The organism is Mesorhizobium sp. EU05-FHT14A09 (assembly GCF_058790995.1).
Genome location: NZ_JBYTDF010000008.1, coordinates 1 through 229,089 on the forward strand (window position 1 = coordinate 1; position 229,089 = coordinate 229,089).

The window sequence follows — 229,089 nt, forward strand, 5'->3', positions numbered from 1 at the left end:
ATCTTCTCACCGATCGCCTGGATCGGCTGCTTCTTCGCGCCTCGCGCGATCTCGATGTCACTCTTGTACTCGGCCATGAGGGCTCTCCTCCCTTGTCTTTATCGGTTTCGGCAGTTCCCGAACTGCAGCGTCGGGCTTGCGTCAAAAATTCTGCGTCTCGCGCGGACGGTTCCGTCTAGGCCCTGTAACCAGCGGCGCGGCTGGCCGATGCCAGCGTGTTCGACATGAGAAGCGCGATCGTCATGGGCCCGACGCCGCCCGGCACGGGGGTGATGGCGCCGGCGGCAGGCAAGACCTCGTCATAGGCGACGTCGCCGACCAGGCGTGCCTTGCCGCTTTCGCCAGGTGGCAGCCTGTTGATGCCCACATCGATGACGACGGCGCCGGGTTTGACCCAGTCGCCCTTCACCATTTCCGGGCGGCCGACAGCGGCAACCAGGATGTCGGCGGTGCGGCAAAGATCGGGCAGGTTCTTCGTCTTCGAATGAGCGACGGTCACGGTGGCGTTGGCGGCCAGCAGCAGATTGGCTATGGGCTTGCCGACAATGTTGGAGCGACCGACGACAACAGCGTTGAGACCAGACAGGTCGCGACCCAGCGCGCGTTCGATCAGCAGCATCGAGCCAGCAGGCGTGCAAGGCACGAAAGCCGTCTCCAATTCGCCGGCGCCCAGCTTGCCGACATTGATGAAATGGAAGCCGTCGACGTCCTTGTCCGGAGAGATGGTCTGGATGATGCGGCCGGCGTCGATCTGCTTCGGCAGCGGCAATTGCACCAGGATGCCGTGAATGGTGTCGTCGGCATTGAGCTGCTCGATCAGTGCAACAAGGTCTGCCTCGGATGTGTTGTCGGGCAGCGTGTGCTGGACCGAATGGAAACCACACTCCTTGGCCTTCTTTCCCTTGGAAGCAACATAGACCTGGCTGGCAGGATCCTCGCCGACGATGACGACGGCGATGCCCGGCTGTGTGCCGGTTCTCGCTACAAGGTCCTGCGTTGCCGTCTTGATGCCGGCGACCAGTTCTTCGGCGACAGCCTTGCCGTCGATGATCGTGCTCATGGAACGTCCTTTGTGCCTGTCAGTTCGATGCGAGCTGAGAAAGATCGCCAGTGTCGAGACAGCCGGGCGAGGGGATATTCCCGAAGCGCTGGCGGCAATAAGAGAGCATCAGCCGCGCGCCGCGTGCGTAGATGTCGCCACTGTCGATCAGCGCACTTTCGCGCGCCGCAGAAAGCACGACGTTGACGGATTCGCGAATGCGAAAAGGCATCAGGTCGGTGCATTCCAGCATGGCACCGAATACGGCGGTCACCGGAACCGCGCAGCCTTCGACGAATACCGCAGGTTCCTGGGTGCCGCTGTCTCCCTCGAGCGTGTCCATGGCGTCCTGGAAAGCCTGATGAAGGGTGATCGGGGCATGGCCCTGGTGAAGGTCATACAAAACTTTCGGCACGGCTGCCTCATCGTCTCGAGTGAGCTTTCGCGACGCCGGGCGATAATTGTACGGTGTCGCGCCTTGCATCTTGGGAAAGATATTTGCACATAAGGAAAAGGCAGGCAAGGCGTGTTTCGGTGGAAATTATCCGCCTTTCGACCATGATTTACGACATCCGGGAAATCGGGAAAGCCAGCGCGTTTGGAGTAGCTGGAAACGAAAAAAAGGCGGATCGCTCAGGGAGTGAAACGATCCGCCTGCAAACGGCCTCAGCGCATGACCCGAAAATCGGAATCGATTTTCGGAAAGGGGGGTGGCCTGCGCCACCCGGGGTGACATGCGTCACCCGTCATGCGCCAAATCAAAGTGCTAGAGCGACCTTTGCGCGTCCAAAAGGACGCGCGGCGCTCTAGGAGCGTGGTCTGGTCTTCTGCGGGTCGTAGTGGGCAAAAGGAACGACGCGGGCAGGAAGGCGCTTCTGCTGGCCGTCAAGCTTGCCGATCTCGACTTCGGTTCCGACTTCGGAATGGGTGACGTCCACTCTCGCCAGCGCGATGTTCTTGCCGAGGATCGGCGAGCGCATGGAGGAGGTCACCACGCCGATCTGTGCCCGGCCGATATGGACGCAATCGCCATGGCCCACATCGACGTTGCTGTCGATTTCCAGGCCGACGAGCTTATGGATCGGGTTTTCCTTGCGCCGGATCAGCGCCTCGCGGCCGATGAAGTCGTCGGTCTTCGATTTCAGCGGCACTGTAAAGGCGATACCGGCCTCGAATGGGTCCGTCTGATCGGAGAATTCGTAGCCGGCGAAGATCAGGCCCGCCTCGATGCGCACCATGTCGAGTGCGGCCATGCCCATCGGTACCAGCCCGTGCGGCTGGCCGGCTTCCCAGACCGCGTCGAAAACCTTTTCGGCATCGCGCGGATGGCACCAGATCTCGTAGCCGAGCTCGCCAGTATAGCCAGTGCGCGAGACAACGATAGGCACACCCTGGGCGTCGCCGATGCGGCCGATGGTGAAGCGGAACCATTCGACTTCCGTCAACGCCGGCTGATGCGGTGGGGTCCACACGATCTCCTTCAGGATGTCGCGGCTCTTCGGACCTTGAACGGCGATGTTGTGCATCTGATCGGCCGAGGACCGCACCAGGACCTTCAGGCCGAGCTCCTCGGCTTTATCGCGCAGCCATTGGCCGGAGTAGTCATCACCGCCGATCCAGCGGAAATTGTCCCTTCCGAGCCGCAGCAAGGTACCGTCGTCGATCATGCCGCCATGCTCGTAGCACATGGCAGTGTAGACGACCTGGCCAATGCCGAGTTTCTTCACGTCACGGGTGAGCGTGTATTGCAGCAGGGCTTCGGAATCCGGGCCGGTGACCTCGAACTTGCGCAGAGCGGAAAGGTCCATCACCACGGCCTTTTCGCGGCAGGCCCGATATTCCTGCAGCGGTCCTTCCTTGGCGAAGGAATTGGCAAGCCAGTAACCCTTGTATTCGATGAAGTTGCGGGTGTGCTTGGCGAAGCTGGAATGGAAGGCGGTTTCGCGGGTCATTTTTGGCTCTGCATCCGGGGTCACTCGTCTGGCAATCGCACGGGAGAATTTGTGCTGTCCGGAATAGGTCCGGACATGGATGTCGGTGAGGTTCCAGCCATTGGCCGGCGTGGTGTCGTCAGGGCAGGCCGAGGAGACACAGACGATGTCGGTCAGCGCGCGCAGAAGCACGTAATCGCCTGGCCTCGACCACGGTTCGTCGGAGAACATGACGCCGTGCGCGTCGATCCCGGTGTTGAAGAAGAAATTCACCGCCATCCAGCCGCCGCGGGCGCTCACGCCATGCGGGGCCAGGGCGCCGTTGAAGTTCTCCGAGCAGTTGATGTGGCCGGGATAGCCGATGTCGTCGTAATATTTGGCGTAGCAGGCGAGGGCGAACGCATCGTGCCGGCCGCAGGTGTCTTGCACCACCTCGACCAGTGGCTCGAAATCCTGATCGAAATACTTCGCATGCAGGCCGGGCATCGGATAGGCATGCCCCATCAGCGAACGGGTGGCGGTGACGTCGAGCGCGAGATCGCGGCCCTTGTCGAGCTTGCGTGCGGAAAAACACTGGAAGTCGGTACATTGGCGACCATCGACGTCGATGATCTGGATGTAGTCACCGGCCTTGACGAAATAGGCCTCCGCCGTGCGCGACTTGACCCGAAGGTCGAGCACCGGGTTGGCGAGCGGATCGGGGAGTTCGGACTTCCTCTTGGCGCGGATCGTTGAGCGCCGCACCATCACCACAAGTGGCGTAGCCGTGTCGTGTTCGTCTACCGCCATCGGGCCGCCGGGAGCGGCGACGACAAGCGAACCGTCGCGGGTCGCGCTGAAACTCTCCTCGGTGCCTGCCGGCGTGGTGTTGGAAAAGATGCGCAACGCCTCTGCATTGGCAAGCTGCAGCTTGCGGCGTTCCAACCCGTTGCGCAAGGCGCGCAGACTGTCATCGCCGCCGAGCAACAGGATCTTGAGACCGGCGGCATTGCTGTTGCTCTTGGCGCCGATGATGCCGGTGTCCGCACGGCCGGATTGATCGAAGGCGACCAGTTCGCAAGGCTGGCCACCCTCCGCATTGCGGATGCTGATCCTGTCTCCGACCTCCACGTCGATGACGATGGCGCTGCCGCCCGGCACGTGATAGCGCTCGGTGCCCGGCAGAAGCAGCCCGGGCTGAAAGATCAGGCTCGGTCGAGGTGGTCCGGCGACCACGGTGGGATAGGCTGTCTGCTGCATGGCCACCTCACACGAATTTGCCCGTGTGTAAAATAATTTCAATCTAGAGAATACTCGTTTCGTCCTTTCACGCAAGCCTCGGTTTTCATCGGCATGCGCGTTGCCTGGAGCGTTTCCGTTTTTTACGGAAACGCGGAAACGCTCCAATTTTTTGTTTTCGCCGCATTTTTGTAACGCCAGGTGATCCCACTTGGCTACAAAACGCTCTGGGGTTTGGCGTCTCCTCCTTTCGTCCAGTCCAGGCCATGGATACCAGGCGCAGCAAGCTTTGCCGGCGTTGTTCAGCACGAAGCTTGTTGACAGCGATGAAATCGCGTTATTATCATCACAGTGAAAATTTTTTCGCTATGGAAATGAACTGGGAGGTGTTTCCGTATGAAAGCGCGCGTCGCCGTGATTGGAGCCGGCCCTTCGGGCCTTGCACAGCTGAGAGCATTTCAATCCGCCGCGGAGAAAGGCGCCGACATCCCGGAAATTGTCTGCTTCGAGAAGCAGTCCAATTGGGGAGGCCTATGGAACTACACCTGGCGTACCGGCCTCGACCAGTATGGCGAGCCGGTCCACGGTTCGATGTATCGCTACCTTTGGTCGAACGGCCCCAAGGAAGGGCTGGAGTTCGCCGACTATTCCTTCGAGGAGCATTTCGGCAAGCAGATCGCCTCCTACCCGCCGCGCGCCGTGCTCTTCGACTATATCCAGGGCCGGGTTGAGAAGGCCGGGGTTCGCAAATGGATCCGCTTCGAAACCGTCGTGCGTATGGTCACCTGGAACGAGCAGACCAGGAAGTTCACCGTCACAGTGCAGGATCTTCCGAAAGACCACTGCTACTCCGAGGAGTTCGACAATGTCATCGTCGCCTCGGGCCATTTTTCTACGCCGAATGTTCCCGAATTCCCCGGCTTCGATCGCTTCAACGGTCGCATCCTGCATGCGCACGATTTCCGCGATGCCCGCGAATTCACCGGCAAGGATATCCTGATCGTCGGCACCAGCTATTCGGCAGAAGACATCGGCTCGCAGTGCTGGAAGTACGGCGCCAAGTCGATCACCAACTGCTATCGCACCGCGCCGATGGGTTTCGAATGGCCTGAAAACTGGGAAGAGAAGCCGCTGCTGGAGAAGGTCGACATCAACACGGTCACCTTCAAGGACGGATCGACGAAACGTGTCGATGCGATCATCCTGTGCACCGGCTACAAGCACCACTTCCCGTTCCTGCCCGACGACCTGCGTCTGAGAACCGCCAACCGGCTGGCGACAGCCAATCTCTACAAGGGCGTCGCCTATGTGCACAATCCTGCGCTGTTCTACATCGGCATGCAGGACCAGTGGTTCACATTCAATATGTTCGACGCGCAGGCTTGGTGGACGCGCGACGTGATCCTCGGCCGGATCAAGCTGCCGTCCGGCAAACAGGAGATGATCGCCGACGTCGAGGATCGCGTGGCGCGCGAGGATGCCGGCAAGGATGCGCACGATGCGATCGAATATCAGGGTGACTACGTCAAGGAACTGATCGCGGAAACCGACTATCCGAGCTTCGACGTCGACGGCGCCAACCAGGCCTTCTTCGAGTGGAAAGAACACAAGAAGCACGGCATCATGGAGTTCCGCAATTATTCCTATCGGTCGGTGATCACCGGAACGATGGCGCCGGCGCATCATACGCCATGGAAGGACGCGCTCGACGATTCACTCGAATCCTATCTGCGCACGGCCTCGTCCGTGGCGGCGGAATGATTTCAGTCGGCTGAACCCGCTGCCCGCGAGAGGCGGCCGCGCGGGCAGCAGAACAACCCATCGGAAAAAGCCCGTCGCGTGATCGCGGCGGGCTTTTTCCGATGGGTAATCCGCGACTTCCGGCTGGCTTATCCGGCTATTCGACTGGCCGCCGCATATTTCAAACGTGCCCGGCGATAGGCGTCCGGAATGGAGAGCGCCCACACAAACAGCCCGCCGGCGTGGCGCCCGACGAAGGACTGGTCCGGCGTCGTGGTCGCGTAGGTGACTATGGAGAAGAACAGAACGAACAATGCGAAGACCAGCCCGCGTGGTGCTTCGCGAATGGCGACATGGCCGGCACCCGGCAGGACGATCGCCAAGGCCAGGACCACATAGGGGTTGATCTGTTTGCTCATTCTCCGGCTTCCATGTGCTCTGGAGTTCTCGTTCTCACACCGGTGTCCGAGAGCGCTTCAGACAGCAACTGTGCCTCGGCGATGGCGGTGCGCAGGAGATCAGGTGAGATGGCCTCGACAGGGAAACGAACCTGGCGCAGCAGCAGGTGAGCACCGCGATCGCCTTCAGCCACCTGGCGGATCAGGCGCACACCTTTGGCCGTGATGACGGCTTCCTTCACGGACGGATTGCGCAGCAGCGCTGAGAAGACCGAGTTGCTTCGGTCGATCTCGGTCTCGGTTGCGGTGCCGTCGCTGCGCATCAGGATAGAGGTTTCCGTTTGCGGAGGGGGCAGCCATTCCGGAAGGTCGTGCACGAGAGAATAGAACTCGGCGCCGGTCGGCCGCGCCAATGCGCCGATTGATGGACGGTCCTGCGGGGCGTGTTCGTTCAGCGTCAGCTTCAGCCAGAGTTGCGGCAGGCGGCGGCAGACGAGGGTGTCGGCAATCAGTTCGACGCGAAGCCGACGACCGTCGGAGAGATGTCCGTGGAGCACGGGAAACCCGTCGCGCGCCAGATGGATCTGGCTGCTGTCGAGGATGCCGGCTGCTCGATCGAGGAGGCTGCGGCGCTGGCTGGCCAGCCTGCGTTGGTCGCAGATCGCGACCGTCGCAAGAGCCGCGACGGCCAGCGCGGCAAAGAGTGCAAGGGCGAAGTTGGTGATCATCATGATGATCCAGATACCGCGCGCCAGGGGTCCCGGCGCGCGGGCTCTCTATCTCAATAGCCGTTGGGCCGGGGCCACGGCATGGTGAACTGGTCGCCGCGCTTGACGAAGCGATAGCGCCAGAAATGGAACCACAGCGAAGCGATGATGTAGAAGCACATCATGGCGATGAGCTGAGTGCCGTAGCCGAGGAAGACCGCGACATAGGCAGTGGCGCACAGCACCAGGAGCAGCAGCGCCGGGATCGGATGGAATGGATGCACATAACCGCGCTTGATACTGTTCAGCGGCCATTTCTTGCGGAACATCACCATGTTGAAGGTCATGAAGGTGTATCCGAGCAATCCCGACAGGATCGAGAAGGTCACCACCTGGTCGAGCGGAGCGCCGAGCGCGAAGATCAGCGCGATCGGAACCAGGAAGACGATCGACCGGTAAGGCGTGCGATAGGTGGGATGCACGGCGCCGAACCAGCTCGGCAGATAGCGGTCGCGGCCCATCGAGAACCAGGCGCGCGAGGCATCGTTGATGCAGCCATTGGCCGAAGCGAGTGTCGCGAACGTGGTGCCGACGAACAGCAGCATCATCAGGCTGGTGGAGCCGGTGACGCGGGCGGCATCGAACAGCGGTGTGCCGGCCTGGCCAAGATACTCCCACGGGATCAGGCCCGAGCAGACGTACCAGGTCAGGGTGGCGGCGATCAGCAGCGTCATGATGCCGGCCATCGTGCCATAAGGCAGTGAGCGGGCAGGGGAGCGCACCTCCTCCGCAGCCTGGCAGGTGCCTTCGATGCCAAGATAGTACCAGAGCCCGAAATGCAGGGCCGCGACGATGCCGACCCAGCCATAGGGCAGCGGATCGCTGGTGATGGCCGAGAAGTCGAGCGGCACGGCGGAACCGCCGAATTGCACTGAAAGAAACAGCACAATGATCGATACGAAAGCGATCGCGGTGATGACCAGGTTGAAGGTCAGCGTCGCCAGCACGCCGCGGTAGTTCAGCCATGCCAGGAACATCACGGCAAGGATGATGAAGGGCTTCTGGTTGAGCCCGGAATGCCCGAGCATGCCTGCCACCGTGTCGAGCAGGAAGCCGACGGTGATGGCATTGGCGGCCTCCAGCATGGTGTAGGCCATGACCAGGAAGAGCCCGACATTGAAGGCCATCAACGGCCCGACAATGTGCTTGGCCTGGGCATACTGACCGCCGGCGGCGGCGACCGTTGAAGTCACTTCGGAATCGATCATCGCAACGCAGGTATAGAGCAGGCCGGCCACCCAGCAGGCGACGAGGCCGGCGATCATGCCGCCTTTGCCCACCGAGAAGTTCCAGCCCATATATTCGCCGACCAGCACGATGCCGACGCCGAGCGCCCAGACGTGGGCCGGACCCAGCACGCGCAGAAGTTGGAGCCGCTCCGGCGCGGCTGTCGAAGTCACATTTGCCATCGCCGTTTTCCCTAGATCGTGTGACGCTCGGCCGTGGCCTCGATCTCGCCTTCGCGCGAGGAGGTCAGCAGGTCGTTGTCGTAGGTGGTGTCGACCTTGATCAGGTCGATCACCATCAAGGCGCCGAACAGTGCGGACAGCGCCCAGGCGGCGTATTCAAGGATGTTCCAGATATCCATCGCGCGCTCCTATCGTTTCGGGCCGAAGCGTTCTTCGATGACTTCGCGATATTCCTTGTCGGACAGGCGTACGACCATGACGAAATAGCCGATGACGAAGACGGCCATGACGATCAGTGCGACCCAGCTAAAGGAGTAGTCGAAGCGGGCGGTGATGATGTCGCTCGCGGCGGCGGGGTCGGTGATGCCGAGTGCCGCCCATTGCTGTTGTTCGGTGGCGTTCTGGCCAAGCGCTTCCCAGGTGGGGTTGGCGATCGGCTGCGGGGTCTTGGCTGCTCCCGCCAGCCCCATATAGAGCGGAATGTAAAGTGCGCCGACCGTCAGGACGAGAAGCACGATAACGTCGAAGATCTGCCCGGCAAGGCCCTGTTTTGGAGGTTTGTAAGCCATCGGTTTTCCCTTCAGGTCCGGCGTTTGCGCATCTCGTCGAGATGCTTCAGGTCGAGACCGTAGATGAAGTGCTTGTCGTCGCTGTAGTGCCGCAACATCGCCGCGATGGCTGCTGTGTTGAGGCCGAGCACGAGAACGGCCGCAACCGCCAGGATGATGCGGATGCCGGGCACTTCGATGTAGGGCCAGACAGTGAAAAGGGCGAACAGGATGGTTAGCCAGATGGCTGCCACGAATGCGATCGCGCCAAGGCGGTCGCGCCCATGCATCCGGTCTATTCGTTCGTCAAGTGTAGTCGAACCAGCATGCTGGTTTGATGTCGCATCCATATTCCCCTCCCATGAGGCTGCGCGACTGCGGGGCATCGTTGTTGATTTTGCAGAAAACTATTTGCCCAAGGGGAATATTTAGAAACTGCGACAAACTGTCAAGGAAAAGCGCATGTTGCGCCGCACCAGTTCGCTGCTGCGCTGCGAAGTCGGTGCGTCACAATTGCGGAGAAGGCGTTCGACGGGAGGACGAAACTTATTGCGGGCCCATATGCGGGCCCCGGTTGCGCTCGCTGGCAAACAGCGCCACGGCCATGGCGCGGTTGCGCACGTCCAGCTTGTCGTAGAGGTTCTTGAGGTGATACTTCACCGTGTTTTCGGAGATGCCGGTGCGCGTGGCGATCTGCAGGTTGGTCCAGCCATCGGCCAGAACCGCCAGCAGTTCGCGTTCGCGTGGCGTGAGCCGCGACAATGGTGTGTCGTTGATGCGCGAGACATCCACATAAGGAATGCAGATGCGGCCGTGGGCGACCGCGATCAGCGTGTCGAACAGGATGGCGGGATCATCGAACTGGTAGCAGAAGCCCTGCACGCCAAGGCGCACGCATTGCTTGAGAATGGCGATGTCGTGGTCGTTGGAGAAGATCACCACACGGGCGTGCAGGTTACGGCGTTGCAATTCCGCGAGCACGCCGCTTCCGTCCATGTCGGCAAGCTTCCAGCCGAGCACGGCGAGATCAAAGCCGGGTTCTCCCCGGGAGACCGTCTCGAGGAAGGCCTCGCCCGCCTGCACGGAGCCGACCAGGTCGAAGCGGCTGTCGCGGTGGATCATGTCGCCAAGTGCGGCGACAACCAGCGGATTGCGTTCCGCGATCAGGACCCTGAACTTCTTCTCTCCCGTCATGGGCGTGACATCGGTCTCCCAACCCGGATGCTGAACTTTCCATACAGCGGTCATCGGCTTCCCACAGGCTCCAGCGCGACCTGAACTAGTCGTAGATCGGGAAGCGGCGCACCAAAGCCTCGACTTCCTCGCGCACCTCATTCTCGATCCGGCTGTTGGCGTCTTCGCCGTTCGCGGCAAGCCCGTCGACCACTTGCATGGTCAACCGGCCAACGAGGCGGAACTCCTCGGCGCGGAATCCGCGCGTCGTGCAGGCCGGCGTGCCAAGGCGAACGCCGGAGGTTACCGCAGGTCCCTGCGGGTCGAACGGAATGCCGTTCTTGTTGCAGGTGATGTGGGCTCGACCCAGCGCCGCCTCCACCGCCTTGCCGGTAAGGTTTTTACGCCGGAGGTCCACCAGCATCAGATGCGTGTCGGTGCCGCCGGACACGATATCGACGCCGCCGGTAGCAAGGGTTTCGGCGAGCATCTTGGCGTTCTCGACGACATGGGCAGCATAGGTCCGGAATTCCGGCGTCAGTGCTTCGCCGAAGGCCACGGCTTTGGCGGCGATGACGTGCATCAGCGGTCCGCCCTGTAATCCCGGGAAGACGGTCGAGTTGATCTTCTTGCCGATTTCTTCGTCGTTGGACAGCACCATGCCGCCGCGCGGTCCCCGCAACGTCTTGTGCGTTGTGGTCGTCACCACATGGGCATGTTCGAGCGGGTTGGGGTGGACGCCGCCGGCGACCAGACCAGCGAAATGCGCCATGTCGACGAACAGCTTGGCGCCAACCTCATCGGCGATCTCGCGGAACGCCTTGAAGTCGATGAAGCGTGGATAGGCCGAGCCGCCGGCCAGAAGCACCTTCGGCCGGTGCCGGAGCGCTAGATCGCGGACCTCGTCTAGATCGATGCGCTGGTCCTGCTGGCGTACGCCATAGGAAACGACGTTGAACCATTTGCCGGACTGATTAACCGGCGAACCATGGGTGAGGTGGCCGCCGGCTGCCAGGTTCAGTCCCATGAAGGTGTCGCCAGGCTGCATCAGCGCCATGAATACTGACTGATTGGCCTGGCTGCCGGAGTGCGGCTGTACGTTGGCGAAGGTGCAGCCGAACAGTTGCCGGGCACGTTCACGCGCCAGTTCCTCGACCTCGTCGACATACTGGCAGCCGCCATAGTAGCGGCGCCCGGGATAACCCTCGGCGTACTTGTTGGTCAGCACCGAGCCTTGCGCTTCCAGGACAGCCTTGGAGACGATGTTCTCGGAAGCGATGAGTTCGATCTCGTCGCGTTGCCTGCCGAGTTCGCGCGCCATGGCGGCGCTGACGGCGGGATCGGTCGAGGCAACGCCACTGTGGAAGAACTGGCTGAGGCCGCCAAGGCCAGGTCGTGCCGGGATGTTCATGCGTCCAATCCTTTCTGGCGCCTGGCGCCGATCCTGTCTTCAACCTGTCCAGCCGAGACCGGAGGATATGCAGTTGATCGAAAGCAGGAGCGCATTGACCGGCCGCTTCGACGGTGAAGCATTCGCGGCCTGGTCACGGACTTCCTGCAACAATTTCACCTGGAGCGCGTGGATGCTGTCCATTTCCGGCCGCAAACGGTCGAAATTGCGCTTGAAGGCAGGGAAACGCGCGGCAAAGTCGGTGTCGCCGACGATCGACCGCACCATGGTGCTGGTGAGATCGTATTCAGCCTCGATCTTGCGGAAGATCCGTTCCCCGGTCTCGCTGTCCGCAACGAGCCCTGCATAAAGCCGCCCGATCCCCATGTCGGCCTGGTAGAGCGTCTTGTCGACTTCATCGATGATGAGGCGGAAGAAGCGTGAACGCTCGAACATCTGCCGCAGCAGGTCGCGGCCGGCATCGCCGCGCACGGTGACGAAGGAATTGATGGCGCTGCCGATGCCGTACCAACCGGTGAGCAGATGGCGGTTCTGACTCCAGGCGAAGACCCAGGGGATGGCACGCAGGTCGGCGATATCGCGCGCGCCGAAACGGCGTGCCGGCCGCGAGCCGATCTTCAGCAGAGCGAGTTCCTCGACTGGGCTCGCCTGGTTGAAATAGTCGATGAAACCCGGTTCGCCGATCAGGCTGGCATAAGCGGCCAGCGACATGCCGGTCAGGGCTTCCAGCGCCTCGTCGAATTCGGGAATGTCCTTCAATTCGGCTTCATTGGGAGACTTCACGCTGTGCGCGAAGACGCTCGCCGCCAGAATCTCGAGCTGATGCAACCCGGTGCCGCGATTGGCGAATTTGGAGGAGACGACTTCGCCCTGCTCGGTCACGCGCATGGAACCGTCGATCGTGCCGGCGGGTTGGGCGGCAATGGCACGGCCGGTGGGCGCGCCACCGCGGCTCACCGAACCGCCGCGTCCATGGAAGAATGAAATCCGTACCCTGTGCTTGCGGCCCAGCTTCGTCAGCTGCTTCTGTGCCTTGCTGAGTTCCCAGTTCGCTGCCAGGAAGCCGCCGTCCTTGTTGGAGTCCGAATAGCCCAGCATGATTTCCTGGCGGTTGCCGAAATCACGGATCGAACGGCGCACGATGGAGAGACCGAGAAGCTGTTCGAGGATGGCAGGGGCGGCGCGCAGATCGGCGATGGTCTCGAACAGCGGCACCACTCTCAGATTGATGGTTCCGGAGCCATCCGATGCCGTTGCCAGCCCGCAAAGCTGCCCGAGCAGGTAGACAGCCAGGATGTCGTCGGCGGATTGCGTCATCGACAGGATGAACGCGCCGATGGCTCCGCTCTTCTCAGCCGACGCTTCGCGGATCACCCCGAACAGCTCGAGCAGTTCGCGGGCCTCGTCGGACAGTCCGGCCGGGTCGAGCGCCATGCGCTCGCCCCGGCGGATGGCATCACGGATACGGTCGGGCCATTGCGGCGAGCCTTGCGAGATCGGTTCCTTCTGCGAGTCCATGGCAGCAAACAGTTCGGCCAGAACCCGGTTTACCACGGTCGAATTCTGGCGAATGTCCAGGGCGACGGTGTGGAAGCCGAAGCTCTCGAGCTGTTGCTGCAACGGCCGGACGAGACGCTGCGCCATCGTCTTGCCGCCAATGAGATGGAGCACGTCAGCGAGGCAGTTCAGATCCATGCGGAATGCTTCGGGATTGGGGTAGGGCACGCCACTGCCCTTGCCGGTCATGGCTTCCAGCCGGCATAACATTGCGGAGGAGAACTGCCGCAGGGGTTCATCGACGTTGCGGCTGGTGATCGCATCGCCGCAACCGCTTGCCTGCAATGCCTTTGCCAGAGATCTCTCGAAACCGGCCGGCATGTCGACGACATTGCTGCTGACGCTGAGCAAGGTCACCAGACGACGCACCTGGGTGAGATAGAGGCGGATGGCCATGCCGCGGTTTTCGGCGAGCGCGTAAGCCGTTGTGCCCGCGGTGACATTTGGATTGCCGTCGCGGTCGCCGCCGATCCAGGACGCAAAACGCATGAAGGATGGGACGGTGAGCGCGTAGTTGGGGAAATGACGCTTCAACGCGCCGTCGACGAGGTCGTAGAGCTGCGGCGTGGCCTCGAACAACACCTCGCGAAAGAAGTGCAGCCCCCAGGCGATCTCGCGTTCCACCGTCGGCCGCTCCAGCCTGAGCTCGCCGGTCATCCACAAAAGTTCGATTTCGCTTCTAAGATCGCAGACCAGCGTCTCGCGTTCCCGGGGAGCCCAGCGCAGCTGTCCGATTTCCGTCAGCTTGCGATAGATACGGCGATGGATTTCGAGGACGGTGACGCGCTTGGCTTCGGTCGGATGGGCGGTCATGGTCGGGCCGACCATCAGGCTGTTCATCGCATCCTGGACAGCCTCGGCTGAATAGCCTTCTGCAGCGATCTCACCGATGACATTGGCGAAGGAGCCGATAACGTCCTCAGGGCTTTCCGCCTGCTCGGTCTCGCGCCGCGTGCGGACAGCCTGAAGTTCGCTGGCGATCGCGATCAGCTGAAACCAGATGCCCGTTGCCTGCAGGGCGGGAATGCGCAGCTCGGGAGCGAGGCTGTCGAGCGCACCGCGGCCGACCAGCATCTCGGCGATGGCGGGCTCGCGCTCCCTGACGACCGAGACAAGCAGCCGGAAAAGCAACTCGTGGACGTCACTGCGGGCGTCGAACGGCCTGGCCTCCCTGGCGATCGTGACCGGGGGAGCGAGTGAGCCTGCGTCGATTTTCGCCAGACCGAGAATGCCCGTTGCCTCCTCAACAAACATTGCGACTTAATTCCTACCATGAATGTTTTTTTCATACTAGTGCATTGAATCAGCATATTCCTTTCGCCGGCGCTGAAAACGCCTGGATGGGTAGATTCCTCGCCCGTTCGGGTGGTGCCCGGATTGGCCGAAAGGGCGAATTTCCGGAGCCAGACGTGCGGTCCGGCGCGAAAACACAGCCGTTTTGCCGGTTTATCGAAAATCGCTTGACGAGGATCGGGATTCCGATGATCTTCACTATTGGGAAACAAATAAGACTAAGCGGAAAACCGCAGTGCCTGCTTTATCGCCCCGATTTCGAGGGCGAGACTGTCAACAATGGGGAACCAAGCCATGAGTGCCATGGATGAAACCTACGTGGCCGAAGCCAGTGGGAACCTGCACCGAACCATCGATTGGCGCGGCGCATTCTGGGTTGCCAGCGGCGTGCCGCCGCTGGTGTTGTTTTCGATCGGCGGCATCGCCGGCGTCGGCGGCAACATCGCCTTCGCCATCTGGACCGTGTCCATCCTGATGGGCTTCATCCAGTCCTTCACCTATGCCGAGATCGCCGGCCTGTTCCCCAACAAATCGGGTGGCGCGTCGGTCTATGGCGCCACTGCCTGGCTGCGCTACTCGAAGTTCATCGCGCCGCTCTCGGTGTGGTGCAACTGGTTCGCCTGGACCCCTGTTCTGTCGCTCGGCTGTTCGATCGCGGCCGCCTACATCCTCAATGCGCTGGCGCCGATCCCCGGCTTCACCGAAACGTCGCCGGAGGTGGTCGCCTACCTCGCCGCGAATGCGGGCACGAGTGCCGCGGATGCGATCGCGGCGGTGACCGCCGCGGCGACGCCGACGATCCGCACCTGGACGCTGTACACCCACTCGCTCGGTCCGGTTTCCTTCTCGCTCAACGCGACATTCTGGATCGGCGCGGTGCTGATGCTCGGTACGTTCGCCATCCAGCATCGCGGCATCCTCAGCACCGCCAATGTGCAGAAGGTGGTCGGACTGCTGGTCATCATTCCGTTGCTGATCGTCGGCATCGCGCCGATCCTGACCGGCCAGGTCAACTGGGCTAACTACTCGCCCTTCGTTCCACTGGCTGCCGCCTACGCGCCGGAGCCTGGCTCCTGGAACGTCGCCGGCTGGACGCTGGTGCTGGGCGGCATGTTCATCGCTGCCTGGTCAACATACGGTTTCGAAACGGCAGTCTGCTACACACGCGAATTCAAGAACCCCGGAACGGATACGTTCAAGGCGATCTTCTATTCGGGACTGCTCTGCATCCTGCTGTTCATCCTGGTGCCATTCACCTTCCAGGGCGTGCTCGGTCTGAATGGCATGCTGGCGACGCCGATCGTCGACGGCTCCGGTGTCGCCGACGCCCTTGCTTCCATGGTCGGTGGCGGCGGCCTCATCAAGACCTTGCTGATCATGCTGATGATCCTGGCGCTGCTGCTGTCGATCATGACGGCGATGGCCGGCACCTCGCGCACACTCTATCAGGGCGCTGTCGATGGTTGGCTGCCGCGCTATCTCAGCCATGTCAACGAACACGGCGCGCCGACGCGGGCGATGTGGACAGACCTGATCGTCAACCTCGGCGTGCTGGCAATCGCTTCGGCGGATGCGACGAGCTTCTTCTTCATCCTCGCCGTCGCCAATTGCGGCTACATCATCTTTAACTTCCTCAACCTGAATGCCGGCTGGATCCACCGCATCGACAACGGCCACATCAAGCGGCCGTGGCGTGCACCGACCTGGCTGCTGGCGGCAGGCACCATTTTCGCCTTCGTCAACGCCGTGTTCATGGGTGCCGGCGCCAAGGTGTGGAACCCGATGGCGCTCTGGGCAGGGCTTGCCACCGTCGCCCTCATCATCCCGGTATTCTGCTTCCGTCACTACATCCAGGACGGTGGCAAATTCCCCGATCACATGCTGGACGATCTCGGCATGACCGAGAGCAATTTGCGCGAGCGCAAGGCCGGCATGCTGCCGTACCTGACGCTTATCGCCGGGCTGATCGTGGTGCTGATCGCCAACTGGTACTTCGTGTTCTGACCACGGACTGACCACTGATCCCGCGCGGCAAAGACAGCCGCGCGGGATTCTCCACGAGAACCAGGGGAAGCGCTCGACAGAGCCTGAGGGGAAGCCGAACAATGACCACAACAACTGCTGCTGCTCCAACGCACGCCGGAGAACTTCATCGCACCATCGACTGGCGCGGCGCCTTCTGGGTTGCCAGCGGCGTGCCGGCGCTGGTGCTGTTTTCGATCGGCGGCATCGCCGGAACGGTCGGCACACCGGCCTATCTGATCTGGACGGCGTCCATCATCCTCGGCCTGATCCAGTCCTTCACCTATGCCGAGATTGCCGGCCTGTTCCCCTCGAAATCAGGCGGCGCTTCGGTCTATGGCGCCACTGCATGGCTGCGCTACTCGAAGTTCATCGCGCCCTTGTCGGTGTGGTGCAACTGGCTGGCCTGGACGCCGGTGCTGTCGCTGGGCTGCTCGATCGCGGCTGCCTATATCCTCAATGCCTTGGCGCCGATTCCCGGTTTCAGCGATACCTCGCCTGAGGTCGTGGCTTGGCTGGCCGACCCGGCCAACGCTGGCAAGGCTGCGGCCGACGCCATTGCCGCACTGACGGCTGCAGGGACACCGGCTATCCGAAACTGGACGCTGTTCCACGGCACGCTCGGACCGGTGAGCTTCTCGCTCAACTCGGTGTTCTTCATCGGCGTCATCCTGATGCTGGTGACTTTCGCGATTCAGCATCGCGGCATTCTCGGCACCGCAAGCGTGCAGAAGTTCATCGGCCTCGTCGTCATCATTCCGATGCTGATCGTCGGCATTGTTCCGATCCTCACCGGCCAGATCAACTGGGCGAATTATTCGCCGCTGGTGCCGCTGGCGGCCGCCTATGCACCAGAGCCGGGTTCGTGGAATGTCGCCGGCTGGACCTTGGTGCTGGGCGGTATGTTCATTGCCGCCTGGTCGGCCTACGCTTTCGAGACCGCGATCTGCTACACCAGCGAGTTCAAGAATCCGGGCCGCGATACGGTGCGGGCAATCTTCTATTCGGGTCTGCTGTGCCTGGCGCTCTATACGCTGGTGCCGTTCACCTTCCAGGGCGTGCTGGGTCTCACCGGCATGCTGGCGACGCCGATCGTCGACGGCTCGGGTGTCGCCGAGGCCATGGCCCAGATGGTCGGCGGGGCAGGGTTCATCACCTCGATCATGGTGATGCTGATGATCCTGGCGCTGATGCTGTCGATAATGACAGCAATGGCGGGCTCATCGCGCACGCTCTACCAGGGTTCGGTCGATGGCTGGCTGCCGCGTTATCTCAACCACACCAACGAACATGGCGCGCCGACGCGGGCGATGTGGACGGATTTGATCTTCAACGTCTTCCTGCTCGCCGTTGCCGCCGCCGACGCCACCAGCTTCTTCTTCGTGCTGGCCGTTTCGAACTGCGGCTACATCATCTTCAACTTCCTGAACCTGAATTCGGGCTGGATCCACCGCATCGACAATGGCCATATTCACAGGCCATGGCGGGCACCGACGCTGCTGATCGCGGTCGGCGGCCTGCTCTCATACGTTAATGCCATCTTCATGGGGGCTGGCGCCAAGGTTTGGAACCCGTGGGCCCTGTGGGCCGGTTTCATCGCTGCCGCCCTGATCATTCCGGTGTTCTGCTTCCGTCATTACATTCAGGACGGTGGCAAATTCCCGGAACACATGCTTGACGATCTCGGCATCACCCAGGACGACCTGAAGGTTCGCAAGGCGGGCATCCTGCCTTACCTGACGCTCGTCGCCGGATTGGCGGTGGTGCTGGTCGCCAACTGGTTCTTCGTCATCTGAGGAACGCCCGGCACGATCGATACCCTTCCGCATTCTCGAACCAATAAAAAAGTCCAGCCGGCCACTTCGGTGGCCGGCTGGACCGTTCCGGTGCCCTGATGGTCAGGACGCCGGGGGCGGAGTCGGGCTTGCCGTTTGGGGGTTTACCGGCATGCCCGGCCCGATCTTCTGAAGATTGCCACTGATGATCTTGTCGTTTTCAGTGATGCCCTTGGTGATGGCGATCAGCTCGCCCTCGGTCTGGCCGAGTTCGACCAGCCGCATTCCAACCTTGTTGCCTTCGTCGATTACGTAGAGGAACTTGCCGAGCTGATTGGAGCCGAGCGCAACCTGCGGCACCAGCAAGGTGTTTGGCGTTTCGCCGATCTGCAGGCGGATGTTCACATACTGACCGGGCAGCAGCGAGCGATCGTCGTTGGCAATGGTGGCGCGCGCCACAATCGTGCCGGTCGCGGCATCGATCCGGTTGTCGATGAAGGTGAGCTCACCCTTGCGCGGCGGTGTCTTGTCGCCGGGGACCGTCACCTCGGCAACAATCGGCCCACTGGCTTTCGCCTTCTGGATGAGTGCCAGATCGCCCTCGCTCGGCGTGAAAGTGACATAGATCGGGCTGACCTGCACCAGCGTGTTCAGCGAGGTGCCACCGACATTGATGAGTGTGCCGACCGCCGCCTGGTTGCGGCCCAGGCGACCGTCGAAGGGAGCCCGGATCGTGGTGTAGCCAAGATTGATCTCGGCGGCCTGGATCGCGGCATTGTCAGCAGCGACAGATGCTTCGCCTTGCTGCATGGTGCTGCTGCGCTGATCGAGCCCATCCTTGGACAGGAAACCGGTCTTGATCAGGTCGTTGCCGCGGGTCAGGCTCGCCTTGGTGTAGCTGAGCGAGGCCTGGTTGCGCTGGGCCTGTGCCTTCACTTGGTCGAGTGCCACCTGATAGTCGCGAGGGTCGATGCGGTAGAGGGTATCGCCCTTCTTCACGTCGACGCCGTCCTCTGCGGCCTGCTCGAGGATATAGCCGGAAACCTTGGCCTGCAGGGCGACGCTGCGGATGGCTTCGGCGCGTGCGGTGTAGTCGAGATAGACGGGCAAGGTCCTCTTCACGACCGCTGAAACAGGAACCGGCATTGCCTGCATGGCCTGTGCCGGCGCAGCTGCATCGGCCGGCTTGCTGATCAGGCCGCTCAAGAATGCCGGCTCGCCGTTGAAGTGGACGTAAGCGGCTGCCGCGGCGATCACGGCGACGGCTGTGGTGATTTTCCAGGTACGCATGGAAGGGCTCCGTTATTCTGCCGCTGGGACATGGGTCGGCGAGGGTTGCTCGCCACCATGCGGCTGATGGGCTGTTTCAGTATGTTCGGCTTTCGCGCCGGCCTTGCCCTCGCGCCACTGTTCGATGATGGCGTAGAAGACAGGCACGAAGGCCAGCGTCAGGATGGTGGCCGCCAGCATGCCGCCAAACACGGCGGTACCCAGCGACTGGCGGCTGGCAGCACCGGCGCCCGTGGCCAGCATCAACGGCACGACGCCGAGGATGAAGGCGAAGGCCGTCATCAGGATCGGGCGCAGGCGCAGGCGTCCGGCTTCCATAGCCGCTTCCACGATGCTCATGCCCTGTTCTCGCAGGTGCTTGGCGAACTCGACGATCAGGATCGCGTTCTTCGCCGCAAGGCCGATCAGCATGACGAAGCCGATCTGCGAATAGACGTCCATCTGCATGCCGCGCAGCCAAATCGCCAGCAACGCGCCGAACAAGGCGGTCGGTACCGAAAGAATGACCATGAACGGCATCGACCAGCTTTCATACTGCGCCGCCAGGATCAGGAAGACGAAGACGATGGCGAGCGCGAAGACGAAGATCGCGACCGAGCCGGCTTTCAATTCCTGGAAGGTGATGCCCGTCCATTCGAAGCCGAAATCGTTCGGCAGCGCGGTGGCCGCCGCCCTCTGCATCGCCTCGATCGCCTGGCCCGAGGAGAAGCCTGGGGCGGCACTGCCGTTGATGAGGGCGGAACCGTAGTTGTTGTAGTGCGTCACCGTTTCCGGGCCGACAACGGACCGCATCGTTCCGAGCGTCGACAGCGGCACCATCTGACCGGTGTTGTTGCGGACGTAGAGCTTGGTGAGGTCCGCTGCCTCTGCGCGCGCCGACTTGTCCGCCTGCATGGTGACGCGGAAGGTGCGGCCGAACATGTTGAAGTCGTTCACGTAGAGCGAGCCCAGATAGATCTGCAGCGTGTTGAAGATATCCGGCAGGGCAAGGCCGAGCAGCTTGGCCTTGTTGCGGTCGAGGTCGAAGTTGAACTGCGGCGTCGAGGTCGAGAAGGTGCTGAACAGCGTCTGCGGGTTGAGTTCCGGCTGCTTGCGGGCTTCCGCAAGCAATGCCTGCGTCGCGTCGTTGACGGCATTGGCACCATGGCCAGCCAGATCTTCGATCTGGAATTCAAAGCCTCCGGTCGTGCCGAGACCCTGGATGGATGGTGGTTCGAATGCCAACGCCAGCCCATCGGGCATGCCGAACAATTTCGGGCGCACGGAATTGACGATCTCCGTTGCGCTCAAGCCCGGGCCCGTGCGTTCCTCCCAAGGTTTGAGGATCGCAAACACCGCTGCCGAGTTCGACTGGTTGGCGAAGGTCAGGAAATTGAAGCCTGCGATCGTGATGGCATACTCGACGCCGGGTGTAGCCAGCACAGTGTCGCGAACTTTCTTGGCAACGGCGTCGGTGCGCTCCAGTGAAGCACCGTCGGGCAGTTGCACGATATTGAAGAAGTACCCCTGGTCTTCCACTGGCAGGAAGGCCGACGGGATGCGCGTCGAGACGAGATATGTCGCGGCAATCAGCGCGACAAACACACCCATCATCAGCCAGCGCAGCTTGATGAAGCCACGCACCGCCTCCGAGTAGGCGTGCGACAGCCAGGTGAAGCTGTCGTTGAACCAACGGTAGAGGAAGAACGTCGACGGCGGACGATGGCGCAGGAAGGCTGCCGACAAAGCCGGTGACAGCGTCAGCGAGTTGAAGGCCGAGATGCCGACCGAGATCGCGACGGTCAACGCGAACTGGTTGTAAAGCTGGCCGGTAACGCCCGGGATGAAGGCGACCGGGATGAACACCGCCATCAGCACCGCCGTGGTGGCGATGATCGGGCCGGTGACTTCCTTCATCGCCAGCCGTGCCGCTTCAAGCGGCGGATGGCCGGCTTCGAGCTGGCGTTCGACGTTTTCGACCACGACGATGGCGTCATCGACGACAAGACCGATGGCGAGCACCATGCCGAGCAGCGACAGCATGTTGAGCGAAAAACCCAGTGCCAGCATCACCACCATGGTGGCGATCAGCGAGACCGGAATCGCGATGATGGGGATGAGTGTCGTGCGCCAGTTCTGCAGGAAGATGAAGACGACGGCCACGACCAGGATCAGTGCTTCGAGCAAGGTCTTGACCACGTCTTCCATCGCGGCAGACACAAACTTCGTGGTGTCGTAGAAGATCGTGTATTCGATGCCCTTCGGGAAGCGAGCCGACAGCTCCTTCATCTTGGCTTCGATGTTCTTCTTCAGCTCCAGCGCGTTGGAGCCGGGCATCTGGAAGGTTGCGACGACGACAGTCGGTTTTTCATTGGCATAGGTCGACGAATTGTAGAGCAGCGAACCCAGTTCGATGCGCGCGACATCACGCAGCCGTACCAGTGAGCCGCTGGCCGAATTGGCACGCACGACAATGTTGCCGAACTCCTTGGGATCGGAGAGACGCCCGGTGGCATTGACCTGCATTTCGAAGGCCGTGCCTGCCGGTGCCGGCGACTGGCCGATCTTGCCGGCGGCCACCTGCACGTTCTGTTCGGCGACGGCGTTCTGCACGTCGACGGCGGTGATGCCGAGATTGGCCAGCTTGTCCGGATCGAGCCAGACGCGCATCGAATAGCGGCGCTCGCCGAAGATCTGGACGTCGCCGACGCCCGGAACACGCTTCAGCGGATCCGCGACCTGCAGGTAGGCATAGTTGCTGAGTGCGACCGGATCGACTGAGCCGTCGGGCGAGGTCAGGTTGACGATCAGCACGAAGCTGGGATTCTGCTTTTTGACGGTGACGCCTGCCTGGTTGACGATGGCAGGCAGGGAGGAGGCGGCCTGCGAAACGCGGTTCTGCACGTCCATTGCCGCGATATCGAGCGGATAGCCGACGTCGAAGGTGACGGTGATGCGCGCGGAACCGTCGTTCGAGCTTGCCGAGGACATGTAGGTCATGCCTTCGACGCCGTTGATCGACTGTTCGAGCGGCGTCGTGACCGTATCCGCCACGACTTGCGAGCTGGCGCCGGGGTATACGGCGCTGACGACCACCTGAGGCGGCGCGATGTTGGGAAACTGCGCAACCGGCAAAAGATAATAGGCGATCAGCCCGGCGAGCACCATGATGATGGCGATCGCCGAGGCGAAGATCGGTCGCTGGAGAAAGAAATTGACCATGTTCAAACGGCTTTTCGAGTAGCGGCGAGGGGATCCCTGGGGAGGAATGCGGGATCGTTACCTGGCAAAGTTGGGTGGTCGTCAGCATCGCGCAGACGCGCGGCAGTGAGGACAAGCAGGGCTTTCAACGAAGCGGGATCAACGCGATCTGCCCGCATGACGGCGAGCGTCATCGGGTCGTTCAGCAACTGATCAACGGTCAGGGCCTTAGAGTAGGATGCCATCGTTCGTCTCCCGGTTTGTCCAGGCAATAAAAAAGCGCTCGGCGAAGACCCTGTTTCTGGCCTTCACCCTGTTCCATCATTCTTGTCCGGCTTGGCCTATGGTCGACCTTGACGGGTGGTATTTGAAATGTTACCGCTCGGTAACAGCCAGATAGTTACTGACCGGTAACACCATCGTCAAGCCATGAGCGATCAAATTTTTCAGAATGCTGACAATAGTGATCATAACGATCGTGTGAGTGCGCGACCGCGGGAGCGGATCGTGACCACCGCGCGCGAGATGTTTCACCAGCACGGCGTGCGCGGCGTGGGTATCGAAGCGATCACCGAGGCCGCCGGCACCAACAAGATGACGCTCTACCGTCATTTCGCTTCGAAGGACGATCTCATCGTCGAGTGCCTGCAGCGTGCCGCCAAGGAATCTTATCTGAAATGGGACGAGCTGGAGCAGCAGCATCCCGGCGATCCGAAGGCGCAGCTCCATGCATGGATCGCAAACGCGTCCGAGTGTATCAGTGACGACTGGCGCGGTTGCGAGATGGCCAATACGGCCGTCGAGCTGGCCGACGACAATCATCCGGCCAAGCGGGTGATCGAGGAAGTCAAGAAGAACCACCGCAACTGTCTGGCCAAGCTCTGTGCCCGTGCGGGCCTCGATCAGCCCGAACTGGCTGCCGACATGCTCTGCCTGTTGCTGGAAGGCGCGCGGATCAGCCGTCAGAGCGAAGGGCAGGAAGGCCCGAGTGCCCGCTTCAAGCGCATGGCCGAGGAGGTCATCGCTACCGTGGGCGGCCTGGGCGACAGAACCTGAGCGGCGGAACGCCGGCTTTTCCCACGATGTCGCTGAGTGTCGCCATGGGCTGCCGCCCTGCGATACCGAAACCTGGCTGTGTTCTCCGGCCATCTAGCCTTGTTCCTTCCGGCCAAGGTTCTTTCCGTAGCCGGGCTGCGGAGGTGTCTTTGGCGTGTTCGTCAAAACTCAGGCTTTACGATCTGCACCTTCCCGTCATGGTAAGGTCAAGCGCCTTTTTGAGGGGCGACAAGGTCCTGCGATGTCACGCATCATGACACCTCTTGACCTTCCCATGACTGGAAGCTTTATCTCCGTGAGCAACCACTCAAGAAGAGAGTTGCAGCCATGAATGCAGTTCCCCCGAAAATGTTCCCTGACGCCACGCCAAAAGCCGGCGCCATCCTGCAGCTCGGTATCGAAGGCATGACCTGTGCCTCCTGTGTGGGGCGTGTCGAAAAAGCCATTGCCGCAGCACCCGGCGTCGCTTCCGCCAGTGTCAATCTGGCGACGGAGCGTGCCGAAGTGGCTTTTTCGGGCAAACCGGATCTCGCGCCCGTGCTGGCTGCAGTGGCGGGTGCCGGCTATCAGGCACGCAACGAGACGATCGAACTGACGATCAAGGGCATGACCTGCGCCTCCTGCGTGGCACGCATCGAACGCGCGATGAAAGCGGTTCCCGGCGTGTCCGATGCCCGTGTCAATCTTGCCACCGAAAGGGCCACGGTGGTCATCGTTGCCGGTGCGGTCGAGCCTTCTTCAATTGAAGCGGCAGTGCATGCCGCAGGCTATGAAGCGCGGCAGATTGTATCCGACGGCGCTGGCGGCCGCGACGTCGACCATCGCGCGTCGGAAATCGCCTCGTTGCAGCGAGCATTGGCGATAGCGCTTGTGCTGACCCTGCCGGTCTTCGTGCTGGAGATGGGATCGCACCTCGTCCCCCCGTTCCACCACTGGGTTATGGCGACACTGGGCGTCTGGAGCTGGCGGCTGCAATTTGTCCTGGCCACGCTGGTGTTGTTCGGACCGGGTCTGCGTTTCTTCGTCAAAGGTGTGCCGGCCCTGTTCAAGGGTGCGCCTGACATGAACGCGCTGGTGGCGCTGGGCGCAGGTGCTGCCTGGGGCTATTCGGTGGTTGCCACTTTCCTGCCTGCCATGCTGCCGGCTGGCACCGCCAATGTCTATTATGAGGCAGCGGCGGTCATCGTGACGTTGATCCTGCTCGGCCGCGTCCTGGAGGCGCGCGCCAAGGGCCGGACGGGCGAGGCAATCAAGAAACTGGTTGGCTTGCAGGCCAAGACGGCACGCGTGATGCGCGACGGCACTGCCATTGAGGTGCCGTTGCAGGAGGTGCGTGCCGGCGACATCGTGGTGGTGCGACCCGGGGAGAAGATCGCTGTCGATGGCGAGATCGTCGAGGGCTCATCCTTTGTCGATGAAGCCATGATCACCGGTGAGCCGCTGCCGGTGTCCAAGGGAATCGGCGCCGAAGTGGTTGGCGGCACCATCAACAAGACCGGCAGTTTTTCATTCCGCGCCACCAAGGTGGGATCGGCAACGCTGCTGGCGCAGATCATCCGCATGGTCGAGGCTGCGCAGGGCGCCAAGCTGCCGATCCAGGCTTTGGTCGACAAGGTGACGGCCTGGTTTGTGCCCGCGGTGATTGCCGTTGCCGTCGCGACCTTCGGCATCTGGTTTCTCTTTGGCCCCGATCCGGCATTGTCCTTTGCGCTGATCAATGCCGTCGCGGTGCTGATCATCGCCTGTCCATGCGCGATGGGACTGGCAACACCGACCTCGATCATGGTCGGCACCGGCCGTGCCGCGGAGATGGGCGTGCTTTTCCGCAAGGGCGATGCACTGCAGACATTGCGCGATACGACGGTCATTGCACTGGACAAGACCGGAACCTTGACCGAAGGCCGGCCCGAACTGACGGACTTCATCGTTGCCGATGGTTTCGATGAAGCCGAGGTGCTTGGCCTCGTTGCAGCCGTCGAGACGCGCTCGGAACATCCGGTGGCGGAAGCGATTGTGCGCGCCGCCGAAAAGCGCGGCCTGGAGTTGGCGCCAGCCAGCAGCTTTGAAGCCATACCGGGCTTCGGTGCTCGTGCCTGGATCGGAAATCGCCAGGTGGAAGTCGGTGCCGATCGGCTGATGGCACGGCTTGGTCTCGATGTCTCTGCTTTCACTCCGGTGGTCGAGCGACTGGCCGGCGAGGGCAAGAGCCCGCTCTTCGCCGCCATCGATGACGAGCTCGCTGCGATCATCGCGGTCGCCGATCCGATCAAATCGTCGACGCCGGCGGCCATCCAGGCGTTGCATGCGCTTGGGCTGAAGGTCGCGATGGTGACCGGCGACAACCGCCATACGGCCAAGGCGATCGCCCGGCAGATCGGCATCGATGACGTGGTTGCCGAGGTGCTGCCCGACGGCAAGGTCGAGGCGATCCGGCGGCTGGCCTGCGGCGGCGCGCGTGTCACCTTCGTGGGTGACGGCATCAATGATGCTCCCGCCCTGGCTGCCGCCGACGTCGGCATCGCTATCGGTACAGGCACCGATATCGCCATCGAAAGCGCGGATGTCGTCCTGATGTCTGGCGACCTCGTTGGTGTCGCCAATGCCCTGGCACTGTCGAAAGCCACCATCCGCAACATTCGCCAGAATCTTTTCTGGGCATTCGGCTACAACGCAGCGCTTGTGCCGGTGGCTGCAGGGCTGCTTTATCCGGTCAACGGAACCTTGCTGTCGCCGATGTTGGCAGCCGGCGCCATGGCTTTGTCCAGCGTTTTCGTATTGAGCAATGCGTTGCGGCTGAAGCGCTTTCGGGCACCGCTGAGCCGATAGCGGGTGCCTGATCCTGGCAATCGGACGGTCGGTGGGGTGGTTCCCACCAATTGTCTATGCCAGCAGTACCTGACGGGCTGGCCCTGTCATCCATGCTCCGCTAACAATCAACTGTGATCATCGCACGGATCGATTTTCGTATCCATGTGATGACGCGTCGCTGATACGACCGCCTGCGAGAGGCCGAGGCTCTAGCCGGGGCTCGTCGGGCGCTGACATCGTTGAGCGCAACCGAATCCGTCGGGCGCGAGCCTGGCCAAAAGGTCTGTTGGAGAGAGAACAAGCATGAAAACCCGTGCCGCCGTCGCCGTTGCCGCAGGCAAGCCACTGGAAATCATGGAGGTGGACCTGGAAGGCCCACGCGAGGGCGAGGTTCTGGTCGAGGTGAAGGCAACCGGCATCTGCCACACCGACGAGTTCACGTTGTCGGGAGCTGATCCGGAAGGCATATTCCCGGCGATCCTCGGGCATGAAGGCGCGGGCGTCGTTGTCGATGTGGGCAAGGGCGTAACAAGCCTGAAGAAAGGCGACCACGTCATCCCTCTCTATACGCCGGAATGCCGGTCCTGCCCGTCATGCCTATCGCGCAAGACCAACCTGTGCACGGCGATCCGCGCGACCCAGGGCCAGGGCCTGATGCCGGACGGCACCTCGCGCTTCTCGATCGGCAAGGACAAGATCTTCCACTATATGGGCTGCTCGACCTTCTCGAACTTCACAGTGCTGCCGGAGATCGCGCTGGCCAAGGTCAATCCGGACGCGCCGTTCGACAAGATCTGCTACATCGGCTGCGGCGTCACCACCGGTATCGGCGCCGTCATCAATACCGCCAAGGTGGAAGAGGGGGCGACCGCGGTTGTCTTCGGGCTTGGCGGTATCGGTCTCAACGTGATCCAGGGCCTCAAGCTGGCAGGCGCCGATATGATCATCGGTGTCGATCTGAACAACGACAAGAAGGCATGGGGCGAGCGCTTCGGCATGACGCATTTCGTCAATCCGAAGGAGATCGATGGCGACATCGTGCCGTACCTCGTCAACCTGACCATGCGCGGTGCCGACCAGATCGGCGGTGCCGACTACACTTTCGACTGTACCGGCAGCGTCAAGGTGATGCGCCAGGCGCTGGAGGCTTCGCATCGCGGCTGGGGCAAGTCGATCGTGATCGGCGTCGCCGGCGCCGGCCAGGAGATTTCCACGCGCCCGTTCCAGTTGGTGACAGGCCGCACCTGGATGGGCACCGCTTTCGGCGGCGCTCGTGGCCGTACCGACGTGCCGAAGATCGTCGATTGGTATATGGACGGCAAGATCGAGATCGATCCGATGATCACCCACACGCTGAAGCTCGAAGAGATCAACAAGGGCTTCGATCTGATGCACCAAGGCAAGAGCATCCGGAGCGTGGTCGTCTACTGATCCGCAAGGCAGCATACCGCCCGAGCACCCGGCAAAGGAGCGTTTCCGTTTTTCGGAGACGCTCCGGTATCCGGGTGCAATCATGCGAGTTCCAGGCATTTATCGATCGAGAAGACAGGGCTGATGAAAACCGTTTCCACATCGAAATCGCATGGCGGTGTCCAGGGCGTCTATTCACATGCGTCGGCGACCTGCGCCTGCGACATGACCTTTGCCGTCTTCACACCTCCACAGGCCAAGGAGGGCCCGGTGCCGGTGCTGTGGTATCTATCGGGGCTCACCTGCACCCACGCCAATGTCATGGACAAGGGCGAGTATCGGCGGATGGCAGCGGAACTCGGCCTGATGATCGTATGTCCTGACACCAGCCCGCGCGGCGAGACCGTGCCGGACGAGAAGGACAACTGGCAGTTCGGCCTGGGTGCCGGCTTCTATGTCGACGCGACGCAGGAGCCCTTTGCCAGAAACTATCGCATGTATTCCTACGTCACCGAGGAATTGCCGGCGCTGATCGCGCAGAGTTTTCCAGCGGACATGGCGCGGCAGGGGATCTTCGGTCATTCGATGGGCGGCCATGGCGCGCTGACCATCGCGCTCAAGAACGCCGATCGCTTCAGCAGCTGCTCAGCCTTCGCCCCAATCGTGCAGCCGACGACGGCAGGCTGGTCGAAGCCGGCGTTGCAGAAATATCTTGGGGCCGACGAGGCAGCATGGCGCGGCTACGATGCCACGCTGTTGATCGACGACGGCAAGCGATTTCCGGAATTCCTCGTCGATCAGGGTACGGCCGACGGTTTTCTCGACGAAGGCTTGCGGCCATGGCTGCTGGCAGACGCCTGCAAGCAGGCCGGTATCGCACTGGAGTTGCGCATGCAGGATGGCTACGACCATTCCTACAACTTCATCTCAACCTTCATGGATGACCATTTGAAGTGGCACGCCGAGCGGCTGGTGGAATAAAAGACCAGGCTCGAGTGATCATGATGTTCGACCGCTCAGACTCTGATCGAAGGCCTGGTCGATGATCGCCAGCTTCACGGCCTGCGCATCCAGGTATTCGCGGTAGAAGCCGCGCGACACCCACATTGTCGAATTGCCACGCTGGCCGAGCCACCCAACGCTGCCCAGGTCCTCAGCCTCGCGCAGCTTGCGCGCCAGGTGGGTTCGCGAGAGTTTCAGCAAGTTGGCGAATTCACCGATCGAGACAACGCTGGTCGGGATCTGGTCCTGCTCAGCCAGGCTGGGTTCCACGCCCGAGATCAACCACTCCATGACGACGCCACCATTGTTCAGCCAGGTGAACAGCGAAAAGGTCTTTTCAGGCGCGCGGACGGGCTCCGACGTGAGCAGTCCATCGGCGATCAAGGGTTCCAGAAGGGCGAGCGCGTCCGGCCTGGAAGCAAATGTCTCCAGCCGCCTGCCGCCGTCAAGCCCATCCAATGTCGTGAGATGAACCATTGCCCACGCTGCCAGGGTCTGCAGCGTTGGACCGGTCGGCCGCAGCGGATTCGAGCGGCGATCGGTATTGTCCGGCAACGGCTCGACATAGTTGTATTGGAGCATTTCCTTCATGAAGGCGTCGGCCGTGTTTCGGCTCGCCACGGAATGCTGCTCGACCAGTTGGAGGAAACGCGCAGTCGTCAACGCTCCCTGGCGAAAGTAGATCGCCAGTCCTGCATGCGCCAACAGCCAGCGCTGCTGTGTCGCGAACACGGAAGAGAGTCGTGGCGAGCTTTGATAGGCAGCCAGAAGCGCCTTCGCCTGGCTGCGAACAACGCGATGCAAGGCCGGATGCCCGGCAATTTCGTTCGCACTCAGTGCCACCCGGTCACCCTCAGTCCTGGCTCACATTAGCGAACCAGAAAATAGAATGCGATGGAAATCGGACAGGCAGCCGATAGGAGTGAATCTGCTCCTATCGCCGAAGCAATTCCAGGAAAGCGTGTAACGGCTGTCCGCAAGGAGTTGTGTGAAGACACAGAGTCAGAGCGTTCCCGAAAAACGGGAACGATCCAGTCTTTGCACCGGCAAATCCGGCGCAGTCAGGGCCGTGACCTGTCGAGAGCTATTCCGCAGCGGCGCGGCTCGCAGCCCTGGCAGCGGCGTGGGCACGCACGGCATCACCAAACGCCTTGAAGACGCGTTGCGAGACGCTGTCGCTCTGCACCCAATATTCCGGGTGCCATTGCACGCCGACGGCAAACGAACGTGAATCGCGCACCGAGACGGCCTCGACCGTACCATCGGTTGCGACCGCCTCGACCTGCAGCTTGGCGCCGAGCCGATCGACGGCCTGCCGGTGTACGGAATTCACCATGACGTCGCCGGCGCCAAAGACGCCAGCCAGGCATGAGCCGGGCTTGATGCTGACGCTCTGACGGATGGCGAATCGCTCGTCCTGATTGTCGGAGACGGGGGCGCGATGATCGAGCGAGCCTTCGCGTTCCTGGATCTCCGTGGCGAGTGAACCGCCGAGGGCGACGTTCATCTCCTGGATGCCGCGGCAGATTGCGAGCAGTGGTACGCCGCGTTCGATCGCCTTGCGGATCAGTGGCAGGGTGGTCGCATCGCGATCGGGGTCATAGGGACCATTGGCTTCGCTGGCATCGCCGCCATAGAGTGAAGGATGCACGTTCGACTTCGAGCCGGTCATCATCACGCCATCGACCGACGAGAGCAATTCGTCGAGGTCAAGCCGATCGCCGAAGGAAGGAACCAGTACCGGAAACACGCCGGCGCCGGCGATCGCCGCTTCCAGATATTGCCGGGGTGCTGCGTGCCAGGTGTAGTTGTCGAACTGGCGGACATCGGTCGAGACTGCGACGAGCGGCTGCTGCATTTTAGATACGGGTTTCCGTTAGGGTCCAAAGCTGGAATGCCTATAAAATAGGCGATGCCGGCGCGCTTTTCCACGACAAGTTTATGGCCTTACCAAGACATGCAAATCATGCACGATACAGTCGTTAGACTATAGTCGCAGAGCTTGAAAAAGGCTGCTCCAGAGGCCTTGGCGCTCGCTGGACAGGATGGGAGCGGCGTGTATTGTCTGCCCGGTACAACCCGCCGAAACCGGGAAAATTTTCTTTATTTTCATACTGCCCGTTGATCCAATAAGGGAGGAACTTCATGGATCGTCGTTCGTTCATCCGCAAAGCCGGTGCCACCGGTGCGGGAGCGGCGGCCGTCGCCACGACACTCGCGGCCCCGGCTATCGCTCAATCCAACCCGAAAGTGACCTGGCGCCTGACCTCGTCATTCCCGAAGTCGCTGGATACGATCTACGGCGGTGCCGAAGTGTTCTCCAAGATGCTCTCGGAGGCGACCGACGGCAATTTCCAGGTGCAGGTCTTCGCCTCCGGTGAACTCGTTCCCGGCTTGCAGGCGGCCGACGCGACGGCGGCGGGCACTGTCGAGGCCGCGCATACCGTTGCCTACTATTATTGGGGCAAGAACCCGACCTGGGCGCTCGGAGCGGCGGTGCCGTTCGCGCTCAACGCGCGCGGCATGAATGCCTGGCACTATCACGGCGGCGGTATCGCACTGTTCAACGAGTTCCTCGGCAAGCAGGGCCTCTATGGCCTTCCCGGCGGCAATACAGGCGTGCAGATGGGCGGCTGGTTCCGCAAGGAAATCAATACGGTTGCCGACCTCCAGGGGCTCAAGATGCGTATCGGCGGCTTCGCCGGCAAGGTGGTCGAGAAGCTGGGTGTCGTGCCGCAGCAGATCGCCGGCGGCGACATCTACCCGGCGCTGGAGAAAGGCACCATCGATGCCGCCGAATGGGTTGGCCCCTATGACGACGAGAAGCTCGGCTTCCAGAAGGTGGCGCCCTATTACTACTATCCCGGCTGGTGGGAAGGCGGGCCGACGGTTCACCTGCTGTTCAACAAGGCGAAGTTCGAGGAACTGCCGGCAAACTACAAGTCGCTGGTTCATACGGCGGCGCAGGCAGCCGACGCCAACATGTTGCAGAAGTACGATTATGTGAATCCTGGCGCGGTGAAGTCGCTGGTCGCATCCGGCGCCAAGCTGCGACCATTCAGCCAGGAAATCCTGGCGGCGTGCTTCGAGAAGGCGAATGAAGTCTATGCCGAGATCGAAGCCGGCAACGCCGATTTCAAAAAGATCTGGGAATCGATCAAGGGCTTCCGCAAGGAGCACTATCTCTGGGCGCAGGTGGCTGAATACAACTACGACACCTTCATGATGATCCAGCAGCGCGGCAACAAGCTCTGATCCAGCCTAAGCTGAAGAAGAAAGCCCGGAAGCAGCGCTTCCGGGCTTTTTTGTTGTCTGTTCTCGATCGACCGCAGTCCCGGCGACTGCCGGTCGTTTGGCCGATCAATTGAAGCTGGGCGGCTTCGAAATATCCGGTGTCGAAGGCGCCGGTTGCGCGGGCTGGTCGCCGCCGAAGTTCGGTGGTTGCGACAGGTCCGTGCCAGGTGCGGCAGGCTGTGCGGAATCGCCGCCCGGAGCGCCGAGCGGAGGCAGGCCCATGCCAGGCAGTTCGGGCACCTTGATCTCGATCGTGCTCGGATCGACGGCAGGGCCCTTATAGTGCATGACCATTTGCGGGAAGGCGATGGTCAGGCCGATCATCAGCACCTGGATGCAGACGAACGGCACCGCGCCCCAATAAATCTGACCTGTCGTGACCGGCGCGATCTGCTTGCCGGTGATGCGGTCGAGATAGGGCACACGCGCAGCCACCGAGCGCAGGTAGAACAGTGCGAAGCCGAAAGGCGGGTGCATGAAGGATGTCTGCATGTTGACGCCAAGCAGAACACCGAACCAGATGAGGTCGATGCCGAGCTTGTCCGCGGCAGGCGCAAGCAGCGGCACGATGATGAAGGCGAGTTCGAAAAAATCGAGGAAGAAGGCGAGCACGAAGACGAGAATGTTGACGACGATCAGGAAGCCAAGTTCGCCGCCTGGCAGCGAAACCAGCAGGTGCTCGACCCAGAGATGGCCGTTCACGCCATAGAAGGTAAGCGAGAAGACGCGGGCGCCGATCAGGATGAACAGCACGAAAGACGATAGCCGTGTCGTGGAAGCGAGCGCCTGCTTGATGACATCGAGCGTCAATCGTCCCTTGAACGCGGCCATGACCAGCGCGCCGACCGCGCCCATGGCGCCGCCCTCGGTTGGTGTGGCGATGCCGAGGAAGATGGTGCCGAGGACAAGGAAGATCAGCGCGAGAGGTGGGATCAGCACGATCACCACCTGCTGTGCCAGCCGGGACATCAGATTGAGGTTGAGCGTCTTGTCGGCGATGGCAAAGAGGTAGATCACGATGACCGCGAGGGTGGCGCCAAGGATGTCGGCATTGGCGCCCTGGGTCGGCTCGAGATAGTGATAGGCGCCGTAGCCGATGACGCCGGCTGCCAGCAGGGCCACGATCAAGGACAGGACGCCGTGGCCCAACGTGCGCGCCTCCGCCGGCAGTGCCGGCATCGAGTTCGGCCGGATGATCGACATCACCAGGATGTAGAGCATGTAAAGCCCGGTCAGCACGAGGCCGGGGATCATGGCACCGGCGTACATGTCGCCGACCGAACGGCCGAGCTGGTCGGCGAGCACGATCAGCACCAGCGAAGGCGGAATGATCTGCGCCAGTGTGCCGGATGCGGCGATGACGCCGGAGGCAAGACGCCTGTCATAGCCATAACGCAGCATGATCGGCAACGAGATCAGCCCCATGGCAATGACGGAGGCCGCAACGACGCCCGTGGTGGCCGCTAGCAATGCACCGACAAAGATGACTGCATAGGCAAGACCGCCGCGGATCGGACCGAACAGCTGGCCAACCGTATCGAGCAGGTCTTCCGCCATACCGGACCGTTCCAGCACGATGCCCATGAAGGTAAAGAACGGGATGGCGAGCAGCACATCGTTCGACATCACCCGGTTGCCGTAGAAGTTCTCGGGCAATGCCCATAGCAGCGGCCAGGACAGGTTGATCGAACCGCCCGAGAACGGCGCCAGTTCCACGCCGATGGCGAAGAAGACAAGGCCACTCGCCGCCAGGGAAAAAGCGACCGGATAACCGAAGAGCAGAAAGACGATCAACGAAGCGAACATGATCGGCGCCATGTTCTGCGCGATGAATTCGATCACGAACGCACCTCTTCGGCGAGCGCTTTGCCTTCGAGTTCCGCCTGCTCATGCACCGAGACAAACGGATTGGGATCCTCCATGTCGCCGCGCATGATGGCGATCTTCTTGACGATCTCCGAAATGCCCTGGAGCGCCAGAAGGGAGAAACCGACCAGCAGGATGGCCTTTGCCGGCCAGATGATGAGGCCGCCCGAGTTCGTGGAAAGCTCACCCGACTGGAAGGAGTGCAGGGTGTAGGGCACGAACATGTAGACCATCAGCAGCACGAACGGCATCAGGAAGAAGAGATGGCCGATCAGGTCGATCCAATGTTGCACGCGACGCGACCACATGCCGTAGACGATATCGATGCGGATGTGTTCGTTCTGCTTGAGCGTGTAGGCTGCGGCCAGCATGAATGCGGCGCCGAACAAATACCACTGCAATTCGAGCCATGCGTTCGACGAGACGTTGAACACCTTGCGGATGATCGCATTGCCGGCGCTGACCAGGATCGACACCAGGATCAGCCAGGATATCCACTTTCCGATGAACTCGTTGAGGCGATCGATACCTCGGGACAGAGCCAGAAGCCCTTCCATGCAAACCTCCCTGACGGCAGGTCGGGCCGCTCCCCTTTTTGCGCCGTGCCTGCTTGGACCAACGGTATGCCGCGTCTGGTCGATGGGTCAACACAACCACCGGGCGTCGGAGCGCTGGAATTATTCCAGCCCCCAACTTTCGCAAGCCGTGAGCTGCATCATGCGACGAAAGTTTAACGGAATCAGACGGTCCGGCGGGTGTCGCGTCCGGCACCGACAAGGACCAGGATTGCAACCAGGAAGATGAACATCCAGGCGTCGCGCCACTCGACCGTGAAATACCCGGTCCATAACGATTCGGCCAAGCCGTAGGCTGCGGCTCCTGCGGCCGCCCGGGGCGGGGACAGGTAGCCTCCCACCGCGGTGATGAACAGGACCTTGAGGCCGTAGATCAGACCGGCGCCGAAACCGAGATTGCCATAGTAGAGCGCGGCAAGCATGCCCGCCAATGCTGCGCAGAGCCCGCCGGCCACAACGGATGCGCGAAAGACCCTGCGGACATCGGTTCCGCACATGGCGGCCGCATGCGGGTCGTCGGAGACGGCGCGCCACAACCGGCCATAGCGTGACCGCCCGAGGGTGAACGAGCCTGCGGCCAGCGCCAGCACGACAACGACGCAGTTCAACAGCTGGATTACTGTCAGCGTCGCCTTGAAGCCAGCCGCTTCGGCGAAGACGACGGGCGTGCCGAGCATCGGCTGCAGCCACACATCATGTGTGTTGGCGGCGATGCGGGCGAGCTCGGTCATGACCAAAGCCACGGCAAGCGTTGCGGCAGCGATAGTGTTGGGGGAGCTTTCCGCGAGCGGCTCGAACAGCGAGCGCGCCAGAAGATGGCTGGCAAGCGCGGCGTAGACAAACGTCAACACCGCCGCGAACGCGATGGTTGCGGGCAAGGTCAGCCACAAGATCTGATAACCGAAGACGGCGGCAAGGATCATTGTTTGCCCGCAGAATGCGAACAGCGCGCCGTAGGCCAGGTTGGTCCGGTGCAGGATGCCGTTGGTCAGCGCATAGCCAAACGCAAGCAGTGCGTAGAGCGCACCGGAATGCAGCCCGTTGAGGGCCTGCTGGAGGAAATAGAGCATGCCAAGTACCGGCTGCAGACAATCCGAAGTGTGGACAGGCTGCCTTTATGATTCTAACTTGTCAAACCGTTATTGATGGTTAGATTTGCGATATGGCAGTTTCCTGGATCCAGCATCGTTTCGCCGGTGGCGTGCTTGCGCTCGATACGGCCAACACAGTCGTGTTGCGTGGCGATGCCGAGCGAGGTTTCGACCGGTTCGAAGATCGGTTCGAGATCACACGCTTCGCGGAAGCGGCAAGTGTTTTCAGGGTCACCGAACTGGGTGGCCGGCGTCTGAAAGCGGAAGAGCCGGAACGCATCGCGGCCGTGGTGCTGGAAATTCGCGAGACGACGGACAGGCTGTTCCGCGGAGTGGCCCTGAAAGGCGCCTTCGAGAGCAGCCACCTGTCCGATTTTCTGAAAGCCTGCGCCGAGGGCGTTGCCGGTTTCGACGGCAAGGTCGGGGAAGAGTCGCGGCCATTCGGCGACCCGGCGACGCCGATTGCGTTCGAGGCGGCACTGGCGGTTTCGGCCTTGTCGCTGCTTGCCGGGGACGCCACGCGACGTCTGCGGATCTGCGCCAATTGCCACTGGCTGTTCGTGGACCGGAGCCGCAATTCGAGCCGGCTCTGGTGTGACATGGCGGTATGCGGAAATCGCCGCAAGGCGAGCCGCCACTATCAGCGCCGCAAGGGAACAACGGAGACCGATCATGGCTAGAGCAATTCCAGGAGACGTGCGTAGCGGTTTTCCGTCCGGAATTGTGTTCGACCCAAGAGTTGGAGCGTTTCCGCGTTTCCGAGAAAATCGAAAACGCTTCAGAAAAAGCGTCGGTGCCTGGCGGACATTGGCCGTGGGTGCTGGACTGCTCGCCGCGCTGCTGCTTGGCGCTTGCCGCCAGTCGGAAGAGGGGCAATATTTCGAAGTGTCCGGACGCCTCTTCGAGTTCAACTACAGACTGGCACGCGCCACCTATGTGGTGACACTCAATCCGCTAAGACCGATGGAGGAAGGACAGGTCGCGGTTGCCAGTTTCGAGAACCCAGCCGGAGGCGTGCCTTTTGTGGTGAGGCAGCCGGTCTGGCCGAAAATGCGGCACATCACGTTGACCAGCCCGGCGCTGACATGCGTGGTGAAGGACAAACCCTATGACGTCGCCATCCGCATCGAAGATCTGAACGGCAAGCTGCTGCAAGCGTTGCAGACAACGCTGATATCGAGCGAGGACCAGAGCGTGCTGCCGGATCGACCACTGGTGACTGGTCCCGTCTATGAACTCAATCCGGAACTGGCGGGTCACCCGGACGGCAGGCTGCCAGGCGCGGAAAAGCCGGCCTGTCCGAAAGCCTAGTCTTTGGCGAAATTCCAGGAAAAAGTGTGCAACTGTTTCCAATCGGAGTGCCAGAATAGAGCGTGCCCGCGTTTCCGTAAAACGGTAGGCTCTAGCGTTCGCGCGATGTCATGTAGTCGAGAAGGGCGGTGCAGGCATCGCGGAAATGCCGGATCAGGTGGCCCACGGCTGCCTGCCTGTCGCCCTGCATGCATGCGAACAGCATCGCGCGATGCTCGTCCTGCGATCGTTCGCGGTAGTCGAGATTGGACAGCACGATGCGGACATAGCGGTCAGAAGCCGTGTGTTGTGCTTCGATCAACTCCAGCAGGCGCTGGTTGCCGCAATCACGATAGAGTGCCAGATGGAATTCGCGGTTGAGCTGCCCCCAGCGACCGACATCGGTTTCCCGGTCTAGCTGCTCGATGAGATTGGCCGCATGGCGCAGGCTGTCCTGATTCTGCTTTTGCATTGAGAGCCTTAGCGCTTCCGCTTCGAGCAGCTCACGCAGCGCGTAAAGTTCGCTGATATCGGCTGCGTTCATGGCGGCGACCACTGCACCGCGCGTTGGATGGATGGCGACAAGACCTTCGGCTTCGAGGTAGCGCAGCGCATCGCGAACCGGCATCCGGCTAACGCCAAACTCCTTGGCCAGTTCGTCCTGCCTCAACGCGGCACCCGGCGCCAAAGTGCCAGTGGCGATGGCCTCGCGCAGGATTGCCGTCACGCCGTCTGCCGCCGTTTGCGGCCTGACGCTCCTGCCTTCGATCTTGCCCAGCCTGTCCATGCACCTGTCCCGCAATGCGAAGCCTGTCGTGACGCAAAGCATCTTGTTCGTCAAATCGAATCTGTATACTCGTATACGAGAATACGAACGGAGGGGCGCGTGACTAGGCAAACGACGGAAGCAATCGTCATTGGTGGCGGCATCGCCGGCTGCACGTTGGCTTATGAATTGGCTTCGCGGGGAATAGGCGTCACGGTGATCGAGCAGGGCCCGATCGCCGCGGAGTCATCGGGGCGAAACACGGGTACGCTGCTTTCGGGACCACAGCATGCCGTTGTCGAAATGCTCGACAAAAGCGTGCAGGTCTATGCCGAGCTGGCCGACGGTCCGGTTCCTTTCGAGTTCGGCCGCATCGGCCATCTGCTGATTTCGGAAGACGATGCCAGCCTTGAGGAGGCCGGTGCCGTCGCAGAGCGCTACCGTGCGGCCGGTGTCGGCATGGAGAAGGTGCACGGCGCCGATCTCGCACGCGACTATCCGCGTCTCGGCTTCAGGGTCGCCGGCGGTTACTTTGTCGAACGAGCGTGGACGCTGGAGCCGATGGGCGCCACGCATGCCTTCGCCCATGCGGCCCGCCTCGCCGGTGGCCGTTTCCGGACCGGACTGCGAGTGGCTCAGATCATTTCGCGTGGCGGCAAGGTGCAAGGTGTGCTCACCGTGACGGTATCGTTGGCGCCGATATGGTGTTCATCGCCAACGGTCTCTGGATGTCCGACATGCTGCGCCGGACAGTCGGGGATGGGCCGCTGCCGGGGCTTCCATTCACGGCGGGCCGCGGCTGGCTGATCCAGCTCGGCAAGCTGGATTTCGAGCTGCCGTGGATCGTGGAGGAACTGACCTGGCCCGATCAGGACGAACTCGGCCGGCTGTCGCTGGCAGGTCTTGCGGATGTTGCGGCCCAGAAGGACGACGGGCCCGGTGTCGAGGCGATTTGCCTCAATCCGATGCGTGGTGGTGACGCGCGTCTCGGCGCCTCCGTGCAGCCGGCTTTCCGCGATCTGCCGCGCAACAGCGATATGCCTGGCCGTATTGCCGCCCGGGCATTGCGGATGATCCCGGGGCTGGGTTCGCCGATGGTGAAAAACGTCTATCCAGGCAACAGGCCGATGTTGTCGGATGGGTTGCCTGTAGCCGGGCGTACACCGGTCGACGGACTCTACCTGCACGGTGGCATGGGCTCCATCGGCATGCATGCAGCGCCTGCGACCGCGCGCTGGCTGGTGGATGCAGTACTTGGTGGCGACGGCAATCCGGAGCAAAGCTGGCTCAGGCCGCAGCGGTTCGCGGGCTGGTGAAGGCCGCAGGGAAAAATGAACGCGGCGCTGACGGTTGCCGAAGTTCGCCTTGATGCAGCCGAATTGAATTGACGTTACATGTCGAGGTGGAAAGACTGCGCCCCGATCCAGTCGCTGTGGCGAATCCGGACGGTTTCGCACGGGAAGGTACCATGACGCTGCACGACGTCTCGCTCGACGATAAATTCGATCTTTCCAAGGAACGTGTTTTTCTCTCGGGTGCCCAGGCCGTCGTGCGCATGCTCCTGATGCAGCGCGAGCGCGACCGGCTGGCCGGCCTCAACACGGCAGGCTTTGTCTCCGGCTATCGCGGCTCTCCGCTCGGTGGGCTGGACCTGCAGCTTTGGCGGGCGAAGAACCAGCTTTCGAGTGCCGACATCGTTTTCCAGGCGGGCCTCAACGAGGAGCTCGCGGCCACAGCATGCTGGGGATCGCAACAGGCCGAGCTGCTGGGTGAAGGCAAACATGACGGGGTGTTTTCGGTCTGGTACGGCAAGGGGCCGGGCGTCGATCGCTCCGGCGACGTCTTCCGCCATGCCAACCTTGCGGGCTCGTCCAGGCATGGTGGCGTCCTTGCCCTGATGGGCGATGACCATAACGCCGAATCGTCGACCAACGCGCACGCCACCGAGTTTGCCTTCGTGGATGCGATGATCCCGGTGCTTAATCCGGCGGGTGTGCAGGAACTGATCGATTACGGTTTGCTCGGCTTTGCCATGTCGCGCTTTGCCGGCGCGTGGACGGCGATCAAATGTGTGAAGGACAACATCGAATCGACGGCGTCGGTCGATGCGTCGCTCAAGCGCCTGAACATTGTCCTGCCTGAATTCGACATGCCGCCCGGCGGCCTCAACATCCGCAACGAGCTCGACCAGCTCGGGCAGGAGGCACGGCTGCACGAAGGCAAACGCGGCGCCATGGCTGCCTTCATCCGCGAGAACGGATTGAACCGCGTCATCTATTCCGGCGGGCGAAAGGCCAGGTTGGGCATCGTCACCGTTGGCAAGAGCTATCTCGACGTGCGCCAGGCGCTGGAAGACATCGGCATCGACGAAGCGGTGGCGAACCGCATCGGTATCCGCCTGTTCAAGGTGGGCTGTCCGTGGCCACTCGATCTCGAGCACGTCGCCGATTTTGCGCGCGGGCTGGAAACGGTCGTGGTGGTCGAGGAGAAGCGCTCGCTGATCGAAGTCCAACTGCGTGAGAATCTCTACGGCACAGCGAACCAGCCGGTCATCGTCGGCAAGAAGGATGAACGTGGCGATTGGTTGTTCCCGGCCAAAGGCGCGCTTGATCCGAACGAGATCGCCATCGCGCTGGGCGAGCGGATCATCCGCACGATAGGCCCGTCGGAGGAAATCACTCAACGCGTCTCGAAGCTGAAGCAGTTCCAGGCGATGCTGGCCGACACCAAGGATATCGGTTCGCGCACGCCGTTCTTCTGTTCTGGCTGTCCCCACAACTCGTCGACAAAGGTCCCGGAGGGGTCGATCGCGGCTGCCGGGATCGGCTGCCATTTCATGGCCTTGTGGATGGATCGCTCGACGGTCGGCTTCACCGCGATGGGCGGTGAAGGCGCGCAATGGATCGGCCAGGCGCCGTTCTCCAAACGCGACCACATCTTCCAGAATCTCGGCGACGGCACTTACAATCATTCGGGAACGCTGGCACTGCGTTTCGCTTTGTCCGCCGGCACCCACATCACCTACAAGATCCTTTACAACGACGCCGTTGCGATGACCGGTGGCCAGCCGCATGAGGGCGGCCTGACCGTCGATATGATCGCGCGCCAGGTTCGCGCGGAAGGGGTCGACCGGATCGCCGTCGTTACCGACGAACCGGATAAATATGCCGGTCGCGCAGAATTCCCCACGGGGGTGACCATCGACCACCGCGACGATCTCGATCGTATCCAGCGCGAACTGCGGTCGGTGAAGGGTGTTTCGGTTCTGCTTTATGATCAGACCTGTGCTGCCGAAAAGCGGCGCCGGCGCAAGCGCGGCACGTTTCCGGATCCGGACAAGCGTGTCTTCATCAACGAGCTGGTCTGCGAGGGCTGCGGCGATTGCGGCGTGCAGTCCAACTGCGTTTCGATCCAGCCTGTCGAAACCGAATTCGGCCGCAAGCGCAAGATCGACCAATCGTCGTGCAACAAGGACTTTTCCTGCGTGAACGGCTTCTGTCCGTCCTTCGTTACCGTACATGGCGCCAAGATACGGAAGGCCGTTGGCGTTGCCGGCAAGGCGGATCCTCTCGACGGTGTGCCCATGCCATCGGCTTTTGCACTGGGTAAGGATGGCTGGGCAGCGATCATCGACGGTGTCGGAGGCACAGGCGTTGTCACCGTTGGCGCGATCCTCGGCATGGCGGCGCATCTGGAAGGCAAGGGTTGCGGCATGATCGACATGGCCGGCCTTGCCCAGAAGGGCGGTTCGGTCTTCACGCATGTGCGGGTCGCCCAGACGCCGGAGGACATCCATGCCATCCGCGTTTCGGCCGGCAAGGCCGATCTCATCCTGGGATGCGATCTCGTCGTCTCCGGCGCCAAGAAGGTGCTGGCGGCCGCGCGTGAGGGACATACGATCTTCGTTGCCAATACGGCCGAGATCATGCCGGGCGAATTCGCCCGTGCGGCGGATTTCTCCCTCCCGACGGAGCGGCTGAAAAAGGCTATCCGCCAGGCCGCGGGTGAAGACCAGGCGCATTTCTTCGACGCGACGCGGACCGCGACGGCGCTGTTCGGCAACTCACTCGGCGCCAATATGTTCATGCTGGGTTTTGCCTTCCAGCATGGCGGGCTGCCGCTGTCGGCAGAGGCGGTCGAGAGGGCGATCGAGCTGAACGGCGAGGCGGTAGCGATGAATGTCGCCGCCTTTCGCTGGGGCCGGCGCGCGGCACACGATCCTGATTTCGTGCGAAGCCAGGTCGACCGGCAGGGCAAGGCGCCGCAATCGGTGGCCGAAACGCTGGATGACATCATCGCCCGGCGTATCACCTTCCTGACGGCCTACCAGAACGCTGCCTATGGCAAACGTTATTCCGATCGGATCGCTGCGCTGCGGGTGCACGAAAACAAGGTGGCTCCCGGCTCGACCGTCGTAACGGAAGCCGCGGCGCGCAACCTGTTCAAACTGATGGCAATCAAGGATGAGTATGAGGTCGCGCGGCTCTACACGGACGGCTCGTTCATGCGCTCGCTGTCTCAACAGTTTGAGGGCTATGACAGGCTGGAGTTTCATCTCGCGCCGCCGATCCTCGGGCGCCATGACGCCGACGGCAAGCCGAGGAAATCCAGCTTCGGTCCATGGATGCTGAAGGGGTTCCGGATGCTTGCCGCGGCAAAGGGCCTGAGAGGATCTGCACTGGACCTGTTCGGCTATACGGCCGAGCGCCGTCGCGAACGGCAATTGCTGAAGCAATTCGAGGACGACCTCGAGCTGATCTCCCGCTCGCTCGCGCCAGGCAGAATCGAAGCAGCGGCGGCCCTCGCATCGGTGCCGTCGCTGGTACGTGGCTACGGCCACGTCAAACACGCCGCGATGGAGAAGGCGAATGGCGAGCGGACCAGGCTGATCGAGCGATTGACGGGTGCCGAAGAAGCGCGATTGCAAGCCGCCGAATAAGATGTCTCGATCGTATGAGGCCCCTGGTCGGATCAGAGGTGGAAGAACGTCGTTTGCATACTGACTAAGACGTCGCTAATTTTAGATATTCTAAGCCTTTCTTAAGCCGGTTGTGGGATGAGATTTGCTGGTGCGGCGCCCAGGCCATGAATGTAGATCGACCCGACGACATCTCTGAAGACGTCTATATTGGCTTTGTTCGGTCGCTTTTTCACGACGCAAGCCTGCTGATCGTCGGCGCCTTCACGCAAGGCGCGGTCGCTCTCCTCGTCTATCTGAAGACCGGCGCCCCGATCTACATCGCGCTAGCGTTCCTGATGACCGGGGTGAGCCTTGGCCGCTACCTGGCCATCCGCCGGGTCGATCCGATCACCATCGAGAACTATCGTTCCGCGCTTGAATGGGAGCGCTACTATCTGATTGCAGGCGCGCTGCACGGAATGGTCGTCGGGCTGTTCGCCTTCGTCAGCATTCACGTCGTGCCCGACATGTTCGGTGAGATCGCGGCCATCTCGATGGTGCTGGCCAGCGCGGTTACCATTGCCGGACGCAATTTCGGCTCGATCAAGATGGTGGCGATTCTGACCCTTGCTGCCGTCGCCCCGATTGCGATCGGGCTGATCATGAAGGGCGATTTCTACAACATAGTGCTTGGCCTCTTCATCGTCCCTTTCATGTTCGCCATCAGCAAGCTGGCGCGCGCGATGCGCACGGTGCTGTTCACGGCGATCACGGAAGAGAAGAAGGCGACCCGGCTGTTCCAGCGTTTCGGGCGTGCGCTCAACACCATGTCGCATGGCCTGGTCATGCTCGACCCCGATGGGAAAGTGGTTGTCGCCAACGCCGAGGCAGCGCATTTGATGTCGTTGAAGTCGGCGGATCAGCTTCTTGGCCGCTCGATTCATTCCTTGCTGCTGCGCGGTGTCGCGGGTGGTCTGCTCGCAGCCAAGGATTGCCGCTATGTCGAGGCGCAGCTCACCCGCGCCCTGCGCGAAGGCCGCGACCGCAAGGTGCTGGTTTCGCTGACCAATGGCCAGCACTATGAATTTTCGGCGCGGGAAGGGTCCCAGGAACTCGGCGTCATCACTTTCGAGGATGTCACTCAGCGTGTTGCAGCCGAAGAGCGCATCCGCTTCATGGCGCGCTACGACAGCCTGACAGGGCTGATGAACCGCGCCTATTTCCACGAACTGGTCAGCGAGGCAATGTCAGGAGGAGATCGCAGCCGGCAGTGCGGGCTGGTCGTGATTGATCTCGACGATTTCAAGAGTATCAACGATACGCTCGGTCATCCGGTTGGCGATGGCCTGATCTATGCTGCAGCAGAGCGGCTTGCCGTTTTTTCCGCCCCGGGCGTCACGACCAGCCGCTTTGGCGGTGACGAGTTCATGATGTATTTCGACCGGGTGGAGGATGAGAGTCATCTCTCCGGCCTGGTCGAGCGCATCTTCACCGGACTGCAAGGCGAAGTGGACGTGGCCGGACACGCTCTGCGCATCCAGGCCAGCGCAGGCGCGGTTCTCTCGCGCGTGGACAGCACCACTGTCGACGAAATGATCGTGAAGTCCGACCTCGCGCTCTACAAGGCGAAGGAACTCGGTAAAAACGGCTGGCGCCTGTTCGAAGCCTCCATGGATGCCGCTTTCCGCAACCGGCAGCTGATGAAGGCAGACCTGCGCTCGGCGGTCGAGGCCAGCGGGCTGCGTATCGTCTATCAGCCGATCGTTGCCATGGAGACGATGCGCATCGTGAGTTGTGAGGCGCTCTGTCGTTGGGATCACCCTGACCTTGGCCCGATCTCACCGGCGATCTTCATTCCGCTGGCGGAAGAGATGGGCATCATCTCGCAGATCAGCGAGCTGGTGTTGCGGGCGGCCTGTGCCGAATGCGCGAAATGGCCGGAGCAGATTTCGGTTTCGGTCAACCTTTCCGCCAAGGACTTTCGTGACAGCGATGTCGTCGACAAGGTTCGGGCCGCGCTCGAAGCAGCCAAACTGGCGCCGAACAGGCTTGAGATCGAGGTCACCGAAACCGCCCTTCTCGACGACAAGGCCCATACGCGCGAATTGATCCAGGAGATCAAGAAGCTTGGTGTGCGCATCGCGCTCGACGACTTCGGCACTGGTTATTCGAGCCTGAGCTATCTGCACAAGCTGCCTCTCGACAAGGTCAAGATCGATCGCTCGTTCCTGATAGACGTGGTGCAGAGCCCGCGCTCGCTGGAATTGCTGAAGGGTATCGTCAGCCTTTCGCGTTCGCTCGGATTGAGCGTGACCATCGAAGGGGTCGAAACGTTCGAGCAGCTCAAGATTCTGTCTCAGCAGATCGAGCCGGATCTCGTGCAAGGCTTCCTGTTCGGATCTGCACTGAGCGCGTCCGGCATCGAAACGATGTCGAACACGATCTGGCCATTCGTCCAGGATGCAGGGCCAGTCCGGTCTCATGCTCCTGCCGGGATCAGGGCGTTCCGCAAAGCCCTTGCGCCTGCTTCTGTTGCGCCAAAATAGCAATCTGGTTGGTTCAGTGGGGATTGGCTCCCATGAGTTTGTCCGTCGATCATTCCGAATATTGGCTGGCTTATCGGTGAAGGCGACCCGTTAAGGTTAATCAAAGGTAAATTGGATCGATCCCTTTTTCACTTTTACGCGTACGATGCCTGTTGTAGTTCTCTGGGCGGCGGTGACGAGGGTTGAATATGTCTGCGACGAACAGGGTTGTCCAAATGGACGATGCTGCAGCAAAGGCGGTTGAGCCATCGGCTTTTGCACGCAGCGTTTCGGATCTGCTGGATCGGATCGAATATCGACGCTGCGAAAGTGGCGAGGATATCGAGGCGATCTACCGCCTTCGCTACAAGGCCTACAGGCTGAACGGGTTCCTGCCCGATTCACCCAGCATGATGATGAGCGACGCGCTCGATGACCTGCCGAATTGCTACAAGTTTGGCATCTTTGCCGACGGCACCCTTGTCTGCACGGTGCGCATCCATCGTTTGTGGTCACAGGAGCCATCAGGGCCGGCAACGACGGTGTTCGGCGATATGCTCGAGCCGCGTCTCAAGCGGGGCGAGAGTTTCATCAATCCCACGCTGCTGGCCGCGGATCCCGACTTCTTGAAAGTCTATCGGCTGCTGCCCTACGTGACCTTGCGGCTCGGCCTGCTGGCCTCGGTGTATTTCGACGCAACGGCATGCATCGGCGTCATCCGCCAGGAGCATGCGGCCTTCTACAAGCGGATATTCGGGGCAGCCCAGGTTGGAGACCCGAGGCCGTATCCGCCGTTCACGGTTCCAGTCGTGCTCTACGACGCCAATTGTGAACTCAATCGTGAGTGGATTCTCAGGCGCTTCCCCTTCTTCAATTCGTCCCATGCCGAGCAGCGTATGCTGTTCGAACGGCCTCAGCCCGGCGAGCTTGCGCCGCTGACAATCCTGCCGACTGCAAAGTATTTCAGCGACGCGGCCTGATGTTCGTTGGGACTGCCGCACCCATCGGCGTAATCCCTACCCATGCAACCAGTGCTACGGAAGGTGAAGAGAACATGACCATTTCCGCCATAACCCTGACCCCGTTGATTTCGTTGATCGCCGGCGTGCTGATCCTGATCATGCCCAGGCTGCTGAACTACATCATCGCGCTTTATCTGATCGTGGCTGGATTGCTCGGGCTGTTCCCGAATCTGGCTGGATGAGCTGCTGGCCGGATCGTCGGCTTTCAACATTATCTTGACGCTGTTCTCACGCACCATGCGGCAACAGCGCCATTGCCCTCGGCGGCGCTTTTCGCTATGTGCGCTTGAGACGTCTCCGGAGGGGAATACTGATGGCTGATCACGCGCCGACTGGTCCTGTCGAACTGGGTGCCCAGATGGACTATGCAGAGCACGAGCGAACTTACGCTGGCTTTGTCGCGCTCGCCAAATACGGCTCGCTTTTCTGCGTCGCCCTGCTCGTCGCCATGGCCTTCGGCTTCTTTGCCGGCGGGTTCTTCTCGGGAACGATCCTGTTTGTGATCCTCCTGGCGGTCGGCGGCTTCATTCTCCGATAAGCTCTTCCCATTTCGCATGGGGCGGCGCCGGCCGTTCGGCCGGTGTTCGTAAAAGAACAGAGTTCCAGCCGAAAGGATCATGCGGTGGGACAAGTCGTATTCATACCTCGCGAGATTGATGCGAACGAGGGGCGCGTTGCCGCGTCTCCCGATACGGTAAAACGCATCGCCGCCCTCGGCTTCGATGTTTTGGTCGAGGCAGGAGCGGGCATCGCCTCGCGCATTCCAGATGCCGAATTCGCCAAGGCCGGAGCCTCGATCGGCAAGGTGGCAGATGTTGCCAAGGCCGATGTCGTGCTGAAGGTTCGTCGTCCGACCGAAGCCGAGCTGAAAAACTACAAAAAAGGCGCGGCCGTCCTCGCCATCATGGATCCCTATGGCAACGATGCCGGGGTTCATGCGCTTGCCAAAGCCGGCGTGACCGCCTTTGCCATGGAATTCATGCCGCGCATCACCCGTGCGCAGGTGATGGACGTGCTGTCGTCGCAGGCGAACCTGGCCGGTTACCAGGCCGTGATCGATGCCGCCGGCGAATATGATCGCGCTCTGCCGATGATGATGACCGCAGCCGGCACGGTGCCGGCCGCCAAGGTCTTCATCATGGGCGTGGGGGTTGCCGGCCTGCAGGCCATTGCGACCGCACGCCGTCTTGGCGCGGTGGTCACCGCCACCGACGTGCGCCCCGCCGTGAAGGAGCAGGTGCAGTCGCTGGGCGCCAAGTTCATTGCGGTCGAGGACGACGAGTTCAAGCAGGCCGAGACCGCCGGCGGCTACGCCAAGGAAATGTCCAAGGAATATCAGGCGAAGCAGGCGGCCCTGACTGCCGAGCACATTGCCAAGCAGGACATCGTCATCACCACAGCGCTGATCCCTGGGCGTCCCGCGCCTCGGCTGGTTTCTGCCGAGATGGTCGCTTCGATGCGTCCCGGCTCGGTGCTGATCGATCTCGCGGTCGAGCGTGGCGGCAACGTCGCCGGCGCGGAAGCCGGCAAGACGGTCACCACGGACAACGGGGTGAAGATCGTCGGCCATCTCAATGTGCCGGGCCGCGTCGCGGCTTCTGCATCGCTGCTTTATGCCAAGAACCTGTTCGCATTCCTCGAGACGCTGGTCAGCAAGGACACCAAGGCGCTCGCCATCAATCGCGACGACGAGCTGGTGAAAGCGACGCTGCTTACGGACGACGGCAAGGTCGTTCATCCCAACTTCGCCGACAAGCCGGCGACGATGATTGCTTCGGCTGAACCGGCGGCCAAACCCGCCAAACCGGCGGCTGCCAGGAAATCCGCCGCAGCCAAGAAGCCCACTGCGACCAAGTCGAAGGGGACTGCCTGATGGAAGCCTTGCAGAAAGCTCTCGATCAACTCGACCAGGCCAGCGCAGCCGTTCGCCTTGCGCTGCAGGACGCCGCCAACCAGCCCGGCGTGGCCGATGCGGCCGGCGGCGCGGCGCATGCGCTCTCGGGCGGGGCGATCGATCCGTTCGTGTTCCGCTTCGCCATCTTCGTGCTGGCGATCTTCGTCGGCTATTATGTGGTCTGGTCGGTGACACCGGCCCTGCACACGCCGCTGATGGCTGTGACCAACGCCATTTCCTCGGTGATCGTGGTTGGCGCGTTGCTGGCTGTCGGCGTTTCGGCGGCCGGCGCGGCGACAGGCTTCGGCTTCATCGCGCTGGTGCTGGTCTCGGTCAACATCTTCGGCGGCTTCCTTGTCACCCAGCGCATGCTTGCGATGTACAAGAAGAAGGACAGCGCGGGCCGGTGATGAAGCTCGTCAAGCTTTTCCTCGCCGCTGCATTCCTGTCGGTCTTCGCCAGCCATGTGCTGGCGAGGCCGGCAACAGAGGCCGAGAGCAAGGCACTGGTCCAGGCCGTGACGGATTTCGATGCCGCCATGCGCGGCAACGACTATGCCGTCGTCGTCAAGACCATTCCACCGCGCGTGCTGGAGCATATGGCCAAGACTTCCGGCATGACGGTCGATGCGTTGCGCGGCATTGTCATCGAGCAGATGCAGGCGGCTCTGGCGACGGTAAAAATCGAATCCTTCGCCATGGATGTGTCGAAGATGGAATACAAGGAATTGCCGAACGGCGAGCCTTACGCACTGATCCCGACCGAGGTCGTGATGGATGCCGGCGGCGCCGACAAGATTCTGGCGAAGTCCCAGACACTGGCACTGCTCGATGGCGGTGCCTGGTATCTGCTGCGTGTCAATGAAGACCAGCAGGTGACGGTTATGCGCCAGGTTTACCCTGAATTCGCCGAGGTGGAATTTCCAGCCGGCTCGATGGAGGCGTTGAAGAAGCCATGATGTCCGTCAATCTCGCCTCTTTCCTGTATCTCGTCTCGGGTATTCTCTTCATCCTGGCACTGCGAGGACTGTCGCATCCGACCACCAGCCGGCAGGGTAATTTCTACGGCATGATCGGCATGGCGATCGCCATCGTCACCACGCTGTTGCTGGCCAAGCCTTCTTTCGGCGGCTTTGCGCTGATCGTGGTCGGGCTGGCCATCGGCGGCGGTGTCGGCGCCTATACGGCTCGCCGTATCGCCATGACCTCGATGCCGCAGCTGGTGGCTGCCTTCCATTCGCTGGTCGGTATGGCCGCCGTCATGGTGGCGGCAGCCGCCATGTACGCGCCGGCCTCTTTCGGCATCGGCGAAGTGGGAGCGATCCACGGCCAGGCGCTGGTTGAAATGAGCCTGGGCGTGGCGATCGGCGCCATCACCTTCACCGGTTCGGTGATTGCCTTCCTGAAGCTGGATGGACGCATGTCGGGCAAGCCGATCATGCTGCCGGCCCGCCACCTCATCAACATCGTGCTTGGCGCGGCACTCGTCGTGCTGATCATCCTGCTCGTCGCCACCCAAAGCTATGCCGTCTTCTGGCTGATCGTCCTCGCATCGCTGGCGCTGGGCGTCCTGCTCATCATCCCGATCGGCGGCGCCGACATGCCGGTCGTGGTGTCGATGCTCAACTCTTATTCCGGCTGGGCTGCCGCGGCGCTCGGCTTCACGCTCGGCAATCTCGCGCTGATCATCACCGGCGCGCTGGTCGGCTCGTCGGGCGCGATCCTGTCCTACATCATGTGCAAGGGCATGAACCGCTCCTTCATCTCGGTCATCCTCGGTGGCTTCGGCGGCGAGACGGCCGCGGCAGTAGATGACGGCATCCAGCGCACTGTGAAGACCGGCGCCGCCGATGATGCTGCCTATCTCATGATGAACGCACAGAAGGTCATCATCGTGCCGGGCTACGGCATGGCGGTTGCGCAGGCGCAGCATGCGCTGCGCGAACTGGCCGACAAGCTGAAGGCCAATGGCGTCGAAGTGAAGTATGCCATCCATCCGGTTGCCGGCCGCATGCCCGGTCACATGAACGTGCTGCTGGCGGAAGCCAACGTGCCCTACGACGAAGTGTTCGAACTGGAAGACATCAATTCCGAATTCGCACAGGCCGATGTCGCCTATGTCATCGGTGCCAACGACGTCACCAATCCGTCGGCGCGTGACGACAAGTCATCGCCGATCTATGGCATGCCGATCCTCGACGTCGACAAGGCGCGCACCTGCCTGTTCGTCAAGCGCTCGCTCGGCTCGGGTTATGCCGGCATCGACAACACGCTGTTCTACAAGGACGGCACGATGATGCTGCTCGGCGACGCCAAGAAGATGACCGAGGAAATCGTCAAGGCGATGGATCACTGACATTTTCGAGCGCCCTGAACAGGGCGCTTCGCAAGACCATATCGCAAAGGAAAAGCCCGGCTTGTGCCGGGCTTTTCTTTTGTTCGTCGAAATTGGTCCGGCCGATTGCCTGCTATTCGGCCGGCATCTTGCAATCGGCGGCATAGCTGTCGCTGTGCGCGGTTAGCACCTTGCTGTCGGTCTTCAGCACCATCTTGCCGTCAGCGCCTTTTTCAGCCTTCAGGGAATACCAGTCCTGAACCGGGTGCTGGTTGGGGCCGAACTTGAAGGTGCCGCGCACCGAGGGGATTTCCGCGCTGAGCAAACCCTTCCGCAGCGCCGCGACGTCGCTGGCGCCGGCAGGATCCTTATCGAGGCCGGCACCGATCAGCAGAGCAGCGTCGTAGCCCTGGGCCGCATAATAGGTGATCGGGCGATCGCCGTATTTTGCACGCCAGGCAGCGACGAAAGCCTTGTTGACCGGATTGTCGAAGTCGTCATTCCAGTGGCTGGTCACCTTGACGCCTGAGGCGGCGTCGCCAACAGCCTGGACGATGACCTGGTCGAGCGAAGCCGGGTGCACCACCATCGGAACTTCCTTGAGCAGTCCGGATTGCTGGTACTGACGCATGAATGCGATGCCGAGGCCGCCGGGCTCGAATTCGTAGACGACGTCGGGTTTCGCTGCACGGATCTGTGCCATCTCGCTGGCGAAGTCGGTCTGGTCGAGGCTGGTGTAGGTTTCGCCGACAACCTCGCCTTTATAGAAGCGCTTGAACGCGCCCATGGTTTCCTTGCCGGCCTGATAGTTCGGCGCGATCAGGAATGCCTTCTTGTAACCGAGCGACTGGGCGAGAGCGCCGGCGCTTTCACCCTGGCTGTCGTCCTGCCAGGAACTGACGAAGTAGTTGGGATGGCAATCCTTACCGGCGAATGTCGCGGATGCCGTGTTGGCGCTGACATAGAGCGCGTCATTGTCGAGGATCTCAGGAACCGCGGCGAAGGCAACATTGGCGAAAACCATGCCGGTGAAGACCTTGATGCCTTGTTCGGAGAGCATCTTGTCGGCGATCTGCCGGGCGTTGCCTGGTTTCAGGCTGTCGTCTTCGACCACCAGTTCTACTGGTGCGCCGCCGAGCTTGCCCTTGTTCTGATCGATCGCCAGCTGGAAGCCGTCGCGAATGTCCTGGCCCAGATAGCCCGCAGGGCCTGAGAGCGTGGTGATCATGCCGATCTTGAGCGGATCGGCGGCATGAGCCGTACCCGCCAGCAGCGCCAAGGTGGCAGCCGCCAGTATTCCCTTGCAAGACATGGAGTCCCTCCCGTTCGTATCTTCAAATGCAGGGAGAGCGTCCGCGATCCCGGGTCGCGGTTTTGTGCCTTGCCCTGCATGCAGCCGCCCCGCCGTTGCCGGCAGGTCGTCCACACAACCAAGCTTGGGCCAATCAGTCTTGCGGTAAATGGAAAACTCATCTCCCAGCTATGAAGGTAGGGAATAGCAATGGTTTCGGTAACCGAGGATCACGCCGTCAGATCGATGGCCGTTTTCCTGAGCGTTTCCGCCAGCAATTCGGCTGCCGGGGAAAGCCTGGCGTTGGTGCGGGTGGTGATCCCGATCGGTATAGCGGTTGCACGCAGGGTGACGGGCAGGATGGTGATTGCGCCCGCAGCGGCTTCCCTGCGCGCGACCTGGGCCGGGAAGACGCCCAGATAGTCGGCGTCGACGAGCAGGGCGCGGTTGGTGAGCAGGGATACGGAGTCGACAGCGTGCACCGGCGGCTCCAGGCCTTCTTCGCGAAAAGCGATGTCGATCTGTCGTCTCAGGCTGGTTTCCTGCGGCGGCAGGATCCACTCCCAGCCGATGAGGTCGACAAGACCCAGGTCGCGACGCTCGGCCAGCGGATGACCGCGGCGCGCGACGACGCAGGCAATGTCGTCCATCAGCACTTCCTGCACGACATTGAGCCGGTCCCGGAGTTCCGAAAGCCGCCCGACCACCATGTCCAGCTCGCCGGCGCGCAGCGCGGGAATCAGCACGTCATTGGTGCCTTCGACGATCTTCACCACCAGCTTCGGGCGATCCTTGCGCAGGCGGGCGATCGCCGTCGGCAACAGTTCGGCGGCAGCGGACAGAAGCGTGCCGATAGCGACACGGCCACCAGTACCGTCGCGCAGATCGGCTAGATGCTCTTCGGCATGAGCGAGCTGGGTGATGACGAGGCGGGCATGTTCGGCAAGCGTTTCTCCGAACATGGTCGGCACCACGCCACGGTTGTTGCGGTCGAACAGGCGGGCCTTGGTCAGGGCTTCCACTTCCTGAAGTGCCTTGGTGACGGCCGACTGCGTCATGTTAAGCCGTTTCGCCGCGCGCACGAGGTTGCCTTCCTCGACGATGGCCACGACCATTCTCAAATGGCGGATGGTGAGGCGACTGGTGACGAGTTTCATGAGCGCGTTGCCGGTTCGATGGTTGGTTCCACTCTGGTATTCCAAAGCTTCATAGAAAATTCCACAGAATTCATTTGTGTGAATTGCCAATCATTGGGAAGGTCTCGCCAACCGGTCGGGCGGTAGCGTTACCGGTACCGAGATATTTGGCGCGGCATGTCGTGGTCCGGCCAAGTCAAAAGACAGGTGCGGTCAGCACCGGTGGGAGGAAGTCAGACAATGATGCAGCGAACCGGCGCCGGACGCCGTGCCGAAATTGCGGGCGCGGGAATTGGTGGTCTGACGACGGCGGCAGCGCTGGCGCACCGCGGCTGGTCGGTGACCGTGCACGAACGCGCTCCGACCCTGCGCACCTTTGGCGCCGGCATCTATATCTGGAGCAACGGGTTGCGCGTGCTCAAGGCGATCGGTGCCTATGAACAGGCCACCGTTGGTGCCCATATCGGCCCGCAGTTCCACACGCGGGATCACAACGACACCACGATGGAAGAAATCCCCATTAACGGGCCGGGGGATGCGCGTCTCATCACCATCCTGCGCGAGCAACTGATCAACACGCTGGTCGACACCTGCCGCAACGCCGGCGTCGAAATCGTGACAGGCTCGGCAGCCATCGGCGCGACGCCGGAAGGTGAATTGCTGCTGGAAGGCGGCGAGCGGCGCAAGGCGGATCTGGTGGTCGGCGCGGACGGCATCAATTCCAGTGTGCGGGATTCGCTCGACCTCCTGCTGTATCGCAAACATCTTGGTTACGGCGCGATCCGGATGCTGATCCCGCGTGACGACAACGATGTGTCGCCCGAGGATCGTGATCGCTACATCGAATATTTCACCGGGTCGCGGCGCATTCTCTATACACCTGCCAGCGCATCCGATCTCTATGTCGCGCTCTGTTGCGCGGCCGATGATGCCGAAGCTCTCAAGGTGCCGGCCGATCGCAATTTGTGGACGCAATCCTTCCCGCATCTCGCCAATCTGGTCGCGCGTTTTGGCGATGCTGGCCGCTGGGATGCCTTCGAGGTGGTGAAGCTCAAGCAGTGGAGCAAAGGACGCGTCGCGATCCTGGGCGATGCAGCGCATGCAATGCCACCCTACCTTGGGCAGGGTGGTGGCTGCGCGCTGATGAACGGCCTGGCGCTCGCGGCAGCCGTCACCGACGCTCCTGATATCGAGGCGGCGCTCGCAGAATGGGAAGCGCGCGAACGCCCGCTCACCGAGCACACCCAGGACACGGCCGAAAGGCTGGGTGACATGAATTTCTGGCCGGACGACATTCGTTCCGAGGTCCTGAAGATCACAGGCAAGTCCGCCGAGATCGGCGCGGTACGCATGAAGACCGCGCGTCACATCCCGACCGCCACCGAAGCCTTCGCCTGATCGCTTTCATCGAAGGGCTTTCCCGCCCTTCGTCTCGCATTTCGGAGTTCTCGCATGCAGTCCATCCAGATTGGAGCCAACACGCTGTCCTACGACGAAGCAGGAGAGGGGGATGTTCTCCTGCTTCTGTCGGGCTGGTGCCAGGACCATCGTCTGTTCAAGACCCTGGCACCAGAGCTTGCACGCAGCCATCGTGTGGTCCGGCTGGACTGGCGTGGTCATGGCCTGCATCGTGACCACGATGGCGATTTCGTCACCGACGACCAGGCTGACGACGTCATCGCTTTTCTCGACCGGATGAAGATCGAGAAAGTGGTACCGGTTTCGACCTCACATGGCGGCTGGGCGAACATGGAAGTGACCGACCGGCTCGGTAGCGCGCGCGTGCCACGCTCCGTCGTCATCGACTGGATCCAGACCACGCCCAACGAAGCCTTCTTTTCGATGATCGACCACATCCAGGATCGCACCAACTGGGAGAATGGCCGCGGCGACTTCTTCAACTACTGGATCGGTGATACCGAGAACCCGGACATCATCAATCACGTCAACGAAGAGATGGCCAAATACAGTTTCGAGATGTGGGCCCGTTCCGGCCGCGAAATCGCAAGGGCCTATCGCAAATGGGGCAACCCGATGCAGCGCATGGCGGCGATGGCAGAGCACCGCCCGATCACGCATGTCTACTCGCAACCCTTCGAACCCGAATACGCGCAGGCGCAACTCGACTTCGCTGCGGGACATGACTGGTACAAGCCGAACAAACTGCCCGGCCGGACACATTTCCCGACGCTGGAGCAGCCCAAGGTGGTCGCAGAAACCATTCGGGTTTTCGTTGGCTAGGAACCGCTTAAGATGACCGGACTAGCCGCAGAAGCCGATTGGCCACGCGAGATTCTGGATCGCGACTACAGCGCGCGCGCCTCGGTTTCGACCGAAGTGTTCGAGGCCGAGATGCGGAACTATCGAAGCGGATCGGAGGCAGTGAAGGACATCGCTTCGCATCTTGACGTCGTCTACGATGCCGAGAGCGGCCAGACACTCGATCTCTATGGCGTCGGCGCGGAACCGCGACCGGTTTTCGTGTTCATCCACGGTGGCTATTGGCGGATGCTTTCAAAGCACGATTCCGCCTTCATGGCAGCGATGTTGGCGAGGCATGGCATCGCAACCGCAGTGGTGGATTACAGGCTGGCGCCAGAGGTGGACCTGGCCGAAATCGTGCGCGAGATCCGCGTCGCCATCGGCTTCCTGTGGCGTGACGGTGCGCGTTTCGGCGTCGATCCCGATCGTATCTATGTTGGCGGCAGTTCCGCCGGCGGTCATCTGACGGGTGCGGCTTTGGCAGGCGGGTGGCACGATGCGTTCGACGTGCCGGAGGATGTGATCAAGGGTGCCATGCCGATCAGCGGCCTGTTCCACCTGGCGCCGATCTCCCGGTCGTTCGTGCGGGACTGGATCAAGCTCGATGAGCATTCCGTCAGGCAGCTGAGCCCGGCTGAAAATCTGCCGCGTGTCGGCTGCCCTATCGTGGCCGCCTATGCCGCGGGCGAACCCGCCGGCTTCAAGCGGCAGTCGATGGAATATCACCGGCTGTGGCGGGAAGCGGGTTTTCCCTCCACGCTGATGGAAGTCGACAATCGCAATCATTTCGATGTGGTGCTTGATCTGGCTGACAGCGAAGCAGCGCTTTCCAAGGCATTGCTGCGCCTGATCAAAGGCGATCAGTAGCGGCGTTCGTGCGTTTTAGCGCGGGATGAGGCGCTGCGCATACCGCCGAACGACCGCGACGAATGCCTGCGTCGCAGGCGAGACGGACCGCCCGGTGGCATGGATCATGGCCACCTCGCGCGCGATGTTGGGGTCGACCAGCGGCTTGCCGACCACCTTGCGGTGACGTGCTGCCGCCAGGGCGTAGGCTGGAAGCACGGCCACCCCCAATCCTGCTTCAACAAGCGCGAGCGCGGTGGTCACCTGGCTGACTTCGAAGGCAGGCTTCAACGGAATTTCGCTCGTTTCGAAACCGACTTCGACCAGCAGGCGAATGCCGCTGTCGCGCGTCAGCGTAATCAGCGGCTGATCCGCCAGATCACGCCATCTGGCGCTGGCTGCATTCGCAAATATGGAGCGGTCATCGCAGAACAGCATCAGGCTGTCGCGCACCAGGGCCACCCGCTCGATGCCGTCTTCGGCCGGAGAGAAGGTTCCGAGTCCGCAATCTGCCTTGCCGCTGCGCACGGCTTCGACGATCTGTTCGGTACCGACGTCGGCAAGCTGTACGGCGATCCCCGGATAACTTTGCTGGAATTCGGCGATCGCCTGCGGCAGCACCACGGAGGCCAGCAAGGGCGGTGCTGCGATACGCAGGCGCCCGCGTCGCCGCTCCGCCAGCATGTGAACGCCTTCCACGGCATGTTCCAGTTCTTCCATGACCTTCGTCGCCGAGTTCTGGAATTCCCGGCCGGCATCGGTCAGCTCGACACGACGGGTGGTGCGGTCGAACAGGCGCACCGACAATTCGTCTTCAAGATCGCGGATTGCCTGCGAAAGCGCCGGCTGTGCGGTGCCCAGGCGTTTCGAAGCGCGCGAGAAGTTGCCAAGTTCGGCGACCGCCAGGAACTGCTGGATCTGCTTGATGGTGATCTTCATGCGCCAAGGTCCGATCGCCGTATGCCCGCCGTTTTCGACGGAAATCAATTCATATAAAAAACCATATTAATTTATCGCATAAATCTGTCTTGTCGATATATCGAAATCCATTGATCTTGGCGTGCGAGAGGTTGCCGGCTGCGGCTGTGCGACGTTTCCAGGATTTCATGCCAGTACGGAGCCGAGACGCCCCAATGTCGAACTACCCGGATCTTCAGCTCTATATTGGTGGCGCATGGCGCAAGACGGTTGAGACTCTGCCAGTCATCAATCCGGCCGACGAAAGCGTGATCGGCGCGGTCCCCGTCGCCTCGACGCAGGATCTCGATGCGGCCCTCGAGGCAGCCGAGCGCGGCTTTGCCGTCTGGCGCAAGACATCGCCGGCGCGGCGTGCGGAGATCATCCGCAAGACTGCATCGCTGCTGCGCGAGCGTATCGATGAAATCGCCCTCGACATCACCCGTGAACACGGCAAGCCGTTTCAGCAGGCGCGCCTCGAAGTCATCCGCGGCGCGGAGTTCTTCGAATGGGATGCCGGCGAGGCGCAGCGCACCTATGGTCGTGTCATTCCGAGCGAGCCGGGCATTCGTTACGTCGTGCATCACCAGCCTATTGGCACGGTGGCAGCGTTTTCGCCCTGGAACTTTCCGCTCAGCCAGCCGGCCCGCAAGATCGCCGGTGCGCTGGCTGCCGGCTGTTCTATCATCATCAAGGCATCGGAAGAGACGCCGGCCGGCTGTCTTCACATTGCCCGCGCTTTTCATGATGCCGGACTTCCGGCCGGCGTGCTCAACCTCGTCTTCGGGGTGCCAGCGCAGATCTCCGAATACCTCATCCCTCAGGAGCCGGTGCGCCTGATCGCCTTCACCGGTTCGACGGCGGTGGGAAAAAGGCTGACCGGCCTTGCCGCGCAATATGTGAAACCTGCTCTCATGGAACTCGGCGGCCATGCCCCGGTCATCGTTTGCGATGATGCCGACCCGGTGAAGGCAGGCATTGCCTCGGCCATCCGCAAGGTACGCAATGCCGGTCAGGTCTGCACCTCGCCGACGCGCTTCTTCGTGCATGAGAAACTCTACAAGCCGTTCACCGACGCATTCGTCGAGCGCGCCCGTCTGGTGAAGACCGGCAATGGGCTCGAAGAGGGGACGGAAATGGGGCCGGTGGCAAATCATCGCCGCATCGAAGCGCTGGAGGCGCTGGTGGCCGATGCGGTGTCGAAGGGCGCGAAACTGCTGGCCGGAGGCGAGCGCTCGGGCAACCGCGGTTATTTCTATCCGCCGACTGTCCTAGCCGACGTGCCAGCCAATGCCCGGGTGATGCGCGAGGAGCCGTTTGGACCGCTTGCCGTGATCAATCCGGTGCCGTCGCTCGAAGACGCGATCGAGAAGGCGAATGGCGTGCCCTTCGGGTTGGCTGCCTATGCCTTCACCAACTCGGCAGCCAATGTCGACCAGATCACCGACGATCTGGAGGCCGGTAACGTTTCCATCAACACGCTCGAGGCTTCTGTTGCCGAGACGCCTTTCGGCGGCGTCAAGGAGAGCGGCTTCGGGCGCGAGGGCGGGGCCGAGGGCATCATGCATTACATGGTGGTGAAAAATATCTCGCACCGCATGGCGATCTGAAGGGTTCACAAGCCGATGAAATACGACAAGAAGACCGCCAAGGCTCATTCCCGCGCGACGATGAAAGGCATCTGGGCCGCGGCGCTGATGCCTTTCAAGGACGACCTGTCGGTCGATGAAAGTGGTTTCCGCCGCAACGTCGATCATTGGATCGACGATCTGAAGATCGATGGCTTCTTCATCGCCGGCAAGCAAGGCGAGTTCTTCTCAATGTCGCTGGAGGAACGCAAGCGCAGCTTCGAGCTGGCGGTCGATGCCTGCGCCGGACGCGCCCAGACCATCATGTCCTGTTCGGACCAGAACATGGATGTGGTGATCGAACTGGCGAAACACGCGCAGAAAGTCGGCGCCGATTACATCGTTGTGCACGCGCCGGTGCTGCACTTCTTCAAGGAGCAGGACGAAACGCTCCTCAACTACTACCGCACCATCGCCGACAAGGTGGATATCGGCATTGCGCTGTGGAGCCATCCCGACAGCGGCTATCTGATGAGCCCGCAACTGTGCAGCCAACTGGCCGACATCGAGAACGTCGTGGCCATCAAGTACAGCGTGCCGCGCCCTATGTACAAGGATCTGACCCGCCTTGCCGGCGACCGGATCCTGGTCAGCACGGCTTCCGAGGAAGAGTGGCTCGACAACATCGTCGAGCTTGGCTGGCAGCTCTATCTCTGCTCCTCGCCGCCCTACCTCATCCAGACCAAGAACGATACGCGCATGCGCCAGTACACCGATCTCGCCTTCGCCGGTGAAATCGAAAAGGCGCGCGCCGTGCGCGACAGCCTGGATCCGGTCCGCGCCGCGCTCAAGAACACACGTCCGGCTGAGAAACCGCATTCGCATCAGAAATACTGGCAGGACCTGCTTGGCCAGACCGGCGGGCGGGTTCGGCCGCCGCTGCTCGAGCTCACCGAGGAAGAGAAACGGGCAACCCGCGTCGCCTTCGAGGCATGCGGCCTGAAGATCGCCGACTAAATCGAACGGGCGCGACAGCGCCACTCTTGGGAGGAATGACCATGACCAGACGTCTGTCTGCTTTCAGCTTCTCGAAATGGATCGACGAGCACGCCCATCTGCTCAAGCCTCCGGTCGGCAACCAGCAGATCTGGGAGGATGCCGATCTCATGGTGACGGTGGTGGGCGGCCCGAACAAGCGCACCGACTATCACGACGATCCGGTCGAAGAGTTCTTCTACCAGCTCAAGGGCGACATGATGCTCAAGGTCGTCGACAACAGCAATTTCTACGACGTGCCGATCCGCGAAGGCGAAATCTTCCTGCTGCCGCCGCATGTGCGCCACTCGCCGCAGCGCCCGCAGGAAGGGTCGATCGGGCTTGTCGTCGAGCCGAAGCGAAATGACGGCCTTCTCGACGCCTTCGAATGGTACTGCTTCGAGTGCAACGGGCTGGTCAAACGCGTCGAGGTCTCGCTGAAGAGCATCGTGCGCGACCTGCCGCCCATCTACCAGGCCTTCTATGCCGATGAGAAAGCGCGCACCTGCCCGAACTGCGGTGCCATGCATCCCGGCAAGACACCGCCGGAAGGCTGGGTGAAGCTCTAGCGGGGATGAAGCATCAGGACCTATTCACATGCGAGTAGGTCCTGTCTAACCTGCCGGCCAACAAAAACGCCGAGACGGCGACCAACGGAGGAGAACCAATGCTTATGCGAAAGACACTGCTCGCCGCCTCGGCGCTTATCGCCACCACGTTCGGCGCTCTGGCCGAGGATCCGGTCAAGATCGGCATGATCACGACACTGTCCGGCCCAGCCGGCTATCTCGGCCAGGATGTGCGCGACGGGTTCAAGCTCGCCATGGAAGACAACAAGATGGGCGGCGTCCCGGTCGAACTGCTGGTCGAGGATGATGGCCTGAAGCCGGGGCAAGGCAAGCAGATCGCGGAGCGCTTCCTGAGCGAAAGCGGCGTCAAGCTCTTCACCGGCATCGTCTTCTCCAACGTTGCCGGTGCAACCGTGCCGGACATCGTCGATGGCGGCGCCTTCTACATCAGCCCCAATGCGGGTCCGTCCAACCTCGCCGGCAAGGGCTGCAACGAGAACTACTTCGTCGTCTCGTGGCAGAACGACAGCCTGCATGAGAGCGCCGGCCAGCTCGCCACCAATCTCGGCTACAAGAAAGCGTTCATCCTGGCGCCGAACTACCAGGCCGGAAAAGATGCGCTTGCCGGCTTCAAGCGTTTCTTCAAGGGCGAGATCGCCGGCGAGGTCTACACCCGCCTCGACCAGACCGATTTTGCCGCCGAACTCGCGCAGATCCGTGCGGCAAAGCCGGATGTCGTCTTCCAGTTCCATCCGGGTGGCCTCGGCATCACCTTCCTTCGCCAGTATGAGCAGGCAGGTCTCGGCAAAGAAATCCCGATGGTTCTGGCCGAGCCGTCGATGGACGGCGTCACGCTGGCGGCCGTCGGCGAAGCTGCTGTGGGCGTCAATGTCTCGGCGCACTGGAATACGGACTTCGACAATCCGGCCAACAAGAAATTCATGGAGGCCTGGAACAAGGCCTACAACCGTCCGGCCACTTACTATTCCAGCCAGGGCTACGACACAGGCCAGTTGATCGCTTCGGCGCTCAAGGCGACCGGCGGCAAGCTGGACGATTCATTCCGCGACGCCCTGCGCAAGGCGGATTTCCAGTCGGTGCGCGGCAAGTTCGCCTTCGGCCCCAACCAGCATCCGATCCAGGACTGGTATGCGCTGAAGGTCGAGAATGGCGCCGATGGCAAGCCGGTCATCAAGACAGTCGGCGAGGTGTTCAAGGATCACGGCGACGCCTATTCGGCCGACTGCAAGATGTAGCCGCACCATTGCCGAACTGAGAGGGGAGGCGGCCTTGCGCCGTCTCCCCACGCTTTCCCGTTTGCCGAAGTGACCGCGCGATGACGCTCTTTCTCGAACAATTGCTGAACGGTGTGCAGTTTGGCGTCATGCTGTTCCTGATGGCAGCAGGACTGACCCTGATCTTCGGCATCATGGGCGTCATCAACCTGGCGCACGGCTCCATCTACATGATCGGCGCCTATGCGGGCACGTTCGTTGCGACAGAGACCGGATCGTTCTGGCTGGGCATTCCGGCCGCGCTTGCAGCGGCGGCTCTGGCAGGTGTGGCGATCGAATTCCTGGTCGTGCGCCGGCTTTACGGGCGCGATCATCTTGACCAGGTGCTTGCCACCTTCGGCCTCATCCTGATCTTCAACCAGGCGGTGACCATGCTGTTCGGCCGCCAGCCACTGTTCGTGCAGATGCCGTCAGTGCTGGACGGATCGGTCGAGTTGCTGCCGGGCCTTTCGTATCCGATCTATCGTCTCGCGATCATCCTGGTCGGGCTGCTGGTCGCCTTCGGCCTCTATCTGCTGATCAATCGCACTCGCATCGGCATGCTGGTGCGCGCCGGTTCCACCAATCGCGAAATGGTCCGGGCGCTCGGCGTCGACATACGGTTGCTTTATACGCTGGTGTTCGGTCTCGGTGCCTTGCTGGCCGGGCTCGCCGGCTTCATGGCGGGGCCGATTCTGGCCGTGCAGATCGGCATGGGCGAGCAGATCCTCATCACCACTTTCGTGGTCGTGGTGATCGGTGGCGTCGGATCCATTCGCGGCGCCTTCTTCGCCAGCCTGATCCTCGGCATCGTCGACACCGGCCTGCGCGCCTATCTGCCAGGCCTGCTCAGGCAAGTGATGGTCGGGCCGGAAGCCGATGCTCTCGGCGCCGGCATTTCCTCCATGGGCATCTATCTGTTGATGGCCATCGTCCTGTTGATCCGGCCCAAGGGCCTGTTCATCCGCAATTCCTGATTGGGCTTGATTGTGAACAGCGAAACTTCCTTCAAGCGCCCGGCACTGCTCGCAGCCGTACTGATCGTGCTGATCGCCTTGCCGATGATCGCGGATGCGACCGGCTATTCGGCACTCACCTCGCTGGCGACGCGCATCCTGATCTATGGCATCGCCGCGGCCAGCCTCAACCTGGTGCTCGGCTATGGCGGGTTGGTCAGCTTCGGCCACGCCGCCTTCTTCGGCATCGGCGGCTATGTCGTCGGCATCCTCTACCAGCACTATTCGCTCGATGAGCCTATGTTCGGCTTCATTCCCGGCACGAACCAGATGCTGATCACGCTGCCGGCGGCGATCCTGATCTCGGGCCTCGCCGCGGCGGTGATCGGCGCGCTGTCGCTGCGCACCGGCGGCGTGCAGTTCATCATGATCACGCTCGCCTTTGCCCAGATGCTGTTCTTCCTGTTCGTGTCGCTGAAAACCTATGGCGGCGACGACGGCCTGATCATTCGCCGCACCAACGAATTGCCGGGCCTCAACATGCGCGACAAGCAGACGGTCTACTATGTCTGTCTCTTCATCACGGTGGCGTTCTTCGCTCTGCTGTGGCGCATCGTGAACTCGCGCTTCGGCAATGTGCTGGTCGGCCTGCGCCAGAGCGAGAAGCGCATGGCGGCGATTGGCCTGCCGGCCTATCGCTACCGGCTGATGGCATTCATCATTTCCGGCATGGGTTGCGGGCTCGCTGGGGCGCTGATGGCCAATTTCCTGCGTTTCGCCAGCCCGGACATGATGCACTGGACCAAGTCGGGCGAACTGATGGTGATGGTCATCCTCGGCGGTGTCGGTACACTTTTCGGGCCGCTGATCGGCGCTGCCGTTTTCATCGTCCTCGAAACTTCCCTGGCGGCGTGGACGGAAAACTGGCAACTGGCCCTCGGTTTCATCCTGTTGTTCGTGGTGCTCTACACCCATGGCGGCGTTCAGGCACTTGTGCTGCGCCTGATGGGGAAACGCTGATGACCCAGCCGATCCTCAATGTTCGCGGGCTGGTGAAGCGCTTCGGCGGATTGCTTGCGACCGACCATGTCGACCTGACGGTGCAGCCGGGCGAAATCCACGCATTGATCGGGCCGAATGGCGCCGGCAAGACGACACTGATCTCCCAGTTGATGGGTGAGCTGAAGCCCAATGAGGGGACAGTCGAGCTGGCCGGACAGTCGCTGGATGCCTTGCCGACCGCACGGCGCGTTGGCCTGGGTCTGGCTCGTACCTTCCAGATCACCTGCCTGCTTCCCGACTACACCGTGCTGGACAATGTCGCACTGGCCGTGCAGGTGCGGCAGGGCCATTCCTTCCGTTTCTGGAAAAGTGTCCGCGCCGATCGCTCGCTGCGGGACGAGGCCTTTGCCTTGCTGGCCGGCACCGGTCTGGAACCGCGCGCGAACGAACTGGTCGCCAATCTTTCGCATGGCGAGCAGAAGCAGCTGGAACTTTCCGTGGCGCTGGCGACACGGCCCCGCCTGCTCTTGCTCGATGAACCGATGGCCGGTCTCGGTCACGCCGAGAGCCAGCAGATGATCGAAACCCTGCGCGGGCTGAAGAACCAGGTCTCGATGTTGCTCGTCGAGCACGACATGGACGCCGTTTTCGCGCTCGCGGATCGGATATCGGTCCTGGTTTACGGACGTGTCATTGCCAGTGGCAGCGTCGACGAAATCCGGCAGAATCCGGAAGTGCGAACGGCCTATCTGGGAGAAGGGGACGAGCTGTGCTGAAGGTCGCCAAGCTGCAGTCCGCCTATGGGCCAAGCCAGGTTCTGTTCGACGTGGCGCTGGAGATCGGCGAGGGCGAAGTCGTCACGCTTCTCGGCCGCAACGGCATGGGCAAGACCACGACCGTCAAATCCATCATGGGGCTGTTGAAGCCGCTTGCGGGCGAGCTGCAGTTCAGCGGCCAGAACGTGCTGGGCGCGGCACCCGAGAGGGTGGCGCGGCTCGGTGTCGGGCTGGTGCCAGAGGGGCGCCATACCTTCCCGACGCTGACCGTTCGCGAGAACCTCGTCGCAACGGCTGCCAATCGGCTCGGGCGCAAGAACCCGTGGACGCTGGAGCGGATCTATGCGCTGTTTCCGCGCCTGCGCGAGCGGGCCGGCCAGGCCGCCGGCACCTTGTCGGGCGGCGAGCAGCAGATGCTGGTTGTCAGCCGAGCCTTGATGACCAATCCAAAACTTCTCATTCTCGACGAAGCCACGGAAGGCCTGGCGCCGGTGATCCGTGCCGAGATCTGGGGTTGCATCGAAGCCTTGAAAGCGGAAGGGCAATCGATCCTGCTGATCGACAAGAACCTGCATGTTCTCAAGCGCCTTGCCGATCGCCACTACATTCTCGAAAAAGGTCGTACGGTCTGGTCCGGCAACAGCCAGGACCTGACGCGCGACGCCGAGCTGGTGCATGGTTATGTCGGCCTCTGACCGGCGCCTCAATCTGTGTTTTGTCGGTTGGGGGGCAATTGCCCGGCGTGTCGGCGAGCTGCTGTCGGAACGCCATCCGCAAGGTGTCAGCGTCGTCGCGGTGGCCGTGCGTGACCATCAACGCCACCGGGAGGATCTTCCGGCCGGCGTGCAGCTGATATCGGAGCCACGCGAGCTGGCGGGGCTCGATATCGATATGGTGATCGAGGCAGCGGGTCGTGATGCCGTCGCGGTCTGGGGCGAGGCGGCATTGCGTTGTGCCGCCAGTTTCATCATCTCATCCACCAGCGCTTTCTGCGATGACGCGCTGCTCGGGCGGCTCGTCTCGGTGGCAAAGGAAACAGGCAGCCGCATCGTTGTTCCCTCGGGTGCCTTGGGTGATCTCGGCGCGCTGGCGGCTGCCAGCATCCTGCCGCTGGAGGAAGTGGTTCATACGATCGTCAAGCCACCTCGCGCCTGGCGCGGCACGCCGGCGGAGGCCATACTGGACCTGGAAACGCTCGCGGTCGTCTCCCCGTTCTTCGACGGCAGCGCACGCGAAGCCGCTGGTCGCTTTCCTCAAAACGCCAATGTCGCGGTGATCTCGGCACTGTCGGGCATCGGCCTCGACAGGACCCGCGTGGTGCTGGTGGCCGATCCGGCAGCACGCCGCAATGCCCACCGGGTCGAAGCCTCTGGCGCCTTCGGCAGGCTCGACCTCACTCTCGAGAACGAGCCACTGGCCACCAACCCGAAATCCTCGGAAATGACCGCGCTCAGTCTCGTGCGCCTTGTTGAAAATGCTGTCGCGCCGCTCGTGCGCTAGTCATCAAAGCCCCGTCTAGTTTGCCCATTCCGGGTCGGTGGTGAAGGCGATAGTCAGCCAGCGATCTGGACCCTCGTCGCCGAGAGCCTCGCCGACCTCATCGCGAATGAGGTCCCATTCCTGCAGTCTTTTTGCGGGCCAATCCGATGGCACGATGAAGAACAGTTCGATCTGTCTGCCGCGACCGACCCTGGCGACGTAGGCGCGATAGTCCAGGAAACCATGACGCTTGACGGTCTCTTCAGCGACCTGATCGACATGGCGCTTGAGGTCCGCGGGGGTGACCAGAAGAATGTCGGCCAGCGCCTGCTTGATCGTGCCGAGCGGGATCGGGATGATGATCACGCAGACCGCGGCGAGCACAACCGGATCGACATAAGGCGACGTCCACTCCAGGCTGGTGCCTTGCACCAGATAGCCGAAGACGAAGGCGACGAACAATGCGGCTGTCAGGGATGCCGACATGACCCAGGCCTTGGCGTCGAGCGCGACAAAATCCGACTGGATGGTACGGTTTGCCCGGTGGCCGTAGATTGCCATGCCGATGGTCACGGCAAGCGTCACGACCGCATAGATGATGGCCTGGTCGAAATTGAGTTCGCGTCCGCCCGACATGATGCTGCCGACCGCGTTGATCAACGCATATATCGCCGCGCCTGACAGCATGATGCCGTTGAGGCCGAGCACCATCGGTTCGAGATGCCAAAAGCCCATGGTGAAGTGTTTGACCAACTTGCTTTTGGCCGGCCCGACCGCGGTCGAAGAGGCGATCAGATTGGCGACGAGCAGGGCGACGATTGTCATGGTCGCATCTGTCAACGCGTAGACACCGTCGAAGACGATGGCGAAGGAACCCGACAGCAGACCGAAGACGATGCCGATCACGGCGAGCACGATGGTGACGCCGATTGAAATCCGGAGCACGCCCTGTTCCGTGTGCATCGTCGCGCCCTCTGTTCGTCTGGTTTAGCTGTCCGTGTCTTATGCGGCGGATCGGATCCCTTCGTCCAGCAGCCAGCTTCGCAGCATGGCCACTTCCGGCCGGGCAAGGCTGGCCTCCGGGGTCATCATCACATAGGGCTGCCGGATCGGCAGCGAGATGCCGAAGGCGTCGACAAGGCGCCCGCTTTCCAACTCCTGCTCGACCATGAAGTCGGGGACAAGTGCAAATCCAGCACCGGCGCTGCAGGCTTCGATCGCCAGATGCACCAGGTTGAAGGAGAGCATCGAACGCAGTTCGAGATGACCGAAGCCGGTCGCTGCAAACCAGGCCTCCCAGCCTTCGTCGTGCCAGCCGGGTTCGGCAAAATCCACCTTGATCAATGGCCGTGACAACAGGTCGGCGGGCGTTGGCGCCGGCGGCAGGGTCGCGACGAGACCGGGAGACGCGACGACGACCAATCTCCCGCCGATCAACGTGTCCTGCCGGACGCCGGGAATCGTGCCGCGGCCATGGTAGATTGCGAGATCGGGGTCGCGTTCATTGGCATTCCAGCGGTGCGGAAGCGCCTGCACCGCAATCTGGATATCGGGATGCAAAGCGCGGAATTTGCCGATGCGGGGCGCCAGCCACTTCGAGGCCAGCGAGAACTGGCAGCGCACCGTCACGCTGCTCGTCCCACCCGGTGCGCGCGCTGCGACCGCGGCTGAGGTGATCTGGTCGAAAATCGCGCCGAGCCGGGTCGCAAAGACGCGCCCGGTTTCGGTAAGGTGAACGCCGTTCGCGCGTCGCTCGAACAGCGGGTCGCCGACCCAGTCCTCCAACTGCTTCATCTGATGGCTGATGGCGCCTGGCGTAACACCGAGCTCTCCACCCGCGCGGGCGAAACTCAAATGACGCGCCGCCGCCTCGAATGCACGCAAAGCGGGGAGGGGTGGCAAGTGCCGTGACATGCTTAGGCTTAATCCTATTGAGGCTAACCGAGAAAACTTTTGGTTTGCTCGCACATTCTTCAGCGTGACATCGTTCTGTCAGGAATTCAAATGAGCAGGATTATGTCTCGGAATCAAACCATCGCCCTTGCCACGTCCTTTGCCTCCGACGGCCGCTTCCTGTCCGACCTGCAGCGCCGGGTTGCCATTGCCACGGAAAGCCAGAAGCCTGAACGGCGTCCCGAATGCTATCGCTATCTCGATGAAATCAACGCCGATCTCGGACAGCTCGGCTTTGCCGGTGAAGTGGTCGAAAATCCCGACCCTGCCGGCGGCCCACTGCTGATTGCCCGCCGCAACGAATCCGATGAATTGCCGACACTGCTCGTCTACGGTCATGGCGACGTGGTCGCGGGCATGGAAGGTTCCTGGTCGAACGGCCGCAACCCCTGGCAGGTAAAGGTCGAGGGTGAACGCATCTATGGCCGGGGGACCGCCGACAACAAGGGCCAGCATACCATCGTCATGCTCGCCCTCGAGGCTGTGCTGGCAACGCGTGGCAAACTCGGTTTCAACACGGTCGCCTTGATCGAGACATCGGAAGAGACGGGTTCGGCGGGGCTTCGCGAAATCTGCGCCGAGCATCGCTCCAAACTGCGGGCCGATTGGCTCATCGCATCCGATGGTCCACGCCTTGCGCAGCATCGTCCGACGCTCGACGGCGGAACGCGCGGAACCGCTGACTTCGATCTGGTCTGCGACCTGCGGCCAGGCGCGCATCATTCCGGCAATTGGGGCGGGTTGATCGCCAACCCGGCAGTCATCCTCGCCAACGCGATCGCAGCGCTCGTCTCTGCCAATGGCCGCATCAATGTCCGCGATATCCTGCCTCGCGAAATCCCGCAGACTGTGCGGACCGCCTTGGCCAGGATCGAGCTGGAAACCGAAGAGAACGGCCCGGAGCTCAATCCGTGGTGGGGTGAGCCTGGCCTGACGCCGTCAGAGCGGGTGTTCGGTTGGACCGCGCTCGAAGTGTTGGCGATGACCTCGGGAAGACCCGAGCAGCCAATCAATGCGATCCCGCCGCATGCCCGTGCCCGCATGCAGATTCGCTACACGGTGGATGTCGATCCCGCAGCTTTCTTCCCGGCCATTCGCGCCTTCCTGGATGAAAATGGCTTCCGGAATGTGACGATCGAACCTATGGCACAGGAATCGGAATGGGGTGCTACCCGCCTCGATCCGGAACATCCGCTGATGCGCTGGGCCGCGGCCTCGGTCGAGAAAACGACTGGGATCGAGCCAACCATCCTGCCGAATGCCGGCGGTTCGCTGCCGAACGACTGCTTCGCCGACATCCTCGGCATGCCGACGATCTGGGTGCCGCATTCCTATTCCGGGTGCTCGCAGCACGCACCGGACGAGCACCTGCTGCAGCCTCTTGTCGAGGAAGGACTCGCCATCATGGCGGGATTGTTCTGGGACCTTGGTGCAGAGGGACGGCCTGAGCGTCTTTGATAAACGGATAAAGAACAGGGGAGGGAATTTGATCATGCAAAAGACAATCAGGGGCCTGTTGTCGGTTTTCGTGCTCGGCGCAATGCTGTGTGGACCGGCGGTCGCGCAAGACCAGGCCGAAGTGCGTATCGGCACCGATGGCGGTTACCTGCCATGGACATCGACGACACCTTCCGGTGAGCTCACCGGCTTCGAGATCGATCTCGCCAAGCAGGTCTGCGATCGCATGAAGCGGAACTGCCGCTTCACTGCCCAACCGTGGGAAGGACAGATCCCGGCGCTCGAACAGGGCAAGTACGACATCCTCGTTGGCGGCATCGCCATCACGCCGGAGCGGCAGAAGCGGCTGGCTTTCACGCAGAGCTATGCCAACCTGCCGATCAATTTCGCTGCGGCGAAGACGTCCGGCCTGAACGGCAAGGCAAACTGGCAGGAGCTGAAGGCCGCACTTGCCGGCAAGACCATTGGCGTGCAGTCCGGCACCCAGAGCCAGAAGCTCGTCGACAACGAGCTGAAAGGGGAGGTGACGGTTCGGCTCTACGACAATCAGGACAGCCTCAATCTGGACCTGCTGGCCGGCCGTATCGACGCAGCCGTTGCCGGGCGTTCTCCGTGGATCGCCTTGACGCGCTCACAACAGGGCGAACCGATCGAAATCCTGTCTCCCGATATCGACTTCGAGCAATTCAACTACCTCGGTGTCGGTGTGGGCGGGCTGATGCGCAAGGATGAAGATGATCTGCGCAAGGCGTGGGATGCAGCCTTGTGCGATCTGAAGGCGTCGGGCGAACTGAAGAGCATTTCGCAGAAGTGGTTCGGCTTCGACGTTTCGACGAAGCCGGATGCCAAGGTGTGCGGGGCCTGACCCTGTATGGGCTCGAGCAGTTCCGTCGTTGACCTGTTCGCCTGGGGCGGCGACGGCTGGACAAAGCCGTTGCTGACCGGCCTCGGCGTGACAATGGCATGCGCATGCATCGGCTATGTCCTGGGTGTGATCCTCGGGCTTGGCGTGGCGTTTGCGAAGCTGGGGCACAACAGGTGGCTTGCCGCGATAGCGACGCTTTATACGACGCTGCTGCGCGGCGTGCCGCCGCTGCTGGTGATCTTCCTGCTCTTCTTCGGCACAAATGGCGCGTTGATGTGGGTGGCGCGCGGTTTCGGCTATGCCGGCTATATTGAAGTGGATGCCTTCACCGTTGGCGTGATGGCCGTGGCGTTCGTGTCGGCTGCCTACAGCTCGGAGGTGTTTCGCGGCGCCCATGCCGCGATCCCGATCGGGCAGTTCGAAGCCTATACGGCGCTGGGACTGCGTCCTTTCGCCGGGCTCTGGACCGTCATCATCCCGCAGATGTTCCGGCTGGCGCTGCCGGGTCTCGGCAATGTCTGGATCATGGCGATCAAGGAAACGACATTGCTTTCGGTGATCTCGCTTGCCGAACTGATGCGGGTTGTCGGGATCGCGGGACGCACGACTGGGCAGCCCTTCGTCTTCTATGGCGTGGCGGCGCTCGTCTATCTCGTGCTGGTGGCGATTTCCTCGCGGGCATTCCACATTCTCGAAACCAGAATGCGCTGGGCCTGACCATGGATATCGAGACAGCTTTTCATGTTGCAGGAGAACTTGCCGGGGCGATCTGGGTAACCCTGGCGCTTGCAGCCGTCACCCTGCCGCTGGGCTTGATCTTTGCTGGCCTGGCCACCTGGGCGAGGCGCTCGCCTTATCGAGCCCTCAGGGGCGTTGCATCGGCCTATGTGCTGGCCTTCCGTTCCATACCGCTGCTCGTGCAGATATTCGTTCTTTACTACGGTCTCAGCCAGTTTGCCTGGCTGCGAGCCAGCCCGGTCTGGATCGTGCTCAAGGATCCGTTTGCCTGCGCGGTGATCGCGATGAGCGTCTGCGCGGGCGCCTATACGGCGGAAGTGATGCGCGGTGGTCTGGCAGCCGTGCCCGAGGGGGCGATCGAAGCAGCCCGTGCGCTCGGCCTTTCACGGTTCAAGACGTTCCTGCTGGTGACGATGCCGATCGCCATACGGCGGGCGCTCCCGGCCTACAGCAATGAGATCGTCGTAACCTTGAAGTCGACCTCGCTTGCCTGCACGATCACGGTGATGGAACTGACCGGGGTCGCCAAGGATCTGATGAGCCAGACCTTCGCGGTCATCGAAGTGTTCTGCATGGTGGCGCTCATCTACCTGGTCATCAACATGATGTTGATCTTCCTGCTGCAGCAGGTCGAGCGATGGCTGACGCCGGCCTATCAACGCAAACCGATGTTCGCCGGTTTGCGCCGTGCGGCCGCAAGGCGTTCGCTTGCAGGCACTGTTTCGCAGAAGGGGTGATGCGCGAGCAGCCCTCAGCTCATGGCCGGACTGCATCCTCATCCGTCCAGCGCGGGCGGCGCATCTGGAACGTCTTGGTGGTTGCGAGATAATCCATATAGCCGAGCCGGGCGACATTGCCGGCTTTCGTCTGATCGAAGAGCCCGTCCGTCAGCATGGCATCGTCTATATGGATGCCGACGACCTCGCCCATGACCACGAAGACGCCGGCCCAGCGACCATCCAGGCCCTTGGGTTCCATGATCTCAGTCAACCGGCATTCGAGCACGGCGGGGGCGCCGGCGACATGTGGAGCGGCGATGAGCCTTGAGTTGGCGGCTTCCAGTTCGGCATAGCCGAACTCGCTGATGCCGCGCGGCGCGTCGACAGAAGTTGCGTTCATCTGGCGAGCGAGTTTTTCGCCTACCAGATTGACGGCGAACTCGCCTGTTTCCCGCGCGAAGACGACGCTGTCCTTCTCGGCGTCGGCAGAGAACCAGACAAGATACGGATCGACGGAAAGCGCATTGAAGAAGGAATAGGGCGCGAGGTTGGTCGCGCCCGAACTGCTGCGGGTCGAAATCCAGCCGATCGGCCGTGGCGACACGATCGCCTTGAACGGATCATGAGGCAGGCCGTGACCTTCGGATGGACGGTAGAACATGAAATATCAGTCCTGTCGTGCCGCGACGAGATCCGCTTCGACTTTCCAGGCCGGGTTGGCCAGGCCTGTCACCACCACGGCTGTCGTTGCGGTCTGTACGCCCGCAAAGAGGCGGTTGCGGATGCCGGCATAGGTGATGATGTCTTCAGCCGACATGCAATAGGCATTGAACTTGACGATGTCGGCGAAGGTCATGCCCGCGGAAGCGAGGATGGCGCGGATGTTCTCCATCATCTGCTCGGTCTGCTCTTCGAGGCTTTCCGGCACGGTGCCGTCCGGCCTTACGCCGACCTGCCCGGCGACATAGAGATGCCGGCTGGCGGCAGGCACTTCGACAGCATGCGCATAAAGGTTGCGCGCTGGCGGTGCGATGGTCGCCGGATTGTGCAGTTTGTTGCTGTTGGTCATTTCATCCTCCCTGGAAAGTCTGCAATTCACCGCGTTGCACGGCAAAACCCGAAGTATTCGAGATGATAGATTGGTTGTCGAAATGAACCATATAGTTCACTTTGTCAACCAAATCATGTTGCGCGTAACGTGACAAAGGAGTGGATTTCCGATGACGTTTCGGGTTGAGGTGAAAATGTGCTTCCCGTTTTGGGCGAATGCGGACGGGCGCCTGCAGGGGACGAGGGAATGAATGGACCGGACAACGGCGTCGACGACGCCGACAATATGGCGCATCTGATCGACGCGCATGACGCGCGCGATCTGTTTTCCTTCCAGCTGCAGCGCCTCGCATCGCTCTCGAGCCGCATCGCCTTCCTGTCGATCAGCCCGCGCTACAAGCTTACGGTTCGGGAATGGCGCGCCCTTGCCGTGCTCGACTATCTGAAGGAAGCGCCGCTGCAGCTTCTGGCCAACCACAGCGGTCTTCTGAAAAGCCAGATGAGCCGTGTCGTGTCCGGCCTCATCGATCGTGGTCTGATCAGCCGCTCGGAAAATCCCGAGGATGGGCGCAGCATTCTGCTGCGCCTCACCGGTGAGGGCAGGGAGATCGTGGCGAAGATCCTCGCCGATTCCGAACACCGTAACGAGATGATGCTTTCGAACCTGTCATCAGACGAGCGGCTGCAGCTTCAGAAATCGCTGCAGGCCGTCTTCAAGAGTTCGATCACCTATTACGACCAGCTTCGCCGCGAAGTCGTTGCCGCTGGCGGCGATCTCGGCGAAGACGAGTGATGCCGGCGGCTCCGCTTCAAGCGAGCCCCTGGAAGCGCTTCGAAGTCCTGTTTTGTGCTTAATCTCGTCTTGAATCGGCTCGGGCCTTGGAGCCACGCGCTGGTCGCCGGTCTCTGCGGCTTCTCCAAATTTCCAATCGAATCATCGGTTTGATCGATGCCCTGCAAAATATGCGGCGCGGTTGAGATATTTTCACCCAATATGGTTGACGATGTGAACTATATAGTTTACGAAATCAACTAAATTGGAATTGAGGAATACGACCGTATGGACTTGGCGAAGCTGTTCATTGATGGCGCGTGGTGTGAGGGAAGTGGTGGGCGATCCGGCAAGGTCATCGACCCGGCAACCGGCGAAGCCTTCGCTTTGGTTACGCATGCTGCTTCGGCCGATCTCGATCGGGCGCTGTCGGCAGCCCGACGCGCCTTTCTCGAATGGCGGCTGGTTTCGCCTTATGATCGTTCGAAACTGCTGCGCAAGGCGGCCAACCTGTTGCGAGAGCGTGCGTCGGATATTGCCGCGCTGATGACGCGGGAGCAGGGCAAGCCGCTTGCCGAGGCACTTGGCGAAACCATCGGTTCAGCCGATCATATCGACTGGTATGCCGAAGAAGGGCGCCGTGCCTATGGCCGGCTTATCCCGGCGCGTGCGCCCGGTGTGCGGCAGATCGTGATCAAGGAGCCGGTCGGCCCCGTCGCCGGTTTCTCGCCATGGAATTTCCCCGTCAGCCAGGCGGTCCGCAAAATCGCTGGCGCTGTAGCGGCTGGATGCACGATCATCATCAAGTGCCCCGAAGAGACGCCGTTCTCTCCGATAGAACTGGTTCGCTGCTTCGAGGATGCTGGCATTCCGGCCGGCGTCGTCAATCTCGTCTTCGGGGTGCCGGCCGAGATCTCCGAGTATCTCATTCCCGCTCCGCAGATCCGCAAGATCTCGTTCACCGGCTCCATTCCGGTCGGCAAGCATCTGGGCCAACTGGCGGCCGCTCACGTCAAGCGCGCGACGCTGGAGCTTGGCGGGCACTCGCCGTTCATCGTCTGCGAAGACGCGGACCCGGAGGAAGCGGTGAAGCTCGGTCTGTTCCTGAAGTACCGCAACGCCGGGCAGGTCTGTGCCGCGCCGTCCCGCTATTATGTGCATGAGCGGCACTACAAGCGCTTCGTGGACGCCTTCGTCGCCGGCTCGGAAAGCCTGAAGATCGGTCCGGGCACGGAGGCGGGCGTGCAGATGGGGCCGCTGGCCAATTCCCGGCGCCTCGACGCCATGCAAGCTTTCGTTGCAGACGCCGAGAGCCGCGGCGCCAAGGTGCTTGCCGGCGGCAAGCGCATCGGCAACCAGGGCAATTTCTTCGCGCCGACCGTCCTGGTCGACACGCCTGATGACGCGCGTCTGATGGTCGACGAGCCGTTCGGCCCGCTCGCGCCGATCGCGTCGTTCTCCAGGCTCGACGATGCAATCGCGCGTTCGAACAGCCTTCCCTATGGCCTTGCCGCCTTTGCCTTCACCCGCTCCGAGCGCACGTCGACGCTGCTCGGTGAACAGTTGGAGTCCGGCATGGTTTCAATCAATCACTTCGGCATTGCCGCGCCGGAGACGCCGTTCGGTGGCGTCAAGGAAAGCGGCTATGGCAGCGAAGGTGGAGTGGAAGGCCTCGAGGCCTTCTTCCAGACGAAGTTCATCAGTGAACTGGGGCTCAAGGACGCGGCGGCCTGAGCCTTAAAACAGAAAGAAGTGACCGCCGATCAACGTCAATTGTGTATCATCAATGGGAGAGATGAAGATGCACAAGTCTGTCAAACGCGGACTTATCACAGCAGCGGCCTGGGCCGTTTTATCGACCACCGCCATGGCCGCGGATACGCTGACCCTTGCAGGGCTCGGCGGCAAGGTTCAGGACGACCTCACCGCAACGCTGTTCAAGCCATCGGCGGAAAAGATCGGCGCCGAGCTTCGCACGGAATCGCATGACGGCATCGCTGCCGTCCGTGTGCAGGTGCAATCCGGTGCGCCGGGCTGGGATGTCGCGCATCTTGGTGCCGAAGACTGCGCCATCGGCGCGGCCGAGGGGCTGTTCGAACCGATCGATTATTCGGTCGTCAATGGTGACGGTATCCCGGAAGGCGTCCGCGCCAAGAACTGGATCGCCACGAACACCTATTCGGTCGTTCTCGCCTGGCGCACCGACAAATACGGCGACAATCCGCCAAAGGACTGGAAGGACTTCTGGAATGTCGAGAAGTTCCCCGGCCGCCGCGCACTCAGCGTCTATCCGCAGGAGATGATGGAGATCGCGCTGCTCGGCGACGGCGTTGAACGCGACAAGGTCTATCCGCTCGATACCAAGCGGTCGCTGGCGGCGCTCGAGAAGATCAAGCCGAACGTGTCGGTGTGGTGGACCTCGGGTGCGCAGTCGGCGCAGCTTCTCAAGGATGGTGAAGTCGACATGGAAGCCATCTGGGGCAGCCGTATCGCCGGCGTCATCGCTGACGGCGCACCAGTCAAATTCACCTATCAGGACGGCGTCATCGGTTTTGGTTGCGTCGCCATCCTGAAGGGCTCCAAGAACGTGGCAGCCGCGCAGAAGCTCGTTGCCAATATCGTCTCGCCCGAGATGCAGGCGCGCATCCCGACGATGATGGGTTACTACGGGCCGTCGAACAAGAAAGCCTTCGAGGCAACCCAGTTCTCGGCCGACATACTCGTGCAATCGAACGCCTCGCCGGAAAACGCGGCAAAGCAGGTCACCATGCAGCCGACCTGGTGGTCCGAGAACATCCAGAGCGTCCAGGAAGACTTCAAGAACCTCATCGTCCAGTAGGTCTCGCATTCCTGGAATTCGGAAGGTGGATCGTGGCGTCCACCTTCCACCCAGACCTCGACGTTGCACCGTGTACCGCACGTCTGTTCGACGTGCAGGTTGGTGCAGCTATCTCTGACACGTCTTTGTATCGGTGGATTGTCGATGATGTTGCCGACGACCTTGGAGCGTTTCCGCTCGCTGAGCCCGACTGAAGCGCTCGACGCGTACCGTTGTCGGTCGCAAGATGCGTCCTGGCTGCTTTCACGCTTGAGCGCGTAGCGAATGCCGACCGTTTACAAGGAGGCTGCGATGCCCGGCAGGGTCGAAATCCGAAACATCAAGAAAGCCTATGGCAGCTTTCTCGCACTCGATGACGTGTCGCTTGATATTGCGCCGGGCGAGTTTTTGACCCTGCTCGGACCGTCGGGATCCGGCAAGACCACACTTCTGAATGTGCTTGCCGGCTTCGTGCGCCCGGATTCCGGCTCGATCACCATCGACGGCGCTGAATTCCTGCTGCTGCCGCCGCACAAGCGCAACCTGGGCATGGTCTTCCAGAACTACGCGCTGTTTCCCCATATGAGCGTGCGCCGCAATGTCGGCTATCCGCTACGCCTGCGCGGCGTCTCCGGCGCCGATCTCGATCGTCGTGTCGAGGAAGCCCTTGGCCTGGTCCAGATGGCGCATCTCGCCGACCGTGGCGTCAACGCGCTTTCTGGCGGCCAGCGCCAGCGCGTCGCACTGGCGCGCGCCATCGTCTTCGAACCGGCGATCCTGTTGATGGACGAGCCGCTTTCGGCGCTCGACAAGAAGCTGCGCGAACATATGCAGCTCGAACTGAAGCGGCTGCACGACCGGTTGGGAACGACCACGGTCTATGTCACGCATGATCAGCGCGAGGCATTGACGCTTTCGGACCGCATCGCAGTTGTGAACGGCGGCAAGATCGTGCAGCTCGGAACGCCCGACGAGATCTACGACCGGCCGAAGAACAAGTTCGTGGCGGATTTCATTGGCGAGACCCGCTTCCTGCCAGTCGAAACGAATGCTTCCGGCGCGCTGCTCTATGGCCGTCCGCTGAGGACGCGCGACGACTGGAAGAGCAGCGACAGACCCTGGCTCGTCATCCGCCCCGAGCGGCTGCGCTGGAAGGGTGACGAAACCGAGACCGCGAACCGGATCGAGGCTGAGGCGACCGACATCATCTACCAGGGCGACAGCTATCTGATCACGGTTCGCATGCCTGACGGCATCGAGATCGACCTGCGTCGCGGACCGGACCTCGGCGGCAGGGACCTGCCGGAACGCGGGCAGCCGATCCAGCTGTGGCTAGACCGCGAACACACGATCCTGGTGGCGGACAGATCATGACGATGGTGCTCAATCATCCGGGCATCGCCGATGCCGACCACAACGCCGATGTCTTGAAGCGACAGGGCAGCCGCGAACGCCGCGCGCTTGCGTCGCTGACGCTGCCGGGCGCGATCCTGATCTTCCTTGTCCTGATCCTGCCGATCGGCTGGTTGTTTTGGCTTTCCTTCTTCGGGCCTTCCGGGGAGCCGACGCTGGAAAACTACACGCGCATGCTGAAGCCGATCTATGTGCGCACCTTCATATCCACCTTCGAGGTGGCGGGTCTGGTGACGCTCGTCTGCGTCCTGCTCGGCTATCCTGTCGCCTACCTGCTGTCGCAGCTTTCCGAGCGTACCGCCGGGTTGCTGATGATCTTCGTGGTGCTGCCGTTCTGGACTTCGGTGCTGGTGCGCACCTACGCCTGGCTCGTGCTGCTGCAGCGCACCGGACTGGTCAATATGTGGCTGATCGATGCCGGCCTGATCTCCACCCCGCTGCCGTTGGTGCACAACATGCTGGGCACCGTGATCGGCATGGTGCATGTCATGCTGCCATTCCTGATCCTGCCGCTCTATGCCTCGATGCGGGCGATCGACCCGGTCTACATGCGCGCTGCCGCCAATTGCGGCGCCACCCCTTCGCAGGCATTCCGCCAGGTTTTCCTGCCGATGTCGCTGCCCGGGCTTGCCGCCGGTGTTGCGCTCGTCTTCGTGCTCTGCCTCGGCTTCTTCGTCACGCCGGCATTGCTTGGCGGCGGGCGCGTCGCGATGTGGGCGATGCAGATCGCCAACAACATCTCCGTCTACGGCAACTGGGGCGCCGCGAGCGCGCTCGGCGTCGTGCTTCTCGTGGTCACCGCCATCATCCTCTACGTCTTCAAACGGCTCTTCAGGGTCGACGGTTTCGAGGGCGTACGCTGATGCTGAACCGTCCCGCAACCGAGACCCAGATCACGCATTTCCAGAGGCTTTGGCTCTACATGCTGGTGGCGCTGGTCTTCGCCTTCCTGATCATTCCCTGCCTGATCGTCATCCCGATGTCCTTCTCGGGCAGCAAATATCTTGAGTTCCCACCCCGGAGCTGGAGCCTGCAATGGTACCAGGCCTATCTGGGATCGCCCGAATGGCGCGCCGCCACTTTCGTTTCGCTGCGCGCCGCGCTGCTGACAACGGTCTTCGCGACGACTTTCGGCACGCTTGCCGCTTACGGAATCTCGAGGGCCTATGGCGCTGCCTCGTCGCTGGCGCGTGGTGTGTTCATGCTGCCTATGCTGGTGCCGCTGATCCTCATCGCCATCGGCTGCTACTTCGTCTACGCCAAGATCGGCCTGAACGGCACGACCACCGGCCTGGTCATGGCGCACACCGTGTTGGCGTTACCTTTTGTCGTCATCGCGGTGCTGAGCGGCCTTGCCAGCTACGACATGAACCAGGAGCGTGTCGCCCAAAGCCTTGGCGCATCCCGTCCCTGGGCATTTCTCACCGTTACGCTGCCGCAGATCCGTCTTTCGGTGATGTCGGGCGCGCTTTTCGCCTTCGTCACCTCCTTCGACGAAGTCGTCATCGCGTTGTTCATCTCCGGCGGAGAGAACGCGACGCTGACCCGGCTGATGTTCGCCAACATTCGCGACCAGATCGATCCGACCGTTGCGGCGATTTCCTCGCTGCTGATCGGGCTTTCGATAATCCTGCTGGTCGGCTCGCATGTGCTGCGCGGCCGGGAGGATCGCAAATGAGCGCCGGTGTCGTCATCTGCGAATGCTTCGCGCGCGACGGCCTGCAGCACGAGCCTGATTTTGTCGCTACCGTCGACAAGATCGCGTTGATCGACGCCTTCACCGCGGCAGGTTTCCCGCGCATCGAGGCGACAAGCTATTCGCATCCCGGCAAGGTGCCGGCCTTTGGCGATGCGGGAGACGTACTCGCCGGCATCAGGCGGCGTCCTGGCGTCTACTACAAGGCGACGACGCCGAACCTCACCGGCGTGGAGCGGGCAGTGGCCGATCTCGCCGCCGGGCATGGCGCCAACGAGGTGAGCCTGCTCGCCTCCGCGACCGAAGCCCATACGCAGCGCAATCTCGGAACATCGCGCGAGGGCCAGTGGGAGCGCATTGCCGAGATGGTGGATGCCGCAGGCAAGCGATTCCGGCTCGTCGGTGTCATCTCGGTCGCCCTCGGCTGTCCGTTCGAGGGCGAGGTCCCACCGGAGCGCGTCGTCGAGGACGTGCTGCGCTTCGCCAGGCATGGCGTCCGGATCGTTACGATCGGCGACACCACCGGGCTTGCCACGCCGACCAAGGTCGCGCAGCTCTTCCGTCTGCTGAACCAGGCGGCTCCGGATGTGATCTGTGTCGGTCATTTTCATGATACGCGCGGCATCGGCATCTCCAACTGCGTTGCGGCCTACGAAGCCGGCTGTCGCCACTTCGATTCATCCTTCGGCGGCGTCGGCGGGCATCCGACGAAGATCCGTTACGGCTCGGGTCGCGCAGGCAATGTCGCCACGGAAGATCTGGTCAATCTGTTCGAGATGGAAGGCGTCTCCACCGGACTCGATCTCGACAAGGTGATGGTTGCCTCGCATCTCTGCGAGGAGGTGCTTGGGCGCCAGCTCGACAGCAAGGTGGCGCGGGCGGGGTTCGCGACATCGTTCGCCGAGGCCCACGAGAATGCGTGAGAGGACCGATATGCCAGGATGCGTCATTGTCGAGGATAGGGGTGCCGTGCGGATCATCCGCATGAACCGGCCCGACAAGCTCAATGCGCTCAACACGGAGCTGACTCAGGGCCTGCTCGATGCGTTGAATGCGGCGGATGGCGACGATGCAATCCGTGCGGTCGTGCTTGCCGGCGAGGGCAAGGGTTTCTGCGCCGGCGCCGATCTGTCCGAATTCAAGGATCTGACGCCGGACCAGCAGCATCGTGTGCTTGCCCGTGCCGATCTGACCTGCCGCCTGCAATCCAGGCTGCAGGAAATGAAGAAGCCTGTCGTGTCGGCGGTTCAAGGTGCCGCGGTCGGTGGCGGCGCTGGACTGGCGATCGGCTGCGATATGATGGTGGCCGGAGCCGACCTCAAATTCGGCTATCCTGAACTCAAGCACGATATCGTGCCGGCCTTGGTCATGACCGGACTGCAGCGCCAGTTGGGGCGCAAGGCCGCCTTCGAGATGGTGAGCCTCGGCCGGTTGATCGGCGCCGAGGAAGCGCAGGCGCTTGGTCTTGCCAACCGCGTCGTCGCGGTGGACGCCGCGATCGATACCGCGCTCGAGATCGCGGACCAGTGGTCAAAGGCCAACCCGATGGCGATGGCCGCCGCCAAGGCGCTGTTCTACCGCGTTGCCGACCTGCCTTACGATGCCGCGATGGCTGCCGGACGTGACGTCAACGCGCTGATGCGCGGCTTCCGGAGGACGGGCAAGTGAAACCGCTCGACGGCATCCGCATCCTGGATTTCAGCCGCGTGCTCGCGGGGCCGATGGCAACGCAGATCCTGGCCGAACTTGGCGCCGAGGTGATCAAGATCGAGCGGCCGGGCAGCGGCGACGAGACGCGCTCGTTCGAGCCGCGCGTGGCCAGCGGCGACAGCGGCTATTTCTTCGCCTTCAACCGCGGCAAGAAATCGGTGACGCTCAACCTCAAGTCGCCAGATGGCCAGGCGATCGCCCGCTCGCTCGCACAGAGGGCGGATGTTGTCGTCGAGAACTTCCTGCCGGGAGAAATGGCGCGCTTCGGGCTCGGCTATGAACAACTTTCGGCCGACAACCCCAAGCTCGTCTACGTCTCGTGCACGGGCTTTGGCCAGAGCGGTCCCTACAGCGACCGCAATGGCTACGACACCATCTTCCAGGCGCTGTCGGGCGTCATGGCGTTGACTGGTCATCCGGATGGGGCACCCGCCAAGGTCGGGGTGCCTTTTGCCGACCTGTCATCCGGCCTCTGGATCGCCATCTCGGTTCTGGCGGGCATAGCCGGACGGGCGCAATCGGGACGCGGTACCCATGTCGACCTGTCGATGCTCGATGTGCAGGTCTCGATGCTGACCATTGCCGCAGCGCGCTGGTTCCTGCTCGCTGAGGATCCCAAACGCACCGGCACCGAGCATCCAGGTCGCGTTCCGTCCGCGGCTTTCGAATGTGGGGACGGGCGTTGGCTGCACATCTCGGGTTCTGACCAGCATTGGGCGGCGATCTGCGCGGTACTCGGCCTGGATGAGCTTGCATCGGATCGTGCGCTGGACCGCAACTCCGAACGCGTCATCCAGCGCGAGCGGGTGATGGCGGCGATGATGGCGGTAATCGCGGGACGTGGACGCGACGAGCTTGCCGAAGCATTGCGTGCTGTCAACGTGCCGGCGGGCGAGGTCAACAGCGTCGCCGAGATCCTTGCCGACCCGCATGTCGGCGCGCGCGGTATGGTCGCCGCTTTCGAACATCCCAAAGCTGGCCGGATCGGCGCGTTGCGCACACCGGTCAGGCTGTCCGGCTACGACGAGATTTCGATCGGCGTGCCGCCGGTTCTCGGCGCCGACACCGAAGGTGTGCTCGGCGAGATGCTCGGCCTGCAGGCCGAGGAAATAGACAGATTGCGTGGCGAAGGAGTGATCTGATGTCGGGACCGGTCAAGATCAATCGCGAAGGAGCCGTCGCTCGCGTCGTTCTTTCACGGTCCGAGGCGCGAAACGCGCTCAACCTGCCGATGTGCCACGGGCTGACCGAGGTTTTCAGGGCGATCGACCGCGATCACGATATCCGCGTCGTGCTCATTGAGGGCGAAGGGCCCGTGTTCTGCGCCGGTGCCGATCTCAAGGAGCGCAAGGGGCGCGATGCGGCCTGGATCCGTCAACGCCGGCTCGCATCCTTCGAAGCCTATTCGATGATCGAGCGCTGTACCCGGCCGGTGATCGCACTGGTCCAGGGACCAACCGTCGGTTCGGGCGGCGAGATCGCCATGAGCTGCGATTTTATCGTCGCCGCGAACGATGCCAGCTTCCGTTTTCCGGAAGCGCATTGGGGAACGGTCGGCGCCACGCAGCGGCTGCAACGCGTCGTTGGCGTATCACGCGCCAAGGAGCTGCTTTACACCGGTCGCGAGATGCCGGCCGAGGAAGCGTATGCGCTCGGCATGGTTGCCCGACTTGTCGAGCCTTCAAAGCTCTCGGAAGAGGGCATGGTGACCGCGCTCAAGATCGCCGAGGCGCCTCCGCTCTCGATCGCACTGACCAAGCAGTCCGTCGACCTTGGCTCGCGGACAGACCTCGATTCAGGGATCCGCATCGAACTCGCTGCCATCGAACGTGTGCTTGCCGACAATGGCTGGAAGAATGGCGTGGACCGCTTCCTCCAGAATGTCGGCAACGGCGCTGCCGACGCCAGCTGAATTGGCGTTGTTTGCCGCATGCAACTTCTCGCTCCGCTGACCTTCGGTTCGGAGCCTGCTTCAGGAGACCGTTATGACCCAGCTCGCCAATTCCGCCGCCGCCCGCGACATCCGCTATCAAATCCACCCGCAGACAAACATCCGCCAGCATGAGCAGGATGGTCCGCTGGTCATCACGCGCGGCGAGGGCGCCTATATCTATGACGACAGCGGCAACCGTTATCTGGACGCCATGTCGGGCCTGTGGTGCGTGGCGCTGGGTTATTCCGACACCTCGATCAAGGAGGCGGTGAAGGCGCAGATCGACGAACTGCCCTACTTCCATATGTTCGCGCACCGCTCCAACAATCCGTCGATCGATCTCGCCGAGAAGCTGATCCAGAATTCGCCCGGCATGTCGCGTGTCGTTTTCCAATGCTCGGGTTCGGAAGCGAACGATACGGCCGTCAAGCTGATCTGGTACTACTGGAACGCGCTCGGCCGGCCAGAGAAGAAGAAGATCATCGCCCGCAAACGTGCCTATCACGGCACCGGCATTGCCTCCGGCAGTCTCACCTTCCTGCCGAACATCCATCGCGAGTTCGACCTGCCGATCGACCGCTTCCTGCACGTGACCTGCCCGCATTTTTACCGTGAGGGCCGGCCCGGCGAGAGCGAGGCCGATTTCGTCCAGCGACTGGCCGATGAGCTCGAACAGCTCATCCTTGCCGAGGGCCCGGAAACCGTCGGCGGCTTCTTCGCCGAACCGGTGATGGGCACCGGTGGCGTTGTCATGCCGCCAGAAGGTTACTTCGAAGCCATCCAGGCGGTGCTCGACAGATACGAGGTGCTCACGGTTTCCGACGAGGTCATCTGCGGTTTCGGTCGCACCGGTGCCTACTGGGGCGCGGAAGCGGTCGGTTACAGACCGGATATGATCACCTGCGCCAAGGCGCTGTCGTCCGCCTATCTGCCGATCTCGGCCGTCATCGTGTCGGAGAAGATCGTTGATGCGATGCGCGAGCAGTCCGACAAGGTCGGCGTCTTCGGCCATGGCTACACCTATGGCGGTCATCCGGTCTGCGCGGCGGCCGCGCTTGCGTCGCTCAACCGTTACGAAGAACTCGACACCACCCGCAACGCACGCGAGACCGGCGCCTATTTTCAGAAGCGGCTTGCCGAGCTGAAGGATCATCCGATCGTCGGCGAGGTGCGCGGCATCGGGCTGATGGCAGGTGTCGAGTTGGTCAGCGACAAGATCACGAAGGCGCCATTTGACGCGTCGGTCGGGGCAGCTGCCGCCTGTTCGCGCTTTGCGCTGGAGCGCGGCCTCATCACCCGCAATCTCGGCGAGACCATGTCATTCTCGCCGCCCCTGATCGTGACACCGAAGGACATCGACATCATCGTCGACACGTTCCGGGAAGCGCTCGACCAGACGCTTGCATGGGCCAACGCCAAGGCAGCTGCTTGATCGATCGGCCAGAGCACATGAACATCAAGACGCTTTTCATCAACGGTGCGGTTCGGACCATGGATCCGGCGCGCCCGACGGCCGAGGCAATCGCGACCGATGCCTCCGGTCGCATTGTTGCCATCGGCGCAACGGCCGAGCTGCGGAACCTCGCCAGTGCCGACACGACGGTGGTCGATCTCGGCGGACGTTTCGTCATGCCCGGTATCGTTGATTTCCACATGCATGTCATTTCCGGCATGACGACACGGCTGCGCTCCTTCGCCATAGACGCCGGCGATGATTTCGAGAGCGTTCTGGCGCATGTGCGCAAGGCGGCTCAAGGCAAGCCGGAGGGCGCCTGGCTCACCGGCAGCGCCTACGGCGCGGCTGCACTGGCCGATATCGAGAAGCTCGGTACCGAGGCAAAGCGGCTCCTCAATGAAGCGAGCGGCGGCCGCCCGGTGCTGCTTACCCACGGCAGCCTGCATGGCGCCTTCGCGAACGACGCGGCACTTGCCGCGGCGGGTATCGATGCCTCCACTGCGGATCCAGCCGGCGGACGCATCGTGCGCGTTGACGGTGAGGCGACGGGCCTGCTCGAAGAAAGCGCGATGTGGATCGTCGATGGCGCCGTTCCGGCTTTGGGTGATGGCGAGATCGTCGATGTAGCACGCGCGGCCGTTGCCTATTTCAACTCGGTCGGCGTCACCGGCTTCTCCGATGCGCAGTCGACGCCGGAAATGGTCGCGGCTTTCCGCGCTCTCGATGATGCTGGCGAGCTTTCGACCTGGGCTGGATTCCATCTGTCCGCCAGCCGTACCTGTTCGACCTGGTCGAAGGAGGCGGAGGAGTTCCTGAGCCGCCATGAAGCGGCCTGCGGCGCGCATATGGTGGCCGGTAATGCCAAGATATTCCTCGACGGCGTGCCGTCCTTGAAGACCGCTGCCATGATCGCGGCCTATCCCGGCACGAACGAGCATGGCGAAATGTATCTGTCGCCGGATGAGCTCTTCGCCGAGATCGCCGCGCATGACCGGCAAGGCATCGGCGTGAAGGTCCACGCCGTCGGCGATGCCGCCATCTGCCGGGTTCTCGATGCGGTCGAAAGGGTCCGCGCCGAGAACGGCGACAATGGCCCATGGCACCACATCGCCCATGGCCAGTACATCCCGCACGACGACATCCCGCGCATGAAACGTCTGCGCGTCATCGCCGACCTCAATCCGCCGATGTGGTTCGTCAACCATGCCAGCCTCGCGCATGAACGCGTTGTCGGCAAGGAGCGCTACGCCACGGTCTGGCCGATCCGCACCATGCTGGAGGCCGGCGTGACGATGGCGGTCGGGTCCGACTGGATGACAGTCTTCCCTGAGCTGAATCCATGGCAATCGCTGGCGGGACTGCTCACCCGCGCGGATCCGTCGGGTCGGTTGCAAGGGGTACATTCGCCGCACGAGGCGATCACGCTCGACCAGGCATTGCCGTTGATGACGCGCAACGGCGCACAGGGGATGGGCCTTGGCGACAGGACCGGTCGATTGGCGCCCGGGCTGTCGGCGGACTTCATCGTGCTCGACCGCGATCTCTACGCCGTGGAGCCGCGCGCCATTGCCGGCACGAAGGTGCTGAAGACCTTCTTCGAAGGCCGGGAAGTCTATACCGCCTGAAACCGGGCTGGCCAGGTCTCGACTGCAGCACCAACCAAAACCCCGCCGGAGCCGATCCGGCGGGGTTTTCATTTGCACGTTCCGGTCCCGGGCGAGCCCGGGACCGCGCTTGCTTATCCTTCAACCAACCTTGGCTAGCGCTTTGTCGAGCGCATCGACGAGCAGGTCGGCGTTCTCGCGCGAAAACACCATGGGCGGGCGGATCTTCAGGAGGTTCCTGCCAGCGCCGGTGAGGCCGACCAGCACGCCGCGTGCGAGCAGGTCTTCGATCACCGCGCGCGCCTTTGTCGGTGACGGCTTGTCCCCGTCGACGACTTCCACGCCAGCGAAGAGGCCGGTGCCGCGTACGTCGCCGATTGTGGCATGGCGGCTCATCAGGCCTGCGAGGTTTTCGCGCAGGTAGGTTCCGACTTGCAGCGCATTCTCCTGCAGCTTCTCGTTCTCGATCACATCGAGCACGGCCAGGCCCGCGGCGGCAGCGACCTGGTTGCCGCCGAAGGTGTTGAAGTAGCGCTGGGTTTGCAGGAAGCCCTCGACCAGCGAACGGCGTGCAACGACGACGCCCAATGGAATGCCATTGCCCATCGGCTTGCCCATGGTGACGATGTCGGGCACGAGGCCGGCATGCTGGAAGCCCCAGAAATGGGTGCCGGTGCGGCCGAGGGCGGTCTGCACCTCATCGGCGATGACGAGGCCGCCGGCGCGGCGGATTTCGGCGATGGTTGGGTCCAGATAGCCGGCCGGTGCCGAATAGAGACCGTCGGATGCGAAGACCGGACAGACGAAGAAGGCGGCCGGGTGATGCCCACGCTTCTCCAGTCTGGCGATGCTTTCCGCGTAGGTCGCGGCATAGTCACTGGGCGACAGCGCCTTGCCGTTGTCCCCGGCCGCACCCGCGAAGCGTGGCGCGGTTACGGTGCCGATCCACGGTTCCAGTCTGTCATGCGGCAGGGTTGCCGTGTCGAGCGCGCCGATGATCGTGGAATTACCATGGAAGGCGGCGTCGGTGACGAGGGCGCCCGTACCCCCTGTATTCGCCGTAGCAATGCGCCAGGCGAGCTCGTTGGCCTCTGTTCCGGAGCAGACGAACATTGCCGTGTCGAGGTGCTCCGGCATGGTGGCGGTCAGCCGTTCGGCATAGTCGACGATCAACTCGCTCGGATAGCGGGTGTTGGAATTGAAGACATTCACCTGCCTCGCCACCGCATCGGCGACCTGGGGATGGCAGTGGCCGACATGCGGCACGTTGTTGTAGGCGTCGAGGTAACGCTTGCCATGCGTGTCGGTCACCCAGACGCCTTCACCTTTCACCGGCATGAAGGGCTGCTGGTAGAACTCCTTGTACATCGGTCCCATGGCTTTCCTGCGCCGTGCCATCAGGTCTTCATAAGCCTGGTCGGTCGAGGTCGAACGGGGGGCTGTTGCGAGCGTGGTCATTGCTTTCTCCAGATGTTCTGAGGCGTGTTCGGGATTGATCGACAGCGCACGCGAGAGCGCTTCCCATCCCATTTCGGAAATATCGGCCCGGTAGGGCGAAGGTCCGCCCGATGTGGCGCCGCGCCAGGCGGCGATGATCTCGCGGGACAGCAGCCGCATCTGCACGAGGTCGAACAGGACGTCGACTTCAGCGCGCTCAAGCGGCATTGCAGCGGCATATGCCGACAAGAATTCGGCGGCGACGCCAAGAAGATCGGGCTCGCGGTAGAGCTGGTGGGCGATGGCGATCGCCGCCTCGTTGACGAGGCAGGTCTCCACCATATCGCCGAAGTCGATGATGCCGGCGATCGCGCCCGAAAGCGGGTTGCGCATGATGTTGTTCTGGTGGACGTCGTTGTGGATCACCTGCTTGCGCAGCCCGGCCAGGGCCGGCCCGACATGGGTCTTGAAATTGGCCATGACCGTCTCGGCGATCGCTCGACGGCTGGGATCGGCAATGTGATGGATGCGATCTTCGAGCGCAGCGGCGTGGCGCAGATCCCAGACCATGTCGGCCGAGCCGCCGGAATGACGGAAGCCGGAGAGGGCGCGATCCAGCCGACCCGTCAGCCGGCCGGCGTCGCGGCGGAAGGTCGGGGTGGCGCGAAAGTCGAGCGCCGGCTCGCCTGGCAGATGCGTAACGAGCCGGGCCATGAAGACCGCGCCATCGTGATGCACAGGCACGATCGTCGCTCCCTCCGATGAGAGGACCGTGCGCGGCACCGGCAGATCCGGATCGGCCATTGCGATGTGATCCAGCGCGGCGTTCTGGAAAGCGAGCGCCTGCGCCGGTTCGGCGGCATTGGCGATCTTCAGCACATAGTGGCGACCATCCGAGGTGGTCACCTTCAGGTTCTGGTCGCGCTCGCCGGATAGCGGCTTGAAAGTGCCGGACAGCCCGTAGACGTCGAGCAGGCGTGCGAGTTCGCTGGCGGCAAGACGAGGAACACGGGCGGTCAGGATGTCGTTCGCTTCCGAGCTGTGGTTTGCAGCCTGTCGAGACCTGCTTTCCAGCATGTTCAAGCTCCTGATCTGGTGTGGAAGTCGTTCATGGTGCAGCGACGTCGACGGCGCGTCGCAGCGTTGGCGAATGCGTTGACACGACGATCCGGATTGTTTCTTTTCGCGACAAATGGACGGGGAAGGAGATGGTATGAGCGAGAACCGCACCGTGCTCGTCAGCGGCTACGCCCAGGCCCCGCGTGGCACCGGCATGTCTGAGACCTTGACCTGGATCGGTGTCGTGCTGGAGATCGATTTGCGAACCCACGAGATCGTTGCGGCCGACGCGACTTTCGTGACGGATCTGGCGCGTGACTTCTTTCGCCGCACGGTTCTGGGGTATCGCCTGACCGACGGGCTGGAAGGGCTCGCTGCGCTGATCGAAAATCGTATCCATACGCCGTCAAAGAACTCCCTGCAGACTGCGCTCCAGGCGGCTTTCCAGCGCTATGTCGAGGCTCGCCAGGCGGGCAAGGGCTGAGCGGTATTCCGCGATCAGGCGGAGTGTCAGCGTTGCCGCATCGGGGAGATCGTCGATCAGTCCAGCGCTCTGACCGGCCTCGATCTTGCCGTTGACAACATCGCCGTCGAGGGCGGCAAGCTTGAGCGAACTGTCGGCAAAGATCGCCCGTCGAGCCTCGACGTCGGCGCCGGCGGCTTCCGCCTCCAGGAAGCGGGCGGAGAAATCGTTGCAGACCATGCGGATCGGGCTCATGCCACGGCCGACGAGTGCCGTATCGGCTATTCCGGCAACTATGACCTTCTGCTTGTAAGCTTCGTGCACGCTCGCCTCTTTGGTGGCGAGATAGCGCGTGCCGAGCTGCACCGCGTCCGCGCCGAGCGCGAGCATGGCGACGATGCCCGCTCCGTCGGCAACGCCACCGCCGGCGATAAGGGTCGCTTCCGGAGCTGCCTTGGCGATGGCGCGAACCAGCACGAGCGTCGAGACTTGATCCGGCGGTGGATGACCGCCGGCTTCGCCGCCGACGGCGACAATTGCATCGACACCGGCTTCGAGTGCTTTCAGCGCGTGCGTCTCCGAAGCGACGACGTGGATGCACTTGATGCCGGCGGCCTGGAAGCGGCCGAGATACTTCTTTGGACCGCCCTGCGACGCGATGAGGATGGGCGCCTGTTCCTCGATGACGATGTCGAGGATTTCGTCGGCCTGCGGCCGGTAAAGCGGCACGTTGACCGCGAAGGGCTTGTCGGTCGATGCCTTCAGTGTCCGCAGCGCCTTGCGGAAATCCTCGACGAACATCGGGCCAGCGGCAAACACGCCGAGCCCGCCGGCATTGGAAACGGCGGCCGGCAGCGCCGGGTTCGACGAGGCCCAGCTCATCCCTGCCTGGACGATCGGGTGAGCGACGCCGAACGTCTTGGTGAAGCGGGTGGTCACGACGCGCTCTCCTCGAGGCCGAAATGGCGTTTGGCATGCTCGATCAGCAGGCGCTTGGGCACCTTCGAACTGGCGGTAAGGCCAACGATGTCGAAGCTTTCGATGACGGCGAGATATTTCGGCAGCTTGAAGCCGGCGAGTCTTGGTTTCGCCCAGGCCAGAACCTCGTCGGCGGTCACAACCTCGCCGTCGCGCGGCACGACATAGGCGCCGGGCACCTCGATGAGGCGGGGATCGGGCAAGGCGAACACCTGTGCCTGGCGGATTTTCGGATGGCCGATCAGTACGTCCTCGACATCAGCCGGCGCGACATTCTCGCCGCCGACACGAATGATCTCCTTCAGCCGTCCGACAAAGGTGACGCGGCCGTCTTCGCGCATGACGCCCATGTCGCCGGTCTTGAGGAAGCCGTCAGCCGTCATGGTCTCGCGCGTGGCCTGTTCGTCGCGGTAATAGCCTTTCATCACGCACCAGCCGCGCACACGGATTTCGCCCTTCTGGCCACGGGGCAGTTCGAGGCCGCTCGTCGGGTCGCATATGCGGACTTCCAGGCCAGGATGAGGGTGCATCCAGCCGGCGATGCGCTCTTCCACCGGATCGCTTTGGTCGGATGCCATGATGTTGGGCGAAGCTTCGGAGAGGCCATAGCCGGTCACCGTCTGCTCGGCACCGAATTCCTCGACCGCGCGGCGCATGATCGCCGGACTGATCGCTGCCCACCCGCCGCGGAGCGTGTAGGAGCGTGGTTCGAAATCCGGGCTGCCCAGCATCATCAGATACATGGTGTCGTTGCCGGAGGTGAGGGTGCAGGCCTCTTCGCGGATCAGTCGGAGTGCCTCCTCGCCGGTGAAGCGATGCATCGTTACAAGCGTGATGGCGTGCACGGCGGACAGCACGACCGCCAACGTCGAACCGGCGACGTGGAAGAAGGGGCGAGCCGACAGGTAGCGGTCGCCCTCGCGAGCGCCCATGCGTTTGCCGAGGAAATGCGCGTCGGTCGCCATATTGGCGTGGCTGAGCAGCACCGCCTTCGGGAAAGAAGTCGAACCGGAGGTGAACTGGATCAGCGCGACGTCGTCTGGCTCAGGCAAGGCCGGGAGGTCGACGCCTTCACCGGCGGCGAGGAAGTCGGCATACAGCCTGCAGGTCTCCGGTGCCGCATCGCCGAGTACGACGACGTCGGTCAGAAGCGGCAGCTCCGGCGAAGGCAGCGCGGCATCAATCGTTGGGCAGATTTCGCGCAATGCGGCGATGAAGTCGATCTTCAGCAGGCTGTCGACGGTAAGCAGCATGCGCGCGTCGGCGCGTTCGAGCTGCATGCGGATCTCGCCGGGCGTCAACCTTGTGTTGACCGGCACGCAAACCGCGCCGATCCGCACGATGCCGTGGAACAGGATAGCCCATTCGACGCTGTTGCCGGCGCAGATCGCGACATGGTCGCCATGGCGAATGCCCGAGGCGACAAGACCACGGGCTACCTTCAGGCTCTCGCTTCGCAGTCGATCGAAGTTGATCCTTTCGCCGTTGCCGACCATGGCTTCGGTGTCTGGCCGAAGCGCCGTCGCGCGATCGAGCGCCTCGCAGATGGTGGCCGGGATATCGGGAGTGCCGGATGGTTGCCGGTTCTGCATCTGGGTCACGGACCAGTCCTCCAAAACGAAAAACCGGCGGCTGCCGTGGCAAAGCGCCATGACATCCGCCGGTCTGAAATCCTTGAAAATCGCACCGCAGCCTTTTCCGGCGCGGTGCCAGGAAGTCTCCTAGCACCCGTTTGAATGAACTTCGATGCGATGGATGTCAAGCCGACGATCTGGCCGGTGCCAGGGAGCATCAGGGGCGCGCGTTGTGCCGCCCGGTGGGCCGAGATGGGTGACATGACCGGAATTGTCCGAGTTGCGAGGTCGCTCGTCGAGCGGTTGACATATAGTTGATAATGTGAACGATATAGTTCACATTATCAACCAAAATATTGCGAGGCGCTGAAGCTTCAGCAAACAGCAAGAGCGAACTTCTGACGCGAACAGGGCCGTGAAAGGTCCTGCTCGGTCGAAAGGCAGCTGTTGCCCAGCGATGACCATTCGGCAACGCCGGCACGCTGTCGTGTCCTGAATTTCATTCAACCAGGAGAAAGCAGATGAGGGGAATGTCGCGAGCTGGTTTTCTATCGATGGCCCTGTCGGCCATGTTGTTGTCCGCTGTGCCGGGCGTCGTTTTGGCTGAAACAAGCAGGTCGGCCCAGACGGAAATCGTCAGCAACAAGAATGTCGCCATCGAAGTGCTCGTCGAGGGCAAGGGGCCGGCTGTCGTGCTTTTACCGTCGCAGGGAAGGGACAGCTATGGCGACTATGACGTGCTTTCGAAGACATTGGCTGCCGATGGCTTCAAGGTCCTGCGGCCGCAGCCGCGGGGGATAGGCAAGTCGGTCGGTCCGATGAAGGGGGTGGACCTCTATGATTTCGCGCAGGATATCGCCAATGTCATCGATGCCCTGGGTGATGGACGTGCCGTCGTGGCCGGTCATGCCTATGGCCATTTCGTCGCCCGTATGACAGCCACCCGCTATCCCGAAAAGGTGCGCGGTGTCGTCGTTGCCGCAGGTTCCGCCAGCGACACGGCGGAACGCAATCCGCTGGTCTGGTGGGCTCCCGACTTCGCCGGCAATCTCAGCCTGCCGGACGAGCAACGCCTGGCAGCGCTGAAGGGAGCATTCTTTGCCAAAGGCCATGACGCAAGCGGCTGGTTGAAGGGCTGGTATCCCGAGGTCACGGCGATGCAGTCGGAAAAACCGGTGCCGAGGAAGATCTGGTGGGCGGCAGGCACCGCGCCGATCCTCGAGATCATCCCCGAGGAAGACCCGTTCAAGCCACGTGATCGCTGGGACGAACTGCGCAAGCAATTCGGCGAGCGCGTCACCACGGTGACTGTGGCCAACGCCTCGCACGCGCTGATGCCGGAACAGCCAGCGGCCGTCGCCGAAGCCATTTCAAAATGGGCGCACGACCTGCCGAAATAGCGCTGTTCCTGTCTCCTGCAGCGTCTTGGCAAACACTGCGGCGGGCCGGCCGTGCCGGGCCGCCATCATCGTTTTGTCAGCGCATCAGCTTTCGGAATTCCGACTGGACGGCGGCCATGGCGGCAAGATAGAGGCGCGCCATTTCATCGGTCTCCGCACGCGATGCCGCAACGCCGACATTCATCGCTGCGACCGTCTGGCCACGCGAATTGTAAAGCGGGATGGCGATTGAGCGCAGCCCGAGCTCGACCTCCTGGTCGACGATGGCATGACCCTGCGACCTGACGCGTGCGAACTCTGCGATGAGCGCTTTGGGATCGGTCCGCGTGCGCGGGGTTCGGGCCGTCAATGACGTCTGGGAGAGGATTTCTGCGGCCGCGGTTTCAGGCAGGGCTGCAAGCAGTACCCGGCCCATCGAGGTACAATAGGCCGGCAGGCGGGAACCCGGCATGAGGCCGATCGACATCACCTTCCTTTGCGCGGCACGCGCCACATAGACGATGTCGGTCCCATCGAGGATCGAAACCGAGGAACTTTCGCCGATCTGTTCGGACAGGCGGTCAAGCAGGGGTTGCACCAGCTGTGGAAGCGGCATGGTGGCGAGACAGGCCGTGCCAAGCCGCAGCACGCGCGGCGTAAGCGTGAAGAACTTGCCGTCATAGTCGGCATAGCCGAGGTGGGCCAAGGTCAGCAGGCAGCGCCGCGCCGTGGCCCGGTCGAGCCCCGACGCGACGGAGACCTCCGATATCGATTGCCGCGGGCGCTCGGCCGTGAAGGTCTCGATGACCGACAGGCCCTTGGCCAGGCCGCCCATGATGTCGCGTTCCAGGAGGGACATCGCTTCACTTCCACGCATCTTGATTTGTGCGAATAGTCAACAAAAGAATGATATCGCACAAACTGCATTGAAGGACCACTTCATTGTCGCATATTGCCGTATCCGAGCAGGAGGACAGCATGGACAAGACAGTGGCCAGCCTTGCCGAGGCGGTGGCCGTCGTCCAAGACGGCGCGACCGTGATGATCGGCGGCTTCGGTGGTGCAGGTGCGCCGATCGAGCTTATCCACGCGCTTATCGACCGTTTTCGAGCGACCGGAAGCCCGGGCCGGCTGACAGTGATCAACAACAATGCCGGCAATGGTCGCATCGGCATCGCCGCGATGATCGATGAAGGCATGGTGGCGAAGATGGTGTGTTCGTTTCCGCGTTCGTCCGATCCGCGTGCTTTCACCGAGAAATATCTGGCGGGTGAGATCGAACTGGAATTGGTGCCGCAAGGAACGCTCGCCGAGCGCATTCGCGCCGGGGGCGCCGGCATCCCGGCCTTCTTCACGCCCACGAGCTACGGCACCGAACTCGCCGCCGGCAAGCCGGTCTCCGAGTTCGAAGGCCGCAGCTACGTGCAGGAGCGCTGGCTGAAGGCCGATGTCGCCCTGATCAAAGCCGAGTTGGCCGACAATCACGGCAATCTCACCTACCGCAAGGCGGCGCGCAATTTCTCGCCTTTGATGGCAATGGCGGCTCGCACCACCGTGGTGCAGGCGCATGCCATCGTCGAACCTGGCGACATCGATCCCGAGCAGGTGGTGACGCCTGGGATTTTCGTCGACCACGTCGTCGAAGTCGCTGAGGCCGCGCAGGAAGAAGCGCTGATCCGGCAAGGAGTGGAATACGCATGAAACTCACCAACGCCCAGATCGCCTGGCGGGCGGCGCAAGACATCGAAGACGGCGCTTACGTCAATCTCGGCATCGGCTTTCCCGAAATGGTGGCTCAGTTCCAGCCGTCCGGACGTGCCGCGATCTTTCACACCGAAAACGGCATTCTCAACTTCGGCGAAGCGCCGGTGGCGGGCGACGAGGATTGGGACCTGATCAACGCCGGCAAGAAGGCGGTGACGTTGAAGCCGGGGGCGGCGTTCTTCCACCATGCCGACAGCTTCGCCATGGTGCGTGGCGGTCATCTCGATGTGGCGATCCTCGGCGCCTATGAGGTCGCCGAAACCGGCGATCTCGCCAATTGGAGCACCGGTCCGAAAGGGGTGCCGGCGGTTGGCGGCGCCATGGATCTCGTGCATGGCGCCAAGCGTGTCGCGGTTATCACCGACCATGTCACCAAGGATGGCAAGCCCAAGCTGGTCAAGCGCTGCAGCCTGCCGCTGACCGGGGTCGGCTGCGTGACGCGCATCTACACCAGCCTCGCCGTCATTGACGTCGTGAATTCACGGTTCGTGCTGCGAGAAAAGCTGCCTACTCTCAGCCTTGACGAATTGCAGGCACTCACCGGCGCCGAGTTGCTGGTCGAGGGCGAAATCATCAACCTGAACGTTCCGGAAGTCTAAGATGAGCGAAGCGTATATCTGCGACTATGTTCGCACGCCGATCGGGCGGTTTGGTGGGGTGCTTGCGCCGGTTCGTGCGGATGATCTCGGCGCTGCACCGATCAGGGCGCTGGTGTCCCGCAATGACGGCATCGACTGGGAAGCGATGGACGATGTCTATTATGGCTGCGCCAACCAGGCCGGCGAAGACAACCGCAATGTCGCCCGCATGGCGGCGCTGCTTGCGGGCCTGCCGGTGTCGGTGCCGGGCTCGACCGTCAACCGGCTGTGCGGTTCGGGAATGGATGCGGTGGCCATTGCCGCCCGCGCCATCAAGGCAGGTGAAGCCGAACTGCTGATTGCCGGCGGCGTCGAATCGATGAGCCGCGCGCCCTTCGTCATGCCCAAGGCCGAGACCGCCTTCTCGCGCCATGCCGAGATCCACGACACCACCATCGGCTGGCGTTTCGTCAATCCGCTGATGAAGAAGCAGTACGGCATCGATTCCATGCCGGAGACGGCTGAGAACGTCGCCGAACAGTTCGCGGTCAGCCGCGCCGACCAGGACGCCTTTGCGGTGCGCAGCCAGGACAAGGCCGTTGCAGCCCAGGCCAATGGCCGGCTGGCGAAGGAGATCGTCCCTGTCACCATCCCGCAGAAGAAGGGCGATGCCATCGTGGTGGCGCAGGACGAACATCCGCGTGCCGGCACCACCGTCGAGACGCTGGCCAAGCTCGGAACACCATTCCGCAAGGAGGGCGGCACGGTGACAGCGGGCAATGCATCGGGCGTCAATGACGGTGCGGCCGCGCTGATCGTGGCTTCGGAAGCCGCCGTGCGAAAATACGGCCTCACCCCGATCGCCCGCGTGCTGGGCGCTGCGACGGCCGGTGTCGAGCCGCGCATCATGGGCATCGGCCCGGTGCCGGCGACCAACAAGCTCTGCGCTCGGCTTGGACTGACGCCACAGGACTTCGACGTGGTCGAACTCAACGAAGCATTCGCGGCGCAGGGCCTGGCCGTGCTGCGCGAGCTCGGCCTCGCCGAAGACGCCACTCACATCAACCCGAATGGTGGCGCCATCGCGCTCGGCCATCCGCTCGGCATGACGGGTGCGCGCATCACCGGCACGGCTGCACTGGAACTGAAGGAACGCAACGCCCGCCTCGCACTCGCCACCATGTGCATCGGTGTCGGACAGGGCATCGCCATCGCACTCGAAAGGGTGTGAGCGCAGCCAAATCGTACTCAAGCCGACCGACAGCTGACCGACAGTTGCTTGCTCTGGCTCGAACTTTTCCTGATGGATCTGCGCTGACCGGAGCAATTCCAGGAAAAGTGCGTAGCGGTTTTCCGTGCGGAACTGCGTAAAAACAAAGAGCCGGAGCGTTTCCGTGTTTCCGTTGAGAACGGAAACGCTCTAGCATCAGCTTGTCGTTCTCAGTATGACAGCTATACACTGTTGACCGAAGGCTGTTGTCCAACCGGGAGCAGACACCAACTTGTCCACCGAAATGCCGGGGTAGTGGCTTTGGCTCAAAGGCAAAGACAGATCGCATCCGAGGATAGCGAGGAACGGAAACTTCGCTATCTGCACGTCTATGACTGGATCCTCGATTTCATCGCCAAGAACGATCTGACCGGCGGCGACAAACTGCCGAGTTCGACCGAGCTGGCCAGGCTGACCGGCGTCAGCCTGATCTCGGTGCGACACGCCCTCGACAAGCTGGAACATGCCGGCAAGATCCACCGTCACCAGGGTATAGGCACGTTCGTCGCCAAGGATCGCATCGTCAGCGAACCGAGCAGGACCGGGCGTCTTCTGGAAACGCTCTCTCCATCCGGCGGGCCGGACCTCGCTACGGAAGTGCTCGCTATCAATATAGGTTTGCCCGGCCCGGAGATTGCCAAGGCGCTTTCGATCGAGATCGGCCAGCCCGTCTGGGAGATCATGCGGCGGCGCAGCCTCGGGACAACGCCGGCGATCCTGGAGCAGGCGGTGCTGCCGCTCAGCCTTGTGCCGGCGATCAACGAGAGTGATCTGCAGGCGGGCGACTCGCTCTATGCGCTGCTTGCCGAACGTTACGGGCTGCGCGACGACTACGCCGAACAATCACTGGAAGTGGACAAGCCAACCGCTGCAGAGCGCGAGGCGCTGGACCTCGGCCCGCGCGACCAGATCGTCCGGATCAGGGGCGTGTCCTTCACCGCTGACGGCAAGGCCTTCGATTGCTACCAGCAGACCTACAAGGCCTCGGATTTCGTGTTCTACACCTCGGGCTCGGGCAGCCGGCATCTCCTGCAGCCGACCGATATGAAGCAATGGGTGGTGCTGCCGCTCCATGGCGGTAAGCCCGCGTCCCCGGTGAAAAAGGCGGCTGGCCGCTCAGGCCGATAGATCAGCCAACGTCGAGCGGTTCGGATCCGGGTGAGGGATGCTGGCAAGCAGCGCCCGCGTGTAATCGGCCTTAGGCGAGCGGACCACCGCTGAAGCCGCACCTTCTTCCACGATCCTGCCTTGATGCATGACGGCAATGCGGTCCGCATAATGCGCCGCAGTCGAGAGATCGTGCGTGATCATCAGGATGCCCATCCTGGCGTCGGTGCGCAGTTCATTGAGGAGCTCGAGCACACCGGCACGCACCGATACGTCCAGCATGGACACCGGCTCGTCCGCCAAGAGCAGTTCAGGCTTGAGCACGATCGCCGAGGCGATTGCGACGCGCTGACGCTGGCCGCCTGACAGTTCATGCGGGAAGCGGTTGAGATAACGTTCGACCGGGGTCAGACCGACGCGCTCTAGAGCCGCGTGAATCAGGCTGTCGCGCTCTTTGGTCGCGAGGCCGATGCCGTGGACGCGCAAGGGCTCCTCGACCGTCGAGCGCACGCGATAGCGCAGATCGAGCGACTCGTACGGATCCTGGTAGATCATCTGCACCTGGCGGCGCAGTGGCCGCCACTGTCCGCTGGTCAGCCCGGTGACGTCGCGGCCATTGAGATGGATGGTTCCGGCGCGTGCCTTGACCATGCCGAGTATTGCCTGCAGCGTCGTTGTCTTGCCGCTGCCGGATTGTCCGACCAGCGCGACCATCTCACCACGATCGACGCGCAGCGAGACGTTCTCGACCGCGGAAGGCGCTTCAGGCTCAACGCCGCGGATCACGTCGCGCAATTTGCGGACGTGAGGATAAGATACGCTGATGCCCTGCACTTCGAGCAAGGGTGAGGCGGGCTCCGTTTTCGTCGATGCAGCGGAAGTTCTGATGGGAGCCTCCGGCATGCTGAACACGTCCGGCGTCGCCTCGAAAAGCTTGCGTGTGTATTCATGTTTGGGGCGGTGGTAGAGGTCGCCGACCTCTCCCTGCTCGACGACCTCGCCTTTCAGCATGACAGCCGCCCGGTGACAGCTTTGCGCGACGATGGCGAGATCATGCGTGACAAGGACGAGTGCGAGGTTCAATTCCTTGCTCAACCGGACCAGCAGTTTCATCACCTGGTCCTGCACCATGACGTCGAGGGCCGTCGTCGGTTCATCGGCCAGCAGGACCTTGGGCTCGCACGCCAGGGCCATCGCGATCATGGCGCGCTGGCGCATGCCGCCGGACAATTGATGCGGAAAGCGCGCGGCATGATCGGCGGGGATGCCGACCAGTTCCAGCAATTCGCCGATCCGGCGCGTCATGGCGATGCCACGCGCAACGCCATGCATCTGCATGGCTTCTGCGATCTGCCAGCCGATGGTCCTGACCGGATTGAAAGCGCTCATGGCGCCCTGGAACACCATGGCGATGTCTTTCCAGCGGTGCGGCGCAACGCTGGCTTCTCCACCATGCAGGATATCGGTGCCGCCAAGCAGGATTTGCCCGGAGACTTCCGCGGTTGCCGGCAGCAAGCCCATTGCGGCGAGAATGGTGGTGGTCTTGCCCGAACCGGATTCTCCAACAAGCCCGAGCCGCTCGCCGGGGGCGAGCTCCAGGTTGACGTTCTTGACGACATGGAATTCGGCGCGGCCGTTGGCGGTGTTGGCGCCGAACCAGATGTTCAGGTCTTGGATTGCGAAGGCGCTGCTCAAGCTGGAATTCCTTGTCAAATAGCATCCGGCCCGCGACCGACGAGCGGACGCAGTTTCCAGCCATGCAATGAGAGATATGAGACCTTGAGGCGGGGATTGAGTCCGTCTTCGATCGAGCGGCCGAGCATGTAGCAACCCATGATCAGCACGGCGACGGCAACACCGGCGGGAACGATCGCCCACCAGGCGCCGCTGCTGACCGCTGCACGATCGAAGGCGTGTTCCATGATGGTGCCCCAGGTGATCGCTGTCGGGTCGGACAGGCCGAGGAATGCCAGAGCGGTCTCGTTGAAGATGGCGACGGTGATGGCCAGCACGGTGTTGGCAACCAGGAGCGGGCCGATCTGCGGCAGGATATGGTGAATGATGATGTGGAAATGGCTGGCGCCAAGCGCTTCGACGCGTTTCACATAGACCCGTTCGCGCAGGCTCTTGACCTGCGCACGGATCAGCCGCGCGGTGCTCGTCCACATCAATGCGCCGATGACGATGATGACATGGGAAAGGCTCGGACCCCACACAGCCGCAATCACGATCATCAGCACGATCTGCGGGATGACGAGGAAATAGTCGGTGATGCGCATCAGCACCGTATCCACCCAACCGCCGAAATAGCCCGACAGGATACCGACCGTCGCGCCGATGCCGATGGCGATGAGGGTCGCGATGGCGCCGACGATCATCGAGATGCGACCGCCGCGCAGCACCAGGCTGAAAACGTCGATGCCACCGTCGTCGCAGCCGAACCAGTGTTGCCAGGATGGTGGCTCGAATACCGCGCAGGTGGCTTCGCGAACGCTGTAAGGCTCGATCAAGGGTGAGATCAGCCCGAGCAGGACGAAGATGCTGACGATGGCAAGGCCGGCGAGCGCGGCGCGCTGGTGCAGCACGTCGTTCAACATCGGCCAGAAGCCGAGCCGGGTCTCGGCTTCCGGGGTGGCTGGCCCAGGCAAGGAAAGGGTCATGTCGTTATCCGGGGATCGAGCTTGTAGTAGATGAGGTCGGCAATGAGGTTGAAGGTGATCACCACTATGGTGATGGCCAGGAATCCGCCCTGCAGCATCGGATAGTCGCGCTTGAGCACTGCCGTGTAGAGAGCCCGGCCGATGCCTGGCCACGAGAAGATGACCTCGATGAGGATGGAGCCGGTGACGACGGCACCCAGCGACATCGCCACCATGGTGACGATCGGCAGCATGGCGTTGCGCAAGGCGTGTGCACGGATGAGCCGGCGCCGTGGCACGCCCTTGGCCTTCGCCGTCAGTATGTAGTCCTCACCCAGAGTTTCCAGCATGGCGGAACGCACGATCAGCGCGTTTTCGGCATAAAGCGTGAGTGCCAGGGTCGTGACCGGCAAAACCATGTGCTTGAGCGTATCCAGGAAGCTGTCCCATCCCGACCCGCCCATGGCGAACGGGTCGTTCATGCCGGCCGACGGCAGCACAACGGCGAATATGATGAGCAGCATCATGCCGAGAAATTGCGTCGGGAAGGCGTAGAACAGCACGGCGATGTTGGTGCTGAGATGGTCGGTCATGCTGCCGCGGCGCACGGCCGAAATGACGCCGACGACCACGCCAAGCGTCAAGGCGAGGATCGTGCCCGTCGCAACCATGGGAATGGTGTTGCCAAAGGCCTCGACAAGGTTGTCGAACACCGGCTGCCGGTTCATGTAGGAAACGCCGAAATTGCCCTGCAATGTCTGCTGAAGATAAAGCAGATATTGCTCCCACAGCGGCTTATCGAGCCCGAATTGTGCGGTAAGAGCCTGCTTCAGAGCAGGCGAGGCGTTCGGCACGCGCGAGATCTGGCTGACCGGACCTCCGGGAAGCACGCGAAACAGGATGAAATTGAGCGTCAGGGCCACAAACACCGTGACGACAGCGAAAACTATCCGCTTCCAGATAAAGGCCGATCCCCGCAATGCCTCTGCTCCTCCCAAGCGGCTTGACATGCACTCATCATACTCAGTAGCCTGAATGTGAGGCAAGTCCCCATTTTGGAGAATCTTGCGTCTCGGGAGATGACAATGAAAAAGAAACCTCACCAGAGCTGGAATATTCGTGCCGTGGCATGTGCCGCGGCGATCGCGGCAGCAACCGTTTTCCAAGCACCGCTCGTGCCGTCCGCTTACGCGGCCGAAATCCTGCGCATTGGCGCTACTCAGCCGATCGACTCGCTCAATCCGTTCGTCTCGGACTCCGATTACAGCTCAGTGTTTTACCAGTATGTGTACCCACACCTGACTGAATATGATGCCAAGGTCGAGATCGTGCCGTCCTTCGCGACGAAGTGGGAAACGTCGGCTGACGGCAAGGTGTGGACTTTCCATACGGTTCCAGATGCAAAATGGTCGGATGGCGAGCCGCTGACGGCCAAGGATGTCGCCTTCACCTTCAATCTGATCCGCAAGTTCCAGAGTGGTGCCACTGGCAAGCTGGCGGGTTGGGTCGCCCACATGGAAGATGCCAAGGCCACCGACGACAACACGCTGGTGCTGACCTACGCCTTGCCGGTGGCCAATGTGCTGACGCAAATGCAGGCGTTGCCGATCTTGCCGCAGCACATCTGGGAGCCCCTGACGGAAGGCGATGGCGAGCAGATATCGACCTTTCCGAATGCTGCCCCCGTTGTCGCGGGCGGGCCGTTCGTGCTGACCAAGCATGAGAACGAGCAGATTGCGCTTTTTGCCCGCAATCCGAACTGGTGGGGCGAGAAGAAGCCCGTCATCGACGGCTTCGGTCTGCAGTTCTTTGCCAATGACGACGCCATGATCACGGCTCTCGTCACCGACAAGCTCGACATGATCGGCGAGCAGACGCCTCCGACATCCGTCGAGACCCTGAAGAAGGCCGGTATGACCGTGCTGAGCGGACCGGGTGTCGGCATGAAGACGCTGATCATCAACACCAGTGCCGACAAGCCGAAGAACCGCGAACTGCTCGATCCGAAGGTGCGCGAAGCCCTGGAATACGCCATCGACCGGGAAACGATCGACAAGATCGTCTGGCTCGGCTTCTCCACGCCGGGTTCGACCATCGTGGCGCCGGCAAGCGGTTATCACGACGAGGCCATCAAGCCGTTGCCTTATGATACCGACAAGGCAAACCAGATCCTTGACGAGAAGGGCTATAAGAAGGGCGGCGACGGCATCCGTGTCGTCGACGGCAGGCGCATGGCCTACGAAGTGATCTTCCCGACGGAAGAGAACGGCACCGGCGATCGTGCCTTCCAGATCATCCAGGCCGGGTTCAAGAAGATCGGTATCGAGATCACCCAGCGCAAGATGGATCCGGGTGCCGCGACCGAGGCCATCCATGCTCCCGAAGCCAAATATCTCGACTATGATTTCGCGATGTGGAGCTGGGTGCCGCCGGTGGAGCCGGACTTCATGCTGAGCATTGTTACCTGCGCGGCGCGTGGCGGCAACAGCGACAGTGGCTACTGCAACGCGGATTACGACAAGATGTACCTGAAGCAGGGTACATTGCTCGACAACAAGGAACGCCGAGCCGAAATTTCCGCCATGCAGAAGCACATCTTCGAGGCCCGCCCCTACATTGTGCTCAACTATCCCAATGTCATCGAGGCCCATAGCCCAAAATGGGAAGGCTTCGTGTTGTCGCCTCTGGTTGGTTCGGTGAACAACCTATCAACCGAAACGCTGATGAACGTTCATAAGGTGAAATAGCATGACCACCCTACGTATCGGCAGCGAGCCGTCTGTTCTGGCCAAAGCGGACATTCTGGTGATGCCGGCTTTTGCGGGAGCCAATGGTTTTGAAGTTGCCGATGCCGAGTTGGCGGGGAAGGCGGCACATGGCGGGCAATTTGCCCGTCATGTGCTGCGCCTTGATCCATCTTTCCAAGGCAAGGTGGGGCAGCTTTCGGTGCTTATGGTGCCGGCGTCGGATCAGCCCGCGGTGCTTCTGGTCGGTGTCGGAGCGCGCGAGGCTTTCACCGCAAACGTGCTGCGCGAAGCCCTGATGCCGGCGGCGCATTTTCTGCGGGAGCGAGGCAACGGCGTCATCGCGTTGGATGGGCTGGGAGCGGAGCCGGCGTCCATCGTACGTGCTGCGGCGGAAGCTTGCCTGATCGGTGGCCATGTCCGGATGAGCAAGACCGAAGTCGTGGTCGGGCTTCTGGTATCCGATTCAGCCGGGTTGCAACGCGCCTTCGAAATCGGCGTGGCGGCGGGCAGGGCGGCCAATTGGGTGCGCGATCTTGTCGAAACGCCAGGCAGTGATCTCTTGCCCGCGCGTTTTGCGCAGGTTGTCGCTGAGCGTGCACGGCAACTGGGTGTTGGCGTGGAGATTTGGGACGAGGCCGAACTGACCAGGCGAGGGTTCGGAGCAACGCAGGCCGTCGGTCGCGGCAGCGCGAACAAGCCATGCGTGGTGTGCCTCTATCCTGGCCGGCAAAAGGCTCGTCTTGGATTGGTTGGCAAGGGCATCACCTTTGATTCCGGTGGCATCAATCTGAAGCGGAATGCGGAGGAAATAGCCTGGATGAAGGCCGATATGGCGGCTGCCGCTGCAGTGGCCGGAGCCGTTTTTGCAGCCGTGGAACTCGGTATAGATCCGGATGTGGCTGTCGTTCTGCCGATGGCTGAAAACATGCCTGATGGTAATGCCCTGCGCCCTGGTGATGTGGTGAGCCATCCTGACGGCCGGAGAACGGAAGTCGTGGATACGGACTGTGAAGGTCGCCTGGTTCTGGCTGATGCCATCGCGTATCTCGCCAGGGACGGCGTCCGTGAGATCGTCGATGTCGGCACACTCACGGACGGCGGCGGCGTCGGTCCTCTGCTTTGGGGATGCTGGTCGACATCGACCGCGCTCGCCGATGCGCTCATGGACGCCGGTGAACTTGCCGGCGAACCGGGTTGGCGGCTGCCACTCCGGACAGAATATGAACGCCTGATTGAATCGAAAGTCGCCGATATCGCCAACGCGCCCTTGTCGGTGCCGGACAGCGGCCAGCTCGCTGCCACCTATCTGCGGACATTTGCCGGCAACACCGCCTGGGCGCACATCGACAACGGCTCGAGCGCCTATCTCGACCAGGGGTTCGAGCCATGGCCGGTCGGCGCGACGGGTTCGCCGGTCAGGGCATTGCTGCAATTGCTGCTCAATCGAGCTGGTAACTAGGTTCTATCCTTATGACATCGATCGAAATCGTGACGCAGCGGCTGCGTGCACTGGCCGACGAATTCACGCAGCACTGGCCAATCCCAGGCGGTATCGTCCTTGCCGTCTCGCGCGATGCGACCCTGCTCGAGCTTCCTTTTGGTCTTGCCAACATCGATGCACGCCTGCCGGTCACGCGCGAACATCTGTTTGCCATCGGCTCCATCAGCAAAGGGTTCGTCGGCTTGACGTTGTTGCAGCTTGCCGAGGAAGGAAAAGTCGATCTCGATCACCCCATCTCGCGCTATCTGCCCTGGTTCAGCGTCGGCTCCGACTATCCGATGTTCACGCTGCGCCATCTGCTCAACCACTCCGCCGGTTTGCCTGCGGGGACCGACTCCTTGCCGGATGAAATCGGACAAGGCTGGTGGTTGAGGGAGCTTTCCACCGGGTTTGCGCCCGGCAGTGCGTTCCACTATTCCAACATCGGCTACATCCTGCTCGGCCTCGTCGTTTCTGCCGTCACCGGGCAACCGACCGTCGAAGCCTATAGAGAGCGACTGCTCGAGCCGTTCGGAATGGCTGCCAGCACGCCCTGCATCTCGAACCGGGACCGGCATCGATTTGCGGTTGGCTACGCGCCTGCACAGGACGACTGTCCGTGGCTGCCAGGAAGTGCGTTGGCTCCGGCAACCTGGTTCGAAACCAACACGTCCGACGGTAACATTGCGGCCACCGGTCCGGATCTCGCACGGTTCGTCCGGATGTTGCTGGGAGAGGGCCGGCTGGATGGAAAGACCGTTGTCAGCGCTAAAGCGTTCGAGCAATTGACCGGCCTGCTGGCGCCTGGAGGAGAGCCGATCGTCGAGTTCCTGGCGGACACCGGTGTCGAGCGGAGCGTCTACGGTCTCGGCATCAACGCCGAGACCATCCGGGGCGGCCGGTGCCTGACTCATGGCGGCGGCATGGTGGGGTACGCCACGTTCGTGCTGGCGGATCTGTCTCGCGATATAGGGATCGTCGTGCTCACCAATGCCAATGGCGACTGTCCGGGCGCGCAAGTCATTGCCCGCGCGGCACATGCCTGGCTGACAGGCCATGAGATGGAGCTGCCTTCGATCAGACTCGACCTCGACGTGCAGGATCAGGCTGCATTCCAGCCCGCTATGCTGGGCGATTTCTCGGCGTATGACGCGGTCGGCAATCCTGTCGCTGTCTCTTTTGTCGCCGACGAGGGCAAGGTCATGCTTTCGAGCGGAGGCGTCCGGGGGCATGTCTTCAAGACGTGGTCGTCGCGCTACGCCACCGATCATCCAGCCTTCGCGACGTTTCACCTGACATTCGAACAGGGCATCGATGGGGGGGAAGGCGGATGGAACTATGGCCCGCTCGAATTGCGCCGAAGGCCGGCTGTTTCGCTTGGCAAGGTCGCCAACGGCTGCGTCGGACACTATCGCTCGCACTCTCCCTGGTACACGAACTTCCGCATCGTTGCGCGCGGCGAACGTCTGTTCCTGATCGCACCCGGCGGCGTCGAGGCGCCGAGCGACGATCTGGAACTGGTGGAACTCACGCCCGGTGTCTTCAGGGTGGGAGCTGAAACCCAGGCGCCGGAGCGCCTGGTTATCGGCCCGGCGATCGACGGCAAGGTGATTTCGGTGACGCGCGACGGCAATCGCTATTCGCGAACCTTCACCGACTGAACGAAGGTCTCATTATTCCATTCGTTGTCGTTGACATGTCATCATACTCATTATAATAAGTATGCAAACTTGTTCTCCGAGGAGAGATTTGATGCCTGCATACAAGACACCCTCGCGTTCCACCCGGAGCCGAGACTATTTTGCCCGCTCCAGCGAGATCATCCCGAGCGGTGTCAACAGCACGGCGCGCGCCGTCTGGTCAGGCTGGGATCCCTATCCGTTGTTTGTGGACCGCGGTACCGGTTCGCGTCTCTTCGACGTCGACGGCAATGAGTATATCGACTATCTGCTCGGCCTCGGGCCGATGATCCTCGGCCATCGTCCGCAGAAGATCACCGATGCCGTCGTGGATTTCATCCAGAACCGCGGTACGGTTTTCGCCATGCCGGCGGCCGAAGAGATCACGCTGTCGGAAAAGATCATCGCGGCAGTGCCGGCGATCGAGCAGGTTCGCCTGTGCAACACAGGAACCGAAGCGGTGCTCTATGCGGTGCGTCTCGCCCGTGCCTTCACCGGTCGCAAGAAACTCATCCGTTTCGAAGGTATGTATCACGGCTTCTCCGACGGCGTTTACTGGAGCAAGCATCCAACCCTGGAAACGGCTGGCCCCGACAGGACCCCGAAGGCTATCCCTCAGGGGCCTGGTATGCCGGCTGGCCTCGATGATTCCCTGATCATCCTGCCGTGGAACGATGTCGAGGCGTTACGCGACGCGATCGCCCGCGAAGGGCAGAACATTGCTGCCGTCATCACCGAAGCGGTGATGTGCAACACCGGCTGTATCCTGCCTGAGCCAGGTTACCTCGAGGCGATGCGCGAATTGACGGCCAAGGCCGGCATCATCCTGATCTGTGACGAGGTGATCACCGGTTTCCGTCTCAGCCTCGGCGGCGCGCAAGGCTACTACGGTCTCCAGCCCGATCTCTCCACCTTCGCCAAGGGCCTCGGCGGCGGTTTCCCGGTCGCAGCACTCGGCGGGCGCAAGGACATCATGGCGCTTGTCGCGGACGGTACCGTCTCGATGGCGGGCACCTATGCAGCCAACGGCATCGCGGTGACAGCGGCCAATGCAACGCTCGACCAGCTGGCGACGCCTGGCCTCTACGATACGCTTTACCAGCGTTGCCAGAAGCTGTTCGACGGGTTGGAGAAGGTGATCGCCGATAACGACATCCCGGCCTATGTGACGGGCGTCGGACCGGTCATGCAGCTCTGGTTCGCCGACAAGCCGATCCGCAACTATCGCGACGCTGCACGTTATGCGCGTCACGACGTGTTCCGGACCTGGTGGGAAGAGATGCTCGACCGTGGCGTCCTCTTCCATCCCGGCGCATTCGAGAACCTGTTCATCTCTTTCGCGCACACCGAGGACGACATCGCGCAGACCGTCGCCATCGCAGGCGAGGCGATGCGCGCGGTCAAGGCAAAGCACTAAACTTCCGGCAAGGCGCCTTTGCATGCAGGCATGAAGCCTGCAAAGCTCAGGCGCTTTCTCCCCTCAGGGACCGCAATGAAGAACGATAACGTCATCCTCGGTATCGATCTCGGCACCTCGGCCATCAAATGTGTGGCGATGTCGGTGTCGGGTCAGATCATGGCCACGACCGAGGCGGCGTTTCCCGTGACAAGGGAGTTGCCTGGCCAGGCCGAGCAAAATCCGCTCGACTGGCTGGCTGCCCTGGAGGCTGCGATCAAGCAGTTGGACGCAGACGTTGCAAAACAGGTCTCTGCCATCGGCTTGACTGGTCAGTTGCCTACTCTGGTCTGCCTGGAGCGCGACCGGCCGCTGCCATCCGCGATCACCTGGATGGACAGCCGGGCCGATGCCTGGGCTTCGGGTTTTCTCGACGAGCCCAAGCGGCAGATGATCTACGAACGGACGGGCATGCCCATCGATGGGCGTTACCTGGCACCGATGTTTCGTCATCACCTCGACTGTTTCGGCAATGGCGTTACCACGATCCTGTCCGCCAAGGATTTCCTGCATTTCGCGCTGACAGGTGAATTGACGACCGATCCGTCGACCGCGGCGGGATACGGTCTTTACGATCTCGACGACAAATCCTGGGCTTCGGAACTTTGCGCCATATGGGGTGTCGACACGTCTTTGCTGCCGGCAATCCGACCGGCTGAAGCGACGAGCCCGCTTCGCGATGACGTGGCGACGCGCCTCGGCTTGTCGGCAGGCGTACCCGTAGCCGTCGGCTGCGCGGACTCGGTCGCCAGCGTCTACGCCATGGCCGGCCTCGGCAGCGGCACGGTATGCGTGACCACGGGGTCCAGCACCATCATCATGGACAGTTTGCGTGATCCGTTGCGCGACCCGCAACGGCGTTACCTGCTGACGCCTCATGCTGTCGACGGTGTGTTCGGACGCGAGATGGACCTGCTGTCGACCGGCACCAGCTATCGCTGGCTGAACGACTTGCTCGGCTGGGACAATGGCAGGATCGATGCGGCGGCTGCGTCATCGCAGGCCGGCGCCAACGGCCTGATGTTCTCGCCCTATCTGGCTGGAGGCGAGCAGGGCGCGTTGTGGAATCCGAACCTGCGCGGCGTCCTGCATGGCCTGACGGTGCAGCACAAGGCGCAGGACATCGCCCGTGCCTATCTGGAGGGCGTACAGTTCGAGATCCGGCGCTGCATCGACATCCTGGCGGAGACCTCGAAGATCGAGCGTGTTGTCCTGGCTGGTCACGCCGTGTCGCATGTCTCGACGCGGCAGATGCTGGCCGACATACTGGGGCGCCCGGTGGTGAGCTATCATCATTCGTCGCCGGCAGCGATCGGTGCGGCACTGCTGGCGGTTCCTCAAAATGAGCGTCCTGCACCGACGGCATCGCAGACAGATGTGGTTGCTCCCTCAGTCACGTCCACGAACTACGAAAAGATTTACCGGCGCTATTCAGCGCTCTTTCCAGCGATTGCCGAGGCTTCGGACTAAGATGACAAAATTGAACGTGACGTGGGCGGCGGATCGCGCAGCCATGGCGGAGCTTGCCGCGAATTATGTCAGTGCTGCGCTGCTCGATGGCTCGGTGACAAGCCTTGCCTTGCCGACAGGAGACACCCCGATCGGCATGTATGACGAGCTGTCGAAGCGTTGCCAGCGCGGCGAAATCAGCTTCGGCGACGCGACGCTGTTCAACCTTGATGAGTATGTCGGAATGTCGCCCGACAATCCGCGCAGCTATCACGCCTTCATGCGCCGCCATCTGATCGACCGCATCAATGCAGCCGAGGGCCAGGTCAATCTCCTGCGTGGTGATGCTCCCAATGCAGACGAGGAATGCCGTTCCTTTGACCGCGCCATCGCCGCGGCCGGCGGAATCGACCTTGCCGTTCTGGGGCTTGGCGCCAATGGGCACATCGCCTTCAACGAGCCTGGCGTCTCATGGGATCTTGACACCCATGTGGTCTCCCTGGACGAGAGGACACGGCAGGCGCATCGTCCCAACTTTCCCGACGAAGCCAGCGTGCCAAGCACGGGCGTGACCATGGGCATCAACACGCTGCGCTCTGCCCGGAAGGTGCTGCTGCTATGCGCCGGCGAAAGCAAGCGCGAAGCGATGGCCGCGCTGCTCGCCGGCCGCGAGGATCCAGCCTGGCCGGTTACCAGCCTGCTCGGGCATAGCGACTTGCTGGTTGTTGCCGAAGAGACCTTGATGCCATCCTGAAGCATCGTCTGGACCGGGCGCTGTCAGTCCGACAAGATCAATGAATGGGAGCCGAACATGACCTGGACTGGTGTCTTTCCTGCCGTAACGACCAAGATGGACGCCTCCGGCGTTATCGATCTCACGGCCACCCAGGCAAGCATCGATCGCCTCATTGCCAACGGCGTGTCGGGCGTCATCGTGTTGCCGATGCTTGGCGAAAATGCCTCGCTCACGCAGGCTGAGCGCGATGCCGTCGTGCGGGCAGCCAAGGAAGTTGTTGCGGGGCGCGTGCCGCTTCTTTCGGGCCTGGCGGAGCTCTCGACAGACAATGCCGTTGCCGCGGCGCGCAACTATCAGCGGCTCGGAGCGGAAGGGTTGATGACGTTTCCGTCTCTCGCCTATCGCACGGATCGGCGCGAGACAGCGGCTTGGTACAAGACCGTCGCCGAAGCCAGCGATCTGCCGATCATGATCTACAACAACCCGCTCGCCTATAAGGTTGATGTCGACGTCGAGACGCTGAAGATGCTGGCCGACGTCCGTGGCATCGTCGCGATCAAGGAAGAGACCGGCGACATCCGTCGTGTGACTGACCTCTTCAACGCCTTCGGCGATCGTTTCGATATCTTCTGCGGCGTCGACGACCTCATCCTGGAAAGCGTGGCGCTCGGCGTCGTCGGCTGGGTATCGGGCATGACCAATGCCTGGCCTGCGGAATGCGTGAAGCTGTTCGAAACGGCCAAGCGCGGCGACTTCGCTGCAGCCCTGCCGCTATACCGCCTGCTGACGCCGGCCTTCCATCTCGATACGGATGTCAAACTCGTCCAGTACATCAAGCTTGCCGAGCATCTTGTCTACGGTGCTGCAGAGCATGTCCGCGCCCCGCGCCTGCCTGTGGTAGGGGAGGAGCGGGCGAATGCCGAGGCCGTTATCAAGAGCACTATCACGGCCTTGGCCGGGACGAAGTGACAACCTGTCCTTGAGAGCATTTGTAGCTAAGTGCAATCGCTTGGCGTTACAAAATGCGACGAAAACAAAAATCTAGAGCGTTGCCGCGTTTCCGTGAAAAACGGAAACGCTCTAGGCACAGGGCGTTCCCGGGCTGCTAGCCGGCAACGCATGCGCGGAACAGATCGACTTCTCGAAAATCCTGAATCCTGTTCACCTCCACTGGTGAGGTTTCTCTGTGCGCTGCAAGGTGCGGGAGAGATTTCTTCGGATGCGGGTTTGTTCGCGTGATGCCTGAGCTCGCCAAATCCGGCCTCGAGCAACAACTCTTCGAGTGTCGATGCGCCGCGGATTTCCTCTCTGAGGCATGGGGCGAAGTGCGTTTTTCAGCCCGTATCAGTATACTGTTTTGACGAACTTCAGTTGTTCCAACCCGCTTGAATGATCAGCCTTTCTCGTTCGACGGCACGGTAAATTTCGACAAAGACGGTCATGTCCGCCGATTTGTGAGCTTTTTTCGGCTCTCGTCATAAAATTTTATGCTTGAACTGTATACTGTATCGTGCGTTACTCGGTGAACGATGATGGCGTCCCGCATCTTGGTTCGCCCCGTATGCGTCAGTCGAATGGGAGGAGCCATGATGATTGCCCGCAGCACTTCACGCACATGCGCGGTGGTCGGGTCCGCCAGCGGCGACGCCGTGCGTTCCATCAATTTTGTGCTCAACGCCTGAGGCGGTTGGGGCCGGCTTTCCAGCAGCATTGAAACGGAACCTCGGAGAATCCGTCATGGAGCTCCGGGACAAGAAAAAGCAACAGGAGGAGACGATGGCGATACGGGTTGGGGGCGCTGGCAAAGCGTCGAAAATGCAGCGGCTGCTTGCGTCCTGCGCTTTGATGGCAGGTCTGGCGGTAGCCCCGGCACAATCCGCCGAATTCAAGTGGGCTGCGCCGCTGGATGCGTACACGCTGGATCCGCATGCCGTCGACAACACTTTCGTGCTGTCGGTGTTGAGCAATGTCTATGAGCCGCTGATCCGGCGCGCTGCCGACCTCTCGCTCGAACCGGCGCTGGCGACTGAATGGCATCAGGAAGGCGATGTCTGGCGCTTCAAGCTGCGCGAGGGGGTGAAGTTCCAGAACGGCTCCCCGTTCAATGCCGATGACGTCGTGTTCTCGTTCAACCGTTCGCAGCATTCCGGTGTCGAAGGCATGCTGGCAACGGTGGAGTCGATCAAGCGCATCGACGACTACACCGTTGAAATGAAGACCCGAGGTGTCGACCCCATCCTGCCGCTCGAGATCACCGAATGGCTGATCATGGACAAGGAGTGGGCGGAGGCCAATGGCGCGGTCAAGGCTGCCTCGGCCGACAACAAGGATGAGAGTTTCGCGACGCGCAACATGAACGGCACCGGCCCATTCAAGGTGACGGAGCGCGAACCCAACATCCGTACGGTGATGGCCGCCAATCCGGACTGGTGGGACAAGCCGCAGCACAATATCGACAAGTCGACTTTCTTCGTCATCGCCAATCCCGCGACCCGCGTTTCAGCGCTGCTGTCAGGCGAAGTCGACATGATCCAGGCGGTGCCGCCCCAGGACGCCGAACGTGTCGGCAGCACCGAGGGTTTCCATGTCATGTCGGGACCGGATGTGCGCGTCATCTATCTGCAGATGGATGTGGCTCGCGACGAACTGCTGTTTTCGAGCGTAAAGGGTGCCAACCCGTTCAAGGACCAGCGCGTGCGTGAGGCGCTGCGACTGGCCATCGACAGCGAGGTCATCCACAAAAAGGTGATGCGCGGCTTCTCGGTGCCGACCGGCACGCTGGTTGCCAAGGAGGTCAACGGCTACAACGACGCCGTCGGTGCGCCGACCGCGCCGGATGTGGAAAAGGCCAAGAAACTCCTGGCCGAGGCAGGTTATCCGAACGGTTTCAGCGTGACGCTGGACTGCACCAACGACCGCTTCGTCATGGACGAGGCGATCTGCATCACCCTGGCAGGTCTGATGGCGCGCATCGGTGTCGACGTTCAGCCACGGGCTCAGACGGTCGGCCGCTGGGCGCAGCAGATCAATCCGCCGGAATACAAGACCAGCTTCGCCATGGTCGGCTTCACCCCGGCCACCTACGACGCCCACAACATGCTGCAGACCATCGTCGGTACGCGTGATCCGGATAGTGGCCGCGGCATCTTCAACATCGGTGGCTATTCGGACAAGAAGGTCGACGACCTGATCGCTCGTATCCAGGTCGAGACAGACGCCGACAAGCGGCGCGGGCTGATCGGCGAGGCGCTCGGCATCATCAAGGAGTCCGCGGCCTACATTCCGCTGCACCAGCAGATGGTGATCTGGGGCATCAAGAACGGCATCGACCTGAAACAGCGTGCCGATGGTGGTCTGCCGCTGCGCCTGATTCATCTGAAATAGCGTCAGCGAAGGAAGGCATGGTCATGGCAGAGCTCTCCGTCGCCGATCATCTGGCCCGGCTTGTCGGCTTCAACACCATCAGCGAAGCCTCCAATCTCGACCTCATCGACTGGATCGAAGAGTTCTGCCGGCCTTACGGCGCGCGTATGCGCCGGTTTCCAAACCAGGCCGGCGACAAGGCAAGCCTGCTGGTCAGCATCGGACCGGATCGGCCGGGCGGCATTGTCCTGTCCGGCCACACCGATGTGGTTCCGACTACGGGTCAGGACTGGCTTGCCGACCCGTTCGTCCTGCGCAGCAGCGAAGGACGGTTGATTGGCCGCGGCACCACCGACATGAAGGGTTTCCTGGCTTGCTGCCTGGCAATGGTGCCAGCCTGGGCACACGCCGAGTTGCGGCAGCCAGTGCACCTTGCCTTTTCTTATGACGAGGAGGTCGGCTGCACCGGCGTCGGACCGATGGCTGAATGGATAGGGCAATCGGCGATCAGGCCACGCCTGGCCATTATCGGCGAACCATCCTCCATGCAGGTCATCAATGCGCACAAGGGCGGATTGATCGGTTGGGCAACCGTCACCGGCAAGGCTGGCCATTCCTCACAGCCTGATCGTTACGTCAACGCCGTGATGATTGCTGCCAGGCTGATTGCCTTCATCGAGGATCTGCGCGGCGAAATGCGGACGGGGCCGTTTTTCGAGACGCTTGACCCGCCCTACAGCACTATCCAGGTCAACACCGTTCAAGGCGGCAGCCACGGTAACATCGTGGCTGCCGCGTGCCGGTTCTTCTGGGAAATGCGTATCATCCCCGGCCAGAGCGATCATGCCGTGCTCGACCGGATTGCCAGCTATGCCCGCCGGGAGCTCGAACCGGCGATGAAGGCGATCGATCCGGCTTGCGGTATCGATTTCGACATTCAGGCACGCATACCGGCGTTGCTGCCGAATGCCGATCTTGGGCTGCAGGACGACGTGATGAACCTGCTCGGACAAACGGCGCCGCGAGCGGTGTCGTACGGATCCGAAGCCGGCATCTTCCAGGAAGCGGGTGTGCCCGCCATCATCTGCGGCCCTGGCGATATCGCGCAGGCTCACCAGCCCGAGGAATTCATCAAGCAGTCGCAACTCGATGCGTGCATCGCCTTTCTCGAACGCCTGACCGCGACGTTCAGCGACAGTCAGTCCAGGGCGGCGGAATGATCCTCTATTCGCTCTCACGCCTGATACAGGCCTTGGTCGTGCTGGTTTGCATCAGCCTGATCGGCTTCCTGCTGGTTTCCAATCTCGGTGACCCACTGGCAACATTGTTGCCGTCCGACGCCACGCAGGCGCAGCGCGATCAACTCATCGAAGCGCTCAATCTCAATGCTGGCGTCATCGAGCGTTTCGGCCTCTTCCTCAGCGATATGGCACGTGGTTCGTTCGGCATCTCCTACCGTACGCATGAGCCGGTCTCGCAGCTCATCGCGCAGCGACTGCCTGCAACCGTCGAGCTTGCCCTGGTCAGCCTGGCGATCACGGTTCTGCTTGGCGTCTCCGGTGGCGTCTATTGCGGTGTCCATCCCAATGGCCCGATCGCCAAGGCGATCATGGTTGTTTCCCTGGCGGGCGTCACACTGCCGACATTCGTGCTCGGCATCCTTTTGATCCTGGTGTTTTCAGTCAATCTCGGCTGGTTGCCGTCTTTCGGACGCGGTGGTGTCGTTGCCCTGGGCGACTGGTGGACCACAGGTTTCCTGACCGTATCGGGATGGCGCGCACTGGTGCTGCCGTCGATCACTTTGGCAATGTTCCAGGTGACCTTCGTGCTGCGCATGATCCGGAGCCAGCTGCTTGAAATAGGTCAGACGGACTATATCCGCTTTGCGCGCGCGCGAGGGCTGCCCGAAGGATTGATCTGGTATGTCCATGCGTTGAAGAATGCACTGGTGCCGGTCGTTACCATCATCGGGCTTCAGCTTGGCAACATCATCGCCTTCTCGGTGGTGACGGAATCGGTGTTCGCCTGGCCTGGGCTCGGCCTGCTGTTCCTGCAGTCGATCCAATCGGCCGATATTCCGGTGATATCCGCCTATCTGATCCTCATCGGCGTCATTTTCATCGTCATCAATCTGTTGGTCGAGTTGAGCTATCCGCTGCTCGATCCACGGGTGTTGCGGCGGGGGAGATAAGCATGGCACTCCCGGCAAGCGGAACCTCGCATCCGCCGCGTTTCCCCATCCTTGCGCAATTGCTGCGCTCGCCAGGCACCGCAGCAGCAGCATTTGTCGCCATTGGCCTGATCGCCGCGGCGTTCCTCGTGCCGCCGCTGATGGCGCAGGATCCGTTCGCTCCCGGCGGCGCCGCCATATGGGAGGCTTTCACGCCGCCGGTCTGGATGGAAGGTGGCAGCTCCGCCTATCTGCTCGGCACCGACAATCAGGGGCGCGACATGGTCGCCTCGATGCTGTTCGGCCTAAGGACATCGTTGGTTGTCGGTTTTCTTGCCGTCGGCATCGGGCTTGTACTCGGGGTGACGCTCGGGCTCGTCGCCGGCTTCGTCGGCGGCGTGGTCGATGCCGTCATCATGCGGCTGGCCGACATCCAACTGGCCTATCCCGCCCTGCTGCTGGCGATGATCATCAGTGGCGCGGCGGGCACCGTCACCGGACCGCAGCGCAGCGTTTCGGCGGCGATCACCATCGTCGTGGTTTCGATCGGCATTTCGTTCTGGGTGCAATATGCGCGCACGGTGCGCGGCTCGGTGCTGGTCGAGCGCGACCAGGACTATGTCGCGGCGGCACGTATCACCGGGCGTTCATCGGTGGCAATCATGTTTGCCCATATCCTGCCGAACGTCATGGGCCCGGTGCTGGTCATCGCCACCATAAACCTGGCGATCGCCATCATCACGGAAGCAACGCTGAGCTTTCTCGGCATTGGCATTCCGCTGACCCAGCCATCGCTTGGCACCATCATCCGCAACGGCAACAGCTACCTGCAATCGGGGGAGTGGTGGATCGTGGTGTGGCCGTGCCTCCTGCTCATCGTCTTTGTCATCGCCGTCAACGTGCTTGGCGACTGGATGCGCGATGCGCTCAATCCTCGACTGAAGAGGCGGGGCTGACCATGGACGCTCTGCTCGAAGTCCGCGACCTGACGGTCACCTTGCGCAATGCCGCCGGCGAGGTGACGGCGCTTGACCAGTTGAGCTTTGATGTGAAGCGCGGAGAAGTGCTGGGTCTCGTCGGCGAATCCGGCGCCGGCAAATCATTGACCGGCGCGGCTATCGTCGACCTGCTGGTACCGCCGCTGAAACGCACCGGCGGTCGCATATCGTTGAGCGGAGAGCGTCTCGACGGGCTGTCCGAGAAACAACTGTCTGGTATCAGAGGCAGGCGGGTCGGCTATGTCTTCCAGGATCCGCTGACCAGTCTCAATCCTGTGCTCACCGTTGGTCATCAATTGACGGAGACGATAGCCGTCCATGCCGGCGCAGACAGGGCGACGGCGAGACGGCGTGCCCTGGAGTGGATCGGCCGGGTTGGCATATCCGAGCCGGAGCGACGCTACGGTCAATATCCGCATCATTTCTCGGGTGGCATGCGGCAGCGCCTCGTCATCGCGCTGGCGTTGTGCGGCGAGCCGGACCTGATCATCGCGGATGAGCCGACGACGGCGCTCGATGTTTCCGTGCAAGCGCACATCCTGACCTTGTTGAAGCGCCTGCATGAAGAGACGGGTACAGCGATCATCCTGATCACACATGACCTGGGTGTCATCGCCAAGATGGCAGATCGCACCGGGGTGCTTTATGCAGGGCGCCTAGTCGAGATCGGGCCGACTTCGCAGGTGCTGCTTGCGCCGCGCCATCCCTATACGCAGGGCCTGGTGCGTGCGACGCCCGATCATCGCGCCAGCACCGCGCGGTTGTCGCCCATCCGCGGCTCGATGCCCGGGCTGGGACGAATTCCGTCCGGTTGTCCGTTCAGGCCACGTTGCGACCACGCCGAGGCCGACTGCGCTGAAACCCGACCAGGACTCGCCCAGAACGGCCATGTCGAGGTCGCCTGCCATCATCCGCTCCTACTGGGTGCTACCGCATGAGTTCGCCGCTGCCGAGGTCTGACCTTCTGGTCGTCGACAATGTGCGCAAGACTTTCCAATCGTCGCAGGGCTGGTTGCATCGGCTGACGGGGCAGGTGCCGCCGCGAGCCACGGCGCTTGACGGTGTCAGCTTCAGCATCCCGCGCGGCACGACCTTTGGTCTGGTTGGTGAGAGCGGCTGTGGCAAGTCCACCCTGGCGCGCATCATCGCGGGGCTGATGCAGCCCGACAGCGGCAGCGTTTCACTGCTGCAGGCGGACGGCCGTCGTCCGCGCCTGCAGATGATCTTCCAGGATCCGTTCTCATCCTTGAACAGCCGTTGGCGCATCGATCGGATCATCTCCGAACCAATCCATGCCCATCGGCTCAGAAGCGGCAAAGCCGTTCGCCGTCGCGTCGATGAGTTGCTCGAACATGTCGGCCTGTCGCCGGCCGATGCGATGAAATATCCGCATGAATTCTCCGGTGGTCAACGTCAGCGCATTTCAATTGCGCGCGCTCTCGCCGGCGAGCCGACATTCCTGATCTGCGACGAGCCGACGAGCGCGCTCGACGTTTCCGTCCAGGCGCAGATCCTCAATCTCCTGAAGGATCTGCAGGCGGAATTCGACCTGACCTATCTGTTCATCACCCACAATCTGTCTGTCGTTCGGGTGATGGCGCACCGGATCGGTGTCATGTATCTCGGGCAACTGATCGAAATCGCCGAGCAGGATGCCCTGTTCGATCGACCGGCGCATCCCTATGCGGAAATGCTGCTTAAGGCAGCGTCGGATCTCGACGTGGCTGACCGTTCGCTTCATCCGATTCCAGGCGAAGTACCCGGCCTGCTCGCCCTGCCGCCAGGCTGCCGTTTCCAGAACAGATGCCCCTGGAGCGAGGAGCGCTGCGCAACGACGCAGCCGCAGATGGCCCTTTCGGGCAATTCGTCGGTTCGCTGCTTTTTCCCGCGTAACGAACTGGCTTCCTGAAAGGCCTATTTCAAACCGATCGGCGGTGAAAAGGCGCAGGCCATGTTGCCCCGGATAGAAATCAGCTCGTTCAAGAGACCGATCTCCCTCATGTAGAAGCGGATGAGAACTCCTCGCGGCGCACCTTGTCTTCAGCCTGGAACCCGTCTTGGCCAGTCGCCGGATTTGACGAGTTGGCCGCAGGTCTGGATGACCTGGCGGGCGACCGCTTGGGTGGCGGCGTCATCGGCATATCGGTGCGCGATGCTCAGCCTTGCGGTGCGTGAGATCGTGGGCTGCACGATTGGGAAGCCGCGCATGCGTCCGGCAGACCATTCCGGCAGGAATGCCGACGGCGCGAGGATGGAGAAGCCGCGACCCGCCGCGACCTGCTCCAGGATGTTCCACAGCGAGTCGATTTCCAGCTCGATCTTGAGCGTCACGCCGAGGCTTTCTGCCACTTCGCCGATGATCGTCGCCGGGCTGTGCCTGCCGGTCGGAAGCAGCAGGGGCAGTCCGGCGATCTCGTTGAGAGATATGGTGTCGGCGGATCTGTCGAAACTTGTGGGCGCAACAAGATGAAAGTCTTCATGCGCCAGGATCGGTTCCACCCCTCCGATGTCAGCGCGCGCATAGGTTACCGCCATGTGCAATCCGCCGTTGCTCAGCCAGTCGCGAAGGTAGCCCGTCATGGCCTCCGCTATCCGGATGGTGACGCGAGGAAGGTTGTTGTGGATTGCCTCCAGCAAAGGGGTGACGAGCACGCGGCTCGCACCGGAAGGAATGCCGATGGCGACGGTGCCCGCCGGGGTATTTCGATCGGTTTTCAGCTCATCCTGCGCGAGCGCGAGCTGTCGCAGGATGATGTTGGCGTGATCCAGGAGTTTCTCGCCAGCCTGGGTCAGCGTCACGCCCTTGGGTTCGCGATTGAACAGGCTCACGCCCAGATCGTCCTCGATGCGTCGGATGTGCAGGCTGAGCGCGCTTTGGGCGACATTCATCCTCTCGGCGGCGCGTGAAAAACTCTGCGCTTCGGCCACCCCGACGAAATATCTCAATTGCCGAATGTCCATGCGTCCCCCGAATGCGGGTTTCCTACGCCATATCGGATATCAATGCCTATCTCGAATCAAGATGGCGTCCGCCGCAATACTCTATTGGTTTATGGGTATCTGCTTATGCAAGATATCACGAAATTGAATGGGGGAGTTCAAGGCCGACCGATCCTCGGCCGCAGAATCATCAAGTACGAAAAAGGACGAGTGAGCACGGCGCCGAGTCTGGAGGAGGGCACGGTGCATCGCGATTTGCCTGACTCGGAAATTCACAATCAAGGGGAGGAATATCTTGAAGAAAGCACTTTTAACATTTGCAGCAATCGGCACGCTGGTGTCGGCAACGGCAGCCCAGGCCGAGGACGTAAAAATCGGGATCGTGCTGGGCTTCACCGGCCCGCAGGAATCCATCATGCCGGGTGTGGCGCAGGCCGCGGAGACCGCGCTCAAGGAAGTCAACGACAGTGGCAAGTTCCTGGATGGCAAGAGGCTGGTGGCGGTGCGCGGCGACTCGACCTGTGTCGACGCTGCTGCCGCCACCGCGACCGCCGAGCGTCTGGTACGATCCGAAAATGTCGTGGCCTTGATGACGGATTGCTCGCCTGTCAGCACCGCCATCTTGAATGGCGTGTCTATCCCCAACGGGGTGCCACAACTGTCGCCTTCGGCAAGCTCGCCTGCTCTGTCCACGATCGACGATCATGGCCTGTTCTTCCGCACCAGTGCGTCCGATGCGCGGGCCGGCCAGGTGCTCGCGGATGTCATCAAGAGCAAGGGCTACGGCAGCATCGCCATCACTTACACCAACAATGATTACGGCAAAGGCTATGCCGATGCCTTGAGTGCCGCGTTCAAGGAACTGGGCGGCAAGGTCACTGTCAGCGTCCCCCATGAAGATGGCAAGGCTGACTATTCGGCCGAGGTCGCCACGCTTTCGGCGGCGGGCGGTGATGCGTTGATTGTGCTGGGCCTCGCCGACCAGGGTGGTCTTGGTGTCATCAAGGCTTCCGTCGAACAGGGCGCGTTCAAGGTTTTCGGCCTGGGCGACGGTATGTACTCCGACGCTCTGCTGAAGGCCGTCGGCAAGGATATCGGTGGTACGTTCGGTATCTATCCTTCGGCCGAAGGTGAAGGCAATGATGCGTTCGCAAAGGTTGCCGCCGCGGCAGGATTTGAGCCGGAAAAGGCCTACCGGGGCCAAAGCTATGATGCGGCGGCACTGATGGCGCTCGCGATGGCAAAGGGTGGCAAGGCCGACCGCGCCACCATCGCGGCAAACATGCTCGATGTCGCCAATGCCCCTGGAGAGAAGATCCTGCCGGGTGAACTGGGCAAAGCCCTGGATATCCTGAAGAAGGGCGGCGATATCGACTATGTCGGCGCCACCAATGTCGAACTGATTGGCCCTGGCGAAGCTGCCGGAAGCTATCTCGAATACGAGGTCGTCGACAGCAAGTTCAAGCCGGTTGGCACGCGCTGACCTCTGATCCAGCGGATAAAGTGTGGCGTCGGCTCACTGGTCGACGCCACGCGGGATGAAGACATGATCAGAGTTGAAAATCTGCATATGCATTTCGGCGGCATCCACGCGGTGGATGGGGTTTCGATCGCTATCGAGAAGGGATCGATCACCGGACTGATCGGCCCGAACGGCGCCGGCAAGACGACGCTCTTCAACGTCATGGCCGGGCTCTACAGGCCGACGTCCGGGCGCGTGATACTCGATGGCGAAGATGTGAGCGGCATGGCCCCCCACCATCTGTTCGGACGGGGCCTGTTGCGCACGTTCCAGCTGCCGCGCGCTTTCTCAAAACTCACGGCGCGTGAGAACCTGATGATGGTGCCGGCCAATCAATCGGGAGAGAGGCTGTGGCAGGCCTGGTTCCGTCGGCGTCTCATTGCCGAAGAAGAGCAAAAAATTGCTGAAAAGGCGGATGAGGTGCTGAGATTTCTCGGGCTGCACCATGTGGCGGACGAACTCGCCGGCAACCTTTCAGGCGGCCAGAAGAAGCTGCTGGAGCTCGGCCGCACCATGATGGTTGACGCCAAGATCGTGTTCCTCGACGAGATCGGCGCGGGTGTGAATCGAACCTTGCTCGGCACGATCGGCGACGCGATCGTCAGGCTCCAACGGGAACGGGGATACACCTTCTGTCTCATTGAACACGACATGGACTTCATCGCGCGGCTTTGCGATCCCGTTATCGTGATGGCCGAAGGCAAGGTCCTGGCCGAAGGGCCGGTCGAACAGGTCAAGGCAGACGAACGCGTCATCGAGGCCTATCTCGGGCGGGGGCCGGCGCGTCGGCGCAAGACCGATGTTCGCCAGGCGGAGGTCGCGGCATGAGCCTGCTTGCCGGTGAAGGGATGTGCGGCGGCTACGGCGGCGCCGATATTCTCAACGATTGCACGATCCAGGTCGACAAGGGCCAGGTCGCGGTGATTGTCGGCCCGAACGGTGCCGGCAAGTCCACCGCAATGAAGGCACTGCTCGGAATGGTATCGTTGCGCACGGGAAGCGTGAGGCTTGCCGACAAAGACATCGGGAAGCTGTCGCCACAAGAGCGCGTTTCCGCCGGGATCGGCTTCGTTCCGCAGACCGACAATGTCTTCACGTCCCTGACGGTCGAGGAGAATCTCGAGATCGGCGCCTATCTGCACCGCGAGAATTTCTCGACCGTGGCGGCCGAGATCTACGAGCTGTTTCCGGCATTGAAGCAGAAACGCCATCAATTCGCCGGGGAGCTCTCAGGCGGCCAGCGGCAACAGGTGGCAATCGGACGGGCGCTGATGACACGCCCGCAGGTCCTTCTCCTGGATGAGCCGACGGCTGGCGTAAGCCCGGTGGTGATGGACGAGTTCTTCGACCGCGTCGTCGACATCGCTGAAATGGGCATAGCCATTCTCATGGTCGAACAGAATGCTCGGCAGGCGCTCGAAATAGCGGATCTTGGCTATGTCCTGGTGCAGGGACGCAACCGCTACACGGATGCCGGCGAGGCGCTGCTCGCCAATCCGGAAGTACGGTCGACTTTTCTCGGAGGGTAGTGGTGGACGGGTTTCTCAACGCGGCGGTTCTGTTCGCCAATTTCGTGCTCGTGCCTGGCTTCGCCTATGGCGCGCAGCTTGCACTCGGTGCGCTCGGCATCACGCTGATCTTCGGCATCCTTCGTTTCGGCAATTTCGCGCATGGTGACCTGATGGCGCTCGGTACGGCCGTCACGATACTGGTTACCTGGTGGCTCCAGGCGCATGGTGTGTCGCTGGGGCCGCTTCCGACCGCGCTTTTGGCTTTGCCGATAGGCGTTGCTGCAGCCGTGGCGATTGCCCTGATTTCCGATCGACTGGTGTTCCGTTACTACCGGGTCACCCGCGCGACGCCGGTCACCTTCATGATCGCATCGGTGGGCGTGATGTTCGTCCTGAATGGCCTGGTGCGCTTCATCATCGGCGTCGATGACCAGAATTTTTCCGACGGAACCCGCTTCCTGGTCACACCAAATGGTTTTCGCGACATGACTGGTCTGGCGGAGGGCCTTGCCATCCGTTCGACCCAGGTGCTGACACTGGTTGTCGCCCTCGTCGCCGTCGCAGCATTGTTCTGGTTTCTGCAGAAGACGGTGACCGGCAAGGCGATGCGCGCCTTCTCAGACAATGAGAACCTGGCCAGGCTGTCGGGAATCGAGCCGGGCGTCATCGTGGCCTATGCCTGGATCATCGCGGCGACGCTGGCCACGCTCGCCGGCGTGCTCTACGGCCTCGACAAGAGCTTCAAGCCGTTCACCTATTTCCAACTCCTGATGCCGATGTTCGCTGCTGCGATCGTGGGAGGCATCGGTCAGCCGGTTGGGGCCATTGTCGGCGGTTTCCTGGTCGCCTTCTCGGAAATCAGCCTGACCTATGCCTACAAGAAACTGTTTGCCTATGTCGTGCCTGACAGCTGGGCACCCGACGGGCTGATCCAACTTGTCGCGACCGACTACAAGTTTTCGATTTCATTCGTCATTCTCGTTTTGACGCTGTTGATGCGCCCGACCGGCCTGTTCAAGGGAAAGGTGATCTGAGATGTCGCGCTCCGATAACCGATTGGCCCTATGGGCACTCATCGCTGCACTGCTGATTGCGGTAGCGATCTTCCAGGATGTGGCGGTAGCGCTGACGATAGCGCAGCTCTGCCTGATCTCCGCGCTGATGGCGTTGGGCATCAACCTGCAATGGGGTTACGCCGGTCTCTTCAACGCGGGCGTCATGGGATTTGCCGCACTGGGCGGGCTTGCGGCGACGCTGGTTTCCGTGCCGCCAGTCAGGGAAGCCTGGGCGCTCGGCGGCAAGGGCATAGCCGCCGCCGCGATCGCATTCGTCGCTACGGTGGCTCTCATCGTCCTGTCGAACAGAAAGATGCGCGGATGGCTGCGTATCGCGGCGACGGTGGTGTCAGCCATGATCGGATACGCGATCGTCAGCCATTTTCTTGCGCCAGCCATTCTTGCCGTCGAAAGCCATGACGCGGCACAGACCGGTTACTTTGGCGGGCTCGGCTTGCCAGTCATGTTGTCCTGGCCGGTGGGAGGTCTGCTGGCAGCGGGTGCTGCCTGGCTGGTCGGCAGGATCACGCTCGGCTTGCGCGCGGACTACCTTGCCATTGCGACACTCGGCATCGCGGAGATCATCATTGCGGTGCTCAAGAACGAGGAATGGCTGGCGCGCGGGGTCAAGAACGTCACCGGTCTTTCCCGTCCTGTGCCTTTCGAGGTCGATCTGCAGCAGGCGCCATGGTTCCAGCCTTTGGTTTCGCTGTTGGGTGGCGATGGAATAACGGCTGCCGCCATCTTCGTGAAATTCTCCTACCTTGTGCTGTTTGCCCTGGTGCTGGCCGCTGCCTACTTCCTGGCGGAGCGGGCACTGCATTCACCCTGGGGCCGGATGATGCGTGCCATACGCGACGACCGCGAGGCCGCCGCCGCGATGGGCAAGGATGTCTCGGCCCGCCATCTGCAGATCTTCGTACTCGGTTCGGCATTGATCGGCATAGCAGGGGCGATGCTGACCACGCTGGACGGCCAGTTCACCCCGGGGGCTTACAATCCGCTGCGCTTCACCTTCCTGATCTGGGTGATGGTTATCGTCGGTGGTGCCGGCAGCAACATGGGAGCGGTACTCGGGTCGTTCTTCGTCTGGTTTGCCTGGATCGAGGCGGAGCCGCTCGGCCAGTGGCTCGCCAATACGATCGTCGCGGGCTGGCCCGCGGACTCGCTGCTGCGCATCCGCCTGCTCGACGTCGCACCGCATTTGCGCCTGGTCCTGATGGGGCTGGTGTTGCTCCTGGTCATGCGGTTTCGACCGGCCGGTCTCATACCGATGCGGGGTTAGCGGAACTGCCGGTCGCACCCGTCCATTTCCAGAATCCTATTCGAAGGATGTCTCCCTTGAATGAAGAGCAGAAGACCGCCGATGACATCGCATCCTATGTGGAAAACCGCATTCTTGATGGCTTGTCCGCAGATCGTCGAGCCAGCGTGGCGCGGGAGGTGATGGATCTCGCCGAGGCGGTGGCCCAGACGCCGTTACCTGCGGACGCCGAACCATCCTCCTATTTCCGGACGATGGCCGGTTACGCAACGGATGCATCGCGATGAAGACGCTGGCCGAACTCTCGCACGCCCTGGAGGCGCGCCTGATATTCTCACGGGAAGTCGTCGAACTGGCTCTGGCGGCCGGGGAGAAGTGGCAACCGCGCATCAACGCCTTCCGCGCAACCTACCCGCAAGCGGCCATGGCGACGGCAGGGCTGCACGACGCACAGGCCAACAGGCGTGAGAAAGGATCGCTGCGCGGCATCCCGCTTGCTTACAAGGATATGTTCGATTGGCCCGGGCACCGATCGAGCTACGGCTCCAGAATTCCCCAGACGGAAGTGCCGGCCACCGCCGCCACGGCATTGGCCCGGCTCGAAGCCGCTGGAGCCGTCACGGTCGGGTTTCTGTCCATGTCCGAGTTCGCGCTCGGGCCGACCGGTCACAATGCGCCGTTCGGCCATTGCCGCAATGCCGTCGACCCGCTCAGAATCGCGGGCGGTTCCTCTGCCGGCTCGGCCTCGGCAGTCAGCGCCGGCATCGTTCCTGCATCGCTCGGTTCGGATACTGGCGGTTCGATCCGCATCCCAGCTTCGGTGAACGGTGTCACCGGCCTCAAGCCCACGCAAGGCCGCATCAGCCGCGCCGGCGCGATGCTGCTTGCGCCTTCGCTCGATTGCGTCGGCCCAATCGGTCGTAGCGCTGAAGATTGCGGCTTGATCCTTGCCGCCGTTTCCGGCACCGATCCGCGTGATGCGACGGCGCTGGGGCAGGCCTACAGGCACGAGGCGCTGCAGGGGCACAAGGGTCTGCGCTTAGGCTTTCCGAAGGACTTCGGTGCCGAGCATGTCGATGCCGATGTATCGGCTGCGGTCGTCGATGCGGTTCGCAAGCTCGAGAGGGAAGGGGCCTCGGTGGTCGGTGTCGATTTGCCGGAGATCGGTCTCCTGCACAGGCTTGCCGATGCGATCCAGAAACCGGAATCCGCAGCCGTACACCGTGGGCGGCTGACCGGGCGGGCAATGGATTACACCCCGCATATCCGCAGACGCATCGAGGCAGGATATTTCGTTCCGGCAACGACCTACATCGATGCCCTGGCGCAGCGGGACCTTTGGTTGCGGCGGTTTGTCGACGAGACGCTGGCGGACGTCGACGCGCTGATCGTGCCGACTGTTGGTGTCGCGGTGCCTACGATCAAAGAAACTGACGAAGAGGCGCGCGGCGCCATGCCCGACCTGGTGGGGCGTATGACCCGCTGGACCCGCTGGCTCAATTATCTCGGCGTGCCAGCATTGACGGTGCCATGCGGGCGGGACCGCAACGGCATGCCTGTCGGCATGCAGATCGTCGGTCGTCCTTTTGCGGAGGCTCGGCTGATCCAGATCGGCATGCTCTTTCAGTCACTCACCGAGTGGCATCTCCAGGTGCCGGATCTCTTCTCCGACCCGACGCCGGTCGCCCGGCACGCTAACTCACAGGATCGCATACAGGCATGAAGATAGAAGACGTACTTTTTGCTCCAGGTATGGGGGCATTCTTCTACGACGACCAGGCTGCGATCCGGGGTGGTCGGCACAATGACGGCTTCTTCTACCTGGGGGAGCCGGTGACGGCCGGTTTCGACGCAGTGCGCAAGCCTGCAGCTTCGCTCGGTGTCGGGCTCGTCCTGTCGAATGGCGCGACCGCCTGGGGCGACATGATGAGCGTCCAGTATGCCGGAGCGGGTGGGCGCGACCCGCTTTTCGATGCCGCCGCGATGCAACTCCTGTGTGAGACGGTCATCGTTCCGAGGCTGCTCCACCAGGACGTCTCGAACTTTCGTGCCGCATGCAGCACAGTGCTTGCCGCTCATCCCGATGGGCGGCGGTTGCCGCTGGCGCTTGAGTACGGGGTGAGCCAGGCCTTGCTTGCCGCTTCGGCGGCCGCACGCAACGCAACGATGGCGGAGGTCGTCGCCGAGGCGTTTTCAACGCCGCTGATTGCGAGACGCATTCCGGTCTATTCCCAGAGCGGGGACGAGCGGAAAACCAATGTCGACAAGATGATCCTGAAGTCGGTCGACATTCTGCCGCACGGCCTGATCAACGCGCGCTCGAAGTTTGGCGAGCGCGGCGAAGTTTTCCTCGACTATGTGGACTGGGTGGCACGCCGCATCGAGACGCATGGCCGGCGGGGCTACAAGCCTGTCCTGCATTTCGACGTCTACGGCTGGATCGGACTTGGCGTGGGGCTCGAGCCCTCGACCATCGCCGATTTCATCGCGCGCGTTGCCGAGCGCGCGGCGCCGTTCGAGCTCCAGATCGAGAGTCCCGCGGACTACGGCAGCCGCGACGCCCAGATCGAGGGCTTTGTCCGCATCATGGATGCACTCACGCGCATTGGCTGCCATGCCAGGATCGTCGCAGACGAATGGTGCAACACGCTCGAAGACGTGCGCGCCTTCACGGAAGCCAAGGCCGCGCATCTCGTCCAGATCAAGATGCCGGACGTCGGTAGCATCGCAGACAGTGCGGAGGCGGTGCTCACCTGCAAGCGCAGCGGCGTCGGTGCGTATCTCGGCGGCAGCTGCGTCGAAACCGACCTCTCGGCGCGTGCATCGGTGCATATCGCGGTGGCAACGGGCGCAGACATGATCCTGGCCAAGCCGGGCATGGGCGTCGACGAGGCAATATCGATCGTCGGCAACGAGCAATCGCGGCTGCTGGCTCAGTTGGCGCGGCGGCCTGCTGCGCTGGCGCAGACACATCAATAGCGGGACGAGCAATGCAGGACGATCTCAGAGGCCTTACGGTGGTGGCCATCGAACAGGCGGTTGCCGCCCCTTATGCGACGTGTCGTCTTGCTGACGCAGGCGCACGCGTCATCAAGATAGAGAGGCCAGACGGAGGCGACTTCGCGCGCCATTACGACAGGCTGGTTGAAGGGCAGAGCGCCTACTTCGTCTGGCTGAACCGAGGCAAGGAGTCGGTCTGCCTCGACCTGAAATCCCCTGGGGATGTGGCACTGCTCAAGACGATGATCCTGTCGGCCGACATCTTCATCCAGAACCTGAAGCCCGGCTCGCTGGATAGGCTCGGTCTCGGATCAAAAGCCCTGCGCGGGCAGAACCCGCGCCTGATCACCTGCGACATCACGGGTTTCGGGACCTCAGGTCCGCGCGCCGGGCTTAAAGCTTACGATCTCATCGTGCAGGCTGAAAGCGGCCTCGCCTCCATCACAGGCACAGCGGACGGGCCGGCACGTGTCGGCGTCTCGGTCTGCGACATCGCAGCCGGCATGACGGCACATGCGGCGATCCTCCAGGCGGTCGTTGGTCTCCACCGCACCGGCAAGGGGCGCGCCATCGCGGTTTCCCTGTTCGACAGCATTGCGGACTGGATGAATGTGCCCATCCTGCAATACCTCTATGGTGGGCATGAGAGTGTACGCGCCGGTGTGGCTCATCCTTCCATCGCGCCCTACGGCGCATTCCGCTGCCGAGACGGTGCAAACATCATCTTTTCAATCCAGAACGAGCGCGAATGGGTTCTGCTGTGCGATCGGTTTCTTCAGCGTGCTGGACTTGCGTCTGATCCGCGCTTTGGGGACAATACCCGCCGGGTCGCCAACAGAGCCGAGCTGGATCACCTGATCGCCGACCATTTTTCGTCCCTCACTGGAGAGGATGCCGTGAGGTTGCTTGAGAGTTCGGGGATTGCCTATGGCCATCTGAACGAACTTCACGACGCGGCGGCCCATCCCCATCTGCGTTTTGTGCAGGTTGCGACCGAGCATGGCGAGATAAGGGTGATCGCTCCCGCAGCCATCACCAATGAGACGCCGTTCGACACACGTGCGGTCCCGGCGCTCGGACAGCATACAGAGACCATCCGCCGGGAATTCTCAGCGGCGGTGCCGGCGTGATGCCGGATATTCCTGCACCGACGGCCGAAAGGTCCTTATGGCGGTCGCTTTTGTTCGTGCCGGGTGACAACAAACGCATGCTGGCCAGCGCCAGCCGACGTGGTGCTGATGCACTCGTGGTCGATCTCGAAGACAGCGTTGCCGAGCAGGCGAAGGATCAGGCACGCGAGAACATCGCTGTTGTCCTTGAGACCGGATACGATGGGGGTGATCTTCTGGTCCGCATCAACAATGTACCTAGCCGGCGCGATGCCGATATTGCCGCGGCCATTGCAGCGGGGGCGGGCGGTATCGTCGTTCCAAAGGCGGAAGATGCAGTTGGTCTTGTCGCCATCCTCAACACGGTGCGAGCCGCCGAGCAGAACCGCGGCAGGGGCCCCGGTTCGGTCAAGTTGGTGCCGCTCGTCGAAACGCCGCAGGGCCTGTTTCGCCTGCGGGAAATTGCAGCCGCGCCGGCGGTTGCCGCAATCAGCCTGGGTGACGAAGACCTGGCGCTGTCACTTGGCTGCCAGGCAGGTTCAGCGACACTCGCCACATTCAAGCATCACCTCGTCGCAGCAGCAGCCGAAGCCGGTTGCCAGCCTCTTGGCCTGGGTTGCAGCATCGCGCAATTTGGCGATCTTCAAGCTTTTCAAGCGGGCGCAATGCTGGCGAGATCCTGGGGGATGGCGGGAGCGTTCTGTATCCATCCGGCTCAGGTCGGTATCCTGAACGCAGTGTTTGCGCCGCGGCAGGAAGACGTCGAGCACGCCCGGCAAATCGTCGAAGCCTATGCGGCCGCCGTGGCCTGCGGTCACGGTGCGGTTGCTTACGCCGGGGTCATGATCGATCGGCCGATCGTGGAACGGGCCTACCGCACGCTCCAGGCTGCTGCACATGCCAGCAAGGCTGAGGGAGGGCCGTATTCGTGACTGTCATAACCGATGACGACCTGCGCCGCAGCATAACCGATGCATTTCAACTGATCTCGTTCGCGCATCCTCGGGATTTCGTGCGCCATCTCGCCGATGCATGGCGGCGCGAGGAAAGTGCACTGGCGAAGAATGCAATGGGGCAGATCCTGGTCAATTCCCGCATGGCTCTGCTCGGCCGGCGCCCGATCTGCCAGGATACGGGCGTCGCCAGTGTTTTCCTGCGTGTCGGTCTTAAAGTCCGTATCGAGACGGATCGCTCGCTCGAAGAGATCATCAATGACGGCGTGCGTGCGGCCTACCGCGACGAAGCCAATCCATTGCGATCTTCGATCGTTGCGGATCCGCTTTTCGGCCGGCGCAACACAGGCGACAACACACCGGCGATGGTCCATACCGAAATGGTTCCCGGGGATACGATCGAGGTGTTCGCTACCGCCAAAGGCGCGGGTTCCGAGAACAAGACGAAGTTCGGCGTGCTGCTGCCGCGGGATGATGTCGTTTCGTGGGTCGTGGATCGCGTCGCCGAGATGGGGGCAGGATGGTGCCCGCCGGGCGTCCTGGGCATCGGCGTCGGCGGTAGTTCAGAGCGTGCCATGCTGCTGGCCAAGAAGGCGCTTCTCGATCCCCTCGACATGCATGAACTTCTTGCAAAGGGGCCGGCAGGCAAGGTCGACGAAATGCGGCTGGATATCTACCAGCGCGTCAACGCGCTCGGCATCGGTGCACAGGGTTTGGGTGGGACGACGACCGTGCTTGACGTCAAGATGCTCACGCATCCGACGCATGCCGCATCGTTGCCGGTGGCGCTGGTTCCCAATTGCGCGGCGCATCGGCATGTACATTTCACGCTCGATGGCTCAGGTCCCGCCAACCTTGCCGCCCCAAGCGCCGAGGACTGGCCACAGATCGTCCTCGACCAGGCGGAGACCAACACGCGCCATGTCGATCTCGATTCATTGAAACGCGCTGATGTACAGACGTGGCAAGCCGGCGAGACCTTGCTGCTTTCGGGGCGCCTGCTGACCGCTCGAGATGCCGCGCACCACAGGGTGGTGGGATTGATGAAGGACGGAAAACCGCTGCCCACGCCGCTGGAAGGGCGGGTCATCTATTATGTCGGCCCGGTGGATGCTGTCGGCAATGAGGTCATAGGCCCGGCGGGGCCAACCACAGCCAGCCGCATGGATCCGTTCATGGACAGCATCCTGGGCGATGCCGGGGCGCTGGCAACGATCGGGAAGGGTGAGCGTGGGCTGGAAGCCATTGCAGCGATCAAACAACATGGCGCGGCCTCGCTGATCGCCGTCGGCGGCGCGGCTTTCCTGATTTCGCAATCCATAAGGGCTGCGCGTATCGTGGCCTTCGAAGATCTGGGGATGGAGGCGATCCACGAATTCGAGGTGCAGGATCTGCCAGTCATCGTCGCCGTCGACAGCACGGGGCGCTCCATCCATGAAGATGGGCCGCTGAGGTGGCGGCGAGTTGGAGCCTGAGCAAAAGCCTCTGTAAAACGCGCATGTCCATGCACGCCGCGTTTCATTTCAGCCTGGACTACGGTCTACACCGGGCCTATCTGGGTCGACGACCCTGATGGCTCCGCCGCGAGCCGATAGCACCGAGCTTTCGGAATATCGGCCGTCGCCCAATGCCGCGCTTTGGCCGAGGCTGACCATCCGTACGATCACTTCATGGCGTTGGAACACCAGCAGGTTGCCGTCCTGGACATAAGAGCCACGGTAGGTGCCGTCTCCGTCGAGCGTGACCTCCTGCCCCAATTCTTGTGCGATCCTTGCGCCGCTGGCGATGGGGCCGGTGAAGACATGCACCGACGTCCAATCGCCGGGAGCCAGGTCCTTGAACGGTCTGGAGCCGCCCGAACGAACCAGCTCGAGCAGCGCCTTCTCCAGATCGCCGTCGAACTTCACCCTGACAGGAGGTCCATCACATCCGGCCAGCAAAGCAAACATGGTCATCAGGGCAAAATCAAGCGCATCAGGGACGCCCGCAAGAGTTCCAGGAAACCGTCGTACGAAGACGTTTGAAAGGTCCCGAACGTTTTTCTCTACGCCTTCAAAAGAACTCTGTGAACAAGGCCCCTCGAGCATACCGATCGCTCCTGACAGGAATGCGCAAGCCACCGTGTTATGGTGCACCAGCTACCGGCACCTGTCCTTCAGAGGAGAGTTCATCACGTCTAAGATCAATCGCCGCACCCTGCTGCTTCAATCCGGCGGCGCCGTCGTCGCCACAACGGTTGAGGTCATGGCCCATGGCGCCCCACGCAGGGACAAAGAACCAGGCGCCGAGTTGACCGCGCTGATCGAGGCGCACAAATCATCCTACCTCGCGCTCCGCAAAACGGTAGAAGAAATCGGCGGCAGAGGCAGTGTCTTCGAGGATGTCTGTCGAACCGAAGAAACCGCGCTTGTGGCGATCTGCGCCTACCCCGCGACCACGGAGGGTGATCGCTGGGCCAAGGCCCGTTACCTGCTGGAGATCGAGGCGCGCGGCGAACTTGACCTGTCGCAGCACATGCAATCGGTTCTTCGTTCGACGATGTGGAAGGGTTAGGCACCAGTCGCGAGCGCGGGTTGCCAAACCGTGGCGCGGTCTTCCCTGTGGGCGGAGGGTCAAACCGTCAGGGCTTTCGGGGCGGCAACAGCGCCAGCTTTCCCAGATAGTGCGTGCCCAGCATCCGGTGTGCCTCCACCGCCTCGTCGAGGTGAAATGCCTTAGCGACATGAACTTCGAAAGAGCTTGATTCAATGATCGCGTTGAGCCTGTCGGTCGCCGTGCGGCGGCGATCACCATTGTACATAAACAATTGCATGCCCGACGGTGTTTTGGGCTCAGGCTGCACTCCGTAGGGGACAGCGACCCGCCCGGTATTCCTGAGTGCCCGCAAAGCGCGCTCGGATGTCTCTCCACCAACCATAACGAGGGCCGCATCCAATCCGCCCGGAGAGAACCGGCGGGCCGCAGCTTCGACATCGTCCGTGCGTCCATTTACCGTGGCGTGCGCGCCAAGCCTTTCCGCAAGGGCAACACCATCGTCACCCGAGGCGACGGCAAAGACGCGAACTCCCTTGTGCAGGGCCAATTGTAGCGCCATGTGGCCAATGCCGCCGCTTGCGCCAAAGATCATCAGCGTCTCGCCCGGAGTGAGGTTCAACGTTTCCAGACCGCTCAGCGCGGTCAAAGCGTCCCACCCCATGACCCCGGCCTGCTGGATCGTGAGTTTTCCTGGAATAGGGGCAACGTGTTCGGCATCCACGACGGCGTATTCGGCGTAGAAGCCGCCGCGGGGCAGCGGCATCGATGCCGCGTAAACACGGTCGCCTATATGGAAGCGGCCGACATTCCTGCCGACTTCGACAATCCTGCCGGCACCGTCCCAACCCAAAATGTACGGAAACGTCGAGGCGCCGAAATAACCATCATATTGCCCCTCGCGTTCAACTGCGTCCCACGATGCTGCTCCCGCTGCCTCCATCTGGATGAGAACATCGTCGGCACCCACCTGAGGCAGGGGAACCTGTTCCATATGAATTTCGCTGATGCCGCCAAAACGATTTATCACCGCGGCAGCCATGGTGGGCTTCTTCATTGCCAGATCCTTCACGCTTGCAATCCCGATAAACCTACTCACAGTAAGTTACTATTGGTAGGTTCTTGTCGGCGCGAATGTCAAGCCCCGTTCGTGCCGGGCTGATATCGGTCAATGTCGAGCGGAAATGGTAACCCGCGGCCGATGCGGCTCAGACGACGCGGAAGTAGCTCGTCATGCCTGTCTTCTGATGCTCGATGATGTGGCAATGCAGCAGCCAGTCGCCGAGATTGTCGGCTACGAAACCCAACTGTACCTTCTCATCCGCCTGGATGAGATAGGTATCCGAGATCTGCGGTTGCACCGGCCGCTTCGAAGAGGACAGAACCTTGAAGCTCATGCCATGCAGATGGATGGGATGGACCTGTGGCGTCAGGTTCTCCAGGTCGAGAATATAGCTCTTACCCAGCTTCAGCTCGGCCAATGGCGCTGTCGGGTCGGGTGTATCGCCGGGCCATGGCACCTTGTTTATGGCCCAGAAGCTGTATCCCAGCGAGCCGCAGATGCTGTCCTTCGAAGCATTTTCCGCCGTGGCGCTCAGCGACAGCCGGATATGCTGGGCGGCGCCGGCGTCGACAAGTTCGACCGGATTGGGTTCGAGCGGTACGAGATCGCGCAGGTCGCGTCGCAGCGAGGTTCCAACCGAGCGCAGCGTCGCCAGCACCGCCGACTTTGTCCCGCGAAGGTCCTCGAGGCTGACAATGGCACCCTCCTGGTCAGGCATGCGCACCGCCAACTCCAGGCGCTGGCCCGGGCCAAGCTGGAGCAGGTCGAGCGGGAAGGGCTGCGGAACCGGATTGCCATCCATGGCAATCACCGTTGCATCGGCTCCCTGAACGCGAAACGCATAGACCCGGGTGACGTCGGTAATCGCTATGCGCAGGCGTACGAGCGCCCCGGAGGGCGCATCGTATTGCGGCTGCTCGATCCAGTTGGCGGTGCGCACCGTGCCGAAGGTTCCCGACCTAGCGGCATCGCGGGGCCGATACTGCTCGATGAACTGGCTGTCGCCACCCAGGCGCCAGTCCCGCAGATTAAGCACCACTTCCGCATCGAACTCAGGGTCGTTGGGATTCTCCACGACGATCACGCCGGTCAGGCCGTGGCCCATCTGGATCAGCGTGTTGCAGTGCGGGTGGTACCAGAAAGTGCCGGCATCCGGCGGCGTGAAGACATAGTCGAACTGGTCACCGGTGTAGACATAAGGCTGAACCAGAAACGGTACGCCGTCCATCTTGTTGGGAACCCGGATGCCGTGCCAGTGGATCGTGGTGGGTTCGTCGATGCCATTGACCAGCCGCGCCGCAAAGGTCTCGCCCTTCCGCATGCGCAAGGGGGGTGGAACACCTGCCTCGTCACCGTAGGTGAGTACGTCCCTGGTCAAGGCGGCGCCTGTCAGCTTTGCCTGAACCTTCCTGGGTTTGAGGATTCGTGGTTCGGGAACTGCCAAGGCCGAGCGCGTGAAATTGCCTGCCCACCCCAATCCGAGACCGCATGCGGCGGCAGCCGACGCGCTCAGGAACGTGCGGCGTGTGATTTTGGGCATGGGCATTCCACAGCGCTGTCTTGAGTTGCGACATCCCGCGTGAGTTCAGGTGTCTATGCTCTGCCGGCTATCGGCATCCGCCGCAAGTCAGTGATGTTGCGGTGGGTGCAGGCGGCCACCAGAGCGGTGCTGAGAATGTCCATATCGGTTTTAGGATCCGGTCGCCAGCCGCAAGGGCAGGGGGCGACACCAGAGTGCGCTTCCGCCATTTCACGATAGATTGTTCCGATCGACCGGGCCACCAGCCGCAGCACCGCCATGGGCGGCAATCCCGAGCGGTGCATGACCTCGCAGATCTCGTTCATCACGGTCGCGCGGATATGCGCTTCGGCGTTGGCATGGCGATTTTCGACTTCGATTTGTGACACGCGCTAACTCTCTGCATCGTCGTTTGAAGAAATCGCGGGCGTGGCTGCTGGCTGCGTCGCGCTTCGGCATCGCTGCGGTCGTTCCGCAGGCGGGTTCCCAATGAATTCGGCAACCCTATCGCACGGCGGCATCAAAGGAAACGAAAATATGAGTATTTTTATCATGTTTTATAACGAAAGGTCGGGGTGCCCGGTCGCGGGATCCTGCTGCTTGTCGGCCGATGGTGGTGATATAGGCTTTGCATGACCGCCAATCCCGAGTCGTTCTCCCGCTTTGCCGCCTTTGCCAAGTCATCACAGTGGCTGGTGCTGTTCCCGCTGACGCTGGTTCTGGTCACGCTGCTTGAACTGGTCCACCTGCCCGCGGCGCTGCTGATCGGTTCGCTGGTCTCTGGGATCCTGGCAGGCGTCAATGGAGCAACCGTACGTGTGCCGCGCATGGTGTTTGCTTCGGCGCAGGCGATCATCGGCTGTCTGATCGCGGGATCGATTTCCCTCAGTATCTTTTCGACGCTGGCAGAGGGGTGGGGCCTCGTGTCCGCTGTCGTGCTGGCAACGCTGGCAGCGTCCAGCCTTCTCGGCTGGTTGATCAGCCGTCTCGACATCCTGCCGGGAACAACCGGCGTCTGGGGCGCTGCGCCAGGGGCGTCTACCGCCATGGTGCTGATGGCGGGCGCGTTCGGGGCGGACCAGCGCCTTGTCGCGTTCATGCAATATCTGCGCGTGGTGATCGTCACCATTGCCGCAGCGGCGGTGGCGCGGCTGTGGGTGGACAAGTCGGGTGTGGCCGAACCGGCAATCGTCTGGTTTCCGCCGCTCGATTGGCCGGCCTTTGGCTTGACCCTGGTCGTTGCCGCGGTCGGCGGTTTCGCGGGCCGGATCGTGCGCTTGCCGTCGCCTTATTTCCTTGGTGCTTTCATTGTTGGCGGCATCATCCATCTGGCATTTGGGCTGACAATGCAGATTCCGGAATGGCTGCTGGCGGTCAGCTACGTTGCCATCGGCTGGACCGTAGGGTTGAATTTCACCATCGGCACCGTGCGCCATGCAGCCAGGGCTTTACCGCAGATCATCGCCGCCATTCTCGCGCTGATGGGTTTTTGCGGCCTGATGGCGTGGCTGATCGTCATCATGTTCGATGTCGATCCGCTGACCGCCTATCTGGCGACCAGTCCTGGCGGCATGGATTCGGTGGCGATCATCGCCGCGGCATCGGACCGGGTCGATCTTTCCTTCGTGATGGCGCTGCAAGCGGCCCGGTTCCTCGTGGTCCTGCTGGCTGGGCCCAGCCTGTCGCGTCTGGTTGCCCGGACGCTCAAGTAAGACGCGGGCGCTCCATCAGAACGGATAATGCTGATGGGGATCTTCGACCGTTATCCAGCGCAGATCGGTGAACTCGGCAATCGCCGCCTTGCCGCCAAAACGGCCGTAGCCTGAATTCTTGACGCCGCCAAACGGCATCTGCGCCTCGTCATGCACGGTCGGTCCGTTGATGTGGCAAATCCCGCTCTCGATGCGGGCCGCGACTGCCATGGCGCGCTGGATGTTTCGGCTATAGACCGAAGACGACAGGCCATATTCCGTGTCGTTGGCGATGGCGATTGCTTCCTCCTCATCCTTCACGCGGATTACGGGTTTCACCGGGCCGAAACTCTCCTCGTCATAGATGCGCATGCCAGCCCTGACGTCATCGAGTACCGTGGCATCAACGACGCTGCCCGTCCTGCCTCCGCCTGCAGCCAGTTTCGCTCCCTTGCCTTTGGCGTCGATGATCAGGCCATGCATCTTCTGTGCTGCCTCTGGGCTGACGAGGGAGCCGAGGACGACATGTCCGCGAGGATCGCCTGAAGTCAGCTTTCCTGCGCGCGCGGCCAGTTTCGAGACGAATTCGTCCGCTACTTTTTCCTGCACGATCAGCCGCTCGGTCGACATGCAGATCTGGCCCATATTGGCGAACGCGCCGAAGATCGCGCCGTTCACCGCGGCATCGATATCAGCATCATCAAGGATGATCATCGGCGCTTTTCCGCCCAGCTCCAGCAACGCAGGCTTCAGGTGCCGGCCCGCCAGTTCAGCAATGATGCGGCCCACCTTGGTCGAGCCGGTAAAATTGACGCGGCGAACCTGCGGCGCGGCAATCAATGCCTCGACCACGGCTGCCGCATCTTCGGGCGCGTTGGTGAGTACATTGACGACACCGGCCGGAATGCCGGCTTCAACGAGAACCTTGCCGATGGTCACGTGAATGCCAGGGCAGACCTCGGATGCTTTCAGGATGACGGTATTGCCGCAGGCGAGCGCCATTGCGATCGCACGCACCCCCAGGATGACGGGGGCATTCCAGGGCGCGATGCCGAGACAGACACCCGCCGGCTGGCGGACGCCCATGGAGAGGGTGCCCGGCTTGTCGGAGGGAATGATCTCGCCCTGGATATGGGTCGTCATGCTGGCGGCCTCGCGCAGCATGTTCGCGCCCAGCGTGGTGTTGAAGCCAGCCCAAGGCGCCGTACCGCCGGTCTCGGTAACCATCAGGTCGGTGAATTCGCCGACCCTGGCGGCCAGCAGATCGGCGGCCCTGTTCAGCAGCGCGCGCCGCTCCGCCGGACCGGTCCTGGACCAGGCCGGAAAAGCGTCCTGAGCAGCCGCGACCGCACCAGCGACGTCGTCGATACCGGCGGCGGGTGACCGTGTCGCCACCTGGCCGGTAAGAGGATCGATCCTGTCGAATGTCTTGCCCGATATGGCGCCAACGAAGCTGCCGCCGATGATCTGCTGAATGTCAATTGTCATTGCGTCCCCCTAGAGCATTTTTCAGGAAAAGTGCGCAGCGGTTTTCCGCCTTGAAATTGCGCAAAATCAAAGAGTTAGAGTTTTCCGCGTTCCGTGAAGACGCAAAGCTCTAGAAACCGAGAACGTCGGCATTGATCGATGCTTCAAGGCCGCCGTCGGCGGCCAGGTTCGTCCCGTTGATCCAGCGCGCGGCGTCCGAGGCGGCAAACAGGATCACAGGGGCAATATCGGAGGCCGTGCCTGCCCGTCCGACGCGGGTGATGTCTGAATCGACCTTGGCGTCGCCGAGGACCGCGCGGAATTGCGTAAGGATCGGCGTTTCGACCGGGCCAGGGCTGACGGCATTGACGCGGATGCCGCGTTGCCTGAACAGCGGCTGATGCGCGGCCATCTGCGTCCACAGGATGAGAAGCTCCTTTGAGAGGGGATAGCCGATCTCGTCCGGCACGCCGTTCTCGGCCAGAACCCGGCCGATATCAGGAAAGCCGGGTGAGCTGACCAGCGTCCTGGCACGCGCCAGATTGGCTCGCCAGCCATAACCGGCGACCGACGCGACGTTTACGATTGCGCCGCCCTCGCGGATGCGCGGCGCCAATGTCTCGCTCAGCAGTCGCAGTCCATAAAAATTGATCGCCAGGGTGAGCGCGGCGCCGTCCGCACCGGAAACACCGGCGACATTCAGCAGCGCATCGATCCGATGCGGCAGCCGCGCAACGACTTCCGCGATGCCCTCCGGCGTGGCGAGGTCGCCCTTGAGAAACACACCGCGTGCGGCCGGCGGATCACGCATGTCGATGCCGATCACATCAGCGCCTTGCGCGATCGCCAGTTCGGCCGTGCGGGCGCCGATGCCGGACGAAACGCCGGTGATGACGATGGTCTTGCCGTCGAGCATGTCTCAAGCCTTTCTTTCCCCGGTTCAGATCGGATATTCGTCGCTGCCGTCGGAGATCGTGATCCAGCGCAACTCCGTGAATTCGTCGAGCGCCGCAGGTCCGCCGAATCTGCCGTAACCGCTCGCTTTCACCCCGCCGAACGGTATCTGCGGCTCATCGCATACGGTCGCCGAGTTGATGTGGCAGATTCCGGATTCAACTTGGCGTGCGACTTCGAAAGCGCGCGCTGTGTCGCGCCCGAAGACGGCGCCCGCCAGGCCGTATTCGCAGTCATTGGCGACCGTCACGGCTTCGTCGACTGAGCCGACGCGAATGATTGCCGCAACCGGTCCGAAGCTCTCCTCGCGATAGATGCGCATGGCACGCGTGACGTGGTCGATCACGGTGGCGTCCATGAAGGCGTGTTGGTTGTTGCCACCGGTCAGCAAGGTGGCGCCCTTGGCGACGGCATCTTCGATCAGGCCATGGATGCGGCGCGCGGACTCCGCGGTGACCAAAGCTCCGAGCGGCATGTCGCCGTGCCGCGGATCACCGGCGCGCAACGTGCTGGCCTTGGCGAGAAATTTTGCGACGAATGCATCGGCGATCTCATCCATGATGATGATACGCTCGGTCGACATGCAGATCTGACCCTGGTTGAAATAGGCGCCGAAGGCGGCGGCTTCGACCGCGCGGTCCAGATCGGCGTCGTCGAGAACAATGAAGGCCGCTTTGCCTCCGAGTTCCAGCAGGCATCGCTTGAGATGTTTGGCGGCCGTCTGCGCGATGATCCGCCCCACGCGCGTCGAGCCGGTGAAATTGATGCGGCGCACGACCGGATGGGAAATCAATGTCTCGACGATTGCCGAAGCGCTCGCCGGTGCATTCGAGACGATGTTGAGCACGCCGGCAGGAAAGCCCGCCTCGGTGATCACATCCCCAATCAGCCTGTGGGTGGCAGGACAAAGTTCCGACGACTTGAGCACCACGGTGTTGCCGCAGGCCAGCGCCATCGCGATCGAGCGCACGCCCAGGATCACGGGAGCGTTCCATGGGGCGATCGCCAGACAGACGCCCGCAGGCTGGCGATAAGCCATCGATGTCTTGCCGATGTAGTCGGTTGGAATGAGCTGGCCACCGATCTGCGTCGTCATGGCCGCCGCCTCGGACAAGATCCTCGCCGCAAGAGCGACGTTGAAGGCGCTCCATTCAGGTGTCGCTCCGGTCTCGGCCATCATTGCCGCCGTAAAGTCGACCTGACGGGCAAGAAGCCGTTGCGCGGCGCGCTCGAGCAGAGTGCGGCGATGGCTGGGGCTGGTCCGGGACCAGTCGGGAAAGGCCGCGGCCGCTGCATCGGCGGCACCGGCAGCATCCGCGGGCGTGGCGGCAGCCGCGATGGTGACCAGATCGCCGTTCACCGGGCTATGGCGTTCAAAGATCGCCGAATTGGCCGCCTCGATGTCGCGTCCGCCGACCATCATGGAAATTCGGCGAACGGGAGCCTGCGAAACACTGCACTGATCGTCAAACGACAGCTTCGCTTTGCTATGGGGACTGCTCGCCGCCATGCCTGCCCCCTCCCAAAGGCCCTTGATGGAAATGCTACGCCTTGCAGCGTGAATGAGAATGTGAATTTGTGGTGATTAATTGTAATTTTCTGGGTTTAGCTGGCTATGCATACCGATCCAGCCATTCATCACGATGCTCGCGGTGAGGTGATCGAGCCGGCCATCCAGTCACGTGTCATTCGTATTGGCCGGCCTGCGCAGCGCTGGTTCCATCATGCGCTGCTGCTCACGGGCGGCCATGTTCGTCTCGTGCGCAAGGAGGGACCGGTAACCGTTACCGGTCCGGCCATTGTTTTTTTTCCACCAAGCGTCGAAGAGATGATCACCGTGGCTGCGGGCAGCCGCGGCTATCTTCTCGGCGTGTCACCCGAGATCATTGGCGAAGCGATCGGCGATTATGCGGAGTCGGTTTTGCTGCGCGCGTTTTCCGCCGATTTTTCAGTGAACGAGGCGCTGGAGCCGGCCTGCCTTTCCGAGATGGCCTCGCTGTTTGAAGGTGCCATTGCGGAACTGGTGACGGAGGGCCGTGCCTCGCGGATGGTCTTGTCGGCCTATATGCGTCTGGTCCTGACGGCCATCTGGCGGCTGCAGCGATCTCCCGCTGCACAGGAGCGTCAGGTAAGCGCCGGTTCGATCCTGCAGCGCTTTCGCCAGTCGGTCGAAATCGGGTTCCGCCACCATCGCACCATCGCCGACTATGCCGCGGAGCTCGGCATCACCACCGACAGGTTGCATTCGATCTGCCAGCGCATGTTGTCGCGTTCGCCGATCGAACTGGTGCATGAACGTCTTGTCCAGGAAGCGAAGCAGAGGCTGGAGCGATCCGCCCGCGACGTGCAGGAGATTTCCTACAGCCTTGGTTTTCGCGATCCGGGCAATTTCAGTCATTTCTTCAAACGCAAGACCGGCACCTCACCTGCCCGATATCGCGCTATGGCGGTCAGCAGGAACAATGACGCCCAGCTGCAGACGTCCTCGGATTATCACGACTGGCCCTGAGAGGTCGGCGGCCTGTTGTTGCATGTGGGATGTAGCAAGTTGGATGCCTGAATTGACCAACTGTTCTTTGTTCGCCACTTCAATGCATCAGATCATGTGTGGCGGCGTATTTATTCAGTATGTTTCGAATTTATCTGTAAAATTATCCAAAAATCACTTGCTGAGAAGATAAAGTGGTGGATTTTGAAGTATAATTGGACATCTGCTCGTGGTCCGCAGTACGATGCACGTGGGAAGCGCTCGGCGACAATGGCACACGGGATGGAATCGAATGAGCAATGAGCCGAAAATCGATCGATCGAAGGGGGTAGCCGCGGGCAGGAGTTCCGGCTCGGGGTTCGGCAATCTTGCCTGGGCGGTAGCGACCTCCGACGATAAAAGTCTCGATCTGAAAGGCCAAATCGCAGCCACCTTCGCAAAAATCGACCGCGTGTTGGGAGAGCTGGGGACTGCCCGCCGCAATCTGCTGTCGGTTTCGGTCTTTCTGGCAAATCTTGATGACAAGAAGGCCTTTGATGTCGAGTGGCTGGCCTGGGTAGGGGATGAGCCTGGACATTGGCCCCAGCGCATGTGCATCGGAGCGACGCTGTCGCCAGGGACGCTGGTCGAGATTTCTGTCGTTGCGGCGCGGCCGGGCTAGCGCAATTCCGGAAAAGTGCGTAGCGGTTTGCCGTCCGGAATTACGTAATAACAAAGAGTTAGAGCGTTTCTGTGTTTCAGTGAAACCGGAAACGCTCTAGCGGAGATAGCGCTGCTCGTCTGACCGGACGTCGTCCATTCCCTGAAGTTGAAAAACATCTTCGACGGGCAGCAGGTCTCGGTGGACCTGCTGGACGCCGTCATCGGCTATGACGCGCAAGAACGTTTCCTTCATCGCGGTGGCGGCGGCGCGGATCGCGTAATTGCCGTAGATGACCATGCGGATATTGCCGAGCGCTCGGATACGAGCCGAGCTGAGCTCGGGATAAGCATTGGGCACGATGACCAAGGGGACGGCGCCGTTCCAGGCTTCGGAGAAGCTCTCGATTTCGCCGGGGTCCTTTTTCTTGGAGTGGATCAGGATCATGTCGGCGCCGGCCTGCGCATAGGCATGGGCGCGCGACAGGGCTTCTTTTTCGCCCAGTCCTGCGATCAGCGCTTCAGTGCGCGCAATGACCAGGAAGTCGGGGTCCGATCGTGTCGCCCGCGCGGCTTCGATCTTGCCCTGGAATTCCTCGACACGAACCAGGTCGTGGTGACCGTTCACGGCAAGGCTGGTGACCTTTGGAAACGACTTGTCTTCAATGACGACCGCGCTTGCGCCGGCCCGCTCATATTCGCGAACGGTGTGAATGACGTTGATTGCGTTGCCGTAGCCGGTGTCGACATCGGCGACGATCGGCAGGGAGGTTCTGCCCGCCACAGCCCGAAGCATCTCGAGGTGCTGGGTCATTGAGATCAGGCTCATGTCGGGAAGGCCGTAGAGCGCCGAGAGCTCGAAGCCCGATGCCCATAGTCCGTCGAAGCCTGCCTGCTCGGCAAGGAGCGCCGACAACGGACTGTGCGTCGCCATGACGTGGACGAGACCCTTCTCGGTCATTGCGTGGCGCAGATATGTCGCTTTGCTCATCGTTGGGTCCTCACGTCAGCGCTTCGCACGCATAGATTATCCTCTTGCAGGCCAGATCGAGATCGGTTTGCGAAGAGGCATAAGAAATGCGCAGGAACGACGGCGCCAGGAAAGCTGATCCCGGCACGGCGGCGACGCCGAACTGATTGAGAAGGTAATCCGTGAAATCAATGTCATTGCCAATGACCTTGCCCTGCGGTGTCTGCTTGCCGATAAGGCCGGCGCATGAGGGAAAGGCGTAGAAGGCGCCTTCCGGCAACGGGCAGTTGAGGCCCGGTGCGCGCGCCAGCAAGCCGACGGCAAGGTCGCGTCGCTGCCGAAACTCGGCCACGAAATCCGCGACATAGTGCTGGTCGCCGCCGATCGCCTCGATCGCGGCATATTGCGAGATCGAACTCGTGTGCGATGAAGTCTGACCCTGGATCGTGTTCATGGCCTTGATCAGGTGTGCCGGCCCGGCAGCGTAACCCACGCGCCAGCCAGTCATCGCACTGGCCTTGGAGACGCCGTTGACGATCAGAACTCGCTCGACGAGGTCGGGAGCGACTGAAAGGATAGAGGCGAAGGGAACATCATAGACGAGCTTTTCGTAGATATCGTCGGAAAGGATGTGCACCTGCGGGTGTTCCCGAAGAACTTGCGCCAGGGCAACGAGTTCGTCCGCCGAATAGACCGCACCGGTCGGATTGCAGGGAGAATTCAGGATCAGCCATTTCGTGCGTCTGGAGATCGCGGCGGCGAGCGTTTCGGCCGACAGCTTAAAGCCGCTTTCCGGCGTGCATGGCGCCAGCACCGCTGTTCCGCCTGCCAACGCGACCATGTCCGGATATGAAACCCAACACGGTGCTGGGATGATCGCTTCGTCTCCCGCATCGAGGCTGGCATAGAGTGCGTTGAAGATGACCTGCTTGGCGCCGCAGCCGACGGTTATCTGATCGATGGTGTAGTTCAATCCATAGTCGCGGTTCAGCTTGCCGCAGATCGCCTCGCGAAGCTGCGCGACGCCTGCAACCGCCGTGTAGCGGGTCAGCCCTTCGCCAATGGCACGTACGCCAGCGTCGCGAATTGGTGCCGGCGTCGGAAAATCGGGCTCGCCCTGGCTCAGCACAATGACATTGACGCCACTGGTTCTCAACGCCGCGGCGCGAGCGGTCATCGCCTTTGTTTCCGACGGGCGAACAAGCTGGAGCCGGTTTGAAAGGATCGTCACTGCAAATGCCTCGATTTCATTTCGAGGCCGGTCTGCCGCACTTCGTTGCCGCCAATCAACTCGCGCTATCTAGCAACTGCATGCCACCCATCGATTATTTCGATGTGAACCCAAGCGCCTTCGCTTTGGGCTGGTCCTCCCTGCACAAGCGGACGAGCCACCTGCAGAACATCCTTGCCAGATCCAGATTCTGACTGCGGTCGACGGCATGGGCGTGATACTGCATGCCGCTCGGCGTGCGGGTGCCTTTGACGACCTCCAGCAATCCTTGCTTGATCAGGTCGCGCACAAGCACCTCCGGAGTCACCAACAGGCTTTTTCCATGCGCGATCGCTGGAAGTGCCAGATAGTGGTGGTCGTATCGGGCACCCAACTTTATGTCGTGCTGCCCGATGTCCATTCCCTTCAGCCAAGTCGGAAGGCTATCTGGACGAGACGTGATCGAGACGATCGGAATGCGTGTCACGATGTCGATCTCCTTGCCTGCAACCTGTCGTGGAGCGCCGACGCAAACCAGATCCTCGTTCAGCAGAACCCACCTGTCGGAAGGCTCTGCCAGCGCGAGATCACGCGTGATCAGGACATCGAAATTGTCGGCGGATGTCGGTTGTGAGAGCGTGGTGACGACGTCGACCACCGCGCCGCCGGCTTCGGTGGAGAAGGCCTGGATGTTGGGGATCAGCAGCGTTGAGGCGAAGGTTGGCAGCGACGTCCTGACCAGAATGCGGTTGAGGTCGGTCTGCCGCCGCTTCATGCGCTGCGCAGTGAAGTAGATCGTGTCCAGCGGCTCGCTGACGGCAGTTGCGAAGAGCCTGCCGAACGGGGTCAGTTCGGAATTGCGTCCGCGCCGCTCAACGAGTTTCGATCCGAGATAGTCCTCAAGCACGGCAAGGTGTCTGCTGACCGCGCTTTGCGCGATACCCAGCACGACTGCGGCCCGGGTCACGCTTCTCTCGCGCGCGATCACGGCAAAGGCCCGCACGGAATTGAGCGGCAACGATTCTTGTCCCTCGGGCAAAACAGATTTCTTTCTAAAAACGGGATGATCACATTGGGGCGGATTTAGTTCGAATTATTCGATGATTGTCACAGGAGCGTAACGGCGGGTCGATAGCCCAAAGGTTATCAACAAGGCCCGGATCGATGGCAGAAACCAAATTCGTAATCGTCAGCTTTGACGGGCTTCGGCCGGATCTGATCGATGAACAGCAAACACCAAATCTCTTCCGGCTGAAGACGCTCGGCACAACGCTCGCGGCACAGCGAACGATCTATCCAAGTGAAACCAGGGCCGCCTTCCCGAGTCTTGTCACTGGATCCACAGCGGCCGTTCATGGGATGGTCGGCAACAAATATGTCGACCGCAGCGTCAATCCGCAGCGCTACATAGACACAGCTGACGCGATCCTTCTGGATCGGCTCGACCGTGAAAGCGGTGGCCGGCTGATGAGTGTGCCGACCCTGGGGGAGTTGCTTGGCCGCGCCGGTAAAAGCCTTGCGGTCCTGGCAACCAATACACCGGGCACGACGCGACTCTTCCATCACAAGGCAGAGGCCTTCGGCCATATCCGCCTGTCGGGCCATTTCCCAGAGGCCTGCACGCCAAGGAGCGTCCTTGATGAAATCGTTGCCAGATTCGGGCCGCTGCCACCGGTGCCGCCCGTCGGCGAGCCGGATATTGAAGCGCAGACCCTGATCACCACGGTCTTTCTCGACTATGTCTGGCCTGAACAGGCCCCGGACGTGACCATTCTATCCTATGGCGAGCCGGATACCTGCTCGCATCACAATGGTACGGGCGGCGCCGCGACCCGCCGGGCTATCAAGCATTGCGACGCCGAATTCGGCCGCATACTGGACTGGTGGGAGGCCGAGGGGCGCGCTGCCGGCGTCCAGATCATCGCGCTTTCGGACCATGGCCACATCACGGCGCATACACGTGTTTCCGTCGCGGATAGTCTTTCCGAAGCTGGTTTCAATCCAGGAACTGCACCGGCACCCGATGTCGATGTCGTCATCGTCTCCGGCCAGGTCGGCGCGCTCTACCTTGCCGACCGTGGCAGCAAACAGCTGTCACGGCTCGTCAGCGCGCTCAGCGAGTTTGCCTGGGTCGGTCCGATGTTCACCGCGCCAGGAGACGAGATCGAAGGGATCGTCCCGGGAACCTTCGCAAGCAGCCTTGTCATGGCAAATCACGAACGCGCCCCTGACGTCTATTTCGCCTTTCGCGCGGACGACGGCAGGGACCGGTTCGGTCTGGCAGGCGGGACATATTACGACAATGCGCGGGCACCCGGCCTTGGCGTCCATGGCGGCCTGCACCCGAAGGAACTCGCTTCGGTGGGCATCGTTGCGGGAACGCAGTTCCTGGCCGGCGGGCACGTCTCCAGAGTGCCTTCCGGCATTTGCGACATCACTCCCACCATCCTTGAGGTTCTCGACATGCAGCCACTTTCGAGCATGACAGGTCGGGTGCTTTCAGAGGTACTTGCCCGGCGAGCGGCCGTTGCGCCTTTGCTGGCAACAGTCATGCAGGTTTCGGAAATTCGATCGGGCAATCTCCTGCAGCGCATCCAGCGAACGCAGGTGGGGTCGGCGGTCTATCTGGACGGCGGATGGGCCGAAGCGGTCGGCGCCGGCCTTGCCAGGACGACGGAGGTCGCGTGATGTCCGGCGTGCTGTTCACCGATATCTCGAAATCATATGGAACCACCCAGGTCCTGCGCAATCTCAACCTTGCAGTGGAGGAGGGCGAGTTTCTCACGTTGCTGGGGCCGTCTGGCTGCGGCAAGTCTACCCTCCTGCGCATATTGGCCGGGCTCGAGCCCCAGGATCAGGGGCGCGTTTCGATCGGCGGACGCGTCGTGGATGGCTTGCGCGCAAAACAGCGCGACATCGCGATGGTGTTCCAGTCCTATGCGCTTTATCCGCATATGACGGTCGCTGAAAACATCGGCCTGCCGCTCAGGATGCGGCGGCTCTCTTTCTGGCAACGTATGCCGCTGCTTGGACGCGCGCTTCCCGGAACAGCCGGGGCCAAGGCCGCAATCGCCCAAGAGGTCCAGCAGGCCGCCGGCGCCGTCGGCATCGACCATCTTCTGGGTCGCAAGCCCGGTCAGCTCTCCGGCGGTCAGCGCCAGCGCGTGGCGGTGGGCCGTGCCATGGTGCGCCATCCCGCGGTCTTCCTGATGGACGAGCCACTGTCCAACCTCGACGCGAAATTGCGCGTCCAGATGCGCGCCGAAATAAAGGAACTGCATCGTCGGCTGGGCGTCACCTTCATCTATGTCACCCATGACCAATCGGAGGCGATGACGCTTTCCGATCGTGTCGCCGTGATGCTCGATGGTGAGTTGCTGCAAGTGGCACCGCCGCAGCAGATCTACGCAAATCCGACCGATCGCCGCGTTGCCGAGTTCGTGGGCAGTCCCAAGATCAGCATGCTCGACGGCGTCGTTCGCCAGCGTGGACATATCGAGGCGGGAGGGGCCAGCTTCGCCACCAATGTCGATCTCGACCTGGGTGCCGAAGTGACGCTGGGGATCAGGCCGGAAGCATTCCATCTTTGCGATCGCAACGAACCGGGCGCGATCGCCGGAACCATCCGATTGATCGAACATATGGGTTCCGATCTGTTTGTGCATCTTGCACTGGGCGCCGGCGAACCGCTTGTCGCGCGCCTGCTGGCCGAGCGGGCACCGCATCTCGCGCATGGCCAGCTCGTCAATCTCAGCGTGCGCCCGGACCGGTTCCTGGTTTTTGACAAGAGTGGTGAGCGCATGCTGCCCGCCGCCAATGTCACACCGCTGCGGGAGATTGCCTGATGGCGGCCAGCATCGAGGTGTTTCCTGGCACGCGGCCGGTGTCGAAATCCGTCTCGGCCGTTGGCGAGGCGTTGGCGGCTTACTGTCTCGCCGGCCCGGCAGCCTTCCTGTTGCTTTGTCTCTTTGTCCTGCCGATTGTGGGCGTGATGGTCATATCCGTGACCGACTGGCAGTTCGGCGCGCACACCATGTCCTTCGTTGGTGCCCGCAACTTCGCCGAGCTTTTTGCGGACAAGGCCTTTTGCGCGTCACTTGCCAACACGATCCTTTACGTGTCGATGGTGGTGCCGGGGACCGTTCTTCTGGGGCTTTTCATCGCGCTTTTGATCGAAAGCGGGAAATCGTTTCGCGCCTTTTACCGCGCGATCCATTTCCTGCCTTTCATGGCAACGCTGGCCGCCATGGCGATTGCCTGGGAAGCTTTGCTGCATCCCACGATCGGCCTCGTCAACCAGACCCTCTCCGGGCTCGGACTGCCGACAGCCAACTGGTTGCGCGATGAAAAGACGGTTCTGCCGGTCCTCGCCGTCATCGCCATCTGGCAGAACCTTGGCTTTGCCATGGTGCTTTTCCTGGCCGGGCTGAAATCCATTCCGCGCGATCTCTATCACGCGGCCGACATCGACGGGGCGGACAATTGGCTCGACCGGTTGCGTACCGTGACCTTGCCGATGCTCGGGCCGGTGACGATGTTTGTGGTCATCGTTGTCGCGCTGCGTGCTTTCGAGGCCTTTGACACGGTGCAGATCCTGACCAAGGGCGGACCAGGCACCGCGTCTGAGGTCCTGCTTTATACGCTCTACCGGGAAAGCTTCGAATATCTGCGCACCGGCTATGGCGCCGCGGTCACAATCGTCTTCCTGGTCATCGTGATCGCACTCACGCTCGTCCAGGCTCGCGTCATGGACAGACGGGTGCACTACTCATGAAAATGGATTGGCCTGGCGCAATTGCCCGCCACGTTGTTCTGCTGATGACGGCGGCCACCGTTTCGGTGCCCTTCGTCTGGATGGTCTCCTTGTCGGTGAAGTCGCCGGGTGAGATTTTCCGCGGCTCTTTCTCGCTCCTGCCGCAGCAATGGCATCTGGTCGAGAATTATGGACGCGCTTTGACGGCATCGCCGCTGCCCAAATTCATGCTCAACGGCATCGGCGTCTGCCTCGCTATCCTCACGCTGCAGATCCTGGTCTGCGCGCCGGCCGCCTACGCATTGGCCAAGCTCGAATTCAAGGGACGCGACCTGCTGTTCGGGATCGTGCTGGTTGGTCTCCTGATTCCGCATCAGGTGCTGGCGCTGCCGCAATTCATCATGGGATATCAACTCGGCATCCTGAACACCTATGCCGCGCTGATCTTCCCCTTCATCGTGTCGCCGTTCGGCATCTTCCTGATGCGGCAGTTCTTCAAGACCATACCGGATGACGTAGTCCACGCCGCGCGTCTCGACGGGCTGTCGGAGTTTGCCATCGTCTGGCGTGTGATGGTGCCGATGGCTCTGCCGGCCATCATCGCTTTTTCCATCTTCTCGGTGGTCAGCCACTGGAACGATCTGTTCTGGCCGCTGATTGCCGTCCGTTCCGAAGAGATGATGCCGCCGCCGCTTGGCATCATGACCTTCAAGAATGAGGAGGCGGGCAGTGATTACGGCCCGCTCATGGCCGCCTCAACGCTCGTTGTAGCGCCTCTCATAGTCGCGTTCCTCTCGGCCCAAAGGTGGTTTGTGGAGGGCATTTCAACCGGTGCGGTTCGATAGCTAGAAGGGAACCCAGGCATGAACTCGATGATTTCGCTGTCTGCGATTGCCGTTTTGAATTTGATGGTGATGCAACCTGGCAATGCATCGGCCACTGACCTGCAAATTACTTATGCACCAGCCAATTTTTCCGGGATGTATCAGGCGGTTGCAGACGAATTTATGAAGGAGAATCCAGATCTCAAGATCTCTCTGCAAGGGTATGCCAGCTACAGTGATCTGATGCAGCAGACTTTGCGAGATGGGATAGCAGGGGAGCTTCCGGACGTTTCCCACCAGGGGCTGAATTTCGTCCGGGTCTATGCGGATCGGAAGATGGCGCTTGGGCTTGACGCCTTGATGCGCGACGAGGGGGAAGCGTGGAAACAAGGGCGTGAAGAGTCGATAACAAGGGTCGGGCAGATAGATGGGACCACTTATGCAGTTCCCTTTTCCATCTCGACACAAAACTTGTTTTTCAATCTTGATCTGGTTGAAAAGGCAGGTGCTGATCCAAAAAAACTACCGACGACGTGGCAAGACACAATAACCCTCGCAAAAAAGATAAATGCGATGGGTGGTGGCGTGTCTGGACTCTACTTCGACTATGGCGCGAATTCGGCTCTCGCTTTTCAGACACTGGTATACAGTCAAGGTGGGTCAATGACGACCGCCAACGACTCCGACATCGCGTTTGATGGACCTGCTGGGCAATGGGCCATGAATTTGTTGCAGCAGTTTGGTGAGGCCGGCCAGGTCGACATGACACGGGATAACGCGAGACAGGCCTTCGTTTCTGGCAAGCTTGGCATCTATCAAAATACCAGCAGCAATCTCGGCAATTTTGACAAACAGATCGCGCAGCGATTCCGCTATCAGATGACAGCAGTCCCTTTGATCAAAGGTGGTCAATTGCCAGCGTCGGGCAATGGCATGGTTGTGTTCTCAAAGGATGAGGAAAAGCAGAAGGCGGCTTGGAAATATGTGAAGTTTGCATCGGGTCCAAAGGGTCAGAAGATCATGGCTACGATGACCGGATACGTTCCGGTGAACAGCTCGGTTCGCCGAGATCCGGAGATGGCAAAATTCTACAATGACAATCCGAATTATGCTGTGCCGCTGGATCAGATTGCTTCGCTGACTGCTTGGTATGCTTTTCCTGGCAAGAATGGACCAAAGATTTCCGAACTAATTATTGAAAAGATGCGTAATGTGGTCACACTGCAGACCTCTCCCAAGCAAGCGCTGGGTGAGGCGGCGACTGAGGCCCGCGAACTGCTCAAGACCGGCATGTGAAGCCCGAAGGCATATTCCAATGAATGGTAATGAAGAGGCCTTGGTGGATCTGACCCGGACCATGGCGCCGGATGTTCCGTTGTTGCGCGAGTACTTGCGCAAAGGTTTGGCCCAGGTCGCGGAAAACCCAGACCTTTCAAACATCGTACAAAGGCACAGGTTTCACGGTATCCCCCGCGATTTGGAAGCAGGGGGCGGATGGTTGGCCAAGCGAATGGGTTCGCCTGTCCCGGCCAACCGGTTGTTGCTGACCAGTGGGACGCAAAACATCCTGATGATATTACTTGGCCGGCTGGTTCCGAAAGGAGCAGTCATTGCGACCGAGGAGCTTACCTATGCGGCGCTTGGCCAATTGGCCAAGCTTGCGGGTGTTCCTATTGTGCCAGTCAAAATCGACGCATTTGGTATGCGTTCTGATGACCTTGAAAGGGTTTTCAAAGAAAACAAGGTCGCCTTTGTCTATATAAATCCGACGGGCCATAACCCTACTACCAGCATCATGCCGGTAGATCGGCGCAGTGAGATTGCCTCAATCGCCCGCAAATATGCGGCATATCTGATCGAAGATGACGTGCATGGGTTCATCACTGAGAACGCGCCAAGCCCGATTGCATCGATCGCTCCCGATATCACCTGGTACATCATGACTGTATCAAAGTGCCTGGGAATTGGTCTCAAGACTGCATACCTCGTGGCCCCCAGTGCGTCGGCGCTTGAAGAGATAAAAGCACCGCTGCCTAGCGTTTCTTCCTGGTTCGTGTCCGGGATATCGGCGGAACTCATCACAAATCTGATTGAGTCCGGCGCTGCAGAAGTCATAGCCGCGCAAATCTCTGCAGAGATAGGCAATCGCCAGAGGGTCGCGCAGGAGGTTCTGGGTCAACTGGGTATCATGCACACCAACCCCTCCTCATTGCATGTTTGGCTGGATCTTCCGAAATCCTGGCCCGTCGATGAGCTCGTCAGTGTGGCGCAATCGGCAGGTGTGACGTTGAGAAATCCTCGTGTCTTTGCTGGGCCGGGAGTCAAAGTGGACCACAACGTTCGATTGTCGATGATCGCCCCGCCTAGCCCACAGATATTGAGCGAAGGTCTCACCAGAGTGCGGGAGATTCTGCTTACTCGAATGTAGCTAGAATGGGCTTGCAAGGGGTTGCCAATAAGGGACCCTCATAGCGCCTTCGGTATTTGTTAGCCGTCTGCGGAAGATGGCCGCGTGAGCGGTGGCGGACACATCACGGTGTCGACGCAGTAGCACGCGTCGATACCGTTTGAGATTCTGTCAGGCATTATTGCGCAGGTGGGATTAGACGCCTCTTGAAGCATTTCTATCCGGCAATCCCCGGGGCCGAGTTTACATTGTCTCCCGGATGTGGGCGGCTTGGCCGGAATGCAATGGTCAAGGCCAGAAGCAGCAAGGCACATCCAATAGCGCGATAGAAAGTGAGATATGAGCTGATAACAAAAAAATCAGCTGCGGTGACGAGAAGAAGCCGCAGGAACATCAAGGGCGCAGCTGACTGTATTTTGTCCGAAACGAAGGCGGCATTTAGCGAGAACTGAATTGCAATGGACAATCCGGCGATGACAGTGGAACTCACGATCGCAGGTAGATCGAGGGCATGAAGATTGAATAGCCCCGGGCCTGCTGACCAAGCTGCGCCGAAGACCGTATACCCCAGCGAAACTGACCAACTGGAGGCTCCATCGCGCAGGACGGAATCTCGCGCAATCAGAATATGCGCAGCGGCGAAAACAGGTGAAAGGATTGCAAAGAACAGGGCGCCCCCCATCTCAATGTTTGCCACGCTTGTAATCAGAAAGGCGCCGGAAATACCGACAAAAAATGAAACAGGCGAGGAGATGTTGAGAGGTTCTTTCAATAATATAGCCGAGAAAACGATAAGTATAATTACCTTAAAAAACGAAATGGATGTAATAATAGATATTGGGATAGATTGAAGGCTCGCGTAAATGCAATAGCTCCCTAAAGTTGAAAATGCGGCCGCAAAAGCCATGGACCAAGCGGCTTTCTTGCGCAGATCAATTGATATCAGAATATTGCGGTGGTTACCCGTTGCGAGGGCTGCGAAAAGGAGCAGTGGAATCCCGAAGAGGTAACGCAAGAACAATGCGAGAAACGGCGAAATCACCGATACCTGTGCGGCAACGAAAATGTTCATCACGGTGAACATCGCGGCGTCCACAATCATCCATTTCGCCGCAACAAGCTGTCCACGAGGAATGATGGATACCACGCTCATGGCATTGAACCGACGCGAAAGCTGGCAACGTGGCGAGACTGCAGGGCAGCCGATCTGAGAAGGACAGAATATTCCACCGACCTGTGCGGGGAGTCGTCCACAATAGAGCTTGGGATTGCTTCCGACGTTCGATTTTGACGAAAGGACAGACACCGAGTTACCGCAGTGATGCGGGTATCGAAGGTACACAATCGACGTTTCATTGACCTACTCGCCCTTGTCGCGAGGCGATCGCTCGAATCGTTGTTCGCATAGGCTTGGTGATGGCTCTCAGGCGTTCGTGTTCAGCTGTGTCGGATAGAGAATGCAGTGGTTTCTTAACAATGCCGTGCAGCAGACGCGAAGCTGTGATCTCCCCGATAAGCGGCGCCAACGTAATGCCGCCATGCATGACGGCTACAGAGATAACGACACTCTCTTCCCGTGGACCAACGATTGGCTGATCCCCAACGGGCATCGGGCGCGGGCAGACGGTCCAGTTTCTTGGCATGTCGAGGAAGCCTTCGAGCCAGCGCGTACCAGCCGTCACCAGCTCAAGTCGTTCCTCCTCGACGCGTTTTGTTGCCTCCATCTCGCCTGGCAATGTTGCAACTCCGGCCATGAGGCCGCCTGAACCGGGCCGTATATGGAATCCATCAGTATAGACCACGTGCTTGATGGCACTCGCGCCCTGCGTCGCGAGTGTGAGGAGCGGGCCAGGCAGTGTGTCGATTGGCAGTTCCTGCAACCCGGCCAGTTTGAGAAGCGAGTTGGTGTCATTGCCCGCTGCAAGCACGACCCGATCGAACGTTTCGAGGGTCGATTGCCAACGCAACCTCACCCATTGGTCGGAGGCTTCGATCCCCGCAACACGTGCGCTGAGGAAACGTGCGCCGAACCGTTCGACTGAGGTCTTTACAAGCAGCTTGCACAGTGTGCCTGAATCCACCCAGCCTTCCTCCGCTGCGAGAAAGCGTTCAACCGCGAAATGGGCATGAACCCGCGGTTCGAGGTCGATCATTTCACTGGCGGATACGGACCGGATTTCGCCTCCGGCGGCGGCGAAGGAAGCAGCATCGCGGGCAAGCTTGGCCGCACCTTCGCCAGCCGATGCCATCCGTAGTGTACCGCATTGGTGAAGGAGGTGCTCCGATCCGATCTCGCGTGCCAGTACCTGGTGATAGCGGATCGCCTGCAAGCGGAAAGCAAGGTCCTTGCCGGATCTGCCGAACGCGTTCAGGCAGGCAAAAGACGTTGCTGAGACGGCGCTTCCCGGAGGGGAGGGGTCGAAGATTGTCACCTTCGCCCCGCCCCTGGCCAGGTGATAGGCGATCGAAGCGCCTACAATTCCTGCTCCGACAACAGCAATTTTCATTGAACTGCTCCGTGAAGAGGCGCTTGCCAGTTCAGGCACTGGCCGTCAGTCCGCCATCCACATAAAGAATCTGTCCGGTCACGAACCGTGCCTGTGGCGAGACCAGAAATTGCACGGCGCCGGCGACATCCGCTGGCGTCGCCAGGCGGCCGATGGGAATGTCCGCCACCGCACGGCGAAAGGCTTCCGGATCTTCCAGTGCCTTGTCGTTCTTGTGTGTGCGAACCGCACCGGGCGCGACGCCATTGACGGTGATGCCGTGCTGCGCAAGCTCGGTCGCCTGTTGTTTCAAAAGCGTCGCAAGCCCACCCTTGGCCGCGCAGAAGGCGCTGTAGCCCCTGCCGCGGAAGCCGAGTGTCGAGCGCACCGACAACAGATGTACATGACTGCCACCTCGGCCGGCGGCCACTTGCTGGACGGCTACAGCCTGCGACAGAAACATCGCCGGCCGCAGCGTTCTCGAATAGACCTCGTCGAAGGCGTCTTCGGTCACCTCGAGCAGCTTCTGCTCCTTGTTGAAACCCAGGCAATTGACGAGGATGTCGATCGATCCATGCCGCTCACCGATCGCAACCACATGCTTGCGGACAATCGCAACGTCGCGGGCATCCAGACCGATGCCCTCGGCTGCCCAACCCTGGTCACGAAGCTCGCCTGCAAGCACATTGGCGCGCTCGCCGTCCCGTCCGGCCACGATGCTGGTCGCGCCTGCAACAGCCAATGCCCGTGAGATATCTGCGCCGATCGCGCCATAGCCGCCGACCACGAGCGCGACCTTGCCTTGCAGGCCGAATGCGGTTTCGGCCTGCAACTCCGTTTGGTGAAGCGTCATGATGCGTTCTCCTGTGTTGCCGCCGGGCGCGCATCCGACCGCCAGGCGCGCCAGGTTGAGTGGCCATATTGACCCTTGAAGACTGGCCCGAGATGCTCCTTGGCCGTGCCGCCCAGTCTCAGCTTTCCTGCCAAGGAACCGTCCTCGTTGGGCTCTCCTTCAAAGCCGTAGAACAGCCAGATCGGAATCTGCTCATGGGCTGCCTCCAGGCGTAGATGCCGCCCAATGACTTTTCCGCTGACGGTGCCGACACGGTTTTCAGTATGGTGCGTGCCGACCACGGAGTGCCCAAACTGCTGGAGTTCCAGGTGATGGCTGGCCGAGCCGCGTAAAAACCGGACATCGACCTGCCAGGTTCCCGACAAGTCAATTGCGGGCTTTGCTTCAGGAGCCTGGGGCGCGATGCTGGAAGGATCGGCAAAGGCAGCCGCCAATGCGCTCCCGACGATCTCGGCCTCACTGTCGGACAGATTGATGGGATCGAGGATCGTGGACGTTCTCGTCGACCAGAAATCGTGGATCAGGATGCGCGGTCGCTGCCTCAGCAAGGCAAGCCGCAGCTCTTCGCTATCGAAGGGGATGCGGGCGAAATCCCAGGAGACCTTGAGCCGGGTGGCGGTCACCGATCCAGGCCAGGTCTTGATCTCGGTCGATACGCCGGCAATGGTGGAGAGATGTGCGCGTATCCGTTCCAGGCGCGGCACCCATTGATTTCGTTCATCCCTTGCCGAACGGTGATTGATCCACCTGTCGAGGGCCGCGACCGCTCCAACCATTTCCTCCTTGCCGACTTTCATCGAGCGGCCGAAGGCCTGGTGTGGTGCGCCGTTCCACCAGATCGCCTGGCAGAGCGACTTTTCCCCCAGTACAATCGCCGTCGACTGCGGCGCGCGCAGATATTTGCCACCAGCGTAAACGACGAGGTCTGCCCCGCTGTCGATCCATCGATCCGGCATGCCGGGAGAAAGACCGGCCGCATCGACGAGGATAGGCACGTCATGGGCTTTCGCGAGCGGCAGAATGGATGCCATGGGAAGTATTGTCGTCGCGTCGAGGCGGCCGACGAGGCAGACCATTGCTGCCCCCTCCATCGCCTTCTCCAGTTCGGTGTAGGTCGCAACGCTGACGATCTCGCCACCGGCGATACGCATGGCCTGTTCATAAGCGAAGCGCTGATCCGCAGGGATCAGAACCTTGTTGCGCAGCCCTGTCGTATCGGGCAGCCGCAGCATCAGTTCGGGATTGTTCCCGGCGATGCATGCCGCTGTCGCCAGTGCGAGGCTCGCGGCAGTGCCTGCCGTCACGACGCCCCATTCGGCGCCGGTCAGCGCGGCCAATCGTTGCCCAACCCCATCGGCCAGCTCGTCCATGTCCACGAATGCTTCGGCAGCTGCATTCATGGCCGCGATCACTTCGTCGGAGGGATTGCTGGCGCCATAGATCGTCCGCACCCCAGCGCATTGGATGATGGGTTCGACGCCCAGGGCGCGAAAGACTGCGCCGGCAGAAGAAGGCGCGGCCGGCAGCTGCTTGATTGTCGAGTGCGTGTTCATCCCAGCGTCCTCGAGGCGAGCAGCAATGACGAGGCGACGCAGAAGGCTGTAACGACCGCGTACATCGCGCCCTGTGTTTTCGGCACGCTCAAAGGCGCGATGTGAAGCAGGGCCAATACGATGAGCGCAATGGCAAGAAGCGGCGGGAATGTATGTTCCGCAATCAGGGGACGAAGCAGAAACAGGACCGCGGTGAGGGGGACCGCATAGGTCGTCGGCACCCCGATGAACCGCCCGCCGGGCGAACCGAACACGTTGAAGTAGCTAAGGCGCAACGCACTCGCCAGAACCAGCGTTGCCGCTGCCAGGATGGAGAGGAACGACCCCTGTCCGACGGTAATCAAGGTGACCGCGGGAAAGATACCCGCGCTTACCAGGTCGGCCAGGGAATCGAGATTTTTGCCCACCTCGCCGGTCTCCCTTGCTCGTCCCTTGGTACGCTTGGCGACCACTCCATCGAGGTGGTCGGCGAGCAGGGCCCACAGCGTGATTGCCACGCCCGCTTCCGGGCGCCCGGCAAGGGCAAAGCTGATGCCAATGACAGACAGAGCGAGGCCCGCCCCGGTGATGGCGTTTGCCGGATCGGCTAGTTGTCGAAGCATGTTGGTTCCTCCTAGGCCCGGGCGATGGATCAGACAGCCCGCGACAGCACTGGAAGCTCTGGCGACGGAGCGAAGAGACTTTCCGCCATTCTCAGATCCTGGGTGTTGTCGATCTCGTACCATTTCACGGTGTCGCAGCGCGCCGCCGCGATCTTGAGGCCGTTGCCAATCAGCCGCGCGAGTACCTGTTCGGTATAGGTCGTGCCGGCTCCCGTACCGATCAGGTCGTCAAGGGCAGGGACGATGACGCCTGAGAGGGTGGCGCGGGAAAAGCGGAACAGATTGAGCGTCTTGAAGAGGCGTGGGCCACCCATCTGCTTCAGGTCGGCTGCGGTCTGCTTCATGCGCACTTCTGCGATGGTCGCCTGCGGGCCAAGCACGACGGCGGAACCTTCCATCTCCTCGGTGAAGGGCGCGACCGCGGCCACGTCGCCCGCACCGGTGGCCATCAGCGATACCAGGGCCTGCCGCTCGAAGAAGACATCCCCTTCAAGCAGGAAGATATCGCCGCTCAGCAAGGTATGACGTGCTAGCCAGAGCGAATAGGCGCTGCCGGTGCGGTCGTAGACAGTGGATTCGACGTAGTCGATGTCGACGCCGGCAAAACGGTCACCGCAGGCGTACTCGATTGCATCCTTGCGGTAGCCGACGACGATGGTGGCCGACTTCACGCCCATGGCGCCAAGGTGACGCAATGCGTTGTGAATGATCGAGACGCCCAGGACTTCCACCAGGGGTTTCGGCCGGAAATCGGTCAACGGCCGTAGCCGCGAACCCATGCCTGCAGCCAGGATGACTGCGCTTTGCGGGACTTCATTCCTGAACATGACAATCTTCCTTAGGCTACGTTGCGAGTTGCTTTGGTCCATGCATCAAAGGTTCCGACGAGCCGCTCCAGGCCAAGGGCGAGCTTGTCATGGGCAATCCCGTAGGAGAGGCGAAGACCCATCGGGTCGCCGAAGGCGCTGCCGGACACACCGGCCACGCCGGCTTCGGCGAGCAGGGCGTTGACGGCATCGTCCGCATTCCGTGGTGTGGCTGAACCCGGGCCTATGTCGGCGAGTCCGCCAAGATCGAGGTAGAAATAGAATCCGCCCTGCGCAGCAGGCAGCGGCGCGAGCGTCTGGCGTGACAGGATGTCGAGCCCGAGCCGTCGAGCCTGCGCCAACTGGTCGGAAAGACGTCTTTCATAGCTGCCGTCGCCGCGTCGCAGATGTTCCAGGACCGCGTGCTGGGCAATCACGTTAGGGTTGGACGTCGTGTGGGACTGCAGTGCCTTGGCTGCGTCGATCACGCTCTTTGGGCCGGCCATGTATCCGATCCGCCAGCCGGTCAGAGCAAGTGTCTTGGAGTACGCGTTGATGATGACGGTTCGCGAGCGAACCTCTGGCACCAGCGATACTATGGGATGATGGACATACGGCGCATGGGCGAATGCCCCGTAGCATTCATCGAAGATGATCCAGAGATCGTGACGGATCGCCAGCTCGGCGATGCGCTCCAGCGTGGTCTGGTCATAGACGACGCCTGTCGGATTGCCGGGCGTGTTGACGACGATGGCGCGCGTCTTTGGCGTGATGGCCCGTTCGAGTTCCTGAGGTCTCGGGACATAGCCGTTGTCGCGCGTATCGACATGCACCGGCCGACCGCCGGCAATCAGCGCCTGTGCCGGAAAAGTCGTCCAGTACGGGCTCGGGATGATAACCTCATCGCCCGGATCCAGCAGGACCATGGCCGTGTTGAAAAGGGCCTGCTTGGCGCCGCTCGTGACGGCTATTTCGTCGGCCTGCCAGGCCTGCCCGGTTTCACGAGATACTTTTGCGGCGAGGGCTTCACGCAGTTCACGAAGCCCGACGGTATCGGTGTATCTGTTCTCACCGCGTTCAATGGCAGCCAGTGCACCCTCGCGGATGCTGGGCGCCAGGTCGCTCCATATTTCCCCGGCTGTCAGGTCAATGACTTGTTTGCCGGCATCGGCCGCCGCCTTGGCGGCTGCACGAGCGGCAGCCGTCCCCGACGACGCAAAAAGTTGCGTGCGTTTCGCCAACATGGTCGGCCCTCATGAGGTTGAAGTTTTGTTGGGTTAAGGTCCGCCGGCAGCTATTCTGCAGCAACGGGGGGAAGATACCGCGTCTCGGCTTCGGCCAGCTCGCGGTAGTTGAGCAGATCGAACACATCGTCGAGTGTGGCGACTTCGTTTTCGATGCCGGCGATCGTCTCCTCACGAAGGATGCGTTCGCAGACCTGACGCATGGCCGAGACGGCCGCGCGCATGTTGTGATTGGCCCAGATCACCGTCGAGATCTTGGCAGTGCGATATTCATCTACCGGGGTGCGGTAGTACTTCGTGGGCACAATCACCAATGGCAGGCGGTTGCTCCATTCCTTGGCGAAGGACAGGATCTCTCCGGCATCCGACTTGCGGGAATGGATCAGGATCGCATCGGCACCAGCGTCGGCGTAGGCATGCGCACGCATCAGCGCTTCCTGCTGATCGTAACCTGCGATGAGTGCCTCGACGCGAGCCACCAGGACGAAGTCTTCCGAGCCCAGAGTGTCCTTTACCGCGCGCAGCCGGCCGCAGAATTCGCTGACTTCCGCCAAAGGGTGACGGTCGCCGACAAAGGAGTTCATCTTGGGAAAACCCTTGTCCTCGAGGCAGACGCCGGCAGCACCGTGCTGAAAGAGTTTCTTGGCCGCAAGCCTGGCATTGTTGAAGTTGCCGAAGCCGCTATCGCCATCCACCAGGATGGGGATGGAGGCTGCATCAGCCATCCGCTCAACGACTTCGACAAGTTGCGTCCACGATGCTTCGTTGGCGTCGCGATAGCCGAGACTTGACGCGATCGACAGGCCGGATGCCCACAGTCCCTTGAAACCCGCGCGTTCCGCGATGGTAGCTGAAAGCGCGTCATGCGCCTCCATGATGAAGCCGAGTGTATTGGCCTGGATAATTCCGCGCAGACTTGGCTTGGCTGCGGCCGAAACGGCAGCGGTCGAAAGGCCTGCTTCTCCTGTATGCGACATCGATGCTCACTCCCAACTGAGGTGCATTTCCGTTCGTAACAACAGCTCGAACATGGAGGCACTCTGCCGGACCGTTCTTGGGCCGGCCGACCAAAAGGCGCCGCGATTTGCTTGAGCGTTATCGAACTGTCATACGGTAGTCACACCACATTATGGTTGTCAATTGCAAAAATATCCGAATTATGGATATATATTTTAGCCGGCTAGGGCTGCGTTGGCATGGACTTGCCAAGGCAGGCGCTATCGGGCATTGGGGAGGAAACAGGGGGCTGAAACACACGCTGCGGATGCCAAAGACAGTCAAAGACGCGGAGCTGGCAAGCGGGACGCAACTTCTGGACCGCGCTGTCGCCGTGTTGAATTTTGTCGGCGACGCGGCAGGAACAGGCGCCAGCATTGCCGATATCAGCGAAGGGCTGAACCTCAAGCAACCGACGGCCCATCGAATTGCAGTGGCCCTCGAGCGCCATCGGTTGATCGACCGGGATGCTCTCACCAAGCGTTATCGTTTGGGCCTTGGGCTTTTCGTACTGGGTGTTCATGCCGCTGACGAGTCCGGGCTGCGCACCCTGGCCCAGCCCGCGCTGACACGCATCGGCGCTGCGACCGGCGACACCGTCTTTCTGATGGCCCGATCGGGGGTCAATGCGATCTGCGTCGACCGCCACCAGGGAACCTATATGATAGATAGCCTTACCGGCGGTATCGGCGGCCAGATCCCGCTCGGCGTCGGTTCGGCCAGCCTGGCGATTCTGGCTTCATTGCCTCCACTGGAGGCAGACGCCATCATCGAGGCAAATTCGCCACTATACCCGCAGCATCACGGACTGACGGCGGGTCGTGTGCGCAGTCTGTTGCCGGAAATTCGCCAGGAAGGATACGCCCTGGACAAGGGCGATCTCGTCGCGGGCATCTCGGCTTTCGCGGTCGCAATCAACCCGGGTCGAAGGCCAAGCGGCGTTGCGATTGCCGTGAACATGACCAGCGCGAGGCTCTCACCGGAGCGATTCGAGCAGCTGCTACCGCTGGTCAGGCGCGAAGTGCAGCAACTGGAAGCGCAGATCAATCCGCTGGAGATAACCTTTCGCCAGCGCACAAGTCGTTGACGTGAAAAGATATTCCGCTTTGGCTCCACTCGGGGGCATTCGCCACGTTTACAAGTAAGCCGGCAAGTATTAGAGTTTACTCATATTACGGATATTGGTCGGCTGAAATCCCCTCTCGTGTGGAGTGTTGGGACAGATGGTTTGCGCTCGACGTGTTGATCGCGTTTGCCTTGGTGTCGCGTTCCTGGCGCTGATCGTCTCGCTGTTTTCGAGAACCGTTGTGGCGTCGGAACGCTACCAGCTGAGCGAGCCGGGCACGCTGAGTGTGGCAATCACCGGGGACATGCCGGGCCTCGTCGCGCTTGACGGCTCGCTCTCGGGTTATGACGGCGAAATCCTCCAGACGGCTGCGACGCGGCTCGGCCTCAAGATCAGGCCGGTTCCGATGGATTGGTCCGGCGCGATCGCCGCGACCCAGTCCGGCCAGGTCGACATCATCGGCGGCAACGTCGCCTGGACGCGACAACGGGCCGATGTTCTGATCATGACTGATCCGACAGCCTATTTCCAGAATGGGATCACCCAGAAGATCGGGCAGAACTGGAACAGCCTTGCAGATCTCGAGAACAAGAAAGTCGGGTCGATGATCGGCTTTGGTTTTCTGGTTGAGCTGCGCAGGCTGCCCGGTCTGCAGCTGATGCTCTACGACACGCCTGACGCGGCAATGCGTGACTTGGTCATCGGCAGGATCGACGCCATGATCGGCGACCCGCCTGCCATCGACTACGCCGTCTCACGCAATCCTGACTGGAAGCTGCATACGGTCCCTTTCATCGACAACAATCCTGACTTCCCGTTGTTGACGAGCACCGGCCGGCAATATGTCTTTGGTCTCTCCAAAGACAATCAAGCGCTCGCCGATGACTTGAGCCGCGAGATCAGGCGGCTTTGGTCTGATTGCGAAGTCAGGCTTATCGGCAAGAACTATGGCTTGTTGAGCGACATTAACTTCGTGCCTTCGGCGGATAATTTCCGCGCCGGCGTCGACAGGCCGGCTGATTGGTCTGCACCGCGTTGCCGGCAATAGTGGGCGGATGGCAGCAGTGATCGACCTCGCCGTTGTCCTGTTGATATTGTTGGATGGTGCGAGGATCACTGTCACAATTGCCTTCGGTGCGCTGATGCTGGCCGTTGCGCTGGGCTTCGCCCTGGCCTCGGCCAGTTTCCTGCTCCGCTCTGGTATCGTCGATAGGCTCATTGCGATCTACGCTGAGATCCTTCGTACCATACCCAGTCTGATCTGGCTGCTTCTGGTGTATTTTGGCCTGGCGCATATCGGGATCAGGCTCCCGCCGGTCCCAGCGGCCACGGTTGGACTTGGTATCATAGGGTCGGCGACGCTTGTGGAGGTTTTCGCCACCGCATTCCGGTCCGTGGCTGCAAAACAATGCGAACCTGCGCTTGCGCTAGGACTTTCCCCGATACTGGCTTTCCGGCTGGTCATCGTCCCGAACTCCTGGCGAATAAGCCTGCCGCCGCTCGGCAATTATGCGCTCGCCCTCATCAAAGACACGACGCTGGCCGCCGCAATCGCTGCACCGGAGCTCATGTTCCAGGCGCGTGCGCTGGTGAACCGCACATTCGAAACCGGGATGATCTATGGGTTTGCGGCATCCATCTATCTCGGCGTCGCCTTCATCCTGTTCCAGCTGACCAAGCGATTTGAGCAGGTGGCCTCGCAATGATGGAGGACATTGCCTTCTATCTTGTGGACTGGGGTCCGCGGCTTTTCGAGGCCGCGTCGCTCACGCTGCTGTTGACCGCAGCAGGTTTTTCGGGCGCGTTCTTGCTCGGCCTTGGCCTGGAAGTCGTCGGGACATCTCGCAGTGCGAGACTGCGTGGTGCCGTCAGCTGTTATGTCTGGATCGCGCGCGCCATACCGCTGCTGATTGTTCTCTACGTCCTTTACTCCGTACTGCCCGGATTGGGCTTGACGCTGTCGCCACTCCTGGCGGGCACCCTTGGCCTTGTCCTTGTACACGGTGCCAATCTGGCCGAGGTGCTGCGCGCAGGGATGCAGGCGGTGGAGCAGGGGCAATGGGAGGCTGCGCGCGCGCTTGGCTTTTCACGCCTCCTCAGTCTGCGCCTTGTCGTCGTTCCCCAGGCCGTGCGCCATATGTCCGGACCAGTGCTTGTTGCCCTGATCTCGGTGCTCAAGGACAGTTCCGTCTGCGCACTGATCGGTGTCAACGAACTGACGCTGACTTCCCGGGCAATCATGTCCGAGAGCTTCATGCCACTGCACGTGTTCCTGCTCGCCGGTCTTTTCTACCTTGCGCTCGGTTGGCCGGTTTCTGTGCTGGCGCGTGCGATCGAGCGGCGGGCGAACAACCATCTCTGTCCACGACCTCGACATTCGCGGGCGCAGACGCGGGCAGCGCGGCTGGTGCAATCGGCGAGGTAAGAGGCGATGGCGCCAACGACTGTTCCGGTCATCGTCTTGCAAGGCGCGCCTTATGAGCGCGGCCTTCAGCATGGAACCGCATTCGAGCGCGAAATCGTCTCCGATCTGGACCGGCTTGCGAAGTCTGTTCCGACGCGTGCCTTTCTCAGGGCGCGACGCGAAGCGGAGACGTCCTGGCGAACCCTGGCTATCCTTGCCCCTGACATAGCCTCCGAAGTCGAGGGAATCGCCAACGGTGCGCATTGCACGGCCGAGGACATCTTCCTCAACATCGGTTTCGAGTTTTTCGGAGAACCGGCGCCAACCGGTTGCAGCGCGTTGGCCTTCAAGGGCGCTCCTGGCGCGATTGTCGGCCAGAACTGGGACGCACCGCGCGGCATGAAATCTGGCTTGGTGCTCTTCATCCACTGTGGCCCGGACGGCTTTCGGATGGCGACTGTGGCATCCAGGGGCACACTTGGCTGGGTTGGTCAGAATGGCCACGGCCTCGGTCTGGTGACCAACGATCTGATGCTCGACGCCACCACGGCTGGTCTGCCCAGCCAGGTGGTACGGCGACTGATGTTGACTGAACCCGATGTGCCGGGCGCGCTGAGTCTGTTGCGGCGATTGCCGCATATGAGTGGGCGGAGTTACCTGCTTGCCGATGCCTGCGGACGGATAGCAGCGGTGGAAGTGTCGCCGGCGGCCGGCGTCAAAGTTATCGCCGGCACCGGGCCGCTCATCCACACCAACCACGCGCTGCTGGGCGAGACGAGGGCCGTCGAGAACAGCGCCGTTCTACAACGGATATATCCGTCGACCTACGATCGTTATGCCACACTTGCCAGCGCGGCCGAGTCGATGCGCGCTGTAGCCGACGCCATGCGCGTGCTGCGCAATCGTAAAGGCGCGCCGAACGCCGTTTCGAAGAGCGTTTCGCACCAGGAAGCGACCGAAACGGCGTTTTCGATCGTGTGCGATCCCGCGGCCGGGGTGCTGCATGTCTGTCTGGGCCTTCCCCATGCGGGCACGTTCGTCACGCACAGCCTCTCGGGCCGCGAGCTCGCCACTGTCAGGCGGCGCTCAGATCAGATCTCGCCAGCTGTGCGCGCCGATATTCAGCAAACCTTGCCGCAAGTTCACTCGCGATCTCCTCGCAGTCGGCAAGAGGCACGGCCGGGCAGTCGAAGCCGATTTCTTCGCGGATGATTGCGGCGGAATCCGTCGTGAAGTGGATGGTGCCGTCCGCTTCGACGGACTCGATGCCGTCGAACTTCTGGCAGGCGCGGTTGATGGCGACGGCCTGCTCGATCGACAATCCTTCGGGCAGGTCAATGGATATTCCCTCTGTTGAAATTCGGACCGGATAACCGCCGACGAGGCCAAGGGGACCTGGAGCATGGACGACGCGGTCTATGCCATCAGCCAGCGTCCGCAGGACGGCAGTCGCCGAAGAAGCAGTCACGGATTGTCCGGCCAGACCCTTTACGCGCCGGAAGCGTCCAGCGACGGTGCTGAACAGTGCATTATGATCGATTGCCTCGGTCGGCAGGATCTCGTCGTCGAGATAGAAACTCAGATGATAGGGCGCGCCGTCCGTCCCGCCTGAACTCGGCATCCGGTAGCTCAGGAAGTGATGGGCAAAGAAGCGCACGCCAATACGCCTGACGTCGCAGCCAAGAAGATGGGCCGCCGCCAGCTGGATTCCCGGAACAGCGTTGGCGATGTTGCCGATACCGATCACCGGAGCGGCGCTTTCAGCTGCGAGCGCCGCATTGGTGACATCGGGATAGGAGGCGTTGACGACTTTGCTCTGTACGCCAGCCAGCCGAACGGCCTGCATCAGTCGGCGCACCAGGACCAGATGCATGGCTGCCCAGACACCACCGCGTGCCTGGTCCAGGCGCTGGAAGGCTGCTTGCGGCAGCTGGGTGATAACCCACCATGAATGCAGTGTCGTTGCATTGAAAATGATGTCCGGCTGAAGTGCCGCGAGATAGGCTGCCGTTTCCTCGACATTCATCAGGTCGACGACGGCAACCTCGATCCTGGCGTGATGGCCGAGATTTGCCGCGGTGTAGCGCGCCAGGTTCGCTCGCAGCGATACTTTCTGGCTCTCGCGTGCCGCTATGTGGATGTCGTAGCCGCGGCCGCTCTGGCTTAGAAAATCAAGAACGCCGCCGCCGAGCACGCCGCAGCCGAGTATCAATATCCTGGTGGGATGGTCGCCCGTTTCGAGACCCATGTACGTCTGCCTCAGAGTTGATGGTTGGTTCGACGTGAGCGACAATGGCAGTGCTATGTGACAGCGCCTTTTAAGGCTGTGCGTCTCAGCAACCTTTGAGATCGATTCATCTCAAAATCCGATGGCTGTCACTCTTCTGAAAGACGCGTGTCATCAGCGATGCATAACCTTCAAGCTACCCATTCGGCGTTGCCGTAGGGGAGGGCGATTTGGAGAAGCAGGGAATGACGCAGGCTGCCAATGTCGCGTGCTATCTCCCGTTGGACAGCGCGGTCCTTGAGATTGATCTGGATGCGGTGCGTGCCAATTACAGGACAATTGCCGGTCTCCTCGGTCCCGATGTTGTCACCGCGGCGGTGGTCAAGAGCGATGCTTACGGCCTCGGCTTGGAGCCGCTTGCCAAAACGCTGTGGGATGTCGGCTGCGCGTCCTTCTTCGTCGCCAACCTGGAAGAAGCCCTGAGGTTGCGCGCCATCTGCCCATTCGCGAGGATCGCGGTCTTTCATGACGACTATACCCGCTTCGGGCGGATATACCGGCGGGAGGATGTTCTGCCCGTCATCAACACGGCTGAAGAGCTGGATTCCCACTTTCGCACGGCCGCGGCCAGTCCCTATCTGCTCAATGTGGACACCGGATTCTCGCGCCTTGGTCTGTCGGCATCAGAGGTTATCGATTTCTCGGACAAGGAATTGTTCCTCCGGCACCCACCGCGGATACTCCTCAGTCATCTGGCCTGCAGCGAGCATTCGTCGAACGCGATGAATGAGGTACAAAAGCAGCGGTTCCAAGCTTTGCAGGAAGCTATCAGGCCTGCAGCAAGCAGCCTTGTCGCATCCGCTGGCGTGTGGCTCGATCAATCTTACCACTTCAATGTGGCCCGTATCGGTTCAGCATTGTTCGGACTCAACAATGCCGGTGTCCATCCCAACCCGCTGCGTTCCGTTCTCAGCCTGCGGGCTCGCGTCCTTGCCGTTCGCGAGATCTCAGCGCATGAAGCCGTAGGCTATGGGGCGACATTCCGCGCCCGCCGTAACACCCGTATCGCTATTGTCGGCATCGGCTATGCTCAGGGTCTGCCTTGGGCGTGCGCAGGCCGAATCTCCGTGCGCTTCGGCGTGCATTCCGCTCCAGTCGTAGGGCGGATCTCGATGGAATACGTTACCGTTGACGTTACCGACGTGCCGGCCGACCTCTGTGGTGCTGGCACCTGGGCGCAATTCCTGCATGATGAATTTGGCGTCGACGACCTTGCCGCCGAGATCGGCGTCAACGCGCAGGAGATTGTCATGCGCCTGGGGTCGGGGTGCCTTAGGCGCCATCGGCAAGGCATTGGCGAGAGGGCCGAGTTGATTGAATGGCGCCAGCGGCATCCGGAGCCAGCAACGCTTGGGCTTTATCATCCGGTCGGCGACCACGCCCTGCTTGGCGGTATCTAGCCATGTCCTTCACCGGCAATCGCAACGCAGGTGTGGCGCTGGCCGTCCTTGCGGCGGTGTTCTGGAGCACCGGAGGATTGTTCTCGCGTTTGATCGCCGTCGACAGCTGGACGCTGCTGTTCTGGCGCAGCACGTTCAGCGCAGTTTTTGTGCTGATGTTCCTGACACTCGTGCTGCGAGAATCCCTGAATGGCATCGTAGGCAGGCTCACGCCTGCGGCTTGGCTGGTTGCCGCCATGTCATCGACCGCAATGGTCGCCTTCATATTTGCACTGCGCAACACCACGGTCGCCAATGTCGCGGTCATTCATGCCGGAGCACCGCTGATCGTTGCAGCCCTTTCGTGGGCCCTGCTCGGTGACAGGCCGCCGTCAGTCGCGCTGCTTGCCGGGGTCGCTGCCATCGCGGGCGCTGTTTTGACGGTGGGGGCCTCTGCGCTTTCGGGTGGAGGGGTGACAGGTGACTTTCTCGCGTTGGTCATGACCCTGCTGATGGCCCTCATGGCGATAGCCATGCGCGGGAACGAGCGCTTCCCGGTGGCGGAAACTTTGGTTCTTTCCAACATTTTGTGCGCAGTGGCGGTCTTGCCATTTGCGAGCCCGCTCACCGTCGCACCGAAGGAGTTGGCTTGGTTGGCCTCGTTCGGACTTGTGCAGATGACGCTTGGTTTCGTTACTTTCGGGCTAAGCCTGCGCTACCTGCCAGCGCGTGATGCCGCGTTGGTCGGTGCCGTGGAAACGCCGATAGCTCCGATCTGGGTGTGGCTGGCTTTCCATGAGGTGCCCTCGCAGTCCACAATACTGGGAGGCTCGGTCATCATGGCCTCGGTGCTCGTCTTCTTGCTCAGCAATTACCGGACGCCCGAGCGCCAACCCATCGTACCCGGATAGCGGCGCGGATGCGCCACGAACGCCGATCTCTGTACCGCCGACGCAAAAACTCTGTGCGTCCCGTCCCAGGCAGGCGACAACCCAGTCCTAAGGGGTTTCAGAGATACAGCGCGGGCCATCATCCATGCAGTTGTTCCACGTGGCCGTCAGCCGGCTATTGTCCATTCCCGAAAAAGCGTTGCGTCGTCGACGAACGAGACCCAGGGCCATGCCGGGAACTCGACCAGTGCCGGGGGGGCGCGTTCCGAGGCTGATCGGTTCGATACGCCGGAAGTATCGCGATGGGCATGGATGCTGGGGGCGGGCTGGGCCAGTCTCCTGGCGGGACGGAATGAAGCCGCGGTTGACTGGCTGGAACGCTCGGTTGCGATCACGCCGGCGTCTGGCCGCGCCCACCTGCCGGATTCCACGGCTCGCAACATTTCGTTGCCTGCCCGCAATGCCAGCGACATCTACCTTCGCGCCCGCCAGGACATCAACCGCATACTTGTCGAATTTGGTTTTACCCAGGAGCGTTGACGGCCACAGGCCGGCTTCACGCGATTCATGCGCGGGCTCCGGCTGATTGCATCAACTGGCGAAGTAAACTACGCCATGGCTGGACGAAGGGCTCGAAAAAATGTCGGCGACGTGGCGTATTGGCATTCTGTTCTCCCGCAGTGGCATCACTGCGGTCACGGAATCCGAGCATTTTCTGGGAACGGCGCTGGCCATCGAGGAGATCAACGCCGGCGGTGGCATTTTGGGACGCCAGATAGAGCCGGTGGCTTATGATCCGGCCGGCGACCCCGAGGGATATCGTTCCTTGGCCCGCAAACTGCTTACCGAAGACGACGTCAACGTGATCTTCGGGTGTTCGATGTCGGGAAGTCGAAAGGCAGCCCTGCCCATCGTCGAGCGGCACAACGGCTTGCTCTGGTACCCGTCCATCTACGAGGGCTTCGAATATTCCGAAAACGTCCTTTATACGGGCGCCACCCTCAACCAGAATACATTCGCGCTGGCCGACTTCATCATGCAGCGTTATGGGCCGCGCATCTTCATGGCCGGTTCCGACTACATCTATCCGCACGAGTCCAATCGGGTCATGCGCGATCTGCTGGAGTGCAAGGGCGGCGAGATCGTCGGCGAACAGTATGTGCCGCTGGATGCCGACGAGCGCACGATGCGTCGGCTCATGAAAGAGATCGAGAAAGCCGAGGCCGATGCGGTGTTTTCGACCGTCATCGGACGCAGCGCCCAGAAGCTCTACGGCATGTATGCCGACGCCGGCATCGATCGAGAAAAGCGTCCGATCGCCAGCCTGACGCTCGCTGAAAGTGAAATCCGTGTCATCGGCCCCGAGCGATGCACAGGTCACGTCCTGTCTGCTCCTTATCTCGCCACGGTCGAGAATGACGAAAACCATCGCTTCATCCGGGCACTGACCACTCGGTTCGACGGCAATGCCATGGCGACGATGTGGTCGCAGACCGCCTATGCCCAGATTCATCTGTTTGCGCGGGCATTGGAACTGGCGGAAACCCTCGACACCCACAGGCTGGGGCAGGCGGCATTGGCGGTCGACTACATGTCGCCGGAAGGTCGCCTGCACTTCGATCCGGAAAACCGGCATGTCTGGTCCACGCCCCGCATCGGGGTCGCGAATGCGAAGGGGCAATTCGATATCGCCTGGGAATCGCAGGTTCAGATACGACCCGACCCCTATCTCGCTTCCATTCGTTTCGAGGAGCCTTGGCTGCAGAGTTGATAAGGTGTCGACATTGAAACGGATCCTCAACGATCTACGCCAGGCACGGGTTCTGGTTTTGCACCCGCGTGATGAGGACGGATCGGCCTTGGTCGACCACCTCAAGCGGCTGGGCTGCGACGTCAAGGCGATGTGGCCACCACCCGCAACGCTCTCAGCCGATATCGACGCCGTTTTCCTGCAGGTCGGTGACACGGCGATCGATCCGTTGGTCGCGCTGCTCGAGGGCAGCAAGGCCGCGATCATCGCAATTGTCACCTACGAGAGCCCTACGTCGCTGAAAGCGATTGTCGATCTCAACGCGCATGGCGTCCTGACCAAGCCGCTGCGTCAGCTTGGCGTGCTGACCCAGTTCGCCCTGGCGCGCTATCGCGTCGGTTACGAAAGCAGGTTGGCCAACAAGGTCCGCAAGCTGGAGGATACGCTGAAGGGCCGGCGGGCGATCGAAAAGGCCGTCAAGATCCTCACCGAGTTGAACGGGATCGAAGAAGACGCTGCCTACAAGCTCATTCGCGATCAGGCGACCTCGAAGCGGATTGCGATCGTTGCCGTGGCCGAGAGCATCATCTCTGCAAGCGAGGCGATGCGGGCTTTTGGCCTCACCATATCGGGGCCGTTGAAAGTCTGACGGTTGTCGGTTTCGGCATGCAGAAGCCGATCACGCGGTTCCTGCTTTCCCGCGCTCTCTTTTTGCTGCTTGACGAGTTCCGCCAAACTGTGTTTGCTTTGTCGGAAGAGCAGGTTTGCTCGGCGGCTGGAGAGCCGCGGAAATTTTGGCTGTGCAGCCCTTGGCTAGCGGATTGAATTCCGCGCCAGGGGTTTTTTGCGTTTGGAGATAGACTTGACCATACCAACGGAAACGCTTCGACCCGATTTCGACATCGCCTGTATCCAGTACGAGCCGGTCATCGGCAGGGTCGATGCCAATCTGGCGGCCATGGAGGCGCGCATCCGCGAGGCCCATGCCGGTGGTGCCAGCCTGGCTGTGCTGCCCGAACTGGCCGATACGGGCTACGTCTTTGAAAGCCGCGAGGAACTTGCGAGCCTGGCCGCACCCATTCCGCACGGATTGTCGGCGCAGCGTCTGATCGCATTGGCTCAAGAACTCGGCATTCACATCGTCTGCGGGCTGGCGGAGAGCGATGGCGACCTGTTCTACAATTCTGCCATCCTGTGCGGTCCAGGCGGCTATATCGGCAAGTTCCGCAAACTCCACCTCTGGAACCGCGAAAAGCTGCTCTTTGAGCCTGGCGACATCGGCCTTCCGGTGTTTGACACGGTTCTGGGTCCGGTCGGATTGGCCATCTGTTATGACGGCTGGTTCCCGGAGACATTTCGCCAGCTCGGGCTGAGGGGCGCGGAACTCGTCTGCGTACCGACCAACTGGGTGCCGATCCCCGGTCATGACGGAGCAGACGTGCCGATGGCCAACATCCTTCATCAGGCCGCGGCTCATTCGAACGCGATATTTATCGCCTGCGCCGACCGTATCGGAACGGAGCGCGGGCAGCCGTTCATCGGCAGCAGCATCATCGTAGGCCCGAATGGCAGGCTGCTGGCGGGTCCTGCCAGCCGAACGGGTGACGCCATTCTCACGGCGACCGTTTCGCCTGGCATAGCAGCGCAAAGCCGCATCGTCAGCGAACGCAACGACGTGATCAACGATCGACGGCCGGACGTCTACGGCTGACCGACGCGAGTCCACCAACGACAACCATGAAAAAAAGGGGAACCAACATGGATAGAACAACAAGAAAGCTGCTTTTCGCGATGGCCTGCGCGTTGCTGGCGACTGCGGCATGGGCGGAGGAGCCGATCAAGATCGGCGTGCCGGTCGGCCTCTCCGGCGCCAACAGCGTGGTTGCGCCGTCGGTGGTGCAATCGGCTGAGCTGGCGGTCGAAGAGATCAATGCGGCCGGCGGCGTGCTCGGGCGCAAGCTCCAGCTTGAAATCGCCGACGATGCCTCCGGTGCGGCAGGCGCGCAGAAGGCATTCGACTCGCTGGTGTTCCAGAAGGAGGTCAACGCCATCATCTCGATGGAAACCAGCGCGGCCCGCAATGCCGGTTTGCCCATCGTTGCAAAAGGCGAAGTGCCCTTCATCTACACGTCCTTCTACGAAGGACGCTCCTGCAGCCCCAACCTCTATGTGAACGGCTGGGTGCCTGAACAGCAGGTGCCACCCGTCGTCGACTATTTCGTCAAGAAGGAGGGCGCCAAGAAGTTCTTCCTGGTGGGCAGCGACTATGCCTTTGGCCGAGGCATGCTCGAGTTCGCCCGGACATATCTTGAGAAGGCAGGCGCGCAGGTCGTGGGTGAGGAATATCTGCCCATCGAAGGTACCGACTGGACGGCCATCATTTCCAAGCTGAAGAGTTCCGGTGCCGATGCCCTGATCACATCGACCGCGGGAGGCGCTCCCAACGTCACGCTCACCAAGCAGCTGCGAGGCGCTGGCGTGAAGTTGCCTTACGGCAATCTCGCCGTGGACGAGGGAACGGCCAAGAGCATGGGACCTGACGCGGCGGGCATCTACATCGCAGCGTCCTACGTGACTTCCATCGACAGCCTGGCCAACAAGAAGTTCCTCGAGGCCATGCAAAAGAAGTTCAGCGGTGAACTGCGCACGCCCAATGACCTTTCCGTGCCGCAATACGAAGGCGTCTATCTCTACAAGGCTGCTGTCGAAAAAGCGGGCTCCACCGATACTTCCGCCGTTCTTTCGGCCCTGGGCGAAGTTTCCTTTGCCGGTCCGCGCGGGACGGTTTCGATGAACAAGCAGCATCACGCACCGCTGACGATGTATCTCGGTCAGGTCCAGGAGGACGGGTCGGTAAAAGTGGTCGAGACATTCCCGGATGTCGATCCTGGTACCCAGTGTCCCAATCTCTGACATCGATCCGATCGAAAGGGGCGGCTAGGCCCGCTCCTTTCGACACTGGGAGAGATCATGACCATTCTGCTCGACGTTATCACGACCGCAGCCATTCTGTTTGTCGTCGCGGCCGGACTTCTGGCCATATTTGGCGTGCTCAAGATCATCAATTTTGCCCACGGCGCCTGGCTGACCGTTGGCGGTTACTGTGCAGTCGCCACCACGGGAATGGGCCTCAATCCGTGGTTGGCGCTGCCGATCGCATTCGTCGTCGGTTCCGCTCTCGGCGGCATCACAGAAGTGCTTGTGGTGCGGCCACTCTACCGGCGGCCGCTCGATGCCATCCTCGCCACCTGGGGTCTCGGTATCGTCGTCGGTCAATTGATCACGCTCTGGTTTGGCCGGGACGTGCAATTCACGCCGAACCTGCTCTCGGGAACGATCCAAGTGTTTGGTGTCGACTACTCGTTCTATCGGCTCTTCATGGTCCTGGCGGCCTTGATGGTCGGCCTTGGTTTCGCAGTCCTGCTTGAGGGAACCCGTCTTGGCCTCTCTGCCCGCGCCGTCATCATGAACGAGACGCTGGCACGCGCGCTGGGCATCGACACGGCGAAAGTGCGGCTGACCACCTTCATGATCGGCACCGGGCTGACTGCGCTCGCTGGAGTGCTCCTGACCCCGCTAACCAGCGTAGACCCCGACATGGGGCTGGCCTGGCTCATCGGCGCCTTCATGCTGGTCATGGTGGCCGGCTCCTCATTTGGTGCCCTGGCGGTGGCGTGCCTGGTTTTCGGCGGAGCGCAGACGCTGGTCAGCACATTCGTCAGCCCGGTCCTCGGCGGCATCACGGTCGCCGTGCTTTGCGCGCTCGTGCTGCGTATCAGCCCGAAAGGATTCGCTCGTGCCTGAATCCAGATTGCCCAATATCCGAACCTGGCTGCTCGGGGCGCTCGTCGTCGCGTCGCTGCTCATGATCGCATTCGGCCCGGCATTTCTCGACCGCTTTGCCCTCAATGTGCTCAGCCGCTCGATGATCTATGCCATGCTTGCAGTGACCGTCGATCTTCTATGGGGGTACGCGGGTGTGCTGACATTCGGTCAGGCCGCATTCTTCGGCATCGGTGCTTATGCGACCGCCATGGTTCTGACCCATCTGGGCAGCAGTCCCGAGCTGATGCTGCTGGCTTTCGTCCTGGCGATACTGGTTCCACTTGCCCTGGGGGGCGTGGTGGGGTGGCTTTCTTTTGGCTACGGAACCACGCCGCTTTACGCCACCGTGATCTCTCTCGTTCTGCCTATCGTCGTCACGCAGGTTGCGTTCTCCGGAGGGCAGTGGACGGGATCCAGCAGCGGACTGGTAGGCTATCCCACCCTGCCACTCAGTCTGGCGGGATACTTCCGGCTTACGGGCATCTGTCTTCTCATCGTTGCCGCCGCCGCCTGGATTTTCGTTCGTTCGGATGCCGGCAAGGTGCTTGTCGCGATCCGCGACAACGAGGCACGCTGCGCCTATCTTGGCCTCAATGCCAGCCGCATCAAGATCGCCCTTACCGCTGTTCTCGCTGGCGTGACGGGTTTGGCGGGCTTTCTCTTCGCCAACGCTTCGGGTGTCGTTGCACCCGAAAACACTGGTTTCGTATTCGGCACGGAACTGGTCATCTGGACGGCCCTCGGCGGTCGAGGCACCATCCTGGGTCCGGTGCTCGGCACCATCGGGATCGACTATCTCTCAGCGAGCCTTTCGGGGCAGTTGCCGTTCCTCTGGAAGCTTGTCGTCGGCGCCCTCTTCGTGGCGATGATCATCCTGCTACCGAACGGCCTCGCCGGCCTGGTGGGAAAAATCCTGCCGCGCGGCAAGGACGGCCGGGCAGGAGGAGGCTCCCTGCGCGCGGCGCACGCCCGGCAGGCGCCACAAGAGATCGCCGACAAGCCGCCGCTTCTGACGATCCGCGATCTGGGAAAATCCTACGGCAGCCTGAGCGTCCTGCAAGGCATCAACCTGACGGTGCAGCCCGGCGAATTGGTCAGCCTGGTCGGGCCTAACGGAGCAGGCAAGACGACACTGATGCGTTGCCTGTCCGATGGCACTGAAACGATCAGCGGCTCGGTGTGCGTGCGTGGCGCCGACATTGCGGATCTCGCCCCGAATGCCATCGTGGCCCTGGGGGTTGGTCGCAAATTCCAGGTCGCAAGCGTGTTTGACAGCCTGACTGTCGCCGAGTGCCTGCGCATGGCTCGCTCGGCACGGCACCGCCCGAGCCTTCTGCACAGTTCACAGGAACTGGATTTGCCTTCGGCCGCAGTAGAAATCCTGAAGCTGACGGCGCTCGACGGAATGCTGGATCGGCCGGTTTCCTCACTGTCGCATGGCCTGAAACAAAGCCTTGAACTGACGATGGTCGTGGCGCTGGAGCCGCAATTGATCCTGCTCGACGAGCCGACGGCAGGCTTGACCAAGACGGAACGGATGACCATCGGGACGATCCTGAAGAAATTGACAGGCGAGTTGGGACTGGCAGCCATTCTGGTCGAACACGACCTCGACTTTGTCCGGGACATATCGAGCCGCATCGTGGTGCTCCATCAGGGCCAGCTCGTGCTCGATGGGACCGTGCAGGATGTCGTCAATTCGGAACTCGTGAAATCAATCTATTCAGGAGGCGCACATGACTGAAACAACCGCGCCCGTTCCGAAACTGTCTCTGACCGAGGTCTGTAGCGGCTACGGCGCCATCAACATCATCGACACTTTGTCGATGACGATCCCGCACGGTCAGATATTTGCCCTGATGGGCAAGAACGGCATGGGTAAGACGACGCTGCTGAAGACGATCCTCGGCTTCGTGGCGATGCGATCAGGCAGGATCGATCTCGATGGGCAACCCATAGCCGGCGCGTCACCTGCGTCATTGATTGCTGCGGGTATCGCCTATGCCCCACAGGAACACGCGCTGTTCCAGGACCTGACCATCCGCGACAATCTTCGTCTGGCCCTGCACTCGGACAAGGAGTTGAAGCAGGGGATCGAGCGGGTGTGCGAGCACTTTCCTTTTCTCCGGGACAGGGTGAACCAGAAGGCCGGAACACTCTCAGGCGGAGAGCAGAAGATGCTGATCCTCGGCCGCGCCCTGATGCTCCAGCCGAAGCTTCTGTTGATCGACGAGATATCGGAGGGGCTCCAGCCCTCTGTGGTCGAGCGGATCGGACGCGTGCTCGCCGAGGAATGCAGGGCAAACAACACCACCGTATTGATGGTCGAACAGAATCTCGACCTGGTGCTTGCCGTCGCCAATCGCTGGGCCGTGTTGAAACTCGGCCGTATCGATGACTCCAGCGAAATGGACAGCGGGGCGCGCGCGCGTATTCTCGCGCACCTCAAGATCTAGGGCGCGTGCGACGCAGACAGCCGACGAATGCCAATGCGTCGTGACCCTGTGGCCATCGAGCAATCCAGCCTGAGCCGGGAGCAGCGCGCCTTCCGATGGCGATATCGACGCGATACGACTGGGGCGCAGGAGACTTTATTGCCGCATCCGCAACGCGGACCTGGCAATCAACCGTGATATCGTCGGGTGGTACGCGACGCCTCGCTTGGCGTCTCCGCTGAGATATCGCTGGAAGGCGATCTTCCACGATTGAGGATCGAGACAGTCTTCTGCACCCCATTGCGCCGAACCTTCTGCTTGCGCGCTCCGCGACGGCCACTGACGCGGAGGCGGTCATGGGTGCAGGACATACCGTCCCATCCTGGCTCTGTGCGGTCAGAACGCTGCCCGATGCGATCATCATCAACACGCAGCGGACCCGCTACCTGCGTCTGCCCCGTATCGCGGGTCCGCTTTAGGTTCCGTCCCCATGGTCGGCACCGCGAAGTTGCAGGTCAGCATCTGCTGGAAACTGGTCGGGAACGCTGATCAGCGTGGCGAGCGGTGTGTGTTGCCAGATCACCCGCCGCTTGAGTTCTTCGACGCTCATGGAGTCATCGCGCGCGAATTCGGTGAACATCATGTTCAGATTGTTGAAAATCATTTCGCCAACGGCTTCGACATCAATCTCCGGTCGCACAAATCCCTTCGATTGCAGGCGCCGGACGAGGGTGGAAACCTGCTGGGATATACGCTTGTCGAGTTCCGTATAGCGTTGGCTGAAAGGGGTCTCCGGGCGCTGAATCGAAGTGGCCACGGCAGTGCGCCACATTTCCTTGTTGAAGTAGACCAGCGACAGGCTGAAGTAGCGATCGATCAGGGTGCTCAACGCCAGTTCAACAGAAAGGGGCGGGTGTTCGACCACCTGCTGACCGGCGGCCAGAACTTCCTCGACCTGCATGGAAACCATGGCGAGCAGGATGTCGCCCTTGTTTTTGTAGTAGTTGTAAAACGTGCCTACAGCGATGTTGGCGCTGTCGGCAATGTCTTCGATCCGCGCGTTGTCATAGCCCACGCCGAGGAAGAACCTGGTGGCCGCCTCCAGGATGCGGCGATTGTTGTCCGCCTTCTTCGTCTCACGAATTCCAACCATTCCCTGTCGCCTCGTTGTCGGTCCGGTTCAGCGGCGCGCTTGTCTCGACCTGTCGAAAATAGCGCGCACAATTTCCTTGACTCAAAAAATGAATGGCTTCAGAAATAAAATGAACGCATTCATAATTTGTAGCTTTGAAACTTCAAAGCCGCTTCGTCAAGTCGCAACACGCCAACGGGAGGTGGTCATGTCGCAGGAATTCGAAAAGCTCAGGAAAGCCGGCCTGGCGGTGTCGAGCCGGTCGGGGCTCGCACAATTCAGGTCATTCGGCCTGACGACACGTCGCGATTTCCTGCATCTCGCCGGTGCGGGCGCCTTGATGTTCGGAACCGGTCTCGGGCAGCGGTCAGCAATGGCCGCCGAGACGGTGAACTTCTTCGGCTGGCAGGATTATGACACGGCGCTGGACGCCAAGGGTTTCTTCGCCGCCAACGATATCGCGGTCAAATCAACCTACATGACCGACAACAATGAGATCATAGCCAATGCCAAGAACGGGGGCATCGGCAACATGGACCTGGTCACGCCAGATCTGCTCTATGGGCCGTTCATGGCTCAGCTTGGTTTGTTCGAGCCATTGGACCTGGCGCAAATCCCAAATTTCTCAAACCTGTTCGCACCTTTCCAGGCGATGCCGGCGGCGAAGATGGATGGACAGCAGTTTTGCCTGCCCTTCGCCTGGGGCAATGTGGTGCTGATGTACAATGCTGATGTCGTCAAGGAGGCGCCAACCTCCTGGCTCGACATGCTGAAGCCGGAGTTCAAGGGAAAAGTCGGGCTGACGGCCGAGATGTCTCATCTCGTCATCCCGTTCACCATGGCGGTCGCCAAAACCCGGGCAGCGACACGCATCACCAAGGAAGCGCTTGCCGACGTTTACGCCACGCTGACCAAAATCAAGAAGGAGCAGGCCCGCTCGATCGCTCCGAGCTTTGGCGACCTGGCGGCCCAATTCGCTTCCGGGGAAATCGTCATCGCGCCTGCCTGGGAACCGGTGTCGGTTTGGGCCGGGGAGAAGGCACCGGCGCTCAAATGGTCATTTCCGGTAGAAGGTTCCTTCTCCTTCATCGACAACATGGCCTTGATCAAGGATGCGCCGCACAAGGCGACGGCTTACAAGCTGCTCAATCAATCGCTGTCGCCAGAGGCCCAGGCTAACGCGGCCAACAAGAACATGACGGCCGTGACCGTCGAGAAGGCGCTGCCCCTGCTCGATGCCAAGCCGCGCTCGCTTTATCCCTACCAGGATGTCGCCGGTTTCTGGGCGGCGAGAGGCGACGGCATGCCGCCACTGTGGCCGGTGGAAAAGGACGGCGACTTCGTGACGCTCGATGACGTCTTGTCCGGTTGGGAAGAATTCCTGCGGGCCTAGAGCCGCATAGCCAACACGCGCCACGCGCTTCTTCGCGCTCTTGATGGGGAAATTTCATGGCCGGATTTCGATTGCCGAGGTCAGTTGGCCTCCTGTCGCCTTCGCTCGGAGCAAATGCGATCTTCTTCGTTGTTCCGCTCGTGTATTTTTTCGTCCTGAGTTTCCTTCAAGTGCGGTCGTTTCAGGTCGTATTCGATCCGACGACGAGCAATTATGTCAGGGTTATCCAGCAATATTCCGCGCCCCTGGCATCAACTCTTTCTCTCGCTGTCACGGTCGCGACGATCGTGACGGTGGTTGGTTTCATCTATGCCTCGGCATGCCGTTTCATCGGAGGTTCCAAGGGCGGCTGGCTTCTTGCAATCGCCATGATCACGCTGTTTGGCGGTTATCTCGCCAAGCTCTATGCGTGGCGCACAATCCTCGGTGAAAACGGCATCCTCAATACCGGCCTGATCGAACTGGGGTTGATCCAGTCGCCGATCACGGCACTGCTTTACAACAACTTCGCCGTCATTCTTGCCCTGACGCACTACACGCTGCCGCTGGCGATCCTGCCGATCTACGGCTCGCTTCGCGCGATCGAAGATCTACCGATCGCCGCAGCCCGCGACCTCGGCGCATCCGATGGCAGGATACTCAGGGATATCATCCTGCCGCAATGCGCGACGGGGCTCTTCTCGGCGTTCGCGATGACACTCTTGTTCGTATCAGGGGACGCGATCGCGCCGCGATTGCTGGGCGGAACCTCATCGAGCATGATCGGGGTGTTCATTCAGGACCAGTTCGGTTTTCGCGTCAACGCGCCGATGGGGTCGGCACTGGCTTTCACGGTCATTGCCGGCTCGGCGATCATTCTTCTCCTGATCGGGCTCGGTGGCGCCCGTCTCCTTCGCCTGGGAGCGCGGCCATGAACCATCGCCTGCTGTGGGTTGCCGCGTTGATTGTCGGCACGTTCATGATCCTGCCTTTGCTGGTGCTTGTCTTCTTTGCGTTCAGCAGCTCACCTTTGCTTCGCCTGCCGCTCGAGGGCCTTACCTTCAAGTGGTTTCTGCGGCTGGCCGAAACGCAGGGTTTCCTGGGGTCGTTGACCAACAGCCTGCTGATTTCAGCAAGTGTCGGCATCGCATCGACAATGATCGGCACTCTGGCTGCCTTTGGACTGTCAATCGGCAAACCGCGCTTCTCCGGCACCTATGTTTCGATACTCGCGCTTCCCCTGATGGTGCCGCCACTGGTACTTGGGATCGCCTTTCTCTCGTATTTCTCAGGCTTGGGGCTTCGACTTGGCCTTCACGCGACGATCATCGCCCAGGTCGTCACATTACAGCCGATTGTCATCCTGATCGTCGTCAGCCGGCTGTCCGGATTTGATTGGGCGGCAGTCGACAGTGCCCGAGACCTCGGCGCTTCTACATGGCGCACATTCATAGATGTCACTTTTCCAATGATCCGGCCGACAGTTCTGGGTGCGGCCCTCATCGTCATGGCGCTTTCACTGGATGATTTCATCATAACCTTCTTCACCATCGGTGGCGAAAACACCTTGCCGACATTGCTCTGGGGAATGATGCGCAAGGGCATAGATCCCCGAATGAATGCGTGCGCGCTCATTGTGGTTGTCTTCACATTGCTGCTCGGCGTGATCGCCCTGCGCCTCACCAGAAATCCTGATTGACCATGATATCCAGGGGCAATTCGAACATGCCGCAAACTTTCGGATCCATGGCCGGACGACGCGCCGTCATAACCGGCGGTCTTTCGGGAATAGGCCTGGCTGCCGCGCGCTTCTTCGCCGCTGCCGGCGCCTCGCAGGTGCTCATCGATCGGACCGTGCCCCGGCAAGGTGGGTTGACCGATCTCGGATTCGGCCAGGAGACCACCTTCCTGCAGGCGGACGTTTCGGACGACGGCGGGATTGCCGAGGCCATGAAGTCCGCGGCGGAGCGGCTTGGAGGAATTGACGCGCTGGTTACTGCTGCCGGCATCGCCAGGGCCGGCACCGCGCCCGAAACGCCGCTGCGCGATCTGGACGATGTCCTCTCCGTCAATCTCAGGGGCACTTTTCTGTGCTGTCGCGCAGCCATTCCCGTGATGACACAGACCGGTGGCGGTTCGATCGTCACGATCGCCTCGGAACAAGGGATGGTCGGCGTGCCAGCGATGGCTGCTTATTCCGCAAGCAAGGGCGGTGTCGTGCAACTGACCCGTGCGCTGGCGGTCGATCACGCGCGGGACGGTATCCGCGTCAATTGTGTATGCCCCGGGCCGATCCTTACCCCCATGCTGGAGGCGTTCCTGGACGGTACCGGCGACAGGGCGGGACAACTGAAAAAGGAAGCCGCAACCACGCTGCTTGGGCGCGTCGGCAAGGTCGAGGAAATCGCCGCCGCGGTCCAGTTTCTGACGTCCAGCGCCGCATCTTTCGTGACCGGCGTGATCCTGCCGGTCGACGGCGGCGCGACCGCCCACTGAAAAAAGGAGCGAACATGACTGCCGAAGTCGAAATGAGCCGCATGAGCTGGACAGACTATGCTCACGCCATCGATAGCCGCGACCCGGCCATCTTGATACCGGTGGGATCCATCGAGCAACATGGGCCTCACCTGCCACTGGCCACGGACTGCCTCATTCCGGAGGCGATCGCCCGTGCGGCGGCGCAGCACGCCGGCGCCCTGGTCGCGCCGACCCTGACATACGGGTCCAAATCGGTGCCGCGTTGCGGCGGCGGGCAGCATTTCTGCGGCACGACCAGTCTCGATGCTTCCACGTTGATGGCTCAGATCAAGGATATCGTCCGCGAACTCGCCAGACACAACGTAAGCAAGGTGGCGTTCGTCGTCGGTCACATGGAAAACCAGTGGTTTGTGACCGAAGCTTGCGACCTGGCATTGCGCGAGTTGAAGATGCTTGGGATGAGGCAGCCCAAACTCATGAATGTCGGCTACTGGGAATTCCTCTCGAAGCACACGATCGACAAGGTTTTCGGCGAGAGTTTTCCGGACTGGTCGCTCGAGCATGCCGGCATCATGGAGACATCCATCATGCTGCACTGTCACCCTGAACTGGTGAAGATGGACCGCCTCGAGGACCACGCACCTGCCGCGTTGCCCAAGTTCGATCTATGGCCCTACGACGAGAGTTTGGTACCCGCGTCCGGCGTGCTCAATACCGCCAAAGGGGCCAACGCGGAAAAGGGAAAGATCTTCTACGACGAGTATGTTCAATCGCTGGCTGGCGCTCTGAGCGAAGCCTTCGGCGACAGCCGATGATTCATCCAAGGGTGGTACATCATATGAACATGCCTGTTACCCCTTTGAAGGTCCAAAGCCCAGCCGCCGACCGAGAGCGCGGCAAAGGGGCCGGAGAGCAGCCAATCGTATCGATGCGGGGTATTCGCAAGGCATTCGGTGGCTATCAAGCCGTCGACAACATCAACCTGGAGATTTTTCCGGGAGATTTCGTTGCGATCCTGGGCCCTTCAGGATGCGGGAAAACCACGTTGCTGCGCATGATCGGCGGTTTCCTGCAGCCTGACGAGGGCGTGATCGAGATCGATGGCGTCGATGTCACCAGACAGGGGCCGGCGCAAAGGCCGACAAACACCGTTTTCCAGGGATACGGCTTGTTCCCGCATATGTCGGTCCGGCAGAACATCGGCTACGGTCTCAAGATCGCCGGCAGGCCGAAATCTGAAATCGAGCGGATCGTCGACCTGAACCTGGGATTGGTCAGAATGACCGAATTTGCCGGGCGCAACATTCGCGAGCTTTCAGGTGGCCAACAGCAGCGCGTGGCCCTGGCGCGAGCCTTGGCCATGCGTCCGAAAGTCCTCTTGCTGGATGAAAGCCTCGCAGCCCTCGACTTGAAGCTGCGCCAGCAGATGCAGAGCGAACTCCGTGCCATCCACCAGGAGATCGGTGGTACCTTCGTCTTTGTCACACACGATCAGGGCGAGGCCTTCTCACTGGCCAACAAAGTTGCCGTGATGAACAAGGGACGGGTCGAACAATTCGCCTCACCCCACGAGATTTACCACAGGCCGAAAACCTCGTTCGTAGCGACGTTTGTCGGTGAAGCCAATGTTTTCAGGTGCCGTAGAGACAATGGCGTCATCGCGTTAACCCAAGACGCAGTCTTTCACGACCCCGGACCCAATGGCGATATCACCATAATGGTGCGGCCCGAAAACATGACGCCTTCGAGAGGCGGTTCACCGGATACCCGGGGCATCTCGGTTAAAGCGAGAGCCGTCGACAAGTCATTCCAGGGATCATTCACGAAATTGTCCTTCATCGATGAGGGCGGGCGCGAAATCGATGTCAACCTCGGTGGCGATGCCGATCTTGCGGGTATCGAGATTGGGGAGTTTGTCACCCTATCCTGGCAGTCGGACAGCATGATCGTCTTCGACGAATAGACCAGGGGACGTCTTGCTCGGATGGTGGGAGCCCGCCTGAACCAGGACGCATGATGGCTCACCATTCTCAGTAACCCGGGATCTCCAGTTCCCTGCGAACTGTTCGCGCAGAACTCATACCTCGAAGGATCGCAATCAGACATGCCCTCGATTCTCGTTACGGGTGGCCTCGGCTACACCGGCCGCGCCATTGTCCGGCAGCTCGCCACGCAGAACATCAAGGTGATCAGCTACAATCGCGACTATTCCGAGCAGTCGACCGATTTCGTCACTTCCGTGCAAGGCGAGCTCTATGACGTCCCGCGCCTGGTCCGCACGATCGAGAAATATGAGGTCGATCGCATCATCCATACAGCGGCGCTATCCCACCCGGACCTCTCGATCGAGCTGCCGATGACCACCGTCGTTGCCAATATCGACGGCACGGTCAATGTCATGGAGGCGATGCGGCTTGCTGGCATCAAGCGGCTGGTGAACTTCTCTTCCGAAGCCGTCTATGGCAACCATCCTGCCCCGGTGGACGAAAGCTCAGCCACGATGCCGACGACACCTTATGGTGTCACCAAACTGGCAGTCGAGCACTTCGGACGCGTTTACAACGGTCTCTACGGGCTGCAGACGATCTCGCTCCGTTTCACGGAAGTTTATGGCCCTGGCAATCGCATGCCGCAAATCCTGCGCGACATTATCAAGACGGTGCTTCGCGGCGAGCCGTTCGTTGCAGAGAAGGGCGCTGATCACCTTTACCACTTCATCCATATGGAGGACGTGGCACGCGCGACCATTCTGGCCGCGACGGCTGAAACCGTGAAGAGTTCGGTTTTCAATATTTTCGGTGACGGGGCATGGACGCTGAGCCAAGCCGCAGACCTGCTGCGAAAGCTCCTGCCGGATGCGCTGATCTCGATCGGTCCGGGCCATTTCGATCTCGACCGCCATGGGCCGTGGAGCCAGTCAGTCGCAATCCGGGAGCTCGGATATGCTCCGCTTCATACCTTAAGGGATGGTCTGGCGGGTTATGTGGGTTGGCTGGGGACGAACGAATATTGAGTTCATTCATTGGCGCAATTCGATTGATCGTTTCCTTGCTGCCTCAGTTGCTTCGGTCAAGGGCTTGTTTGACTTCTCCTTCGCCATCAAAACAGGACCACGAGGCTCGTCTATGCAGTGTCAGGATAGATAAACGACATAAAGCCTCTCCACGGGATCTTCACGCGTCTTTCACGCAGACTGGACGAACACGCTGATTTATGTGCTCTACATGAGGACATCGATGTTCATATTGCGTGTGCTTGTCGTCTGCGTAACCGCAGCCGGTTTCGGTGTCCTATTCTCCATGCTGATAAACAACCATCAACGTGAGCAGCCGCCACGCGCTGTACCGCATAGTCTGAGATAGTCCGAATGCGACAGCGATCTACCGGCTTACGTTGATGCCCGCTTTGCATCCCCTATGACTGACGCGCACGCCATCTACCTCGCAGTTGTCGTTCTTGTTTGCGTCATAGCCAAGCAGACTCACGATCTGGGCAGGACAGGTTGAGATGGCACAAATCGACGACGAGATTGATGATCTCGACTACGACGAATTGGCTGACACGCATGTGTCGGCGCGCCGCGTGCTCGGCCTGTTCAAGCCATATCGCGGTCGTGTTGCGACGGTGCTCGTGCTCATCCTGCTGGCGGCTGTTGCCGGAGTCGGCTCGCCGTTCCTATTGCGGGGTATCATCGACAATGCATTGCCCACCGGCGATCTTCACCTGCTGGCAGTGCTGGCTGGAGGGTTGATCGCGCTTGCCTGTCTCGAAGCCGCGATCGCCGTGCTGCAGGCGTTGGTCACATCACAGGTCGGCCAGGCGATCATGCATGACCTCAGGGTCAGGGTATACGCGCATCTGCAGTCGCTCTCCCTCGGTTTCTTCACCAAGACGCGGACCGGCGAAGTGCAGTCGCGTATTGCAAGCGATATCGGCGGTCTGCAGGCTCTTGTCACCCATACCGCGAGCGATCTGACGCGCAATGTCAGCACCGTCGTGGTGACCATGATCGCCATGCTGCTGTTGGAATGGCGACTGGCGCTGTTTTCTTTCCTGGTGCTGCCGCTGGCGATCTGGATCAGCCATCGCGTGGGGCGGTTGCGCGAGAAGATCACCTACGAGCAGCAACTTCGCATTGCCGATATGTCCTCGGCCGTGCAGGAATCGCTATCGATCTCCGGCATCATCCTGGCGCGCACGATGGGTCGTACCCATCATCTGACCCGTCGCTTCATTCGCACATCGGAAAGTGTCGCGGCGCTGGAAGTGCGCTCGCACACGGCCGGGCAATGGGAATTCTCGGTGATCGACCTGGTGCTGCGCGCATTGCCGGCCTTGACCCTGCTGCTTGGCGGCTGGCTGATGGGGCAGGGTGCCGCGGTGACGATCGGCACGCTGGTCGCCATGATCGCCCTGCAGGAACAGATCCTGTGGCCTCTGGAAGAAGTCCTGCAATCCGGGGTTCAGATAAAGACGACACGAGCCCTGTTCGCGCGTATCTTCGACTATCTCGATCGTCCCGTGGAGATCAACGAGCGAGCCGATCCTGTCGTGCTTGTGCGCGATCAGATGCGTGGCGCGGTGCGTTTCCAGAATGTCACCTTTGCCTACGACAAGTCGGAGTCGCCGACGGTTTCAGGGGTGACGATCGACATACCGGCTGGATCCCACGTAGCCATCGTCGGCTCCACCGGATCAGGCAAGACGACGCTGGGCTATCTTTTGGCGCGGCTTTACGACGTGGACGACGGCGCGATCAGCTACGACGGTATCGACGTGCGGAACCTGAGCTTCGAGACCCTCACGGACATGCTCGGAGTGGTCACCCAGGACCCTTACCTGTTCCACGCGACCGTTGCCGAGAACCTTCGTTTCGCCAAGCCGGAAGCTTCCGAGAGCGACCTGATTGCCGCCGCCAAGGCTGCCCAATTGCACGACATGCTGATGGCATTGCCTGATGGCTATGCCACGATGGTCGGCGAACGCGGCTATCGCTTCTCAGGTGGGGAAAAACAGCGGCTCGCCCTGGCTCGGACGATTTTACGCAACCCTCGTGTCCTGCTGCTCGATGAAGCGACCAGTGCACTCGACACCGCCACTGAGCGCGCGATGTCGCTTGCACTTGAGAGCCTTGCCAAGGACCGCACCACCATCACCATCGCCCATCGTCTCTCCACTGTGCGGCATGCGGATCAGATCATCGTCCTGAGCAAAGGCCGCGTCGTGGAGCGTGGCAATCACGAGACGTTGCTTGGCCTCGGCGGAGTTTATGCCGGTCTGGTCCGCTCCACATTTTAAAGGTTGATCGCACCAGGGAAAGGCGGCTTGGGTCGCAAGCAGCTTCAAGGCTCCGCCGCTATCAGCTGACGGCGGAGCCCGTGACGGCGGAGCCCGTGGCCAAAATTCGGATACAGGTTTGGCGGCGAGAGGGAGCGCTGCCAGCCAATCAAGGGATCTATTCTCGAGGAGCCGCGATGCTGCGGATCAAACCTAGCGGCTTCTTTGTGGAAAGGGTTCCGCCACGACACAAGGCTGCTAAGCTGGAGGCCTGACAAGTCCCTCGCCAATGCACGTTCGAGCAGATCACATGTCCTCAGACATCAAAGCTGTTTCTCTGATGCCTGATGATTTCGTCAGATTCTGGGATCGTGCATCTCAGCAGGTCGCCGCCGAACTCATTGGCTTCGAGTTCTACGTTGATGGTGTGGGTGGGGTGATCGTGGAGACCGAAGCCTATTCTCCGGATGACCCGGCCTCTCACAGCTTCATTGGAGAAACGCCGCGGAACGCAGTCATGTTCGGGCCTCCCGGCCGCATTTACGTCTACCGTTCCTATGGTCTGCATTGGTGCCTGAATTTCGTATGCCAACGCGCAAGCGCTGTGCTGATCAGAGCGCTTGAACCCGTTGATGGCTTGGATCGTATGGTTGAGCGCCGCGGCTTGTCGGACCACCGATTGCTTTGTTCTGGGCCGGGCCGCCTCGCGATGGCCCTGGGCGTCGACGGGTCCTTCAACGGAATGTCTCTGGCGGGGCAGAGGTTCTTGCTCACACCGTCTCAAACTCAAAGTCCGGTCGTCTTCGGGGCTCGGATCGGAATATCCAAGGCCGTCGACAAGCCATGGCGGTTTGGTCTGGCCGGATCGCGGTTCCTGAGCAAGGTCTTCAACGACCTCTGAAGCCCACGCGCGTGGGACTGCATCTAGTGCTTGAAGCGGTTTCGCGCTTCCAGAGGCAAGAGCAGTCGCAAAGATATCCTGCACTGCCCAGCATGCGGATATTCGCGTCAAGGAGTGATGGTAGCGGGAGAGGGACTTGAACCCCCGACCCCAGGATTATGATTCCCGTGCTCTAACCAACTGAGCTACCCCGCCATCGGGTCGGCGCCGTGCGATCAACCACTCTTCAAAGCGGGTCATCAGGTCAGCGCCAAAGTCGCGCGGATATAAGGGGGCAGTGGTAATCCTGTCAAGCACGAGAAGCGGCCGGGACCGGAGAAATAAGCATGCAAGCTGGTTCCGCCGGATCGGAGCGTTTTGGCGACGACAATGCAGGCCGTATTGGATGCGATCCGAGGTGCTTATGTCTGCTGTGACGGCTCCTGGTCCGGCCATGCCAGGGAACCTCGTTGTGCCGGCTCATCGAAAAGCGGTGCATCGGTCAGCAGCCGATCCCGCAGGGGGAGGCGATGGGGTTGAGTTCGGCGAAGGGCGCCGCTATGTCTCAACCGACGATTTTCGCGCGAAATGTTTGAGTTCCTGATTTGATGAAACCGCGTATTGCAGTCCTCGGATGCGGGTACTGGGGCAGCAACCACATCCGGACGCTGAAGGGGCTTGGTGCGCTCCATGCGGTTTCAGACGCCAATTTCGCGCGCGCCGAGGGATTTGCCAGCGAACAGGATTGCCTCGCCATCCGGCCGGACGAGCTTTTCGAACGCGACGATGTCGACGCCATCGTCATGGCGCTGCCGCCACAGTTCCACGCGGATCTTTCGATCCGGGCCGTCGAGAACGGCAAGGATGTTCTGGTCGAAAAGCCGATCGCGCTGACCGTTCCCGATGCCGAGCGCGCTGTTCAGGCGGCAAAGGACACGCAGCGCGTCTTCATGGTCGGCCATGTGCTGCGCTTTCATCCGGCCTTCGAGAAACTGAAGGCATTGGTCGATGCCGGCGAACTCGGCGAAATCCGCTACATCCATTCGCACCGTCTCGGCCTTGGCAAATTCCACACCGAGAATGATGCGTTGTGGGATCTGGCGCCGCACGACCTGTCGATGATCCTGGCCCTTACCGGCACCGAGCCGCTGGAAGTGCGCGGCGAGGGGGCGGCGCTGCTCGACCATCTCAGCGATTTCGCGCATCTGCACATGCGCTTCCCGAACAATCTGAGAAGCCACCTCTTTGCTTCGCGGCTCAATCCCTATCGTGAGCGCCGCCTGACCGTGGTCGGCGCCAGGGCGATGGCGGTTTTCGACGACGTCGAGCCTTGGGAAAGAAAGCTCGCGGTTTATCATCACGCCGTATGGCAGGACAGCGGTCAATGGGCCGCCACCAGCAACGAGCCGACCTATATCGAGGTCGAGCAGGGAATGCCGCTGACGCGTGAACTGCAGCACTTCCTTCAGTGCATCGAGACGCGTGCCGAGCCGCGCACGGATGGCGAAGAGGCGATCCGGGTGCTGCGCATCCTGACCGCGGGTACGGTCACTCACGGCCGTATCGGCGGCTGAAAACAAAGAGTTTTCGCCCTACGGGCATAGCGCGCTGTCGCGCGCCACGATGTCATCTGAAAAATGAGAGTTGGTATTACTCTGCTGCGATGGACGAAGGCTTGCCGGCCAAACGGTTCAGCATGGCCTCAGCCTCGGCGCCGCGCTCCGACCGTTCGATGAAGCCGCCGCCGAAGACGCGCGCCTCATTTCCATCATCGGAATAGAGCACACAGGCCTGACCCGGTGCGATGCCGGACTCGCCATCCACCAGTTCGACCCAGGTGCTACCGTCGCGATGATGCAGGACGGCAGGCCGCGGCGGCCGCGTGGAACGCACCTTGGCGAACAGTTCAAGTCCGCCGGACGGAATCTCGGCAAGGGCGTCGTCGCCCAGCCAGTTCATGGACCGCAGATAAATCTTGTGCGTTTCGAGCGCTTCGCGCGGACCGACGATGACCCTCGAACGGTCGGCGTCGAGATGCACGACATAAAGCGGTTCGCCGGAAGCGACGCCAATGCCACGGCGCTGGCCGATGGTGTAGCGCAGGATTCCGTCATGTCGGCCGAGAACGCGGCCGTCGATGTGCACGATGTCGCCGGGATTGGCAGCCGTCGGCTTCAGCTTGGCGATGACGTCCGAATACTTGCCCTGCGGCACGAAGCAGATGTCCTGGCTGTCCTGCTTGGCGGCAACGACAAGGCCCATCTGTTCGGCCATCGCCCGCACCTCGGGCTTCGGCAGGCCGCCGAGCGGGAAACGCAGGTAGTCGATCTGCGCCTGCGTGGTGGCGAACAGGAAGTAGCTCTGGTCGCGATCGGCATCGACCGGCCGATAAAGGGCGCGATGGGCGCCATTGGCCCTCGAGCGGATGTAGTGGCCGGTCGCAAGGGCATCGGCGCCGAGATCCTGGGCGGTTGCCAGAAGGTCGGCGAACTTGACGGTCTGGTTGCACGATACGCAGGGGATCGGTGTCTCGCCGGCGACATAGCTCTCGGCAAACGGATTGATCACCGCCTTGCGGAAGCGCTCTTCGTAGTCGAGCACATAGTGAGGGATGCCGAGCGTTTCCGAAACTCGGCGCGCGTCCTCGATATCCTGGCCCGCGCAGCAGGAACCGGCGCGATGTGTGGCCGCGCCATGATCATAAAGCTGCAGGGTCACGCCGACGACGTCATAGCCTTCCCGTTTGAGGAGGCCGGCGACGACGGAGGAATCGACGCCACCAGACATGGCAACGACAACGCGTGTGTCTTCTGGGCGTCCGGGAAGGTCCAGGCTGTTCATCATGTCAGTTCCGAATTCAGGCCGCAAACAAACGGCCCCGACTATATAGGGCATAGGTCACGCAGGCGCCAGCACAAGCAGACATGTCAGCCGGCCCTTTGATTTCCCGCTTTTGACCAGGCGTCCGGCCCCGTCGGATGCAGATGTCCGGCACGATCCGGGGCGTCTGGCGCAAGTGCTGGGCAATTGTCTCAAAAGCTTGCGGAAAGCCTAACGTGACGTTCACGAACATTACTTATCCATGAGCGACCGCTTAGGCAATTTTTAAAGCTGTGGCGGTACTGTGGCAGGGATTGGTTCTGTGAGTTTTCAGTAGAGAGTACGATGACCGATCTGGTTAGACCGCGAGTCAAATATGTCATAGGGCCTGACGGCAGCCCTCTTACGATTGCCGATCTGCCGCCGACGAACACCCGCCGTTGGGTCATTCGGCGCAAGGCGGAAGTGGTTGCTGCGGTGCGGGGCGGATTGCTCAGCCTCGACGAAGCCTGTCAGCGCTACAAGCTCACGACGGAAGAGTTTCTTTCCTGGCAAGCTTCCATTGACGAATATGGCCTGGCCGGGCTGCGCACGACGCGCATTCAGCAATACCGGCACTGACGGATCTGGTTTCTGGACGAAAAAGGCGCGGATTCCGCGCCTTTTTCGTTTAAAGCCATTCCAGGAAAAGTGCGTAGCGGTTTCCGTCCGGAATTGCGTGATAACAAATACTTAGAGCGTTTCAGCGTTTCCGAGAAAGTCGGAAACGCTCTGCTCTCTCGATATCATATCTTGAGCGCGACCTTGCCGGAGGGCCTTGTCGCCAGAAATGCATGCGCCGCGCCGGCTTCCTCCAGTGGGAATGCCCTGGCGACATGAACTGCCAGCTTGCCCGCGTCGATGAGCTTGGCCAGTTCAACCAGACCCGCGTGATCCGGGACAACGGAAATGTGGGCGTGGCGGATACCACGCGACGCGGCTTCCGCCTTGGCCGTGTCGGAAATGCCGAGCAATGAAACCAGCGTGCCGCCGTCCTTCAAGACCTTGAGCGCCTGTTCCGCGTTTTCGCCGCCGATCGGCTCGAGAACGATATCGATGTCCGATACGACGTCGGAAAACGGCGTCGCCGTGTAGTCGATCACTTCGTCGGCGCCCAGGCTGCGAACAAAGTCGAGCTTGGAGGTACTTGCCGTCGCCACGACATAAGCGCCGCGCGCCTTGGCGATCTGGACGGCCAGATGCCCGACTCCGCCTGCCGCGGCCTGGACAAGAACACGCTGGCCGGACCCGACCTGAGCTGCTCCAACCAGTCCCTGCCATGCCGTCAGGCCAGCGAGAGGCAAGGCACCGGCGTGGATGTGGTCGATCCGCTTGGGTTTCAAGACGAGTTCGTTGACGGGCGCTGTCACGAGCTCGGCATAGGCCGCCGCTTCCCCGGGGAACCGCGGCATGCCGAAGACTTCGTCTCTCACCGCGAAACCATCCGTGTCCGGGCCAAGTTTCTCAACGACGCCGGAAATATCCCAGCCAACGGTAAAGGGCGGTTCGCCGAGCAGCGGATAGGCGCCGCTGCGCACGGCCGTATCGACGGGGTTGATGCCTGCTGCATGAACCCGCACCAACACCTCCCCCTTGGCCGGCTCGGGGGCAGGGCGGTTGGCGATGGTCAATACTTCAGGTCCGCCGACGCTGGTCTGGACGATGGCACGCATGGATATCTCCTGTTTGAACGACGCTATACAAAAGATAGTGTCTATCCATTGTCCAGTACGTACCATTTTGATATATAGGTACCCCATGTATAGTGACGATTGCGAACCCTATGGCTATGACGCGTTCCGGCGGACCTGTCCGTCGCACGCCGTTCTGGAGATGCTGTCGAGCAAATGGGTCTATCTGACGGTCGGCGCACTGCGGCGCGGCCGCATGCGTCATGGCGAGCTGGCGCGGAAGATGGAGGGCATTACGCCCAAGATGCTGACCCAGACGTTGCGGACGCTGGAGCGCGATGGCTTGGTTCAGCGTGAGATCTTCCCGGTCATTCCACCGCGGGTGGAGTATGAACTGACCGCTTTGGGACATGATCTCGCCGGTCTGCTCGACCAGATTCGCTCATGGTCGGAAGTGCATGTGCCCGACATCAGGAGCGCGCGCCTCGCGGCGGAAGAAAATGCCGTGCAGGCCTCCGTCCGCTGACGTGTCATCGTCAGGCTGCGGAGACCGATCCTGAATTCCTAAATGTTGTAACAGGGCGACCGAGCGCGATTAGCCGATCATCGCGCTGCGGCCACCGGTTTCCGGCTCGCGTACCCGCGAATCACGTGATTCCAGCATCTCCGCCTTGGCCAATTCTGCCTCGGCTTCGTTGAGCAATGCTTCGGCGGCGCTGCGCTGCTGGGCGAGGTCCGACTGCGAGTTCCTCAGATTGTCGCGCCGCAGCCGCGCGGCCTTGGCGAAGGTCGGATAGGCGAAGTGATTGATGTCGGTAATGCCGGCTTTCTTTTCCTCGGCGGTGATCTGGAATTCCAGCTCTCCAGCCATGCGCTCGAATTCGGCGATCATCATGTCCAGCTGCAGAAGCTGCCGGCGTTTCTCATTCACCTGAAATTGCTTCAGTCGAACGAGGTTCTCGCGTGACTTCATGATTCGGTACTCCTGCCAACGCACACACGCACTATCGCTCCGCTGGCCTTGCGAAGCTCCCGTATCGACCGGCTTCCCCCCGATTTTCGGAACTCTATGGAAAACAAAGTCCTAAGATTTTTTCCGAACGGTAACCATTCGTTTACGGGCATTGTTAATCATACGGGTCAGGGCTTAAGGCCGGGTAAAAATTTCGGCCTGGGTGCAGGACGTAAGAGATGAGTCCGTTGAGTCGGTTACGGCATTTTCTTAATGTGCCGAATCAGAATTTGACGCGATGAATCGCCTTTGGATTCAAGTGTGTGTGGAAAGAGGTTAAAATTTCTGGTATCGCTTTGAACGCGAAATTAGGATTTGTTAACCATTCAGTGGCAGCTTCGGCTCAGGCAATCACTGCTCCGGTCCCGGACGGGTCAGGTTCGGCAGCAGAAAGGGGAATAAAATGCGCGTTCTGCTGATAGAAGACGACAGTGCAACTGCTCAGAGCATCGAGCTGATGCTCAAGTCCGAAAGTTTCAACGTCTACACCACCGATCTCGGTGAAGAAGGCGTCGATCTCGGCAAGCTCTACGATTACGACATCATTCTGCTGGATCTGAACCTCCCGGATATGTCGGGCTACGAGGTGCTGCGCACGCTGCGCCTGTCCAAGGTCAAGACACCGATCCTGATCCTGTCCGGCATGGCTGGCATCGAGGATAAGGTGCGCGGTCTCGGCTTCGGCGCCGACGACTATATGACCAAGCCATTCCACAAGGATGAGCTGGTCGCCCGCATTCACGCCATCGTGCGCCGCTCGAAGGGTCATGCCCAGTCGGTCATCGCAACCGGCGAATTGATCGTGAACCTCGACGCCAAGACCGTCGAAGTCAGCGGCCAGCGTGTGCATCTGACCGGCAAGGAATATCAGATGCTGGAGCTGCTCTCCCTGCGCAAGGGCACAACCCTGACCAAGGAAATGTTCCTCAATCACCTCTATGGCGGCATGGACGAGCCGGAGCTGAAGATCATCGACGTCTTCATCTGCAAGCTGCGCAAGAAGCTTGACGCGGCCTCCGGCGGCCAGAACTACATCGAGACGGTCTGGGGCCGCGGTTACGTGCTGCGCGAGCCGGAAGAGATCCGCGAAAGCGCCTGACCGCGCTTAGAGCCGAACATCAAGAGACCCGGCCTGCGCCGGGTTTTTTGTTGGCGCCGACTGGCGCGTGCGCGCCGTCGCGCTGCTCGCCTGCAACGCGCGGAAGCGATCCAGCAGCTGTTCGCGGTTGAACGGCTTCAGCAGGTAGCCATGCGCACCGGCGCGTTTTGCGCGCATGATGGTGCCGAGATCGAGTTCCACGAGAAGGGCAACGATCTGTGGAACCACCGGGCCACCCAGCGAACGGATGTGGCCGATGAACTCCGGAAGTTGCATGTCCGGCATCGACACATCGAAAACGATGATATCTGGCATTTCAGCGGAACAGAGTTCGACTGCTTCCCGGCCTGCAGCGGCCTCTATGACCAGCATGCTTTCGCTGCCGAGGATGCGTTTGGCGACCTTGCGGATCACACTCGACTTGTCGACGAACATGCAGCGTTTCATGCCATCCCCCTTTCCCGCGGAACACGCGGGTTCTTCCCATCGCCGGGAATATTAGGGCAGGGCGTTTAAAAAGCGGAAAAGGCAATGCATAAAATTTGCACGAGAGCATCAGCCTTCCGTGCGAAGCGGGCCTTTTGCACAGCGCTCAGCGATGCCGGGCGCCGTTTTCCCTTGCGGGATCCGGACGAGGCGCTGGTCAGGCGGCCAGCAGAACGATCTCGTCTGCCGTGGCGCGAATGGTAATCGTCATGCCAGCCTCTCGGGCCAGCAGCAGCGTGTAGTAGGGCTGGACCGAATGGGCGTCGATCGGCTCCTCGGGTTTGCCGCCCGAATGGAGTTCGAGGAATTTCGGCGGAACCCGCAGCATCGGGCCGCTCGCCGCCAGCGTGAAGCGCGGTTCGGTTTCCAGATCTTCCAGCGTGATGGAGAGCCGGCCGCCCCGTGGAATGGCGGCGTTGGCAATCAGCACCAGGTTCAGCAGCAGCTTGACCTTGTTTTTCGGCAACAGGGCACGGCCACCGGTCCAGGTCAGTTCGGGTTTTTCATTCTTGAGATAGGCGATTGTGACGGCTTCCGCGTCACCGGTGTCGATGAGCATGCCGGCCGAGCCTGCGGCGCCATAGGCGATGCGGGCGAACTGCAATCGAGCCGAGGCATTGCGGGCGCTCTGTCGAATGAGGTTCATGGCGTCCTCGTCGGCGCCGCCTTCATCGAGCAGTTCAAGGCCGTTGTTGATCGCACCGACCGGCGAGATGATGTCGTGGCAGACCTTGCTGCAAAGCAGTGCGGCAAGCTCGGATGGAGTCAGGGTGAAAAGGTCAGCCATGGAACCCTCGAGGATGTAAGCAACAGCGCCTGGCCTTCGCCTACCGCGCGGACCACGCGAATCATGCTCTCGCCAGCTTCGTCTGGATATACGGCGCTTTGGGGAGGAGCAACCATTCCGCGGCGCTGGATGTATGGCCGGTCGTCGCAAGAAAGATGGCGCCCGGCCTTCGAACGGCCATCATCCTGTGTGAGTTAATGGTTGAAGAACAATTACGGCATAGTTTGCTAGGGAATGGCACCGGAAGCGGCCGATTGAGAGTCGCAGGTGCGAGGCGTCGGCGAAGGTGCTCCCAGACGGAGATTGGAAGCATGAATTCCCGATTTCGCGATTGGCGCATTCCTCGCGCTCTCGCCCTGACAATCGCCCTGTTGGGCTTTTTCACCCTTTCGCTCCAGGCCTCGTACGCACAGCAGTACACGGCGCAGGAGATCGTCGATTCGGGTCACAAGTTCTTCGGTGAAACTTCAGGCGGGCTGGCCACGGTTGTCGAGAAGATCTTTTCGACCTACGGCCTGCCGAACGGCTACGTGCTGGGCGAAGAAGGATCGGGGGCTTTCGTCGGCGGTCTCACCTATGGTGAAGGCAAGCTCTACACCAAGAATGCCGGCGACCATAAGGTCTATTGGCAAGGGCCGTCCCTGGGTTGGGATTTCGGCGGGCAGGGCTCGCGGGTGATGGTGCTGGTCTACAATCTTGACGACGTCAGCAACCTCTACAATCGCTTTGCCGGCGTTGCCGGCTCCGCCTATGTGATCGCCGGCCTCGGCTTCAACGTCCTGAAGTCAGGAAACGTGCTTCTGGTGCCGATCCGTACCGGCGTTGGCGCCAGGCTTGGCGTCAACCTGGGGTATCTGAAGCTTACCCAGCAGCCAACCTGGAATCCTTTCTGACGCGAACTGGTTCATATTGAGCGGCGGATTGAGAAAGAGGGCTCGATCCGCCGAAATACCGGCGCCGAATACTGGATTTTGCCTGTCAGACCATGCAAGGTTTCGTCGGCATGACAAAAGTGGCCGAACTTAACGGATAGACCATCTTGGTTCAGTCGATCCTCTTCTTCCTTCTCGGCTTCCTGTGTGCCGGCTTTCTGGTGGTGCTGATTGCACCTGCCGCCTGGCGTCGGGCCGTCGCTCTGACAAAAAAGCGAATTCACGCGGCAATGCCGCTTACCGCCGCGGAGATCACCGCGGACAAGGATCGTCTGCGCGCGGAGTTCGCCGTGACCGCACGTCGGCTGGAAATGGACGCCAAGACCTCGAAGGAAATGGCCAATGATCGTTTCATCGAGGTCAATCGCGTTCGCGAGGAATTGAAGCAGGCAGCGACCGAGGCGACCCAGAAGACAGAGACGATCGCCGCACTGGAAACCGCCGGCAACGAATTGCGGACGCAGTTGCAGCAACGCACGGCCGACATCGAGCGCTTGTCCGGGAAGCTTGCGAAACTCGAAGCGGATACGACGAAAAAGAAAGGCGAGATCGAGAAGCTTGGTCAACTCTACGAGGAAGCCAGCTTCTCGTCCTCCAACAGGCAGATCGAACTGGCCGCGCGCGAATCCGAGATCGAGAAACTGAACAACGACGTCTCCGTGCTGCGTGCCCAGCGCAAGGAAGCGGACAAGCGTCACCAGGATATCGTGGCAGAAGGCAAGGCAGCCATCGACGCGCTGGCGAACGAGAAGAAAAAGCTGGCGGACCGGGAACAGAAACTCGAACGTCTTCTGTCTACCCTGGCAGATCGCGATGAAACACTGGATCGCCGTGAGCGCGAGCTGACGAGGCTTAAGGAAGAAATGAAGAAGAAGGGGCTGCAGTCCGAGGTGCCAGCCAACGGGCAGGGTGCCGTGATCAGTGACGGGCCACGCCGGCAGGAAGACCGCGCGGTGACGCAGTTGTCTCCTTTGCTTTCCGGCGCCGGCAGCGATACCGAAAAGGCAGTCGCCAAGCTCAACAATGATCGCGAACGGCTGGAGGCAAGGCTGACCACGCTTGTTCGCGAGAACAAGAAGTTGCGAGGCGGCTCCTCATTCGAAGTCGGCCAGCGCGATGGCGGGACAAGGGAACTGCGCGAGGGCACGCTTCTGCGTGAACAGATGCAGGATCTCGCTGCCGAAATCATAACGCTCACCGCGGCACTCGAGGGACCGAACTCGGAAGTCGCCAAGGCGCTTGCCGCTCCGGAAAGCAGCGCAAACGCTGGCAAGGAGCGCGCTGCGATCCGCAGCATTGCGGAGCGTGTGCGGGCGCTGCAGAAGACCGACACGCCGGGTTGATCGGGGTTGAAGCGCCTTGGCGACTTCCGAGTTCGGTCTCTTGGGCGCCCGAAGCTTTTATTTTCGTCGCATTTTTGTGACGCCGAGTGACCCCGTTTGGCTAAAAAATGCTCCCGCGGTCATTCGCCGAGAAATGATGCAGGGCGATGGCCGATGCAGCGGCGACGTTCACGCTGTCGAAGCCTTTGGCCATATCGATGCGCAGCGTTCGCATACGGCTCAGCAGGGCCTCTGGGAGGCCTTCTCCCTCCGTGCCGAGATAGAGAGCGGTTTTGGCGCCTGGTTTGACAGTGCGAATATCCACGTTGCCGCCTGGCGAAAGCGCGTAACTCTCGAAACCCAGGTTCATGAGTTGGGCCGCCAGGTCGGTGGGGGCTGATACAGTTGCAAACGGCACCTTGAGAGCCGCACCCACCGAGACCCGTATTGCCTTCCGATAAAGAGGGTCACAGCAAGTCGGATCGATCAACACGGCACTGGCGCCAAAGGCGGCCGCATTGCGGAAGATCGCGCCCAAATTGTCATGGTTGGCGATCCCTACGGCCACGACGACCAGAGCCTTTTGCGGAAGCATGCGGAGGATGTGGTCGACCTCCAGCGGAATGCCCTTCTGCCCCACAGCCAGAATGCCGCGGTGAATCGGGAAACCGGCGATATGATCCATGACCACGCGGCTGGTCACGTAGACAGGCAACTGCGGAGGCGCTTTTTCAAGAGTATCGGCCAGGCCTGAAAGGCGGTTTTCCAGAACGAGTACGGATTCTGCCTGGAAATGGCTGCTGTTCAAAAGCACGTTGAGGACGACTTTGCCCTCGGCGATAAAACGCCCTTGTCTGCCGACCAGATCACGCTCGCGAATGTCACGGTATGGGGCGACCCGGGAATCTTCCGGATCATCGATACGAATGGTTTCCATCAGAGACCGCAAGCAAAGGTTTTCCCGTCGTCACCGGCAGTTACCCCGGTTCGGACGCCACGCTCGCTATAGCTGAAAGGATTTTGTTCCGGAAGCCATCGCCTAGCGTGCAGCCTCAGGGCTGCACATCGATCCGGAATGGCGGCCCGCAGCCCTGGCGGTCATAGACACAACCAGGGGTAATTCGAAGCAGTTATTTGCCGACGCCGAGAAACCGCGAATGCTGCTGAGGTTCGGACTTGCCGCCGAAAATCGCGCCCAGGGTGCGAAGCAGCTGGCGAACGGCGTCGGAACGGCAGGAATAGTAGATCATCTGCCGGTCGCGACGCGTCTGGACGAGGCCGAAGGCGCGCAGTTTTGCCAGATGTTGAGAAAGGGCTGACTGGCTGAGATCCACCTTTTCGGCGATCGTTCCTACCGTCAGCTCATCATCGATAAGATGATTCATGATCGCGAGGCGCTTCTCGTTGCCCATGAGGGTGAGGAACGCAGCCGCAGTTTCAGTATCGGAGACTTGGTTTTCCTGAAGCATCAAATGCCCACCTTTCTTCAACACAGAAGCCATGGGGGCAATGGCGATGATGAATCACTCATACACTAATTTTATTAAGTGATGCAAGTGTCAGATGCAACCTGAGGTCACAGCTCCGTGATCGTGGATTGTTATTTTCGCTCACGATCCGGAGGCTTCAGGTTCTGCGGCCGCGCGGCCGGCCTTCGCCATCTCAACCAGCGTTTTGCGCAGATCTTGCTGTGTTTCCAGCGGCTTGGGAAAGAAGACGCGTTCGGTGCGGTCGCCACTGACAAGATCCATTCCGTCCGCATCGAGCCCGGCCAACGTCCAGCCGTCGCCTTCCGATTTCGCGTAGTGGCGGGCGTAGACCGTGATCGCGTCCAGATGGTCGCTGTTCATGTGGTCGAGTGCTGACTGCTCGCCGTCAGCCAATGCATCATTGATCGCACCGTCAACGATCAGATCCGAATGATCCAGCAGATAGGCTTTGCCGAAGCCGCCATTGAGCGAGGCGCGGTCAACCTCAAGCCGAAAGAAGGAAAAGTCTCCGAGGCCGACATAAAGCTTGGCCTTGGGGTTGCGGTTAAGGTAGCGGCGTTCCGCCCTGATCTGCTCGGGCGTACCTCGTTCCAGGCGGTTGGCATGGCAGATCAGCGTCATGCGCGGATGCGCCAGGGCATCGCCTTTGCCCGGCTCGCCGACCAGCAGGGAACAGCGCGTATCGGCGAGCAATGCGCCTGTGTGTGGGGCGAGCATGGAGATCAGGATCAGAGGTGAGCCATTGATATCGGTGGCGACGCCAACGCGGCTGGCCAGCGGTGCGCCGGAGGCAGGATCGATGACAGCAAGTGCTCCGTAGCGTGCCGTACGCAGCAGCGTCTTGGCCAGCCGGATCGATTGCGCATCTGTTTCCCGGATGACGTCTTTCTTCGGTTCTTCCACGGCACGCACCATATAAGCTGAATATTGTTGTCCACTTATCAGCCAATAGCGCCGGTTTTGACAAGGGCTTCGATCTCATCTTCTCGAAAACCGAAGCGCGTCAGAGTTGAGCTCGCCGTCTGTTCGTTTTCGGAGAATGGTTTGCCTGCCGAAGACGGGGTCGCCGAAAAACGCGGAGCCGGTGCTGGCCTTGTGAACCGACCGACATCGACGAAGGCATCACGCGCGCGGTTGTGCGGGTGCTGTCGCGCCTCGGTGAAAGACAACACCGGTGCGACGCAGGCATCGGTCTCGTCAAACAACCGATCCCAATCATCGCGTGTTTTTTCCAGTATCCGGAGAGTTATGGCCTCACGCATCCGAGGCCAGAGTTTCCGGTCGTATTGACCGGCCGCGAACTGCTGGTCCAACGGCAGCAGGCGGGCGAATTCGGCGAAAAACTGCGGCTCAAGGCATCCAACAGCGACGTGGCGGCCATCGGCGGTTTCGTAAGTATCGTAAAACGGACAACCGGAATCGAGCAGGTTGACGCCGCGCCGATCACTCCAGAGACCGGCTGACATCGCCGCCTGAAGCGGCAGGGCGAGTGCTGAAGCGCCTTCGACCATAGCTGTGTCGACGACCTGCCCTTTGCCGCTGCGCGCGCGTTGAAACAGTGCGGCAAGGACCCCGGCGATCAGCATCATGGTTCCGCCGCCGTAGTCGCCAACCAGGTTGAGCGGAGGCACCGGCCTTTCGCCGTCATGGCCAATGGCGTGCAGGATGCCTGTATAGGCAAGGTAGGTGATATCGTGGCCAGCGCGATCGGCGAGGGGGCCATCCTGTCCGAAGCCCGTCATACGTCCATAAACCAACGCCGGATTGCGAGCGAGGACCATGTCCGGTCCAAGGCCGAGCCGCTCCATCACGCCGGGGCGGAAGCCTTCGATCAGGATGTCCGCTTTCTCAGCAAGCCGCAGCACCAGTTCAGTGCATTCAGGACGCTTCAGATCAACGGTAAGGATGTCGCGGCCGTGCCGGTCCAGGTCATTTTCGGCCGGCAGTGACAAGAACGGTCTGTCGGGACCGCTGCGCTCGATGCGAACGACTGTCGCTCCCATTTCGGAAAGCATCAGCGCGGCTAGTGGGACCGGACCCAGCCCCGCCATTTCGATCACCGTTAAACCGACCAGCGGCCCGCTTCGGGTTTCCTGCGGCCCGGTCGCCGGCATGGCCTATTTCGGTGCCATGCGGATGGCGCCGTCCAGGCGGATGGTTTCCCCGTTCAGCATCTGATTTTCGACGATGTGCAACGCCAGCGCCGCGTATTCAGATGGCTCGCCAAGTCGGGATGGGAACGGAACGGCGGCGCCGAGGGAGTCCTGCACCTCCTGCGGCATGCCGGCCATCATCGGTGTCTTGAAGATACCGGGTGCAATCGTGCAGACACGGATACCCGAGCGGGCAAGATCGCGCGCCACTGGCAAGGTCATACCGACCACGCCGCCTTTGGAAGCGGAATAGGCGGCTTGGCCGATCTGCCCGTCGAACGCTGCTACCGAGGCAGTGTTGATGATGACGCCGCGTTCGCCGCCGGTCAGTGGTTCGAGCTTGGCGGCGCGGTCCGCAACCAGCCGGATCATGTTGAAGCTGCCGATCAGATTGACCTCGATCACCCTGCGGTACTGATCAAGAGGATGCGGACCGTCCTTGCCGACCGTCTTCACACCGATCGCGATACCGGCGCAATTCACCAGGATGCGTGGTTCTCCAAGGGATTTTGCTACCTCGGTCACTGCTGCAGCGCCGTTCTCGGCGCTGGACACATCGCATTTGACCGCAATACCACCGATTTCAGCCGCCACCTTATCGGCACGCTCGATGCCGACATCGAAAAGGGCGACCTTGGCGCCCTTGGCTGCAAGCGCACGCGCTGTCGCCTCACCAAGACCCGAGCCGCCGCCGGTCACGATTGCGATCTGGCCGTTTGGGTTCATGCGCTATTCTCCTTGCTTGTCGACGGCATGCTAGGGACCTGTAGCAAGGGCTGCAACAGGCAAGACGATCTGCTGCGGATACCCGCGCATCAGGCCGGTTCGCCGACGCCGACCTGGTCGGCGCCGTGGCCGATCTGGTCGGCGTGGTGAACCATGCCAGTCAGCCTGGCTGTCGCGCCCGGTTCGATCTCATGCGCCAGAAGCCGGTCGAGGTCGACCGGTCTTGGCATGGCGATCTGTCCTCTCGGAATCCGCTTGAACCCAAGCGGACCATAATAAGGCTCGTCGCCGACCAGAACGACGCAGGCCGAACCGGCCTTCACAGCGGCCTCGATCGCCATTGCTACCAGCTTGCGGCCGATGCCGAGATTCTTGAAGGCCGGGCGCACGGCCAGGGGACCGAGAAGCAGTGCTTTGCCGGAACCCGCTATGATCCGGGTCATCCGCACCGATGCGATCACCGTGTCGCCGTGCAGTGCAACGAAGGAAAGGCCGCGTTCGTGAGGGCCGCCTTCGCGAATCTTGTAGGCTGCGCGGGTGAAGCGCCCAGGCCCGAAGGCTTCTTCGTTGATCGATTCGATTTCGGGATCGTGCGCCGGGGTTTCCGGCAGGTAAGTCACGTCGGCAAGGCTCATGGTCTTTGCGTTCCGGTATGCAAGGAAAGATTGCTGCAAGCGGCAGCGTTCGCCAGTCAGCGCTTCAAGCGCGGGCGATCTTTCGTCGTCGGTCGAACCGGATTCCTGCAAAATCGAACATGCGGATTGTCCGCTAGCATCAAAATTTCGGGATCGCAATCGATGTTTTGAAGGGTGTTGCGCCAGCGTTTGACAGTGTGTTCAGCCAAAACACGTTCCCCGTGCCCGGCACGCTCACTAGATTGCTGTGGCAGAACAGGAGGATTGTCGATGGGATTGCTGGTCGACGGCAAATGGCAGGACCGCTGGTACGATACCGGCAGCAGCGGCGGCAGGTTCGAGCGCTCGCAATCACAATGGCGCGACTGGATAACCGTTGACGGCAAACCGGCGCAGGGGCGTTCGCGAGGGTTCAAGGCAGAACCCGGCCGCTATCACCTTTATGTCTCGCTTGCCTGCCCTTGGGCGCATCGCACCCTGATTTTCCGGACGCTCAAGAAGCTGGAAAAGGTCATCTCCGTCTCGGTCGTGCACCATTTGATGCTGGAGAACGGCTGGACCTTCCAGGCCGAAGACGGTGCGACAGGCGACACGCTCTACGACCTCGATTTCCTGCATCAGATCTACACCAAGGCCGACCCGGCCTATTCCGGGCGGGTCACCGTGCCCGTGCTGTGGGACAAGAAGGAACAGACGATCGTCTCCAACGAGTCGTCCGAGATCATCCGGATGTTGAACTCGGCATTCGATGAATGGGGGGACGCGGCGGTCGACTTTTATCCACCTGCATTGCGCAGCGAGATCGATGCCGTCAACGCACAAGTCTACGGCGCCGTGAACAATGGTGTCTATCGAGCGGGCTTCGCAACCAACCAGGCTGCCTATGACGAAGCTTTCGGGGAGTTGTTCGCGGCGCTCGACAGCCTGGAGGCGCGGTTATCGCGCCAGCGCTATCTGGTCGGCAACGATGTCACCGAGGCGGATTGGCGTCTCTTCACCACGCTCGTTCGTTTCGATCCGGTCTATGTCGGCCATTTCAAATGCAATCTGCGCCGCATTGCCGACTATCCGAACCTGTCGAACTACCTGCGCGACCTGTATCAGGTTCCGGGAGTGGCGCAGACGGTCGACATGCATCACATCAAGGCTCACTACTACGCCAGCCACCGCAACATCAATCCGACCGGCATCGTTCCGCTGGGACCGCAAATAGACAATCTGGCGCCCCACGACCGCGCCCGGTTGAAGAAGGCGGCCTGATCTACCAGTAGGGCGAAACCGTCGCCCCTTGGAACATCTCGGCGATGCGCCTGAGCGTCGCCGGCGTCGTGCCGTCCGGCAGTCGATCAAGCGGGAAGAAACCGGCTTCAGCGATTTCATGGTCGGGGTGTTTCGGCTCCGCTTGATGGAAGGTCTCGATCAAATAGAGCCCGACGTGGTCGCGTGGGCTCGAGGCCCGGTTGAAGTGCATGGATTTGAGCACCGGCGCCGCAGATATCGCGATATTGCCCTCCTCTTCGAGTTCCCTGGCCAACGCCTCTCCCATCGTCTCGCCCGTCTCGACGCCACCGCCGGGCAATTGCCAGCCGGGAACATAGGTGTGGCGGATGAGGAAGACCGCATTGTGCCCGCGGTCGTGGACAAGACCACGGACGCCGAGAGTCATCGGCCGCTGCAGCAGGAACAGAGTGTGGAAGAGTTTTGCTCTCAGGCGAGGCCAGCCGGTCTGGCGGAAAGGGCGTTCGGGATCGCTGCCGGTCATTTCAGGTGAACCATGGTGGATTGCGAACGAGCGGTCGCTTATGAAGGTTTCATGTTCAGGCTTGCGCATCTCTCCGACGCCCATCTCGGCCCGCTGCCCGGTGTATCGTATCGCGATCTCGCCTCCAAGCGGGTGCTGGGCTACGTCAACTGGCAACGCAACCGCCGCCGCACCATGCATGACAAGGTCATCGACACGCTGGTGGCCGACGTCAAGGCGAGCGGCGTGGACCACATTGCGGTGACGGGTGACCTGGTCAATCTGGCGCTGGACAGCGAAATCGAAATGGCCCGGTTGTGGCTGGAGATGCTCGGGCAGCCAAGCGACATTTCCGTGGTTCCTGGCAATCACGACGCCTATGTTCCGGGCGCATTCGACAAGGCGTGTCGTGCCTGGGCGCCCTGGATGAGCGGCGATGGTGCCAACACCCAGGTCGATCGCCACAGTTTCCCTTATCTCAGGGTGCGCGGCGACGTCGCACTGATCGGGGTATCGACCGCGCGCGCGACGGCACCGTTCATGGCAAACGGCTTCTTCGAGGAGAAGCAGGCCGAGCGTTTGGCGCAGCTTCTGGACAAAACCGGCGCGCAAGGCCTGTGCCGGGTGATCCTGATCCATCATCCGCCGATCCGTGGCGCGGTGGCTCAGACCAAGCGACTGTTCGGGATTCGTCGGTTTCAGAATATCGTCAGGCGGCATGGCGCCGAGCTTGTGCTGCACGGGCATTCGCACGATCCAACGTTGTTCTGGCTCGGGCGCGTCCACCGGTTGCCGGTTGTGGGTGTTGCCGCTGCGGGGCAGGGCCCCGGGGGACGGCATCCTGCGGCGCAATACAATCTGATCGAAATCGAGAAAGCCGCGGATGGCTGGCGTATCGGACTGACCCGGCGCGGCCTCGCGGGGACAGCGCTCGCGATCGCCGATCTCGAGACCCTGGAACTCGGCGCCGAGCCTGAAAAATCTACGGTCTGAGGTTTTCGATCAGCGGCAGGAGGCGATCCCAGAACAGCGCCGCCGAAATCCCGAGACCAACCAGGGCGCCTACCAGGATCAGGCCAATTCCGCCCAGGATCGTGCGCCCGCGCGTCTGGCTGCTCGCTTGAGGCTGAGGCTCCGCATTCAAGTCGGTCTCTGGTGCCGGCTGCTCTTTCGGTTCGATACCGCCTTCCATAAAGCGTTGCCGTTCGACCAGACGCTCGGCGATGTAGCGGGTGACCTGGTCGCCAACGAACTTCATGTCCTGGGATTCAGCCAACACGACGCGGCCGAGACGGGTGTCCTTGACGAAACGGTAGGTCCGACGATCCCGCCCCATCGCGACATGGCTCACCGCGTCGATCCACAACCGTGGCTGCAGTCCCGAAGACAATGCGAAATCGAAGTAATCGATATCGGAGGACGCTTCCGCGAACACTGGCGACAGGTCCGCGGCCAGCAGCTCCAGGCGCATCCGATGGGCCTCGCGCATGTCGACAACGACGTCATCCCGATCGGCCAGAGCGTTCTTGACGTCGCGAACGGCCTCCGACAGCTTGCTTCGCGCCGGATCGATGGGGGTTACGGTTTCGCCTGCTTCGGGCATCGCCTTGCCTCGCGGTTTGGTTAACCACCGGTTAACACGAACCGGGACGGATTTCATCCATCGCGATTGTGTCGGAATGATCTCGAAGGGAGCGAATTGGGAGAATGACCGGCGTCAAGCTGATGCCGTTGCCGAACCGCTCGCCTGATTGCGCAAGATTCCGCGCAGCAGTTCGACGATCAGCCCGGGCACTTCGTCGATCAGCATGTGACCGGCAACCGGAACAAGGTGCAGGTCGAAATGGGCCGGCAGTTGATCGGTCTGGCTGACCGGCAGGACGGTGTCCAGCACCCCCCAGACCACGGCGACAGGCATGGTGAGACCCGCCACCGCTTCTGCCGGAATGACGCCTTGCCGCCCGCCGCGCGTGATGGCCATCACAATCTCGGCAAGCTTTTCCATCTGGCCGGAGCGAGCACGTGCGGCCACGTCTTCGGCAACGGTCCGCTCGGATACGACATGGCCAGGACCCGCCATCGCGGCAAGACATGCCCGGATTTCATCGCTTTGCGCTGCCTTGGCAAACCGGCGCAGCAGTGCCGTATCGATCTCTTCGCCATACCCTCCCGGGGCCAGCAGCGTGAGCGAGGCAACATGTTCGGGAGCTGAGAGCGCGATCAGGGTCGCGACAGCCCCACCCATCGAATGGCCGACCAGATGGATATGACTGGCGTCGCGCTCCCTGAGGTCGGAAAGAACGGCTTCGGCCATCCGCTTGGGCGAGCGCGCTCCCTCGACGTCCAGCGAAGCGCCGTGGCCGGGCAGGTCATAGGCGATGATCTCCGCCTCTTCGGCAAGCTGGGCGGCGATCTCTTCCCAAACGCCATGGGAACCGCCGAAACCGTGCAGCAGCACGATTGTGGGGCCGGTTCCTTGTTGGTGGGCGAAGAGGGAAGACATCAAGTTGCGCCGCTCAGTCCCGCTGTTCGAAGAGCCCCTATGAATTTTTCTACCATATCGGTCGGGTAGTTGCGCTTGATAAGGGTTGCCCGTGGGTTGGTGACATATGTCGGGAAGGTGGTTTCCAACAGATCGATGATGTCCTTGACCAGGCGCTGGTTTCCGGCTTCGGAGGCTACGATCAACCGGCCCGTGAGGAACAACGGATTGGGAGCGACGGTTGCAAGGGGAGCAACCGCCTTGGCCGCCAGTGCCTTGTCGCCCTGCATGTAAGCACTCGCGAAAAGCCCATAATCCCACCACGCAGCATGGGCACCGTTTGCGGCTTCGATCGCCTGGCTCATCACGGTTACACCCCTCGCATAGTCGCCACTGAAGGTCAGCGCATAGGCGTAGGAGGCAATCGCCTGGGGATCGTACGGGTTCATCTCGTATGCTTTGGATGTCCACTGGACCGTGTCCGACCACATGCCCAGCCGATTGGAGATGTAGGCCTTGGCATTGTAGGCGCGCGGGCTCGAAGGGTCGGCCTGGATGGCGCGTTGCGCGAATTCCGCGGCCCTTTCCAGGGAGGCCTCGGCAGGGTAGGCGTAGCGCCAGATCAATCCGGTCGTCGTCAGGGTCGACAGGCTCGAATAGACGAGGGACGACTTGGCATTGCCGTCGGCCTGCGCCTCGAAACAGCGATAGGCTTTTTCATGGACCTTGGCGTTCGCCTCCAGTTCGAAGGCATTTTCCTGGATCAGGCAGTCAACGAGCCCCTTGGCCAGGCCGCTCCGCGCGAGTGACGTATAGATGGCGCCGGATACCGGTGCGCTATCCCCCAGAATTTTCCCGACCTGAGGCCCGACCTGTGCCGGCGTGGTGTCGAGTTCCGTCAAGTTGCGGGACAGGACAACCGTTCCGTTTTGAAGGTTCTGGATCTCGACAGCGACGGTGCCTGCCGAAGGGCCTGGCTGAACGTTGAAAAGGAAGCTCGTCGCGTCCGCTGCCCTGTTTCGCTCCGGGGCAGGATCGCGACCGATGAAATTGATCGTCTCGAAGTGGGAAAGACCGGCACGTAGCGCTGTAGTGACGCGCTCCACAGCGCCGCCGGTTCCTTTTGCCACGAGGTAGACGATCGGCAGGTCTTCCGAATTCGCCGCCACTGCTGTCGCCGGAGACGGCTGCTGAGCGGGCGTCGCAACGCCAGCTGCATGCTTCAACCCACTGTTCTGAAGTGCCTGCAGGAGTTTCTCCGTCAGATCTGGCGGATAGTGATTTTTGACGAAGGTGGCTCGTGGATTTGTCGAAAAGTCGGGGAATCTGGTGCGCAGATCCGTCAACAGCCGCGTCACCTCATCGGATTTGCCATCCTGGGTTGCGACAACGAGCTGCGCCACGAGATATTCGGGCTGGGGCTCGACTGTTGACAATGCCTGCGCGGCTCGCCTTTGCAACTCAAGGTCATCCAGCATGAATGCCCCTTGGAACAGCGCATAGTCGAGCCATTTGCTGTGCGGGTTCGCAAGGTTGAGGCTGCGTGCCAGCAGGGCCGTGCCTTCACGATAGTCGGCGGCCATCACCAGCGCCCAGCCATAATGATAGACCGCTCTCAGATCGTATGGGGCAGCATCATAGGCCTTTTTCGCCCAGCGAACTCTTTCCTTCTGGTTTCCGATGACCCCTTCGGCATAGGCGGCCATGCGGTAGGCACGCGAACTGCTCGGATCGATCTGGATGGCCCTGTTCACATAGGCCATCGCCTGTTGCACGCTCGGATTGGGCGGATACGGATAACCCCAGACGATCGCGTCCAACTGCTGGCCCGCGAGGGTCGCATAGATCAGGGCTGACGCTTCGCCATGGGCAACCAGCTTTTCCAGGCAACGATAGGCGGCTTCGTGACCCTCGGCGCTTTGGTTGGACGGATAGCTTTTCGAGAGAATGACACAGGTGGTCAGGTCGTTCTGCAGCCGGTTTTGCTCGATGTAGCCATAGATGGAGCCGAACGGACCGGTGACGCTGCCAAGGATCTTGGCGACATGATCGGTTACCTGCGAAGCCGTGGTCTCGAACGCCGTCAGGGTTTCTGAAGTCAGGATGCGGCCTGTCTTCAGGTTCTTCACTTCGATTGCAACGCTGCCAAGCGTGGCGCCCGAGCTCAGCATGAAGACAAAGGTTGTTGGATCGCCAGACCGCAGCGAGTCCTCGCTGGGGTTTCGATCGATGAACTGGATCGTTTCCATGTTGGACAAACCAGCGCGCAATATCGTTTCGACGCGCTGGACTTGCGGATTTTGTTGCGCTGCGACCAGATAGACGGCCGGCAGCTTCTCCAGCGCTGTCGCTGTTCCCTGGTCCGGCTTGCTGCCCTTTGCCGGATTGCCGGAAATGAGTTCCGGTCCATAGGTCTGGCGCAGCATCAGCACCATGAGGGTGACAATGACGATGAAAAAGATGGCTATGGCTATCCAGAAGGCATGCAGATGCCGGAACAGGAAAACCGCGGACGTTGGAATGGATTCTGCGGACGCGGCTACCTGCCCCTGAACAGCCGGGATCTGCCGCTGTGTCGATTGCTGCTGAAACGGGATGCCGATCCCGTTCGGTTCGTAACTCGGAACATAACTGCCGCGGGGAATGACGATGCGGATCGGTTCACCTGCACCCTCGCTGCTGAAATACTGCTCGAGCAGGTCTCTCAGCCTGCCTGCCTGCACACGCACCACGGCGTCGGTAGAAGGGTCGAAGCCCGCATCCTTGCCGAAGACGTCGATCGCAATGGAAAATCCCTTGAGCTTGTCAGCGTCGCCGGCCTGTTCCCGCTCGACGAGATAGCGCAGCAATTCACGCGCGCGCTCTGAGCGACCAAAGGTCTGGCTCGCCAGCAGTCTATCAAGCGTTTCGCGCACTGCGGGGGCGGCAGGCGTGGAATGCTGCAAGTATGGAACCTCTCAAGCCGGCACAGGTCGCACGATATCACCCGCGACATTCGCACTTTCGCGCCAATATCGTCCCAAGCCCGCTTGAAGCATTACAACCCCGGCTGGAAAAATCCAGCCGGGGTTTTGCGTAAAGCGCGGAAATCAGTGGGTTTTGAGGCCGAGTATGCGATTCGCCGCCGAGACAACGGCCTCAAGCGAAGCCGCGACGATGTTGGTGTTGATGCCGGCGCCGAAAACCTTGCCGCCATCATGTTCCATTTCGACATAAGAAACGGCCGAGGCGTTGGAACCACGCTGCAAGGAATGCTCGGAATAGTCGAGCACCGACATCGAGATGCCGACATGGCGCGAAAGCGCGTCGACGAAACCGTCGATCGGGCCGGTGCCGGTACCCTTGATGATGGTTTCCTTGCCTTTGTCGAGGATCACGGCCTCGACGACTCGCCGGCCTTTGACGGCAGGGTCGGGGAAGGTCTGGTGGTCGATAAATTTCAGACGTCCGCCCGGCTGCTCGACATATCTGTCGATGAAGCGATCGTAGATGCGCTTCGCCGGCACTTCCTTGCCCTCCGCGTCGGTGATGGCCTGGATGTCCTGGCTGAACTCGATCTGCAGATTGCGCGGCAGGTTGAGGCCATAATCGGCCTGCAGCACATAAGCGATACCGCCCTTGCCGGATTGTGAATTGATGCGGATGATCGCTTCGTAGCTGCGGCCGACATCCTGCGGGTCGATGGGCAGGTAGGGCACTTCCCATACCTCCTTGTTGGCGGACTGGATCGCCTTCATGCCCTTGTTGATGGCGTCCTGATGCGAGCCGGAGAAGGCGGTGTAGACGAGTTCGCCGACATAGGGATGGCGCTCGGGAATCTTGAGCTGGTTCGAGTACTCGTAGACATCCTTCATGCGGTTGATGTCGGAGCAGTCCAGTTCCGGATCGACGCCTTGCGTGAACATGTTGAGCGCCAGCGTGACGACATCGACATTGCCGGTGCGCTCGCCATTGCCGAACAACGTGCCTTCTACGCGGTCGGCGCCGGCCATCAAGCCAAGCTCGGTCGTCGCGATACCGGTGCCACGGTCATTGTGTGGATGCAGCGAGATAATCAGGCTGTCGCGATTGTCGAGATGGCGGATCATCCATTCGATGCGGTCGGCATAGACATTCGGTGTCGACATCTCGACGGTCGACGGCAGGTTGATGATCAACCTGTTGTCGGGCGTCGGCTTCACGATCTCGGTCACCGCGTTGCAGATTTCCAGCGCGACTTCGAGCTCGGTGCCGGTGAAGCTTTCCGGCGAGTACTGGAAACGATAGCCGCCACCAGCCTTGGCGGCCATGTCGGTGATCATCTTGGCGGCGTCGGTGGCGATCTGCTTGATGCCGGCGACGTCCTTCTGGAAGACGACGCGGCGCTGCAACTCGCTGGTCGAATTGTAGAAATGAACGATCGGGGTCTTGGCGCCCTGGAGCGCTTCGAAGGTGCGCGTGATCAATTCCGGCCGACACTGCACCAGCACCTGCAGGTCGACATCGTCGGGCACGCCGCTCTCCTCGATGCACCAGCGCGCGAAATCGAAATCGGTCTGCGAGGCGGAAGGAAAGCCAACCTCGATTTCCTTGAAGCCCATATCGAGCAACAGCTGGAACATGCGCGCCTTACGCTCATGACCCATCGGGTCGATCAGCGCCTGGTTGCCGTCGCGCAGGTCGACGGAGCACCAGATCGGGGCTTTTTCGATCTTCCTGTTCGGCCAGGTGCGATCGGTGAGGCCGACCAGCGGGTAGGGTTCATATTTGCGTACGGCACTCGGCATGCCTTTGGGGGCGAAAGCTTGGGGCATGTCGGCCTCGACGCTCGTTCGTTGCGTGAAATTCATTTTTCAGTCTCCCGGCTGCTGTCCGGCATTGCCGAAGCACAAGCAGCGCCTTCAGGCGAAGTCAATTGGTTTGGTGACTTGAGGAGCTTGCCTGGGAATAAGCCCTGGCGGCAACGACCGCCGGGCGCTCCTTCAGCGGACCCGGCGATCGCCGATAAGGCCGAGAAGAAGTAGAGCCGAGGAAAGCGCGCGCACGGTCTCGCCGGCCAGGCCGGTCGGACGGAAAGCAGATGCTGCTGGGCGCGTCTTCATGGCCGCTCTCTTACAGGAGCGATCTGTCCGAGGCAAGCCGGACGGCATGGTTGTCTGTGAACAGGGTGCCTGGAACGGTTTTCCTTTGCGGTTTCACACAAATGCGGCAGACTTTGCCGATCGCCTAGCGACCAGGAGGACTGACCATGAATTTCGTGTTCTTCTCGCCGCATTTTCCGGCCAACGGCGCCGATTTCTGTGATCGTCTGAAAAAAGCCGGCGCAACGGTGCTGGGCATCGGCGACGCGCCTTACGACCTTTTGGCGCCGAGACTCAAAGGGGCGCTCAGCGAATATTACCGCATCACCGACCTGGAAGATTACGATCAGACCTATCGGGCGATGGGACACTTCATCCACAAATGGGGGCGCATCGACCGGTTCGAGTCGCTCAACGAGCATTGGCTCGACCTGGAGGCCGGTATCCGTACCGACTTCAACATCGAAGGCATCAAGCTCGACTATGTGAAGAACATCAAACGCAAGAGCCGCATGCGGGCCTCCTTTCGTAAAGCCGGCGTCAACGTCATCGCGCAGCGCAAGACATCGGATCGCGCCGGTGCCATGACCTTCCTGCGCAAGGTCGGCTATCCGGCGGTGGTGAAGCCGGATTCAGGCGCGGGCGCAGCACACACCTACAAGATTTCCAACGTTGCCGAACTGGATGAGTTCTTCCGCATCAAGCCGGAAGGCATGAGCTTCGTCATGGAAGAATTCATCGACGGGCTCGTCGTGACCTATGATGGCCTGGTCAACCGGGACGGCGAGATCGTCTTTGCGGCAAGCACGAAATACGACGACTCCATCATGGATGTCGTCAACAAGAACAAGCACATGAGCTACACATGCCGGCCCGAAATTCCGGCCGAGGTGGAAGAGGCCGGCCGCAAGATCGTCAAGGCGTTCGATCTCAAGGAACGTTTTTTCCACATCGAGCTGTTCGAGACGAAGCAGGGCCGCATCATTGCGCTGGAGGTCAACATCCGTCCGCCAGGTGCCTGGATGCCGGACGCCATGAACTACAGCTTCGATATCGATATCTACGCTGAATGGGCCAACATGGTGGTCAGGAACGAGGTCGGCGGGCCCTTCGAGGGCAAGTTTTTCACCGTGTATGCCAGCCGCAAGAAACACATCCGCTATCGCCACAGCCATGCCGATGTGTTAGCCGCCCACGCCGACAAGATCGTCCATCATCAGGACATCGAAGAGGTGTTCAGCCGCGCCATGGGAAACTACGCCTATCAGTTGCGCTCGCGCGATCGCCAGGCATTGCGCGCGGCGGTCGACTACATCCATGCCGAGGAGGCGTAAGCGATGGACATCTCCTACCACAAGCGCTGGAGCGGCAAACTCGGGCGCGACATGGAATACAAGCGCTACGGCTATGCCGGTCGCCCGGTCATCGTTTTTCCGACCTCGCAGGGGCGCTTCTATCAGTTCGAGGACGCCGGCGGGGTCGGTTCGCTGGCGGAATTCATCGACACCGGTCGCATCCAGATCTTCACGGTCGACGGCATCGACAGCGAGAGCTTCTTCGACAAACATGCCGCCCCCGCCCAGCGGATCGGCCGGCATGAAGCCTATTTCCGTTATCTGCGCGAGGAGGCGTTGCCGGAATTCACGGCCATCGCCTCCGAAGCCAATGGCGGGCGCTCGCTGAAGCCGCTGTTCTCTGGCTGTTCGATGGGGGGATATCATTCGTCGAACTTCGTGTTCCGCTATCCCGATCTGGCAGCCGGCGTGATTTCCCTTTCGGGCGTCTATTCGACGCGCGGTTTTCTTGGCGATGGCCTTGCCGGCGATATCTACTACAACTCGCCGCTCGACTATCTGCCCGGCCTATCCGACGATGTACTGCTCGCAGGGCTGCGTTCTCTGCGGCTGATCTTCTGCTGCGGGCAGGGGGCCTGGGAAGAGCAGATGCTGGCCGAGACGCAGGCATTGGAACGTGTGCTGCGCAACAAGGCGATCCCCGCCTGGGTCGACTATTGGGGCGGCGATGTCGACCATGACTGGCCATGGTGGCACAAGCAGCTTCCTTATTTTTTCAGCCGCTGGCTGGATGAGGATCTGAAGCATCGCCTGGATTGAGGTTGCCTGCTTGCATTCCCATCTTGTTGTCTGCCCTTGTCGATTGTCGTAACCAGGTCGAAGGGCGAGGGATGAGGAGGAACAGCATGGCATTTTCTGAATTCACACGTCGCGCCATTTTGGCGCTCGGGCTGTCGGTTCTGCCGTTGGCCGGCATGGTCACGCAGTCAATTGCGCAGGAATTCCCCAATCGTACGGTTACGCTGGTGGTGCCGTTCGCGGCTGGCGGCTCGACCGACCTCGTTGCCCGCATCATCGCACAGAAGATGTCGGACGATCTCGGCCAGCAGGTGATTGTCGAGAACGTCGCCGGTGCGGGCGGCAATATCGGCGCCGATCGCGTCGCGCGTGCCGATCCGGACGGTTACACCATTCTTATGGGCACGGTCGCTACGCACGCGCTCAATCCGCTGATCCTCAAGACCAAGCCTTATGACCCAGAAAAGGATTTTTCGCCGGTTTCCTTGCTGGTGATCGTGCCCAACGTGCTGGTGGTCAATCCGGAACTGCCGGCCAAGAGCGTGCAGGAACTGGTCGCTCTGCTCAAGGCTGAACCCGACAAATACTCCTATGCCTCGTCGGGAATCGGCACGCCGCTGCATCTCTCGGGCGAACTGTTCAAGATCATGGCCGGCGTCGAAATGCAGCACATTCCCTACAAGGGCGCTGGCCCGGCACTCAACGACGTGATCGCCAATCAGGTGCCGATCATGTTTGACAACCTGCCGTCATCGTCATCGCACATCAAGGGTGGGACGCTGAAGGCGCTGGGTGTGACGACAGCCAAGCGCGTGCCGTCTTTCCCAGACCTGCCGACCATCGCGGAATCCGGCGTGCCTGGGTATGAGACCTACAGTTGGAATGCGCTGTTTGCGCCGCCCGGCACGCCGAAGGACGTTGTCGATCGGCTCAACGCGTCGGCGAACAAGGCGATGAAGGATCCGGCGGTGATTGCCAAGATGGGCGATTTCAGCGCCACCATCGTCGGCTCGACGCCTGAAGAACTTGGCGCCCATGTCAAGGCAGAGCTCGCCAAATGGGAACCGATCGTCAAGCAGGCCAAAATCCAGGTCGATTGATCGAAGCCTGGTTCATCCGAACGGTTGCGCGGGTGTCAGCCCTGCGCAACCGCTGCTACGGGCTGGTTCAGCCCGTAGCCGCCTGCCGGTTCGGTTTCGAACTGGAAGTCGAACCCGGCCACCATGGGGCGAGCCCTGGCGATCGCCTCCTGCACATGCGGCAGTTGGAGCGATGCCTTGTGGCTCGCGGCATCGACCCAGACTTCGGTGACCCAGAGCGCCGTGGTGTCGGCGGGGTCGCGAGCGACGATGTAATTCAAGCAGCCGGGCATGGAATCGGTGGCCTCGAGCAGGAGCTGGAGGAGTTCCTCACGCTTGCCGGGAGTCGCACGCATCTTTCCGATCAGGCCATACATCAGGCACTCCCTTCGATCGCCACCCTCTATACTGATCATCCGATGAAATCGGGACCGATATCAAGGCCTTAGATAAGCATACCCTGCGGCCTGCAACTCGGCCAGCTTCACGACCCCACCGGCATCGGCGCTGACAAAGCCTTCGAACAGATCGGGCAGCGCTATATTCATGCCATGCATGGTGTTGGCGCAGGCCTGTGGCGTCATTCCCTTTTTCATAAGACTGGCAAAACGGCCGCTGACGGCCGCCGAAGCGCCATCGCGCTTGAACGCGGCCAATGCCGGGCCGTGGACAACCAGGACGATGTCGACCTCGCCGCCGGTGCCATCGAAATGGTTCTTGATGTTGCCAAGCACGAAGGCGACCTTGTCGAGGTCATCGAGATGGTAGGCGACCTTCTGCCTCGGATACGATACCGGCGCAGCGGTGGCCACTTTCAATCCCAGGACCGCTCCGGTTGAAGCCAGAAATCCGCGGAAGATGTCCCTGCGAAGCATGAAAACCGTCCCATTCTAGGCAGCATAATGCGCGTGACCTTCGACTGGTTCCTAGCATAGAATCCAGGGCAGCGGATCTCTGTGGAGGGCTCGATGATGATGATGTCGAGAAAGATCGCAGCGGGGAGTGCAGCAATCGTCGGCGCGCTCATCGCGACAGCAGCGGCTCGTGCCGATGAGCCGCGCATGCTGAAGGAGCTCAGCCCGGATGGTGGCAGCGCCTGTTTCAGCCGGGTTTATGATGCGGGCCATCTGAAAGCCCATCCACATCAGAAGGTCGCGCGGATCTTCTTTTATCATGGCCCCGATCCGGTCAGCCGGCCGAGCGAAGACCCGACGGAAGGCGCGGGTATCGCCGGCTACAATGGCTTCATGGCGACGACCGTGCGTGGTGCTTCCAAGCCCGAATGGGTTGGCGGCTGGTGCAATGCTGCAGACGAAGAAAGCGGTAAAAGCGCGATCCATTGCGGCATGGAGTGCGACCGGACCATGTCGGATCTCAGCCTGGATGCGAAAGGTCGGCTTAAAGTCGATGCCTTCAATCGTGACATCTATCTGGACATCGGCGCGGAAGATGAACTCGGCAAGGTGGAATACGAACGCCAGGCACTCGGCACGGACGATACTGGTTTCCTGCTCGAGCGCAGGCCGGTGGCGGACTGCAAGGCGGAGTTCGCGCGCATCGCACCGGTCAATCCGGCACTGGGTGATCCGCTGCGCTTGCGGCTCAAGCCTGGCCAGCCGTTCTGCTTCGGGCGCGACTATTCAGCCGAGCATCTGGCATCGCATCCCGAGCAGGAGACGAAGACCATCCGCGTCTTTCGCGGCGCAACGCAGGTCGCAAGCTTTGCCGCGCAGGGAAAGGCAGCAGACTGGCCGAATGGCGCCGACCTGGTTGTGGCGATGACCACGCGCAAGGCGGCGGCGAAGGTTACGCAAACCTATTCCTGCCAGGGCGAGGCCGACCAGTGGCGTTGCGTGGCGATCCCTGCCGGTGGTGCGGCGTCCTGCGATCTGTCGGAAAAGGAAATCTACCTGCGCCGCGGCGCCAACAACACCGTGCTGTTGGCCAATCCGAAAGAAAGCCTGCCGCTTGCCGATCTGTGCCAGGCGAGCGCCGAAACGAAATCGGATGACAGGGTTTTCCGCCTCGAGGCGATGCCACAATCCGCCTGTTCTCAATAGGCCCCTGAGCTTCAGGCGAAGGGAACGGCAACGGTGCCCTTCGGCAGCTTGGCCTCGTCGTCCGGTTCGACATGGATGGTGACACGCACGGACGGGATTTCGGCCCTCAACGCGTCCTCGATGCGGTCGCAGATGACGTGGCTGTCGCCGACCGACATATCCGCATCGACCACCATGTGAAATTCAATGAAGGTGGCGCGGCCTGCGATGCGTGTGCGTAGGTCGTGGACTTCCAAGGCACCCTTGGAATTGGCTGAGATGATGTCGCGGATGCGGATGTGTTCATCCATGTCGACGGCGCGGTCCATCAGCCCGCTCATCGATGATCCGATGACATGCCAGCCCTGCCACAGGATGTTCAGCGCGACGATGACGGCCAGCGCCGGATCGAGGAATCGCCAGCCGGTGTAAACCGCCCCGACGAGGCCGATGAAGACGCCGATCGAGGTGACGACGTCGGTCAATATATGCTTGCCGTCGGCGACCAGGGCAGGGGAGCGTGCCGAACGACCGCTGCTGATCAGTAGCCAGGCCCAGACGGCGTTGAGCAGCGTCGCCAGGCCGTTAACGGCGAGACCCATCCACCGCTGTTCGAGCGGCGCCGGATTTTGCCAGGTGCGCCAGACTTCGTTGAGGATCAGCATGGCGGCCACCACGATCAGCACGCCTTCCAGCACGGCCGAAAGATATTCCGCCTTGTGGTGGCCGAAAGGATGGTCCTGGTCGGCAGGCTTGTGACTGATGCGGATCGCCCAGAAGGCGGCAGCGGATGCAATGACGTTGACGATCGATTCCAGCGCGTCCGAATAGAGCGCCACTGAGCCGGTGATCAACCAGGCCAGCAGTTTCAGGCCGAGCACGACGAAGGCCACCACGATCGACCAGAAGGCGAGCGTGGCGACTTTCTGCTTGGAAGCGTCCTTGGCCGTTACCGCTGTCATCTCAACTCAGGCTGCCTTTTCCTTTGCCTTGCGCGGCAGATGCGCGACGACGTTTTCGATCATGCGCATGCCTGCATTGTGCCCGAGGGTCATGATCGATTCGGGATGGAATTGCACCGCGGCAATCGGCTCTTTCTTGTGTTCGAAGGCCATGATGACACCATCCTCCGTCTCCGCCGTGACGATGAAGTCGTCCGGCAGGCGAACCGGGTCGGCAAAGATGGAATGATAGCGGCCGACCGTCACTTCCTTCGGCAGGCCGGAGAAGACGACGCCAGGTTTCGAGACGCGGATGCGCGATGGCTTGCCGTGCATGGGGATGGCAAGCTGCCGCAACTCGCCGCCATAGGCTTCGGCCAGCGCTTGAAGGCCAAGACAGACGCCGAAGATCGGCAGTTCGCGTTTTCGCGCCTTCTTGATAGTGGCGGCGCAGTCGAAGTCCTTCGGCGTGCCGGGACCGGGCGAAAGCACGACGAGGTCCGGCTTGAAGTTGTCGAAGACTTCCTCCGGTACCGGCGTGCGCACGGTGGAGACATCGGCGCCGGTCTGGCGGAAGTAGTTCGCCAGCGTGTGGACGAAACTGTCCTCGTGGTCGACGAGCAGGATGCGGACCCCTTCGCCGACACGGGCAGTGGCGCGTTCGATGCCGGCGGAGTTGCCGGCCTTGGCGTCGCGGATGGCAGACAGCATGGCGGAGGCCTTCAGTTCGGTTTCGGCTTCTTCTTCTTCGGGGACGGAATCGAACAGCAGCGTGGCGCCGGCGCGCACTTCGGCGATGCCGTCCTTGATGCGAATGGTGCGCAGCGTCAAGCCGGTGTTCATGTCGCCATTGAAGTGCACCATGCCGATGGCCCCGCCATACCAGGCGCGCGGGCTCTTCTCATTCTGCTCGATGAAGCGCATGGCCCAGAGTTTCGGTGCACCGGTGACCGTCACCGCCCAGGCGTGGGACAGGAAGGCGTCGAAGGCGTCCATGCCTTCGCGCAGGCGGCCTTCGATATGGTCGACCGTGTGGATGAGGCGCGAATACATTTCGATCTGGCGACGGCCGATGACACGCACCGAGCCCGGCTCGCAAACCCTGGACTTGTCGTTGCGATCGACATCCGAACACATGGTGAGCTCGGACTCATCCTTCTTGGAGTTGAGCAGCTTGAGGATCTGCTCGGAGTCCGAGATAGCGTCGTCGCCGCGCTTGATGGTGCCGGAAATCGGGCAGGTCTCGACACGGCGGCCGTTGACGCGCACGAACATCTCCGGCGAGGCGCCGATAAGATATTCGCCTTCGCCGAGATTGATGAAGAAGGAGTAGGGCGAGGGGTTGATGGTCTTGAGGCGGCGCGAGATTTCCGAAGGAGCCGTTTCGCAGCGCTCATAGAACATCTGGCCGGGCACAACCTCGAACAGGTCGCCGCGCTTGAAGCTGTCCATCGCCCGGCGCACCAGCTTGGCATATTCGCCTGGCTCATGGTCGCCGCGCGGCGGGATACGGTCGGCTGGCTTGAAGGGCTCGGATACCGGATCGCGCGGCAGGCCTTCCGTCGAAAAGCCATTGCCGGCATAGTCGTAGCGGTCGGTCCAGGCCTTGGCGGAATAGTGGTCGACGACCAGAATCTCGTCCGGCAGGAACAGCACGAGGTCGCGCTGGCTTTCCTTGCGCCCGAGCTTCAACTCAACGGGGTCGAACTGAAAGGCAAGGTCGTAGCCGAAGGCGCCATAGAGGCCGAGATTGCTGTCCTCGGGGCTCTTGAACAGACCGGTAATTGCGCGCAGCACGGTGAAGACCGAAGGCATCCGGCTGCGCTCTTCTTCGGTGAACACCCGTCCGGGTTTCGCGACCTCAAGCCTGGTCAGCGCCTTGGTGCTCTCTGTGACGGTGATTTCCGCAAGACCAGCCAAAACGCTGTTGATCGTGGGCAGCAGTATTTCGCCACGCGCGTTCAGCGCCTCGATCTTCATAGCGCGGCCGCGCGAGGAGATGACCAGCGGCGGATCGATGATGGCGGTGTCCCAGCGTGTGTAGCGGCCGGGATATTCATAGTTGGAAGAGAAGACCGCGCCGCGCCGCGCATTCAAGCCATCGAGATAGGATTCGATCGCGCCCTGATAGGGGGTATCGTGCCGCTGGCGCGTGATCGCGATGCCGCCGGCAGTCACGAAACGCTCCGCGCCGTTTTCCAGGATTTCCACTGTCATTGCCATCTCCCTGTTCCGCCGCGGCGAGGTCTGGAGGCATTTCTGGAAAACGAAAAGGCCGCCGGACTTCTCCTGCGGCCATTCTGGTCTCTTCACGCACACGCGTTTCGACTGGCCGCTGCTAGCTGGCCCACCACCAAATGGTCTTGATCGAACGCGTGTTCATGACGAATTCCTTAGCTGCGAACGGGGGCGCATGCAACCGGATTTGCAGTGCCTTTGGCGTCCAGTCACGAGGTGTGAACGAACTCTTCGTTGAATATGGCCGTGGCTTCAAGGTTGCGCACCAAAAGCGCGTTGCGTGCTGCATTGACCATTCCGGGCGGTCCACACAGATAGGCCTCGGTTCCGCTGTCGAGCGGGATGGTACGGATCGCATTCAGCGCCGCGATCGGATTGCCGACGAAGCCCTCCCACGCTGCTGATGTCTTGTCGGCAGCCAGAACCACCTGCAGGGGTAGCGTCTCAGCGAGCGCGCGCAGGGCATCGAGTGCATAGGCGTCTTCTGCGTCGGCGAAGCCGGCAATCACGGCCAGCGGCGGTGTGCGAGCGGGATCGATGCTGGACAGCATCGAGACGATCGGCGCCAGGCCGGTGCCGCCGGCGACGAACAGCTTGGGACGCGCGGTCGCGCGCAGGTAGAAGACGCCGAACGGGCCGCGCACCGTGAAGGCATCCTCGGGCTTGGCTCTCTCATTGAGATAGGTGGACATGGCACCACCGGGCAGGTCACGCACATGCAGCACCTGTTCCTTGCCCGAAGGCGGGTTCGCCATCGAAAAGCGGCGCGGGCTGGCCATGCCGGGAAAGATCACCTCGACATACTGGCCGGGCAGGAAGGGCAGGGGGAACTGCAGCCGGTAGCGGATTTCCCAGACCGAGCGCGATGCCCGCGAAAACGCATTGATCTTGGCGCGCCGCAGGGAAGGCGGCGTCACGTCGGTGCGCTGATAGGGCAGGTTCAAGGCCGTGCCGGGCTTGGCTGGGGTGATGCACAGAAGCACTTCGCCGCCATCGCCGTCGCGCGCCATGCAGGTTCGGCATGTGCCCTCGCGGCAATTGCTGGCCAGCACGTTGCCGGCCTTCTCGGCCGAGGCGAGGATGGACTGTCCGTCGACCGGCGGGAAGTGCATCACCTCTCCATCGGAGAAGGTGAGATGAATATGATCCTGGTTTTCCATCAGAAGTCGTCGGACACGTAGCCGGTTGAAAGGCCGTCTATGCTGACGACGTTGTTGGCGAGACGATAGGCTTCGATCTGGTCCTCGCTCTGGCCTCCGGCCCATTTCACCAGTTCGTCGCGCTCCTGCATCTCGCTGACGACAGGGATGCTCCAGCCGCAGGAGGTCGCCACGCTCTCGACATGGAGCCGGAAGAGTTGCCGTACGCCGGGAAGATCAGGATACGGCGCACGCAGGGCCGACCACTCCGGATGGTCCGGCCGGATCAAGTCGGCCTTGCCGTAGAGGCGCAGGGTCATGGCCTTGCCGGAAAAGGCGCAGAACATCATCGTCATGCGTCCATTCTCGGTGACGTGGGCCGCGGTCTCGTTGCCCGAACCGGTCAGGTCGAGATAGGTCACAGTGCGTTCGTCCAGCACCCGCAGCGTGTCGAGCCCTTTCGGTGACAGGTTCACGCGACCGTCCTGCGGCGCGGTTGCGACGAAGAACAGCTTCTGTTCCTCGATGAAGGCACGCATGTCATCGGGGATGGTACGCCAACCCAGTCCCATGGCTTTCTCCTCACCACATCATGAAGGAAGCGACGTCGGCATCGGCGACCTTGCCGGCGCTGACGTCTGCTATCGCCTGATCGACGATGGCAACGCCTTCGGCGGCTTCGTCCTCCGTCAGCGTCAGCGGCGGCATGAATTCCAATACGTTGGCCTTCAGGCCGACATAGGTCAGGGCCGCGCCCAATTCGTAGCAGCGATAGATGATCTTGGCCGTGGTTGTCGCAGGCACCGGTTCGCGTGAGGCGCGATCGACGACAAGGTCGACACCGATGGCGAGGCCGCGCCCGCGGACTTCGCCGATGATTTCGTGCCGGTCTGCCAGTGTACGCAGACCATCGGCAAAGATCTTGCCGACGCGGGCGGAGCGTTCCGCCAGTTGCTCGTCTTCGATCGCCTTGAGTACCGCGCCGCCGGCCGCCGTCGCAACCGGGTTGCCGGCGGTGGTCAGCAGGGCGAAGGCCGGCGCATGATCCATGATCTCCTTCGGTCCGACCACGGCTGACAATGGCAGGCCGCCGCCCAGCGCTTTGCCAAACACCACCATGTCGGGCGTCAGGCCTTCATGCTCGAAGCAATGCATGAGGCCGCTGCGGGCCAGACCGACCTTGACCTCATCGACGACGATCCGGATGCCATGCCGGCGACACCGCTCCTGCAGCGCCTTCAAGAAGCCGGGCGGCGGCACGATCAGGCCACCGTCGGACATAAGCGGCTCGATGAACACGGCTGCGACCTGCTCGGGCGGACAGGTGGTTTCGAACTGATAGTCGAGCATGGCCAGCACGGCCTCCGCGCTGAAGCGCGGCCGGTAAGGATCGGGATAGGGCAGCAACAGCACGCCGGGCCGCGGCAGTGTGTGGGTCATCGCGGTATGGCCGCTGATGCCCATCGAGCCCGAGAGATTGCCGTGATAGGAGCCGATGAAGGAGATGAAGCGCGGCCTGCCGGTGGCTGCTGCCAGGACGCGCAAGGCGCAGTCATTGGCATCGGATCCGGAATGGCCGAACCAGACCCGGCGCTCGCCTTCGCCCGGCGTGATCGTCAGCAGCTTCTCGGCGAGCGAGACGGCCGGTTCATTCGGATAGAGCAGCAGGCTGGCCCCCGCCATGTTGCGGATGGATTTCTCCACCGCCTCGACGATGGCGGGATGACCATAGCCAAGCAGTGCGGGCCCAGCCGAGCCCGACAGGTCGAGCACTTCGCGGCCGCCTTCCTCGATCAGCCGGTTGCCACGGCCGCCGATGAGCGAAAGCGGCGAGAAACGCAGCCGCCCGATTTCGGCAATCGAGCGGGCGTCACGTTCGCGAAGGCTCAGATTGCTCATCCCAGAGCCTCCTGGGTGCGTGTCAGCGCCGCGGCCATTCTTCCGGCCCATTCCTCGATGCCGGCTTCGTCGGACAGCAGATCCTGCCGGATCTCGACAAGCGCTGCCTCGATGCCACGCCGATCGCCATGGACCGGAACGGCATAGTCGGCATCTTCGCTGATCACATAAGGGACATTGGGCGCGACATTGAGCGAGGGGTCGACGCGCAGAGCCTCGAGGATCGTCTCGCCCAGCGCAGCGGCTCGGTCATAAAGCACGCCGGCATGCCATGGGCGCTTTTCGCCCAAAAAAACCGGCGTGAAGGAATGGATGGTGACGATGCGCGTCGGCCGACCGGCGGCCTGTCGGGCATCGAGATGACGTTCGACCTCGTCGTGAAACGGCGTGAACATGATTGACGCGCGCCGTGCCCGTTCGGCGTCGTCAACACCGACATTGCCGGGAATGTCGGTGTCCTCGGAGCGCGTTGGCATGCTGCCCTCCGAGCCGATAGGCCGGTTGAGGTCGATCAGCAGGCGCGAATAGTTGCCGAGGAAAGCGGGAGCATCCAGTTGCTCCGACAAACGTCGCGTCACTTCCGCCGCGCCGATGTCCCAGGCGATGTGGCGCTGCAGGTGCGGTGCCTCCAGGCCCAGGCCGTGATAGCGGGCCGGCATATGGTTGGACGCGTGTTCGCACAGAAGCACGATGCCGGAGCGGCCGTCCGCGTTGAGCACCTCGACGGCCTGTGGCCAGTCGTGTTCGGGTTCGGCATCCATAGTCAGTAAAGCTTTCGATACAGGTCACACACGCCGACGGGATCGAGACCGGCAAGGCGTTCGGCTTCATGGCGTTTGACGCCGACAAAGGTCTCCACGAAGAGTGGTGAGAACCAGCCGGTGACTGTTTCGTCGGCAAGCAGGGCATCCAGTGCCGCCGGCAGGGTTTCCGGCAGTCGCTTGAGGCCGAGCTTGGCTTTTTCCGCCTCGCTCATCTGTTCCGGATCGCCGGTCACCAACGGCGGTGTGGCGAGGCCGGCCTTGATGCCTTCCAGACCGGCGCGAACGATGGCGGCCATGGACAGATACGGGTTGGCGGTCGCGTCGGCAGCGCGGTATTCGATGTTGTACTGGCGTGACGGGTCGCGCCCGCCAATCGTCACCGTCGGGCAGATGCGCAGCGATGCTTCGCGGTCGCGGTCGGCCAGCCAGGTGTAGGACGAACTCCAGCTGTGCGGCTTCAACCTGTAGAAGGAAGGCACGCTCGATGCCGTCAGCGCGGTGATGGCCGGCAAATGTTTGAGGACACCGGCACAGAAGGCACCGGCAATGTCCGATAGGCCGCCCGGCTTGCCGGCGTCATAGGTCACCGGCTTGCCAACGGCGTCGGTGAAGCTGAAGTGGATGTGCACCCCGTTGCCGACACCATCCGGTACGGATTTCGGCGCGAAGGTCGCGTGCCAGCCATTGTTGCGGGCAAGTTCACGGGTGATCTCGCGGATCGCCACGGCGCGATCGGCGGCGGCAAGCGCGTCGGCCGGGGCATGCGTGACCTCGAACTGTTCATCACCGAATTCAGCGATGATGACCTCCGGCGCAACGCCGGCTTCCTCCAGCGCCGCCATCAGCGTCGGCGCGAAGGGATCGGCCCGCCGCAGCGCTGCGAACGACAGCGAATGGGCAGGGGCGAAATCGGCACCGGAAATCTGGAATTCCTGCTCGAAGGCACCGGTGAGGCTGAGGCCCGTTGCAGCCTTCAGTTCAGCCAGAGCGTCGATCAGCATGGTGCGCGTGCAACCGAGCCATGGCGTGCCGTCGAGTTCGACGATGTTGCCGGCCACCATGTCGAATGGCGTGGTCGAGCCGGTCAGCGCGGTGCGGAAGCGCGCCTCGAGGTCAGGAATGAGACGCAGGTCGCCCGACGAGCCCCAGGGATTGGGCACGACGATGGAATTGAACGGCGTCAGCGACAGGTTGGCCTGCAGCCAGCCGACGCCGGTGGCCGCGACTTTTTCCAACCGGCTTTCGGCTACAGAGCGGCCGCGCGTGATCGCCGCGAGATCCGTCGTGACGACAGCAACAAGGGATTCGACAGGCGTCGTCATGCGGCCTTCCCCATCGCTTCGATGCGGGTCACGGCGGTGTCGGTATCGGTGACCCAGCAATAGCCACCGAATGCTTTCAGCGCGATATCATGGCGTTCCTGCGTGCGGGTGGCGCAAGCGTCGGACACGCAGGTGACGAGATAGCCGCGGTCGGCAGCATCGCGCACGGTCATGTCGACGCACTGGTCGGTGAGCACGCCGACCACGATGAGATAGCGAATGCCGAGGTTCTTCAGCAGGTAGTCGACATTGGTCGAGTTGAAGATGCCTGATGACGTCTTGGGCAGCATGATCTCGTCGCCGACAGGGGCGAGCGGTGTTATCGGCAATCCTTCCGGCAGGCTCGGCGGGATATGGATGGGCGTGAGCTTGTGGTCGAGCGAGCGGTCGCGGCCGTCCTCGGTCAGGCTCTGGATGATGGTGTGCAGAACCTCGACGCCGTTGGCGCGCGCCGCTTTCAGCAGCCGTTCCTGGTTGGGGATCGTCTCGGTTGCCGTCTGACGGTAGAAATAGTGATCCGGACCAAGCTCAGGATGGTCGGGGTCGGCACCCGGTTCCAGCCATATCTGTTGCATGTCGACGAGCAGGAGCGCGGTTTCGCCGCGACGAAAGGGTTCGTCGCGCTTGGGAAGAGATTGGGTCATTGTTTGCGTTCCTGCCTTGGTGATTTCGGTCCTGGGGTTGTCCTGGCGCCATCCTGCGACGGTTCACTGTCGAGGGTGACGGCATTGGCGTGCCGCACTTCCTCCAGCCGTTCGATACGCGCGCGGCCCTCGTCACCCAGCGTCGAAAGGATATGCGCCGTGAGCGCTTCCATCTGGGCGATGGCCGGCGCCAGCGTGTCATAGGGAGATGCGACCTCGAGCGGGCTGACGATCGTCGTCTCGGCGAATTCCGCGACCGGCGACAGCCATTGGTCGGTGAACAGCGCGATGCGGACATCGCGTGCTGCGGCCTGCCGGGCGAAAGAGACGACATCGAGCTGATAACGGCGATAGTCGAAAACGACGAGCACGTCCTTGCGGCCGAGATCGGCGAGGATGTCGAGAGACTGGCTGGAAAGCACGCCGATTTCGCGAACGTTCGACCGGAACTGCAGCAGATATCCGGCGAACATGCCCGCCACGTGGCGGCTGAAGCGTCCGCCGACCAGCACCACTTCGCCCCTGGCTTCCATGATCAGGCGGGCGGTGCGGTCGTAACTGGTCAGCGGCGTGATGCTCGCCGCCTTTCCCATGGCCTCGTCCACCGAGGCGAGATAGGCGAGGATAGGGTTGTCTTCCGAGCCGGATGGACGCTTGGCTTCCATCATCAGCAGCGGCGAATGCAGCCTCGCCTCGACTTCTGCCAGGAGCTTGGCCTGGAAGTCCGGATAGCCTTCGTAGCCAAGCTTCACAGCCAGCCGCACCACGGTGGGATCGCTCACACCGGCACGGCGGGCGAGGCTCGAAGCGCTGCCGAGGCCGGCGCCCGGATAGTCCGTGAGCAGCAGGCGCACGATCTTCTCCTCGGAAGGAGTCAGCGCCAGATCCTGCCGCATCAGAACATCGCGTATCGCCATCTGCCTCCCCTGGCGGTTCTTTTTATCGTTGCAGAGTTTATTACAGAAACAGAATTATCGGTCAACAATGAAGAAATATTGACATCGCTCCCGATGTCGTCTTAGCTGGCCGCAAAGCAGCGACAGACTGTGGGGAACGACGAATGAAGAACGGCGATGACATCATCATCGTGGGCGCCGGGATCGTTGGATCGAGCGCGGCGATGTATCTGGCTGGCGAAGGCGCGCGGGTAACGCTCATCGAGCAGACACATCCGGCAGGAGGGCCTTCGGGCAAGTCGTCAGCGCTGCTGCACGCCTTCTACCTGATGCCGGAACTGTCGCAGCTCGCCATTCGCGGGCGGGAAATCCTGGTCGCTCTTCCGGAGATCGCGCAGGAAGGGTCCTTCGTAACGCAAGTCGGCATGATGTGGGTTTGCGGACAGGAGAACGCTGCGAGCTGGTCAGCGGCTGCGGAACGCATCCGCGGCGAGGGCGCCCGAATGGAGACGCTGACGCCAGCGGAGTTCGCCGCCGAAGCCCCCGGCTTTGCCTCAGAGGGCGTGGCACTTGCCATCTGGGAACCGGAATATGGCTATGCCGACGCCTTCGGGGCCACCAACGCGATAGCTCGCGCGGCGCGTGCACGCGGTGCCCGGATCCTGCAGAATACGCCGGTTGCGAGACTGCTGCGCAAGGGTGACCGCATCGCCGGCGTTGTGCTTGCCGATGGAACGGCGCTCGAAGCCGACACAGTCATCCTGGCTGCAGGACCGTGGACGCGCCGCCTGCTCGCGACAGTTTCACTCGATCTGCCTTTGCATGTCGAACGCCATCCAATGGCGGTGCTGGATGCCAGGGGCGAGGCGCGCCAGGTCATGCCCTGGGCCTGGTGCGACGACATTTCCCGCAACTATGCGAGACCCGATAATGATGGCGTGATCCTCGCCGGCACATGGGCCGGCGGCGGCACCGGAGTGCGGCACGAGGAGACCATCCGGCCCAGGCTGGTCGAGGACCCGGACAGCTACATGGAAGGGGTCGAGGAGGCCGAGTCGGTCGATATCCTCGAGACCTTCGCCTCGCGCGTCCCGGCGATGATGGAGCTCGGCATCAGGCCAGGCTATGCCGGTCTCTACGACATGAGCCCCGACGATCTGCCGGTGATCGGCGCCATGCCCAGTGTCGAAGGGCTGATCGTTTCGGCAGGCTCGTCCGGACACGGCTTCAAGACCGGACCGGCAGTGGGCGAGGCCGTCGGCAAGCTGGCGCTGCATGGTGCCCAGGCCATTCTGGTGCCGTTCTCCCCGACCCGTTTCGGAGCCATGTGATGGCCGTCATGACGATGGAACAGAGCACCTCCCGCTCGATCCTGCCGGCGGCATTCCGCAATGCCGGCGTGGATGCGCTGGCGATGATCGCCGCGCTGGTGCTGGCGGCGCTGGCGATCTACCTGTTCGGCAATGCCGCCATGCAGCGTGTGGTCACCTATGCGGCGATCATGCTGACGGCGGTGCTGGGCCTGCAGATATTCTCCGGCAACACCGGCATCGTTTCTTTCGGCCATGCCGCCTTTGTCGGACTTGGTGCTTATGCAACGGGCATCCTGACCCTGCCGGCCGCTCTGCAGCGCACCGCCCTGCGCGACCTGCCGCAATTCCTGGCAGGGTACGAGATGTCCTTCTTTGCGGCGCTCGCGGTGGTGCTGGTTCTGGCCGTGCTGGTCGGCCTGATCACGGGCACGCCCTTGCTTCGGCTTTCCGGATCGAGTGCCTCGATCGCCACGCT

210 protein-coding genes, 1 tRNA gene and 1 pseudogene (1 of these 212 only partly in view) are annotated in these 229,089 nt (G+C 61.5%); 128 read left to right on the forward strand and 84 right to left on the reverse strand.

Features of this window, described 5'->3' with window-relative positions; genetic code table 11:
* Positions 1-175: 175 nt before the first annotated feature.
* The 3 genes from folD to AC3WTO_RS23025 form a co-directional block, all read right to left on the reverse strand.
* Positions 176-1,060: a bifunctional methylenetetrahydrofolate dehydrogenase/methenyltetrahydrofolate cyclohydrolase FolD gene (gene folD, locus AC3WTO_RS23015; protein WP_492463463.1), complete on the reverse strand. Its 885-nt coding sequence runs from the start codon at positions 1,058-1,060 to the stop codon at positions 176-178.
* A 19-nt stretch (positions 1,061-1,079) separates the two neighbouring features.
* Positions 1,080-1,562 carry a BRA0787 family protein gene (locus tag AC3WTO_RS23020; RefSeq protein ID WP_492463462.1) on the reverse strand — a complete coding sequence of 161 codons (483 nt, stop codon included), beginning with the start codon at positions 1,560-1,562 and terminating at the stop codon, positions 1,080-1,082.
* A gap of 283 nt (positions 1,563-1,845) precedes the next feature.
* Complete coding sequence (locus tag AC3WTO_RS23025) at positions 1,846-4,209, reverse strand: trimethylamine N-oxide demethylase (RefSeq protein ID WP_492463461.1); 2,364 nt, start codon at positions 4,207-4,209, stop codon at positions 1,846-1,848.
* A 375-nt stretch (positions 4,210-4,584) separates the two neighbouring features.
* Between AC3WTO_RS23025 and AC3WTO_RS23030 the strand changes: the two genes are divergently transcribed.
* Positions 4,585-5,949 carry a trimethylamine monooxygenase gene (locus tag AC3WTO_RS23030; protein ID WP_492463460.1) on the forward strand — a complete coding sequence of 455 codons (1,365 nt, stop codon included), beginning with the start codon at positions 4,585-4,587 and terminating at the stop codon, positions 5,947-5,949.
* 128 nt (positions 5,950-6,077) lie between these two features.
* Here AC3WTO_RS23030 and AC3WTO_RS23035 read toward each other — a convergent pair whose 3' ends face one another.
* The 9 genes from AC3WTO_RS23035 to AC3WTO_RS23075 all read right to left on the reverse strand — a co-directional run bounded on the left by AC3WTO_RS23035 (position 6,078) and on the right by AC3WTO_RS23075 (position 14,445).
* Positions 6,078-6,347: a hypothetical protein gene (locus AC3WTO_RS23035; RefSeq protein WP_492463459.1), complete on the reverse strand. Its 270-nt coding sequence runs from the start codon at positions 6,345-6,347 to the stop codon at positions 6,078-6,080.
* On the reverse strand, positions 6,344-7,054 hold the full coding sequence (locus AC3WTO_RS23040; RefSeq protein ID WP_492463458.1) for a hypothetical protein: 711 nt from the start codon (positions 7,052-7,054) through the stop codon (positions 6,344-6,346). Before AC3WTO_RS23040 ends, AC3WTO_RS23035 begins: the two co-directional genes overlap by 4 nt.
* A gap of 53 nt (positions 7,055-7,107) precedes the next feature.
* Positions 7,108-8,502: an APC family permease gene (locus tag AC3WTO_RS23045; protein ID WP_492463457.1), complete on the reverse strand. Its 1,395-nt coding sequence runs from the start codon at positions 8,500-8,502 to the stop codon at positions 7,108-7,110.
* 11 nt (positions 8,503-8,513) lie between these two features.
* Positions 8,514-8,681 (reverse strand): hypothetical protein, encoded by a 168-nt coding sequence (locus AC3WTO_RS23050; RefSeq protein ID WP_492463479.1) that lies wholly within the window; start codon positions 8,679-8,681, stop codon positions 8,514-8,516.
* A 9-nt stretch (positions 8,682-8,690) separates the two neighbouring features.
* Positions 8,691-9,071, reverse strand: a complete 381-nt coding sequence (locus AC3WTO_RS23055; protein ID WP_492463456.1) for a hypothetical protein — start codon at positions 9,069-9,071, stop codon at positions 8,691-8,693.
* 11 nt (positions 9,072-9,082) lie between these two features.
* Positions 9,083-9,400 carry a hypothetical protein gene (locus tag AC3WTO_RS23060; RefSeq protein ID WP_492463455.1) on the reverse strand — a complete coding sequence of 106 codons (318 nt, stop codon included), beginning with the start codon at positions 9,398-9,400 and terminating at the stop codon, positions 9,083-9,085.
* Positions 9,401-9,596: 196 nt separating this feature from the next.
* Entirely contained in the window at positions 9,597-10,244 is a 648-nt protein-coding gene (locus AC3WTO_RS23065; RefSeq protein WP_492463478.1) for a LuxR C-terminal-related transcriptional regulator, read from the reverse strand.
* Positions 10,245-10,329: 85 nt separating this feature from the next.
* Entirely contained in the window at positions 10,330-11,634 is a 1,305-nt protein-coding gene (gene glyA / locus AC3WTO_RS23070) for a serine hydroxymethyltransferase (RefSeq protein ID WP_492463454.1), read from the reverse strand.
* A 39-nt stretch (positions 11,635-11,673) separates the two neighbouring features.
* Entirely contained in the window at positions 11,674-14,445 is a 2,772-nt protein-coding gene (locus tag AC3WTO_RS23075) for a phosphoenolpyruvate carboxylase (protein WP_492463453.1), read from the reverse strand.
* A gap of 333 nt (positions 14,446-14,778) precedes the next feature.
* Between AC3WTO_RS23075 and AC3WTO_RS23080 the strand changes: the two genes are divergently transcribed.
* Together AC3WTO_RS23080 and AC3WTO_RS23085 are read left to right on the forward strand one after the other, a co-directional pair.
* Positions 14,779-16,488, forward strand: a complete 1,710-nt coding sequence (locus AC3WTO_RS23080) for a trimethylamine N-oxide permease (RefSeq protein ID WP_492463452.1) — start codon at positions 14,779-14,781, stop codon at positions 16,486-16,488.
* Positions 16,489-16,589: 101 nt separating this feature from the next.
* Positions 16,590-18,302 (forward strand): trimethylamine N-oxide permease, encoded by a 1,713-nt coding sequence (locus tag AC3WTO_RS23085; protein ID WP_492463451.1) that lies wholly within the window; start codon positions 16,590-16,592, stop codon positions 18,300-18,302.
* Between the two features lie 102 nt (positions 18,303-18,404).
* Here the strand turns inward: AC3WTO_RS23085 and AC3WTO_RS23090 are convergent, their stop codons facing one another.
* The 3 genes from AC3WTO_RS23090 to AC3WTO_RS23100 are packed head-to-tail and all read right to left on the reverse strand — an operon-like array spanning position 18,405 to position 22,996.
* A complete protein-coding gene (locus AC3WTO_RS23090) occupies positions 18,405-19,571 on the reverse strand; it encodes an efflux RND transporter periplasmic adaptor subunit (RefSeq protein ID WP_492463450.1) in 1,167 nt (388 codons plus the stop codon).
* Between the two features lie 12 nt (positions 19,572-19,583).
* On the reverse strand, positions 19,584-22,772 hold the full coding sequence (locus AC3WTO_RS23095; protein WP_492463477.1) for an efflux RND transporter permease subunit: 3,189 nt from the start codon (positions 22,770-22,772) through the stop codon (positions 19,584-19,586).
* A gap of 2 nt (positions 22,773-22,774) precedes the next feature.
* A complete protein-coding gene (locus tag AC3WTO_RS23100) occupies positions 22,775-22,996 on the reverse strand; it encodes a hypothetical protein (RefSeq protein WP_492463449.1) in 222 nt (73 codons plus the stop codon).
* 262 nt (positions 22,997-23,258) lie between these two features.
* Between AC3WTO_RS23100 and AC3WTO_RS23105 the strand changes: the two genes are divergently transcribed.
* The 4 genes from AC3WTO_RS23105 to fghA all read left to right on the forward strand — a co-directional run bounded on the left by AC3WTO_RS23105 (position 23,259) and on the right by fghA (position 29,006).
* Positions 23,259-23,807, forward strand: a complete 549-nt coding sequence (locus AC3WTO_RS23105; RefSeq protein WP_492463448.1) for a TetR/AcrR family transcriptional regulator — start codon at positions 23,259-23,261, stop codon at positions 23,805-23,807.
* 348 nt (positions 23,808-24,155) lie between these two features.
* A complete protein-coding gene (locus tag AC3WTO_RS23110; protein ID WP_492463476.1) occupies positions 24,156-26,633 on the forward strand; it encodes a heavy metal translocating P-type ATPase in 2,478 nt (825 codons plus the stop codon).
* A 285-nt stretch (positions 26,634-26,918) separates the two neighbouring features.
* Positions 26,919-28,046: an S-(hydroxymethyl)glutathione dehydrogenase/class III alcohol dehydrogenase gene (locus AC3WTO_RS23115; protein ID WP_492463447.1), complete on the forward strand. Its 1,128-nt coding sequence runs from the start codon at positions 26,919-26,921 to the stop codon at positions 28,044-28,046.
* Between the two features lie 123 nt (positions 28,047-28,169).
* Positions 28,170-29,006, forward strand: coding sequence for an S-formylglutathione hydrolase (gene fghA, locus AC3WTO_RS23120; protein WP_492463446.1), 837 nt, complete (start codon positions 28,170-28,172; stop codon positions 29,004-29,006).
* 18 nt (positions 29,007-29,024) lie between these two features.
* Here the strand turns inward: fghA and AC3WTO_RS23125 are convergent, their stop codons facing one another.
* Both AC3WTO_RS23125 and AC3WTO_RS23130 read right to left on the reverse strand, forming a co-directional pair.
* Positions 29,025-29,870, reverse strand: a complete 846-nt coding sequence (locus AC3WTO_RS23125; RefSeq protein WP_492463445.1) for a hypothetical protein — start codon at positions 29,868-29,870, stop codon at positions 29,025-29,027.
* Between the two features lie 241 nt (positions 29,871-30,111).
* Positions 30,112-30,885, reverse strand: coding sequence for a gamma-glutamyl-gamma-aminobutyrate hydrolase family protein (locus AC3WTO_RS23130; protein ID WP_492463444.1), 774 nt, complete (start codon positions 30,883-30,885; stop codon positions 30,112-30,114).
* Between the two features lie 287 nt (positions 30,886-31,172).
* Between AC3WTO_RS23130 and AC3WTO_RS23135 the strand changes: the two genes are divergently transcribed.
* Positions 31,173-32,282: a TRAP transporter substrate-binding protein gene (locus AC3WTO_RS23135; RefSeq protein ID WP_492463443.1), complete on the forward strand. Its 1,110-nt coding sequence runs from the start codon at positions 31,173-31,175 to the stop codon at positions 32,280-32,282.
* Between the two features lie 105 nt (positions 32,283-32,387).
* On the opposite strand, the gene AC3WTO_RS23140 is transcribed toward AC3WTO_RS23135, so the two are convergent.
* The 3 genes from AC3WTO_RS23140 to AC3WTO_RS23150 all read right to left on the reverse strand — a co-directional run bounded on the left by AC3WTO_RS23140 (position 32,388) and on the right by AC3WTO_RS23150 (position 35,832).
* Entirely contained in the window at positions 32,388-34,163 is a 1,776-nt protein-coding gene (locus tag AC3WTO_RS23140) for a TRAP transporter large permease (RefSeq protein WP_492463442.1), read from the reverse strand.
* Complete coding sequence (locus AC3WTO_RS23145) at positions 34,160-34,744, reverse strand: TRAP transporter small permease subunit (RefSeq protein WP_492463441.1); 585 nt, start codon at positions 34,742-34,744, stop codon at positions 34,160-34,162. Before AC3WTO_RS23145 ends, AC3WTO_RS23140 begins: the two co-directional genes overlap by 4 nt.
* A gap of 182 nt (positions 34,745-34,926) precedes the next feature.
* A complete protein-coding gene (locus AC3WTO_RS23150) occupies positions 34,927-35,832 on the reverse strand; it encodes a branched-chain amino acid ABC transporter permease (RefSeq protein WP_492463440.1) in 906 nt (301 codons plus the stop codon).
* Positions 35,833-35,924: 92 nt separating this feature from the next.
* Here AC3WTO_RS23150 and AC3WTO_RS23155 point away from each other — a divergent pair, with 92 nt between their 5' ends.
* A complete protein-coding gene (locus AC3WTO_RS23155; protein WP_492463439.1) occupies positions 35,925-36,533 on the forward strand; it encodes a CGNR zinc finger domain-containing protein in 609 nt (202 codons plus the stop codon).
* Between the two features lie 127 nt (positions 36,534-36,660).
* A complete protein-coding gene (locus AC3WTO_RS23160; protein ID WP_492463438.1) occupies positions 36,661-37,164 on the forward strand; it encodes a hypothetical protein in 504 nt (167 codons plus the stop codon).
* A 91-nt stretch (positions 37,165-37,255) separates the two neighbouring features.
* Here AC3WTO_RS23160 and AC3WTO_RS23165 read toward each other — a convergent pair whose 3' ends face one another.
* Positions 37,256-37,930 carry a GntR family transcriptional regulator gene (locus tag AC3WTO_RS23165; RefSeq protein WP_492463437.1) on the reverse strand — a complete coding sequence of 225 codons (675 nt, stop codon included), beginning with the start codon at positions 37,928-37,930 and terminating at the stop codon, positions 37,256-37,258.
* Between the two features lie 99 nt (positions 37,931-38,029).
* Here AC3WTO_RS23165 and AC3WTO_RS23170 point away from each other — a divergent pair, with 99 nt between their 5' ends.
* From AC3WTO_RS23170 to AC3WTO_RS23220, 11 genes are all read left to right on the forward strand, one after another.
* Positions 38,030-38,716, forward strand: a complete 687-nt coding sequence (locus AC3WTO_RS23170) for an NAD(P)/FAD-dependent oxidoreductase (RefSeq protein ID WP_492463436.1) — start codon at positions 38,030-38,032, stop codon at positions 38,714-38,716.
* Complete coding sequence (locus tag AC3WTO_RS23175; protein WP_492463435.1) at positions 38,647-39,225, forward strand: NAD(P)/FAD-dependent oxidoreductase; 579 nt, start codon at positions 38,647-38,649, stop codon at positions 39,223-39,225. Before AC3WTO_RS23170 ends, AC3WTO_RS23175 begins: the two co-directional genes overlap by 70 nt.
* Before the next feature lie 152 nt (positions 39,226-39,377).
* Positions 39,378-42,848, forward strand: coding sequence for an indolepyruvate ferredoxin oxidoreductase family protein (locus AC3WTO_RS23180; protein ID WP_492463434.1), 3,471 nt, complete (start codon positions 39,378-39,380; stop codon positions 42,846-42,848).
* Positions 42,849-42,994: 146 nt separating this feature from the next.
* Positions 42,995-45,355 (forward strand): putative bifunctional diguanylate cyclase/phosphodiesterase, encoded by a 2,361-nt coding sequence (locus AC3WTO_RS23185; protein ID WP_492463433.1) that lies wholly within the window; start codon positions 42,995-42,997, stop codon positions 45,353-45,355.
* Between the two features lie 215 nt (positions 45,356-45,570).
* Complete coding sequence (locus AC3WTO_RS23190; RefSeq protein ID WP_492463432.1) at positions 45,571-46,314, forward strand: N-acyl amino acid synthase FeeM domain-containing protein; 744 nt, start codon at positions 45,571-45,573, stop codon at positions 46,312-46,314.
* A 74-nt stretch (positions 46,315-46,388) separates the two neighbouring features.
* Positions 46,389-46,538 (forward strand): DUF3096 domain-containing protein, encoded by a 150-nt coding sequence (locus AC3WTO_RS23195; protein ID WP_101939733.1) that lies wholly within the window; start codon positions 46,389-46,391, stop codon positions 46,536-46,538.
* 131 nt (positions 46,539-46,669) lie between these two features.
* Positions 46,670-46,894 carry an aa3-type cytochrome c oxidase subunit IV gene (locus AC3WTO_RS23200; protein ID WP_492463431.1) on the forward strand — a complete coding sequence of 75 codons (225 nt, stop codon included), beginning with the start codon at positions 46,670-46,672 and terminating at the stop codon, positions 46,892-46,894.
* An 84-nt stretch (positions 46,895-46,978) separates the two neighbouring features.
* Positions 46,979-48,229: a Re/Si-specific NAD(P)(+) transhydrogenase subunit alpha gene (locus AC3WTO_RS23205; RefSeq protein ID WP_492463430.1), complete on the forward strand. Its 1,251-nt coding sequence runs from the start codon at positions 46,979-46,981 to the stop codon at positions 48,227-48,229.
* Complete coding sequence (locus tag AC3WTO_RS23210) at positions 48,229-48,660, forward strand: NAD(P) transhydrogenase subunit alpha part 2 (protein WP_165358182.1); 432 nt, start codon at positions 48,229-48,231, stop codon at positions 48,658-48,660. Before AC3WTO_RS23205 ends, AC3WTO_RS23210 begins: the two co-directional genes overlap by 1 nt.
* The gene (locus AC3WTO_RS23215; protein WP_492463429.1) at positions 48,660-49,208 is read left to right on the forward strand and encodes a hypothetical protein; all 549 of its coding nucleotides are present in this window, start codon (positions 48,660-48,662) and stop codon (positions 49,206-49,208) included. Before AC3WTO_RS23210 ends, AC3WTO_RS23215 begins: the two co-directional genes overlap by 1 nt.
* A complete protein-coding gene (locus AC3WTO_RS23220; protein ID WP_492463475.1) occupies positions 49,208-50,605 on the forward strand; it encodes an NAD(P)(+) transhydrogenase (Re/Si-specific) subunit beta in 1,398 nt (465 codons plus the stop codon). Before AC3WTO_RS23215 ends, AC3WTO_RS23220 begins: the two co-directional genes overlap by 1 nt.
* A 112-nt stretch (positions 50,606-50,717) precedes the next feature.
* On the opposite strand, the gene AC3WTO_RS23225 is transcribed toward AC3WTO_RS23220, so the two are convergent.
* Together AC3WTO_RS23225 and AC3WTO_RS23230 are read right to left on the reverse strand one after the other, a co-directional pair.
* Positions 50,718-51,896, reverse strand: coding sequence for an ABC transporter substrate-binding protein (locus tag AC3WTO_RS23225; RefSeq protein WP_492463428.1), 1,179 nt, complete (start codon positions 51,894-51,896; stop codon positions 50,718-50,720).
* A 209-nt stretch (positions 51,897-52,105) separates the two neighbouring features.
* A complete protein-coding gene (locus AC3WTO_RS23230) occupies positions 52,106-53,032 on the reverse strand; it encodes a LysR family transcriptional regulator (protein ID WP_492463427.1) in 927 nt (308 codons plus the stop codon).
* A gap of 219 nt (positions 53,033-53,251) precedes the next feature.
* Between AC3WTO_RS23230 and AC3WTO_RS23235 the strand changes: the two genes are divergently transcribed.
* Genes AC3WTO_RS23235 through AC3WTO_RS23245 form a run of 3 tightly spaced genes read left to right on the forward strand, consistent with a single transcriptional unit; the run spans position 53,252 to position 56,140 of the window.
* On the forward strand, positions 53,252-54,409 hold the full coding sequence (locus AC3WTO_RS23235; protein WP_492463426.1) for an FAD-dependent oxidoreductase: 1,158 nt from the start codon (positions 53,252-53,254) through the stop codon (positions 54,407-54,409).
* Positions 54,410-54,463: 54 nt separating this feature from the next.
* Complete coding sequence (locus AC3WTO_RS23240) at positions 54,464-55,252, forward strand: alpha/beta fold hydrolase (RefSeq protein ID WP_492463425.1); 789 nt, start codon at positions 54,464-54,466, stop codon at positions 55,250-55,252.
* Positions 55,253-55,264: 12 nt separating this feature from the next.
* The gene (locus tag AC3WTO_RS23245) at positions 55,265-56,140 is read left to right on the forward strand and encodes an alpha/beta hydrolase (protein ID WP_492463424.1); all 876 of its coding nucleotides are present in this window, start codon (positions 55,265-55,267) and stop codon (positions 56,138-56,140) included.
* Positions 56,141-56,155: 15 nt separating this feature from the next.
* On the opposite strand, the gene AC3WTO_RS23250 is transcribed toward AC3WTO_RS23245, so the two are convergent.
* On the reverse strand, positions 56,156-57,058 hold the full coding sequence (locus AC3WTO_RS23250; RefSeq protein WP_492463423.1) for a LysR family transcriptional regulator: 903 nt from the start codon (positions 57,056-57,058) through the stop codon (positions 56,156-56,158).
* A gap of 194 nt (positions 57,059-57,252) precedes the next feature.
* On the opposite strand from AC3WTO_RS23250, the gene AC3WTO_RS23255 reads away from it, so the two are divergent.
* The 9 genes from AC3WTO_RS23255 (at position 57,253) to AC3WTO_RS23295 (ending at position 65,756) form a co-directional block, all read left to right on the forward strand.
* Positions 57,253-58,686 carry an NAD-dependent succinate-semialdehyde dehydrogenase gene (locus tag AC3WTO_RS23255; protein ID WP_492463422.1) on the forward strand — a complete coding sequence of 478 codons (1,434 nt, stop codon included), beginning with the start codon at positions 57,253-57,255 and terminating at the stop codon, positions 58,684-58,686.
* A 15-nt stretch (positions 58,687-58,701) separates the two neighbouring features.
* Positions 58,702-59,661: a dihydrodipicolinate synthase family protein gene (locus AC3WTO_RS23260; RefSeq protein ID WP_492463421.1), complete on the forward strand. Its 960-nt coding sequence runs from the start codon at positions 58,702-58,704 to the stop codon at positions 59,659-59,661.
* Between the two features lie 41 nt (positions 59,662-59,702).
* Positions 59,703-60,248 (forward strand): 3-hydroxyanthranilate 3,4-dioxygenase, encoded by a 546-nt coding sequence (locus AC3WTO_RS23265; protein ID WP_492463420.1) that lies wholly within the window; start codon positions 59,703-59,705, stop codon positions 60,246-60,248.
* Positions 60,249-60,352: 104 nt separating this feature from the next.
* Entirely contained in the window at positions 60,353-61,504 is a 1,152-nt protein-coding gene (locus AC3WTO_RS23270; protein ID WP_492463419.1) for an ABC transporter substrate-binding protein, read from the forward strand.
* 80 nt (positions 61,505-61,584) lie between these two features.
* Positions 61,585-62,499 (forward strand): branched-chain amino acid ABC transporter permease, encoded by a 915-nt coding sequence (locus AC3WTO_RS23275; protein WP_492463418.1) that lies wholly within the window; start codon positions 61,585-61,587, stop codon positions 62,497-62,499.
* 84 nt (positions 62,500-62,583) lie between these two features.
* Entirely contained in the window at positions 62,584-63,498 is a 915-nt protein-coding gene (locus tag AC3WTO_RS23280) for a branched-chain amino acid ABC transporter permease (RefSeq protein ID WP_492463474.1), read from the forward strand.
* Complete coding sequence (locus AC3WTO_RS23285; RefSeq protein WP_492463417.1) at positions 63,498-64,256, forward strand: ABC transporter ATP-binding protein; 759 nt, start codon at positions 63,498-63,500, stop codon at positions 64,254-64,256. Before AC3WTO_RS23280 ends, AC3WTO_RS23285 begins: the two co-directional genes overlap by 1 nt.
* Entirely contained in the window at positions 64,250-64,951 is a 702-nt protein-coding gene (locus tag AC3WTO_RS23290) for an ABC transporter ATP-binding protein (protein ID WP_492463416.1), read from the forward strand. The genes AC3WTO_RS23285 and AC3WTO_RS23290 overlap by 7 nt, the downstream gene beginning before the upstream one ends.
* Positions 64,938-65,756, forward strand: a complete 819-nt coding sequence (locus AC3WTO_RS23295) for an aspartate dehydrogenase (RefSeq protein WP_492463415.1) — start codon at positions 64,938-64,940, stop codon at positions 65,754-65,756. The genes AC3WTO_RS23290 and AC3WTO_RS23295 overlap by 14 nt, the downstream gene beginning before the upstream one ends.
* A 15-nt stretch (positions 65,757-65,771) precedes the next feature.
* Here AC3WTO_RS23295 and AC3WTO_RS23300 read toward each other — a convergent pair whose 3' ends face one another.
* Both AC3WTO_RS23300 and AC3WTO_RS23305 read right to left on the reverse strand, forming a co-directional pair.
* Positions 65,772-66,698 (reverse strand): cation diffusion facilitator family transporter, encoded by a 927-nt coding sequence (locus AC3WTO_RS23300; protein ID WP_492463414.1) that lies wholly within the window; start codon positions 66,696-66,698, stop codon positions 65,772-65,774.
* A 39-nt stretch (positions 66,699-66,737) separates the two neighbouring features.
* Complete coding sequence (locus tag AC3WTO_RS23305; protein ID WP_492463413.1) at positions 66,738-67,649, reverse strand: LysR substrate-binding domain-containing protein; 912 nt, start codon at positions 67,647-67,649, stop codon at positions 66,738-66,740.
* A gap of 102 nt (positions 67,650-67,751) precedes the next feature.
* On the opposite strand from AC3WTO_RS23305, the gene AC3WTO_RS23310 reads away from it, so the two are divergent.
* Genes AC3WTO_RS23310 through AC3WTO_RS23325 form a run of 4 tightly spaced genes read left to right on the forward strand, consistent with a single transcriptional unit; the run spans position 67,752 to position 71,486 of the window.
* On the forward strand, positions 67,752-69,146 hold the full coding sequence (locus tag AC3WTO_RS23310) for a M20 family metallopeptidase (protein WP_492463412.1): 1,395 nt from the start codon (positions 67,752-67,754) through the stop codon (positions 69,144-69,146).
* A 34-nt stretch (positions 69,147-69,180) separates the two neighbouring features.
* Positions 69,181-70,011, forward strand: coding sequence for a transporter substrate-binding domain-containing protein (locus tag AC3WTO_RS23315; protein WP_492463411.1), 831 nt, complete (start codon positions 69,181-69,183; stop codon positions 70,009-70,011).
* Between the two features lie 6 nt (positions 70,012-70,017).
* The gene (locus AC3WTO_RS23320; RefSeq protein WP_492463410.1) at positions 70,018-70,728 is read left to right on the forward strand and encodes an ABC transporter permease; all 711 of its coding nucleotides are present in this window, start codon (positions 70,018-70,020) and stop codon (positions 70,726-70,728) included.
* Between the two features lie 2 nt (positions 70,729-70,730).
* Positions 70,731-71,486: an ABC transporter permease gene (locus AC3WTO_RS23325; RefSeq protein ID WP_492463409.1), complete on the forward strand. Its 756-nt coding sequence runs from the start codon at positions 70,731-70,733 to the stop codon at positions 71,484-71,486.
* Between the two features lie 19 nt (positions 71,487-71,505).
* On the opposite strand, the gene AC3WTO_RS23330 is transcribed toward AC3WTO_RS23325, so the two are convergent.
* Together AC3WTO_RS23330 and AC3WTO_RS23335 are read right to left on the reverse strand one after the other, a co-directional pair.
* Positions 71,506-72,129 (reverse strand): flavin reductase family protein, encoded by a 624-nt coding sequence (locus AC3WTO_RS23330; RefSeq protein WP_492463408.1) that lies wholly within the window; start codon positions 72,127-72,129, stop codon positions 71,506-71,508.
* 6 nt (positions 72,130-72,135) lie between these two features.
* The gene (locus AC3WTO_RS23335) at positions 72,136-72,537 is read right to left on the reverse strand and encodes a RidA family protein (protein WP_492463407.1); all 402 of its coding nucleotides are present in this window, start codon (positions 72,535-72,537) and stop codon (positions 72,136-72,138) included.
* Positions 72,538-72,765: 228 nt separating this feature from the next.
* Here AC3WTO_RS23335 and AC3WTO_RS23340 point away from each other — a divergent pair, with 228 nt between their 5' ends.
* The 12 genes from AC3WTO_RS23340 to AC3WTO_RS23395 all read left to right on the forward strand — a co-directional run bounded on the left by AC3WTO_RS23340 (position 72,766) and on the right by AC3WTO_RS23395 (position 85,941).
* Positions 72,766-73,311 carry a MarR family winged helix-turn-helix transcriptional regulator gene (locus AC3WTO_RS23340; RefSeq protein ID WP_492463406.1) on the forward strand — a complete coding sequence of 182 codons (546 nt, stop codon included), beginning with the start codon at positions 72,766-72,768 and terminating at the stop codon, positions 73,309-73,311.
* A gap of 267 nt (positions 73,312-73,578) precedes the next feature.
* Positions 73,579-75,024 carry an NAD-dependent succinate-semialdehyde dehydrogenase gene (locus AC3WTO_RS23345; RefSeq protein WP_492463405.1) on the forward strand — a complete coding sequence of 482 codons (1,446 nt, stop codon included), beginning with the start codon at positions 73,579-73,581 and terminating at the stop codon, positions 75,022-75,024.
* Between the two features lie 67 nt (positions 75,025-75,091).
* Complete coding sequence (locus AC3WTO_RS23350) at positions 75,092-76,129, forward strand: ABC transporter substrate-binding protein (protein ID WP_492463404.1); 1,038 nt, start codon at positions 75,092-75,094, stop codon at positions 76,127-76,129.
* A gap of 291 nt (positions 76,130-76,420) precedes the next feature.
* Positions 76,421-77,482 (forward strand): ABC transporter ATP-binding protein, encoded by a 1,062-nt coding sequence (locus AC3WTO_RS23355; RefSeq protein ID WP_492463403.1) that lies wholly within the window; start codon positions 76,421-76,423, stop codon positions 77,480-77,482.
* Complete coding sequence (locus tag AC3WTO_RS23360; RefSeq protein WP_492463402.1) at positions 77,479-78,384, forward strand: ABC transporter permease; 906 nt, start codon at positions 77,479-77,481, stop codon at positions 78,382-78,384. Before AC3WTO_RS23355 ends, AC3WTO_RS23360 begins: the two co-directional genes overlap by 4 nt.
* On the forward strand, positions 78,384-79,199 hold the full coding sequence (locus AC3WTO_RS23365; protein ID WP_492463401.1) for an ABC transporter permease: 816 nt from the start codon (positions 78,384-78,386) through the stop codon (positions 79,197-79,199). Before AC3WTO_RS23360 ends, AC3WTO_RS23365 begins: the two co-directional genes overlap by 1 nt.
* The gene (locus AC3WTO_RS23370; protein WP_492463400.1) at positions 79,196-80,140 is read left to right on the forward strand and encodes a hydroxymethylglutaryl-CoA lyase; all 945 of its coding nucleotides are present in this window, start codon (positions 79,196-79,198) and stop codon (positions 80,138-80,140) included. The genes AC3WTO_RS23365 and AC3WTO_RS23370 overlap by 4 nt, the downstream gene beginning before the upstream one ends.
* 10 nt (positions 80,141-80,150) lie before the next feature.
* Entirely contained in the window at positions 80,151-80,885 is a 735-nt protein-coding gene (locus AC3WTO_RS23375) for an enoyl-CoA hydratase/isomerase family protein (RefSeq protein WP_492463399.1), read from the forward strand.
* Positions 80,882-82,069 (forward strand): CaiB/BaiF CoA transferase family protein, encoded by a 1,188-nt coding sequence (locus tag AC3WTO_RS23380; RefSeq protein ID WP_492463398.1) that lies wholly within the window; start codon positions 80,882-80,884, stop codon positions 82,067-82,069. The genes AC3WTO_RS23375 and AC3WTO_RS23380 overlap by 4 nt, the downstream gene beginning before the upstream one ends.
* On the forward strand, positions 82,069-82,839 hold the full coding sequence (locus tag AC3WTO_RS23385; RefSeq protein WP_492463397.1) for an enoyl-CoA hydratase/isomerase family protein: 771 nt from the start codon (positions 82,069-82,071) through the stop codon (positions 82,837-82,839). Before AC3WTO_RS23380 ends, AC3WTO_RS23385 begins: the two co-directional genes overlap by 1 nt.
* 73 nt (positions 82,840-82,912) lie before the next feature.
* The gene (locus AC3WTO_RS23390) at positions 82,913-84,292 is read left to right on the forward strand and encodes an aminotransferase (protein ID WP_492463396.1); all 1,380 of its coding nucleotides are present in this window, start codon (positions 82,913-82,915) and stop codon (positions 84,290-84,292) included.
* Between the two features lie 17 nt (positions 84,293-84,309).
* Complete coding sequence (locus tag AC3WTO_RS23395) at positions 84,310-85,941, forward strand: amidohydrolase (protein ID WP_492463395.1); 1,632 nt, start codon at positions 84,310-84,312, stop codon at positions 85,939-85,941.
* A gap of 120 nt (positions 85,942-86,061) precedes the next feature.
* On the opposite strand, the gene AC3WTO_RS23400 is transcribed toward AC3WTO_RS23395, so the two are convergent.
* Positions 86,062-88,434, reverse strand: a complete 2,373-nt coding sequence (locus AC3WTO_RS23400; protein ID WP_492463394.1) for an aminotransferase class III-fold pyridoxal phosphate-dependent enzyme — start codon at positions 88,432-88,434, stop codon at positions 86,062-86,064.
* A gap of 136 nt (positions 88,435-88,570) precedes the next feature.
* Here AC3WTO_RS23400 and AC3WTO_RS23405 point away from each other — a divergent pair, with 136 nt between their 5' ends.
* Positions 88,571-88,900: a DUF3870 domain-containing protein gene (locus AC3WTO_RS23405; protein ID WP_492463393.1), complete on the forward strand. Its 330-nt coding sequence runs from the start codon at positions 88,571-88,573 to the stop codon at positions 88,898-88,900.
* On the opposite strand, the gene AC3WTO_RS23410 is transcribed toward AC3WTO_RS23405, so the two are convergent.
* Together AC3WTO_RS23410 and AC3WTO_RS23415 are read right to left on the reverse strand one after the other, a co-directional pair.
* On the reverse strand, positions 88,823-89,818 hold the full coding sequence (locus AC3WTO_RS23410; RefSeq protein WP_492463392.1) for an NAD(P)H-dependent flavin oxidoreductase: 996 nt from the start codon (positions 89,816-89,818) through the stop codon (positions 88,823-88,825). The two genes, AC3WTO_RS23405 and AC3WTO_RS23410, sit on opposite strands and share 78 nt — an antisense overlap.
* Positions 89,815-91,449: a class I adenylate-forming enzyme family protein gene (locus tag AC3WTO_RS23415; RefSeq protein WP_492463473.1), complete on the reverse strand. Its 1,635-nt coding sequence runs from the start codon at positions 91,447-91,449 to the stop codon at positions 89,815-89,817. The genes AC3WTO_RS23410 and AC3WTO_RS23415 overlap by 4 nt, the downstream gene beginning before the upstream one ends.
* Before the next feature lie 503 nt (positions 91,450-91,952).
* On the opposite strand from AC3WTO_RS23415, the gene AC3WTO_RS23420 reads away from it, so the two are divergent.
* Positions 91,953-92,831, forward strand: a complete 879-nt coding sequence (locus AC3WTO_RS23420) for an alpha/beta fold hydrolase (protein WP_492463391.1) — start codon at positions 91,953-91,955, stop codon at positions 92,829-92,831.
* A 76-nt stretch (positions 92,832-92,907) separates the two neighbouring features.
* On the opposite strand, the gene AC3WTO_RS23425 is transcribed toward AC3WTO_RS23420, so the two are convergent.
* The gene (locus tag AC3WTO_RS23425; protein ID WP_492463390.1) at positions 92,908-93,669 is read right to left on the reverse strand and encodes an IclR family transcriptional regulator; all 762 of its coding nucleotides are present in this window, start codon (positions 93,667-93,669) and stop codon (positions 92,908-92,910) included.
* Between the two features lie 119 nt (positions 93,670-93,788).
* Here AC3WTO_RS23425 and AC3WTO_RS23430 point away from each other — a divergent pair, with 119 nt between their 5' ends.
* The 4 genes from AC3WTO_RS23430 (at position 93,789) to AC3WTO_RS23445 (ending at position 97,550) form a co-directional block, all read left to right on the forward strand.
* Positions 93,789-94,511, forward strand: coding sequence for a 3-oxoacid CoA-transferase subunit A (locus tag AC3WTO_RS23430; protein WP_492463389.1), 723 nt, complete (start codon positions 93,789-93,791; stop codon positions 94,509-94,511).
* Complete coding sequence (locus tag AC3WTO_RS23435; RefSeq protein WP_492463388.1) at positions 94,508-95,173, forward strand: 3-oxoacid CoA-transferase subunit B; 666 nt, start codon at positions 94,508-94,510, stop codon at positions 95,171-95,173. The genes AC3WTO_RS23430 and AC3WTO_RS23435 overlap by 4 nt, the downstream gene beginning before the upstream one ends.
* Before the next feature lies 1 nt (position 95,174).
* Complete coding sequence (pcaF, locus tag AC3WTO_RS23440) at positions 95,175-96,383, forward strand: 3-oxoadipyl-CoA thiolase (RefSeq protein WP_492463387.1); 1,209 nt, start codon at positions 95,175-95,177, stop codon at positions 96,381-96,383.
* Positions 96,384-96,683: 300 nt separating this feature from the next.
* On the forward strand, positions 96,684-97,550 hold the full coding sequence (locus tag AC3WTO_RS23445; protein WP_492463386.1) for a GntR family transcriptional regulator: 867 nt from the start codon (positions 96,684-96,686) through the stop codon (positions 97,548-97,550).
* Here the strand turns inward: AC3WTO_RS23445 and AC3WTO_RS23450 are convergent.
* Genes AC3WTO_RS23450 through AC3WTO_RS23460 form a run of 3 tightly spaced genes read right to left on the reverse strand, consistent with a single transcriptional unit; the run spans position 97,539 to position 101,178 of the window.
* Positions 97,539-99,224 carry a dipeptide ABC transporter ATP-binding protein gene (locus AC3WTO_RS23450; RefSeq protein ID WP_492463385.1) on the reverse strand — a complete coding sequence of 562 codons (1,686 nt, stop codon included), beginning with the start codon at positions 99,222-99,224 and terminating at the stop codon, positions 97,539-97,541. The genes AC3WTO_RS23445 and AC3WTO_RS23450 overlap by 12 nt on opposite strands.
* 14 nt (positions 99,225-99,238) lie before the next feature.
* Positions 99,239-100,189 (reverse strand): ABC transporter permease, encoded by a 951-nt coding sequence (locus tag AC3WTO_RS23455; protein WP_492463384.1) that lies wholly within the window; start codon positions 100,187-100,189, stop codon positions 99,239-99,241.
* Positions 100,186-101,178 (reverse strand): ABC transporter permease, encoded by a 993-nt coding sequence (locus AC3WTO_RS23460; RefSeq protein ID WP_492463383.1) that lies wholly within the window; start codon positions 101,176-101,178, stop codon positions 100,186-100,188. Before AC3WTO_RS23460 ends, AC3WTO_RS23455 begins: the two co-directional genes overlap by 4 nt.
* A gap of 75 nt (positions 101,179-101,253) precedes the next feature.
* Between AC3WTO_RS23460 and AC3WTO_RS23465 the strand changes: the two genes are divergently transcribed.
* The 13 genes from AC3WTO_RS23465 to AC3WTO_RS23525 all read left to right on the forward strand — a co-directional run bounded on the left by AC3WTO_RS23465 (position 101,254) and on the right by AC3WTO_RS23525 (position 118,155).
* Positions 101,254-102,915 (forward strand): ABC transporter substrate-binding protein, encoded by a 1,662-nt coding sequence (locus AC3WTO_RS23465; RefSeq protein ID WP_492463382.1) that lies wholly within the window; start codon positions 101,254-101,256, stop codon positions 102,913-102,915.
* A gap of 1 nt (position 102,916) precedes the next feature.
* Positions 102,917-104,374 (forward strand): leucyl aminopeptidase family protein, encoded by a 1,458-nt coding sequence (locus AC3WTO_RS23470; protein ID WP_492463381.1) that lies wholly within the window; start codon positions 102,917-102,919, stop codon positions 104,372-104,374.
* Positions 104,375-104,385: 11 nt separating this feature from the next.
* The gene (locus AC3WTO_RS23475; protein WP_492463380.1) at positions 104,386-106,056 is read left to right on the forward strand and encodes a serine hydrolase domain-containing protein; all 1,671 of its coding nucleotides are present in this window, start codon (positions 104,386-104,388) and stop codon (positions 106,054-106,056) included.
* Between the two features lie 91 nt (positions 106,057-106,147).
* On the forward strand, positions 106,148-107,491 hold the full coding sequence (locus AC3WTO_RS23480; RefSeq protein WP_492463379.1) for an aspartate aminotransferase family protein: 1,344 nt from the start codon (positions 106,148-106,150) through the stop codon (positions 107,489-107,491).
* A 75-nt stretch (positions 107,492-107,566) separates the two neighbouring features.
* Complete coding sequence (locus AC3WTO_RS23485) at positions 107,567-109,000, forward strand: xylulokinase (protein ID WP_492463378.1); 1,434 nt, start codon at positions 107,567-107,569, stop codon at positions 108,998-109,000.
* Position 109,001: 1 nt separating this feature from the next.
* Positions 109,002-109,733 carry a glucosamine-6-phosphate deaminase gene (locus AC3WTO_RS23490; RefSeq protein WP_492463377.1) on the forward strand — a complete coding sequence of 244 codons (732 nt, stop codon included), beginning with the start codon at positions 109,002-109,004 and terminating at the stop codon, positions 109,731-109,733.
* A 57-nt stretch (positions 109,734-109,790) separates the two neighbouring features.
* On the forward strand, positions 109,791-110,684 hold the full coding sequence (locus tag AC3WTO_RS23495) for a dihydrodipicolinate synthase family protein (RefSeq protein WP_492463376.1): 894 nt from the start codon (positions 109,791-109,793) through the stop codon (positions 110,682-110,684).
* A gap of 807 nt (positions 110,685-111,491) precedes the next feature.
* Complete coding sequence (locus AC3WTO_RS23500) at positions 111,492-113,099, forward strand: ABC transporter substrate-binding protein (RefSeq protein ID WP_492463375.1); 1,608 nt, start codon at positions 111,492-111,494, stop codon at positions 113,097-113,099.
* 23 nt (positions 113,100-113,122) lie between these two features.
* Positions 113,123-114,298 (forward strand): acetylornithine deacetylase, encoded by a 1,176-nt coding sequence (gene argE, locus AC3WTO_RS23505; RefSeq protein ID WP_492463374.1) that lies wholly within the window; start codon positions 113,123-113,125, stop codon positions 114,296-114,298.
* Positions 114,295-115,269, forward strand: a complete 975-nt coding sequence (locus tag AC3WTO_RS23510) for an ABC transporter permease (RefSeq protein ID WP_492463373.1) — start codon at positions 114,295-114,297, stop codon at positions 115,267-115,269. The genes argE and AC3WTO_RS23510 overlap by 4 nt, the downstream gene beginning before the upstream one ends.
* Positions 115,270-115,271: 2 nt before the next feature.
* Positions 115,272-116,204: an ABC transporter permease gene (locus AC3WTO_RS23515; protein WP_492463372.1), complete on the forward strand. Its 933-nt coding sequence runs from the start codon at positions 115,272-115,274 to the stop codon at positions 116,202-116,204.
* Positions 116,205-116,206: 2 nt separating this feature from the next.
* On the forward strand, positions 116,207-117,184 hold the full coding sequence (locus AC3WTO_RS23520; protein WP_492463371.1) for an ABC transporter ATP-binding protein: 978 nt from the start codon (positions 116,207-116,209) through the stop codon (positions 117,182-117,184).
* Positions 117,181-118,155, forward strand: a complete 975-nt coding sequence (locus tag AC3WTO_RS23525) for an ABC transporter ATP-binding protein (RefSeq protein WP_492463370.1) — start codon at positions 117,181-117,183, stop codon at positions 118,153-118,155. Before AC3WTO_RS23520 ends, AC3WTO_RS23525 begins: the two co-directional genes overlap by 4 nt.
* 131 nt (positions 118,156-118,286) lie before the next feature.
* Here the strand turns inward: AC3WTO_RS23525 and AC3WTO_RS23530 are convergent, their stop codons facing one another.
* Positions 118,287-119,207: a LysR family transcriptional regulator gene (locus AC3WTO_RS23530; RefSeq protein WP_492463369.1), complete on the reverse strand. Its 921-nt coding sequence runs from the start codon at positions 119,205-119,207 to the stop codon at positions 118,287-118,289.
* Positions 119,208-119,481: 274 nt separating this feature from the next.
* Between AC3WTO_RS23530 and AC3WTO_RS23535 the strand changes: the two genes are divergently transcribed.
* The 11 genes from AC3WTO_RS23535 (at position 119,482) to AC3WTO_RS23585 (ending at position 131,075) form a co-directional block, all read left to right on the forward strand.
* Positions 119,482-120,669, forward strand: coding sequence for an ABC transporter substrate-binding protein (locus tag AC3WTO_RS23535; RefSeq protein WP_492463368.1), 1,188 nt, complete (start codon positions 119,482-119,484; stop codon positions 120,667-120,669).
* Between the two features lie 63 nt (positions 120,670-120,732).
* Positions 120,733-121,536: an ABC transporter ATP-binding protein gene (locus AC3WTO_RS23540; RefSeq protein WP_492463367.1), complete on the forward strand. Its 804-nt coding sequence runs from the start codon at positions 120,733-120,735 to the stop codon at positions 121,534-121,536.
* Entirely contained in the window at positions 121,533-122,237 is a 705-nt protein-coding gene (locus AC3WTO_RS23545) for an ABC transporter ATP-binding protein (RefSeq protein ID WP_492463366.1), read from the forward strand. The genes AC3WTO_RS23540 and AC3WTO_RS23545 overlap by 4 nt, the downstream gene beginning before the upstream one ends.
* 2 nt (positions 122,238-122,239) lie before the next feature.
* Complete coding sequence (locus tag AC3WTO_RS23550) at positions 122,240-123,253, forward strand: branched-chain amino acid ABC transporter permease (protein ID WP_492463365.1); 1,014 nt, start codon at positions 122,240-122,242, stop codon at positions 123,251-123,253.
* Position 123,254: 1 nt separating this feature from the next.
* Entirely contained in the window at positions 123,255-124,559 is a 1,305-nt protein-coding gene (locus AC3WTO_RS23555; RefSeq protein WP_492463364.1) for a branched-chain amino acid ABC transporter permease, read from the forward strand.
* 56 nt (positions 124,560-124,615) lie between these two features.
* Positions 124,616-124,825 (forward strand): hypothetical protein, encoded by a 210-nt coding sequence (locus tag AC3WTO_RS23560; protein WP_492463363.1) that lies wholly within the window; start codon positions 124,616-124,618, stop codon positions 124,823-124,825.
* Positions 124,822-126,261, forward strand: coding sequence for an amidase (locus AC3WTO_RS23565; RefSeq protein WP_492463362.1), 1,440 nt, complete (start codon positions 124,822-124,824; stop codon positions 126,259-126,261). The genes AC3WTO_RS23560 and AC3WTO_RS23565 overlap by 4 nt, the downstream gene beginning before the upstream one ends.
* Entirely contained in the window at positions 126,258-127,517 is a 1,260-nt protein-coding gene (locus AC3WTO_RS23570) for a methylaspartate ammonia-lyase (RefSeq protein ID WP_492463361.1), read from the forward strand. The genes AC3WTO_RS23565 and AC3WTO_RS23570 overlap by 4 nt, the downstream gene beginning before the upstream one ends.
* 11 nt (positions 127,518-127,528) lie before the next feature.
* Complete coding sequence (locus tag AC3WTO_RS23575; protein WP_492463360.1) at positions 127,529-128,668, forward strand: CaiB/BaiF CoA transferase family protein; 1,140 nt, start codon at positions 127,529-127,531, stop codon at positions 128,666-128,668.
* Positions 128,668-129,579, forward strand: a complete 912-nt coding sequence (locus AC3WTO_RS23580; protein WP_492463359.1) for an HpcH/HpaI aldolase/citrate lyase family protein — start codon at positions 128,668-128,670, stop codon at positions 129,577-129,579. Before AC3WTO_RS23575 ends, AC3WTO_RS23580 begins: the two co-directional genes overlap by 1 nt.
* The gene (locus AC3WTO_RS23585; protein ID WP_492463358.1) at positions 129,576-131,075 is read left to right on the forward strand and encodes a fumarate hydratase; all 1,500 of its coding nucleotides are present in this window, start codon (positions 129,576-129,578) and stop codon (positions 131,073-131,075) included. Before AC3WTO_RS23580 ends, AC3WTO_RS23585 begins: the two co-directional genes overlap by 4 nt.
* Before the next feature lie 48 nt (positions 131,076-131,123).
* Here the strand turns inward: AC3WTO_RS23585 and AC3WTO_RS23590 are convergent, their stop codons facing one another.
* Positions 131,124-131,687 (reverse strand): hypothetical protein, encoded by a 564-nt coding sequence (locus AC3WTO_RS23590; RefSeq protein ID WP_492463357.1) that lies wholly within the window; start codon positions 131,685-131,687, stop codon positions 131,124-131,126.
* Positions 131,688-131,889: 202 nt separating this feature from the next.
* On the opposite strand from AC3WTO_RS23590, the gene AC3WTO_RS23595 reads away from it, so the two are divergent.
* On the forward strand, positions 131,890-132,153 hold the full coding sequence (locus AC3WTO_RS23595; RefSeq protein WP_492463356.1) for a hypothetical protein: 264 nt from the start codon (positions 131,890-131,892) through the stop codon (positions 132,151-132,153).
* Between the two features lie 67 nt (positions 132,154-132,220).
* Here the strand turns inward: AC3WTO_RS23595 and AC3WTO_RS23600 are convergent, their stop codons facing one another.
* The 3 genes from AC3WTO_RS23600 to AC3WTO_RS23610 all read right to left on the reverse strand — a co-directional run bounded on the left by AC3WTO_RS23600 (position 132,221) and on the right by AC3WTO_RS23610 (position 135,103).
* Positions 132,221-133,204 carry a quinone oxidoreductase family protein gene (locus AC3WTO_RS23600; RefSeq protein ID WP_492463355.1) on the reverse strand — a complete coding sequence of 328 codons (984 nt, stop codon included), beginning with the start codon at positions 133,202-133,204 and terminating at the stop codon, positions 132,221-132,223.
* 136 nt (positions 133,205-133,340) lie between these two features.
* Positions 133,341-134,735 carry a multicopper oxidase family protein gene (locus tag AC3WTO_RS23605; protein WP_492463354.1) on the reverse strand — a complete coding sequence of 465 codons (1,395 nt, stop codon included), beginning with the start codon at positions 134,733-134,735 and terminating at the stop codon, positions 133,341-133,343.
* A gap of 53 nt (positions 134,736-134,788) precedes the next feature.
* Positions 134,789-135,103, reverse strand: a complete 315-nt coding sequence (locus AC3WTO_RS23610) for a hypothetical protein (protein ID WP_492463353.1) — start codon at positions 135,101-135,103, stop codon at positions 134,789-134,791.
* Positions 135,104-135,346: 243 nt separating this feature from the next.
* Between AC3WTO_RS23610 and AC3WTO_RS23615 the strand changes: the two genes are divergently transcribed.
* Positions 135,347-136,426 (forward strand): AbrB family transcriptional regulator, encoded by a 1,080-nt coding sequence (locus tag AC3WTO_RS23615; protein ID WP_492463352.1) that lies wholly within the window; start codon positions 135,347-135,349, stop codon positions 136,424-136,426.
* Positions 136,427-136,441: 15 nt separating this feature from the next.
* Here AC3WTO_RS23615 and AC3WTO_RS23620 read toward each other — a convergent pair whose 3' ends face one another.
* The 3 genes from AC3WTO_RS23620 to AC3WTO_RS23630 all read right to left on the reverse strand — a co-directional run bounded on the left by AC3WTO_RS23620 (position 136,442) and on the right by AC3WTO_RS23630 (position 140,249).
* Positions 136,442-137,893, reverse strand: a complete 1,452-nt coding sequence (locus AC3WTO_RS23620) for an aldehyde dehydrogenase (protein ID WP_492463351.1) — start codon at positions 137,891-137,893, stop codon at positions 136,442-136,444.
* A gap of 109 nt (positions 137,894-138,002) precedes the next feature.
* On the reverse strand, positions 138,003-138,788 hold the full coding sequence (locus AC3WTO_RS23625; protein ID WP_492463350.1) for a coniferyl-alcohol dehydrogenase: 786 nt from the start codon (positions 138,786-138,788) through the stop codon (positions 138,003-138,005).
* Between the two features lie 24 nt (positions 138,789-138,812).
* Entirely contained in the window at positions 138,813-140,249 is a 1,437-nt protein-coding gene (locus AC3WTO_RS23630; RefSeq protein ID WP_492463472.1) for an aldehyde dehydrogenase, read from the reverse strand.
* A 192-nt stretch (positions 140,250-140,441) separates the two neighbouring features.
* On the opposite strand from AC3WTO_RS23630, the gene AC3WTO_RS23635 reads away from it, so the two are divergent.
* Together AC3WTO_RS23635 and AC3WTO_RS23640 are read left to right on the forward strand one after the other, a co-directional pair.
* Positions 140,442-141,335 carry a helix-turn-helix transcriptional regulator gene (locus AC3WTO_RS23635; RefSeq protein ID WP_492463349.1) on the forward strand — a complete coding sequence of 298 codons (894 nt, stop codon included), beginning with the start codon at positions 140,442-140,444 and terminating at the stop codon, positions 141,333-141,335.
* A gap of 271 nt (positions 141,336-141,606) precedes the next feature.
* Positions 141,607-141,975, forward strand: a complete 369-nt coding sequence (locus AC3WTO_RS23640) for a Rid family hydrolase (RefSeq protein ID WP_492463348.1) — start codon at positions 141,607-141,609, stop codon at positions 141,973-141,975.
* A gap of 96 nt (positions 141,976-142,071) precedes the next feature.
* Here the strand turns inward: AC3WTO_RS23640 and AC3WTO_RS23645 are convergent, their stop codons facing one another.
* From AC3WTO_RS23645 to AC3WTO_RS23655, 3 genes are all read right to left on the reverse strand, one after another.
* Positions 142,072-142,944: an isocitrate lyase/phosphoenolpyruvate mutase family protein gene (locus AC3WTO_RS23645; RefSeq protein ID WP_492463347.1), complete on the reverse strand. Its 873-nt coding sequence runs from the start codon at positions 142,942-142,944 to the stop codon at positions 142,072-142,074.
* A 10-nt stretch (positions 142,945-142,954) separates the two neighbouring features.
* Positions 142,955-144,154 (reverse strand): pyridoxal phosphate-dependent aminotransferase, encoded by a 1,200-nt coding sequence (locus AC3WTO_RS23650; protein ID WP_492463346.1) that lies wholly within the window; start codon positions 144,152-144,154, stop codon positions 142,955-142,957.
* Between the two features lie 94 nt (positions 144,155-144,248).
* Positions 144,249-145,172, reverse strand: a complete 924-nt coding sequence (locus AC3WTO_RS23655; RefSeq protein ID WP_492463345.1) for a LysR family transcriptional regulator — start codon at positions 145,170-145,172, stop codon at positions 144,249-144,251.
* Between the two features lie 125 nt (positions 145,173-145,297).
* On the opposite strand from AC3WTO_RS23655, the gene AC3WTO_RS23660 reads away from it, so the two are divergent.
* From AC3WTO_RS23660 to AC3WTO_RS23685, 6 genes are read left to right on the forward strand one after another with little or no spacing between them, the layout of a single operon-like run.
* Complete coding sequence (locus AC3WTO_RS23660; RefSeq protein ID WP_492463344.1) at positions 145,298-146,821, forward strand: alkaline phosphatase family protein; 1,524 nt, start codon at positions 145,298-145,300, stop codon at positions 146,819-146,821.
* A complete protein-coding gene (locus tag AC3WTO_RS23665; protein ID WP_492463343.1) occupies positions 146,821-147,978 on the forward strand; it encodes an ABC transporter ATP-binding protein in 1,158 nt (385 codons plus the stop codon). Before AC3WTO_RS23660 ends, AC3WTO_RS23665 begins: the two co-directional genes overlap by 1 nt.
* Positions 147,978-148,907 (forward strand): carbohydrate ABC transporter permease, encoded by a 930-nt coding sequence (locus AC3WTO_RS23670; RefSeq protein WP_492463342.1) that lies wholly within the window; start codon positions 147,978-147,980, stop codon positions 148,905-148,907. Before AC3WTO_RS23665 ends, AC3WTO_RS23670 begins: the two co-directional genes overlap by 1 nt.
* Positions 148,904-149,731, forward strand: a complete 828-nt coding sequence (locus AC3WTO_RS23675; RefSeq protein ID WP_492463341.1) for a carbohydrate ABC transporter permease — start codon at positions 148,904-148,906, stop codon at positions 149,729-149,731. The genes AC3WTO_RS23670 and AC3WTO_RS23675 overlap by 4 nt, the downstream gene beginning before the upstream one ends.
* Before the next feature lie 18 nt (positions 149,732-149,749).
* Positions 149,750-151,006, forward strand: a complete 1,257-nt coding sequence (locus tag AC3WTO_RS23680) for an ABC transporter substrate-binding protein (RefSeq protein ID WP_492463340.1) — start codon at positions 149,750-149,752, stop codon at positions 151,004-151,006.
* A 19-nt stretch (positions 151,007-151,025) separates the two neighbouring features.
* On the forward strand, positions 151,026-152,138 hold the full coding sequence (locus AC3WTO_RS23685) for an aminotransferase-like domain-containing protein (RefSeq protein WP_492463339.1): 1,113 nt from the start codon (positions 151,026-151,028) through the stop codon (positions 152,136-152,138).
* Between the two features lie 196 nt (positions 152,139-152,334).
* Here AC3WTO_RS23685 and AC3WTO_RS23690 read toward each other — a convergent pair whose 3' ends face one another.
* From AC3WTO_RS23690 to aepX, 8 genes are all read right to left on the reverse strand, one after another.
* The gene (locus AC3WTO_RS23690) at positions 152,335-153,270 is read right to left on the reverse strand and encodes an EamA family transporter (RefSeq protein WP_492463338.1); all 936 of its coding nucleotides are present in this window, start codon (positions 153,268-153,270) and stop codon (positions 152,335-152,337) included.
* A gap of 199 nt (positions 153,271-153,469) precedes the next feature.
* On the reverse strand, positions 153,470-154,624 hold the full coding sequence (locus tag AC3WTO_RS23695; RefSeq protein WP_492463337.1) for an NAD(P)/FAD-dependent oxidoreductase: 1,155 nt from the start codon (positions 154,622-154,624) through the stop codon (positions 153,470-153,472).
* 31 nt (positions 154,625-154,655) lie between these two features.
* Complete coding sequence (locus AC3WTO_RS23700; RefSeq protein WP_492463336.1) at positions 154,656-155,456, reverse strand: SDR family NAD(P)-dependent oxidoreductase; 801 nt, start codon at positions 155,454-155,456, stop codon at positions 154,656-154,658.
* Positions 155,453-157,009 (reverse strand): hypothetical protein, encoded by a 1,557-nt coding sequence (locus AC3WTO_RS23705; RefSeq protein ID WP_492463335.1) that lies wholly within the window; start codon positions 157,007-157,009, stop codon positions 155,453-155,455. The genes AC3WTO_RS23700 and AC3WTO_RS23705 overlap by 4 nt, the downstream gene beginning before the upstream one ends.
* A complete protein-coding gene (locus AC3WTO_RS23710; protein ID WP_492463334.1) occupies positions 157,006-157,611 on the reverse strand; it encodes a CDP-alcohol phosphatidyltransferase family protein in 606 nt (201 codons plus the stop codon). The genes AC3WTO_RS23705 and AC3WTO_RS23710 overlap by 4 nt, the downstream gene beginning before the upstream one ends.
* 29 nt (positions 157,612-157,640) lie before the next feature.
* Positions 157,641-158,438 (reverse strand): phosphocholine cytidylyltransferase family protein, encoded by a 798-nt coding sequence (locus AC3WTO_RS23715; RefSeq protein WP_492463333.1) that lies wholly within the window; start codon positions 158,436-158,438, stop codon positions 157,641-157,643.
* An 11-nt stretch (positions 158,439-158,449) separates the two neighbouring features.
* On the reverse strand, positions 158,450-159,661 hold the full coding sequence (locus AC3WTO_RS23720) for a pyridoxal phosphate-dependent aminotransferase (RefSeq protein ID WP_492463332.1): 1,212 nt from the start codon (positions 159,659-159,661) through the stop codon (positions 158,450-158,452).
* A gap of 50 nt (positions 159,662-159,711) precedes the next feature.
* Positions 159,712-160,638 (reverse strand): phosphoenolpyruvate mutase, encoded by a 927-nt coding sequence (gene aepX / locus AC3WTO_RS23725; protein WP_492463331.1) that lies wholly within the window; start codon positions 160,636-160,638, stop codon positions 159,712-159,714.
* Between the two features lie 152 nt (positions 160,639-160,790).
* Here aepX and AC3WTO_RS23730 point away from each other — a divergent pair, with 152 nt between their 5' ends.
* From AC3WTO_RS23730 to AC3WTO_RS23750, 5 genes and pseudogenes are all read left to right on the forward strand, one after another.
* Positions 160,791-161,744 carry an IclR family transcriptional regulator gene (locus AC3WTO_RS23730; RefSeq protein ID WP_492463330.1) on the forward strand — a complete coding sequence of 318 codons (954 nt, stop codon included), beginning with the start codon at positions 160,791-160,793 and terminating at the stop codon, positions 161,742-161,744.
* A gap of 136 nt (positions 161,745-161,880) precedes the next feature.
* On the forward strand, positions 161,881-162,771 hold the full coding sequence (locus tag AC3WTO_RS23735; protein WP_492463329.1) for a substrate-binding periplasmic protein: 891 nt from the start codon (positions 161,881-161,883) through the stop codon (positions 162,769-162,771).
* 16 nt (positions 162,772-162,787) lie between these two features.
* Positions 162,788-163,429, forward strand: coding sequence for an amino acid ABC transporter permease (locus tag AC3WTO_RS23740; RefSeq protein WP_492463328.1), 642 nt, complete (start codon positions 162,788-162,790; stop codon positions 163,427-163,429).
* On the forward strand, positions 163,426-164,148 hold the full coding sequence (locus AC3WTO_RS23745; protein ID WP_492558438.1) for an amino acid ABC transporter permease: 723 nt from the start codon (positions 163,426-163,428) through the stop codon (positions 164,146-164,148). Before AC3WTO_RS23740 ends, AC3WTO_RS23745 begins: the two co-directional genes overlap by 4 nt.
* Positions 164,149-164,154: 6 nt before the next feature.
* Positions 164,155-165,138 (forward strand): annotated as a pseudogene (locus AC3WTO_RS23750) (C45 family autoproteolytic acyltransferase/hydrolase); the annotation flags it as partial.
* Positions 165,139-165,202: 64 nt separating this feature from the next.
* Here the strand turns inward: AC3WTO_RS23750 and AC3WTO_RS23755 are convergent.
* Positions 165,203-166,375 carry a hypothetical protein gene (locus AC3WTO_RS23755; RefSeq protein ID WP_492463326.1) on the reverse strand — a complete coding sequence of 391 codons (1,173 nt, stop codon included), beginning with the start codon at positions 166,373-166,375 and terminating at the stop codon, positions 165,203-165,205.
* 224 nt (positions 166,376-166,599) lie between these two features.
* Between AC3WTO_RS23755 and alr the strand changes: the two genes are divergently transcribed.
* The 11 genes from alr (at position 166,600) to AC3WTO_RS23810 (ending at position 177,172) form a co-directional block, all read left to right on the forward strand.
* On the forward strand, positions 166,600-167,814 hold the full coding sequence (gene alr / locus AC3WTO_RS23760; RefSeq protein WP_492463325.1) for an alanine racemase: 1,215 nt from the start codon (positions 166,600-166,602) through the stop codon (positions 167,812-167,814).
* A gap of 2 nt (positions 167,815-167,816) precedes the next feature.
* Positions 167,817-168,704 carry a DMT family transporter gene (locus tag AC3WTO_RS23765; protein ID WP_492463324.1) on the forward strand — a complete coding sequence of 296 codons (888 nt, stop codon included), beginning with the start codon at positions 167,817-167,819 and terminating at the stop codon, positions 168,702-168,704.
* A 291-nt stretch (positions 168,705-168,995) separates the two neighbouring features.
* Positions 168,996-169,223 (forward strand): hypothetical protein, encoded by a 228-nt coding sequence (locus tag AC3WTO_RS23770; RefSeq protein ID WP_492463323.1) that lies wholly within the window; start codon positions 168,996-168,998, stop codon positions 169,221-169,223.
* Between the two features lie 100 nt (positions 169,224-169,323).
* Positions 169,324-170,454, forward strand: coding sequence for a transporter substrate-binding domain-containing protein (locus AC3WTO_RS23775; protein ID WP_492463322.1), 1,131 nt, complete (start codon positions 169,324-169,326; stop codon positions 170,452-170,454).
* A gap of 4 nt (positions 170,455-170,458) precedes the next feature.
* On the forward strand, positions 170,459-171,082 hold the full coding sequence (locus AC3WTO_RS23780) for an ANTAR domain-containing response regulator (RefSeq protein WP_492463321.1): 624 nt from the start codon (positions 170,459-170,461) through the stop codon (positions 171,080-171,082).
* A gap of 213 nt (positions 171,083-171,295) precedes the next feature.
* Positions 171,296-172,144 carry a nitrilase family protein gene (locus tag AC3WTO_RS23785; RefSeq protein WP_492463320.1) on the forward strand — a complete coding sequence of 283 codons (849 nt, stop codon included), beginning with the start codon at positions 171,296-171,298 and terminating at the stop codon, positions 172,142-172,144.
* 47 nt (positions 172,145-172,191) lie between these two features.
* On the forward strand, positions 172,192-173,346 hold the full coding sequence (locus AC3WTO_RS23790; protein WP_492463319.1) for a substrate-binding protein: 1,155 nt from the start codon (positions 172,192-172,194) through the stop codon (positions 173,344-173,346).
* Positions 173,347-173,403: 57 nt separating this feature from the next.
* On the forward strand, positions 173,404-174,237 hold the full coding sequence (locus AC3WTO_RS23795) for a branched-chain amino acid ABC transporter permease (RefSeq protein ID WP_492463318.1): 834 nt from the start codon (positions 173,404-173,406) through the stop codon (positions 174,235-174,237).
* A 61-nt stretch (positions 174,238-174,298) separates the two neighbouring features.
* The gene (locus AC3WTO_RS23800) at positions 174,299-176,002 is read left to right on the forward strand and encodes a branched-chain amino acid ABC transporter ATP-binding protein/permease (protein ID WP_492463471.1); all 1,704 of its coding nucleotides are present in this window, start codon (positions 174,299-174,301) and stop codon (positions 176,000-176,002) included.
* Entirely contained in the window at positions 175,995-176,714 is a 720-nt protein-coding gene (locus tag AC3WTO_RS23805; protein WP_492463317.1) for an ABC transporter ATP-binding protein, read from the forward strand. The genes AC3WTO_RS23800 and AC3WTO_RS23805 overlap by 8 nt, the downstream gene beginning before the upstream one ends.
* A 335-nt stretch (positions 176,715-177,049) precedes the next feature.
* Complete coding sequence (locus AC3WTO_RS23810; RefSeq protein WP_492463316.1) at positions 177,050-177,172, forward strand: hypothetical protein; 123 nt, start codon at positions 177,050-177,052, stop codon at positions 177,170-177,172.
* Here the strand turns inward: AC3WTO_RS23810 and AC3WTO_RS23815 are convergent.
* The gene (locus AC3WTO_RS23815; protein ID WP_492463315.1) at positions 177,169-177,846 is read right to left on the reverse strand and encodes a TetR/AcrR family transcriptional regulator; all 678 of its coding nucleotides are present in this window, start codon (positions 177,844-177,846) and stop codon (positions 177,169-177,171) included. The genes AC3WTO_RS23810 and AC3WTO_RS23815 overlap by 4 nt on opposite strands.
* A gap of 187 nt (positions 177,847-178,033) precedes the next feature.
* Here AC3WTO_RS23815 and AC3WTO_RS23820 point away from each other — a divergent pair, with 187 nt between their 5' ends.
* The 9 genes from AC3WTO_RS23820 (at position 178,034) to AC3WTO_RS23860 (ending at position 187,853) form a co-directional block, all read left to right on the forward strand.
* Entirely contained in the window at positions 178,034-179,218 is a 1,185-nt protein-coding gene (locus AC3WTO_RS23820; protein WP_492463314.1) for an ABC transporter substrate-binding protein, read from the forward strand.
* A 170-nt stretch (positions 179,219-179,388) separates the two neighbouring features.
* Positions 179,389-180,132, forward strand: a complete 744-nt coding sequence (locus tag AC3WTO_RS23825) for an ABC transporter permease (RefSeq protein ID WP_492463313.1) — start codon at positions 179,389-179,391, stop codon at positions 180,130-180,132.
* Positions 180,129-180,896, forward strand: coding sequence for an ABC transporter permease (locus AC3WTO_RS23830; protein WP_492463312.1), 768 nt, complete (start codon positions 180,129-180,131; stop codon positions 180,894-180,896). The genes AC3WTO_RS23825 and AC3WTO_RS23830 overlap by 4 nt, the downstream gene beginning before the upstream one ends.
* Before the next feature lie 47 nt (positions 180,897-180,943).
* Positions 180,944-181,693 carry an SDR family NAD(P)-dependent oxidoreductase gene (locus tag AC3WTO_RS23835; RefSeq protein WP_492463311.1) on the forward strand — a complete coding sequence of 250 codons (750 nt, stop codon included), beginning with the start codon at positions 180,944-180,946 and terminating at the stop codon, positions 181,691-181,693.
* Positions 181,694-181,707: 14 nt separating this feature from the next.
* On the forward strand, positions 181,708-182,490 hold the full coding sequence (locus AC3WTO_RS23840) for a creatininase (protein WP_492463310.1): 783 nt from the start codon (positions 181,708-181,710) through the stop codon (positions 182,488-182,490).
* Positions 182,491-182,513: 23 nt separating this feature from the next.
* Positions 182,514-183,638 (forward strand): ABC transporter ATP-binding protein, encoded by a 1,125-nt coding sequence (locus tag AC3WTO_RS23845; protein WP_492463309.1) that lies wholly within the window; start codon positions 182,514-182,516, stop codon positions 183,636-183,638.
* A 141-nt stretch (positions 183,639-183,779) separates the two neighbouring features.
* Positions 183,780-184,688 carry an NAD-dependent epimerase/dehydratase family protein gene (locus AC3WTO_RS23850; RefSeq protein ID WP_492463308.1) on the forward strand — a complete coding sequence of 303 codons (909 nt, stop codon included), beginning with the start codon at positions 183,780-183,782 and terminating at the stop codon, positions 184,686-184,688.
* Positions 184,689-185,182: 494 nt separating this feature from the next.
* A complete protein-coding gene (locus tag AC3WTO_RS23855) occupies positions 185,183-186,973 on the forward strand; it encodes an ABC transporter ATP-binding protein (protein WP_492463307.1) in 1,791 nt (596 codons plus the stop codon).
* A gap of 289 nt (positions 186,974-187,262) precedes the next feature.
* Positions 187,263-187,853 (forward strand): DNA-3-methyladenine glycosylase, encoded by a 591-nt coding sequence (locus AC3WTO_RS23860; RefSeq protein ID WP_492463306.1) that lies wholly within the window; start codon positions 187,263-187,265, stop codon positions 187,851-187,853.
* A gap of 118 nt (positions 187,854-187,971) precedes the next feature.
* On the opposite strand, the gene AC3WTO_RS23865 is transcribed toward AC3WTO_RS23860, so the two are convergent.
* Positions 187,972-188,048, reverse strand: a tRNA-Met gene (locus tag AC3WTO_RS23865).
* A gap of 392 nt (positions 188,049-188,440) precedes the next feature.
* Here AC3WTO_RS23865 and AC3WTO_RS23870 point away from each other — a divergent pair.
* Positions 188,441-189,406: a Gfo/Idh/MocA family protein gene (locus tag AC3WTO_RS23870; RefSeq protein ID WP_492463305.1), complete on the forward strand. Its 966-nt coding sequence runs from the start codon at positions 188,441-188,443 to the stop codon at positions 189,404-189,406.
* A 76-nt stretch (positions 189,407-189,482) separates the two neighbouring features.
* On the opposite strand, the gene mnmA is transcribed toward AC3WTO_RS23870, so the two are convergent.
* Positions 189,483-190,673 (reverse strand): tRNA 2-thiouridine(34) synthase MnmA, encoded by a 1,191-nt coding sequence (gene mnmA / locus AC3WTO_RS23875; RefSeq protein ID WP_492463470.1) that lies wholly within the window; start codon positions 190,671-190,673, stop codon positions 189,483-189,485.
* A gap of 324 nt (positions 190,674-190,997) precedes the next feature.
* Here mnmA and sciP point away from each other — a divergent pair, with 324 nt between their 5' ends.
* Entirely contained in the window at positions 190,998-191,273 is a 276-nt protein-coding gene (sciP, locus tag AC3WTO_RS23880; RefSeq protein WP_013529904.1) for a CtrA inhibitor SciP, read from the forward strand.
* A 164-nt stretch (positions 191,274-191,437) separates the two neighbouring features.
* Here the strand turns inward: sciP and AC3WTO_RS23885 are convergent, their stop codons facing one another.
* Positions 191,438-192,364, reverse strand: a complete 927-nt coding sequence (locus AC3WTO_RS23885; protein WP_492463304.1) for an NADP-dependent oxidoreductase — start codon at positions 192,362-192,364, stop codon at positions 191,438-191,440.
* A gap of 85 nt (positions 192,365-192,449) precedes the next feature.
* Between AC3WTO_RS23885 and AC3WTO_RS23890 the strand changes: the two genes are divergently transcribed.
* The gene (locus tag AC3WTO_RS23890; RefSeq protein ID WP_492463303.1) at positions 192,450-192,848 is read left to right on the forward strand and encodes a winged helix-turn-helix transcriptional regulator; all 399 of its coding nucleotides are present in this window, start codon (positions 192,450-192,452) and stop codon (positions 192,846-192,848) included.
* Positions 192,849-192,917: 69 nt separating this feature from the next.
* On the opposite strand, the gene AC3WTO_RS23895 is transcribed toward AC3WTO_RS23890, so the two are convergent.
* The gene (locus AC3WTO_RS23895) at positions 192,918-193,295 is read right to left on the reverse strand and encodes a flagellar export protein FliJ (protein WP_492463302.1); all 378 of its coding nucleotides are present in this window, start codon (positions 193,293-193,295) and stop codon (positions 192,918-192,920) included.
* Between the two features lie 442 nt (positions 193,296-193,737).
* Between AC3WTO_RS23895 and ctrA the strand changes: the two genes are divergently transcribed.
* Positions 193,738-194,433 (forward strand): response regulator transcription factor CtrA, encoded by a 696-nt coding sequence (ctrA, locus tag AC3WTO_RS23900; RefSeq protein WP_054311454.1) that lies wholly within the window; start codon positions 193,738-193,740, stop codon positions 194,431-194,433.
* A 6-nt stretch (positions 194,434-194,439) separates the two neighbouring features.
* Here the strand turns inward: ctrA and AC3WTO_RS23905 are convergent, their stop codons facing one another.
* Together AC3WTO_RS23905 and chpT are read right to left on the reverse strand one after the other, a co-directional pair.
* A complete protein-coding gene (locus tag AC3WTO_RS23905) occupies positions 194,440-194,880 on the reverse strand; it encodes a response regulator (RefSeq protein ID WP_492463301.1) in 441 nt (146 codons plus the stop codon).
* Between the two features lie 196 nt (positions 194,881-195,076).
* Entirely contained in the window at positions 195,077-195,706 is a 630-nt protein-coding gene (gene chpT, locus AC3WTO_RS23910) for a histidine phosphotransferase ChpT (protein ID WP_492463300.1), read from the reverse strand.
* 311 nt (positions 195,707-196,017) lie between these two features.
* Here chpT and AC3WTO_RS23915 point away from each other — a divergent pair, with 311 nt between their 5' ends.
* Positions 196,018-196,599, forward strand: coding sequence for a DUF1134 domain-containing protein (locus tag AC3WTO_RS23915; RefSeq protein ID WP_492463299.1), 582 nt, complete (start codon positions 196,018-196,020; stop codon positions 196,597-196,599).
* 146 nt (positions 196,600-196,745) lie between these two features.
* The gene (locus AC3WTO_RS23920; RefSeq protein ID WP_492463298.1) at positions 196,746-197,981 is read left to right on the forward strand and encodes a coiled-coil domain-containing protein; all 1,236 of its coding nucleotides are present in this window, start codon (positions 196,746-196,748) and stop codon (positions 197,979-197,981) included.
* 100 nt (positions 197,982-198,081) lie between these two features.
* Here the strand turns inward: AC3WTO_RS23920 and AC3WTO_RS23925 are convergent, their stop codons facing one another.
* The 6 genes from AC3WTO_RS23925 to AC3WTO_RS23950 all read right to left on the reverse strand — a co-directional run bounded on the left by AC3WTO_RS23925 (position 198,082) and on the right by AC3WTO_RS23950 (position 202,964).
* Complete coding sequence (locus AC3WTO_RS23925) at positions 198,082-198,897, reverse strand: TrmH family RNA methyltransferase (protein ID WP_492463297.1); 816 nt, start codon at positions 198,895-198,897, stop codon at positions 198,082-198,084.
* Between the two features lie 193 nt (positions 198,898-199,090).
* A complete protein-coding gene (locus AC3WTO_RS23930) occupies positions 199,091-199,429 on the reverse strand; it encodes an ArsR/SmtB family transcription factor (RefSeq protein WP_492463296.1) in 339 nt (112 codons plus the stop codon).
* 141 nt (positions 199,430-199,570) lie between these two features.
* On the reverse strand, positions 199,571-200,353 hold the full coding sequence (locus AC3WTO_RS23935) for a HugZ family pyridoxamine 5'-phosphate oxidase (RefSeq protein ID WP_492463295.1): 783 nt from the start codon (positions 200,351-200,353) through the stop codon (positions 199,571-199,573).
* A gap of 38 nt (positions 200,354-200,391) precedes the next feature.
* Positions 200,392-201,564: a CaiB/BaiF CoA transferase family protein gene (locus AC3WTO_RS23940; protein ID WP_492463294.1), complete on the reverse strand. Its 1,173-nt coding sequence runs from the start codon at positions 201,562-201,564 to the stop codon at positions 200,392-200,394.
* A 3-nt stretch (positions 201,565-201,567) separates the two neighbouring features.
* On the reverse strand, positions 201,568-202,329 hold the full coding sequence (locus tag AC3WTO_RS23945) for a 3-hydroxyacyl-CoA dehydrogenase (RefSeq protein WP_492463293.1): 762 nt from the start codon (positions 202,327-202,329) through the stop codon (positions 201,568-201,570).
* An 89-nt stretch (positions 202,330-202,418) separates the two neighbouring features.
* Positions 202,419-202,964, reverse strand: coding sequence for a GNAT family N-acetyltransferase (locus AC3WTO_RS23950; RefSeq protein ID WP_492463292.1), 546 nt, complete (start codon positions 202,962-202,964; stop codon positions 202,419-202,421).
* Between the two features lie 270 nt (positions 202,965-203,234).
* Between AC3WTO_RS23950 and AC3WTO_RS23955 the strand changes: the two genes are divergently transcribed.
* Positions 203,235-204,224 carry a glutathione S-transferase family protein gene (locus AC3WTO_RS23955; protein ID WP_492463291.1) on the forward strand — a complete coding sequence of 330 codons (990 nt, stop codon included), beginning with the start codon at positions 203,235-203,237 and terminating at the stop codon, positions 204,222-204,224.
* 1 nt (position 204,225) lies between these two features.
* On the opposite strand, the gene AC3WTO_RS23960 is transcribed toward AC3WTO_RS23955, so the two are convergent.
* Entirely contained in the window at positions 204,226-204,726 is a 501-nt protein-coding gene (locus AC3WTO_RS23960) for an NUDIX domain-containing protein (RefSeq protein ID WP_492463469.1), read from the reverse strand.
* A gap of 51 nt (positions 204,727-204,777) precedes the next feature.
* Here AC3WTO_RS23960 and AC3WTO_RS23965 point away from each other — a divergent pair, with 51 nt between their 5' ends.
* Entirely contained in the window at positions 204,778-205,698 is a 921-nt protein-coding gene (locus AC3WTO_RS23965; RefSeq protein ID WP_492463290.1) for a metallophosphoesterase family protein, read from the forward strand.
* Here the strand turns inward: AC3WTO_RS23965 and AC3WTO_RS23970 are convergent.
* The 4 genes from AC3WTO_RS23970 to leuA all read right to left on the reverse strand — a co-directional run bounded on the left by AC3WTO_RS23970 (position 205,688) and on the right by leuA (position 211,953).
* Positions 205,688-206,308 carry a hypothetical protein gene (locus AC3WTO_RS23970; RefSeq protein ID WP_492463468.1) on the reverse strand — a complete coding sequence of 207 codons (621 nt, stop codon included), beginning with the start codon at positions 206,306-206,308 and terminating at the stop codon, positions 205,688-205,690. The genes AC3WTO_RS23965 and AC3WTO_RS23970 overlap by 11 nt on opposite strands.
* Positions 206,309-206,422: 114 nt before the next feature.
* A complete protein-coding gene (locus tag AC3WTO_RS23975) occupies positions 206,423-207,208 on the reverse strand; it encodes an alpha/beta fold hydrolase (protein WP_492463289.1) in 786 nt (261 codons plus the stop codon).
* Entirely contained in the window at positions 207,208-210,132 is a 2,925-nt protein-coding gene (locus AC3WTO_RS23980; protein ID WP_492463288.1) for a tetratricopeptide repeat protein, read from the reverse strand. The genes AC3WTO_RS23975 and AC3WTO_RS23980 overlap by 1 nt, the downstream gene beginning before the upstream one ends.
* A 144-nt stretch (positions 210,133-210,276) precedes the next feature.
* Positions 210,277-211,953, reverse strand: a complete 1,677-nt coding sequence (leuA, locus tag AC3WTO_RS23985; protein WP_492463467.1) for a 2-isopropylmalate synthase — start codon at positions 211,951-211,953, stop codon at positions 210,277-210,279.
* Between the two features lie 461 nt (positions 211,954-212,414).
* On the opposite strand from leuA, the gene AC3WTO_RS23990 reads away from it, so the two are divergent.
* The 3 genes from AC3WTO_RS23990 to AC3WTO_RS24000 all read left to right on the forward strand — a co-directional run bounded on the left by AC3WTO_RS23990 (position 212,415) and on the right by AC3WTO_RS24000 (position 215,440).
* Entirely contained in the window at positions 212,415-213,581 is a 1,167-nt protein-coding gene (locus tag AC3WTO_RS23990) for an ATP-grasp domain-containing protein (protein WP_492463287.1), read from the forward strand.
* Between the two features lie 3 nt (positions 213,582-213,584).
* Entirely contained in the window at positions 213,585-214,361 is a 777-nt protein-coding gene (locus AC3WTO_RS23995) for an esterase family protein (protein ID WP_492463286.1), read from the forward strand.
* 86 nt (positions 214,362-214,447) lie between these two features.
* The gene (locus tag AC3WTO_RS24000; RefSeq protein ID WP_492463285.1) at positions 214,448-215,440 is read left to right on the forward strand and encodes a Bug family tripartite tricarboxylate transporter substrate binding protein; all 993 of its coding nucleotides are present in this window, start codon (positions 214,448-214,450) and stop codon (positions 215,438-215,440) included.
* Between the two features lie 35 nt (positions 215,441-215,475).
* On the opposite strand, the gene AC3WTO_RS24005 is transcribed toward AC3WTO_RS24000, so the two are convergent.
* Together AC3WTO_RS24005 and AC3WTO_RS24010 are read right to left on the reverse strand one after the other, a co-directional pair.
* Positions 215,476-215,796, reverse strand: a complete 321-nt coding sequence (locus AC3WTO_RS24005) for a putative quinol monooxygenase (RefSeq protein WP_492463284.1) — start codon at positions 215,794-215,796, stop codon at positions 215,476-215,478.
* A gap of 60 nt (positions 215,797-215,856) precedes the next feature.
* Positions 215,857-216,294 carry a DsrE family protein gene (locus tag AC3WTO_RS24010; protein ID WP_492463283.1) on the reverse strand — a complete coding sequence of 146 codons (438 nt, stop codon included), beginning with the start codon at positions 216,292-216,294 and terminating at the stop codon, positions 215,857-215,859.
* Between the two features lie 93 nt (positions 216,295-216,387).
* On the opposite strand from AC3WTO_RS24010, the gene AC3WTO_RS24015 reads away from it, so the two are divergent.
* Positions 216,388-217,479 (forward strand): hypothetical protein, encoded by a 1,092-nt coding sequence (locus AC3WTO_RS24015; protein WP_492463282.1) that lies wholly within the window; start codon positions 216,388-216,390, stop codon positions 217,477-217,479.
* A gap of 11 nt (positions 217,480-217,490) precedes the next feature.
* On the opposite strand, the gene AC3WTO_RS24020 is transcribed toward AC3WTO_RS24015, so the two are convergent.
* The 9 genes from AC3WTO_RS24020 to AC3WTO_RS24060 form a co-directional block, all read right to left on the reverse strand.
* A complete protein-coding gene (locus tag AC3WTO_RS24020; RefSeq protein ID WP_492463281.1) occupies positions 217,491-218,420 on the reverse strand; it encodes a cation diffusion facilitator family transporter in 930 nt (309 codons plus the stop codon).
* 6 nt (positions 218,421-218,426) lie between these two features.
* Positions 218,427-220,616, reverse strand: coding sequence for an anthranilate synthase (locus AC3WTO_RS24025; protein WP_492463280.1), 2,190 nt, complete (start codon positions 220,614-220,616; stop codon positions 218,427-218,429).
* Between the two features lie 230 nt (positions 220,617-220,846).
* Positions 220,847-221,797: a 2Fe-2S iron-sulfur cluster binding domain-containing protein gene (locus tag AC3WTO_RS24030; protein WP_492463279.1), complete on the reverse strand. Its 951-nt coding sequence runs from the start codon at positions 221,795-221,797 to the stop codon at positions 220,847-220,849.
* The gene (locus AC3WTO_RS24035) at positions 221,797-222,348 is read right to left on the reverse strand and encodes a pyridoxamine 5'-phosphate oxidase family protein (RefSeq protein ID WP_492463278.1); all 552 of its coding nucleotides are present in this window, start codon (positions 222,346-222,348) and stop codon (positions 221,797-221,799) included. The genes AC3WTO_RS24030 and AC3WTO_RS24035 overlap by 1 nt, the downstream gene beginning before the upstream one ends.
* A 10-nt stretch (positions 222,349-222,358) precedes the next feature.
* The gene (locus AC3WTO_RS24040) at positions 222,359-223,675 is read right to left on the reverse strand and encodes an aspartate aminotransferase family protein (RefSeq protein WP_492463277.1); all 1,317 of its coding nucleotides are present in this window, start codon (positions 223,673-223,675) and stop codon (positions 222,359-222,361) included.
* The gene (locus AC3WTO_RS24045) at positions 223,672-224,436 is read right to left on the reverse strand and encodes an N-formylglutamate amidohydrolase (protein ID WP_492463276.1); all 765 of its coding nucleotides are present in this window, start codon (positions 224,434-224,436) and stop codon (positions 223,672-223,674) included. Before AC3WTO_RS24045 ends, AC3WTO_RS24040 begins: the two co-directional genes overlap by 4 nt.
* 2 nt (positions 224,437-224,438) lie before the next feature.
* Complete coding sequence (locus AC3WTO_RS24050) at positions 224,439-225,761, reverse strand: type I glutamate--ammonia ligase (protein ID WP_492463275.1); 1,323 nt, start codon at positions 225,759-225,761, stop codon at positions 224,439-224,441.
* Complete coding sequence (locus tag AC3WTO_RS24055; protein ID WP_492463274.1) at positions 225,758-226,405, reverse strand: cysteine hydrolase family protein; 648 nt, start codon at positions 226,403-226,405, stop codon at positions 225,758-225,760. Before AC3WTO_RS24055 ends, AC3WTO_RS24050 begins: the two co-directional genes overlap by 4 nt.
* Positions 226,402-227,322, reverse strand: a complete 921-nt coding sequence (locus tag AC3WTO_RS24060) for a MurR/RpiR family transcriptional regulator (protein ID WP_492463273.1) — start codon at positions 227,320-227,322, stop codon at positions 226,402-226,404. The genes AC3WTO_RS24055 and AC3WTO_RS24060 overlap by 4 nt, the downstream gene beginning before the upstream one ends.
* 143 nt (positions 227,323-227,465) lie before the next feature.
* Here AC3WTO_RS24060 and AC3WTO_RS24065 point away from each other — a divergent pair, with 143 nt between their 5' ends.
* Together AC3WTO_RS24065 and AC3WTO_RS24070 are read left to right on the forward strand one after the other, a co-directional pair.
* Positions 227,466-228,632 (forward strand): NAD(P)/FAD-dependent oxidoreductase, encoded by a 1,167-nt coding sequence (locus tag AC3WTO_RS24065; protein ID WP_492463272.1) that lies wholly within the window; start codon positions 227,466-227,468, stop codon positions 228,630-228,632.
* A gap of 8 nt (positions 228,633-228,640) precedes the next feature.
* Positions 228,641-229,089 carry the 5' end (the start) of a branched-chain amino acid ABC transporter ATP-binding protein/permease gene (locus AC3WTO_RS24070; protein WP_492463466.1) on the forward strand. It continues 1,450 nt past the right edge of the window, so only the first 449 of its 1,899 coding nucleotides appear in the window; it begins with the start codon at positions 228,641-228,643; its stop codon lies beyond the right edge, outside the window.

Coding starts and splice junctions, on each gene's coding strand:
- folD (WP_492463463.1), bottom strand. CDS start 1,060: ATGAGCACGATCATCGACGGCAAGGCTGTCGCCGAAGAACTGGTCGCC.
- AC3WTO_RS23025 (WP_492463461.1), bottom strand. CDS start 4,209: ATGCAGCAGACAGCCTATCCCACCGTGGTCGCCGGACCACCTCGACCG.
- AC3WTO_RS23030 (WP_492463460.1), top strand. CDS start 4,585: ATGAAAGCGCGCGTCGCCGTGATTGGAGCCGGCCCTTCGGGCCTTGCA.
- AC3WTO_RS23035 (WP_492463459.1), bottom strand. CDS start 6,347: ATGAGCAAACAGATCAACCCCTATGTGGTCCTGGCCTTGGCGATCGTC.
- AC3WTO_RS23040 (WP_492463458.1), bottom strand. CDS start 7,054: ATGATCACCAACTTCGCCCTTGCACTCTTTGCCGCGCTGGCCGTCGCG.
- AC3WTO_RS23045 (WP_492463457.1), bottom strand. CDS start 8,502: ATGGCAAATGTGACTTCGACAGCCGCGCCGGAGCGGCTCCAACTTCTG.
- AC3WTO_RS23050 (WP_492463479.1), bottom strand. CDS start 8,681: ATGGATATCTGGAACATCCTTGAATACGCCGCCTGGGCGCTGTCCGCA.
- AC3WTO_RS23055 (WP_492463456.1), bottom strand. CDS start 9,071: ATGGCTTACAAACCTCCAAAACAGGGCCTTGCCGGGCAGATCTTCGAC.
- AC3WTO_RS23060 (WP_492463455.1), bottom strand. CDS start 9,400: ATGGATGCGACATCAAACCAGCATGCTGGTTCGACTACACTTGACGAA.
- AC3WTO_RS23065 (WP_492463478.1), bottom strand. CDS start 10,244: ATGACGGGAGAGAAGAAGTTCAGGGTCCTGATCGCGGAACGCAATCCG.
- glyA (WP_492463454.1), bottom strand. CDS start 11,634: ATGAACATCCCGGCACGACCTGGCCTTGGCGGCCTCAGCCAGTTCTTC.
- AC3WTO_RS23075 (WP_492463453.1), bottom strand. CDS start 14,445: ATGTTTGTTGAGGAGGCAACGGGCATTCTCGGTCTGGCGAAAATCGAC.
- AC3WTO_RS23080 (WP_492463452.1), top strand. CDS start 14,779: ATGAGTGCCATGGATGAAACCTACGTGGCCGAAGCCAGTGGGAACCTG.
- AC3WTO_RS23085 (WP_492463451.1), top strand. CDS start 16,590: ATGACCACAACAACTGCTGCTGCTCCAACGCACGCCGGAGAACTTCAT.
- AC3WTO_RS23090 (WP_492463450.1), bottom strand. CDS start 19,571: ATGCGTACCTGGAAAATCACCACAGCCGTCGCCGTGATCGCCGCGGCA.
- AC3WTO_RS23095 (WP_492463477.1), bottom strand. CDS start 22,772: ATGGTCAATTTCTTTCTCCAGCGACCGATCTTCGCCTCGGCGATCGCC.
- AC3WTO_RS23100 (WP_492463449.1), bottom strand. CDS start 22,996: ATGGCATCCTACTCTAAGGCCCTGACCGTTGATCAGTTGCTGAACGAC.
- AC3WTO_RS23110 (WP_492463476.1), top strand. CDS start 24,156: ATGTTCCCTGACGCCACGCCAAAAGCCGGCGCCATCCTGCAGCTCGGT.
- AC3WTO_RS23115 (WP_492463447.1), top strand. CDS start 26,919: ATGAAAACCCGTGCCGCCGTCGCCGTTGCCGCAGGCAAGCCACTGGAA.
- fghA (WP_492463446.1), top strand. CDS start 28,170: ATGAAAACCGTTTCCACATCGAAATCGCATGGCGGTGTCCAGGGCGTC.
- AC3WTO_RS23130 (WP_492463444.1), bottom strand. CDS start 30,885: ATGCAGCAGCCGCTCGTCGCAGTCTCGACCGATGTCCGCCAGTTCGAC.
- AC3WTO_RS23135 (WP_492463443.1), top strand. CDS start 31,173: ATGGATCGTCGTTCGTTCATCCGCAAAGCCGGTGCCACCGGTGCGGGA.
- AC3WTO_RS23145 (WP_492463441.1), bottom strand. CDS start 34,744: ATGGAAGGGCTTCTGGCTCTGTCCCGAGGTATCGATCGCCTCAACGAG.
- AC3WTO_RS23150 (WP_492463440.1), bottom strand. CDS start 35,832: ATGCTCTATTTCCTCCAGCAGGCCCTCAACGGGCTGCATTCCGGTGCG.
- AC3WTO_RS23155 (WP_492463439.1), top strand. CDS start 35,925: ATGGCAGTTTCCTGGATCCAGCATCGTTTCGCCGGTGGCGTGCTTGCG.
- AC3WTO_RS23165 (WP_492463437.1), bottom strand. CDS start 37,930: ATGGACAGGCTGGGCAAGATCGAAGGCAGGAGCGTCAGGCCGCAAACG.
- AC3WTO_RS23175 (WP_492463435.1), top strand. CDS start 38,647: ATGCTGCGCCGGACAGTCGGGGATGGGCCGCTGCCGGGGCTTCCATTC.
- AC3WTO_RS23180 (WP_492463434.1), top strand. CDS start 39,378: ATGACGCTGCACGACGTCTCGCTCGACGATAAATTCGATCTTTCCAAG.
- AC3WTO_RS23185 (WP_492463433.1), top strand. CDS start 42,995: ATGAATGTAGATCGACCCGACGACATCTCTGAAGACGTCTATATTGGC.
- AC3WTO_RS23190 (WP_492463432.1), top strand. CDS start 45,571: ATGGACGATGCTGCAGCAAAGGCGGTTGAGCCATCGGCTTTTGCACGC.
- AC3WTO_RS23195 (WP_101939733.1), top strand. CDS start 46,389: ATGACCATTTCCGCCATAACCCTGACCCCGTTGATTTCGTTGATCGCC.
- AC3WTO_RS23200 (WP_492463431.1), top strand. CDS start 46,670: ATGGCTGATCACGCGCCGACTGGTCCTGTCGAACTGGGTGCCCAGATG.
- AC3WTO_RS23210 (WP_165358182.1), top strand. CDS start 48,229: ATGGAAGCCTTGCAGAAAGCTCTCGATCAACTCGACCAGGCCAGCGCA.
- AC3WTO_RS23215 (WP_492463429.1), top strand. CDS start 48,660: ATGAAGCTCGTCAAGCTTTTCCTCGCCGCTGCATTCCTGTCGGTCTTC.
- AC3WTO_RS23220 (WP_492463475.1), top strand. CDS start 49,208: ATGTCCGTCAATCTCGCCTCTTTCCTGTATCTCGTCTCGGGTATTCTC.
- AC3WTO_RS23225 (WP_492463428.1), bottom strand. CDS start 51,896: ATGTCTTGCAAGGGAATACTGGCGGCTGCCACCTTGGCGCTGCTGGCG.
- AC3WTO_RS23230 (WP_492463427.1), bottom strand. CDS start 53,032: ATGAAACTCGTCACCAGTCGCCTCACCATCCGCCATTTGAGAATGGTC.
- AC3WTO_RS23235 (WP_492463426.1), top strand. CDS start 53,252: ATGATGCAGCGAACCGGCGCCGGACGCCGTGCCGAAATTGCGGGCGCG.
- AC3WTO_RS23240 (WP_492463425.1), top strand. CDS start 54,464: ATGCAGTCCATCCAGATTGGAGCCAACACGCTGTCCTACGACGAAGCA.
- AC3WTO_RS23245 (WP_492463424.1), top strand. CDS start 55,265: ATGACCGGACTAGCCGCAGAAGCCGATTGGCCACGCGAGATTCTGGAT.
- AC3WTO_RS23250 (WP_492463423.1), bottom strand. CDS start 57,058: ATGAAGATCACCATCAAGCAGATCCAGCAGTTCCTGGCGGTCGCCGAA.
- AC3WTO_RS23255 (WP_492463422.1), top strand. CDS start 57,253: ATGTCGAACTACCCGGATCTTCAGCTCTATATTGGTGGCGCATGGCGC.
- AC3WTO_RS23260 (WP_492463421.1), top strand. CDS start 58,702: ATGAAATACGACAAGAAGACCGCCAAGGCTCATTCCCGCGCGACGATG.
- AC3WTO_RS23265 (WP_492463420.1), top strand. CDS start 59,703: ATGACCAGACGTCTGTCTGCTTTCAGCTTCTCGAAATGGATCGACGAG.
- AC3WTO_RS23270 (WP_492463419.1), top strand. CDS start 60,353: ATGCGAAAGACACTGCTCGCCGCCTCGGCGCTTATCGCCACCACGTTC.
- AC3WTO_RS23275 (WP_492463418.1), top strand. CDS start 61,585: ATGACGCTCTTTCTCGAACAATTGCTGAACGGTGTGCAGTTTGGCGTC.
- AC3WTO_RS23280 (WP_492463474.1), top strand. CDS start 62,584: ATGATCGCGGATGCGACCGGCTATTCGGCACTCACCTCGCTGGCGACG.
- AC3WTO_RS23285 (WP_492463417.1), top strand. CDS start 63,498: ATGACCCAGCCGATCCTCAATGTTCGCGGGCTGGTGAAGCGCTTCGGC.
- AC3WTO_RS23295 (WP_492463415.1), top strand. CDS start 64,938: ATGTCGGCCTCTGACCGGCGCCTCAATCTGTGTTTTGTCGGTTGGGGG.
- AC3WTO_RS23300 (WP_492463414.1), bottom strand. CDS start 66,698: ATGCACACGGAACAGGGCGTGCTCCGGATTTCAATCGGCGTCACCATC.
- AC3WTO_RS23305 (WP_492463413.1), bottom strand. CDS start 67,649: ATGTCACGGCACTTGCCACCCCTCCCCGCTTTGCGTGCATTCGAGGCG.
- AC3WTO_RS23310 (WP_492463412.1), top strand. CDS start 67,752: ATGTCTCGGAATCAAACCATCGCCCTTGCCACGTCCTTTGCCTCCGAC.
- AC3WTO_RS23315 (WP_492463411.1), top strand. CDS start 69,181: ATGCAAAAGACAATCAGGGGCCTGTTGTCGGTTTTCGTGCTCGGCGCA.
- AC3WTO_RS23320 (WP_492463410.1), top strand. CDS start 70,018: ATGGGCTCGAGCAGTTCCGTCGTTGACCTGTTCGCCTGGGGCGGCGAC.
- AC3WTO_RS23325 (WP_492463409.1), top strand. CDS start 70,731: ATGGATATCGAGACAGCTTTTCATGTTGCAGGAGAACTTGCCGGGGCG.
- AC3WTO_RS23330 (WP_492463408.1), bottom strand. CDS start 72,129: ATGTTCTACCGTCCATCCGAAGGTCACGGCCTGCCTCATGATCCGTTC.
- AC3WTO_RS23335 (WP_492463407.1), bottom strand. CDS start 72,537: ATGACCAACAGCAACAAACTGCACAATCCGGCGACCATCGCACCGCCA.
- AC3WTO_RS23340 (WP_492463406.1), top strand. CDS start 72,766: ATGAATGGACCGGACAACGGCGTCGACGACGCCGACAATATGGCGCAT.
- AC3WTO_RS23345 (WP_492463405.1), top strand. CDS start 73,579: ATGGACTTGGCGAAGCTGTTCATTGATGGCGCGTGGTGTGAGGGAAGT.
- AC3WTO_RS23350 (WP_492463404.1), top strand. CDS start 75,092: ATGCACAAGTCTGTCAAACGCGGACTTATCACAGCAGCGGCCTGGGCC.
- AC3WTO_RS23355 (WP_492463403.1), top strand. CDS start 76,421: ATGCCCGGCAGGGTCGAAATCCGAAACATCAAGAAAGCCTATGGCAGC.
- AC3WTO_RS23360 (WP_492463402.1), top strand. CDS start 77,479: ATGACGATGGTGCTCAATCATCCGGGCATCGCCGATGCCGACCACAAC.
- AC3WTO_RS23365 (WP_492463401.1), top strand. CDS start 78,384: ATGCTGAACCGTCCCGCAACCGAGACCCAGATCACGCATTTCCAGAGG.
- AC3WTO_RS23370 (WP_492463400.1), top strand. CDS start 79,196: ATGAGCGCCGGTGTCGTCATCTGCGAATGCTTCGCGCGCGACGGCCTG.
- AC3WTO_RS23375 (WP_492463399.1), top strand. CDS start 80,151: ATGCCAGGATGCGTCATTGTCGAGGATAGGGGTGCCGTGCGGATCATC.
- AC3WTO_RS23385 (WP_492463397.1), top strand. CDS start 82,069: ATGTCGGGACCGGTCAAGATCAATCGCGAAGGAGCCGTCGCTCGCGTC.
- AC3WTO_RS23390 (WP_492463396.1), top strand. CDS start 82,913: ATGACCCAGCTCGCCAATTCCGCCGCCGCCCGCGACATCCGCTATCAA.
- AC3WTO_RS23395 (WP_492463395.1), top strand. CDS start 84,310: ATGAACATCAAGACGCTTTTCATCAACGGTGCGGTTCGGACCATGGAT.
- AC3WTO_RS23400 (WP_492463394.1), bottom strand. CDS start 88,434: ATGCTGGAAAGCAGGTCTCGACAGGCTGCAAACCACAGCTCGGAAGCG.
- AC3WTO_RS23405 (WP_492463393.1), top strand. CDS start 88,571: ATGAGCGAGAACCGCACCGTGCTCGTCAGCGGCTACGCCCAGGCCCCG.
- AC3WTO_RS23415 (WP_492463473.1), bottom strand. CDS start 91,449: ATGCAGAACCGGCAACCATCCGGCACTCCCGATATCCCGGCCACCATC.
- AC3WTO_RS23420 (WP_492463391.1), top strand. CDS start 91,953: ATGAGGGGAATGTCGCGAGCTGGTTTTCTATCGATGGCCCTGTCGGCC.
- AC3WTO_RS23425 (WP_492463390.1), bottom strand. CDS start 93,669: ATGTCCCTCCTGGAACGCGACATCATGGGCGGCCTGGCCAAGGGCCTG.
- AC3WTO_RS23430 (WP_492463389.1), top strand. CDS start 93,789: ATGGACAAGACAGTGGCCAGCCTTGCCGAGGCGGTGGCCGTCGTCCAA.
- AC3WTO_RS23435 (WP_492463388.1), top strand. CDS start 94,508: ATGAAACTCACCAACGCCCAGATCGCCTGGCGGGCGGCGCAAGACATC.
- pcaF (WP_492463387.1), top strand. CDS start 95,175: ATGAGCGAAGCGTATATCTGCGACTATGTTCGCACGCCGATCGGGCGG.
- AC3WTO_RS23455 (WP_492463384.1), bottom strand. CDS start 100,189: ATGACCCTTTCCTTGCCTGGGCCAGCCACCCCGGAAGCCGAGACCCGG.
- AC3WTO_RS23460 (WP_492463383.1), bottom strand. CDS start 101,178: ATGTCAAGCCGCTTGGGAGGAGCAGAGGCATTGCGGGGATCGGCCTTT.
- AC3WTO_RS23465 (WP_492463382.1), top strand. CDS start 101,254: ATGAAAAAGAAACCTCACCAGAGCTGGAATATTCGTGCCGTGGCATGT.
- AC3WTO_RS23470 (WP_492463381.1), top strand. CDS start 102,917: ATGACCACCCTACGTATCGGCAGCGAGCCGTCTGTTCTGGCCAAAGCG.
- AC3WTO_RS23475 (WP_492463380.1), top strand. CDS start 104,386: ATGACATCGATCGAAATCGTGACGCAGCGGCTGCGTGCACTGGCCGAC.
- AC3WTO_RS23480 (WP_492463379.1), top strand. CDS start 106,148: ATGCCTGCATACAAGACACCCTCGCGTTCCACCCGGAGCCGAGACTAT.
- AC3WTO_RS23485 (WP_492463378.1), top strand. CDS start 107,567: ATGAAGAACGATAACGTCATCCTCGGTATCGATCTCGGCACCTCGGCC.
- AC3WTO_RS23490 (WP_492463377.1), top strand. CDS start 109,002: ATGACAAAATTGAACGTGACGTGGGCGGCGGATCGCGCAGCCATGGCG.
- AC3WTO_RS23495 (WP_492463376.1), top strand. CDS start 109,791: ATGACCTGGACTGGTGTCTTTCCTGCCGTAACGACCAAGATGGACGCC.
- AC3WTO_RS23500 (WP_492463375.1), top strand. CDS start 111,492: ATGGCGATACGGGTTGGGGGCGCTGGCAAAGCGTCGAAAATGCAGCGG.
- argE (WP_492463374.1), top strand. CDS start 113,123: ATGGCAGAGCTCTCCGTCGCCGATCATCTGGCCCGGCTTGTCGGCTTC.
- AC3WTO_RS23510 (WP_492463373.1), top strand. CDS start 114,295: ATGATCCTCTATTCGCTCTCACGCCTGATACAGGCCTTGGTCGTGCTG.
- AC3WTO_RS23515 (WP_492463372.1), top strand. CDS start 115,272: ATGGCACTCCCGGCAAGCGGAACCTCGCATCCGCCGCGTTTCCCCATC.
- AC3WTO_RS23520 (WP_492463371.1), top strand. CDS start 116,207: ATGGACGCTCTGCTCGAAGTCCGCGACCTGACGGTCACCTTGCGCAAT.
- AC3WTO_RS23525 (WP_492463370.1), top strand. CDS start 117,181: ATGAGTTCGCCGCTGCCGAGGTCTGACCTTCTGGTCGTCGACAATGTG.
- AC3WTO_RS23530 (WP_492463369.1), bottom strand. CDS start 119,207: ATGGACATTCGGCAATTGAGATATTTCGTCGGGGTGGCCGAAGCGCAG.
- AC3WTO_RS23540 (WP_492463367.1), top strand. CDS start 120,733: ATGATCAGAGTTGAAAATCTGCATATGCATTTCGGCGGCATCCACGCG.
- AC3WTO_RS23545 (WP_492463366.1), top strand. CDS start 121,533: ATGAGCCTGCTTGCCGGTGAAGGGATGTGCGGCGGCTACGGCGGCGCC.
- AC3WTO_RS23555 (WP_492463364.1), top strand. CDS start 123,255: ATGTCGCGCTCCGATAACCGATTGGCCCTATGGGCACTCATCGCTGCA.
- AC3WTO_RS23565 (WP_492463362.1), top strand. CDS start 124,822: ATGAAGACGCTGGCCGAACTCTCGCACGCCCTGGAGGCGCGCCTGATA.
- AC3WTO_RS23570 (WP_492463361.1), top strand. CDS start 126,258: ATGAAGATAGAAGACGTACTTTTTGCTCCAGGTATGGGGGCATTCTTC.
- AC3WTO_RS23575 (WP_492463360.1), top strand. CDS start 127,529: ATGCAGGACGATCTCAGAGGCCTTACGGTGGTGGCCATCGAACAGGCG.
- AC3WTO_RS23580 (WP_492463359.1), top strand. CDS start 128,668: ATGCCGGATATTCCTGCACCGACGGCCGAAAGGTCCTTATGGCGGTCG.
- AC3WTO_RS23590 (WP_492463357.1), bottom strand. CDS start 131,687: ATGCTCGAGGGGCCTTGTTCACAGAGTTCTTTTGAAGGCGTAGAGAAA.
- AC3WTO_RS23605 (WP_492463354.1), bottom strand. CDS start 134,735: ATGCCCAAAATCACACGCCGCACGTTCCTGAGCGCGTCGGCTGCCGCC.
- AC3WTO_RS23615 (WP_492463352.1), top strand. CDS start 135,347: ATGACCGCCAATCCCGAGTCGTTCTCCCGCTTTGCCGCCTTTGCCAAG.
- AC3WTO_RS23620 (WP_492463351.1), bottom strand. CDS start 137,893: ATGACAATTGACATTCAGCAGATCATCGGCGGCAGCTTCGTTGGCGCC.
- AC3WTO_RS23625 (WP_492463350.1), bottom strand. CDS start 138,788: ATGCTCGACGGCAAGACCATCGTCATCACCGGCGTTTCGTCCGGCATC.
- AC3WTO_RS23630 (WP_492463472.1), bottom strand. CDS start 140,249: ATGATGGTCGGCGGACGCGACATCGAGGCGGCCAATTCGGCGATCTTT.
- AC3WTO_RS23635 (WP_492463349.1), top strand. CDS start 140,442: ATGCATACCGATCCAGCCATTCATCACGATGCTCGCGGTGAGGTGATC.
- AC3WTO_RS23640 (WP_492463348.1), top strand. CDS start 141,607: ATGAGCAATGAGCCGAAAATCGATCGATCGAAGGGGGTAGCCGCGGGC.
- AC3WTO_RS23645 (WP_492463347.1), bottom strand. CDS start 142,944: ATGAGCAAAGCGACATATCTGCGCCACGCAATGACCGAGAAGGGTCTC.
- AC3WTO_RS23660 (WP_492463344.1), top strand. CDS start 145,298: ATGGCAGAAACCAAATTCGTAATCGTCAGCTTTGACGGGCTTCGGCCG.
- AC3WTO_RS23665 (WP_492463343.1), top strand. CDS start 146,821: ATGTCCGGCGTGCTGTTCACCGATATCTCGAAATCATATGGAACCACC.
- AC3WTO_RS23670 (WP_492463342.1), top strand. CDS start 147,978: ATGGCGGCCAGCATCGAGGTGTTTCCTGGCACGCGGCCGGTGTCGAAA.
- AC3WTO_RS23675 (WP_492463341.1), top strand. CDS start 148,904: ATGAAAATGGATTGGCCTGGCGCAATTGCCCGCCACGTTGTTCTGCTG.
- AC3WTO_RS23680 (WP_492463340.1), top strand. CDS start 149,750: ATGAACTCGATGATTTCGCTGTCTGCGATTGCCGTTTTGAATTTGATG.
- AC3WTO_RS23685 (WP_492463339.1), top strand. CDS start 151,026: ATGAATGGTAATGAAGAGGCCTTGGTGGATCTGACCCGGACCATGGCG.
- AC3WTO_RS23690 (WP_492463338.1), bottom strand. CDS start 153,270: ATGAGCGTGGTATCCATCATTCCTCGTGGACAGCTTGTTGCGGCGAAA.
- AC3WTO_RS23695 (WP_492463337.1), bottom strand. CDS start 154,624: ATGAAAATTGCTGTTGTCGGAGCAGGAATTGTAGGCGCTTCGATCGCC.
- AC3WTO_RS23700 (WP_492463336.1), bottom strand. CDS start 155,456: ATGACGCTTCACCAAACGGAGTTGCAGGCCGAAACCGCATTCGGCCTG.
- AC3WTO_RS23705 (WP_492463335.1), bottom strand. CDS start 157,009: ATGAACACGCACTCGACAATCAAGCAGCTGCCGGCCGCGCCTTCTTCT.
- AC3WTO_RS23710 (WP_492463334.1), bottom strand. CDS start 157,611: ATGCTTCGACAACTAGCCGATCCGGCAAACGCCATCACCGGGGCGGGC.
- AC3WTO_RS23715 (WP_492463333.1), bottom strand. CDS start 158,438: ATGTTCAGGAATGAAGTCCCGCAAAGCGCAGTCATCCTGGCTGCAGGC.
- AC3WTO_RS23720 (WP_492463332.1), bottom strand. CDS start 159,661: ATGTTGGCGAAACGCACGCAACTTTTTGCGTCGTCGGGGACGGCTGCC.
- aepX (WP_492463331.1), bottom strand. CDS start 160,638: ATGTCGCATACAGGAGAAGCAGGCCTTTCGACCGCTGCCGTTTCGGCC.
- AC3WTO_RS23730 (WP_492463330.1), top strand. CDS start 160,791: ATGGTTGTCAATTGCAAAAATATCCGAATTATGGATATATATTTTAGC.
- AC3WTO_RS23735 (WP_492463329.1), top strand. CDS start 161,881: ATGGTTTGCGCTCGACGTGTTGATCGCGTTTGCCTTGGTGTCGCGTTC.
- AC3WTO_RS23745 (WP_492558438.1), top strand. CDS start 163,426: ATGATGGAGGACATTGCCTTCTATCTTGTGGACTGGGGTCCGCGGCTT.
- AC3WTO_RS23755 (WP_492463326.1), bottom strand. CDS start 166,375: ATGGGTCTCGAAACGGGCGACCATCCCACCAGGATATTGATACTCGGC.
- alr (WP_492463325.1), top strand. CDS start 166,600: ATGACGCAGGCTGCCAATGTCGCGTGCTATCTCCCGTTGGACAGCGCG.
- AC3WTO_RS23765 (WP_492463324.1), top strand. CDS start 167,817: ATGTCCTTCACCGGCAATCGCAACGCAGGTGTGGCGCTGGCCGTCCTT.
- AC3WTO_RS23770 (WP_492463323.1), top strand. CDS start 168,996: ATGCTGGGGGCGGGCTGGGCCAGTCTCCTGGCGGGACGGAATGAAGCC.
- AC3WTO_RS23775 (WP_492463322.1), top strand. CDS start 169,324: ATGTCGGCGACGTGGCGTATTGGCATTCTGTTCTCCCGCAGTGGCATC.
- AC3WTO_RS23790 (WP_492463319.1), top strand. CDS start 172,192: ATGGATAGAACAACAAGAAAGCTGCTTTTCGCGATGGCCTGCGCGTTG.
- AC3WTO_RS23795 (WP_492463318.1), top strand. CDS start 173,404: ATGACCATTCTGCTCGACGTTATCACGACCGCAGCCATTCTGTTTGTC.
- AC3WTO_RS23800 (WP_492463471.1), top strand. CDS start 174,299: ATGATCGCATTCGGCCCGGCATTTCTCGACCGCTTTGCCCTCAATGTG.
- AC3WTO_RS23805 (WP_492463317.1), top strand. CDS start 175,995: ATGACTGAAACAACCGCGCCCGTTCCGAAACTGTCTCTGACCGAGGTC.
- AC3WTO_RS23810 (WP_492463316.1), top strand. CDS start 177,050: ATGGGTGCAGGACATACCGTCCCATCCTGGCTCTGTGCGGTCAGAACG.
- AC3WTO_RS23815 (WP_492463315.1), bottom strand. CDS start 177,846: ATGGTTGGAATTCGTGAGACGAAGAAGGCGGACAACAATCGCCGCATC.
- AC3WTO_RS23820 (WP_492463314.1), top strand. CDS start 178,034: ATGTCGCAGGAATTCGAAAAGCTCAGGAAAGCCGGCCTGGCGGTGTCG.
- AC3WTO_RS23830 (WP_492463312.1), top strand. CDS start 180,129: ATGAACCATCGCCTGCTGTGGGTTGCCGCGTTGATTGTCGGCACGTTC.
- AC3WTO_RS23835 (WP_492463311.1), top strand. CDS start 180,944: ATGGCCGGACGACGCGCCGTCATAACCGGCGGTCTTTCGGGAATAGGC.
- AC3WTO_RS23840 (WP_492463310.1), top strand. CDS start 181,708: ATGACTGCCGAAGTCGAAATGAGCCGCATGAGCTGGACAGACTATGCT.
- AC3WTO_RS23845 (WP_492463309.1), top strand. CDS start 182,514: ATGAACATGCCTGTTACCCCTTTGAAGGTCCAAAGCCCAGCCGCCGAC.
- AC3WTO_RS23850 (WP_492463308.1), top strand. CDS start 183,780: ATGCCCTCGATTCTCGTTACGGGTGGCCTCGGCTACACCGGCCGCGCC.
- AC3WTO_RS23855 (WP_492463307.1), top strand. CDS start 185,183: ATGGCACAAATCGACGACGAGATTGATGATCTCGACTACGACGAATTG.
- AC3WTO_RS23860 (WP_492463306.1), top strand. CDS start 187,263: ATGTCCTCAGACATCAAAGCTGTTTCTCTGATGCCTGATGATTTCGTC.
- AC3WTO_RS23870 (WP_492463305.1), top strand. CDS start 188,441: ATGAAACCGCGTATTGCAGTCCTCGGATGCGGGTACTGGGGCAGCAAC.
- mnmA (WP_492463470.1), bottom strand. CDS start 190,673: ATGAACAGCCTGGACCTTCCCGGACGCCCAGAAGACACACGCGTTGTC.
- sciP (WP_013529904.1), top strand. CDS start 190,998: ATGACCGATCTGGTTAGACCGCGAGTCAAATATGTCATAGGGCCTGAC.
- AC3WTO_RS23885 (WP_492463304.1), bottom strand. CDS start 192,364: ATGCGTGCCATCGTCCAGACCAGCGTCGGCGGACCTGAAGTATTGACC.
- AC3WTO_RS23890 (WP_492463303.1), top strand. CDS start 192,450: ATGTATAGTGACGATTGCGAACCCTATGGCTATGACGCGTTCCGGCGG.
- AC3WTO_RS23895 (WP_492463302.1), bottom strand. CDS start 193,295: ATGAAGTCACGCGAGAACCTCGTTCGACTGAAGCAATTTCAGGTGAAT.
- ctrA (WP_054311454.1), top strand. CDS start 193,738: ATGCGCGTTCTGCTGATAGAAGACGACAGTGCAACTGCTCAGAGCATC.
- AC3WTO_RS23905 (WP_492463301.1), bottom strand. CDS start 194,880: ATGAAACGCTGCATGTTCGTCGACAAGTCGAGTGTGATCCGCAAGGTC.
- chpT (WP_492463300.1), bottom strand. CDS start 195,706: ATGGCTGACCTTTTCACCCTGACTCCATCCGAGCTTGCCGCACTGCTT.
- AC3WTO_RS23915 (WP_492463299.1), top strand. CDS start 196,018: ATGAATTCCCGATTTCGCGATTGGCGCATTCCTCGCGCTCTCGCCCTG.
- AC3WTO_RS23925 (WP_492463297.1), bottom strand. CDS start 198,897: ATGGAAACCATTCGTATCGATGATCCGGAAGATTCCCGGGTCGCCCCA.
- AC3WTO_RS23930 (WP_492463296.1), bottom strand. CDS start 199,429: ATGCTTCAGGAAAACCAAGTCTCCGATACTGAAACTGCGGCTGCGTTC.
- AC3WTO_RS23940 (WP_492463294.1), bottom strand. CDS start 201,564: ATGCCGGCGACCGGGCCGCAGGAAACCCGAAGCGGGCCGCTGGTCGGT.
- AC3WTO_RS23945 (WP_492463293.1), bottom strand. CDS start 202,329: ATGAACCCAAACGGCCAGATCGCAATCGTGACCGGCGGCGGCTCGGGT.
- AC3WTO_RS23950 (WP_492463292.1), bottom strand. CDS start 202,964: ATGAGCCTTGCCGACGTGACTTACCTGCCGGAAACCCCGGCGCACGAT.
- AC3WTO_RS23955 (WP_492463291.1), top strand. CDS start 203,235: ATGGGATTGCTGGTCGACGGCAAATGGCAGGACCGCTGGTACGATACC.
- AC3WTO_RS23960 (WP_492463469.1), bottom strand. CDS start 204,726: ATGACCGGCAGCGATCCCGAACGCCCTTTCCGCCAGACCGGCTGGCCT.
- AC3WTO_RS23965 (WP_492463290.1), top strand. CDS start 204,778: ATGTTCAGGCTTGCGCATCTCTCCGACGCCCATCTCGGCCCGCTGCCC.
- AC3WTO_RS23970 (WP_492463468.1), bottom strand. CDS start 206,308: ATGCCCGAAGCAGGCGAAACCGTAACCCCCATCGATCCGGCGCGAAGC.
- AC3WTO_RS23975 (WP_492463289.1), bottom strand. CDS start 207,208: ATGTCTTCCCTCTTCGCCCACCAACAAGGAACCGGCCCCACAATCGTG.
- leuA (WP_492463467.1), bottom strand. CDS start 211,953: ATGCCGAGTGCCGTACGCAAATATGAACCCTACCCGCTGGTCGGCCTC.
- AC3WTO_RS23990 (WP_492463287.1), top strand. CDS start 212,415: ATGAATTTCGTGTTCTTCTCGCCGCATTTTCCGGCCAACGGCGCCGAT.
- AC3WTO_RS23995 (WP_492463286.1), top strand. CDS start 213,585: ATGGACATCTCCTACCACAAGCGCTGGAGCGGCAAACTCGGGCGCGAC.
- AC3WTO_RS24000 (WP_492463285.1), top strand. CDS start 214,448: ATGGCATTTTCTGAATTCACACGTCGCGCCATTTTGGCGCTCGGGCTG.
- AC3WTO_RS24005 (WP_492463284.1), bottom strand. CDS start 215,796: ATGTATGGCCTGATCGGAAAGATGCGTGCGACTCCCGGCAAGCGTGAG.
- AC3WTO_RS24010 (WP_492463283.1), bottom strand. CDS start 216,294: ATGCTTCGCAGGGACATCTTCCGCGGATTTCTGGCTTCAACCGGAGCG.
- AC3WTO_RS24015 (WP_492463282.1), top strand. CDS start 216,388: ATGATGATGATGTCGAGAAAGATCGCAGCGGGGAGTGCAGCAATCGTC.
- AC3WTO_RS24020 (WP_492463281.1), bottom strand. CDS start 218,420: ATGACAGCGGTAACGGCCAAGGACGCTTCCAAGCAGAAAGTCGCCACG.
- AC3WTO_RS24025 (WP_492463280.1), bottom strand. CDS start 220,616: ATGACAGTGGAAATCCTGGAAAACGGCGCGGAGCGTTTCGTGACTGCC.
- AC3WTO_RS24030 (WP_492463279.1), bottom strand. CDS start 221,797: ATGGAAAACCAGGATCATATTCATCTCACCTTCTCCGATGGAGAGGTG.
- AC3WTO_RS24035 (WP_492463278.1), bottom strand. CDS start 222,348: ATGGGACTGGGTTGGCGTACCATCCCCGATGACATGCGTGCCTTCATC.
- AC3WTO_RS24040 (WP_492463277.1), bottom strand. CDS start 223,675: ATGAGCAATCTGAGCCTTCGCGAACGTGACGCCCGCTCGATTGCCGAA.
- AC3WTO_RS24045 (WP_492463276.1), bottom strand. CDS start 224,436: ATGGATGCCGAACCCGAACACGACTGGCCACAGGCCGTCGAGGTGCTC.
- AC3WTO_RS24050 (WP_492463275.1), bottom strand. CDS start 225,761: ATGACGACGCCTGTCGAATCCCTTGTTGCTGTCGTCACGACGGATCTC.
- AC3WTO_RS24055 (WP_492463274.1), bottom strand. CDS start 226,405: ATGACCCAATCTCTTCCCAAGCGCGACGAACCCTTTCGTCGCGGCGAA.
- AC3WTO_RS24060 (WP_492463273.1), bottom strand. CDS start 227,322: ATGGCGATACGCGATGTTCTGATGCGGCAGGATCTGGCGCTGACTCCT.
- AC3WTO_RS24065 (WP_492463272.1), top strand. CDS start 227,466: ATGAAGAACGGCGATGACATCATCATCGTGGGCGCCGGGATCGTTGGA.